The organism is Deltaproteobacteria bacterium (genome assembly GCA_019912665.1).
Classification (GTDB): Bacteria; Desulfobacterota; GWC2-55-46; order GWC2-55-46; family GWC2-55-46; genus UBA5799.
Genome location: JAIOIE010000018.1, coordinates 516,154 through 743,324 on the forward strand (window position 1 = coordinate 516,154; position 227,171 = coordinate 743,324).

General features: G+C 56.4%; 225 protein-coding genes, 5 tRNA genes, 1 pseudogene and 1 riboswitch (2 of these 232 only partly in view). Of the genes and pseudogenes, 92 read left to right on the forward strand and 139 right to left on the reverse strand.

Annotated elements, in window-relative coordinates:
- A protein-coding gene (locus K8I01_06890) for a PAS domain S-box protein (protein MBZ0220142.1) crosses the window boundary here: on the reverse strand, positions 1-2,498 show its 5' portion. 913 nt of this gene lie to the left of the window's left edge; 2,498 of the gene's 3,411 nt are visible here — the first part of the coding sequence; its start codon is at positions 2,496-2,498; the stop codon falls past the left edge of the window.
- Between the two features lie 149 nt (positions 2,499-2,647).
- Here K8I01_06890 and K8I01_06895 point away from each other — a divergent pair, with 149 nt between their 5' ends.
- Complete coding sequence (locus K8I01_06895) at positions 2,648-3,115, forward strand: hypothetical protein (GenBank protein MBZ0220143.1); 468 nt, start codon at positions 2,648-2,650, stop codon at positions 3,113-3,115.
- Between the two features lie 278 nt (positions 3,116-3,393).
- On the opposite strand, the gene glnA is transcribed toward K8I01_06895, so the two are convergent.
- The gene (gene glnA, locus K8I01_06900; protein MBZ0220144.1) at positions 3,394-4,806 is read right to left on the reverse strand and encodes a type I glutamate--ammonia ligase; all 1,413 of its coding nucleotides are present in this window, start codon (positions 4,804-4,806) and stop codon (positions 3,394-3,396) included.
- Between the two features lie 42 nt (positions 4,807-4,848).
- Entirely contained in the window at positions 4,849-5,187 is a 339-nt protein-coding gene (locus K8I01_06905) for a P-II family nitrogen regulator (GenBank protein MBZ0220145.1), read from the reverse strand.
- Positions 5,188-5,473: 286 nt separating this feature from the next.
- On the opposite strand from K8I01_06905, the gene K8I01_06910 reads away from it, so the two are divergent.
- On the forward strand, positions 5,474-5,974 hold the full coding sequence (locus tag K8I01_06910) for an NYN domain-containing protein (GenBank protein MBZ0220146.1): 501 nt from the start codon (positions 5,474-5,476) through the stop codon (positions 5,972-5,974).
- Positions 5,971-6,999, forward strand: a complete 1,029-nt coding sequence (locus K8I01_06915) for an MBL fold metallo-hydrolase (GenBank protein MBZ0220147.1) — start codon at positions 5,971-5,973, stop codon at positions 6,997-6,999. Before K8I01_06910 ends, K8I01_06915 begins: the two co-directional genes overlap by 4 nt.
- A gap of 168 nt (positions 7,000-7,167) precedes the next feature.
- Here the strand turns inward: K8I01_06915 and plsY are convergent, their stop codons facing one another.
- The 9 genes from plsY to K8I01_06960 form a co-directional block, all read right to left on the reverse strand.
- Complete coding sequence (gene plsY, locus K8I01_06920) at positions 7,168-7,758, reverse strand: glycerol-3-phosphate 1-O-acyltransferase PlsY (GenBank protein MBZ0220148.1); 591 nt, start codon at positions 7,756-7,758, stop codon at positions 7,168-7,170.
- Between the two features lie 153 nt (positions 7,759-7,911).
- Positions 7,912-9,093 (reverse strand): PAS domain S-box protein, encoded by a 1,182-nt coding sequence (locus K8I01_06925; GenBank protein MBZ0220149.1) that lies wholly within the window; start codon positions 9,091-9,093, stop codon positions 7,912-7,914.
- A 131-nt stretch (positions 9,094-9,224) separates the two neighbouring features.
- Positions 9,225-11,045, reverse strand: coding sequence for a glutamine--fructose-6-phosphate transaminase (isomerizing) (glmS, locus tag K8I01_06930; GenBank protein ID MBZ0220150.1), 1,821 nt, complete (start codon positions 11,043-11,045; stop codon positions 9,225-9,227).
- Positions 11,045-12,439: a bifunctional UDP-N-acetylglucosamine diphosphorylase/glucosamine-1-phosphate N-acetyltransferase GlmU gene (glmU, locus tag K8I01_06935; GenBank protein MBZ0220151.1), complete on the reverse strand. Its 1,395-nt coding sequence runs from the start codon at positions 12,437-12,439 to the stop codon at positions 11,045-11,047. Before glmU ends, glmS begins: the two co-directional genes overlap by 1 nt.
- A 390-nt stretch (positions 12,440-12,829) precedes the next feature.
- Positions 12,830-13,735 carry an abortive infection family protein gene (locus K8I01_06940; GenBank protein ID MBZ0220152.1) on the reverse strand — a complete coding sequence of 302 codons (906 nt, stop codon included), beginning with the start codon at positions 13,733-13,735 and terminating at the stop codon, positions 12,830-12,832.
- A 379-nt stretch (positions 13,736-14,114) separates the two neighbouring features.
- Positions 14,115-14,333 carry a hypothetical protein gene (locus tag K8I01_06945; protein MBZ0220153.1) on the reverse strand — a complete coding sequence of 73 codons (219 nt, stop codon included), beginning with the start codon at positions 14,331-14,333 and terminating at the stop codon, positions 14,115-14,117.
- Between the two features lie 176 nt (positions 14,334-14,509).
- Positions 14,510-16,885, reverse strand: a complete 2,376-nt coding sequence (locus K8I01_06950) for a vitamin B12-dependent ribonucleotide reductase (protein MBZ0220154.1) — start codon at positions 16,883-16,885, stop codon at positions 14,510-14,512.
- Between the two features lie 321 nt (positions 16,886-17,206).
- Entirely contained in the window at positions 17,207-17,548 is a 342-nt protein-coding gene (locus K8I01_06955) for a DUF190 domain-containing protein (protein ID MBZ0220155.1), read from the reverse strand.
- Between the two features lie 13 nt (positions 17,549-17,561).
- Positions 17,562-17,939: a CrcB family protein gene (locus K8I01_06960; GenBank protein MBZ0220156.1), complete on the reverse strand. Its 378-nt coding sequence runs from the start codon at positions 17,937-17,939 to the stop codon at positions 17,562-17,564.
- A gap of 293 nt (positions 17,940-18,232) precedes the next feature.
- On the opposite strand from K8I01_06960, the gene tolQ reads away from it, so the two are divergent.
- The 7 genes from tolQ to K8I01_06995 all read left to right on the forward strand — a co-directional run bounded on the left by tolQ (position 18,233) and on the right by K8I01_06995 (position 23,993).
- Positions 18,233-18,889 carry a protein TolQ gene (gene tolQ / locus K8I01_06965; protein ID MBZ0220157.1) on the forward strand — a complete coding sequence of 219 codons (657 nt, stop codon included), beginning with the start codon at positions 18,233-18,235 and terminating at the stop codon, positions 18,887-18,889.
- Positions 18,890-18,892: 3 nt separating this feature from the next.
- Positions 18,893-19,309 carry a protein TolR gene (gene tolR, locus K8I01_06970; protein MBZ0220158.1) on the forward strand — a complete coding sequence of 139 codons (417 nt, stop codon included), beginning with the start codon at positions 18,893-18,895 and terminating at the stop codon, positions 19,307-19,309.
- A complete protein-coding gene (locus K8I01_06975; GenBank protein MBZ0220159.1) occupies positions 19,306-20,214 on the forward strand; it encodes a cell envelope integrity protein TolA in 909 nt (302 codons plus the stop codon). Before tolR ends, K8I01_06975 begins: the two co-directional genes overlap by 4 nt.
- Positions 20,211-21,542 carry a Tol-Pal system beta propeller repeat protein TolB gene (gene tolB, locus K8I01_06980; GenBank protein MBZ0220160.1) on the forward strand — a complete coding sequence of 444 codons (1,332 nt, stop codon included), beginning with the start codon at positions 20,211-20,213 and terminating at the stop codon, positions 21,540-21,542. Before K8I01_06975 ends, tolB begins: the two co-directional genes overlap by 4 nt.
- A 38-nt stretch (positions 21,543-21,580) precedes the next feature.
- Complete coding sequence (gene pal / locus K8I01_06985; GenBank protein MBZ0220161.1) at positions 21,581-22,186, forward strand: peptidoglycan-associated lipoprotein Pal; 606 nt, start codon at positions 21,581-21,583, stop codon at positions 22,184-22,186.
- A gap of 6 nt (positions 22,187-22,192) precedes the next feature.
- The gene (gene ybgF / locus K8I01_06990) at positions 22,193-23,137 is read left to right on the forward strand and encodes a tol-pal system protein YbgF (GenBank protein MBZ0220162.1); all 945 of its coding nucleotides are present in this window, start codon (positions 22,193-22,195) and stop codon (positions 23,135-23,137) included.
- Positions 23,138-23,510: 373 nt separating this feature from the next.
- A complete protein-coding gene (locus tag K8I01_06995; protein MBZ0220163.1) occupies positions 23,511-23,993 on the forward strand; it encodes an adenosine-specific kinase in 483 nt (160 codons plus the stop codon).
- Between the two features lie 207 nt (positions 23,994-24,200).
- Here K8I01_06995 and K8I01_07000 read toward each other — a convergent pair whose 3' ends face one another.
- From K8I01_07000 to K8I01_07010, 3 genes are all read right to left on the reverse strand, one after another.
- Positions 24,201-25,274, reverse strand: coding sequence for a response regulator (locus K8I01_07000; protein MBZ0220164.1), 1,074 nt, complete (start codon positions 25,272-25,274; stop codon positions 24,201-24,203).
- Between the two features lie 218 nt (positions 25,275-25,492).
- Positions 25,493-26,053: a hypothetical protein gene (locus K8I01_07005; GenBank protein ID MBZ0220165.1), complete on the reverse strand. Its 561-nt coding sequence runs from the start codon at positions 26,051-26,053 to the stop codon at positions 25,493-25,495.
- A gap of 144 nt (positions 26,054-26,197) precedes the next feature.
- Entirely contained in the window at positions 26,198-27,076 is an 879-nt protein-coding gene (locus tag K8I01_07010) for a response regulator (GenBank protein ID MBZ0220166.1), read from the reverse strand.
- 99 nt (positions 27,077-27,175) lie between these two features.
- Between K8I01_07010 and K8I01_07015 the strand changes: the two genes are divergently transcribed.
- Positions 27,176-27,895: a hypothetical protein gene (locus tag K8I01_07015; GenBank protein ID MBZ0220167.1), complete on the forward strand. Its 720-nt coding sequence runs from the start codon at positions 27,176-27,178 to the stop codon at positions 27,893-27,895.
- Positions 27,896-28,069: 174 nt separating this feature from the next.
- Here K8I01_07015 and K8I01_07020 read toward each other — a convergent pair whose 3' ends face one another.
- The 13 genes from K8I01_07020 to K8I01_07080 all read right to left on the reverse strand — a co-directional run bounded on the left by K8I01_07020 (position 28,070) and on the right by K8I01_07080 (position 40,375).
- Entirely contained in the window at positions 28,070-28,816 is a 747-nt protein-coding gene (locus K8I01_07020) for a cytochrome b/b6 domain-containing protein (GenBank protein ID MBZ0220168.1), read from the reverse strand.
- A gap of 108 nt (positions 28,817-28,924) precedes the next feature.
- Positions 28,925-29,482 carry a hypothetical protein gene (locus K8I01_07025; protein ID MBZ0220169.1) on the reverse strand — a complete coding sequence of 186 codons (558 nt, stop codon included), beginning with the start codon at positions 29,480-29,482 and terminating at the stop codon, positions 28,925-28,927.
- Entirely contained in the window at positions 29,479-30,081 is a 603-nt protein-coding gene (locus K8I01_07030; GenBank protein MBZ0220170.1) for an FMN-binding protein, read from the reverse strand. The genes K8I01_07025 and K8I01_07030 overlap by 4 nt, the downstream gene beginning before the upstream one ends.
- Positions 30,082-30,096: 15 nt before the next feature.
- Positions 30,097-31,380 (reverse strand): hypothetical protein, encoded by a 1,284-nt coding sequence (locus tag K8I01_07035; protein MBZ0220171.1) that lies wholly within the window; start codon positions 31,378-31,380, stop codon positions 30,097-30,099.
- A gap of 260 nt (positions 31,381-31,640) precedes the next feature.
- A complete protein-coding gene (locus K8I01_07040; protein MBZ0220172.1) occupies positions 31,641-31,802 on the reverse strand; it encodes a Com family DNA-binding transcriptional regulator in 162 nt (53 codons plus the stop codon).
- Positions 31,803-32,168: 366 nt separating this feature from the next.
- Positions 32,169-32,843, reverse strand: coding sequence for an SCO family protein (locus tag K8I01_07045; GenBank protein ID MBZ0220173.1), 675 nt, complete (start codon positions 32,841-32,843; stop codon positions 32,169-32,171).
- Positions 32,844-32,935: 92 nt separating this feature from the next.
- On the reverse strand, positions 32,936-33,859 hold the full coding sequence (gene cyoE / locus K8I01_07050) for a heme o synthase (GenBank protein MBZ0220174.1): 924 nt from the start codon (positions 33,857-33,859) through the stop codon (positions 32,936-32,938).
- 177 nt (positions 33,860-34,036) lie between these two features.
- Positions 34,037-35,665, reverse strand: coding sequence for a cbb3-type cytochrome c oxidase subunit I (locus K8I01_07055; GenBank protein MBZ0220175.1), 1,629 nt, complete (start codon positions 35,663-35,665; stop codon positions 34,037-34,039).
- A 9-nt stretch (positions 35,666-35,674) separates the two neighbouring features.
- Positions 35,675-36,388, reverse strand: coding sequence for a cytochrome c oxidase subunit II (gene coxB, locus K8I01_07060; protein MBZ0220176.1), 714 nt, complete (start codon positions 36,386-36,388; stop codon positions 35,675-35,677).
- Between the two features lie 45 nt (positions 36,389-36,433).
- Positions 36,434-37,195 (reverse strand): heme-copper oxidase subunit III, encoded by a 762-nt coding sequence (locus K8I01_07065; protein ID MBZ0220177.1) that lies wholly within the window; start codon positions 37,193-37,195, stop codon positions 36,434-36,436.
- Between the two features lie 81 nt (positions 37,196-37,276).
- Positions 37,277-37,690 carry an Rrf2 family transcriptional regulator gene (locus K8I01_07070; protein MBZ0220178.1) on the reverse strand — a complete coding sequence of 138 codons (414 nt, stop codon included), beginning with the start codon at positions 37,688-37,690 and terminating at the stop codon, positions 37,277-37,279.
- Between the two features lie 277 nt (positions 37,691-37,967).
- Positions 37,968-39,281, reverse strand: coding sequence for a sigma-54 dependent transcriptional regulator (locus tag K8I01_07075; GenBank protein ID MBZ0220179.1), 1,314 nt, complete (start codon positions 39,279-39,281; stop codon positions 37,968-37,970).
- Positions 39,281-40,375, reverse strand: coding sequence for a hypothetical protein (locus K8I01_07080; GenBank protein ID MBZ0220180.1), 1,095 nt, complete (start codon positions 40,373-40,375; stop codon positions 39,281-39,283). The genes K8I01_07075 and K8I01_07080 overlap by 1 nt, the downstream gene beginning before the upstream one ends.
- Before the next feature lie 342 nt (positions 40,376-40,717).
- Here K8I01_07080 and K8I01_07085 point away from each other — a divergent pair, with 342 nt between their 5' ends.
- Positions 40,718-41,005, forward strand: a complete 288-nt coding sequence (locus tag K8I01_07085) for a cyclase (GenBank protein ID MBZ0220181.1) — start codon at positions 40,718-40,720, stop codon at positions 41,003-41,005.
- A 110-nt stretch (positions 41,006-41,115) separates the two neighbouring features.
- Here the strand turns inward: K8I01_07085 and K8I01_07090 are convergent, their stop codons facing one another.
- A complete protein-coding gene (locus K8I01_07090; protein MBZ0220182.1) occupies positions 41,116-41,874 on the reverse strand; it encodes a glucose 1-dehydrogenase in 759 nt (252 codons plus the stop codon).
- Between the two features lie 158 nt (positions 41,875-42,032).
- On the opposite strand from K8I01_07090, the gene K8I01_07095 reads away from it, so the two are divergent.
- From K8I01_07095 to K8I01_07105, 3 genes are all read left to right on the forward strand, one after another.
- Positions 42,033-42,611, forward strand: a complete 579-nt coding sequence (locus tag K8I01_07095) for an OsmC family protein (GenBank protein MBZ0220183.1) — start codon at positions 42,033-42,035, stop codon at positions 42,609-42,611.
- A gap of 415 nt (positions 42,612-43,026) precedes the next feature.
- A complete protein-coding gene (locus K8I01_07100; GenBank protein MBZ0220184.1) occupies positions 43,027-43,428 on the forward strand; it encodes a PEP-CTERM sorting domain-containing protein in 402 nt (133 codons plus the stop codon).
- A gap of 320 nt (positions 43,429-43,748) precedes the next feature.
- Positions 43,749-46,433: a transporter substrate-binding domain-containing protein gene (locus K8I01_07105; protein ID MBZ0220185.1), complete on the forward strand. Its 2,685-nt coding sequence runs from the start codon at positions 43,749-43,751 to the stop codon at positions 46,431-46,433.
- 232 nt (positions 46,434-46,665) lie between these two features.
- Here the strand turns inward: K8I01_07105 and K8I01_07110 are convergent, their stop codons facing one another.
- The 5 genes from K8I01_07110 to K8I01_07130 all read right to left on the reverse strand — a co-directional run bounded on the left by K8I01_07110 (position 46,666) and on the right by K8I01_07130 (position 48,844).
- A complete protein-coding gene (locus K8I01_07110; protein MBZ0220186.1) occupies positions 46,666-47,286 on the reverse strand; it encodes a GIY-YIG nuclease family protein in 621 nt (206 codons plus the stop codon).
- A gap of 405 nt (positions 47,287-47,691) precedes the next feature.
- Positions 47,692-47,767: transfer RNA gene (locus K8I01_07115), tRNA-Glu, on the reverse strand.
- A 25-nt stretch (positions 47,768-47,792) separates the two neighbouring features.
- Positions 47,793-47,868, reverse strand: a tRNA-Lys gene (locus tag K8I01_07120).
- 83 nt (positions 47,869-47,951) lie between these two features.
- Positions 47,952-48,344, reverse strand: a complete 393-nt coding sequence (locus K8I01_07125; GenBank protein MBZ0220187.1) for a helix-turn-helix domain-containing protein — start codon at positions 48,342-48,344, stop codon at positions 47,952-47,954.
- Between the two features lie 110 nt (positions 48,345-48,454).
- Positions 48,455-48,844 carry a HEPN domain-containing protein gene (locus tag K8I01_07130; GenBank protein ID MBZ0220188.1) on the reverse strand — a complete coding sequence of 130 codons (390 nt, stop codon included), beginning with the start codon at positions 48,842-48,844 and terminating at the stop codon, positions 48,455-48,457.
- Between the two features lie 268 nt (positions 48,845-49,112).
- Here K8I01_07130 and lptF point away from each other — a divergent pair, with 268 nt between their 5' ends.
- Both lptF and lptG read left to right on the forward strand, forming a co-directional pair.
- Positions 49,113-50,255 (forward strand): LPS export ABC transporter permease LptF, encoded by a 1,143-nt coding sequence (gene lptF, locus K8I01_07135; GenBank protein ID MBZ0220189.1) that lies wholly within the window; start codon positions 49,113-49,115, stop codon positions 50,253-50,255.
- Complete coding sequence (gene lptG / locus K8I01_07140; protein MBZ0220190.1) at positions 50,252-51,325, forward strand: LPS export ABC transporter permease LptG; 1,074 nt, start codon at positions 50,252-50,254, stop codon at positions 51,323-51,325. The genes lptF and lptG overlap by 4 nt, the downstream gene beginning before the upstream one ends.
- 69 nt (positions 51,326-51,394) lie before the next feature.
- On the opposite strand, the gene K8I01_07145 is transcribed toward lptG, so the two are convergent.
- From K8I01_07145 to aspS, 4 genes and pseudogenes are all read right to left on the reverse strand, one after another.
- Entirely contained in the window at positions 51,395-52,150 is a 756-nt protein-coding gene (locus K8I01_07145; protein ID MBZ0220191.1) for a hypothetical protein, read from the reverse strand.
- A 67-nt stretch (positions 52,151-52,217) separates the two neighbouring features.
- On the reverse strand, positions 52,218-52,511 hold the full coding sequence (locus K8I01_07150; protein ID MBZ0220192.1) for a DUF2442 domain-containing protein: 294 nt from the start codon (positions 52,509-52,511) through the stop codon (positions 52,218-52,220).
- Positions 52,512-52,522: 11 nt separating this feature from the next.
- A pseudogene (locus tag K8I01_07155) lies at positions 52,523-52,782 on the reverse strand (DUF4160 domain-containing protein).
- A gap of 347 nt (positions 52,783-53,129) precedes the next feature.
- On the reverse strand, positions 53,130-54,929 hold the full coding sequence (gene aspS / locus K8I01_07160) for an aspartate--tRNA ligase (GenBank protein MBZ0220193.1): 1,800 nt from the start codon (positions 54,927-54,929) through the stop codon (positions 53,130-53,132).
- A gap of 336 nt (positions 54,930-55,265) precedes the next feature.
- On the opposite strand from aspS, the gene K8I01_07165 reads away from it, so the two are divergent.
- From K8I01_07165 to K8I01_07175, 3 genes are read left to right on the forward strand one after another with little or no spacing between them, the layout of a single operon-like run.
- Complete coding sequence (locus tag K8I01_07165; GenBank protein MBZ0220194.1) at positions 55,266-55,604, forward strand: hypothetical protein; 339 nt, start codon at positions 55,266-55,268, stop codon at positions 55,602-55,604.
- Between the two features lie 12 nt (positions 55,605-55,616).
- Positions 55,617-56,270, forward strand: a complete 654-nt coding sequence (locus tag K8I01_07170) for a hypothetical protein (protein ID MBZ0220195.1) — start codon at positions 55,617-55,619, stop codon at positions 56,268-56,270.
- Between the two features lie 5 nt (positions 56,271-56,275).
- Positions 56,276-56,617: a hypothetical protein gene (locus K8I01_07175; protein MBZ0220196.1), complete on the forward strand. Its 342-nt coding sequence runs from the start codon at positions 56,276-56,278 to the stop codon at positions 56,615-56,617.
- A 60-nt stretch (positions 56,618-56,677) separates the two neighbouring features.
- Here K8I01_07175 and pgl read toward each other — a convergent pair whose 3' ends face one another.
- From pgl to K8I01_07295, 24 genes are all read right to left on the reverse strand, one after another.
- Positions 56,678-57,415: a 6-phosphogluconolactonase gene (gene pgl / locus K8I01_07180; protein ID MBZ0220197.1), complete on the reverse strand. Its 738-nt coding sequence runs from the start codon at positions 57,413-57,415 to the stop codon at positions 56,678-56,680.
- A gap of 9 nt (positions 57,416-57,424) precedes the next feature.
- On the reverse strand, positions 57,425-58,456 hold the full coding sequence (gene glk, locus K8I01_07185; protein ID MBZ0220198.1) for a glucokinase: 1,032 nt from the start codon (positions 58,454-58,456) through the stop codon (positions 57,425-57,427).
- A complete protein-coding gene (zwf, locus tag K8I01_07190; GenBank protein ID MBZ0220199.1) occupies positions 58,446-60,002 on the reverse strand; it encodes a glucose-6-phosphate dehydrogenase in 1,557 nt (518 codons plus the stop codon). The genes glk and zwf overlap by 11 nt, the downstream gene beginning before the upstream one ends.
- 77 nt (positions 60,003-60,079) lie before the next feature.
- Positions 60,080-60,988, reverse strand: a complete 909-nt coding sequence (gene gnd / locus K8I01_07195; GenBank protein MBZ0220200.1) for a decarboxylating 6-phosphogluconate dehydrogenase — start codon at positions 60,986-60,988, stop codon at positions 60,080-60,082.
- Between the two features lie 24 nt (positions 60,989-61,012).
- Positions 61,013-63,859 carry a bifunctional transaldolase/phosoglucose isomerase gene (locus K8I01_07200; protein MBZ0220201.1) on the reverse strand — a complete coding sequence of 949 codons (2,847 nt, stop codon included), beginning with the start codon at positions 63,857-63,859 and terminating at the stop codon, positions 61,013-61,015.
- 165 nt (positions 63,860-64,024) lie between these two features.
- Complete coding sequence (gene tkt / locus K8I01_07205) at positions 64,025-66,076, reverse strand: transketolase (protein ID MBZ0220202.1); 2,052 nt, start codon at positions 66,074-66,076, stop codon at positions 64,025-64,027.
- A gap of 131 nt (positions 66,077-66,207) precedes the next feature.
- The gene (locus K8I01_07210) at positions 66,208-66,879 is read right to left on the reverse strand and encodes a DUF502 domain-containing protein (protein MBZ0220203.1); all 672 of its coding nucleotides are present in this window, start codon (positions 66,877-66,879) and stop codon (positions 66,208-66,210) included.
- Positions 66,876-67,256, reverse strand: a complete 381-nt coding sequence (locus K8I01_07215) for an aspartate 1-decarboxylase (GenBank protein MBZ0220204.1) — start codon at positions 67,254-67,256, stop codon at positions 66,876-66,878. Before K8I01_07215 ends, K8I01_07210 begins: the two co-directional genes overlap by 4 nt.
- Before the next feature lie 21 nt (positions 67,257-67,277).
- Complete coding sequence (panC, locus tag K8I01_07220) at positions 67,278-68,123, reverse strand: pantoate--beta-alanine ligase (GenBank protein MBZ0220205.1); 846 nt, start codon at positions 68,121-68,123, stop codon at positions 67,278-67,280.
- 190 nt (positions 68,124-68,313) lie between these two features.
- Complete coding sequence (gene panB / locus K8I01_07225; protein ID MBZ0220206.1) at positions 68,314-69,111, reverse strand: 3-methyl-2-oxobutanoate hydroxymethyltransferase; 798 nt, start codon at positions 69,109-69,111, stop codon at positions 68,314-68,316.
- A gap of 398 nt (positions 69,112-69,509) precedes the next feature.
- Positions 69,510-70,151: a deoxynucleoside kinase gene (locus K8I01_07230; protein ID MBZ0220207.1), complete on the reverse strand. Its 642-nt coding sequence runs from the start codon at positions 70,149-70,151 to the stop codon at positions 69,510-69,512.
- Between the two features lie 116 nt (positions 70,152-70,267).
- Positions 70,268-71,113, reverse strand: a complete 846-nt coding sequence (rsmA, locus tag K8I01_07235; GenBank protein ID MBZ0220208.1) for a 16S rRNA (adenine(1518)-N(6)/adenine(1519)-N(6))-dimethyltransferase RsmA — start codon at positions 71,111-71,113, stop codon at positions 70,268-70,270.
- A gap of 63 nt (positions 71,114-71,176) precedes the next feature.
- A complete protein-coding gene (tsaD, locus tag K8I01_07240) occupies positions 71,177-72,196 on the reverse strand; it encodes a tRNA (adenosine(37)-N6)-threonylcarbamoyltransferase complex transferase subunit TsaD (GenBank protein MBZ0220209.1) in 1,020 nt (339 codons plus the stop codon).
- Positions 72,197-72,433: 237 nt separating this feature from the next.
- Positions 72,434-73,567, reverse strand: a complete 1,134-nt coding sequence (locus K8I01_07245) for an aminotransferase class V-fold PLP-dependent enzyme (protein MBZ0220210.1) — start codon at positions 73,565-73,567, stop codon at positions 72,434-72,436.
- Between the two features lie 263 nt (positions 73,568-73,830).
- Entirely contained in the window at positions 73,831-76,713 is a 2,883-nt protein-coding gene (locus K8I01_07250) for a PAS domain S-box protein (GenBank protein MBZ0220211.1), read from the reverse strand.
- The gene (locus tag K8I01_07255) at positions 76,713-78,239 is read right to left on the reverse strand and encodes a YifB family Mg chelatase-like AAA ATPase (protein ID MBZ0220212.1); all 1,527 of its coding nucleotides are present in this window, start codon (positions 78,237-78,239) and stop codon (positions 76,713-76,715) included. The genes K8I01_07250 and K8I01_07255 overlap by 1 nt, the downstream gene beginning before the upstream one ends.
- Before the next feature lie 136 nt (positions 78,240-78,375).
- Positions 78,376-79,743, reverse strand: a complete 1,368-nt coding sequence (locus K8I01_07260; protein ID MBZ0220213.1) for a cobyrinate a,c-diamide synthase — start codon at positions 79,741-79,743, stop codon at positions 78,376-78,378.
- A 17-nt stretch (positions 79,744-79,760) separates the two neighbouring features.
- Positions 79,761-80,396, reverse strand: a complete 636-nt coding sequence (locus K8I01_07265; GenBank protein ID MBZ0220214.1) for a histidine phosphatase family protein — start codon at positions 80,394-80,396, stop codon at positions 79,761-79,763.
- Positions 80,393-81,160 carry an adenosylcobinamide-GDP ribazoletransferase gene (cobS, locus tag K8I01_07270; GenBank protein MBZ0220215.1) on the reverse strand — a complete coding sequence of 256 codons (768 nt, stop codon included), beginning with the start codon at positions 81,158-81,160 and terminating at the stop codon, positions 80,393-80,395. The genes K8I01_07265 and cobS overlap by 4 nt, the downstream gene beginning before the upstream one ends.
- Positions 81,161-81,303: 143 nt before the next feature.
- Positions 81,304-82,359: a nicotinate-nucleotide--dimethylbenzimidazole phosphoribosyltransferase gene (gene cobT / locus K8I01_07275; GenBank protein ID MBZ0220216.1), complete on the reverse strand. Its 1,056-nt coding sequence runs from the start codon at positions 82,357-82,359 to the stop codon at positions 81,304-81,306.
- Positions 82,346-82,852 (reverse strand): hypothetical protein, encoded by a 507-nt coding sequence (locus tag K8I01_07280; protein ID MBZ0220217.1) that lies wholly within the window; start codon positions 82,850-82,852, stop codon positions 82,346-82,348. The genes cobT and K8I01_07280 overlap by 14 nt, the downstream gene beginning before the upstream one ends.
- The gene (cobU, locus tag K8I01_07285) at positions 82,852-83,370 is read right to left on the reverse strand and encodes a bifunctional adenosylcobinamide kinase/adenosylcobinamide-phosphate guanylyltransferase (GenBank protein ID MBZ0220218.1); all 519 of its coding nucleotides are present in this window, start codon (positions 83,368-83,370) and stop codon (positions 82,852-82,854) included. Before cobU ends, K8I01_07280 begins: the two co-directional genes overlap by 1 nt.
- Positions 83,370-83,897, reverse strand: coding sequence for a cob(I)yrinic acid a,c-diamide adenosyltransferase (locus tag K8I01_07290; protein MBZ0220219.1), 528 nt, complete (start codon positions 83,895-83,897; stop codon positions 83,370-83,372). Before K8I01_07290 ends, cobU begins: the two co-directional genes overlap by 1 nt.
- A 104-nt stretch (positions 83,898-84,001) precedes the next feature.
- A riboswitch (cobalamin riboswitch) is annotated at positions 84,002-84,201 on the reverse strand.
- A gap of 424 nt (positions 84,202-84,625) precedes the next feature.
- Complete coding sequence (locus K8I01_07295; GenBank protein MBZ0220220.1) at positions 84,626-85,399, reverse strand: sugar phosphate isomerase/epimerase; 774 nt, start codon at positions 85,397-85,399, stop codon at positions 84,626-84,628.
- A gap of 174 nt (positions 85,400-85,573) precedes the next feature.
- Here K8I01_07295 and K8I01_07300 point away from each other — a divergent pair, with 174 nt between their 5' ends.
- From K8I01_07300 to htpX, 30 genes are all read left to right on the forward strand, one after another.
- The gene (locus K8I01_07300; GenBank protein MBZ0220221.1) at positions 85,574-86,170 is read left to right on the forward strand and encodes a hypothetical protein; all 597 of its coding nucleotides are present in this window, start codon (positions 85,574-85,576) and stop codon (positions 86,168-86,170) included.
- Between the two features lie 117 nt (positions 86,171-86,287).
- Positions 86,288-86,431 carry a hypothetical protein gene (locus tag K8I01_07305; GenBank protein ID MBZ0220222.1) on the forward strand — a complete coding sequence of 48 codons (144 nt, stop codon included), beginning with the start codon at positions 86,288-86,290 and terminating at the stop codon, positions 86,429-86,431.
- Position 86,432: 1 nt separating this feature from the next.
- Entirely contained in the window at positions 86,433-87,122 is a 690-nt protein-coding gene (locus K8I01_07310) for a GntR family transcriptional regulator (protein MBZ0220223.1), read from the forward strand.
- Positions 87,119-87,385 carry a hypothetical protein gene (locus K8I01_07315; GenBank protein ID MBZ0220224.1) on the forward strand — a complete coding sequence of 89 codons (267 nt, stop codon included), beginning with the start codon at positions 87,119-87,121 and terminating at the stop codon, positions 87,383-87,385. Before K8I01_07310 ends, K8I01_07315 begins: the two co-directional genes overlap by 4 nt.
- A gap of 93 nt (positions 87,386-87,478) precedes the next feature.
- Positions 87,479-88,468, forward strand: coding sequence for an RluA family pseudouridine synthase (locus K8I01_07320; GenBank protein MBZ0220225.1), 990 nt, complete (start codon positions 87,479-87,481; stop codon positions 88,466-88,468).
- Positions 88,447-89,229, forward strand: coding sequence for a peptidoglycan editing factor PgeF (pgeF, locus tag K8I01_07325; GenBank protein MBZ0220226.1), 783 nt, complete (start codon positions 88,447-88,449; stop codon positions 89,227-89,229). Before K8I01_07320 ends, pgeF begins: the two co-directional genes overlap by 22 nt.
- Positions 89,226-89,837 carry a dephospho-CoA kinase gene (gene coaE / locus K8I01_07330; GenBank protein ID MBZ0220227.1) on the forward strand — a complete coding sequence of 204 codons (612 nt, stop codon included), beginning with the start codon at positions 89,226-89,228 and terminating at the stop codon, positions 89,835-89,837. Before pgeF ends, coaE begins: the two co-directional genes overlap by 4 nt.
- A gap of 201 nt (positions 89,838-90,038) precedes the next feature.
- Positions 90,039-91,304, forward strand: coding sequence for a transcription termination factor Rho (rho, locus tag K8I01_07335; protein MBZ0220228.1), 1,266 nt, complete (start codon positions 90,039-90,041; stop codon positions 91,302-91,304).
- Between the two features lie 398 nt (positions 91,305-91,702).
- Entirely contained in the window at positions 91,703-91,915 is a 213-nt protein-coding gene (gene rpmE / locus K8I01_07340; protein ID MBZ0220229.1) for a 50S ribosomal protein L31, read from the forward strand.
- A 13-nt stretch (positions 91,916-91,928) separates the two neighbouring features.
- Entirely contained in the window at positions 91,929-92,615 is a 687-nt protein-coding gene (thyX, locus tag K8I01_07345; GenBank protein ID MBZ0220230.1) for an FAD-dependent thymidylate synthase, read from the forward strand.
- Positions 92,616-92,839: 224 nt separating this feature from the next.
- Positions 92,840-93,913 (forward strand): peptide chain release factor 1, encoded by a 1,074-nt coding sequence (prfA, locus tag K8I01_07350; protein ID MBZ0220231.1) that lies wholly within the window; start codon positions 92,840-92,842, stop codon positions 93,911-93,913.
- Positions 93,914-93,916: 3 nt separating this feature from the next.
- The gene (locus K8I01_07355; protein MBZ0220232.1) at positions 93,917-94,708 is read left to right on the forward strand and encodes a hypothetical protein; all 792 of its coding nucleotides are present in this window, start codon (positions 93,917-93,919) and stop codon (positions 94,706-94,708) included.
- Complete coding sequence (gene murA / locus K8I01_07360) at positions 94,701-96,005, forward strand: UDP-N-acetylglucosamine 1-carboxyvinyltransferase (protein ID MBZ0220233.1); 1,305 nt, start codon at positions 94,701-94,703, stop codon at positions 96,003-96,005. Before K8I01_07355 ends, murA begins: the two co-directional genes overlap by 8 nt.
- Positions 96,005-96,679, forward strand: a complete 675-nt coding sequence (gene hisG, locus K8I01_07365; GenBank protein ID MBZ0220234.1) for an ATP phosphoribosyltransferase — start codon at positions 96,005-96,007, stop codon at positions 96,677-96,679. The genes murA and hisG overlap by 1 nt, the downstream gene beginning before the upstream one ends.
- Positions 96,676-98,133 carry a histidinol dehydrogenase gene (gene hisD, locus K8I01_07370; protein ID MBZ0220235.1) on the forward strand — a complete coding sequence of 486 codons (1,458 nt, stop codon included), beginning with the start codon at positions 96,676-96,678 and terminating at the stop codon, positions 98,131-98,133. Before hisG ends, hisD begins: the two co-directional genes overlap by 4 nt.
- Positions 98,066-98,692 (forward strand): imidazoleglycerol-phosphate dehydratase HisB, encoded by a 627-nt coding sequence (gene hisB, locus K8I01_07375; GenBank protein MBZ0220236.1) that lies wholly within the window; start codon positions 98,066-98,068, stop codon positions 98,690-98,692. The genes hisD and hisB overlap by 68 nt, the downstream gene beginning before the upstream one ends.
- A 33-nt stretch (positions 98,693-98,725) precedes the next feature.
- Positions 98,726-99,334, forward strand: coding sequence for an imidazole glycerol phosphate synthase subunit HisH (hisH, locus tag K8I01_07380; protein ID MBZ0220237.1), 609 nt, complete (start codon positions 98,726-98,728; stop codon positions 99,332-99,334).
- 13 nt (positions 99,335-99,347) lie between these two features.
- A complete protein-coding gene (gene hisA / locus K8I01_07385; protein MBZ0220238.1) occupies positions 99,348-100,070 on the forward strand; it encodes a 1-(5-phosphoribosyl)-5-[(5-phosphoribosylamino)methylideneamino]imidazole-4-carboxamide isomerase in 723 nt (240 codons plus the stop codon).
- Positions 100,071-100,841, forward strand: a complete 771-nt coding sequence (gene hisF / locus K8I01_07390) for an imidazole glycerol phosphate synthase subunit HisF (GenBank protein ID MBZ0220239.1) — start codon at positions 100,071-100,073, stop codon at positions 100,839-100,841.
- On the forward strand, positions 100,838-101,326 hold the full coding sequence (locus tag K8I01_07395; GenBank protein MBZ0220240.1) for a DUF2127 domain-containing protein: 489 nt from the start codon (positions 100,838-100,840) through the stop codon (positions 101,324-101,326). The genes hisF and K8I01_07395 overlap by 4 nt, the downstream gene beginning before the upstream one ends.
- Positions 101,327-101,526: 200 nt before the next feature.
- Complete coding sequence (rpsF, locus tag K8I01_07400; protein MBZ0220241.1) at positions 101,527-101,901, forward strand: 30S ribosomal protein S6; 375 nt, start codon at positions 101,527-101,529, stop codon at positions 101,899-101,901.
- On the forward strand, positions 101,894-102,208 hold the full coding sequence (gene rpsR / locus K8I01_07405; protein ID MBZ0220242.1) for a 30S ribosomal protein S18: 315 nt from the start codon (positions 101,894-101,896) through the stop codon (positions 102,206-102,208). Before rpsF ends, rpsR begins: the two co-directional genes overlap by 8 nt.
- 11 nt (positions 102,209-102,219) lie before the next feature.
- Positions 102,220-102,666, forward strand: a complete 447-nt coding sequence (gene rplI / locus K8I01_07410; GenBank protein ID MBZ0220243.1) for a 50S ribosomal protein L9 — start codon at positions 102,220-102,222, stop codon at positions 102,664-102,666.
- 48 nt (positions 102,667-102,714) lie between these two features.
- Positions 102,715-104,121, forward strand: coding sequence for a replicative DNA helicase (dnaB, locus tag K8I01_07415; protein MBZ0220244.1), 1,407 nt, complete (start codon positions 102,715-102,717; stop codon positions 104,119-104,121).
- Between the two features lie 224 nt (positions 104,122-104,345).
- Positions 104,346-106,751, forward strand: a complete 2,406-nt coding sequence (gene priA / locus K8I01_07420) for a primosomal protein N' (GenBank protein MBZ0220245.1) — start codon at positions 104,346-104,348, stop codon at positions 106,749-106,751.
- A 128-nt stretch (positions 106,752-106,879) separates the two neighbouring features.
- Positions 106,880-107,500 (forward strand): hypothetical protein, encoded by a 621-nt coding sequence (locus K8I01_07425; GenBank protein MBZ0220246.1) that lies wholly within the window; start codon positions 106,880-106,882, stop codon positions 107,498-107,500.
- A gap of 240 nt (positions 107,501-107,740) precedes the next feature.
- Positions 107,741-108,271, forward strand: a complete 531-nt coding sequence (gene def, locus K8I01_07430) for a peptide deformylase (GenBank protein ID MBZ0220247.1) — start codon at positions 107,741-107,743, stop codon at positions 108,269-108,271.
- A 136-nt stretch (positions 108,272-108,407) separates the two neighbouring features.
- Positions 108,408-109,355 (forward strand): methionyl-tRNA formyltransferase, encoded by a 948-nt coding sequence (gene fmt / locus K8I01_07435; protein MBZ0220248.1) that lies wholly within the window; start codon positions 108,408-108,410, stop codon positions 109,353-109,355.
- Complete coding sequence (locus K8I01_07440) at positions 109,348-110,157, forward strand: DUF116 domain-containing protein (protein ID MBZ0220249.1); 810 nt, start codon at positions 109,348-109,350, stop codon at positions 110,155-110,157. Before fmt ends, K8I01_07440 begins: the two co-directional genes overlap by 8 nt.
- A gap of 151 nt (positions 110,158-110,308) precedes the next feature.
- Entirely contained in the window at positions 110,309-111,145 is an 837-nt protein-coding gene (gene htpX / locus K8I01_07445; GenBank protein MBZ0220250.1) for a zinc metalloprotease HtpX, read from the forward strand.
- Positions 111,146-111,380: 235 nt separating this feature from the next.
- Here the strand turns inward: htpX and K8I01_07450 are convergent, their stop codons facing one another.
- The gene (locus K8I01_07450; GenBank protein ID MBZ0220251.1) at positions 111,381-111,791 is read right to left on the reverse strand and encodes a PilZ domain-containing protein; all 411 of its coding nucleotides are present in this window, start codon (positions 111,789-111,791) and stop codon (positions 111,381-111,383) included.
- 212 nt (positions 111,792-112,003) lie between these two features.
- Between K8I01_07450 and K8I01_07455 the strand changes: the two genes are divergently transcribed.
- Complete coding sequence (locus K8I01_07455; GenBank protein ID MBZ0220252.1) at positions 112,004-112,570, forward strand: tetratricopeptide repeat protein; 567 nt, start codon at positions 112,004-112,006, stop codon at positions 112,568-112,570.
- Positions 112,571-112,662: 92 nt separating this feature from the next.
- Here the strand turns inward: K8I01_07455 and K8I01_07460 are convergent, their stop codons facing one another.
- From K8I01_07460 to K8I01_07475, 4 genes are all read right to left on the reverse strand, one after another.
- On the reverse strand, positions 112,663-113,955 hold the full coding sequence (locus K8I01_07460) for an adenylosuccinate synthase (protein ID MBZ0220253.1): 1,293 nt from the start codon (positions 113,953-113,955) through the stop codon (positions 112,663-112,665).
- 26 nt (positions 113,956-113,981) lie between these two features.
- On the reverse strand, positions 113,982-114,986 hold the full coding sequence (gene hisZ / locus K8I01_07465; protein MBZ0220254.1) for an ATP phosphoribosyltransferase regulatory subunit: 1,005 nt from the start codon (positions 114,984-114,986) through the stop codon (positions 113,982-113,984).
- 88 nt (positions 114,987-115,074) lie between these two features.
- The gene (serA, locus tag K8I01_07470) at positions 115,075-116,658 is read right to left on the reverse strand and encodes a phosphoglycerate dehydrogenase (protein ID MBZ0220255.1); all 1,584 of its coding nucleotides are present in this window, start codon (positions 116,656-116,658) and stop codon (positions 115,075-115,077) included.
- 1 nt (position 116,659) lies between these two features.
- Positions 116,660-117,805, reverse strand: a complete 1,146-nt coding sequence (locus K8I01_07475) for an alanine--glyoxylate aminotransferase family protein (GenBank protein MBZ0220256.1) — start codon at positions 117,803-117,805, stop codon at positions 116,660-116,662.
- A gap of 467 nt (positions 117,806-118,272) precedes the next feature.
- Here K8I01_07475 and K8I01_07480 point away from each other — a divergent pair, with 467 nt between their 5' ends.
- From K8I01_07480 to K8I01_07490, 3 genes are all read left to right on the forward strand, one after another.
- A complete protein-coding gene (locus K8I01_07480) occupies positions 118,273-118,977 on the forward strand; it encodes a glycosyltransferase (protein MBZ0220257.1) in 705 nt (234 codons plus the stop codon).
- A gap of 381 nt (positions 118,978-119,358) precedes the next feature.
- Positions 119,359-120,471, forward strand: a complete 1,113-nt coding sequence (locus K8I01_07485; GenBank protein MBZ0220258.1) for a DegT/DnrJ/EryC1/StrS family aminotransferase — start codon at positions 119,359-119,361, stop codon at positions 120,469-120,471.
- Positions 120,472-121,209 carry a class I SAM-dependent methyltransferase gene (locus K8I01_07490; GenBank protein ID MBZ0220259.1) on the forward strand — a complete coding sequence of 246 codons (738 nt, stop codon included), beginning with the start codon at positions 120,472-120,474 and terminating at the stop codon, positions 121,207-121,209.
- Between the two features lie 45 nt (positions 121,210-121,254).
- Here the strand turns inward: K8I01_07490 and K8I01_07495 are convergent, their stop codons facing one another.
- Positions 121,255-122,673, reverse strand: a complete 1,419-nt coding sequence (locus K8I01_07495; protein MBZ0220260.1) for a B12-binding domain-containing radical SAM protein — start codon at positions 122,671-122,673, stop codon at positions 121,255-121,257.
- 131 nt (positions 122,674-122,804) lie between these two features.
- On the opposite strand from K8I01_07495, the gene K8I01_07500 reads away from it, so the two are divergent.
- The 3 genes from K8I01_07500 to K8I01_07510 all read left to right on the forward strand — a co-directional run bounded on the left by K8I01_07500 (position 122,805) and on the right by K8I01_07510 (position 128,040).
- The gene (locus K8I01_07500) at positions 122,805-124,511 is read left to right on the forward strand and encodes a hypothetical protein (protein ID MBZ0220261.1); all 1,707 of its coding nucleotides are present in this window, start codon (positions 122,805-122,807) and stop codon (positions 124,509-124,511) included.
- Positions 124,512-124,556: 45 nt separating this feature from the next.
- The gene (locus K8I01_07505) at positions 124,557-126,254 is read left to right on the forward strand and encodes a hypothetical protein (protein ID MBZ0220262.1); all 1,698 of its coding nucleotides are present in this window, start codon (positions 124,557-124,559) and stop codon (positions 126,252-126,254) included.
- Positions 126,255-126,441: 187 nt separating this feature from the next.
- Positions 126,442-128,040 (forward strand): nitrite reductase, encoded by a 1,599-nt coding sequence (locus tag K8I01_07510; GenBank protein ID MBZ0220263.1) that lies wholly within the window; start codon positions 126,442-126,444, stop codon positions 128,038-128,040.
- Positions 128,041-128,266: 226 nt separating this feature from the next.
- Here K8I01_07510 and K8I01_07515 read toward each other — a convergent pair whose 3' ends face one another.
- The 4 genes from K8I01_07515 to K8I01_07530 form a co-directional block, all read right to left on the reverse strand.
- A complete protein-coding gene (locus K8I01_07515) occupies positions 128,267-128,728 on the reverse strand; it encodes a hypothetical protein (protein ID MBZ0220264.1) in 462 nt (153 codons plus the stop codon).
- A gap of 203 nt (positions 128,729-128,931) precedes the next feature.
- Positions 128,932-130,338, reverse strand: coding sequence for a nitrite reductase (locus tag K8I01_07520; protein ID MBZ0220265.1), 1,407 nt, complete (start codon positions 130,336-130,338; stop codon positions 128,932-128,934).
- Positions 130,335-130,844, reverse strand: coding sequence for an Lrp/AsnC family transcriptional regulator (locus tag K8I01_07525; protein ID MBZ0220266.1), 510 nt, complete (start codon positions 130,842-130,844; stop codon positions 130,335-130,337). The genes K8I01_07520 and K8I01_07525 overlap by 4 nt, the downstream gene beginning before the upstream one ends.
- Complete coding sequence (locus K8I01_07530) at positions 130,841-131,305, reverse strand: AsnC family transcriptional regulator (protein ID MBZ0220267.1); 465 nt, start codon at positions 131,303-131,305, stop codon at positions 130,841-130,843. Before K8I01_07530 ends, K8I01_07525 begins: the two co-directional genes overlap by 4 nt.
- A gap of 145 nt (positions 131,306-131,450) precedes the next feature.
- Between K8I01_07530 and K8I01_07535 the strand changes: the two genes are divergently transcribed.
- Genes K8I01_07535 through K8I01_07545 form a run of 3 tightly spaced genes read left to right on the forward strand, consistent with a single transcriptional unit; the run spans position 131,451 to position 134,169 of the window.
- Positions 131,451-132,608: a radical SAM protein gene (locus tag K8I01_07535; protein ID MBZ0220268.1), complete on the forward strand. Its 1,158-nt coding sequence runs from the start codon at positions 131,451-131,453 to the stop codon at positions 132,606-132,608.
- A gap of 10 nt (positions 132,609-132,618) precedes the next feature.
- Positions 132,619-133,848: a protein nirF gene (locus K8I01_07540; protein ID MBZ0220269.1), complete on the forward strand. Its 1,230-nt coding sequence runs from the start codon at positions 132,619-132,621 to the stop codon at positions 133,846-133,848.
- A 42-nt stretch (positions 133,849-133,890) separates the two neighbouring features.
- Complete coding sequence (locus K8I01_07545; GenBank protein MBZ0220270.1) at positions 133,891-134,169, forward strand: hypothetical protein; 279 nt, start codon at positions 133,891-133,893, stop codon at positions 134,167-134,169.
- 42 nt (positions 134,170-134,211) lie between these two features.
- Here K8I01_07545 and K8I01_07550 read toward each other — a convergent pair whose 3' ends face one another.
- Entirely contained in the window at positions 134,212-134,658 is a 447-nt protein-coding gene (locus K8I01_07550; GenBank protein MBZ0220271.1) for a hypothetical protein, read from the reverse strand.
- A 72-nt stretch (positions 134,659-134,730) separates the two neighbouring features.
- A complete protein-coding gene (locus tag K8I01_07555) occupies positions 134,731-135,357 on the reverse strand; it encodes a YqgE/AlgH family protein (protein MBZ0220272.1) in 627 nt (208 codons plus the stop codon).
- Positions 135,358-135,573: 216 nt separating this feature from the next.
- Here K8I01_07555 and K8I01_07560 point away from each other — a divergent pair, with 216 nt between their 5' ends.
- Positions 135,574-136,233, forward strand: a complete 660-nt coding sequence (locus K8I01_07560; GenBank protein ID MBZ0220273.1) for an FkbM family methyltransferase — start codon at positions 135,574-135,576, stop codon at positions 136,231-136,233.
- On the opposite strand, the gene K8I01_07565 is transcribed toward K8I01_07560, so the two are convergent.
- From K8I01_07565 to K8I01_07605, 9 genes are all read right to left on the reverse strand, one after another.
- Entirely contained in the window at positions 136,223-137,191 is a 969-nt protein-coding gene (locus K8I01_07565) for an NAD-dependent epimerase/dehydratase family protein (protein ID MBZ0220274.1), read from the reverse strand. The two genes, K8I01_07560 and K8I01_07565, sit on opposite strands and share 11 nt — an antisense overlap.
- 45 nt (positions 137,192-137,236) lie before the next feature.
- Positions 137,237-138,139 (reverse strand): glycosyltransferase family 2 protein, encoded by a 903-nt coding sequence (locus K8I01_07570; protein MBZ0220275.1) that lies wholly within the window; start codon positions 138,137-138,139, stop codon positions 137,237-137,239.
- Between the two features lie 4 nt (positions 138,140-138,143).
- Positions 138,144-139,370, reverse strand: coding sequence for a glycosyltransferase family 4 protein (locus K8I01_07575; GenBank protein ID MBZ0220276.1), 1,227 nt, complete (start codon positions 139,368-139,370; stop codon positions 138,144-138,146).
- 4 nt (positions 139,371-139,374) lie between these two features.
- On the reverse strand, positions 139,375-140,466 hold the full coding sequence (rfbB, locus tag K8I01_07580) for a dTDP-glucose 4,6-dehydratase (GenBank protein MBZ0220277.1): 1,092 nt from the start codon (positions 140,464-140,466) through the stop codon (positions 139,375-139,377).
- Between the two features lie 83 nt (positions 140,467-140,549).
- Entirely contained in the window at positions 140,550-141,440 is an 891-nt protein-coding gene (gene rfbD, locus K8I01_07585; protein ID MBZ0220278.1) for a dTDP-4-dehydrorhamnose reductase, read from the reverse strand.
- A complete protein-coding gene (locus K8I01_07590) occupies positions 141,441-141,914 on the reverse strand; it encodes a dTDP-4-dehydrorhamnose 3,5-epimerase family protein (protein MBZ0220279.1) in 474 nt (157 codons plus the stop codon). It lies immediately after the preceding gene.
- Positions 141,915-141,917: 3 nt separating this feature from the next.
- Positions 141,918-142,982 carry a glucose-1-phosphate thymidylyltransferase gene (locus K8I01_07595; protein MBZ0220280.1) on the reverse strand — a complete coding sequence of 355 codons (1,065 nt, stop codon included), beginning with the start codon at positions 142,980-142,982 and terminating at the stop codon, positions 141,918-141,920.
- Between the two features lie 121 nt (positions 142,983-143,103).
- Positions 143,104-144,042: a GDP-L-fucose synthase gene (locus tag K8I01_07600; GenBank protein MBZ0220281.1), complete on the reverse strand. Its 939-nt coding sequence runs from the start codon at positions 144,040-144,042 to the stop codon at positions 143,104-143,106.
- 241 nt (positions 144,043-144,283) lie between these two features.
- On the reverse strand, positions 144,284-144,919 hold the full coding sequence (locus K8I01_07605; GenBank protein MBZ0220282.1) for a winged helix-turn-helix transcriptional regulator: 636 nt from the start codon (positions 144,917-144,919) through the stop codon (positions 144,284-144,286).
- Between the two features lie 200 nt (positions 144,920-145,119).
- On the opposite strand from K8I01_07605, the gene K8I01_07610 reads away from it, so the two are divergent.
- Positions 145,120-146,040 (forward strand): hypothetical protein, encoded by a 921-nt coding sequence (locus K8I01_07610; GenBank protein MBZ0220283.1) that lies wholly within the window; start codon positions 145,120-145,122, stop codon positions 146,038-146,040.
- A complete protein-coding gene (locus K8I01_07615; protein MBZ0220284.1) occupies positions 146,041-146,490 on the forward strand; it encodes a hypothetical protein in 450 nt (149 codons plus the stop codon). It begins immediately after the preceding gene.
- A gap of 137 nt (positions 146,491-146,627) precedes the next feature.
- On the opposite strand, the gene K8I01_07620 is transcribed toward K8I01_07615, so the two are convergent.
- The 4 genes from K8I01_07620 to K8I01_07635 form a co-directional block, all read right to left on the reverse strand.
- Entirely contained in the window at positions 146,628-147,413 is a 786-nt protein-coding gene (locus K8I01_07620; GenBank protein ID MBZ0220285.1) for a dienelactone hydrolase family protein, read from the reverse strand.
- A gap of 374 nt (positions 147,414-147,787) precedes the next feature.
- Complete coding sequence (locus K8I01_07625; GenBank protein ID MBZ0220286.1) at positions 147,788-148,465, reverse strand: hypothetical protein; 678 nt, start codon at positions 148,463-148,465, stop codon at positions 147,788-147,790.
- Between the two features lie 164 nt (positions 148,466-148,629).
- Positions 148,630-148,705 (reverse strand) — tRNA-Lys (locus tag K8I01_07630).
- 65 nt (positions 148,706-148,770) lie between these two features.
- Positions 148,771-148,846 (reverse strand) — tRNA-Arg (locus K8I01_07635).
- A 298-nt stretch (positions 148,847-149,144) separates the two neighbouring features.
- On the opposite strand from K8I01_07635, the gene queF reads away from it, so the two are divergent.
- Positions 149,145-149,513, forward strand: coding sequence for a preQ(1) synthase (queF, locus tag K8I01_07640; protein MBZ0220287.1), 369 nt, complete (start codon positions 149,145-149,147; stop codon positions 149,511-149,513).
- Between the two features lie 4 nt (positions 149,514-149,517).
- Here the strand turns inward: queF and cobD are convergent, their stop codons facing one another.
- From cobD to K8I01_07675, 7 genes are read right to left on the reverse strand one after another with little or no spacing between them, the layout of a single operon-like run.
- Entirely contained in the window at positions 149,518-150,642 is a 1,125-nt protein-coding gene (cobD, locus tag K8I01_07645; GenBank protein MBZ0220288.1) for a threonine-phosphate decarboxylase CobD, read from the reverse strand.
- Positions 150,643-150,671: 29 nt separating this feature from the next.
- Positions 150,672-151,376, reverse strand: coding sequence for an acetate--CoA ligase family protein (locus K8I01_07650; protein MBZ0220289.1), 705 nt, complete (start codon positions 151,374-151,376; stop codon positions 150,672-150,674).
- A 1-nt stretch (position 151,377) separates the two neighbouring features.
- Entirely contained in the window at positions 151,378-152,745 is a 1,368-nt protein-coding gene (locus tag K8I01_07655; GenBank protein MBZ0220290.1) for a CoA-binding protein, read from the reverse strand.
- 18 nt (positions 152,746-152,763) lie between these two features.
- Positions 152,764-152,970 carry a dodecin family protein gene (locus tag K8I01_07660; protein ID MBZ0220291.1) on the reverse strand — a complete coding sequence of 69 codons (207 nt, stop codon included), beginning with the start codon at positions 152,968-152,970 and terminating at the stop codon, positions 152,764-152,766.
- Between the two features lie 43 nt (positions 152,971-153,013).
- Entirely contained in the window at positions 153,014-153,484 is a 471-nt protein-coding gene (locus K8I01_07665) for a DUF4149 domain-containing protein (GenBank protein ID MBZ0220292.1), read from the reverse strand.
- 43 nt (positions 153,485-153,527) lie between these two features.
- Positions 153,528-154,487, reverse strand: coding sequence for an adenosylcobinamide-phosphate synthase CbiB (gene cbiB / locus K8I01_07670; protein ID MBZ0220293.1), 960 nt, complete (start codon positions 154,485-154,487; stop codon positions 153,528-153,530).
- Positions 154,488-154,519: 32 nt separating this feature from the next.
- Positions 154,520-156,013 (reverse strand): cobyric acid synthase, encoded by a 1,494-nt coding sequence (locus K8I01_07675; protein ID MBZ0220294.1) that lies wholly within the window; start codon positions 156,011-156,013, stop codon positions 154,520-154,522.
- 37 nt (positions 156,014-156,050) lie between these two features.
- Here K8I01_07675 and K8I01_07680 point away from each other — a divergent pair, with 37 nt between their 5' ends.
- Together K8I01_07680 and K8I01_07685 are read left to right on the forward strand one after the other, a co-directional pair.
- The gene (locus K8I01_07680; GenBank protein MBZ0220295.1) at positions 156,051-156,560 is read left to right on the forward strand and encodes a M48 family metallopeptidase; all 510 of its coding nucleotides are present in this window, start codon (positions 156,051-156,053) and stop codon (positions 156,558-156,560) included.
- Positions 156,561-156,647: 87 nt separating this feature from the next.
- Positions 156,648-157,391, forward strand: coding sequence for a 16S rRNA (uracil(1498)-N(3))-methyltransferase (locus tag K8I01_07685; GenBank protein MBZ0220296.1), 744 nt, complete (start codon positions 156,648-156,650; stop codon positions 157,389-157,391).
- Between the two features lie 89 nt (positions 157,392-157,480).
- On the opposite strand, the gene K8I01_07690 is transcribed toward K8I01_07685, so the two are convergent.
- On the reverse strand, positions 157,481-158,176 hold the full coding sequence (locus K8I01_07690) for a response regulator (protein MBZ0220297.1): 696 nt from the start codon (positions 158,174-158,176) through the stop codon (positions 157,481-157,483).
- Between the two features lie 154 nt (positions 158,177-158,330).
- On the opposite strand from K8I01_07690, the gene K8I01_07695 reads away from it, so the two are divergent.
- The 8 genes from K8I01_07695 (at position 158,331) to K8I01_07730 (ending at position 164,125) form a co-directional block, all read left to right on the forward strand.
- On the forward strand, positions 158,331-158,504 hold the full coding sequence (locus K8I01_07695; protein MBZ0220298.1) for a hypothetical protein: 174 nt from the start codon (positions 158,331-158,333) through the stop codon (positions 158,502-158,504).
- A 130-nt stretch (positions 158,505-158,634) separates the two neighbouring features.
- The gene (locus tag K8I01_07700; protein ID MBZ0220299.1) at positions 158,635-159,276 is read left to right on the forward strand and encodes a stage II sporulation protein M; all 642 of its coding nucleotides are present in this window, start codon (positions 158,635-158,637) and stop codon (positions 159,274-159,276) included.
- A gap of 319 nt (positions 159,277-159,595) precedes the next feature.
- Positions 159,596-160,315, forward strand: coding sequence for a YggS family pyridoxal phosphate-dependent enzyme (locus K8I01_07705; GenBank protein ID MBZ0220300.1), 720 nt, complete (start codon positions 159,596-159,598; stop codon positions 160,313-160,315).
- Positions 160,316-160,443: 128 nt separating this feature from the next.
- A complete protein-coding gene (gene proC / locus K8I01_07710) occupies positions 160,444-161,280 on the forward strand; it encodes a pyrroline-5-carboxylate reductase (protein ID MBZ0220301.1) in 837 nt (278 codons plus the stop codon).
- A 63-nt stretch (positions 161,281-161,343) separates the two neighbouring features.
- The gene (locus K8I01_07715; protein ID MBZ0220302.1) at positions 161,344-161,655 is read left to right on the forward strand and encodes a YggT family protein; all 312 of its coding nucleotides are present in this window, start codon (positions 161,344-161,346) and stop codon (positions 161,653-161,655) included.
- The gene (locus K8I01_07720; GenBank protein ID MBZ0220303.1) at positions 161,655-162,152 is read left to right on the forward strand and encodes a DivIVA domain-containing protein; all 498 of its coding nucleotides are present in this window, start codon (positions 161,655-161,657) and stop codon (positions 162,150-162,152) included. Before K8I01_07715 ends, K8I01_07720 begins: the two co-directional genes overlap by 1 nt.
- 43 nt (positions 162,153-162,195) lie before the next feature.
- On the forward strand, positions 162,196-162,450 hold the full coding sequence (locus K8I01_07725) for a DUF167 domain-containing protein (protein ID MBZ0220304.1): 255 nt from the start codon (positions 162,196-162,198) through the stop codon (positions 162,448-162,450).
- A 529-nt stretch (positions 162,451-162,979) separates the two neighbouring features.
- Positions 162,980-164,125, forward strand: coding sequence for a radical SAM protein (locus tag K8I01_07730; GenBank protein MBZ0220305.1), 1,146 nt, complete (start codon positions 162,980-162,982; stop codon positions 164,123-164,125).
- Between the two features lie 119 nt (positions 164,126-164,244).
- On the opposite strand, the gene rpoD is transcribed toward K8I01_07730, so the two are convergent.
- A complete protein-coding gene (rpoD, locus tag K8I01_07735) occupies positions 164,245-165,762 on the reverse strand; it encodes an RNA polymerase sigma factor RpoD (protein MBZ0220306.1) in 1,518 nt (505 codons plus the stop codon).
- Positions 165,763-166,013: 251 nt separating this feature from the next.
- On the opposite strand from rpoD, the gene K8I01_07740 reads away from it, so the two are divergent.
- The 4 genes from K8I01_07740 to K8I01_07755 all read left to right on the forward strand — a co-directional run bounded on the left by K8I01_07740 (position 166,014) and on the right by K8I01_07755 (position 172,432).
- Positions 166,014-168,251 (forward strand): ABC transporter substrate-binding protein, encoded by a 2,238-nt coding sequence (locus tag K8I01_07740; protein MBZ0220307.1) that lies wholly within the window; start codon positions 166,014-166,016, stop codon positions 168,249-168,251.
- Positions 168,252-168,261: 10 nt separating this feature from the next.
- Entirely contained in the window at positions 168,262-169,242 is a 981-nt protein-coding gene (locus K8I01_07745; protein MBZ0220308.1) for an ABC transporter permease, read from the forward strand.
- 7 nt (positions 169,243-169,249) lie between these two features.
- A complete protein-coding gene (locus K8I01_07750; protein ID MBZ0220309.1) occupies positions 169,250-170,422 on the forward strand; it encodes an ABC transporter permease in 1,173 nt (390 codons plus the stop codon).
- A 114-nt stretch (positions 170,423-170,536) separates the two neighbouring features.
- On the forward strand, positions 170,537-172,432 hold the full coding sequence (locus tag K8I01_07755; protein ID MBZ0220310.1) for an ABC transporter ATP-binding protein: 1,896 nt from the start codon (positions 170,537-170,539) through the stop codon (positions 172,430-172,432).
- Between the two features lie 82 nt (positions 172,433-172,514).
- Here the strand turns inward: K8I01_07755 and rpoZ are convergent, their stop codons facing one another.
- The 11 genes from rpoZ to K8I01_07810 form a co-directional block, all read right to left on the reverse strand.
- Entirely contained in the window at positions 172,515-172,727 is a 213-nt protein-coding gene (gene rpoZ, locus K8I01_07760) for a DNA-directed RNA polymerase subunit omega (GenBank protein MBZ0220311.1), read from the reverse strand.
- Positions 172,728-172,794: 67 nt separating this feature from the next.
- Complete coding sequence (gene gmk, locus K8I01_07765; GenBank protein MBZ0220312.1) at positions 172,795-173,406, reverse strand: guanylate kinase; 612 nt, start codon at positions 173,404-173,406, stop codon at positions 172,795-172,797.
- 26 nt (positions 173,407-173,432) lie between these two features.
- A complete protein-coding gene (locus K8I01_07770) occupies positions 173,433-174,302 on the reverse strand; it encodes a YicC family protein (protein MBZ0220313.1) in 870 nt (289 codons plus the stop codon).
- Between the two features lie 32 nt (positions 174,303-174,334).
- On the reverse strand, positions 174,335-175,345 hold the full coding sequence (gene rfaE1 / locus K8I01_07775; protein ID MBZ0220314.1) for a D-glycero-beta-D-manno-heptose-7-phosphate kinase: 1,011 nt from the start codon (positions 175,343-175,345) through the stop codon (positions 174,335-174,337).
- 182 nt (positions 175,346-175,527) lie between these two features.
- The gene (locus tag K8I01_07780; GenBank protein MBZ0220315.1) at positions 175,528-176,553 is read right to left on the reverse strand and encodes a glycosyltransferase family 4 protein; all 1,026 of its coding nucleotides are present in this window, start codon (positions 176,551-176,553) and stop codon (positions 175,528-175,530) included.
- A 130-nt stretch (positions 176,554-176,683) separates the two neighbouring features.
- Complete coding sequence (locus K8I01_07785) at positions 176,684-177,871, reverse strand: O-antigen ligase family protein (GenBank protein MBZ0220316.1); 1,188 nt, start codon at positions 177,869-177,871, stop codon at positions 176,684-176,686.
- An 80-nt stretch (positions 177,872-177,951) separates the two neighbouring features.
- Positions 177,952-178,896 (reverse strand): glycosyltransferase, encoded by a 945-nt coding sequence (locus K8I01_07790; protein ID MBZ0220317.1) that lies wholly within the window; start codon positions 178,894-178,896, stop codon positions 177,952-177,954.
- Position 178,897: 1 nt separating this feature from the next.
- A complete protein-coding gene (locus K8I01_07795; GenBank protein ID MBZ0220318.1) occupies positions 178,898-179,734 on the reverse strand; it encodes a glycosyltransferase in 837 nt (278 codons plus the stop codon).
- A gap of 2 nt (positions 179,735-179,736) precedes the next feature.
- Positions 179,737-180,957 (reverse strand): glycosyltransferase family 4 protein, encoded by a 1,221-nt coding sequence (locus tag K8I01_07800; GenBank protein MBZ0220319.1) that lies wholly within the window; start codon positions 180,955-180,957, stop codon positions 179,737-179,739.
- Complete coding sequence (locus K8I01_07805; GenBank protein ID MBZ0220320.1) at positions 180,954-182,108, reverse strand: glycosyltransferase family 4 protein; 1,155 nt, start codon at positions 182,106-182,108, stop codon at positions 180,954-180,956. Before K8I01_07805 ends, K8I01_07800 begins: the two co-directional genes overlap by 4 nt.
- Before the next feature lie 28 nt (positions 182,109-182,136).
- The gene (locus tag K8I01_07810; GenBank protein ID MBZ0220321.1) at positions 182,137-182,889 is read right to left on the reverse strand and encodes a glycosyltransferase family 2 protein; all 753 of its coding nucleotides are present in this window, start codon (positions 182,887-182,889) and stop codon (positions 182,137-182,139) included.
- Between the two features lie 265 nt (positions 182,890-183,154).
- On the opposite strand from K8I01_07810, the gene K8I01_07815 reads away from it, so the two are divergent.
- From K8I01_07815 to K8I01_07825, 3 genes are all read left to right on the forward strand, one after another.
- On the forward strand, positions 183,155-184,147 hold the full coding sequence (locus K8I01_07815) for a glycosyltransferase family 2 protein (protein ID MBZ0220322.1): 993 nt from the start codon (positions 183,155-183,157) through the stop codon (positions 184,145-184,147).
- Between the two features lie 117 nt (positions 184,148-184,264).
- Positions 184,265-185,032, forward strand: a complete 768-nt coding sequence (locus K8I01_07820; GenBank protein MBZ0220323.1) for a glycosyltransferase family 2 protein — start codon at positions 184,265-184,267, stop codon at positions 185,030-185,032.
- A complete protein-coding gene (locus tag K8I01_07825) occupies positions 185,029-186,087 on the forward strand; it encodes a glycosyltransferase family 9 protein (protein MBZ0220324.1) in 1,059 nt (352 codons plus the stop codon). Before K8I01_07820 ends, K8I01_07825 begins: the two co-directional genes overlap by 4 nt.
- Before the next feature lie 22 nt (positions 186,088-186,109).
- Here K8I01_07825 and K8I01_07830 read toward each other — a convergent pair whose 3' ends face one another.
- The 11 genes from K8I01_07830 to waaF form a co-directional block, all read right to left on the reverse strand.
- Entirely contained in the window at positions 186,110-186,952 is an 843-nt protein-coding gene (locus K8I01_07830) for a hypothetical protein (protein MBZ0220325.1), read from the reverse strand.
- A complete protein-coding gene (locus K8I01_07835; GenBank protein MBZ0220326.1) occupies positions 186,915-187,781 on the reverse strand; it encodes a glycosyltransferase in 867 nt (288 codons plus the stop codon). The genes K8I01_07830 and K8I01_07835 overlap by 38 nt, the downstream gene beginning before the upstream one ends.
- Positions 187,774-188,778 carry a hypothetical protein gene (locus tag K8I01_07840; GenBank protein ID MBZ0220327.1) on the reverse strand — a complete coding sequence of 335 codons (1,005 nt, stop codon included), beginning with the start codon at positions 188,776-188,778 and terminating at the stop codon, positions 187,774-187,776. The genes K8I01_07835 and K8I01_07840 overlap by 8 nt, the downstream gene beginning before the upstream one ends.
- Before the next feature lie 34 nt (positions 188,779-188,812).
- Positions 188,813-190,384 (reverse strand): DUF4422 domain-containing protein, encoded by a 1,572-nt coding sequence (locus tag K8I01_07845; GenBank protein ID MBZ0220328.1) that lies wholly within the window; start codon positions 190,382-190,384, stop codon positions 188,813-188,815.
- Positions 190,385-190,446: 62 nt separating this feature from the next.
- Entirely contained in the window at positions 190,447-191,628 is a 1,182-nt protein-coding gene (locus K8I01_07850; protein ID MBZ0220329.1) for a glycosyltransferase family 4 protein, read from the reverse strand.
- 11 nt (positions 191,629-191,639) lie between these two features.
- Entirely contained in the window at positions 191,640-191,810 is a 171-nt protein-coding gene (locus tag K8I01_07855; GenBank protein MBZ0220330.1) for a Trm112 family protein, read from the reverse strand.
- 62 nt (positions 191,811-191,872) lie between these two features.
- Positions 191,873-192,838: a flippase-like domain-containing protein gene (locus K8I01_07860; GenBank protein MBZ0220331.1), complete on the reverse strand. Its 966-nt coding sequence runs from the start codon at positions 192,836-192,838 to the stop codon at positions 191,873-191,875.
- A 351-nt stretch (positions 192,839-193,189) separates the two neighbouring features.
- A complete protein-coding gene (locus tag K8I01_07865) occupies positions 193,190-193,759 on the reverse strand; it encodes a phosphatase PAP2 family protein (protein MBZ0220332.1) in 570 nt (189 codons plus the stop codon).
- A 24-nt stretch (positions 193,760-193,783) separates the two neighbouring features.
- Positions 193,784-194,797 (reverse strand): glycosyltransferase family 9 protein, encoded by a 1,014-nt coding sequence (locus tag K8I01_07870; protein ID MBZ0220333.1) that lies wholly within the window; start codon positions 194,795-194,797, stop codon positions 193,784-193,786.
- Entirely contained in the window at positions 194,794-195,354 is a 561-nt protein-coding gene (locus K8I01_07875; protein MBZ0220334.1) for an HAD family hydrolase, read from the reverse strand. The genes K8I01_07870 and K8I01_07875 overlap by 4 nt, the downstream gene beginning before the upstream one ends.
- On the reverse strand, positions 195,351-196,385 hold the full coding sequence (gene waaF, locus K8I01_07880; GenBank protein ID MBZ0220335.1) for a lipopolysaccharide heptosyltransferase II: 1,035 nt from the start codon (positions 196,383-196,385) through the stop codon (positions 195,351-195,353). The genes K8I01_07875 and waaF overlap by 4 nt, the downstream gene beginning before the upstream one ends.
- Before the next feature lie 330 nt (positions 196,386-196,715).
- Here waaF and K8I01_07885 point away from each other — a divergent pair, with 330 nt between their 5' ends.
- On the forward strand, positions 196,716-199,328 hold the full coding sequence (locus K8I01_07885; GenBank protein ID MBZ0220336.1) for a cation-translocating P-type ATPase: 2,613 nt from the start codon (positions 196,716-196,718) through the stop codon (positions 199,326-199,328).
- Between the two features lie 62 nt (positions 199,329-199,390).
- On the opposite strand, the gene nadA is transcribed toward K8I01_07885, so the two are convergent.
- Positions 199,391-200,329 carry a quinolinate synthase NadA gene (gene nadA, locus K8I01_07890; protein MBZ0220337.1) on the reverse strand — a complete coding sequence of 313 codons (939 nt, stop codon included), beginning with the start codon at positions 200,327-200,329 and terminating at the stop codon, positions 199,391-199,393.
- A gap of 85 nt (positions 200,330-200,414) precedes the next feature.
- Between nadA and amrA the strand changes: the two genes are divergently transcribed.
- Positions 200,415-200,975 (forward strand): AmmeMemoRadiSam system protein A, encoded by a 561-nt coding sequence (gene amrA, locus K8I01_07895; protein ID MBZ0220338.1) that lies wholly within the window; start codon positions 200,415-200,417, stop codon positions 200,973-200,975.
- A gap of 109 nt (positions 200,976-201,084) precedes the next feature.
- Here the strand turns inward: amrA and K8I01_07900 are convergent, their stop codons facing one another.
- The 3 genes from K8I01_07900 to K8I01_07910 all read right to left on the reverse strand — a co-directional run bounded on the left by K8I01_07900 (position 201,085) and on the right by K8I01_07910 (position 203,613).
- Positions 201,085-201,486, reverse strand: coding sequence for a bacteriohemerythrin (locus K8I01_07900; protein ID MBZ0220339.1), 402 nt, complete (start codon positions 201,484-201,486; stop codon positions 201,085-201,087).
- 64 nt (positions 201,487-201,550) lie between these two features.
- Positions 201,551-202,075 (reverse strand): chemotaxis protein CheW, encoded by a 525-nt coding sequence (locus tag K8I01_07905; protein MBZ0220340.1) that lies wholly within the window; start codon positions 202,073-202,075, stop codon positions 201,551-201,553.
- Positions 202,075-203,613: a HAMP domain-containing protein gene (locus tag K8I01_07910; GenBank protein ID MBZ0220341.1), complete on the reverse strand. Its 1,539-nt coding sequence runs from the start codon at positions 203,611-203,613 to the stop codon at positions 202,075-202,077. The genes K8I01_07905 and K8I01_07910 overlap by 1 nt, the downstream gene beginning before the upstream one ends.
- A 1,039-nt stretch (positions 203,614-204,652) precedes the next feature.
- Here K8I01_07910 and K8I01_07915 point away from each other — a divergent pair.
- On the forward strand, positions 204,653-205,054 hold the full coding sequence (locus tag K8I01_07915) for a helix-turn-helix domain-containing protein (GenBank protein MBZ0220342.1): 402 nt from the start codon (positions 204,653-204,655) through the stop codon (positions 205,052-205,054).
- A 51-nt stretch (positions 205,055-205,105) separates the two neighbouring features.
- Here the strand turns inward: K8I01_07915 and K8I01_07920 are convergent, their stop codons facing one another.
- From K8I01_07920 to K8I01_07945, 6 genes are all read right to left on the reverse strand, one after another.
- Entirely contained in the window at positions 205,106-206,302 is a 1,197-nt protein-coding gene (locus tag K8I01_07920) for a pyridoxal phosphate-dependent aminotransferase (protein ID MBZ0220343.1), read from the reverse strand.
- A gap of 57 nt (positions 206,303-206,359) precedes the next feature.
- Positions 206,360-206,878: a pantetheine-phosphate adenylyltransferase gene (coaD, locus tag K8I01_07925; protein MBZ0220344.1), complete on the reverse strand. Its 519-nt coding sequence runs from the start codon at positions 206,876-206,878 to the stop codon at positions 206,360-206,362.
- Position 206,879: 1 nt separating this feature from the next.
- A complete protein-coding gene (gene rsmD, locus K8I01_07930) occupies positions 206,880-207,428 on the reverse strand; it encodes a 16S rRNA (guanine(966)-N(2))-methyltransferase RsmD (GenBank protein MBZ0220345.1) in 549 nt (182 codons plus the stop codon).
- 3 nt (positions 207,429-207,431) lie between these two features.
- On the reverse strand, positions 207,432-207,866 hold the full coding sequence (locus K8I01_07935) for a secondary thiamine-phosphate synthase enzyme YjbQ (GenBank protein ID MBZ0220346.1): 435 nt from the start codon (positions 207,864-207,866) through the stop codon (positions 207,432-207,434).
- A 92-nt stretch (positions 207,867-207,958) separates the two neighbouring features.
- The gene (locus K8I01_07940; GenBank protein MBZ0220347.1) at positions 207,959-208,672 is read right to left on the reverse strand and encodes an NAD-dependent deacylase; all 714 of its coding nucleotides are present in this window, start codon (positions 208,670-208,672) and stop codon (positions 207,959-207,961) included.
- A gap of 250 nt (positions 208,673-208,922) precedes the next feature.
- Positions 208,923-209,183, reverse strand: a complete 261-nt coding sequence (locus K8I01_07945; GenBank protein ID MBZ0220348.1) for a DUF2007 domain-containing protein — start codon at positions 209,181-209,183, stop codon at positions 208,923-208,925.
- A gap of 226 nt (positions 209,184-209,409) precedes the next feature.
- On the opposite strand from K8I01_07945, the gene K8I01_07950 reads away from it, so the two are divergent.
- Positions 209,410-209,820 carry a hypothetical protein gene (locus K8I01_07950; GenBank protein ID MBZ0220349.1) on the forward strand — a complete coding sequence of 137 codons (411 nt, stop codon included), beginning with the start codon at positions 209,410-209,412 and terminating at the stop codon, positions 209,818-209,820.
- A gap of 75 nt (positions 209,821-209,895) precedes the next feature.
- Here K8I01_07950 and K8I01_07955 read toward each other — a convergent pair whose 3' ends face one another.
- From K8I01_07955 to K8I01_07985, 7 genes are all read right to left on the reverse strand, one after another.
- Complete coding sequence (locus K8I01_07955) at positions 209,896-210,633, reverse strand: 16S rRNA (uracil(1498)-N(3))-methyltransferase (protein ID MBZ0220350.1); 738 nt, start codon at positions 210,631-210,633, stop codon at positions 209,896-209,898.
- Positions 210,617-211,564 (reverse strand): 50S ribosomal protein L11 methyltransferase, encoded by a 948-nt coding sequence (locus K8I01_07960; GenBank protein MBZ0220351.1) that lies wholly within the window; start codon positions 211,562-211,564, stop codon positions 210,617-210,619. Before K8I01_07960 ends, K8I01_07955 begins: the two co-directional genes overlap by 17 nt.
- An 8-nt stretch (positions 211,565-211,572) precedes the next feature.
- Positions 211,573-212,061, reverse strand: a complete 489-nt coding sequence (locus K8I01_07965; protein ID MBZ0220352.1) for a YajQ family cyclic di-GMP-binding protein — start codon at positions 212,059-212,061, stop codon at positions 211,573-211,575.
- Positions 212,062-212,104: 43 nt separating this feature from the next.
- Positions 212,105-212,746 carry an outer membrane lipoprotein chaperone LolA gene (gene lolA, locus K8I01_07970; protein ID MBZ0220353.1) on the reverse strand — a complete coding sequence of 214 codons (642 nt, stop codon included), beginning with the start codon at positions 212,744-212,746 and terminating at the stop codon, positions 212,105-212,107.
- Positions 212,747-212,824: 78 nt separating this feature from the next.
- Positions 212,825-214,969: a DNA translocase FtsK 4TM domain-containing protein gene (locus K8I01_07975; protein MBZ0220354.1), complete on the reverse strand. Its 2,145-nt coding sequence runs from the start codon at positions 214,967-214,969 to the stop codon at positions 212,825-212,827.
- A gap of 49 nt (positions 214,970-215,018) precedes the next feature.
- Positions 215,019-216,161 carry a 2'-deoxycytidine 5'-triphosphate deaminase gene (locus tag K8I01_07980; GenBank protein ID MBZ0220355.1) on the reverse strand — a complete coding sequence of 381 codons (1,143 nt, stop codon included), beginning with the start codon at positions 216,159-216,161 and terminating at the stop codon, positions 215,019-215,021.
- Between the two features lie 162 nt (positions 216,162-216,323).
- Entirely contained in the window at positions 216,324-216,704 is a 381-nt protein-coding gene (locus K8I01_07985) for a PilZ domain-containing protein (protein ID MBZ0220356.1), read from the reverse strand.
- A 202-nt stretch (positions 216,705-216,906) separates the two neighbouring features.
- Between K8I01_07985 and K8I01_07990 the strand changes: the two genes are divergently transcribed.
- The 4 genes from K8I01_07990 to K8I01_08005 all read left to right on the forward strand — a co-directional run bounded on the left by K8I01_07990 (position 216,907) and on the right by K8I01_08005 (position 220,107).
- Positions 216,907-217,221, forward strand: a complete 315-nt coding sequence (locus tag K8I01_07990) for a septum formation initiator family protein (GenBank protein MBZ0220357.1) — start codon at positions 216,907-216,909, stop codon at positions 217,219-217,221.
- Positions 217,222-217,343: 122 nt separating this feature from the next.
- Positions 217,344-218,174, forward strand: a complete 831-nt coding sequence (locus K8I01_07995) for an acyltransferase (protein ID MBZ0220358.1) — start codon at positions 217,344-217,346, stop codon at positions 218,172-218,174.
- Complete coding sequence (gene argS, locus K8I01_08000) at positions 218,171-219,817, forward strand: arginine--tRNA ligase (protein MBZ0220359.1); 1,647 nt, start codon at positions 218,171-218,173, stop codon at positions 219,815-219,817. Before K8I01_07995 ends, argS begins: the two co-directional genes overlap by 4 nt.
- A gap of 213 nt (positions 219,818-220,030) precedes the next feature.
- Positions 220,031-220,107, forward strand: a tRNA-Met gene (locus tag K8I01_08005).
- A gap of 53 nt (positions 220,108-220,160) precedes the next feature.
- Here the strand turns inward: K8I01_08005 and K8I01_08010 are convergent.
- Both K8I01_08010 and K8I01_08015 read right to left on the reverse strand, forming a co-directional pair.
- A complete protein-coding gene (locus K8I01_08010) occupies positions 220,161-221,327 on the reverse strand; it encodes a site-specific integrase (protein ID MBZ0220360.1) in 1,167 nt (388 codons plus the stop codon).
- A 4-nt stretch (positions 221,328-221,331) separates the two neighbouring features.
- Entirely contained in the window at positions 221,332-221,541 is a 210-nt protein-coding gene (locus K8I01_08015) for a helix-turn-helix domain-containing protein (GenBank protein MBZ0220361.1), read from the reverse strand.
- A 238-nt stretch (positions 221,542-221,779) separates the two neighbouring features.
- Between K8I01_08015 and K8I01_08020 the strand changes: the two genes are divergently transcribed.
- Positions 221,780-222,490: a helix-turn-helix domain-containing protein gene (locus K8I01_08020; protein ID MBZ0220362.1), complete on the forward strand. Its 711-nt coding sequence runs from the start codon at positions 221,780-221,782 to the stop codon at positions 222,488-222,490.
- Positions 222,491-223,248: 758 nt separating this feature from the next.
- On the opposite strand, the gene K8I01_08025 is transcribed toward K8I01_08020, so the two are convergent.
- Complete coding sequence (locus K8I01_08025) at positions 223,249-224,811, reverse strand: hypothetical protein (GenBank protein ID MBZ0220363.1); 1,563 nt, start codon at positions 224,809-224,811, stop codon at positions 223,249-223,251.
- A gap of 882 nt (positions 224,812-225,693) precedes the next feature.
- Between K8I01_08025 and K8I01_08030 the strand changes: the two genes are divergently transcribed.
- Together K8I01_08030 and K8I01_08035 are read left to right on the forward strand one after the other, a co-directional pair.
- On the forward strand, positions 225,694-225,903 hold the full coding sequence (locus K8I01_08030) for a hypothetical protein (GenBank protein ID MBZ0220364.1): 210 nt from the start codon (positions 225,694-225,696) through the stop codon (positions 225,901-225,903).
- A gap of 157 nt (positions 225,904-226,060) precedes the next feature.
- The gene (locus K8I01_08035; GenBank protein ID MBZ0220365.1) at positions 226,061-226,444 is read left to right on the forward strand and encodes a hypothetical protein; all 384 of its coding nucleotides are present in this window, start codon (positions 226,061-226,063) and stop codon (positions 226,442-226,444) included.
- A gap of 150 nt (positions 226,445-226,594) precedes the next feature.
- Here K8I01_08035 and K8I01_08040 read toward each other — a convergent pair whose 3' ends face one another.
- Positions 226,595-227,171 carry the 3' portion of an SEC-C domain-containing protein gene (locus tag K8I01_08040; protein MBZ0220366.1) on the reverse strand. 485 nt of this gene lie beyond the right edge of the window, so 577 of the gene's 1,062 nt are visible here — the last part of the coding sequence; its start codon lies off the right edge, out of view — the gene reads right to left on this strand; its stop codon occupies positions 226,595-226,597.

Sequence of the window (227,171 nt, forward strand, 5' to 3'; positions counted from 1 at the left end):
GAGTAGGGCCTGGCCTCGTAAAGGAGCCCTTTCATGGCCTCCTTTACCATTTCAAGGTCGTCCGGATGGACCGCTCCAGTGAAGTCCGCGAGTGTCTCAAGCTCTCCTTTCTTTCTTCCGAATATCCTGTAGACCTCGTCGGAGATGTATAACATGTCCGTGAGGACGTCGTGCTCGAAATTCCCGAGGTGGGCGATGCGCTGCGCATCCCTCAAGCCCGCTTCGCTTCTACGGAGGGCCTCCTCGGCGCGCTTGAGCGGGGTGACGTCGGTAACGACCCCACACATGGCGTACTTGTTGCCGTTTTTGTCCCTCAGGGTGAACTTGGTCGCAATCGCATAATGGATGCCGTCAGGGAGCGGTATCTCGTCCTCGACCTGTATGGGCACGTCCGATTCCATGGCCCTCAGGTCGTCCTTGTGCAGCTCCTCCGCCACTTCCGGCGGGAAAATATCAAATATCGTTTTTCCATAGACGTCCTTCTCCTCGGCCCTCAGAGTCGAAAGGAAGATATTGTTCACGTATACCAGCCGCCCCTCCATGTCCTGCATGAACATGGGGTTTCCCATGTTCTCGAGTATGGCCCTTAACCTCTCCTCGCTTTCTTTCAGGGCATCCTCGGCCTTTTTCCTTTCGGTGACGTCGATTATGCTCGCTATTACCCCCCTGTACTCGCTTTTTTCCAAAATAGGGCCCGCCGCCCCTGCCGCATACATCAGGCTCCCGTCCTTTTTCATGAATTGGACCTCGAATGATTCGGTTATTCCCCTCCTACTCCGTTCGAGCCTAGCGCTAGCCCTTTCAGCCTCAGCCCCGTCCATGAACTCGAAAAGCCGCCTGCCCATCATCTCCTGCACCGTGTATCCGAGCATCCCGGCCATCTTAGGGTTCAGGTAGATGACCATGTCATTTTGATCCAGCACGATTATCCCTTCCTGCAGGTTCTCTATTAGGGTCCTGTACCTTTGCTCGCTCTCCTCGAGCGCCCTTTCGGCCCGCCTGTGCTCGGTTATGTCCTGCACGGTCCCGTTCATTTTTACGGCATTCCCGTTTTCATCCAGCTCCACCTCGGCCTCCTCGTGGACTATCCTTTCCTCCCCGTCCGCGCGTATTATCCTGTGCTCATGGGAATAGTGTCCTCCTTTATGGAGCGCTTCACTGACCTTCCTTTCCAGCAACTCCCTGTCATCCGGGTGCGCTAAGGCCAGGAAACCCGCATAGTCCGGTGCCGGGGCTGAGGGGTCCATGCTGAATATCCTGTAGGTCTCTTCAGACCAGGTCGCGATATCATTCGCAATATCCCATTCCCAGCCCCCCAGCCGCGCTATCCTCTGGGAATTGGCGAGGGTCTCTCGCTCTTTCCTGAGCTCGTTCGTCCTCGCCTCTATGCTCGCCGCCATGTCGTTGAAGGACGCGGTGAGAGCGCCCATCTCGTCACGCGTACTCACGGGCACCCTTATCGTGTAGTCCCCTGCCGCCACCGCGGTCGCGCCGGCCATGAGCCGCCTGACCTGGGCTACGATTATCCGAAGGAAATAAAATACCAATACTCCGATAAAGAGCAAAACGACCACTATCAGCAGAACGATATTCCTTTGAAAGACACTGACCGGCTGAAAGACCTCGTCATTATCGACCTCGGCTAGGAGGGTCCAGCCGAGGGAGGGGAGGCACATGGACGCTCCCGCTGTTTCCCGGCCCCTGTAATCCTCATAGATACCCGTTACCTCCCGGTTCTCTTCAAGGCAGGCCCTTACGGGGAGCGTGTCCACCAGCAGGTTAAGTACCGCATCCGGCACGAATCTCGACTCCGTGATCATGAGCTTGTCCCTGTTCACCAGATAGATTTCCATCGTATCCCAGGGCAGTGGGTTCAAAGACATGGCGCCGAGCTCTTCTATGAACTCGCCTGAGAAGAGTTCCCCGAACTTTGAAAGCGGAGTGAAGCCGGTTATGACCCCCAGGAGCCTGCCACCGTCCTGCCTGCTGTAAATCGGGGCCGAGAAGGCAAGTTCGGGTTCCTCTTCAACGCCCCTGACGGTCTCGACCACTGAAAGGCCCTGCCTGCCTTTCAAAAAAAACTCCTCGCCTGAAAAATCCCTGCCCGTGAAACCCGGGGCGGTGGAGGCCAGCACTATCCCGTCCGGGGCGGTCAGCACGCTCATGCGGTACATGGCCCTAAGAAGAGGCAGTTTGTAGCGGGCGATATAATCCGCAAGGGCCCTTCCGCTGGCCTCCCTGTCGGCTATGTCCTCAAGAGCGCTCACTATGAAGTCGTCGGTCGAAAAGTCCTGGATTCTGACCTTGCTCATCTCGATGTACAGTAGCAGATAGGCCTCCCTCTCGTCCGCGACCCGCTCAAGGGTGCCGAAAAGCTCACTCTGAAGCTCGTTCCTTTGCTGGACAAAGAGCGCGGATATGGCGATGAATATGGGGATGAGTATGATGAGGAAAGCTATAAGCACCTTTTGTATAAGGGTCAGGCCGGTTTTGGGCATTTTTCTCCCTCTATGGGATGGAGCGGAAAAGGATATATTCGAGTCTACTTTAAGGAAGGATGTTGTCAACGGGGCCGCATGTGGCTTTTGTTACATGATTTTTCAGGGCCCTTCCGATATAATTCTCGAATAGACCGGAGGAGGGGCGAATGAAAAGGACTTTCCTGGCCTTTACCATCTCAGCCATGCTGGCGCTTGCGGCAGCCGGGGCCTCCAGGGCTGACGTGAACGTGAGCATAAACCTGCCCGCCATAGCTCTCAAGCCGCCCCAGGCAGTCGTCGTCATCCCCGGCACATACGTCTATTTTGCCCCCGGACTCGACATAGCGGTCTTTTTCCACCAGGGCTACTGGTGGCGGCCCCATAATAAGCGGTGGTACAGGGCCGCGGAGCTGGGTGACGCATGGGTGCTGATAGAATCAAGGAAGGTGCCAGGGGCGCTCCTTAAGATTCCCCCCGGATACAGGGACACTCCTCCCGGGCTTGAGAGGATACCCTACGGACATGCAAAGAAGAACTGGAAGAGATGGGAAAAGGAGAGGCGCTGGGACAGGCCCGGAAAAGGTCCGAAAGAGAAGCCGGGAAAGGGCGTGCCGAGGGACAGGGGAAGGGACTGAAGACGGCTTGACCACGTAAATAACAAGGGCCCCGCACGAAACGTGCGGGGCCCTTTCTTTTTAGCTATTATCCAGGCTCAAAAAAAATCAGGAATTTTTTCCGAGGTCGAGGCAGGGTGGAAGTAAAAAACGCAGCATATATTGATAATATGTGAGCATTTTTACTTCCGCCCTAACGAAGAGATCGGGAAAAAGACCGATTTTTGGCAACCTCTAAAAGCTAGAGATTTTTCCCGCTTTTCCCGGCCTGACAAAGATCAATTTTTAGAGATTGCCTTTTAGCAGTCGTAATACAGGGCAAACTCATAAGGCACGGGCCGGAGCCTTATCTGGTCGAGCTCGGCCTTCTTCTTGTACTCTATCCAGGTATCGATCACGTCCTGCGTGAAGACGTCGCCTTTAAGAAGGAACTCGTGGTCTTTCTTGAGCGCGTCAAGGGCCTCTTCAAGGGAGCCGCAGGCAGAGGGCACCTTTGAGAGCTCCTCGGGCGAGAGGCCGTAGATGTCCTTATCCAGCGGCTCGCCGGGGTGTATCTTATTCTGTATGCCATCGAGTCCGGCCATGAGCATGGCCGCGAACGCGAGGTAGCCGTTGCAGGACGGGTCCGGGAACCTCACCTCTATCCTCTTGGACTTGGGAGAGGGAGAGTACATGGGTATCCTTATTGAAGCCGAGCGGTTCCTGGAGGAGTAGGCCAGGTTTATAGGAGCCTCAAAGCCTGGAACGAGCCTCCTGTAGGAGTTGGTGCCGGGGTTGCAGAAGGCGTTAAGGGCCCTCGCGTGCTTCAAGATGCCGCCTATGTAGTAGAGGGCCATCTCGCTCATGCCGCCGTACTCGCTCCCGGCGAAGAGGGGCTTGCCGCCCTTCCAGATGGACTGGTGTACGTGCATGCCGCTCCCGTTGTCGCCGAATATGGGCTTGGGCATGAAGGTGACGGTCTTCCCCCACCTCTTGGCCACGTTTTTGACGATATACTTGAACCACATGAGCTTGTCGCCCATCCGAAGGAGGCTGTCGAACCGCATGTCTATCTCTGCCTGCCCGGCTGTGGCGACCTCATGGTGCTGCCTCTCCACCCTTATGCCCACCTGCTCCATCGCGAGGCACATCTCGGAGCGGATGTCCTCCTGGCTGTCGGTCGGCGGGACCGGGAAGTAGCCTTCCTTGTGCCTGGGCTTGTAGCCGAGGTTCGGGCATTCCTCCCTGCCTGTATTCCATATGCCCTCTACCGAGTCGATGTGGTAGAAGCCCTGGTTCGCGCTCTGGCTGTACCTGATGTCGTCGAATATGAAAAACTCCGGCTCAGGGCCGAAATACGCGACGTCTCCTATGCCGGTGGACTTGAGATAGGCCTCCGCCTTTGTCGCGATGTTCCTCGGGTCCCTCGAGTAGGGCTCCTTTGTTATCGGGTCGACTATATTGCATATGATGCTCAAGGAGGGCGTCTCATGGAACGGGTCCATTATGGCGGTTGTGGGGTCGGGCATTACGAGCATGTCGGAGGCGTGTATGGGCTGCCAGCCCCTGATGCTCGAGCCGTCGAAGCCGAGCCCCTCCTCGAATATGTCCTCGGAGAGCTCGCTGACAGGCACCGAGAAGTGCTGCCATATGCCCACGAAATCGAGGAACTTGAAATCCACCATCTTCGCGTTCTTTTCCTTTGAAAGCTTAAGTACGTCCTTCGGCGTCATTACAATAACCCTCCTTTTAATAATCCGTATGCAAAGCGCGGATCAGATCGCCTCTTCCCCGCGCTCTCCGGTCCTTATCCTTACCACCTCGTCGACGGACATGACGAAGACCTTGCCGTCTCCTATGCGCCCGGTACGGGCCGCGTTCACGATCGTCTCGACCACCTTGGCGACCATCTCCTCCCTTACGACTATCTCCATCTTTATCTTGGGGAGGAAATCGACGACGTACTCGGTCCCGCGGTAGAGCTCCGTATGCCCCTTCTGCCGGCCGAAGCCCTTCACCTCGGAGACGGTGATGCCCTTTATGCCTATCTCGTTAAGGGCCTCTTTCACCTCGTCGAGCTTGAAAGGCTTTATGATGGCCTCTATCTTCTTCATCGACCGCACCTCCGGGGGATTGGGTTCCCAAGAAACTAACACACGAAAGCCGCCTTGTAAAGCCGCTTGGAGCCTTACCCAGGACCCGGCGGCCACTTTCTGCATGATAATGTTTAGCAATATCCATGCCGCCATATTTCCAATGAAAACGGACTTTTTTCAGCCCCTTCGGGAGCCTGAAAGGCTAAAAAACATGCAGGCGGGCGTCTCCTCTGCACACTTTTTGAGCAGATGCGTACGCCCGCGCGTCTTTAAATCCCCATACCTTCCGGTGTATAATACCGAAATGGCCCTGAACCTTGTTATAGACGGCTACAACCTGATAGGCTTCAGAAGGGGCGGCCTCGGCGACATAGAAGAGGAGAGGCGGAATCTCCTTGAGACCCTTATAATCTATAAGAGGCTCAAGAAGGCCCGGATAACGGTCGTCTTCGACGGCCCGGCTATCACATATCCGGGTTCGCACCCTGCGGGGCTCGATGTCGTCTTCTCAGCCGGGAGGCAGGCGGACGCGGTGATTAAAGAGCTCGCCGCCCGAAAGGGCCCCGGCGCGACAGTAGTCACCTCTGACAGGGAAATAGCGGGGTTCGCGAAGGCGCGGGGCTCCGTGGTCCTGGGCTCGGATGAGTTCAGCGCGTTACTTGACGACGCCCTTTATGAAGATATGAAAGGGGCTGCCGCTGAAGAGGAGGACGCACCCGGCCCCGTTAAAAAAGGCCCTTCACGGAGGCTCCCGAAAGACGAACGGAAAAAACAGGGCAGAATAAGGAAGCTCAAGGGGAAATGAAGACTGCCGCTGTGATAATCCTATCGGCCGCCATATTTTTGGGCTTCGCCCCCTTGATCCAGGGCATCGCCGCGGAGGAGCAGGCCTTGAGTAAAGCGCCAGTTGACAAGGACGGCAGGTTCTACAACCCCTGGGCAGGCGGGGCCGGGGGCTCGTTCCTCGATTTCCTCAGATGGAAGCTCTCCAAAAACCCCTATGCCGAGGAGAAGAAGAAGGCCGTTTCCTTTCCGGTAACGAGGCCCGATTTCGATTTGCTCAAAACCATGAACGGGGACTGGTTCGTCTGGCTCGGCCACTCTACCGTGCTCATGAGGGCCGGAGGGAAGACGATAATCACCGACCCTGTTTTCTGGGACGTAAACTTCCTGGTAAAGAGGAAGACCCCTTTCCCCGTAAATCCTGCGGACCTGCCGAAGATAGACATCGTCCTCATATCACACGGCCACTACGACCACCTTGACACCAAATCAATAGAGTTCCTCAGGGACAGGGACGACCCGCTTTTCATCACCGGCCCCGGCTATGGCGACTACTTCAAATCGCTCGGGACCAATAGGCATGCCTCATTGAACTGGTCCGAGGTCTACGCCTCTGAAGGGCTCTTAATAACCTCCCTCCCGGTGCAGCACTGGTCCAAGAGGACGCCCTTCGACGGAAACAGGAAACTCTGGTGCAGTTTTCTTGTCGAGCACTCGGGGAAAAAATACCTCTGGATAGGGGATTCCGGCTACTTTTCAGGATTTGACGAAATAGGAAGAAAACACGGCCCGATAGACGTATTCTTCGCGCCTATAGGGGCATACGAGCCGAGGTGGTTCATGAAGAAGAACCACATGAACCCTGAAGAGGCGCTGCAGGCCGCGGGCGACCTCCGTGCCCGCGTCTTCGTTCCCATACACTGGGGGACCTTCGACATAACCGACGAGCCGCTCTGGCTCCCTATAGAGCGGTTGAAAGAGGTCTACAAAGAAGGCACCGGGCCAGTCCTCAGGATACTCGGCCACGGCGAGCACTTTGTACCCTGATCTGAAGCGGCTTTCAGAATGCTGAGAAAAACTTAAATCATTATGCAAGCTGCTCAAAAAGCTCCAGATGCGAGGCGTCGAGGAGCGAGGAATGAGGCGTACTTTTCGTGTACGCCGCAGTGACGAGCGACGAAGACAACGAAGCAGATGGACTTTTTGAGCAGCCTGTCAGCCCTTCTTCCCGCCTATCCTGTTCTCAGTGCCTGAGGCGAGCCTTTTGATGTTGTCCTTGTGCTTGATTATTATGAGTACGGCGATCGCAAGCCCGAGGGGAGCGTACTCCCTTGCGTCTTTGATCAGGTAAAGGAAAACCGGCATTGCGGCAGCAGAGAGCATCGAGGCAAGCGAGACATACTTTTTAAGCGCGGCTGCAACTACGAATACGGCTGCGGCCAGAAGAGTCGCGGCCGGGCTTATTACCACGAGCACGCCGCAGGCCGTTGCGACCCCCTTCCCTCCCCTGAAGCCGAGGAAAATTGGAAGGAGGTGGCCTATGAATGCGGCAAGGCCGACGAGGCTTATGAGAAGGGTCCCGCCGTTGAGCCAAAAGGCGGCGAGCACGGGGAGCGCGCCCTTCAGGATGTCGCCGAGGAGCGTAAGCGCGCCCGCGAGCTTTCCGGATGTGCGGCTTACGTTTGTGGCCCCTATATTGCCGCTTCCGGCCTTTCTCGGGTCGACCCCGCCGAATGCCCTGGTGACAAGCACCCCTGTCGGTATTGAGCCGAGTACGTAAGCGAGAGGCACGAGCGCGTAAAATATATTGTTATCCAACGGGGCGTCCTTCTGAGAGTATCCCGGAATAGCAACGGCAAATCCCTTCCGGCCCAAGGCCCGGGATTATACCATCATGCGCTGAACAGGCAAAGGACAGAATAGCGAAAGGGGCCGCCCCCGGCCGTACCTTTCAAGCTCTCATTGCGTTCCATGAATGCCGCCACGAGGCCCGTCATCGAGCTCCCTCACCCGGTCACGGAGCCTCCTCACCTCCTCCCTCAGCTCCTCCATCCTGAGCTCCCTTCCAACCATGAGCCGGTTCATCCTCTCAAGGTCCTCGATATTCCGCCTCAGCTCCTCTTCGAGGAGTTTACGCGCGGTTATGTCCCTGATTATGCCTACGACGTTCCATTTCCCCTCCAGGCTGAACGCGGCCAGCGAGACCTCTACCGGCAACTCCGTGCCGTCGCGCCGCATGGCTTTGACCTCGACGGTCCGGCCCAGCATATCGCCGTTGCCTGACCTGAAGAAATCATTAAGGCGCTTCCGCGCCTTTTCCCTGTACCGCTCCGGCACGATGAGCCCGTGCATCTCGCTCCCCACGGCCTCGGAAGCCGGATAGCCGAACATCTCCTCGGCCTTCCGGTTCCAGATATATATCCTGTCCTGCGGGCCGAGGCAGATGATGGCGTCGCTCGCCGTCTCAAGCACGGCCCTGAACCTCTCCTCGCTTACCCTGAGGGCCAGCTCCGCCGCCTTCCGTTCGAGGACCTCGGCGCTAAGCTCCGAGGTCCTCTCCCGCACCATGTCCTCGAGCCTCTCGTTAAGGAGCTTAAGCTCCTCCTGGGCCCTGCAGAGCTCTCTATTCTGCAATACCGCGTTCTCGTATGTGGAAAGGAGAAACCTCACGGTCTGGGCCCTTCCGGCGTTCACGGAGAAATGCCTGCCGCAGTACTCCAATTCCATCCTCTTTTCATCGCGGTTGTTCTGCACCAGGGGCCCGTTTGAAAGGAGCGACGATATCCTTGAGAGCACGAACTCCGGGTTGAAGGGCCTGGTTATGTACCCGTCTGCCCCGCAGTCCAGGCCTTTCAATATGTCCTCAAGGTCCGAAAGCTCCGTGACGAGCACGACAGGGACGCCGCTTAGCGCGGGATCTGCCTTTAGTTCCCTGCAGACGCTCAACCCGTCCATGTCAGGCAGGACCACCTCGCTCAGGACAATGGCCGGCCTTTTCTTTCTCGCGGTCTCAATGGCCTCTCTCCCGTTCCGCGCGACAAGCGTGTCATATCCATTTTTGCCGAGCATGGATTTCAGGGAAAGCGCCTCCGGGGCGCTGCCCTCCACTATCAGGATCGCTTTTTTGCCGGTTCTCTTCATTGCGCGGAATTTCCCCAAATAGCCGGGCTGACCGCTCAGGATGGATTGTTTATGCTGATTTTACGATGGATGGAAATATCAAGCTGCGGGATTCATACCCGGGCGGAAGGATCGCCCGGGTCTAGTAAATTCTACTCTACCGTGACGCTCTTTGCAAGATTTCTCGGCTGATCCACATCAGTGCCCTTGAGTACGGCTATATGATAGGCCAGGAGCTGAAGGGGCACGGCCATGAGGACCGGCGTAAGATAGGTCGATGCCGCCGGTATTGCGACGATGTCGTCCGCCTTTGTCCCGGCTTCGGTATCGCCCTCGGTGACGACCGCGATTATGCGGCCCCCGCGCGCCTTGACCTCCTCGATATTGCCGAGCATCTTCGGGTAGCTCGCGTCCCTCGGGGCAAGGGCCACGACCGGCATGTCCTCGTCTATGAGGGCGATGGGGCCGTGCTTCATCTCCCCGGCCGCGTACCCCTCCGCGTGTATGTACGATATCTCCTTGAGCTTCAACGCGCCTTCGAGCGCTATGGGGTAGTTAAGCCCCCTTCCGAGATAGATGAAGTCCCTGTAATGGAAATACCTCTTGGCGAGCGATTCTATCTCCGATGCCCCGTCGAGCACCCTTTCGACCTTCTTTGGTAGCCTTACGAGCTCCTGTATGAGGGCCACACCCTCTTCCTGCCCTATCCTCCCCGATTTCCTTCCCATGTATAGGGCTATGAGGTAAAGGGCCACGAGCTGGGTCGTGAAGGCCTTTGTCGAGGCAACGCCTATCTCGGGGCCAGCGTGCGTCATGAACGACCAGTCGGTCTCGCGCGTAAGGCTCGACTCCATGACGTTGCATATGGATATCGTCCTTCCGCCGCACCTCCTTACCTCCTTGATCGCGGCGAGGGTATCTGCCGTCTCGCCCGACTGCGATATGGATATGACGAGGCAGTCCTCGTCGATGAGGGCGTTCCTGTAGCGGAACTCGCTCGCGAGGTCCACTTCCACCGGGACCCTGAAGAAGTCCTCGATAAGGGACCTGCCCACGAGCCCGGCGTGCCAGGAGGTTCCGCAGGCGACTATGTACACTCGCTTTATCTTGTCGAGCGGTATGTCGAAGCCGTTCAGGAAAACGTCTCCGTTCTCTTCAAGTATGAGGCTTCTGAAGGTGTCGGTCAGGGCCCTCGGCTGCTCGAATATCTCCTTGAGCATGAAATGCCTGTACCCGCCCTTCTCTGCCATGACGGGCGACCAGTTTATGACGCTCGGCTGCCGGTCTACCTTCTTTCCGTCAAAGGTCGTTATCTCGGCCCCGTCGTTCGTGATGGTGACTATCTCGCCGTCCTTAAGGAATACGGCCTCCCTCGTTATGTCCAGTATGGCCGGTATGTCGGAGGAGAGGATGGACTCGCGCTCGCCGATGCCGAGTATGAGGGGGCACTCCATCCTTGCGCCCACGACCTTTCCCGGCTCGCTCTCGCATATTGCGGCCAGGGCGTAGGTGCCCTTCACGAGCTTAATGGCGGCGCGCACCGCCCCGGCAAGGTCGAGCCCCTTTTTCATCTCGCGGCATATGAGGTGGCTGAGTATCTCGGTGTCCGTCTCGGACTTGAAGCTAGCGCCTTCCTTAAGGAGCTCTTCCTTGAGGGTAAGGTAGTTCTCGATTATCCCGTTATGGACGACCGCAACGCCGCCCTCTATATGGGGGTGCGCGTTCTGCTCGGAGGGCCTGCCGTGGGTGGCCCAGCGCGTGTGGCCAATGCCCACATTTCCCATAAGGGGCCTCTTTAAAAGCTCGGCCTCGAGCTTCTCAAGCTTACCGACGCTCCTCCGTAGCTCTATTTTACCTTCCTTGAAAACGGCCAGGCCCGAGGAGTCGTAGCCCCGGTATTCGAGGCGCTTCAATCCCCCCATGAGTATCCCGACCGAGTCCTTCGGCCCGACATATCCTACGATACCGCACATCAGCCTTTACCCCCGGCCTTCTTTTTCCTCTCAGCCCAGCCCTCTACGACTTTCTCCTGCGCCCTCGTTACCACGAGCGCGCCCGGAGGCACGTCTTTCGTCACAGTCGTTCCGGAGCCGACATACGCGCCTTTGCCGACAGTTACCGGCGCGACGAGCTGGGAATCGCTCCCTATGAACGCGCCGTCCTCGATGACTGTCCGGTGCTTATTCACGCCGTCGTAGTTGCAGGTTATAGAGCCAGCGCCTATGTTCACGCCCTCGCCGACAGTGGTATCACCTATGTAGCTCAGGTGGTTGGCCTTGCTGCCCTTGCCGATGGCGCTCTTCTTTATCTCGACGAAGTTACCCACACGGGCCTGGTCGCCGATGGAGCTTCCGGGCCGCAGCCGAGCAAACGGGCCGACTGATACGCCCTTTCCTATCTTCGAGTCCTCTATTACCGACGAGCTCTTTATGACTGTCCCGTCCCCTATCTCGGTTGATTCTATTATGCAGTTGTCCTCGATTACGCAGCCCGAGCCTATGGAGCTGCCGCCCGTTATGCGCGTGCCGGGGTATATGACGGTATCAGCCCCGGCGGTTGTGCCGTAATCGACATAAGTGGCTGCGGGATCCACGACCGTCACCCCCGAGAGCATGAGAGTTTCGAGTATCTTCGAGCGCATGTGGGCCTCTGCCCTCGCAAGCTCGACCCTGTTGTTTATTCCCATTACCTCGACCGGTTCTCCGGCGATAAGGGCCTCGACTCGCCCGCCCTGGGTAACGGCAAGCTGCACGAGGTCCGGCAGATAATACTCGCCCTGGGCGTTGTTCTTCCCGATCTTTTTTATGTTCTTTGAGAGGAACTCGCTTTCCGCGAGGTAAATGCCGCAGTTCACCTCTTTTATGGCCTTCTGGAGAGGGCTTGCGTCCTTGTCCTCGACTATCCGCGTGATATGGCCGTGCTCGTCCCGTACGATGCGCCCGTACCCGGCGGGGTTATCGACGACTGTCGTAACGAGCGAAAGAACCGCCTTCCGCCTGCCCTTTCCATGAAGGCTTACGAGCCCCGAGAGGGTCTCTTTTTTGATGAGCGGCACGTCCCCGGAAAGGATGAGCACGTCGCCCTCGAAGCCCTTGAGTTCCTTAAGCGCGCACATTACGGCGTGCCCGGTGCCGAGCTGCTCTTTCTGCAGGACGAATTCGGCCTTCTCTCCCTCGAAGGCCTTCCGTATCCCGTCCGCGCCGTGGCCCACGACCACGAGGACCTTTCCGGCCTTCATTTCCTTAAGGAGCTGCAGGGGATAAAAAAGCATAGGCCTGCCGGCTATGCCGTGCAGGACCTTGGGGGTCTTGGATTTCATCCTCGTGCCCTTGCCAGCGGCGAGCACGATTGCCGCTAAATTCCTCATAGGTTCAAAGATATATGAACCTCTCTGGTTCGTCAAGAAGTTTGATAGTAGCTGAAATATAAAGGTATTTCTTTTGAGGGAATCGCTGGCGGGAACTGCTCAGGAATTGTCAAAATCCGGGTTCAGGCCTTTTTGAGGGGGTTGGAATGAGGACGGGGTAGTTTGTTCTTTTCTGTCATTCTGAGGGAGCGGAGTGACCGAAAGAATCTCATGGAGCAAGCCCTGTGGCAAAAAGGCCTTTTAACGCGCTGCCGCGCTCTTTTTGGGCATGAGGCTGCGCGCCCTTTCCGCCTCATGCCCCCGGGGTTGTTGAAAACAACCAACCCCAAATGGTGCGCACAGCGCGCTCTACCGGGCGGGTGTATCCCGTTGTCATTCCAACCGGGCTTGTTATATGCCCTTCTCGTTATGTGTTTCGACTAAAAATACTGCCAATGTTGACGCAGCGCCTACTGCCAATTTTGCATGGCGTGAGCCGAGTCCTTTTGAGCGGGCTACTTTGCCATGGCCGGTGCCATAGCTATTTCTCAATTCAGCTATCCCATTGGTAATTGTGGCCAGATTGCTTAGCAACCGTTTGATGCTATCAGACGCTTTAGCCTTATCAGGAATGTCTTCAGGTGTGAGCTTAAGTTCCTTGGCGGTTAGTTTTACTAGCTTAGGTAAATCAATGGACTCTTCAAAAACTAGACCACGTTCATTTAGTATTGTTTTGCATATAGTTTCTACGAGTTCTTTTGCTGTGCCTATGGCTAGGCTCGGATCATTCTCCACAGCGCTTTCCATTCTAGTTATCTGACCAAGTACGTAGCTTGTATCTGCACCATAGAACGTCTCCTTAAGGGAGGCAATCGTAGTATCAGCTCTAAGCTGAATTTGTCTCGCAACAAAAACAGAACGTCCAGCCATCTGTGTTTTCGGAATAATTTCAAAACCATCTTTATTAAGTAAGAGATTATATCCCTGTCTAAGTCTCTCTATTTCTTCGGGATCGGTTCTTACAACTGGGTGAATAGTTTCACATAGAAAGCGCAAGAACAAGTCGTCATCGCAATGTAAAAAATTGAAACGTGAATCATAGAATATCCAATCAGCAGGCCAATCGTAAGGATTGTTAACTCTGTGTTGCCATATATCACCGTAAGCATCGTTGAATCGTCTGTCAGTTGATGACATTGATTTGAGATCGAATAAGCGCGAAAGAAAATCTGGCTCTTCCAAGCGGCCAGCCCACTGTACATTTTCTATGCTGAGGGTATCAATAATATCTCTTCTAGTTGCTTCAGATATGTTCATTCTGGATTCTGTCTAAAAGGTGAACAATTCTTCTTTCTCAGTGTTCTATCAATGTGGTCTGCCCTACTCGACTTCCACAATCTTCACACTCTCAATCCCTATCATCCACTATCTTCACTGCCACCTCTTTTGTGCTCGCCCGATTCGAATGGCGGGGTGACAGTTCTGCCTTCTAAAATCCACCGAATCTTTTAATTCAAAACAAGAGAGGCGCCGAAAGGCGCCTCTCTTTCGAGGGCAACCTTTAAAAATTTGAGATTTTTCCCGAAATCAAGGAAGGCCGGGAATAAAAAGCGGAGCATATATGATTAATATGTGAGCATTTTTATTCCCGGCCTGACACAGAGTCCGGGGAAAAGATCAATTTTTAGAGGTTGCCTTACAGCTTTATCTTGTTCTCTGCCAGATACCTGGCCCCCGGCAGTCGTTCCGGCGCGCCGGACTCGTCTCCGTCCGTAAGGGCCCTTTCGCTTCTCATTAAAAGTGCCGTGCCCGAGCAGAACGGGCATTTGACGGTCTTCCCGTGTTCCATCTCAAGGAAGCTCTTGGTGAAGAGCCAGCCGCAGTCGCGGCACTCGAAATCCATTTCTATGTCCATTGCTTCCCCTTTCGTCTCAGTTGATTTGCGCATGGCGGGTTTGGAATGCGCCCCGAGGCTACTCGATTTCCGTCGTCATTGCGAGGAGCTTTAGCTCCGAAGCAATCCCATCTTTCCAGAAAATGGGATTGCTTCGCTACGCTCGCAATGACAGCTGAAAAAGAGCGATTTTCAGCCTAGCCGCACTCGCTGTACCCGCACCCCCTGCACACCAGACACCCGTCGGAGTGCTCTACGGCGCTTCCGCAGTCAGGGCACGCGCCGCGCTTGAAGACCTCAGGGCCCATGGTGAACTGCTTTGGGAGCGTGTTCAGCGCGTCCCTGTCGGCGGTTATGCACCCGGTCTGCCTCTTGTAGCCGAGGTACCAGTCCATCGCCTGGGCCATCGCGTCGGCGCAGGACATGACCCTGCCCGCGCCGAAGCCCACGGGCAGGTGGCAGCTTATGCCGCGCATCTGCTTCACTATCTCGTGGGGCTCCACGCCGCTACGGAGCGCAAGCGAGGTCATTCTGCCCATGGCCTCGCACTGGGAGGCCACGCACCCTCCGGCCTTTCCTATCTGGGTGAATATCTCGAAGGGCCTGCCTTCCTCGTCCTCGTTTATGGTGATGTAGAGGTTGCCGCAGCCGGTCTTTATCTTCCGGGTTATGCCGAAGGCCACCTCGCCCCTGGGCTTGGGCCTCGCGGCGTGCTCGATGGCCGGGGCCTGCTCGGCTATATTGGCTTCAACGGCCGCCTCGGCCTTTGCCTGCTTCTCGCTCCCCTTTGTGAGGACCTGCACGTCCCTTGAGCCGTCCCTGTAGACGGTGATGCCCTTGCAGCCGAGCTTGTAGGCCAGGAGATAGGCGGACGCGACATCATCCTCGGTCGCCTCGTTCGGGAAGTTCACGGTCTTGGAGACGGCGTTATCGGTATATTTCTGGAACGCGGCCTGCATCTTTATGTGCCATTCAGGCGAGATGTCGTGCGCGGTCGTGAAGACCCGCTTCGCCTCGTCCGGGATGCCCTCGACGTCGTGGAGGGTGCCTTTGTTCGCGACCTCCTTCATGATCTCCGGGCTGTCAAAGCCCATCTCTTTGGCGTACTCCTCGAATAGCGGGTTCACCTCCAGGAGCTCGGTCCCTTCCATGACGTTCCTCGTGAAGGCGAGCGCGAAGAGGGGCTCTATGCCCGACGAACAGCCCGCGATGATGGAGATGGTGCCGGTCGGCGCGATGGTCGTTACGGTCGCGTTCCTCGGGGGCTTGCCTTTGCCATCGTATATGGAACCCTTGAAGTTGGGGAAGGTCCCTCTTTCCGTTGCCAGGTCCCTGGACGCCTGCCTGCCCTTCTTCTGTATGAAGGACATTATCTCCTCGGCAAGGGAGATGGCCTCTTCGGAGTTGTACGGGATGCCTAAGCGGATAAGGAGGTCTGCAAAGCCCATTACGCCGAGGCCTATCTTCCTGTTGGATTTCGTGACCTTCTCGATCTGCTCTATGGGGTACTTGTTCATCTCTATGACGTTGTCAAGGAAGTGTACGGACTTCTTTACCGTCTCCTCGAGCCGGGCCCAGTCGAACTCGGAGCCTTCTTCGCCCTTTACGACCATGCGGCTCAGGTTTATGGAGCCCAGGTTGCATGACTCGTAGGGGAGAAGAGGCTGCTCGCCGCAGGGGTTCGTGGATTCTATCTGCCCCACGTGCGGGGTGGGGTTGTCGGCGTTCATGCTGTCTATGTATATGATGCCTGGGTCGCCGTTTTTCCAGGCCATCTTGACAATCTTATCGAAGACCTCGCGGGCCCTGAGCATGCCGACCGGCTTCCCGTCCCTCGGGTTCTTTAGCTCAAATTCTCCGTCCTCCTCGACAGCCTTCATGAAGTCCTCGGTGAGGCTCACGGAGATGTTGAAGTTGTTGAGCTTGGAGTTGTCCTCCTTGCAGGTAATGAAGTTCATGATGTCCGGGTGGTCTACCCGGAGTATGCCCATGTTCGCGCCCCTTCTCGTGCCGCCCTGCTTTATGGCTTCGGTTGCGCTGTCAAAGACGGTCATGAAAGATATGGGGCCGGAGGAAATTCCGGAGGTGGAGCCTACAGAATCCCCTGAGGGGCGGAGCCGCGAAAATGAAAACCCGGTGCCGCCGCCGGACTTGTGTATGAGGGCCGTGTGCTTAACGGCCTCGAAGATGGACTCCATCGAATCCTCGACCGGGAGGACGAAGCAGGCCGACAGCTGCTGAAGCTCCCTGCCCGCGTTCATGAGGGTCGGGGAGTTTGGCAGGAACTCGAGGGAGGCCATCATCTTATAGAACTCGTCCGCCACGGCCTCGACGTTTGCGTCAGGGTCGAAGAACCTCTCGGCCTCGGCTATGTTCGAGCTCACGCGCCAGAACATCTCCTCAATCGTCTCTACGGGGTTCCCGAGGGCGTCCCTTTTAAGGTATCTCTTCTCAAGGACCCTCCGCCCGTTCTCGTTCACCTCTATCCGGGGCTTTGCATGGGCGCCAGCCCGTTTCGATGCCTTAGCGGCCGTCTCGGCGGTCAATAAGCGGCTGTAGATGTCACTGTCCATTCCCATTCAATACCCCCCTGATACATTTTTAAACGGCACATTTTTAAATAACGGAGTTTTCGAGCACGCTTCTATAAAAATCGGAGGCAAAACCCGCCTGAAAAGGACTCCCTCCAGGGGGACTTAAGGGCCCTGCCTGAGGCCCGGTTTTACGGAAAAGGCATCCGGCATACAACTTGTTGATTTACTTGAATAATCGCCTATATTGTAGGATAGGAGGCAGTAAACCACAATATATTGTGCCTGTCAAGGGAAAATACCGGGGCGGGTCAAAAAAAACGGAAAAAAGATAACCGACGAATTGCCGGGTTCAGAGGGCCGTTAGTCCGCTTTCCGGCCCCTGTAGGCGAATACCTTTACTGGCTCGATGGTTATGAGCCCTTCGCCTACCATCCTGTCGAGGACCGGAAGGAAGGCCTCTATGCGCTCGGCCTTGTCGACCAGCTCGACTATTATCGGAAGGTCCTCGGATATCCGGAGCACCTTGGCCGTATGGAGACGGCTGTGGACCCCGAAGCCCATGAGCCCCCTTAAGACCGTCGCGCCCGCGAGGCCGAAGCCGCGCGCCTCCTCGACTATGGCCTGGTATAGGGGGCGGCCGTTAAATTTATCGCTCTCGCCTATGAATACCCTGACTGACTGCGCGTCTTCCGGAAGCCGCATCTCTCACCCTCCTTCAAAGGAGTCTGCCGATGGCAATGCCGAGTATAAGAAAGATTATGCCCGTAACGTTCTGAAGGGCGATGTTCCCGATTGCAAGCGCCCACTGGGAATCCCTTAAAAGCTGGCCTGTCTCGAACATGAGGCTCGAAAAGGTCGTGAACGCGCCGAAAAAGCCGATGAAGACGATTGCCCGCACCTCGCCGCTAAAGGAGAGCCGGTTCTCGGCAAGGGCCCAGACGAGACCGAAAAAGAAGGTTCCGCTGATGTTCACGGCGAATGTCCCCCAAGGGAATGGTCCGCCGTAGAGCTTCTGGACGATACCGCCGAGGAAATAACGTGAGAGAGTGCCTGCCGCGCCGGCGGCCGCCATGAGGAGGAGCTTTGTCATTATTCTACACCGGGATTAGGGAAGTCGTAAGCGTATTCTATTTCAAATCGGGGTCCCAAGGCAAACCTTTTCTCAATCAGTTTCAGCGCGTATCCAGCGCCTAAAAATTTCCGATGTTGATTGACTACGGGAAATAATGATGTTACCTTTTAATGTGCGCGCGAACGAATAAAAGTCACGGAAACACCCCGCCTGATGAGTTATAAAGTTTTTTCCGAAGCCTTCCGGAAGGCAATAAAAAAGGAGAAACTCGTTTGGAAACGCCTCTGGCTACCGTAAACTCCGGTCTCTGGGACATGGTCTGGAGCGCCGGACCCATGGTCAAATTCGTGATCTTCGTCCTCGTCCTTTTCTCGGTCGTCTCGTGGGCGATCATAGGCTACAAGGTCATGGTCTTGAGGAAGATCGAAAAGGAATCTACCGCGTTCCACGACCTTTTCTGGGAAAAGCGCCAGTTCGCGCACGTCTTTAACGCGACCAAGAGCTACAAGCACACCCCGCTTGCAGGCATATTCTCCGCTGCCTATAACGAGATAACCGGCCTTAAAAAGGCGGCGGACGGCGGCGAGTGGCTCAGGAAAGAGGACCTCGAAAGGTTCGAGAGGATACTCAAGAAGGCCATGGACTCGGAGACGGCCAAGCTCGAGTACGCCGTCGGGTTCCTGGCCACTACCGGCAATACCGCACCCTTCATCGGCCTTTTCGGCACCGTCTGGGGCATAATGACCTCGTTCAGGGACATAGGTGCCAAGGGCGCGGCCAACCTCGCGGTCGTCGCGCCCGGCATCTCCGAGGCCCTTATCGCGACCGCGATAGGCCTCGTTGCCGCGATTCCGGCGGTTATGGGTTATAATCACATACAGATCAGGATAGGGCGCATCGCAACCGAGATGGGCAACTTTTCGTCGGATATAATGAACGTCCTGGAGAAACAGGCGGGCAAAAAGGGTTAGTCGATGGAGACCGGAGGCGGGCGGAACCCCAGGCTCATGTCCCAGATAAACGTCACGCCCTTCGTGGACGTGATGCTGGTGCTCCTCATCATCTTCATGGTCACGGCCCCGATGATGCAGGAGGGGCTCGATGTCGACCTGCCGCAGGTCGAGGCGGGCGCGATAAGCTCGGCGGACGAGCCGCTCGTGGTAACGATAGACCGGAAGCGCCGCATCCACCTTAACGACAAGGTGATGAGCGAAAAGGAGCTCGGGACAAAGCTCCGGGCCATAGCCGGCGAGAACGCGACGCGCATGGTCCTTTTAAGGGCTGACGAATCGGTCCCTTACGGGTTCGTTGTGAGCACCATGAGCGCGATAAGAAAGGCTGGAATAAGCAAGGTGGGCATGGTCACCGAGCCCCCCGGTCGGGGGAGATGACCGGTTACCGCATGAAGGGGTTCGGCAGGGTCGTGGGGGTCTCGGCGCTCCTGCACGCCGGCATAGCGATAGCCGCCGCGCTCCTATTTAGTTCCGAGCCCAGAAGGGTCTTCATCAACCCGGTCCAGATGGTGGACCTGGTCGCCGAGCCCGGGCCCAGGCGCGTAAAACCCGCTCCCCAGGCCCCTCCACAAGCGGAAAAGGAGAAGCCCCCGGCACAGGCTGAAACGGAAAAGGCGCCGGAGGAACCGCCCAAAACGGCGCCAAAGCCCGAAGAGGCCGCCAAGGCAGAGACAGCGCCGAAGGAGACCCCGGCCCAGAGCGTAAAGATAAAGGAAAAGGAGGCGCCGAAGCCTCCGGCCGCTTCGGTAGACGACACCTTGCGGAGCATCACCGAGAGCGTCCGGACGCGGGAGGACAAGGCGGCCGTAAGCTCGAAAGTAGACGAGATTAAAAGAAAGCTCGAAGAGGAAGAGGCGCGAAGGGAGCGGCTTAAGAAGCTCAGGGCCGAAATAGCTTCCCGCGGGAGCGCAAAGGCCCCTGAATCCGGCGCCCGTGCCGATTCAGCGCCCGCAAAGGAGCGCCCGTCAGGCGGGTCGATCAAGTCCTTCGAGGACAAGTACCCGGCGTACTACACGATAATAAAAGCCCGGATAGACGACAAATGGACTTACCCGCAGGCATTGAAGGAGAGCAGGGTATCCCTGATAGTCTCGATAAAAATAGCTCGTTCCGGGGAGCTCGTGAGCGCCTCCGTCGAGGTAAGCTCCGGCAACCCGGTCTTTGACGAATCTCTCGTCAGCGCCGTGTGGAGGGCAGCTCCCTTCCCTCCGCTCCCGGCTGATTTCGAAGGGAATTTCCTGGAGACGGGCTTGAGGTTCTGTCCTGGATGCACCCAAAGATGACAATAAGAGCATTCGCCTTTTTAGCCGTTTTTCTGCTCCTCCAGGCCGCGCTTTCCGCTGCCGCCTGGGGCAAGGTCTATATCGACCTGGCCGGACCTGCCTTCAAGAAGCTCCCGATGGGAGTGCAGGAGTTCAAGGACCTCGGCCCGGCCCCGCGCTCGGCCGAGGAGCGCGCCCTGAGAGAATCGATTAAAAAAGAGCTCCTTGACGCCGCGCTCACGGACTTGAGGTTCTCAGGCTTCTTCACCGTAATCGACCAGAAGGCCTACATCGAAGACAGCGGTAGCGCCGGCCTCACGGCCGGGGAGACGAATTTCAGGAACTGGCGGTCGATAGGGGCACAGGCGCTCCTCAAGGGCGGGTTCCTTGTCGAGGGCGAAAAGCTCACTGTCGAAGTCCGCTTCTTCGATACCGCGACGGAAAAGCAGGTGATCGGGAAAAAGCTCTCAGGGTCGGTGAAGAACCCCCGGAGGGTAGTCCATTACTTCTCCGACTCCCTCTACGAGGAGCTCACCGGGAACAAGGGCATATTCACGACCAAGATACTCTTCGTATCCGGGAGCGGCGGCAACAAGGAGATATACATAGCCGACTACGACGGAAAGAACACGGTCAAGCTCACCCGGAACCGGTCCATAAACCTCTCTCCCCAGTGGTCGCCGGACGGGAAGAAGGTGCTCTACGTCTCCTACAAGAAAGGCGCGCCTTCCATGTACCTCCTGGACCTCTCAACTGGCAGGGACGAGCCCCTTTCGTCCAGGCCGGGCATCAACATCTCAGGAAGGTTTTCGCCAGACGGCACGAAAGTCGCGCTCACGATCAGCGGCGACAACTCCCCGGAACTCGTCATCCTGGACCTTAAGACCATGGAGTACAGAAAGCTTACCAGCAACCACGGGATCGACGTCTCGCCGTCGTGGTCGCCTGACGGCACGAAGCTCGCCTACGTCTCCGATAGCGCTGGAAACCCGCATATCTATGTGTTAGACTTGCTTTCGGGAAAATCAAGGAGATTGACTTTTTCCGGGAAGTACAATTCGAGCCCGGCCTGGTCGCCGGACGGGAAATTGATAGCATTCGCCCGCTCCGACAAGGGCTTTAATATCTGGGTAGTAAGGCCCGACGGCGAAAAGCCCGTCCAGCTTACTTTTAACGGGGACAACAGGAACCCCTCGTGGGCCCCTGACGGCAGGCATATCGTCTACAGCTCCACGGTGAAAGGTGTCGCGTCTCTCAGGGTGATACGCTCGGACGGAACCGAGGTTATGAGGCTTAATACAGGGATTGGCGGCGAAAAGGCACCGGCCTGGTCGCCATACCTAAAGTGACAATGTACCATGAACATCAAGAACAGGAGGGGTAAGAAATGAAAGCGTCTCTCAGGACATTGCCGGTCATATTGCTTGTTTTACTGCTTGCGGCCGGATGCGGTAAAAGGATAGCTACCGAGGACCTTGCCGGGGAGGCCGCAGCGCCTGGGGCAGTCACCGAATCAGAGGTGGTGGCTCCCGAAGAGGGCGTAGTCTCGGGGGATGTGACCGCCGAGGACATACTCGGCAACGCAGACGCCAGGGTGGGCGGCAGGTACGCCTCGATCTCGCCTGACGACGAGCTTACGAGGAAGGCCGCCGAAAAGGGGCACCTCTATACGATTTATTTCGACTACGACAGGTACACGGTAAGGGACACGGACCTCGACAACCTCGCCAAGAACGCCAAATGGCTGGGGCTTAACACCAACGTAAAAATACGTATCGAAGGGCACGCCGACGAGCGCGGCGAGACGGAATACAACCTCGCGCTCGGCGACAAGAGGGCCAGGAGCGTTAAGAAGTATCTCGAGGACCTCGGCGTCAAGACCGACAGGATGGAAGTAGTGAGCTACGGCGAAGAAAAGCCGGCGGTCGCCGGCTCGAGCGAGGAGGCCTGGTCCCAGAACAGGCGGGCGGAATTCGTCATAATAGCGAACTGAGCGGAAATGAAAAGACATTCAGCTTTCATAGCTCTCCTTTTCCTCGCGATGGCCATCCCGGCCTGCGGCCCGGGCTTTCCCATAATGACGGGCGAGCAGGAAAAGTTCATGAACGATGTGGAAAGGCTCGTCAAGGACAACGAGGACCTTAAGGGCAAGGTGGCGAGGCTCGAGGGCTCCGGTGGCCTCTCGAGCCTAAAGGCGGAGGTCGAGGATCTTAAAAAGAGCCTTGCCGAGTCCAACATCGGCCTTGACAAGCTCAGGCAGGACATGGCTTTCGTGAGGGGCGCAATCGAGGAAGGCTCCCATGAAAAGGAGGAGATACTCGACGCTGTCAAGGCAGCGGACTCGAACTCAGCGGACCTCGTAAGCAGGCTCGCGGCGATTGAGTCTTCCGTAAAGTCCGTCCAGGACGGCCTCGCATCCATGGAGATATCCCAGCAGTACAACGACTCCCGCTTTAGCGAGCTCAAGGAGGATATCGCCGCCCTTGACAAGCAGGCATCTAGGCTTGAGCAGGCGGTTACAGGCGCCAGGACCGAGGCGTCGGGGCTCAAGGAGGGCGCGGAAGAGCCCGGAGGGGCCGAGGACCTCTATAACAAGGGCTTCAGGGAGACCACTGCCAAGGACTATTCGAGCGCCATACAGTCTTTCCAGAAGTTCCTTTCCGCGCACCCCGGCCACAAGCTCGCGGGGAACGCCCAGTACTGGCTCGGCGAGATATACTACGCCAAGGGCGACATGGAAATGGCGATACTCGAGTTCGACAAGGCCCTCAAGAAATATCCGGGGAGCGAAAAGACCCCGGCATCGCTCCTTAAGCAGGCGTTCGCGTTCGAGAAGCTCGGGGCCAAGAAGGAGGCCAGGGTGCTCCTCCAGGAGGTCGTACAGAAATACCCGAAATCCGGAGAGGCGGGACTGGCGCGTAAAAGGCTCGAAGCGCTTAAATAGTCCTATCAGCTTGCTGAAAAACTCAAATCATGTACAGGCTGCTCAAAAAGTCCGGGATGCGAGGAGTCGAAAAAGGAGGAATGAGGCGTACTTTTCTTGTACGCCGGAATGTCCAATTTTGAAGACGGCAAAGCAGATTGGGCTTTTTGAGCAGCCTGATAGTCAGACCAGCCTTTCAAGCCGGGGCGCGCCAAAGCCGCGCCCCGGCTTTTCTTTTTTCTCTTAAGCCCATTTCAAGCAGCAACGGAATCCACAAACTCCTTCGCGCGGACTTGCCCGGAGCCGGTTTATCTGCTATCTTCGAGCAATGGAACCAAGTTAGGTGTCTCGCGCATGCAGACGACCCAAATCCATCATGTGAAGGAGGGGCGGCATGGAGCTTGAAGCCGTTGAGGTCAAAATACCTGAAGGCGCTAACGTCATACTGGGCCAGGCCCATTTCATAAAGACCGTAGAGGACCTCTATGAGATAATTCGGACGACCGTGCCGGAAGCGAAGTTCGGGGTTGCGCTCGCCGAGGCATCCGGCCCCTGCCTGGTGAGGGTGGAAGGGAACGACGACACGCTCAAAAAGGCCGCCGCCGAAAACGCGGTAGCAATAGGAGCCGGACATCTGTTCATAATCGTCCTAACGGGCGCGTACCCCATAAGCGTCCTCAACCAGATAAAGAACTGCCCCGAGGTGTGCTCGGTCTGGTGCGCAACAGCCAACCCGCTTCAGGTGATAGTGACAAGGACCGGACAGGGGAAGGGTGTGGTAGGCGTAATCGACGGCTTCAGCCCGCTTATGGCCGAGGGGGAACAGGACAGGCTTGAGCGGAAGCAGTTCCTGAGAAAGATCGGCTACAAGCTATAGCAGGCTGCTGAAAAAAACTCCATCTGCTGCGTCGTCTTCAAAATCGGACACTCCGGCGTACAAGGAAAGTACGACTCATCCTCATTTTGCGACTCCTTGCATTTGAGTTTTTCAGCAACTGCCAGGCCCCTCCGGATTTACAGGAAAGAAACGAGCTTACTTCCAGTCACATCGAGGCAGACGGGGCTGGGGCCGAATTCTTAACAGCTAATCCTTATAGAGCTCGTAGATTTCGTCAAAGTACTCCGCCGAATCCAGAAAGGCCTCCAGCACGCGCGGGTCGAAGTGCCGGGGGCTGGTCCTATCGTTCCCCTTGCTTATGACCCTCACGGCCTCGGAGTGGCCCATCGAGTCCTTGTACGGCCTTTTGCTCCGTAAGGCGTCATACTGGTCCACTATCATCACTATCCTGCCTTCGAGCGGTATTTCCTCGCCCTTGAGCCCGCCCGGATATCCTGAGCCGTCCCAGCGCTCGTGGTGGCTCCTCGCAATGACGGCGGCGGCCTGGATGGAAGGGTACGGGGAATCTAGAAGCATCCTCTCGCCCATGAGAGTGTGCCCCTTCATGGAATCAAACTCCCGATTTGTGAGCGCCCCGGGCTTGAGGAGTATGCTGTCGGGGATGCCCACCTTGCCTATGTCGTGCATGGGGCTTGCGAAGCTTATGCTGTCCACGAAGTCCTCGGACGCGCCGAGCACCCTGGCGAGCCTGCCGGAGTAGAGGCCTATCCTCTTTATGTGAGCACCGGTGTCGCTGTCCCTGTACTCGGATATCCTCATTATCCGGTGGACGAGCTCCTTGCTCGTATCTTTTATCATCTGGAGCGCGTCCGCGAGCTCCGCCGTCCTTTTCCTTACGTCCTCCTCGAGGCGGTGCTTGTAGTTCCTCTCCATCTGGACGAGCCTTGCGTACTTCACGGCCTTCTCGACGGCATGGACGAGGTGCTCGGGCTTGTAGGGCTTTATTATGAAGTCGAAAGCGCCTTTCTTTATGGCGTCCACGACCACGTCGACATCCGCGTAGGCGGTCATGAAGATGACCGGGACCTCGTTGTTTATGGTCCGTATCCTGTCGAGGAGGTCGAGGCCGGAGAGCCCCGGCATCCTTATGTCGGTGAGGACCGCGTCCGGCGTCCCTTCCCTCAGGGCCTCGATCGACTCGCGCGCGTCCCTGCAGGGGGTCACCTTGAACCCGAAGCCTGAAAGGAGGAGGACCGTGCTCTCCAGCACGAAATGGTTGTCATCCGCGACCAGTATGTGAGCTGGATTTTCGGCTGTCATCTGTCCAGGTCCTTTTCCATTCACATCCCCGGCTTTGACTTCGGACCGGAACGGTCCGCCGCGGCGCGGCTTAACCGGGCATTCCGCCGGACGCCTTTGCCGCCGGAACCGCTCCCCTTGTCTCTTATCGGCGTTTATCCAGCGATATTAAGCTATTAAGCCTGGCAAGCATTCCGGTGGGAATGGAAAGGACCGGCTGAAAGGCCGCTTAAGAGTCCTCAGGGCGTTTCACAGATAAAGGAGTATGAGACCTCCTCGACCCATCCTTTTGCCGCCCCCACCCTGGCGATGAAGCTTACACAGGGCCCGAGCTGGGAACGGTACTCGACCGTGTGCCTGTCGCGGTAAGTCTCGGAGATTCCCGGATACTCCTTGAGAAGGTCTTTTTCCGAGAGCTTTCCGAGCTCCTTAAGCTCGGAGACCATGACGAGCCTCCTGCCTTCGTTAAAGTAGAGCGAGTACATCGTCTGCCAGGGGTTGTAGACGAACTTGAGCTCCGGCAGGCCGCCGGGCGCGGAAGGGTCCTCCTCGGCAGGGCGCACGTCTCCGTCATAAGGCTTGAAGGGCGCCTCCGGATGCATCCTCAATGCCTCCTCGAGCGTGGTCTTCCCGAGCACCAGTGCTCCGGCCTTTTTCCCGTTGGTGAGGAATGAATTGAAGACGTACTGCGCGGCCGGAGCTTTTTCGGTTGGTCCGGCCAGGGCCCGGAAATCGGTAAAGATGAACATCCAGGCCAATGGAGCTATTGCGGAGCCTACAGCCAACTTCCTTAGATTCATTTCAGTTTTTCCCGGGAATAGGTTTTGAGAGCGGTCTACGAGTCATTTTTACACCTTTTTTCGTAACTTTTCAACGGGATAGAATGGAGGCGGGCGAACCAGAACCGGAGACGGGCATTCCGTCCATGGGGCGTGCTGAGGCGATCAGTCCTTTTCAGAGCTGATAATATCCCGGACCATCTGCCGTATCTCGCTTATCGGGGCCGGTTTTCGAAGTAATTTCAGATTACGTTCCATTATGAACCTGACGCTTTCGAGGTCGGCGGAGGCGGTGATGAAGACAAACCTCGACTTATATCGAGGGGAGATCTCGACGGCTTTCAAGTAGAGCTCGATCCCGCTTATCCCCGGCAGGTCGATATCGGAGACGATTGCCGCGAACGGGCGGCCTGACTCGATGGCCTTAAGCGCATCGCGGCCGTTCGTCGCGGTCTCGATGAACCCCTCTCCGGCCAGCACCGCCCCAAGGAGCTTGAGGTTCATCTCATGGTCCTCAACGAGCAGTATCTTTTCCCTGATGACCTTCGGGAACCGGTCGGCCCTCTTAAGAATGGCTTCGAGGCCCGGTCTTCCGGAAAGAAACTCCCTTATGTGGTCCTTGTGCTCGTCCATCTCCCGGGCAAGCCTGGTGAAATCTTCCTCCGAGCTTTCCCTGAGGACGTCCATGAAATAGAGGAAGATGTCATTGAACTCCGAAAATTCAATGGATATAATATGGCCGAGCAGATCCTCCTTGGAGAGGGCGCCGCGCTTAAGCCCGGAGGAAAGCTCCTCGAAGGGCTTCTCGACCCTCCGCCTGGTCTCAGGGTCGAGGGAGACGATAAGGCCGTTTTCCCGGTCGGAAAGGGCCTTTCCGGCGCGTAGTACGAGCTCATGGTGCGTCCTCTCTTCATCCGAGAGGTGGCGGAGCAGCCCTGCGAGCTCGCTATCGTCCTCAAAGGCCTTTGCCGCGGCTGCGTAGACCTCCGAGGCGGTATCCTCGACAGACGCGACCCAGTCTATGATCTCTTTTTGGTTTTCCATTGCGTTTTCTCGCAAGATCCCGGCCCGGCGGAACTCAGGCCACCTTTCAAATATAGCATACGAAAGCCGGACGGCAATCGACCGGCCCAAGGAGGATTAATGGGAAGACCTGCCTTGCTGCTTACGGCCCTTGCGGCCGTTTTAATCGGGTTCGCGGGGTGCGCGGCCATAATGCCCGTTGAGCCGAACACGTTCAAAACGGATACGGTTTCCTATTCCATCGGCCAGGTGCATGAAAGGAATACCGGCGAGGCAATCGCGGTGGAGGAGAGGCTCATAGTCAGGCAGGCCCTTGTGGCCTCCTCTGATTTCACGCCCCCTCCGCAGGCCGGGGCCGAGTACCCTTCCATACGGAAAGGGATGGAGCTTAAGCCTTACGGGAGGCTGCCCGGCGGCGGTGTGCTTTACAGGAACGAGAAGCTCAGGCCCAGGACCTCGCTCGGGAGGCCGGTAGCATGGGAATACTGCATCGCTGTGGACGAAAAAGGCGCGGCTTATGGCGACGCGGCCTGCGCCCTCGGGCTCGTAAGGGTGTGGGAGCGGGGGCCGGAGAGGTCCCTCAAAATGAAGACCTTTTACAAGAGGGGGTCGGTAAGGCGCGAGCTTTCCTACAGCGGAAGGCAGGGTAAAACGATAAAGATGGCTTACCGCGAGTACAGGAGGGGGATGGACGTCCCTTCCGTCTCAGAGGACCTCGCCTACGACCTCCCCGGCCAGGGGCTCGTCCGCTTCAAGGGCATGGAAATAGAGGTGCTCGAGGCGACGAGGAACGGGATACGTTATATCGTAAGGTCCAGGATGGACGGATCGAATCGATAGATCCCAACAGATCCCACCGCCTCACTAACAGGATTTTGAAAAAGTACTTCCTGGGCTTTTTCAACTACGGCTTGTCCGAAATAAATTCGGCCAAGCCTTACAAATTGCTCGATTTTTCAAGCTCTCGCACTTTGGCAACATGGATTACATAGCAGGCTGTTTTTCAACGCCCTGCTAATCGCGGTAATCGACCGGCCTCTTGCCGAAGACCTTCCGGCCGGTGAACATGGCCGATATTATGCCGTTCCTTTCCCTTATTTCCGTCACGACAGCGCCAGCTATATGCGCGGCTGCAAGGGCAAGAAGGACATAGTAGAGCGTCTCGTGGGTCGTTATGAACGGCTTCCTGAAGGCCCGCATCTCCTCGAATCTCGCCTCGTTCACGTTCTCTTTCGAATAGGGCTTTATCACATCCAGGTTGGACCGGTCTTCGGCTATCCATGATTTGACGCTTCCGCCGAAAGGCGGAAAGTAGATATCGGTCCCCGCGAGCATGAGACCTGACCCTCCCATCGCAAGGAGGACCGCGAAAAGCGCCGCTACCATGAGCTTCCCTACGGGGTTATGCCCGAGCCAGCCCGGGGCATCGCCCATCCGGAAGCCTGCCGAGTATTCCCTCAGATCGGCCATGTAGCCCCTGCCAAACGGGAGAATAGCCCCCCACCTCGCGTAGCGGCTGCCGATGAAGCCCCAGATGGCCCGCCATGCCAGGTTCACGACGAAGACATAGCCCGTGAGCACATGGACGGTCTTCAAGAGCACCTTCCCGTCGTTCCCTATCCCAAGCTCTTTGCTGAAAAGTATGACTGTCCCGATGACGATAAGCCCGAGGACCGAGACGAAGTTTATCCAATGGAACCAGCGGACCGTTCGGTCCCAGACATTATATTCCTTAAGGTCAGCTTTTGCGATATGGCCCATATTTGTGCTCCTTGCTTATAACCGTAATCGAGCAATACAAAGCTCACCCGCCATTTTATTCCGGGACGGGTGCGAAGTCAAGAGCGGCTTTTTTCTAATTGATTGAATTTACTTACTTTTTTCGTGCAAAGCCGATTGCGGCGGATGATTTAGCTTAGGCCTGCGGGCTCCCTTCCTCGAAAGTGCGCCGTTTTTTGCTCCCTTCAAGGAGAGGAAAGCCGCGATAAGGAGCAAGGCGAAGGAGACCTCGAATAAGGTGAGCGAGGCTATCTTGAGGTAGGCGAATTTTTCCGAGACATAGACTATGAGCCAGCCCGAGAGCGCGTCCGACAGGCCGGATGCGATCGGCATGAGCACGAGCAGGTATTTTGCAAATGCCGGAATCGGCATGGCAGCCGCGAGATGGCCGGCAAGTAATATTGCTATGCCCATTGCGAACATGTGCATGTGCGTTATCTCCAGGAGTCCCTGGAAGGAGACCGGGTTCTTGAACGCCTCCTCCGAGCCAAGGTAATGGCTTACGACCCCGTGATAGCTCCACCCTATCCTGTCGGCGTGTATCACGAGGCCCGCCAGATGGGAGAAGGCGAGGTAAAGAAGCCCTGCAAAGAGGACCGTCTTCAGGAGCTTGCCCTGAGGGGCCTCGCCGTTTTTAAGGTACTTCACCGCGACCCTCCCTGCAAAACGAGCCCCATTGCCGCAAGCGTCTTCCTTATCTCCCTTGTAAGGCCGAATGCCGTAAGGGTAGCCCCGGTTATGGACTGTATGTCCCTGTTTATCCAGAGGCTTTCCGTGAGCCTTTTGCCCCTGAACTGGTCGAGCCACCTTTTCGAGGGTATGTATTCGAGCGGCTCGTAAAAGGCGAGTATCTCGACGTAACGGAGCTCCCCTCCCGGGCTTATGACAGCCATGTACGCCTCGGGCTTGGTCCTGACGACGTGGCTTTCTATTACCGCGTAACCTTCTATGCCGCCCTTTCCGCGAGCCGCGTAATAGGTGAATAGCTTTGAGCCCGGCCTCACCCCCGAAGCCTTCTCGATCTCATCGAGGTCCGTGTCCTTGAGGAAGATTGAATCTCTCATGACTTCAAGCCCTGGAAAGGCCCTCGCAAGGGCCTCGTCCCTCGTCGCGAAGACCTTCGCGTCAAGGGGCAAGGCCCAGACGAGGAGCGCCGCAAGGACCAGGAAAACAGACCGCGCCTTCAAGGCGGACGCCCCGGCCGCCTTGAAGCCAAGGAGGAAGAGAGGTCTTTTTTTCTGTCCCATGCGGCGCCTTTCTTCTTAGAATATGAAGCCAACGCCCAGGTTGAACTGGTCTATCTTGTTCTCGTCAAGCCCGGTCCCCTTCCCCTCCGGGAGGTTTGAATCGGTGTCCCTTATCTGGTAGTCCGCCTTTATGACGACATTATGGATGGGTTTATACCCCACGCCCAGGGTCGTTATCTTCCTGTGCTGGGTCGGGTCCTTCGTAACGCCGCTAAAGACCTCGTGGTGGGTGTCGTAGTCCTCATACCTCACAAAGGGCGTAAGGGCCGCCTCGGACATGGGCTTTATAAGAGGCATTACGTCGTATGCAGCCTCGGCGTACCATCCTCTCGCCTTTTTGCCCACATCGGTCGGAGGGGCCGCATCGAAGGCGTCATTGCCGTCGAGCCTGCCCTCGACATAGAGGCCGCGTAGCTCAAGCCCCTTCTGCCTGAATATGGCGTGGACCTCCCAGAGGTCGATATCAGCGTTCTTGTCCGCTGCCGAAACGACGTCACCACCTTTGCCCGCGCCGGCCTCGCCGATATAATAGCTGCCGCCGAGGGAGAAGCCCTCGGCTATGTCGTACTCGAGGTTCAGTACATAGGCCAGGCTTTCGGCGTTGGCGCTCGTGCCCTTGAACCTGCCGTTCCTTATCCAGTCCGATTTTCTGAAGCTGTCGGATTTGAGGCCGTTAAGAACCGCGGCCTTGTAGGAGAGGTTACCAACCTCTCCGTGCACCATGACCCCCAGGTCGCGCCAGGTGGTGGGGATTATGTTCCTCTCGACCTCGGGGCGGTTTACCCCGTGGATGGTCGTGGGCTCGTGGAACTCGTTCACTATTCCCATGGGCACGAGGAGGAGGCCGGGCCTTACGTTAAACGCCTCGTTCACAAGGAAGTCGACATAAAGGAACTCGACGAAGACCTCGTTGGCGTGCTCGAATTCTATCTCCGCGTTGAGCACGATATTGTCCGTGAACTTGTACCCGGTGTACAGGATGAACCGGAGCGTGTCCGCCAGGTCCTTTTTCGTGTCGTCGAGGTAGTTCGTATAGAAGAACTCGCCGTAGCCGCCCATGGAGAGCCCGCCCCTTTTGCCGTATACCTTCGAGGCAGCCGGGCCGAGGCCCGAGAAGGACTCGTACTTGTCCTCGGCGACCTCTCCGAGCTTGAGTTTCTCGACCTCTTCGGTCAAAATCTCCATTTTCCGGTTAAGCTCGCTCAAGTCGCTTTCCGCCGCGCTTCCCTCCGCTGGAATTGTCCCGAAAAGGAGCGCCGCCGTAAATGCCGTTGCAGTCATGTTCCTCAAGCCTTTCATCTTCCCCTCCTCTTTGCTTCGTTGGTCTATACCGGCCCGTTGATTAATCCAGGGCGGCAGTGCAGTCCGAACGCTCAATCGGCTCCGAGCGCTATTGCTTGCATATCCCGCCTCAAATACGTGAGCCGCAGTGAATGCGGCATCGATACGGGACTCGGAATCCTCTGGGGTTAAATACGGCGCTCGGAAAGCACTCGCCTTCAGCCCTGGAAGGGCCTGAGGGTAGATGGGATGACGGATGTATCAACAAACGGGGGCTATCAATCTCTTTCGGCTCCAGGACTGCCTATTTCCTGGATAAGCCTGCACTTCGGGCATTTTATCTCCACATGCCTGACCTCTCCTTTCATGAGGAGCCTGTTGCACTTCCTGCACCTGATCTCGGCTTTAAGCTTGCCATCCAATTCACCGGGCGTGTCCATGACCACCTCTTTTGTACGGCTGCGCGCCCGGGCCGCTCAGAAAAGGGGCCCGGACAATGCTGTGATTTGATTTTCATGTTCATTAACCGCGGGCACCTCCCCAGGCACTGGTCCCGCGCGGCCAGCTGAGCTGCCCCGGACCGGAGTCCGGGACATTTTGAATTTGACTTTCATATTCATTTACACCGGATCTACTTGCCTTGTCAAGCGGATTCGTGCAAGCCGTTCCTTTTTTCTTCATTCGTGCTTTTCGGCCCCGGCGTGAGGCCGCAGAAGTCCCTATCCTTAAAGGGACTGTCTCATGCGGTCTTGAGGCGCTGAAAGGAGCTTAAAACGGGTTCTGGTGCGGAGGAGCGTCCGTTTTCGCTAGGGGCCGGACTTTTTTCTGGCTGAGCGGAAGATATAAAGCGCGAAGAAGAGAAAGGCCGTATAGACCATTAGCCCCATCCCTACCTTTGCGAGAAAACCGTAATCCGGGCCGTAGGTTCCGGTCTCCTCGTCATAGGTATAGCAGATGGATTTGAGGAAACCTAATATGCCGGATGATTGCGGGGGAGCGGGCGCGGCCGCAGGGTCCAGAGAGGACCTTACAGCCTCGGAAAACTCCTTGGGGTCGATTTCGTTCCCGTAAAGCCGCCTTGCCACCCTGCCGTCAGGCCCTATGATGACCGCCAGGTTCGGATGGTCAAAGCCGTTTGCCGTCTTCCTGTATGCGGACCCCGCTTCTCTTACGAGCGCGTCGACGGTCTTCTGATCGGAGGTCGCAAATTTCCACGATCCGAAGTCGTCCGTGAATTTCCCGCCGTACTCCTTAAGCGCCTCCGGGGTGTCGTTCGCGGTATCGAAACCAATTGTAAGCGCGGTGAAGGCGGTCCCGAAGCCCGAGCCCGGGCTCATGAACGCGCCCCTCAAGCTGTCGGTATGGGTGCCGCAGGTATGGGTGCAGGATGTGTAGACGAAGCTTAAGACCAGCGGCTTTCCATATAGCTCGCTCAATCTGAAGGACTTGCCGTCCTGGTCGACGAGGGTGCGGTCTGTCAATCGTGCGCCGGCCGGGACCTCTGAATAGCACATGGAGGGCGCGGCAAGGGCCAGGATTGCAATCAATATGGCTGAAAGCGCGCGGATCACCGCTATCCCGCGAGGGCGTCCAATATTACGCCCGCAAAGAGTATGGCAAGGTATGCCATGGAGGCCTTGAAGTTCCTCCAGGCAGCCTCCTTTGACTGGTCTCTTACGAGGAGCGCGCTACGGTAAAGGAAGAGCCCACCGGCGATCGCGGCGGATGCCGCATATAGCGCCCCGAAAAGGCCGAGTGCGACCGGAACGAAAGAGGACGCGACGAGCACCGCGGTATTCGCCATTATCCAGACGGCAGCCTTCCTGTCGCCCACCACGTTAGGGAGCATCGGCACCCCCGCCCTCTCGTAGTCTTCCCTGTGCACTATGGCGAAGCTCCAGAAGTGCGACGGGGTCCAGAAAAAAAGGACCACCGCTAGCAGGACAGGGGCCGAGCAGAAGGCCGGCTCTGCCGAAGCGCCTCCGGCGAGCACGGCGAAGCTGCCGGCGAGGCCCCCTATCACGATATTGAGGCTGCTCCTTCTCTTGAGCCACACGGTGTAGACGACCGCGTAGACGAACGCGCCCAGGAAAAGGTGGAGCGCCACCATGTAGTTGAGCTTAAGTAGCGAGACCGCCACCGAAATGGCGAGGAGGATAACGGCGAGCACCGGAGCGGCGGACGGCGGGCAGGCCGAAACGAGCGGCCTGCCCCTGGTCCTCTTCATTACAGCGTCTATGTCCCTGTCGAAATAGTGGTTGAGAGCGCTCGCGGCTGAAGCCGCGGCCATCGTTGCCAAAGCAAGATACAGGGCCTTTTCCGGCGAGAACCCGTAAGGCGCGGCAAGAAGCCCCACGACCGCCGAGAGCGTTATGAGCCAGCATATCCTGAGCTTCAATAGGGCCAGGCACCTCGATTGCCTGAGAAGCCCCGCTGCTCCGGATGCCGTTAAGGCCTTTAGCCCCGTCGGGATTATTTGAGTGATGGCTACCCGCATGTCAGCCCCCCTGATTGATTCGTCTCCGCCGGCCTTTTCACATGCCTGCACCTTTCGATGACCGGGCAGCCTGACCCGGCCCTGCACGCCGGGCAAGCGCCGATTTCTGAAAAATCGTCCGGCCGTTCCGGGGTCACCCCTGATTCCGCCCTGGCCGGACCGATACCAGTCCTGATGCTATTTGCCGTATCCGTAAGGGCTCCAGTCCTCGGGGACTTTCACCTCCCCGCCGAAGTTGCCGGGCGGAGGGGGCGAAGGCGCGTGCGTCCATTCAAGCGAGCGCGAGCCCCAGGGGTTGGGCCCGACCTTTTTGCCGAAAAAAACGCAGTGCAGCCAGGAGATGAGCACCACCAGCGCCCCGAGTAGTATTATATACGAACCGATGGTCGCCCACTGCTGCATCCATTCCAGCTCAGGGAACTGCTGGTAATCGTAATACCTCCGCGGCAGGCCCTTAACTCCCATAATCAGCGTGAACATGAATGTTATGTTCACGCCTATGAAGAAGAGAAAGAACCCGAGCTTCCCGAGCGTTTCGCTGTACATCCTGCCGGTCATCTTGGGGAGCACGTAATAGGTGCCGCCGAGTATCGCGGTGGTCATGGAAACGGCCATGACGTAGTGGAAGTGGCCGGGCATCCAGTAAGTGTCCGTGAGGTGCATGTAGATGGCGGACATGGCGTTTGGTATCCCGGTCAATCCTCCTACGAGGAAGAGAAAGAGGAACCCGGCTGCGTAGAGCATTGGCGTCGAATACTGTATTGAGCCCTTGTAGAGAGTGCCAAGGAGCCCAATCATGAGGAGCCCGACCGGCACGCTTATGACGAGCGTGGTGAACACATGGATGAGCACCATCCAGTTGGGGATGCCCGCGATATAGAGGTGGTGCGCCCAGACCAGGCCCGTAAGGCCCAGGACGCCGAAGATGCCGTAATAGACCATCTTCATGTGGTTGAATATCCTGTTCCTGGCGAATGTTGCCACTATCTCGTAAATGAGCCCTACAGCCGGAAGGAATATTACATAGACCGCGGGGTGCGAGTAGAACCAGAAGAGGTTCTCGTATATGAGGGCGCTCCCGCCGGCGGCGGCGTTGAAGAAATGCGTGCCGAGGTACTTATCGAGCGAGAGCATAGTGACCGCCACGCCCAGTATCGGGACGAATATTATCTGTATGATGAAGGCCGCCAGGGTGCACCAGATGAAGATGTTGAGCTTGCTCCAGGTAAGGCCAGGAGCCCTCATGTAGATTATCGTCGTAAGGAAGTTCACCCCCGCCGCTATCGATGAAAAGCCCATGAGGAGCACGGTGAAGGTATAGAAAGCGGTGTTGCCGCCCGTGAGGAGCGAGTACGGCGGGTAGCCCGTCCACATTATGTCCGGCGGATCGGGTATTACGAACGTGAGGAGCGCCACGACCAGGCCCATCCAGAAGAGCCAGACGCTAAGCGCGTTCACCCTCGGGAACGCGACATCCTTCGCGCCTATCATGAGCGGGACGTAGTAGTTGGCGAAAAAGCCGGTGAGCGCCGGTATCTGGTAGCCGAGTATCATCGCGGCCCCGTGGAAGTAGAGCCATGTGTTATAGGCGCCCGGGTTGTCCGTCACGGTCGGGCCGAGGCTCGCAAGCTCCGTCCTCATGAGGATGGCCATTATTCCCGCGACCAGGAAGGCGGCGAAAGCGCCTATCATGTAGAGCACCGCGACCCTCTTGTGGTCCGTCGTGAAGACCCATTCCTTGAGGCTGAATCCGGAGCCGGCCGCGTGGCGCGTGTCTACGGAACCGGTGACCATGGTTGAGCTCATATACCCCTCCTAAGCTTCTTTTTTCTGAGGAGTGTTCTCCTCTATCCATTTCTTGAACTCTGCCTCGGGCATCACGATGACCTTGCCGTGCATGCTCGAATGCAGGGTGCCACAGAACTCCGCACAGGTCATGACGTGCTCGCCCGCCGTTTTCGGGTAAAACCAGATGTAGGTGTCCATGCCGGGAACCGTGTCCCACTTGACCTTGAAATCCGGTATGAAGAAGCTATGGAGGACGTCCCTGCTCGAAAGCGCCACCTTTACGGGCGTTCCCTCCGGTACCCTTAGCTCGTTCGTGGTGGTCGCCCCGCCGGGGTAGGTTATGTCCCAGCCCCACATGTACGCCTCGACCTTGACCTCGTAAGACCCTTCGGGCACCTCCCTCATCTTGTTCCAGAGCTCGAAGTTCTTGGCCGCGAGGAAGACGTCGTCGGCCAGGAATATGAAAGCCGGGATGATCACCCAGCCAAGGGAGGCAAGAGGCGTAAGCGCCGTGCCCTTCCCCTCCTCTCCTTCTTTCCTCCTCCTGTACCTTATGAGCAGATAGAGAGTAACCGCCGCAAAGATGACCCCGATAATGGTTATGTCCAGCAAGAGCTCCTGCCAGAGGTGGTGCCAGCCTTCGGTTATGTCCGGCACGGCGCCGCCGCCCTCAGCGGCATCGGCCAGTTTCACCGGCAGAAGGAGGGCGCCCCCCGCGATGAGCCGCCTGAATGTCTTCATATATTCCAGCTCCTTTCCTCTCTCATTATAATAACCGCCCCAGCCCTACCAGAAATAGAGCTGCGAGACCACGAAGAACCATACTACGTCAACGAAATGCCAGTAGACCGAGGCTGATTTGACGAAGGCCTTGTTGACCTTGCCAGAGAGCGCCGGGAGGAGTATGCACAGGAAAAGCGCCAGCCCCACAATTACGTGAGATCCGTGGAAACCCGTTATGGAGAAAAAGGACGACGAGAAGACGTTCGTGCCGAAGGTGAAGCCGTGGTGGTAGAACTCGGTCCACTCGAAAGCGGATATGCCGAGGAAGACCGTGCCCAGGACCATCGTGACCACGAGCCAGAAGATGAACCCTTTCCTGTCGTAATGCTCCTCCTCTATCTTCTCCTCGGCGAGGTGGATGGTGAAGCTCGAGGCGACCAATATGAAGGTCATGACCACGGGCACAGCCATCGACATCTCCGGGGTGCCGGGCGGTGGCCAGAAAGGCGCCGTAAGCCTTGTCACCCAGTATGCCGCGAAAAAGCCTATGAAGAGGAAGGCCTCAGCCACTATGAAAAACGGCATTGCCCAGACGCTCAAGCCTATCGAGTACCCGTGCTCGTCTTCCAGCCCCTCCCTGACCCAGCCTATGATGGATATGAGCACCAGCGGCGCCCCTATCCCCAGGCAGATGAAGGCCGCCATCGGCATCTTGTAGACAAAATAGAAGCCGAAGGCCAGCGGCGCGAGGAAGAGTATCCCCACGCTCACCAGGAGCGGCCAGTAGCTGGTGTGCCACTTCAGTTCATGCGCGTGCCCGTTCATCTCGTTTTACCTCCTGGACAGTCCGGCCTTCCGGCCGGATTTTTGCGATTTTTTGGATAATTAAGGTCTTCTTAGTCCTTTTTATTTGCAAAAAAAACCGGGCCCTATCCCCCCGATGCTCTCGGACGCGAGAATGCCCGCAACACTTAAAGAACACCTTTTAAGTACGGCTTGGAGCAGGCATTCGGAACGGTCCTCGCATTCGTCATCCTTGATGACGCAGCCGGCCTCGACCGGGCCATCTATGGCCTCGACGACCTCGAGGAGGGTTATCGTGCCGGGGTCCCTGTCGAGCATGAACCCGCCGTCCCGTCCCCTTGCCGACCTTATTATGCCCCTCGATGCAAGCGTCCGGAAGAGCTTCGCGAGGTACTGCTTCGAAATACCCGTGGCCCTCGATATCTCGTCTATCCCCGTGTAATCGGATGCCTTGCTGGTTGAGATGTACACGAGACCGGCTATCGCGTAACCGGAACCTTTGCTGAACCTGAACAAAACGCCCTCTCTTCCCGCGCCGGTTGGAAGACAGCCGAGCAGCCGTTGTGTATAGCTTAGCATGTATTGACATTTTAGCAACTTAGCAACAACCGTGCCAAAAAAGGATGCGGCCTTTTAAAGGGCTTTTCGATCCAGACTGTGTTCGGGCAAAAGGACGCTGCGGCAGAATGCCGCTCACTTGCTTTACCGGCAGGTGGAAACTATGTTGATATCGGATGGTTAAAGGCTAATGCGCAACTTTGCCGCATGCGGCACTCTTGCGCTTTGCCATGCATCAGGCGGGGCCGCCCTGCTTGAGGCCGTATTTCGTCATCTTTCTCTGGAGCGTCCGGCGGTCTATCCTGAGGACCCTGGCCGAGCGGCTTACGTTCCAGCCGTTGGCCTCAAGGACCCCTGCTATGCAGTCCCTCTCTGAGCCTTCGAGCGAGCCCTTTTCCGGGCGCGGCAAGGGACCGGACCGGCGTTGTTTGAGCGAATCCAGAAGCAGGCCTTCTGTTATGGCCTCGCCAGGGCTCATGACCGCTGCGCTCTCCATGAGGTTCTTAAGCTCCCTTACGTTACCAGGCCAGCTGTGGCCCTTAAGTACGTCTAGCGCGCCTGGGCCGAAAAAGAACCTTTTACCGCGCGCTTTAGAAGCCCTCTCAAGGAAAAATGACGCAAGCGCGGGTATGTCCTCGGGCCTTTCCCTGAGCGGCGGGATATGGACCCTGCAGACGTTCAGCCTGTAATAGAAATCCAGCCTGAACCTCCCGGCCGCCACCTCCTTTTCTATGTCCTTGTTGATGGCGGCTACTATCCGTGTGTTTACGCTCATCTCCCGGTTCGAGCCCAGGGGCCGGAACGAGCCGGTCTCCATGAACCTCAAGAGCATTGCCTGAACCGGCAGCTCCATGTCGCCTATCTCGTCGATAAAGAGGGTGCCGTTGTCGGCTGCCCGGAGGAGGCCGTCTTTAGAGTCCAGCGCGCCTGTGAACGCGCCCTTTACGTGGCCGAAGAGCTCGTTCTCAAGCAGGCCCGCCTTTAAAGAAGCGCAGTTCACGGCGATAAAGGGCATCTCCTTCCTTATGCTCTCGAAATGGAGGGCGCGCGCCACAAGCTCCTTTCCAGTGCCGCTCTCGCCCGAGATTAGGACAGGTAGGCCCGTGTCCTTTACCCTCCGTATGAAACGCGCCACCTCCTTCATGGCCAGGCTCGACCCTGCCATGCCCTGGCAGTCAGGCTCGGGCCCGTCCGCCGGTGTTATGCCCGAGAGCACCCTTTCTATCTCGTCTATGGAGCACGGTTTCGTGAGGTAGTTATAACCGCCGAGCTTTATGGCGGTGACCGCGTCGGATATGGAGCCGTACCCGGTCAATATGATGCAGGCCGTGGCGGGCCGGACCTCCCGGAGCCTCGAGAGCACCTCGAAGCCGTTCATGCCGGGCATCATCATGTCTATGATGGCGGCGTCAAAGGACGAGGCCGAGGCCATTGAAAGCGCCTCCTCCCCGGTCGCGGCGGGCTTCACGTCGTGGCCGCGGGCCGAGAGCGCCATGCAAAGGGTCTTCCTGAAGATTCTGTCGTCATCGAGGACCAGGATGCGCGCCATCAGCCCGCCCCCCTTTCGTTCCCATCTGCAGCCGGGGGCAGGAGGAGATCTACCCTGGTGAGGCCGGGCTTGCTCTCTATCCGTATCTCGCCTTTAAGGTCCCGCATGATGCCGTAGCTCACCGAAAGGCCGAGGCCCGTGCCCTTGCCGACAGGCTTTGTCGTAAAGAAGGGCTCGAAGACCCTCTTTAAAAGCTCCCGGGGGATGCCGGGGCCGTCGTCCGTTACGCTCACCCGCACGAAGCCGGAGAAGGATGTAGATACCGAAACCCTTCCGCCACCGTTCTCCTCGACCGCGTCTATCGCGTTCCTTACGACGTTAAAGAGGACCTGCCTGAACCTGTCCGGGTCTGTTGAGGCATGGGGTATCCCGGGATCAAGAGCGGTAGAAAGCTCGACCGCCTTGGAGCCCTCCCCTCTTGTGGCGAACTTCAAGGCCCTCTGGACGAGCGGGTTTATGTCGGTCGGCACAAGGCGAGTGACCCCGGCCTGCGAGAAACCCAGGAGGTCGTTTATTATGCCCCTGCACCTTTCTATCTCGCCCTTCATGTCGGAGAGGTGCTCGCTTAAGACCTCCCGGGGAAGGTCCCGTGCGCCGCCCTTCTCCACCATGCGCGCTATTTCGTCGGAGATTATCGAGATGGTCCCGAGGGGGGTATTGAGCTCATGTGCTATGCCGGCCGCAAGCTGGCCTATGGCGGCCATCTTCTCGACCTTCTCCATAAGCTCCTCCTGCTTTATCCTTATGAGCCCCTTTCCGGTGACGTCCATTATGATCTCGAAGACGCTACCCGGGGCGCCGCCCTTGCCGCTTGCAGGGACGGCAATGACCTCGAACTCCCGCGGCTGGCCGTCGTCCTTCGAATCGAGCGTAAACTCGTAGTGGGCGGGCGCGCCGCATTCGATAGCGCGCCCGGTCGGACAGATGGCGCAGAACTCGGGGCCCCGGCTCGCGACCCTGTAGCAGGCCCTTCTCCTGCCCGTCTGGGTCCCGAACCATTCGGCGGCCCTCTGGTTCATCCACTGTATCCGGTGCCGGCAGTCGATGTAGAGCAACGCGGCATCCAGGCTGTCGAGCGCTTCCTCGATTTTCATGGTCAATCCGGATTGAGAAAGGGACCGCTTTCCGGGCCGGGGCGGCCCTGGACCTTCGGGCGCGGCCCTGCCTTGGATTATACTCCTAAAGGACCTATACGGACAAGAAGAGATGTTTACGGCCCGCATGGCGCGGCTTTTTTGAATTGCGCCCCGGCCCGGTATAGACTTTAAATAAAGGCAAGCCCTAAATGAGATTCTTCCCGCTTTTCCCGAAAGGGCGGGAATAAAAAGCGGAGCATATATGTGAATATGTGAGCATTTTTATTCACGTAACCTACGCAGAGTCCGGGGAAAAGATCAATTTTCAGAGCTTGCCTAAAAGAACTAAAGGAGACAGCCATGGCATATCTTCTTATTGAACACGATGTGACGGACTTCGACAGGTGGAAGCCGGTCTATGACGGGCACGAGGACCGGAGGAGGCAGGCGGGCCTCAAGGAGGTGCTCCTTTTGCAGGACATCGAAAACCCCAAAAAGGTCGTCCTTCTTTTCGAGGCGGCGGACCTCAAGAAGGCGCGTGAGTTCCTTGAATCGGATGACCTCCAGAAGACCATGCAGAGGGCCGGGGTGGTAGGGATACCGAGCTTCTTTTTCCTGGACAGGCCCGCGCTGAGAAAAGCCGCCTGAGTAGCCAGTCGTCTTATGAAGAGAAAAGGGCTATGCCGGAGGGCGTAGCCCTTTCGTTTAAGACGCAAGCGTGAATCCCGGATGGACGGCAGCAATCAATCAGGCACGAATCAAAGCATCGCGGTCCAGCCGCCGTCTATGACAAGGGCGTGGCCAGTCACGTAATCGGAAGCCTTTGACGCCAGGAAGACCGCGGTCCCTGCGAGCTCTTCCGGCCTTGCCCCCCTTCCGAGCGGGACCCGTTCCCTTATGAACGCCATAAAGGAGCTGTCGCCAATAAGGTCCCTGGTCATGTCCGTCTCAAAGAGGCCGGGGCAGACCGCGTTCACCTGTATGTTGTGCTTACCCCACTCGGCGGCAAGTGTCTTGGTAAGTAGTATCACACCGGCCTTGCTCGCGTTATAGGCGGCGGACTCCGGAAACGCCGCGAGCCCGGCGACGCTCGCGATATTGATTATCTTCCCGGAGCGCTGTCGTATCATGTGCCTGCCTGCCTCTTTTGCGCAAAGGAGCTGCCCCCTGAGGTTGATATCCAGCACGGCATCCCAATCCTCGGCCCTTATATTCTCTGCGGCGGATATCCTGAAGATGCCGGCGTTATTAACAAGTATGTCTATTCTGCCGAGTTCCGCTATCGTCTTTTCGACCAACTCCCTTACGCTCTCCTCGTCTCCGACGTCGGCCTTGACCCCGACAGCCCTCCTTCCCAGGGCCCTTACTCCGACAACCGCTTCGCTGACGTCGATGATGTCGGATACGGCAATATCGGCGCCTGCGCCCGCAAGGCCCAATGCCATGGCCCTGCCAAGCCCCCTTGCCCCGCCCGTCACGATTGCGGCCTTGCCAGCCAGGTCGAATAATCCCGCCATAATAAATCTCCTATTTGCCTGAAATCGGTTCTGTTTACGCGTGACCTGCCCTATTACAAAGTATATCAGCCTTTCGCACCATGCATCTCGGGTGTGAATTGAAATCCCGGCCAGTTCATTTAGAATCGGCTTATAGGAACATAAAGGAGGTACTTGCCATGTCTGTGAAGAAACTTGAGGAATTCGAGGGCAGGCCAGAGGTCCTGAACGGGATAGACCTGAATAAGCTCTTCACTTCAGTGGATGCGCTCAAAAACAACCCCGAGCTTGCGAAGTTCAAATTCAGGCTGCACAACCGATGGATGGGCGGCGGGCACAACCGCTCCCGGGTAAGCGGCTTTTTCGGGTTGAGCCAGGAGAACAGGCACAAGCAGCCTTTCGAGCTAGACGGCGACGAACCCGAAATGCTGGCAGGCACGGACCAAGGGGCAAACCCGGTAGAGCACCTGCTGAACGCCCTTGCCGCCTGCCTTACCACTACTATGGTCTATCATGCGGCCCTTCGAAATATAAAGATAGACGAGCTCGAATCGGAGCTTGAGGGCGATATAGACCTGAGGGGCTTCCTCGGCCTGTCGAACGACGTGCGGCGGGGTTATCAGGATATCCGGGTAACCTTCAGGGTCAAAACCGACGAGAAGAACCTGGACAGGCTCAAAGCGCTCTCCAAGCTATCCCCGGTATTTGATGTAACGACAAACGGCACCGATATCGACGTCCGGGTTGAAAGGAAATAGTCTTCGAGCGGCTCACAATGGCATTAGGCGGGCCTACGGCGAGGTCCGCCGCAGCTCTGCTGCGGAACTCTCGATTTGACAAGAAAGCAATATGGGTCAGAATAGATATAAGGCAACCTCTAAAAATTAGAGATTTTCCTCAATCAAGAAAGGGCGGGAATAAAGCGGATCATATATGTGAATATGTGAGCATTTTTATTCACGTAACCTACGCAGAGTCCGGGGAAAAGATCAGTTTTTAGAGATTGTCCTAAAAGAATAGTATCAGTCCAGAAGGTGAACATTTTCCCTCTGCCTAAACCCTCTTAGAACCGTTCATCAAGAATCACGCCACCTTCTCAAAACAAATCAATCTCGAGCGACAGGGGAATAACCCTTTGAAGGGGAATCCTTTTCAATAAAGGAGGTGCATGAAATGGCAAAGAGGCATATACTCAGCGCCGTAATAGCGGCAGCGACTCTTGCCGCATTATCCATATCCAATGTCGATGCGGCTCCATTAAACGGAAATTCTCTTACAGAAAAAGATCCTGCGGCAGGCGAAGAGCCCACGGTAGAGAGGGCACCGACCCCCGTGGTCGAAGAGCCCACGGTAGGGAGGGCACCGACCCCAGTGGTCGAAGAGCCCACGGTGGGGAGGGCACCTATTCCAGTGGTCGAGCGACCCGCTGTGACCAGGGCGCCTATCCCAGTTACTATTACTGAAAGACCTACTCGGGTTCCCGAGCCTGCGACCATGGCCCTGCTCGGCACGGCTCTTGGCGGGCTGGTCTTTGCACGTCGTTATTTACGCGAAATAAATCGTTCTAAACCGTAGAAAATAAAAAACCCCTGTCGCCAAGTCCCGTCATAAGAAGCGGGACCGGCCCCGCCATTCCCGGCGGGGCCTTTTCCCTACTCAATACTATAACGGAGCATAATCGAAGAATTTAACAGCTCCGCACATCAACGCACTTTGACGGAAAGCCTTAAACCTCTTCTTGTCCTGCCGGCCGCCTTTTAAAAATATTTTAAAAAAGTTTCATTTTGTGATAAAAATGTCGCACTAACGGGATAGAATACACAGCCTTTTTTTCTTTTCTTATTCGTTTGTTCCGTGAAGAATAACTCAGGCCAAACCTATCCACAGGCGATGAAGTGAAATCCACCATACAGCCGCGCTTACATATCATATGCGTGCTTGCCGCGCTCATCTTTCTTTTTGCGAGCGGCACCTGCATAGCGGAACATCATTCTTACGAAATCCATGTAGCGAGCGAGAGGGATTTCAAGCCCTATTCCTTTGTGGATGCAAACGGCCGGCCCGCCGGGTTCGGCGTAGACCTCATAACGGCGGTAGCCGATGCGATGGACATCCACGTTGAAATCCATCCGGCCACATGGGATGGCGCATGGAACGGGCTTGTCGAGGGACGGTTCGACGCGCTCCCCATCGTCGCGAAGCTCCCGAGCCGCGTACCTTTCGTCGATTTCAGCCTTCCCCATACGGAGACCTTCGACTCGTTCTTCGTGCGAAAAGGCGACCCTCCTATCGATAATATAGCAGGGGCCGAAGGGAAAGAGGTCATTGTCATGCGCTCGGACGCGGCTCACCACGCGCTTCTGGAGCGCGGGTTCACGGGAAATATAATCCTCGCAAAAAACATCTCCGAAATGCTTCACCTGCTTGCGTCCGGGAAGCACGATGCGCTCCTTTTTCCTAAACTCCTCGGCATTATAATGATAAAGGACCTCAAGATAAAAGGTGTCGAGGCCGGGCCGACCATACCGGACTACAAGCGCGAGTTCTCCTTTGCTGTAAAAAAGGGAGACACCGAACTCCTTGAGAAGCTCAACCAGGGCCTTCTTATAGTCAAGTCAAACGGGGAGTATGAGCGCATATACAAAAAATGGTTCGGCTTCGAAAACCCGTGGCGGAGATACGTTGAATATTTCTGGCCCGTGATGGTCGTCTCGGCCGTAATCGCGCTTACGGCCTCCCTTAGCGCGGTAATGCTCCGGAGGATGGTAAAGAAGCGCACTGTCGAACTGGATGAAAAGAACCGGCTCTTGAGCCTTGCAAGGGAAGAGCTGAGCGAGAGGGTCGAGCAGAGGACGGCGGAGCTTTTGAAGACGAACGCCGCGCTCATGAGCGAGAACGCGGAGCGGAGGCTAGCCGAGGCAACTCTACGGGAGAGCGAGGAGCGCTACAGGTCGTATATAGAAGTGACCGGCCAGATCGGCTGGTCCACTGACGCCGAAGGGAATGTTATGGACGACATCCCGGCCTGGCGGCGGTATACCGGCCAGACCTCAGACGAGATAAAGGGGTCGGGCTGGTCCAGCGCCATCCATCCGGACGACTTAAACCGCACTATCGAGAAATGGCAGAAGTCAATTACCGAAGGGTGCTTTTACGAGACGGAGTACAGGATCAGAAGGTTTGACGGCGCTTACCGACATTTCATGGCCCGCGGCATACCCCTTTTCAGGGAGGACGGGAGAATCCGGGAATGGATCGGGACCTGCGTCGATATAACGGATCGCAAGCAGTCTGAAGACCTGCTTAAGAAGGCGCACGAAGAACTGGAAACGAGGATTATAGAGCGCACGGCTGAACTGAAGGCCGCCAACGCCCGGCTCCAGATTGAGATCGCCGAGCGGGAGCGGATGGAAGACGAGCTCATAAAGGCGCAGAAGCTCGAGTCGCTCGGCATCTTCGCGGGCGGCATAGCCCACGACTTCAATAACCTGCTTCAGGCCATAGCGAACAACATAGGCGTGGCAAAAATATTCGCATCAGAAAGAAATAAGCTCATGGAGGCGCTGAACGACGCTGAGACCGCAGCGAAGTACGCCTCGCAACTGAGCCAGCGCCTCCTGACCTTCGCCAAGGGAGGGAGCCCGGTAAAAAAGGCCACCTCGGTATCCCGCTTGATAGAAGAATCGCTCAGCATCTCCATGAGCGGCTCGAACATCCTGACCGAGTGCGAGGTCCCGGACGACCTGAGCCCAGTGGAAGTGGACGAGGGGCAGATAAACCAGGTGCTCAATAACCTCCTTATAAACGCCAAGGAGGCCATGCCCAGTGGCGGGAGGATAAGGATACGGGCCGAGGGCGTGAAGGTCGGCGAGAGCGATAATCTTTTCCTTAAGGAAGGAGACTATGTACGAATATCAATAGAGGACCAGGGCGCCGGCATACCGGAGGAAAACCTCTTCAGGATATTCGACCCCTATTTCAGCACCAAGGAGCGGGGCGCGGAAAAGGGCACCGGGCTCGGCCTCTCAGTGTGCCACTCTATACTCGTGAAGCACGGCGGGCTCATAAGCGTTGAATCAACTGTGGACGTGGGCACTACCTTCCACGTATTTCTTCCCGTTTCAAAGGAGCCGCTTTATGTAAGCGAAAACAACATGCCCGGACCTGGCGCAACCGGCGGCAGGATATTGTTCATGGAGGACGAGAAGACCATGTGGCGGTCGGCAGGCCTGCTCCTTAAGACCATGGGCTATGATGTGGAATTCTCGATGAACGGAGCGGAAGCCGTTTCCCTTTACGAAAAGGCGCTCGGCGAAGGGAGGCCGTTCGACGGCGTGATCCTCGACCTCACGATACCCGGCGGCATGGGGGGCAAGGAGACCATCGCGCGCCTCCGCGAAATCGACAGCGGCGTAAAGGCGATAGTCGTAAGCGGCTATACCGACGACCCCGTAATGACGAACTTCAGGGAATACGGTTTCGTAAGCGCCCTGGCAAAGCCTTATACGGTGGAACAGATGAACAACGCCGTCCGCGAGGAGTTCGGCCGCCCGCGGCCCCCGTCCGCGGGACTGAGCTGATCTTCAATCCTTCTGGATTTGCGTTCTGCGCAAAACGTACAGTTTGGCCGCTCTACTGTAATTATCGAAACCTTCCAGGGTTCTAACACCACTACAAAGGCGGGAATTAACAAAAGCGCCGAATGGCGCTTTTGTTTAACATTGGCGTCCTCACAGAGTTACGAGGCTTACTTATCCACGGTGGAGGTTCCGCTTTTGGTGAGGCAGGTGGGTTGAACAAGCTTTTTTTATTCTAAGAAAAGGACATCTCTTCAGAATCAAATTCTAAATCTTCATCATCCTCTTCTTTTCTCACCCGTATCACACATTCCGAATCGGTAAGGCTATAAGCAAGTATGGCCTCGTCAATTTGATTCACATCGACCCTGAACCATTCCCTCATAAGCTGATTCTTTTTGAACGCGAGGTGAAGCTCTTTTTCTATAATATCGTAATGGTCAATCAGTAGCCAGTCATGTACAACGACCTTAGCCCGTTCTTGACGTGCAACATCCCACGCCCGTTTTTCAGGGTCTTTTTGCGTCCTGCCTACCTTGAAAATACCATTCTCATTTTCTAATTTGAGGAAATAAACATAGCCTTTTTTGGGGCTGCTAAACCTAAAACCGATGTGTTTGTATTGAAGCCATTCCTTCCATAGACCGCACAATTCAGCTTGAGTATGTTCTCTCTGCCTGACATTGTACGGTAGAAAGAGATAATGACCGAGGAGGGTATCAGAAGTTATTTCGTCTGTGCCCCTGTGTTCTGGATATAAAGGCAGGTTATCGAGGATATATTTGAAGTCTCTTGCGTAATCACCGAACATGTCGCTTCTGTCTATTTGTTTTTTGATATAGGCTGTAAATGACATGCTCCCATCTCCCTTATTTGCCAAGCACCGCAACTGTGCTGTGCCACGGTTTTCCTTCATCTGAAAGGCTTGTTTCAGTTTCGTAGGGTGGGCACCGCCCACCAATCTCGTGTCATTCTTTATATCGCAATTTCACCCCACACACAAGCCGTTTAAAACTCGCCCACCGTGCGGGAACCTGAAAACAAAAAAAGCCGCAATCGCTTTTGACGATTGCGGCTTTGATCTTTCGCCGACCCACAGGAAGAGGTTATTTATCCACGGTATGGTGGAGGTGCCGATTTAATACGATTTGGTGGGCGATGCCCACCCTACCCACTGCAAGATTGTCGACCCCTTCCAGGATTCGACCAACGAAGGCCATGAAATGAGAAAAGGGGCTTTCAGCCCCTTTTTTGATTTTACTGGCGTCCCCACAGGGATTCGAACCCTGGTCGCCGCCGTGAAAGGGCGGTGTCCTTGGCCTCTAGACGATGGGGACTTATGTTATTTTCTTATTTATTCAATGGTGAGCCGCCCGGGACTCGAACCCGGGACCACCTGCTTAAAAGGCAGATGCTCTACCAACTGAGCTAGCGGCTCATGGACCCTGAGGGCATCGAACTTAGACAAAATAAAGTATCACAGCACCCCTGGGTTGTCAAACCCAAAACCGGCGCAGCCGGTCAGGCCTCCGCCAGTTTCTTAAGGGCATCCTGAGCCGCCTTCCTCCTTAAGCTCTTGAACCTCAGGTACACCGTGCCGACGAAATCGTCCTGCTCGGCGGGCCTGAGCGTCCGGTAAAATCTTACGAGACTGCGCTCCCTGGGCGCGAGGTCGGACGTCACCATCACAGGCTTTCCCGAAGAGGTGAAAAAGAACGACGGGTCGCGGCCCAGCGCCTTCGCAAGCTTGAGCCATTCCTCGGTCGTTATCGGGATTGCGCCCAGTTCCTTCCGGACGTAGGTAGACCTGTCCACCCCAAGGCGCGCCGCCAGGTGCTCCTGCCTGAGGACCAGCTCTTCCCTGAGCTCTTTGAGCCTCGCGAGAATATCTCCGGTGCTGAAAGTGCTGCCCATATCCCCTTTACTACCATTTGACCGCGCGGTCCCGGTTTGAAATGCATGGCGATCCCCCGCAGAAGCCCGGGCCGGAACGCGCTCGCTCCGGTCCTAATCAAGCCAACCCCTCAGCCCTTCACTGTTCTCCTGAGGAAATCCTTGACCTCGTATAGAAGGTCCCTTGCCTGATATATGCGGAAAAGCGAATCATTTTCGGAATAGTCGATCGCTGCGCCGTAGCCCCATTCCTTTCTCGACTCGAACAGCCGTTCCAGGAAAGGATCGAGCTTGGAGCTGAACTTCTGAAGCGAGCTGGTGAAGCCGGTAAACGAGCTTGCCTGCGCTTTGACCGACCCGGCGGTCAGGAAAGCGGCCAGTGCCGCATGGACCGAGGAATAGGAGGCAAGCGTCACGGCGGGGTTATAAAGCCCGCTCTTATGCAGCGCCTCGGCTGCATGGAAATACTCCTCGGCCATCCGGAACTCGACCTTTATTCTCTCAGCGCTCCTGGACCTCAAAAGCAAAGCCTCGCGGGAAGATGGAACTCCCGGCATTAGTGGACGGTTCAACATAAAAAACCTTGGATTGCGTCGGATTCGGCACGCGGAGTTTTAAATACCTGAAATCCAAGCCATTGTCAATATCCTATAAACCGGCCCCGGTATTCGTCTTGAAATAAAGTGCCTATATTCCTATTTCGGACGAAGTGAGCGGATTCTTTAATTTCCAAAAAGGCGCCCCCTTTAACAGATTGTCCGTAAACCGTCTTTATAGTATTATTGTGAAATGCGCTGGATCCTTGGAAGGTACATACTGAAGGAGATATGGGCCCCGTTTCTCCTGAGCCTCGTCATACTGACCGCGATCTCGCTCCTTACAAAGGCGGTCCGGATAATAGAGCTCCTGCTGGTGCAGGGCGTGGGCGGCGGGTTCATCCTGTGGTTCATCGTCTCGGTGCTGCCCTCGCTCCTTCTCTACACCCTTCCCATCGCCTTTCTCATAGGCGTTCTCGTGGCGTTTACGAGGCTCAGCTCCGATAGCGAGCTCACCGCCATGAAGGCCTCGGGCTTGAGCCTCTATGCGGCCCTCAGGCCGGTCCTTCTTTTCGCGGCCTTCGTGTACGCGGCGAGCCTGCTCGTGACCCTTTACCTCTTCCCATGGGGGAACCTCACTCTCAAGAACCTCGTCTACGAGGCCTCAAAGGACAGGTTCATCTCCGGCCTCGAGGAAAAGACCTTTTACGACAGCTTCAAGGGCTTCGTAATCTATATAGACAAGATAAACCTCAAGAGCGGGGAGATGGAAGGCATATTCATCTCCGAGTCCGGCGGGGAAGGCGAACCGAACCTCTTTTTCGCGGCGGGCGGAGTATTTTCCCCGGCAACCGACCGCCACACGGTATATCTGAAGCTCAACGACGGGGTAATGCACCGGAAGACCGAAGGCGACGGGACCTATCACATAGCGAATTTCTCCTCGTACACGCTTGAGCTCGGCCTCTCAGGCCAGCCCGGTGCCGCGAGCGAAAGGCGCAACAAGGAAATGTACGCCGGGGAACTGCGTGAGAGAATAGAGCTTGCGAAGGCTTCCGGCGAAGACCCTTCACGCCACATAATAGACCTGCATAAGAGGTTCGCCATCCCCTCGTCCGTCTTCGTCTTCGCCCTTTTAGGGCTCCCGCTGGGGCTTCAGAAGATACGGGTCGCACGTTTTACGGGCTTCTCCATAGCCATAGGCGTGGTGCTGGTCTATTACCTCCTCTCAACGGGCTTCGAGGCCCTGGGCGAGAGCGGCTCGTTGAACCCGTTCGTCGCGGTCTGGGCAACGGACTTTATCTTCCTCGTCGCGGGCCTGTTCGTATTCTCACGGACCTCGGCCGACAGGTCCGCAAACCCGCTGACGACGCTCCGCGGAGGGAAGGCAAGATGAAGGTGCTCCAGAAATATCTCCTTAGCGAGTTCCTGAAGCTCGCCGCCATCGCCGCGGCAGGCTTCATCGTGCTCTTCGTGACGGTCGACATATTCGAGAACATGGACAGCCTCATGGAGCACAAGGTCCCGCTCGTCCCAGCCGCCGGGTTCTTCCTCTACAAGATACCCTTCATAATAGGCCAGGTCCTGCCAGTCGCGCTGCTGGTGGCGACATTCGTCTCTCTCGGCCTCCTCTCAAGGCACGGAGAGATAACGGCGGTCAAGGCAGGCGGCGTAAGGGTGCTCCGGGCGGCAATACCACTTCTCGCGGCTGGGCTAGTCGCAAGCGCGGGCGTGATACTCATGAACGAATACGTAACGCCGACCGCCATGAAGAAGGCCGACTCGTTCCGGCAGAGGTGGCTCGGCGCGCAGGAAGGGAGCTTCGGCAGGGAAGGCCTCTGGATAAAAACCTCGGAGGGCATACTGAACGCGAAGAACATGGACCCGGACGGGAGCCGCCTTCACGGCGTGACCTATTATTTCATCGAGAAGCCCTTCACGCCCACGGGCCGGGTCCATTCGAGATCAGCCGTCTGGAAAGGGAGCGCCTGGGCCGCCGAGGAAGCGACCATCTGGAATTTCACGCCGGGCGGAGAGGCCCAGAGGAGCGCAAGGGAAAGCTTCATCCTGCCAGGCCTTGCGAAGCCGGACGAGATGATAAACATGGAGAGCTTCCAGAGGAACATGGGCTTCATGGACCTAAGGGAATATGTGAAGGACCTTGAAAAGGAGGGCTACGAGGCCACGCGCTTCAAGACCGACCTCTGGAGCAAGCTATCCTTCCCGCTCGTCAACTTTATAATGGTGCTCGTGGGCATTCCCTTCGCCCTCCGGACCGGGCGGCAGAGCGGCATAGCCGCCGGAATAGGCCTGAGCATCGTGATCGCCTTCAGCTACTGGGGGGTGTACGCGCTTACACGGTCGCTCGGCCAGAGCCAGCTCGTGCCGCCGTTCCTGGCTGCCTTCTTCCCGGATATATTATTCGTTGCAGTAGGCGCGCTGATGCTGGGGTATGTGAGGGAGTAGGGGAGTGTTGGGTTACGCTTCGCTAACCCAACCTACAGGACTTACATCTGACTCTGACCCAATACAGGGCTAAAAATCTTTTTCAATTTGTTCACTTGTGATTATTCTTGATGTAAGGACTCTTACTGAATCTTCATTATATTTTGGAACTTCATGCAAGTAGTCCACCATTTCTAATATTTCAGCCTCATTTTTAACTATAATATATTTTATATCTTTTGCGTCAAATCTGAGCTTAATCTGTTCTAATAGAAAATTATCTAGTTCAACCATATTGCCGGTGCTATAATCTTTTTTTGTAATTTGTTTAATAAAAACCTGTTTCCCCTTTTCGTCTACATACAAAAAAGGAATATACCTCCATTCTCTTTCATTATAAAATTTAACAATAGTTCCCGTCCTATTTGATACTCCCTCGAAGGGTTTTGTATATCTCAACATATTAAGTAATCCACTTTTTATTCCTCTTGCATTAGAGTCTTTCTCTGCGCTTAAGGGCTGAGAACACTCCAACATAAGTCTCAGCCAATCTGATAAAACAGACCCTTTTTTTAAATACATTACAGGATTTAGACCATTTGAGAAAACCCATTCCTTTGACATTCCAATTCCATAATTGCCATAAATATTAAAATGTTCTTTCACTTGAGATAAAGGAATATCACAAAAGCACACCATCGGATATGCAAACTCTGCAATGTTTTTACCTTCGAACTCTAATACTTCAAGAGAATATCTTGGGTGGAACTCATTCTTTAAAATACCTTTGAGATTTTCAAATGTGCGAGTGAAATGGAATAATGTTTCAGAGCTAATATTAGGCATAATCGTAAGCTTCCTTATCAAGTAGACAGTTCGTAGGTTGGGTTAGCGGAGCGTAACCCAACAAATCTCAAACCGCCTTCTTTCCCTCAGGCTCATTTTTCATCCACGCGGGAAGCGGCTGCCCGGTCGCTTCGTGGTAAAGGACCTCGGGGGCGATATCAAGGCCGCCGTCCCAGCAAAGCGCGCCCAATTCCTTATTGATATGAAAGTTCCTGAAGTAATCGAGATCCGCGAAGCGGCTGAAAAGGCCGCCTCTTTTGACGTAGCCCTGCAAATCGACAACGCCTTTCTTGCCATCCTCAAAGCTGATTTCCACCCTGTAGCCTTCGATATGCCGGGCCGCCTTGATATCGTAATGCATGGCATGCTCTCCTATTTCAAAGGTTCGATAGGGTTTAACGGCTTGCTCTCAACAGCAAGCTGCCAGTCTTGCAATAGTTCTTGTTTATGCATTCGGCCCACTCTATTACAAGCCCCAACGCCCTTGGCGGCAAATAGCCATCAAGGACGGCAAAATTATCTATTCTTATCGTTGCGCTGTCGCTCCCATAACGCGCATGGAAATGAGGCTGGTTGTGGTCGCCGTAAAACATGGCGATTATTATCCCGAAAAACCTGCTTATTTCAGGCATCTTGTTTTCCCGCACTCCGCATGAGATGCTTCGGGGCTTCGTCCCTCTCTTGTCATTCTGAGGCGAAGCCGAAGAATCTCAGGGGAACAACAGATTCTTCGGTCGTTTCACTCCCTCAGAATGACAAAAAAAATCTCACAATGAAGTTCGTAGGTTGGGTTAGCGCAGCGTAACCCAACAAAATCCGCACTCCGCATGAGATTGCTTCGGGGCTTCGCCCCTCGCAATGACGACCTCAATAATCCCCCTTTTCTAAAGGGGGACGAAGGGGGATTTGTAATGGTGCGCATAGCGCACCCTACAAGATAATCTCCCCTTCCCCTCTTTAAAAAAGAGGGGCGTTTTTCCTATGCCCCCGTCTTCTCCGCCTGCCTCTTGGCCACCCTTATGAAAAGCTCATCCAGCTGTTTCTGGTCAACCGCCGAAGGCGCGTCGCTCATTAGGTCCGTGCCCTTCTGGGTCTTGGGGAAGGCTATGACGTCGCGGATGGACTCCGACCCGGTCATTATGGAGAGAATCCTGTCGAGGCCGAAGGCTATGCCGCCGTGCGGGGGGGTGCCGAACTTCAAGGCTTCGAGGAGGAAGCCGAACCTTGCCTTCGCCTCCTCGTCGGCTATGCCGAGCATCTTGAAGACGCGGGCCTGCACGTCGCTCCTGTGTATCCTTATGGAGCCGCCGCCGATTTCGCTGCCGTTCAACACGAGGTCGTAGGCCTTTGCCCGAACGCTCAATGGCGCGCTCTCCATCTTGTCGATGTCCTCGTCCATCGGAGAGGTGAACGGATGGTGCACCGCCACGTGCCTCTTTTCCGTTTCGTCATACTCGAACATGGGGAAGTCGGTCACCCAGACGAAGCTCGTGCCCTCTTTCGGGATAAGGCCGAGCCTTCCGCCTATGTTAAGCCTCAAGCGCCCGAGGACGGTATTCGCAACCGAGGGCTTATCCGCCCCGAAAAGGAGGAGGTCGCCTGTTCCAGCGCCCGTGGCCTTTGCTATGCCGTCCTTCTCAGCGTCGCTCAGGAACTTGGCGATGGGCGACTGCCAGCCTTCTTCCGTTATCTTTACCCAGGCAAGTCCCTTTGCCCCGAACGAGACCGCGAACTCGGTAAGGTCGTCGAGGTCTTTTCTCGAAAAAGAGGCCCCGCCCTTTACTGAGAGGGCCTTCACGACCCCGCCTTTCGATACGGCGTCCGCGAAGACCTTGAAGCCTGAGCCTGAAAGGAGGGCCGAGAGGTCGGTTAGCTCGAGGCCGAACCTGACGTCCGGGTTGTCCACCCCATACCTGCCGATGGCTTCCGAATAGGTAAGCCTCGGGAAAGGAGGCTTAAGCTCCACGCCTGCTTCCTTAAAGAGCCGCACGACAAGCCCCTCCATCAGGCCCATCACGTCCGCCCTGTCGACAAAGCTCATCTCCGCGTCTATCTGCGTGAACTCGGGCTGGCGGTCCGCCCGGAGGTCCTCGTCCCTGAAGCACTTTACAATCTGGAAGTACCTGTCGAACCCGGCTATCATCAATATCTGCTTAAATAGCTGCGGCGACTGCGGCAGGGCGAAGAAGCTTCCCGGGTTCAATCTGCTCGGCACGAGGAAGTCCCTCGCGCCCTCGGGAGTGCTCTTTGTAAGGACAGGTGTCTCCATTTCGATGAAGCCGTTCTCCGCGAGATAGTTCCTTGCGGCCATCGCCACCCTGTGCCTGAGTATCAGCTTTTTCTGCAGCTCGGGCCTACGGAGGTCGAGATACCTGTAGGTGAGCCTCGTCGTCTCGGATACGTCGGTGTCGTCCTCTATCATGAAGGGCAGCGTCTCGGAGTCGTTCAGAATCTTGAGCTCGTGCACCTCGACCTCGACCTCGCCTGTCGGGATGTTAGGGTTGTCTGTCCCCTCGGGGCGCTTTCTCACCAGTCCCTCGACAGCTAGCACGAACTCGTTCCTCAAGCCGTGCGCCCTCTTATGGACCTCGTTCGGACTATCGGGGCTGAATACGAGCTGCACGATGCCAGCCCTGTCCCTCAGGTCTATGAATATAAGCCCGCCGTGGTCCCTCCTCCTTTGCACCCAGCCCATAAGGCAGGCCTTCTTCCCTATATCAGCCCTGGAGAGGTCCCCGCAGTAGGAACTCCGTCTCCAGCCACCCATTTTCTCAAACAAATCGAATACCTCCTTCAAGCAGTTGTAAATACGATTTTCCAAGCTATCATATAGTGTATAATAAATAGCAACCGTTCCAAAAGACAAGAAAAATCTTGGCAGGTCCGCGCGGGCGCAAGCCCATTCGGGAGCGGGCCGCCCCCGTTTATGGGCTTGCCCCTCCGAAGCGATAAATTATACAGCAAAATCCATTTTTGTCTTGACAGTAAGTACGTACTCAGGGCTATAATGCAACTTCTGTAACCCCAAAAAAGCCCATATCTCAGGGAAACATACACAAGGAGGCACCCTATGAAGAGAACGCGCTTCTGGACTCTCCTCCTGGCTTGTATCGGTATGGTCGCGGGAATGCTCGTTCCGGGCAGCGGCCAGGCGGAATACGGGGACATAGTCCTCAACAACAAGTCAGAGAGCATGCAAAAGGCCGGAGTGGACCCGGTCCTCTTTCCGCATTGGTTCCACAGGATCAGGTTCAAGTGCAAGGTATGCCACGAGGACATATTCATCCTCAAGAAGGGCGCCAACGACATCAACATGGCCGCCATAATGAGCGGCGAGTTCTGCGGCAAATGCCACAACGGACTAGTAGCCTGGGAGCCTCTTTATTGCGACAGGTGCCATAACTACAAAGGCGATCCGGCGGCCGCCGGCGCTCCAAGCAGGATTTCCGAATAAAGGAGGATAGAGATGAAATCTTCATTCAGAAAATTGAAGGTCGCTCTCCTCTGCTCGCTTGTGGCGGTAATCGGCTATACTTACGCCGGCACGGTCGCCGACGCGGCGCAGACAAAGAGACAGCAGCCACCAGCATCCAAGGAAACGGCGCCTCCGCCTAAGATCGACCCTTCCGACCCGTCGAGCGTCATCTACCTCGACAGCTCCGGAAAGCCGGCGGGCATAGGCGACCCTAACAAGCCCGCGAGCGAAGCCTTCAAGGCCGGCATGGGCTGGCATCCGCAGGCCCTTTCGGCAGCCGGGCTCCCCAAGGACAGGTACGGGCTAGTCGACTGGGCGAAGCTCGTAAGGCAGAACATAATAAACCCCAAGCACTCGCTCGACACCGAGGAAGAAGAGGCGCCACCCCTTAAGATGGACGTCGTTATAACGGCCAAGGGCGACTTCGTGGACGATGTCATATACCCGCACGAGATGCACACTTATTGGCTCAAGTGCGACGTCTGCCATCCCCAGATATTCGTCCCCGCAAAGGGCGCGAACGAGATGACGATGGTGGGCATTGTGAAGGGCGACTGGTGCGGCAGGTGCCACGGGAAGGTAGCTTTCCCGCTCACCGACTGTAACAAGTGCCATTCGATGCCCAAGAACAAGGCGAAGAAATAACGGGGATGCTGTTCAGGTTTCTGACGTTCTCCGCGGCCTTGTTCCTGGCACAGCCGGGAACGGGCCTGGCCGCGGCAGCAGGGGATATCGTCCTCGACTCCAAGGCCGGGAGCATGAGCAAGGCGGGGGTCGGGCCGGTCGTTTACCCGCACGCGCTTCACGAGAAGCTCTACAAATGCGCCGTCTGCCACCCGAAGATATTCAAAGAGAAGGCGGGCGCGACAGAGATGTCGATGAAGCTCAACATGGGGGGCAAGCTCTGCGGCTCTCCGAACTGCCACAATAGCGAGAAGGCTTTCCCGCTTTATAATTGCGTCAAATGCCATACCAAAGCAGGGGCGAAGTAATTCGCCCCTGCTTTTTTTTCATGCCTTCGCTGAGATCCCATTCGTAAATAAAAGAGCCCTTTAATTGGACTGTTCCCCGAGGAGGGCCGCCGCTTCCCTGTCGGCAAGCCATATCACCTCTCCAGCTTCGACCAGTCCGGCCGGATGCACTTCCGAGATTTCGCCCCGGAGTACGTCCCTCAAGGCCGCGGCCTTATCATTTCCGGAGACAAGGAACACGGCCTTGCGAGATTCCTTGATGGCGCTTATGGTGAGCGTCACCCTCCACGAATCGAGGACTCTGACGTGATTCTCAGTAACGAGCCTTTCCTTTTCTCTTAGGGCGGCTGTCCCTGGAAAGACGGAGAGCGTGTGGCCGTCCCGGCCGAGCCCTAAAAGAACGAGGTCGAACGGAGGGAGCCCGCCCGGCGCGAGCATGAAAAAGGACCTTATCTCGTCCTCATAGGCCAGGGCCGTCTCTTTTGGGGGAAGCTCTCCTTTAATGCGATGGATATTTTCGGAAGGTATGTCGATGCGGGAGAGGAGGCTTTCGTTTACCGCCTTGAAATTACTCTCATCGCTATCGGGCGGGACGCACCTTTCGTCGCCCCAGAAGAAGTGCACGCGGCCCCACTCGATCTTGTCGCGGTATTCCGCGCCAAGGAGCTCGTATAGAGCCCTAGGGGTCTTTCCGCCCGAAAGGACGGCCGTAAAAAGGCCCTTTTCGCGGATTGCGGCCCTGCATGAACCATGGAATATTGCGGCGGCCCCCCTTGCAAGCTCCCCTTCGCCTCGATGGATGACAAGGCCATTTCTCATCCGCGCCCCCTACGGCCCTTTGGCCCCGGTTATCCTTTCGGCCCTCTCTCCGGCGAGTAGGGCCGCGTAGCTTGCCGCGCCCATGAGCCCGGTCCTGTCGTTCAGTATTACATGAACCGGTATGCCTGCCATGAAATCCCTGAACCTGCCCTTGTCCCTGAAGGCTTCGAGGAACCCGCCAATCTTAAGCGCTTCGAGTATCTTAGGCGCGATGCCGCCGCCTACATAGACCCCGGCAATCGAAAGAGACTTTAAAGCCAGGTTCCCGGCCTCCGCGCCGTAGATCGAGACCAATAGGCCGAGGGCTTCTTTGCAGTCCTCGTCCGTGCCGTTTATCGCCTCCTCGGATATAACGGGGGCAGCGCCTTCGGCTTCCATCCTCATCCGAAGGCGCTCAGGCGTCTTCCTTTTATTTTTCGCCAGCAGGAATTCGTATATATTCGCAAGGCCCGGGCCCGAGACTATCCTTTCATAGCTTACGTGCCCGTACCTGGGCATGAGGTATTGAAGGAGTTCGACCTCAAGGGCATTTCTCGGGCCGAAGTCCGTGTGCCCGCCTTCGGATGCCGACACCCTGAAATCCTCGCCGTCCCCCACGAGTATCGCCTCGCCGAGCCCGGTGCCCGCGGCTATGAGGGCGGCGTTACCAGGCCTCTGAGCGCCCTCCTGCAGGACGAAAAGGTCAGCCTTTCCAAGGAGCCCGACCCCCCAGCCCAGCGCCTCAAGGTCGTTTATGAGGCCGAGCTTTTTGAGACCGAACCTTTTCTTAAGCTCCTCGCCGTCAACGACCCAGCCGAGGTTGGTGAGCGTGCAGCGGTTGCCGATAATGGGGCAGGCGAGCCCGAGGGCCGCGCCCTCGATCCTACGAGCCTCGCCCTCCTTCAGAAATTCGCCCATTATGACTTCAGGCCCGCCGTAGCGGTCATTGGAGAATACGCTTTCCCTTACCGGTGCGAGCGTACCTGCCGAAAGCGCATAAAGCGCCATGTAGGTCTTTGTGCCGCCTATGTCCCCGGCGAGGATGAGCCGCTCACCCTTCATAGTTCACCCAGGCCCTCCCGTCCCGCGCCATGAACCTTTCCGCCTCGGCCGGACCGAAGCTCCCTGCCCTGTAGAGATGGAGGTCCGGTCTGCCGCCCTTGCCGTCCGCGCGGTCGAGGGCCGGGCCGAGCCAGCTCCAGCTCAATTCCACGCCGTCCCTCCTTACGAAGAGCATCTTGTCGCCTGTCATGCAGTCCATGAGCACTCGCTCGTAAGCATCCAGCACCAATCCCTGATAACCTCCGAGGTATGAGAAATCCATGACCACGTCCCGAAGGCAGACCCTCGACCCAGGGTTCTTGGCGTGGAACTTAAGCTGTATCCTCTCATCCGGCTGTATCCTCATTATAAGGGCGTTCGGGCCTATCTCGCCGGGGAACACGCCGCTGAACATGAGGTGCGGCACGTTCTTGAACTGAATGGTGATTTGCGTAAAGCGGCTCCTGAGCCTCTTTCCCGAGCGGAGGTAAAAGGGGACGCCCTGCCATCTCCAGTTGTCTATATGCGCCTTCATGGCGGCAAAAGTAGGCACGATGGAATGGCTTGAGACCCCCTCCTCCTCGGTATACCCTTTCACATGCTTGCCTTCGGATTCGCCTTCCACGTACTGGCCGAGTACAAGCTGTTCGTCAAGCAGGCCGTCAAGGGGCCTTAGCGCCCTTAAAACCTTCACCCTCTCGTCCCTCACGAGCTCGGATGAGTAGACCGAGGGAGGCTCCATCGTGATGAAGGAAAGGACCTGGAGCATGTGGTTCTGGAAGATGTCCCTCAAGACGCCCGATTCCTCGTAGAAGCCCGCCCTCTTTCCGATGCCGATGGATTCCGCCACGGTTATCTGGACGTGGTCTATAAAGTGCCTGCTCCACACGGGCTCGAAAATGGCGTTCGCGAACCTGAACATCATTATGTTCTGGACGGTGTCCTTGCCGAGGTAGTGGTCTATCCTGAAGACCTGCTCTTCGCGGAGATGGCGGCCCACGGTCTCCTCGAGGGCGAGCGCGCTCGGCAGGTCCCTGCCGTGTGGCTTCTCTATTACAAGCCTCACCCAGCCGCCTTCCTCTTCAAAAAGCCCCGCGCCTGCCGTGGACTCGATTATGTCGGAGTAGACCGATGGCGGGGTGGCGAGATAGAACATCCTGTTCCCGCCGGTTCTGTACTCCCCTGCCTTCTCATCCAGGAACCGCTTGAGGGCCACGAGGGAATCGCTCCGATAGTCGGCCCTCCTGTAATAAAGCCTTCCGGAGAACTCGGCCCACGCGGACTCGTCGAAGTTGCCGGCCTTTTTTACCGCCTTTTCCATCTCGGCGCGGAAGGAGGCGTCGTCGAGCTCGGTCCTCGCGACCCCGAGCATGAAGAAATTCCTGGAAAGGAGCTTGTTCCTGAAGAGGAAAAAGAGGGCCGGGAGGAGCTTCCTTTTCGTAAGGTCGCCGGAGGCTCCGAATATCACCATCGCGCACGGGTCGGGGGCCATCTCCTCGCAGGGCTGGCCCGTTGCGGCGACCTTGCCTATCCTTATGGCCTGGCGCCCTTCTGATATATCGTCCATCTTCACCTGTTTCCCACGGAATATTCGCGAACGGGTTTAGCGCGCGTGCAAGGACGCGTTCCGAGCTTATCTAATTATTATTCGGGGATGCGCCGGACGGTATGGCCGCCGAATTCCTCTCTCAAGGCGGCAAGGAGCTTTTCTCCGAAGGGCTCTTCCTGACGCGAACGGAACCTCCGCATGAGGGACTCCGATATCGCGGGGATGCTTACGCCCATGTCGACGGCCTCCTTGACCATCCACCTGCCCTCGCCCGAGTCCTCGACATAGCCGATTATGGATTCGAGCCCGTCCTCTTTTCCAAAGGCGCTCTCAAGGAGCTCCAGCAGCCAGGACCGAACCACGCTGCCCCTGTTCCAGAGGCGCGCGAGATCCGCGTTCCCTATTCCATCGCCGTAAGGCGAAGCCTTTATCATTTCGAACCCTTCCGCATAGGCCTCCATGAGGCCGTACTCTATCCCGTTATGCACCATCTTGATGAAATGACCGGCCCCCGCCGCTCCGCACCATAGATATCCTTCGGGAGGCGCGAGGGTCTTTAGAATCGGCTCTATGGCTTCGAACGCGCTCTTTTCGCCGCCAACCATCGTGCAGTAGCCTTTTTCAAGTCCCCATATCCCGCCGCTAACGCCGGCGTCTATGTAACGTATGCCTAGAGCCTTAAGGTCCTCCGACCTCCGGAGGTCGTCTTTGTAATAGGTATTTCCGCCGTCCACAACCATGTCGCCAGACGTCAGGAGCGGCTTAAGGGACTCTATGGTGTGGTCGACTATGTCGCCGGCAGGGAGCATCATCCAGACGGCCCTCGGACTGGGGAGCTTCTCTACCAGCTCGGAGAGCGAGTACGCGCCCTCTATGCCCTCGGACTCGGCGCTCTTCGTCACCTTGGCCGTCCTGTTGTAGCCGACGACCCTGTGCCCGCCTTTCGCGAGCCGCCTGGCCATGTTGAGCCCCATGCGGCCCAGGCCTATCATGCCGACGTCCATCATCCCTCCCGGTACATCGCTATTTTAATGAGCGCTCTTCAGAAGAGACTCGAATTCCTTGAGGCACACTATTCCAGGCTCTTTCATGTCCACGAGCGCCACCCTCAGTCCCTTGGAATCCAGCGCCTCCATGTCGCCGTAGGCCTGCGACAGCTCAAGCTCTGAAAAGCTGAAATTGCTTCCCGGCACTTTAATATCGCTGTCGGGCTTGTGGCAAAGGATGAGGAATACGCCGCTACGCGGCCCGCCCTTGTGGAGCTGCCCTGTCGAGTGCAGGTATCTCGGCCCGTACCCGAGCTGGACCGCTGCGCCCGTCATCTCGCTGAGCGTCTTTCTGAGGCTGGCAAGCCCGGAGCCGATTCCGGCATCCGACGGGTTGTAATAGGCAAGGAGGCCTATGTAGTCCCCCGCCCCTACCAGTCCTACGAACTCCTTGAGCATCTTCCCGGGGTCCGAGTCAACGGCCCCGAGTTTATCGAAGGTATTCCTGCCCAGGCGCACCCCGAATCTTTCGGTCTCGGCGCCTATGCCGGGCGGCTTAAGCCCGTCGGGCTTACCGATGCTGTTAAGCCTCGATATGGTAAGCTTCTTGGCGAGCTCTACATCAGGCTGGTCAAAGGGGTTTATGCCGAGTATCTGCCCGGCTACGGCGGTCGCTATCTCCCATCTAAGGAACTCACCGCCGAGCTCGTACTTGTCCGCGAGCCTGAAATCGATAATGGGATGCCCGGCCTCGGCCAGCCGTTTCATTGCCCCCGCGCGGCCGCCGTCCTCTTCTCCGAGCGTGATGGATATGAAGACCCTGTCATTTCCGTAGCTTTCCGGGTTCCCGAGCGGCTCGCCCACGACAGGCACGAGCCCCTTCCCCTCCTTGCCGGTGCTTTCCGCTATGAGCTGCTCAAGCCACATGCCGAACGGCGCTATCTCCTTCGAGATGAAAAATGTGAGCTTGTCCCTTCCGAGCCTCCCGAGCGTGCCGAGCGCGGCCCCTAACATGAGGACCGGGTTCTCGTCCGTCGCGCACGGGTGCACCGCCGCCTCTACCCTCGAGGCGTGCTCAAGGAGCATTGTGAGATCCATGCCCAGGAGGCCTGCGGGGACTAGCCCGAAATACGAAAGGACGGAGAACCTCCCGCCTATGTCACTGGGGTTCGCGAAGAGTTTCCTGAAGCCGTACTTCCGGGCAAAGCCCTCCAATGGCGTGCCGGGGTCGGTTATGGCGATGAAGTTCTTCCCTGCCGCTTCGCCCATGCTTGACGATAATCTCTCGTGGAAGAACTCGAAGAGGCTCAGAGGCTCTATGGTCGAACCGGACTTGCTCGACACTATGAATAGCGTCCTCTCCGGGTCTATTGCATTTGCGACCGAGCCTACCGCCTCGGGGTCGGTCGAGTCCAGGACCGTAAGCCCGGGATACCCCGGGGCGCTGCCGAAGGCCTCGGCAAAGACGAGGGGAGCGAGGCTCGACCCGCCCATCCCTAAGAGGACCGCGTCCCTGAAGCCCGCCTCCTTCACCTCTTTCGCAAAGCCCTCTATCTCGCCGATATGATCGTCCATGATGTCGGCCAGGGCCACCCAGCCGAGCGCATTTTTTATGAGCTTCCTGTCCTCGGGCCCCGTCTTCCAGAGGGTGGGGTCCTTGGCCCAGAGGCGCTCCAGGAAGTTTTCGCTCCCGACCTCCTGGAGCGCCTCGGAGACGGCGGCCTCGAAGCCGTTCAATGAAAACCTCACGGCAAACGCCTTTTTTCTTTCGAGCGCCTCCCTTTTAGCGGCTATTGAGGAGAGTATGCCGAGATAGGACCCGGAGAAGGCGCCTATGCCCTCCTTTTCGAGCCTGTCGGTCGCCGCCCGGTAGTCGATGCCGAGCGCCTTCATCTCTTCAAATATTTTTCCCGGGCCGTCGAACTCCTCGACAAGGACGGGCTCGGCCTTGCCGTGATCGTAGAAGGCGAGCATCGTATGGAGCGGCATGGTGTTCACGGTGCCGCTCATCACGAGCTCCTCAACGTATTTTACATCGGAATAGCGCGGGTTCTTGGTCCCGGTACTCGCCCACAGGAGCCTCTGGGGCCTTGCCCCGGCGTCCTTCAATTTCCGGAACCTCTCCCCCGAGTATATCTCCTCGAATTTCCTGTAGGCCAGCTTCGCGTTCGCCACAGCCACCCTGCCGAGAAGAGACTTAAGCCGCGCCTTCTCGTCATTCGACCTTGAGCGCTCTATCCTTTCCTCTATTATCCTGTCGAAGATGGAATCGACCCTGCTTACGAAGAAGCTCGCCACACTCGATATGTTATCCACCGGAAGGCCGTTAGAGAGCCTCTTCTCGAGCCCGCTTATGTATGAGTCCGCCACTTCCGCGTACCTGTCGATCGAGAAGAGGAGGGTGACGTTTATATTCCGCCCTTCGAGGGTAAGCTCTTCGAGCGCCTTTAGCCCCTCGACGGTGCCCGGCACCTTCACCATGACGTTCGGCCTGTCCACGGCCGCAAAAAGCCTCCTCGCCTCGTCGATGGTCGAGCCCGCGTCTCTGGCAAGCCTCGGGTCGACCTCGATCGAGACGAACCCGTCAATGCCGCCCGTTGCCTTCGAGGCCTCGGCCATGACGTCGGCAGCCAGCCTTATGTCCCTCGTCACCAACCTTTCGAGTATGGCGTCGTCGTCAAGGCCCTCCTTCAGGAGCCTGCGGATGTCCTCGTCGTACTCGGTCGTGCCTGCTATGGCCCTCTCGAAGGTGTTAGGGTTCGAGGTCACGCCCGAGACCGCGTACTCGTCAATGAAGCGCTTGAGCTCCCCGGACGTGACGAGGCCCTTCCGGAGGTTGTCATACCAGACGCTCTGGCCAAGCTTCTTAAGCTCTATCAAGGGATTCATAAAGAACTCCTGAAACGGAAAAACTCTTCCGCGGGGCGCGCACGAGACCGCCCGTCCCGCAAGGGACTGTCAATTTCAATTACAAGGCAAGAAGGACCGGGAAAACGGAAATACAGAAGGCCGGTTTAACTGTTTTACGGCCTGCTGTAAACTATAGCAGGGATATCAGATTCCATCAACAAACCGGCCCTTTTTGGCATTGAGAAGGGCCAGCGCCTTTTCGGCGACTTTAGCCGCCGTAAAGCCGTATTTCTCGAAAACGGTCTTGTAGGGGGCGGATGCGCCGAAACGGTCGATGCCTATTACCGCGCCGTCCAAGCCGGTGTACCTGTGCCAGCCCATGGGCGAGGCCGCTTCTACCGCGACCCTGACCCTTACATCCGGAGGGAAGACGCTTGATTTGTAGGCATCGTCCTGGGCCTCGAACAGCTCCCAGCTCGGCATGTTCACGACCCTCGCCTTCACTCCCCTCGTCGAGAGGTCCTCGTAAGCGGCTATTGCAAGTTGCACCTCCGAGCCGGTTGCCATGATGATGACCTCGGGTTTGCCTTCCTTCGGGTCGGCCAGCACATAGGCCCCCTTCGAGAGGCCTTCCGCCGGGGCGTATTTCGTCCTGTCCATTACGGGCAAGCCCTGCCTCGTGAGTACAAGCGCGGTGGGGCCGGTCTCGTTAAGGAGCGCGGCCTTCCAGGCCTCGGCTGTCTCGTTCGCGTCAGCGGGCCTTATTACGGTCAGGTTCGGGATGGCACGGAGCCCCGAGAGCTGCTCGATCGGCTGGTGCGTGGGGCCGTCCTCGCCGAGACCGATGGAGTCGTGCGTGAAGACATAGATGACCTGGAGGCCCATGAGGGCCGCAAGTCTAATGGCGGGCTTCATGTAATCCGAGAATATGAGGAAGGTCGCGCCGTAGGGCACCACTCCCTTTGTGAGGGCCATGCCGTTAAGGAGCGAGCCCATCGCGTGCTCGCGTACCCCGAAATGCAGGTTCCTGCCGACTCCAGTGGGGAGGAAGTTACCCATGCCCTTCATGAGGGTGTTGGTAGAGGGCGCAAGGTCCGCAGAGCCGCCTATGAGGAACGGCGCGCTCGCAGCTATGGCGTTAAGCACCTTGCCGGACGCGCTCCGGGTGGCTATCGAGCCGTCCTTTTCCGTAAAGGACGGGACCTTTTCCGTCCAGGCCCTGTCCCTCGTCCCGTCCATTATGGCCCTGACTTCGCGCCCCTCTTCCGGATACTCCTTCTCGTACTTTTCGAGCATGGAGAGCCATTCCCTCTCAAGGGCCTCGCCACTCGGGACCAGAAGCCTAAAATCCTTCATAACCTCCTCGGGGATGAAGAACTCGGGCTCGAGAGGCCAGCCGAGCTTCTCCTTTGTGGCCTTTACCTCGTCTTTTCCGAGCGGAGCGCCGTGCACCTCGGCGGTGTCCTGTTTGCCGGGGCTCCCGAACCCTATGGTGGTCCTCGCGATAATTATGGACGGCCTCGTGCGCTCCTCTTTTGCCGATTCGATCGCCAGGGCGATGGCTCCCAGGTCGTTGCCTCCGACGTGCTGGACGTGCCAGCCGAGCGCCTCGAACCTTTTGCCCACGTCCTCGGACATGGAAAGATCCGTTTTGCCTTCTATGGTTATCCTGTTATCCGAATAGAGGTAGATTATATTCCCGAGCTTAAGGTGCCCGGCTATGGAGGCTGCCTCGTTGGAGACCCCCTCCATTATGTCGCCGTCGCTGCAGATGGCGTATATGTCGTAATCGAATAGCGGATAGCCGGGCCTGTTGAACCTGTGCGCGAGGTATTTCTGGGCCATGGCCATGCCGACGCCGTTAGCGAAACCCTGGCCAAGAGGACCGGTCGTGGTCTCTATACCTATTTTCGGGTCGTGCTCAGGGTGCCCCGGCGTGTGGCTCCCCCACTGCCTGAACCTCTTAATCTCATCGAGCGGAAGCGGATAGCCGGAGAGGTGCAAGAGGCCGTATAAAAGCATGGAGCCGTGTCCGGCTGAAAGGACGAACCTGTCCCTTGCGGGCCACTGGGGGTTTGAGGGGTTGTGCCTCAAGATGCGCCTCCAAAGGACATATGCCATCGGGGCGTCCCCCATCGGCATTCCCGGATGGCCGGAATTTGCGGCCTCGACAGAGTCGACTGCGAGGAAACGCAACGTATTTATTGACATTTCGTCAAGGGGTTCGAATTTGTAGGAGCGCGGTCTCTTTTCCATCAGATCCTCTGGATTTGGGTATTCTGAAAAGATTGCATATTATCAGATTCGGCCAAAAAGACAACGTAAATTTGCCCGTTTCAAGCGGAATATACGTGCAGGAATGATGCCTTGGATTATAAATGGGATGGTCAGGGGGTATTGCCTGCCAGGTCTTCGACAACCGGGTTCTGGACGACTACCTTGATCCCGTTCTTGCCCTCAGGAGGGACGACCATGCCGCCGGTCATGATGACCTTGAATGCGTCCTCGACCGTCATATCGAGTAAGATGACGTCCTTTTCAGGCACCACGGCGAAATAGCCGGAAGTGGGGTTGGGGGTGGTCGGGATGAAGACGCACATGGACGGCTCGCTCGTCTTATTCTTTATTTCCCCGTTTGTCACCCTGCTGGTCATGAAACCCATGGAGTGGAGCCCCTTCCTGGGGAACTCTATAAGAACGACCTGCCTGAAGCCCTGGTTCCCGTGGGTAAAGAAGGTCTCCATGAACTGCTTGGTAGCGTTATATATCATCCTCGCCACGGGCACCTTGAGCATTATCCTTTCGGCGAACTCAAGGACCCTCTTGCCGAGGAAATTAGTCGCGAGGACGCCTATTATGATAATGCTCAGGACGGTAAAGATTATGCCGAGGCCCGGTATGTGGAAAGGCAGGTAGGTATGCGGATGCGCCACCTTCGGGAGCAGGTTCAGCATGCTGTCCATGAACCTGACTATGAGCGAGACGACGTAGATGGAGAGGTACAGGGGCACCACCACGAGGAGCCCGGTAATGAAATAGCCTCGGAGGTGTTTTGTCATAGGCAGTGGGCCGCGAGCTCCGCGCTTATCCTCTTTATCGAGTTCTTCGCGTCGACATAGACGAGGACAGGCGCGTGCTTCCTGGCTTCCGACTCATCAAGGACCGAGTAGCTTGCGATTATGACGAGGTCTCCCTTGCCGGCAAGGTGGGCCGCAGCCCCGTTTATGGAGATAATGCCGCTCCCCCGCTCGCCCTTTATGGCATAGGTGGTCAGCCGGTTTCCGTTCCTGATGTTGTATATATGGACCTGCTCGAACTCGTAAATGCCGGCAGCCTCCATAAGGGCCTCGTCGATCGCGACCGAGCCCTCGTAGTCGAGGTTGGCGTCAGTGACAGTGGCCCTGTGAATCTTGCTCTTGAGCATCATCCGCTGCATCTTGTAGAAATGTCCTCCCTTTTATTGCACGAGCTTCATATTGTCTATGAGCCTCGCCTTCCCTATCCTGACCGCGATGAAAAGAACGGAGCCGCTTGCGACCTCTTCGGAGTCCTCAAGCGATTCGCCGTCGCATATATTAACATATTCTATCACGGCGAGCGGCTCTCTCTCTATGATTTTTTTCACTTTTTCGACAATTTCCAGGCTTTCCCGCACTCCGGCCCCTATTGCCTCGCGGGCTGCCCTGAGTGAGTCCGGGATGGCGCGAGCGACCCTCCTCTCCTCAGGCGTAAGGTACGAGTTCCGGGAGCTCATGGCAAGGCCGTCAGGCTCCCTTACGGTCTCGACCCCTAGTATCTCGACCGGGATATCCAAGTCCCGCACCATCCTCTCTATAATCCGGAACTGCTGAAAATCCTTTAGCCCGAATACGGCCTTCTGAGGCTGGACAGCGTTAAAAAGCTTTAGAACCACCGTTGCGACCCCCCTGAAATGGCCGGGCCTCGAAGCGCCGCAGAGCCTGTCCGAAAGCTTCTCGACCTCCACCCAGGTCCGGAAACCCGGAGGGTACATCTCCCCGGCTTCGGGCGCGAATACAAAGTCCACTCCCTCTTCGGACGCTATCTTAAGGTCCCTATCAAGGTCCCTCGGATAGGAGGCAAAATCCTCTGCAGGGCCGAACTGAGAGGGGTTTACGAAGAGGCTCATTACGAGCAGGCCCCCTTCGGCCCTGCCTTTTTTAAGAAGCGCCCTATGGCCTTCGTGCAGATACCCCATGGTCGGCACCAGGACTACGGCCTGCCCCTTTGAGCGCGCCTCGATAGAGGCCTCGCGCATTTCGCTTATACTTACAACTTTTATCATATACGGCAAAACACCTTAAGACTTCCTTCACTGACTATTAGTTTGCTGAAAATTCAAAATCAAAGCAGGCTGCTCAAAAAGCTCAGGATGCAAGGAGTCGAAAAATGAGGAATGAGGAGTACTTTCTTTGTACGCCGCCGTGACGAATTATGAAGACGACGCAGCAGATCGGGCTTTTTTCAGCAGCCTGCTAATACGAATGCTCCTTTGAAGGAAACCTCTCCTCCACCACGTCCTTAATGTACTCGGTGGCCGCAAGGAAGATGAGATTCCTTAAATCCGCGTATCTCTTTACAAATCTCGGGACCTTCTGCCCCGTAAGCCCGAGCATGTCGTTCACCACGAGCACCTGCCCGTCGCAGTGCGGGCCCGCGCCGATGCCTATGGTCGGTATGCCGAGCCTTCCGGTTATCTCCTTTGCAAGGCCCGTGGGCACGCCTTCGAGGACTATCGAGAAGGCGCCCGCCTCCTCTACGGCGATTGCGTCCTCGAGTATCTCCTCGGCCTCGTCTTTTGTCTTTCCCTGGACCCTGTAGCCGCCCATCCTGTGGACCGACTGGGGCGTAAGCCCCACGTGGCCCATTACAGGCACGTCCATATCGGTTATGGCCCTTATCGCTTCCGCCGCCCTCTTTCCGCCTTCGAGCTTTACCGCCTCTGCCCCGCCTTCCTTTACGATCCGGGCGGCGTTCCTCCGGGCGTCGTCAAGCGAGGTCTGGTAGGAACCGAAGGGCATGTCGCTCACGACGAGGGCGTTTGTCCTGCCCCTCGCTACAGCCCTCGTATGATAGATTATCTCTTCAACGGTCACCGGGAGGGTGGTCTCGTAGCCCGCCTCTACCATCCCGGCCGAGTCGCCGACCAGTAGCAGCGGTATCCCGGCCTCGTCCAGTATCCTTGCGGTCGCGAAATCATAGGCCGTAAGGACGGGGATCTTCCTGCCGTCCCTCTTCATCTTCATGATCTCCGCTGCCGTGTACTTCTTCATCCTCTGGACCCGCCGCTTTCTGGTTTAGGGGCATGCACGCCGCTCTTATTATTCAATCCCATTATCGGGGTTATTGCAAGGGGAACGGGGTCCATTGGCCGATTCCCGCCCCCAATTAAAAAAAACCTTCCGTTTATCCTACCGGAAGGTCACAATACCCCCTCTTAAAACCGGGGCCGCCGGTAATTGAAAATTATAAACCAATTCCGGCACGGGTACAATACCCTCGATACAGACAGAAGGAATAGTGATTTCAGACAACTCTAAAAATTAGAGATTTTTTCCGCAATCAAGGAAGGCCGGGATAAAAAGCGGAGCATATATGACAATATGTGAGCATTTTTATTAACGGGCCTGACGCAGAGTCCGGGGAAAAGATCAATTTTTAGAGTTGCCTTTTACCGGGAAGCGACGGGTATGTAATGCTGCGCCCCGCCCTTTATGGACCTTATCTCCTTTACAAGGTTTGCGAGGTCGGCGGGGTTGTTGACGAAATCTATGTCGGTCGTGTTTACGACAAGAAGGGGCGTGTCGCTGTAATAGAAGAAATACCTGTTATAGGCGTCAACGAGCTTCTCAAGGTAATCTTCCCTGACCTGCTTCTCGTAATCGATGCCCCGGCCGGCTATCCTCTCAAGGAGCACCCCTGTCGAGGCCTGGAGGTATATGACGAGGTCCGGTTTCGGTATCCTCGTATCGAGGAGCCTGTAGACCTGCTCGTAGAGACAGAGCTCGTTCTCGTCGAGGTTCAGGTACGCGAATATCCTGTCCTTGGCAAAGAGGTAGTCCGCTACCACCGAGGTCTTGAAGAGGTCCTGCTGGAACATCTCTTTCTGCTGCTGGTAGCGGCTCAGGAGAAAGAAGAGCTGGGTCTGGAACGCGTATTTTTTTATGTCCGCGTAGAACCTGGGGAGGAAAGGGTTATCGTCAACTGCCTCGAGGAGGGTCCTCCCTCCGAGCTCCTTTGCGAGGAGCTCGGCAAGGCTCGATTTGCCGACCCCGATCGGGCCCTCTATGGCTACGTATTGCGATTTTTCCATTAAGTCTCGGGGATGAACCTTGGCTAAATGCCCGCTGGTTTTCGGGAATCCGGGAATCGGAGCAGAGACAAGTTATCTCAGGGGCGGGAAAAAGTCAAGAACGTATAAAGGGGACTTCACTGCATTGGCCCATCCTTTTTCCTTTCATGAAGAGCGCGCGTAAGTCGCCCGAAATCATTCAAATCGAGGGTCTCGCCGCGCCTTCCGGGGTCTATCCCGGCCTCCCTGAGGGCTGCCTCGATATCGGGCTTTTGAAGGCCGACAAGGGCGAGCGAATTGACGAGCATCTTGCGTCGGGTCCCGAATGCCGCCCTTACGACCGCCTTGAAAAACCGCTCGTCTACAAGGGGCACCTTCGGAGAGCCCAGCACCCTGAAGCTCAAAACAGTGGAATCCACCTTCGGCTTCGGGAAGAATAGCCTGGCAGGCACGTCGAATTCCTTCTTTACGTCCGTATACGCCTGTGCAAGGACCGAGAGTATGCCGTAATCGCGGCTCCCGGGCCCTGATACGATCCTCTCTCCGACCTCCTTCTGGAACATGAGCACCATAATAGTGAAGGCCTCCCGCTCCTCAAGGAGCTTCGCGAGGACCGGCCCGGAGATGTAATAGGGGAGGTTGGCGACGAGCTTTAGTTTCCCGTGCCGCTCTCCCAATTCCCTGAACGAGAGCTTCAAGGCGTCGCCCCTTATGACCTCGACCTTGTCCGCCGGGAATCTCTCCCTTATGCCGGCGGCCAGCTCCTCATCCACCTCTATGGCGAGGACCCTCGCGCCGGCCTGGACGAGCGCCTCGGTAAGCACCCCCGTTCCCGGGCCTATCTCCAGGACCAATTCGCCCTCCGAGACTTCCGCGGCTGAGACTATTTTCCTGACGATGTTCTTATCGGTAAGGAAGTGCTGCCCGTACCTCTTCTTGGGTCTTGTCGGACGTGTGCCGCCTTTATGCGTGGCTGAAGACATAAAAAAAAACCTTTCAAAGGGGATGGCTGCTTTCGGAGAGAAAAAAGCCGGGGCAATCCCTGGTCAGAACCCCTCCCAGGTGGGCTTTGCGTTCATGTCGAGGCCAGCCAGCATGCCTTTCTTAAGCTGGTGGAATCCGAGGGACGCGACCATCGCGGCGTTGTCTGTGCAGTACCTGGGCGAAGGGATGAAGAGCCTAAGCCCCTCTTCTTCGGCCATCTCCGCAAGCCTTGCCCTGAACCGCGAATTCGAGGCTACACCTCCGGCTGCCACGAGGTCCTTTGCGCCTGTAGCCCGGAGGGTCCAGAGCGCCTTGGTTACTAGAGCGTCCACGACGGCCTCCTGGAAGCTCGCGGAGAGGTCTTTTAAAAGCGCTTCCGTCGGCGGACCGGCGAGGTTTTTGACATAGGTGAGCATCGAGGTCTTGAGCCCGCTGAAGCTGAAGTCCAGGTTGCCTTTGGCCATGAGCGGCCTCGGGAAATCGACCGCCCCCTTGTCCCCATCGCGGGCGAGCCTGTCTATCGCCGCGCCTCCTGGATACCCGAGCCCCAGTAGCTTCGCGACTTTGTCAAAGGCCTCGCCCGCAGAGTCGTCGAGGGTCTGGCCGAGCACCTTGTATTCAGTAGCGTCCTCGAAGAGAAGGAGCGTTGTATGCCCCCCGGAGACGATGAGCGCGACAAAGGGGAAGCCCGGCCCTTCGCCCTCCCCTTCCTTATCCGTGAGGAAGGCCGCGTGCGCGTGCGCCTCGATATGGTTTACGCCCGTGAGAGGAAGCCCCCTTGCAAGTGAAAGCGACTTGGCGAAGGAGAGGCCTATAAGCAAGGAGCCCACGAGCCCTGGCCCCTGCGTCACGGCTATACCGTCGATGTCGTCCAGGGCCTTTCCGGCCGAGGAGAGGGCCTCTTCCACTACCGGCACTATGGCCTCTATGTGCCTCCGGGATGCGAGCTCAGGGACAACGCCCCCGTATTTCGCGTGTATGGACTCCTGCGATGCAACTACTGACGAGAGCACTACACGCCCGTTCTGCAGCACGGAAGCGGCCGTGTCGTCGCATGACGATTCTATGCCGAGGATTATCATCTGTTATCTGTTTCTCTTTGGCCTAACACGCTGAAAAGCTCAAAATCTCATAGGCTGCTCAAAAAGCTCAAGATGCAAGGAGTCGAAAAAAATGAGGAACGAGGCGTACTTTAATTGTACGCACCGGAGTGTCCGATTTTGAAGACGACGCGTTCAAGGGCTTTTTCAGCAGCCTTAGGCATGATAAACCGAGGAGGGGCCGAAATCCAGCCTAAAGCGGCAAATGGCGGGGTCGGGCTACTTCGATGCCAGCTTTTTTACTGCCCGTATGAGAGCCTCTATCTCCCCTTCGGCCGTAAAATATCCGGGGCTCACCCGTATCGAGCCTTCGGGCCAGGTGCCTGCCTGCCTGTGCGCCTCGGGCGCGCAGTGCGTGCCGCACCTCGCCATAATGCCGAATTCCTGGTCGAGCCTGAGCCCGGCCTCGGAGGGAGATACGCCTTCGATATTAAAGGAGACGAGCGCGGCCCTCCTGGATGCGTCCCGGGGCCCTATTAGGGAGACCCTTTCCATACCTGACAGGCCCTTGAGGACCATGGCCACGAGCTCCTCTTCCCTGGCCTTTATCTTCGGAAGCTTCTCCGAAAGGAGGAATTCAACGCCAGCGCCAAGTCCGCCTATTCCGGGGGTATTGAGGGTCCCGGCCTCAAGCCTCTCGGGGAGCTCCGCCGCGTGCGCGCCCTCGCCGCCTGAGCCGCCGTCGACAAGGGGCTCGGGCTCGATCCCTTCCTCGACATACAGGAAACCCGTGCCCTGCGGGCCGAAAAGGGCCTTGTGACCGGTCGCCGCAAGGATATTAACGCCCATGCCTCTTACGTCCAGCGGCATGGCCCCCATTGTCTGCGCGGCGTCGGTCATGAACATAACGCCCTTCGCCTTGCATATCTTCCCTATCTCCTCAAGGGGCTGTATCGCGCCGAATACGTTCGAGGCATGGGAGATCACGACCATCCTGGTATTCCGCCTCATTGCGGCCCCTATCGAGGCCGGCGAAAGTAACCCCTCCTTATCCGGCGGAACCCGTGTCGCCTCCACCCCGGATCTCTCGAGCCTCAGGACGCACCTTGCGACCGCGTTGTGCTCGAATGTGGAGGTGACAAGGTGGTCGCCGGGCTTAAGTAAACCCTTCAAGGCGATATTTATGGCCTCGGTGGCGTTCTTGGTGAATATTATCCTGGAGGAGTCAGGGACGCCCATAAGCAGGGCCAGGGACTCCCTGGCCCTGAAGACGACGCGGCTCGCCTCTATTGCGAGCGTGTGGCTCGCTTTTCCGGGGTTCCCGCCCTTTTCCCTCAAGACCTCGTCTATCCTCCGGTAGACCGATTCAGGCTTGGGGAAGGAAGTCGCGGCATTATCGAGGTAAATCATCAAAATGATACCTTTCTTGAGGAAAACCTATGATGGAATTCCGAAACAGGCGGCTGTTAATTAGCAACTTGCTGAAAAAATTAGTTATTCAGGCTGCTCAAAAATCTCGAGATGCCAGGCCCCCGTTGGAACAGAGGAGCGAGGAATGAGGCGTATCTTTCGTGTACGCCGGAGTGTCCAGCGACGTAGCCTTCGACGCAGATGGACTTTTTCAGCAGCCTTTCCTGTTTAATGATAGCATCTTTTTTCGACCCTGGCCTCCCGGGTCATTCCCCTTCGTCGCTTACGACCTTCTTTACGACCCTGCTGAACTCGGCCACCCTGTACGGCTTGGCCATGACGGCAGAGAACCCGAAATTTTTAAAGTCCGCCATTATCGGGTCCTTGGAGTAGCCGCTGGAGACTATGGCCCTTACTCCCGGGTCTATCTCCTTCAGCTTCTGCATGGTCTCCTTGCCGCCAAGGCCTCCGGGGACCGTAAGGTCGAGTATCACGGCATCGAAGGGCCTGCCCTCGTCCCTGGCCTTTATGAAAAGCTCTATCGCCTCGCCGCCGCTTGCGGCGAAGACGGCCTCATATCCGAGGAGCTTCAGCATCTCGCCCGAAACGTCCCGTATGAGCTCCTCGTCGTCCATGACTAAAACCCTGCCCGCGCCCTTTACGACCGTGTCGTCAGAGGCCGCGTCAGCCGGCTTCCCGGCAGACGCGGGCAGGTACAGATGGAAGGAGGTGCCCTCGCCCACTTCCGAGTCCACCCCTATGTGGCCGTTGTGCTTTTTTATTATCGAATAGGTGACCGATAGCCCGAGGCCGCTCGCCTTTTTCCGTGTCGTGAAGAACGGGTCGAAGAGCTTGGGGAGGAGCTTTACGGGAATGCCGGTCCCGTAGTCCCTGAAGGTCGTCTTTATGTATTTGCCCGGCTTGAGGGGCAGGTGCGTCTGCTCGTTCACATCGAGGTTCGAGGCGCTCACCCTGAGTCTTCCGCCGTCGGGCATGGACTGGGCCGCGTTAAGGACTATGTTGCTCACGGCTTGGGCCATCTGCCCCTGGTCGACCTCGACGGGCCAGAGCCCCTCCGGGAACGAGTATTCGCAGACCACCTCCGAGCCCCGCAACACCAGGGGAGCCGAATCCCGCACTATCTGCTCCATCGAGGCCGGCTCCCGTACCGGCTCCCCTCCCCTTGAGAATGTAAGGAGCTGGCGTGTAAGGCTCTTCGTCCGGAGCGCCGCCTTCTCTATCTCGTCGAGGACGCCCGCGACCCTGTCGGCAGGCTTCACCAGGTTCTTGGCTATTGAGACGTTCCCCAGAATGCCCAGGAGGAGGTTATTGAAGTCGTGGGCTATGCCCCCGGCGAGGACGCCGATGGAGTCGAGCTTCTGCGCCCTCAGTATCTCGGCCTCAAGCCTCTTGTGCTCGGTCACGTCCTGGACAGTGCCGTACATGCGGACCGGCTTCCCTTCGGGGTCCCTCACGACCTCGGCCCGCTCGGTCACGATGCGCTCGGTCCCGTCGCGCCGGAGGACCCTGTGCCGGATGTCGTAAGGCTTGCCGAGCTCTAAGGCCTCCTTCACCGCAAGCTGCACCTCGTCCCTGTCGTCCGCGTGGACGAGAGAGAGAAAGGCGTCGTACGTGGCCTCGAATTCCGCGGCATCGAGGCCGAATATCTTGTATATCTCGTCCGACCAGTGTATCTTGTTGGTCAGTATGTCCCAATCCCAGCTCCCGATGTGCGCTATGGCCTGGGCCTCCTTGAGCCGTTCCTCGCTCCTTCTTAACGCCTCTTCGATCTTCTTCCTTTCGGTTATGTCGGTCGATATGCCGCAGATCGCGCCCGGCAGCCCAGGAACCGGGAACTTGACGGAAAGAAAGGTGAGGAGCCTGCCGTCCGGATTGAGCACATCCTCCTCGAACTCGACTGGCCTGCCAGCCTCAAGCGCCTTTATGTCATTCGCACGGAAGCTCGCGGCAGTCCCGGCTGGAAATAGCTCGTTGTCCTTGAGGCCGAGTATTTCCTCTTTTTTTCTGTTGAAGAGTTCCTCGAAGGACTTGTTTACGAATATGTGCCTGCCTTCCGAGTCCTTTATCAATATCGCCGCGCCGGAATGGTCGGATATGATATTGAGCATTTCGATGGACTTCTTCCTCTCGTCCTCGGACCTCTTCCTTTCGAGCTCAAGGGCGGCCCTGAGCGCGAAAAGCCGCATGAGGGCCCTCGCGTCCTGGTCCCCCTGAAGTGGCTTGTCGTCTATGGCCACAAGGAGGCCCAGCGCCCTGCCGTCCGAACCCACCAGCGGCACGCCAATATAGCTCTCGGCCTCCATCTGGGCGAGATACCGGTCCCTGGGAAAGGCCTCCTGCACGCGGCCCGGATAAGAGCAGACCTCGCCATTGACGACGCTCTCGCAGGGGGTGCCTTCGAGCGCGTATTCGAAATTATCCGCGAAACGCCCCTTGCCCCAGAACGCCAGGGTCCTGGCCCTCATCCCGCCGACGTACTCGGCGACGAGCGCATACTTGAACTCCAGCGCGACTGCGAGATGGCGGACGAGTGTACGGAGGAACTCTTCCCCCGCCACCGACGAGGTCGCCTTGAGGATAGTGTGAAGGAGCTCTTCCGTCCTTACCCTCTTAAGTATCTGCATCTCGAGGGACCTGTTGACGGACTTAAGCTCGGCCGTGCGCCTCCTGACCTTCTCTTCCAGCCGCTCCTTGGAGGTCCTTATCTCGTCGAGGGACTTTTTCCGCTCCGTAACGTCCCTTTTGACTGCGAGCTTCATCTCCTCGCCCCCGGCCTGGACGGTCTTTACGGTCATGCCCACCCAGGCCTCGGAGCCGTCCTTTCTCCTCATCCTGTAATTCTGGTAGAACACCCCGTCCTGCCTCCTTATCTCCTCGAAGGCCCTGGGGGCGTCCTCGGGGAAAAGGAGGAGGCTTATGTCGGATGAAAGGAGCTCTTCCCGCGAGTACCCGAACATGGTGCAGCCCGCGGGGTTCACCTCTCGATATTTACCGTCCATGCCGATGACGAATATGCCGTCCATCGCGGAATCGAAGATGGTCGAGAGCAGCTCGATATCCGCGCCGCCGGGCCAGCGCTTCGCCTCCTGCTTGCCCCGGGCCTCTTTATTTTCCTTTTCGTCCTTCATCAAACGAGCTGCCTGTCGAGGCTCCTGTACTGGATGGCCTCGGATACGTGGTGCGAAAGTATAGCTTCCGAGCCGTCGAGGTCGGCTATGGTCCTTGCGACCTTCAAGACCCTCGTATACGCCCTTGCAGAGAGGCCGAGCCTCTCGACAGCGGTCTCAAGGAGCTTCGAAACCTCCCCCTTCGACTCGCAGAATTTCCTTACGAGCCTTGCCGTGAGCCTGCTGTTCGAGTATATGCCCAGGCCCTTGAACCGCTCGGCCTGTGCGGCCCTGGCCTTGTCTACCCTATTCTTTATATCCGCCGATGTCTCCCCGGACCTTGAGCCTGAAAGCTCCCTGAACCTCACGGCAGGGACCTCGCAATGTATGTCTATCCTGTCGAGGAGCGGCCCGGATATCCTGGACCTGTATTGCTGGACCTGCAGAGGGGTGCAGACGCATTCCTTGTGCGCGTCTCCCAGATAACCGCAAGGACAGGGGTTCATGGCCCCTATGAGCATGAATTCGGCCGGATATGTGAGCGAGACCGCTGCCCGCGAAATGGTGACTTTTCCGTCCTCGAGAGGCTGCCTGAGGACCTCGAGGACATTTTTCCTGAATTCGGGGAGCTCGTCAAGGAAGAGCACCCCGTTATGGGCGAGGCTCACCTCGCCGGGACGCGGGACCCTTCCGCCGCCTATCAGCCCGGCATCCGATATCGTATGGTGGGGGGACCTGAACGGCCGCTCGGTTACGAGCGCGCTCCCTGGCGAGAGGGTCCCGGCCACGCTGTGCACCTTTGTCGTTTCTATAGCTTCTTCGAGGGTGAAATCCGGCAAAATCGTGGGGACCCTCTTCGCGAGCATGGTCTTCCCGGAGCCCGGCGGGCCTATCATGAGGACGTTATGCCCCCCGGCGGCTGCTACTTCGAGGGCCCGCTTTACGTGCTCCTGCCCCTTGACGTCCGAGACATCAAGGCGGCTGCCGGGGTCGGGGCTCAAGGCCGCGCTTTCATCGAGCGTGAACGGCTCGATGGAGGAATTACCGTTCAGGAACTCTATAAGCTCCGCAAGGCTCCCTACCCCGAAAACGTCCACGCCTTTTACGATGGCCGCCTCGCTGCGGTTCTCGGCAGGCAGTATGAGCTTTTTCCGCAAATCGCGCGCAAGCACGGCCACCGGGAGCGCCCCCCTTATGGGCCTTATGCCGCCGTCGAGCGAAAGTTCCCCCATTACGAGGTAATCCTCGACCGACTCGCTCTTTATCATGCCTTCGGCCTTCAATATGCCGACAGCGACCGGGAGGTCGAAGGTGGTCCCTTCTTTCTTTATGTAGGCAGGGGCTAAGTTTACGGTTATCTTCTTGGCCGGGAGCGCATAACCGGAGTTCTTGATTGCCGCCCTTACCCTGTCCTTGCTTTCCTTGACCGCGTTGTCAGGAAGGCCGACCGTTGAAAAGGAGGGGAGGCCCCTGGATATGTCGACCTCGACCTCTACGAGCAGGGCATCCACGCCGAGCGTCGATGCCGTAAGCACCCTTGAAAGCATATGGCGGAATCCGTTTAGTGTGAAAGAGCCTCAGGCGAAGCGAAGGGATATATTACCAGAAAAAAACGACTGGTTACAAGCGGAACGGAAGGATGCCGGAGGCAGGGCGCTAGACCCTGATTTCAATGATTTTACTTCAACTCCCGCTGCACCCCTTCTCCCTGAATAGCATTGCGGTACGGAGAAAGGCCCTTGGGAAAGCAGGGTTGCTAGCAAAATGGAGGTGGATATAGCTCGCAAGGGCGTTCCCCCTGCTGAACCCTTCAGGAAAGGTATTCGAGCCGCCCCTTACCATGTACCCCCTGCCGAGCCCTTTGGGGTCGGAGGCCATTTCAGAGTAATGGAACTCGTGCCCCCGAATACTACCCCTCTTGTAGAACGGGCACTCGGGCGTAAGCGAGACTTCCCTGTAGCCGAGCGCCTTTCTTCCGGATAAGAGCCGCGTTCTCCAGGGGAAGACCCCTGCCATGCCGAAGTTTTTCCCCTCGCGCTCGATCGCCTTTCCCAGGTACATGAGGCCGCCGCACTCGGCGTAGACCGGAAGCCCTTTTTTTGCGAGCCTTCTTATGCAATCCCTCAAGAATCTATTCGCTTCGAGAGCCGGGGCGTGGAGCTCCGGATACCCGCCGCCAATATAGAGGCCGTCCGCGCCTTCGGGAAGCGCTGCGTCATTCAAGGGGCTGAAGGGCAAAAGCTCGGCCCCGAGCCTTTCGAGGATATCCAGGTTCTCCTGGTAATAGAAGGAGAAGGCCTTATCAATCGCGACCGCTATCCTGACCTTTTCGCCTTCCGCGCTCCGGGTTTCAGCATAATGCCGGACCTTCACTCTATGGTTAAGAAGCTTCCCGAGGTCGATTGAGCCCTCTATGGCGTCTGCCGCCCTTTTTGCCACTCGCCTTATAATATCCGGGTCTTCCGAGGCTGTCACAAGGCCCAAATGCCTCTCTTTAATCCCGAGGGCCTCGTCTCTCTTGATGCACCCCAGGAGCTTTATACCCGAGCCCCTGGGCATGGAGTCCCTCAATATTTCAGAGTGCCTGTGGCTACCGGTCTTATTGAATAGCGCCCATCTGATATCCACTCCCGGGTCGTACGCCTCGAAGCCCTTTATGACAGCGCCCATGCTCCGGGCCGCCTTCTCGGCATTGGCAACGAGTAGCACAGGCACGCCGAGCGTCTTTGAAAGGTGCGCTGTGGAGCCCTCTTCGCTCCTTCCGTCCCGCCCGTCAAAGAGCCCCATTACGCCCTCTATGACCGCGCAATCGGCGCCCTTGACCGCGCGGGCGAAGGTCTCCTTTACGCCTCCGGCACCCATCATCCAGGTATCAAGGTTATAGGATGGGCGGCCGAGGACCGCCCTGTGAAGGCCGGGGTCTATATAGTCCGGCCCCGCCTTGAAGGCCTGCACCCTGAGGCCCCGCCTTTTAAGCGCCTCCAGTATGCCGAGCGTTATGAGGGTCTTCCCCGAGCCGCTAGCGGCCCCTGCGACTATGAAAGCGGGTATCATCCCGGCCATGCGCATCAATATATCTCGGTAGGCCGCATGTCCTGGTTCGGCCCGCCGTTAAGTAGCTTCACTACCTTAAGGCCGTCGTCCAGGTAGTCGATAATATTGAGGCAGCCGTAATCCTGCTCGATGCTGAAGAACCGTTCGAGCGGAAGGCCCATGGCCTCGCTCAAGACCACCCGGTTCACGCCCCCGTGGGCGACGACGCATACCGATTCGTGCCTGTTGCGGTCGAGAAGACTGGAAAGCGCCGGAACCACCCTGGCCCTGAGCTCCACGAGGCTTTCGCCTTCCTTCACCTTGCTCGTCGCAAGGTCCTTGAAGCTGAAGTCCGCTTCCTCGGGGTATTTAGCTATCGCCTCCTCCCTCGTAAGCCCCTCCCACCTCCCGAGGTTAAGCTCCCGTAGGTCGTGCACCATGACCGGCTCAATGCCCAGGGCCTTGCCGATTATGCGCGCGCCCTTCACGGCCCTCTGGAGGTCGCTCGAATAAACCGCTTTTATGGGCTCCCGGGAAAGGAATTCGGACACCCTCCTCATCTGCTCGACCCCGGTGGAGGTTATGTCGATATCAAAGTGACCGTTATAGCGGTACTCATGGTGGTTCACCACCTGGCCGTGCCTGATGAGGTAAAGCCTTGTAGCTCTCATATTCCGATGCCTCCGGTCGATCTGGCGCCATAGATAGCGAGCGCCCCGAAAAGGAAAAGGAGCTCGGCTATCTCGCTATGAAACCCGAATACGTCCCCCGTCACCCCGCCGAGCTTCCTTTTGAAATACAGGGACGACATATAGATTATAACCCCGAGCGCTGCGAAAATGAGAATGGAAAAAGGGCCCGCTAGGGGCGCGGCCATGATTACCGCAAGGAGCGTCGCCGCCAAGAGCACCCCCTTTGTATTCCCGGCAAATGCCGCGCCGAGGCCGCCCGAGGGCCTCGCGTAACCCGCGAATGAGGCAAGCGGCACCATGGCCCACCTGCCTACGACAGGAAAGAGGAATATGGCCCAGGCCTTCTCGTTGGAAGGAAGCTCGTAGAGCGAAAGGAACTTAAGGAGGATCAGGAGCGTAACACCCGCCGCTCCTATGGCACCGACGGAGCTATCGCGCATTATGCGGAGCATATCCTCCCTGTCTCTTCCGCCCGCAAGCCCGTCTATCGTATCCGCGAAGCCGTCGAGGTGAAGGCCGCAGTTCGTAAGCAGCAGGACCGGGATGAGAGAGGCCAGGACGACACTCTCAGGCAGGAACGCCTTTAGGACGGAATACGCCAGGACCAGTATAAGCCCCTGGAGCGCCCCGATGACAGGGAACCAGGCCATGGAGCGGGCAAGCTCCTTTGGCTCGGGCACACTTGCGGGCTTCCCGATCCTGAATACAGTCAGGAACTGGAGGGCTATTATGAAGCCTTTCATTTCTCTCCCACGCCACCTAGGTTGCGGAAACGCAAAATTCGCTTAGGCTGCCCAAAAAGCTCCAGACGCGAGGCTCCCACTGGAACAGGGGAGCGAGGAATGAAGCGTTTACAACGAAGCAGATGGACTTTTTGAGCGGCCTGCTACGCGTTTTTTTCAGAGACGCCCGCGTCCCCGAAGGTCGCCATTTCATTATAGACCCGGAGCGCAGCTTCTATAAGTGAAATGCCTATGGCCGCGCCAGTGCCTTCCCCGAGCCTCAAGTCCAAGTCAACAAAGGGCCTGAGTCCCATCCTTTCGAGCATCACAGAATGCCCCTTCTCCACAGACCTGTGCGCGGCGAACATGTACTGGGCAGTAACAGGCTCTATCTCGCGGGCTATGAGCGCGCCTGCGGTGGAGATGAAGCCGTCCACCACGACCGGCACCCTTTTTGAGGCCGCGCCTATGACAAGCCCCGCTATCCCGGCTATCTCCGCGCCCCCGAGCTTTGCGAGCACATCGAGCGGGTCCGAAGGGTCGGGGCTATTTACGGCTATGGCGTCCTCTATCACCTTTACCTTGTGCGTGAATATGCCGTCGTCTATCCCGGTGCCTCTTCCTGTGACCGCCTCGGGCGAAAGGCACGAGAGTGCGGCTATTATGGCGCTGGCAGGGGTGGTATTCGCTATGCCCATCTCCCCTGTGCCGAATATAGCCCCCTTGCCGGCATACTCCCAGGCAATTGATATGCCGACCTCAAGGCACTTCACCGCCTCTTCCCTGGTCATGGCCGGACCTTTCCGGATATTCCGCGTGCCACGGACGACCTTCCTTTTAAATAGCCCTGGAGCGTCGTCGAAATCAAAATCCACGCCTATGTCGACCACCGCCACATCCGCGCCTGCGTGCCTGGCAAGAGCGTTTATCCCGGCCCCGCCCCTGAGGAAGTTATATACCATCTGCCGGGTGACCTCTTTTGGAAAGGCCGAGACCCCTTCGTCAGCCACCCCGTGGTCCGCGGCAAAGGTGAATATCGTTTTCTTCTGTAAAACAGGCCTGAGCTCGCCGGTTATGGCGACCATCCTTTTCGCGAACTCCTCGAGCCTTCCCAGGCTGTCCTTGGGCTTGGTAAGTGAATCGAGCCGCTTCCGGGCCTGTTCAAAAAGCCCGGCATCGACCGGCCTTATGGCTTTAATGGCTTCCTCAAAGATCGACATCCGCCGTCTCCTTTTTCTTTTTAGAGGTTGCCTTTACAAAAAACGCGCTCCCTGCAAGGCCGCCGAGCGCGGTAACAGCAATGAAAAGGACTAGATACAGAAACTTCTCATGTCCTCCGCCCGATTTCATAATGAAAAAAAGCGAGAGGGGCAAGGCCGCGAGGACCGACCATATGACCGCGAGCCTTCTATTTTTCGCAAGCATGGCCCCGGCAAAGAGGCCCATTACGAAACCGGAAACGGGCGTGAGGAAAAGGTTCGCGAACGACGAAGCCTCGGCCAGCATGGAATCGAAAAGGGCCCTGTCCGATCCTATCCGCGCCGCCACTTCTTCCCTGGTCCTCCCCCTGAAGAAGGCCGCCACGAACCTGCCGTAAGGGGTGACGTTGAAAAAAGCCAGGGTCCAGGCAATTGCCGCGTTAAAAAAGACAAAGATGAGGTTGCCGCCGAGCACGGCGGCGAAGATGCGGGTTTTTGTTATTGCACTCTTCATTATTTCATCCTGAGGGGCAGCCCCGCCGCCAAAAACCAGACCTCCTTCGCGGAGGAGGCCATCTCCTTATTGACCGCGCCGGAGAGGTCCCTGAACCTCCTTGCGAGCGCGTTATCAGGCACTATGCCGAGGCCGACCTCGTTGGATACGGCGACCACGCTTGAGCCGGACTCCTTGCACGCCCTTGCAAGCGCCCCTGCCTCGTCCAGTATCTCCTTATCCGAAAGGCCCGCGGACAGGAGGTTCGTTATCCATAGCGTAAGGCAGTCTATGACCACGGCGCATTCCGGGCCGAGCGATTCTACCCTTTCACGCAAGGACTTTTTCTCCTCGACGGTCTCCCACTCCGCGCCCCGCTCCTCCTTGTGCTTCCTTATCCTCTCATCCATCTCCTGGTCGAAGGCCTCGGCCGTCGCGATAAAGACCTTCCTCCCGGGTAGATTCGAGGCGAGGCCGAGCGCGAACGCGCTCTTCCCGGAACGCGCGCCGCCGATTACGAAAGAGAACCTCCCTGGCATCAGAACTCTATCCCCTTCCTTGCCTGCACCCCGTGGTCGAACGGGTGCTTTATCTTGAGCATCTCGGTTACATAGTCCGCTATCCTCATAAGTTCCGTGGGCGCGTTCCTTCCCGTAAGGACGACTTCGAGGGAGGCGGGCCTTGAATCGAGAAAGCCGAGTATGTCTTCCGCGCTTATCCAGCCGCCGCTCACCGCCGACATTATCTCGTCGAAGACCACGAGGCCGTAGCCGCCTTCCGACAACTTATCCTTTGCCGCCTCGTAAGTGCCCACAATGGACGCCTTCAATGCCTGAAGGTCGGTCTTCCCGCCTGTGAACATGGGGTGCCGCACATCGGAGCGGACGAGATCGACTCCGAGCCTTCTAAGGCTCTCCTTTTCGCCGGACGAGGCCTTCTCCTCCTTGAAGAACTGTATGAAGAGCACCTTCATGCCCTGGCCCGCGGCCCTTGTCGCGAGCCCCACCGCGGCGGTGGTTTTGCCCTTCCCTTCTCCCGTGTAGATGTGAACCAGACCACGCTCCATGCGAACCTCCATTGGCCAAAAAAAACCCGGCCTTCTTCCGAAGGACGGGTTATGAACAGCATATGCGCCCATACGCCGGCGCCTGCCGACCCTCTCCCTCGGAAGGTCTTCTAAAAAGCGCCGGCAGGTCTCCTGGCTCGCGGGTCTTCCTACCATCCTGCCCTTCCCGGCCTTGGCCAGTGGATTCGCAGGACTTCGTCGCCGCTCACAGTTGCGGGGCAGCTCCCGTTTTCCACGGGAATTCCCTATTGGCCCGGTTTGGCTGGCGAAGACTCTTGAGAGAACCTTTTTATAAAAAGGTTCTTAGAGCCGTTGGCTGCTAAAATTGGGCAAGAGGCCTTATAGCCTCATGCATCACAATCGCATCCATCGGACCTAACACTCTCTCCAAAAATTTCAGCTCTTCCTGAGTAGCCCCCCTTAAAAGGAGGGCTACTCAGGAACTAAAAATCTTTGAAGGGGTCTGGGGGAAACTTTCTATAGAAAGTTTCCCCCAAGGCTCTTCTGCCTTCCAGCGGGCACCAGCGCGTCAAGTTTCGCGTAAGGCTAACAGGTTGTCCGGGGGCAGTCAAGGGAAAAGCTTTTAAAGTCAACCTCTAAAAATTAGAGCTTTTTCACGCAATCAAGGAAGGCGGGAATAAGAAGCGGAGCATATATGATAAATATGTGAGCATTTTTATTCCCGTAACTACGCAGAGTCCGGGAAAAGATAAATTTTTAGAGGTTGCCTAAAGATAGCGCTCGACTGCCTCGATGGCCCGGAGCATGGCGTTCTCGCCGTGCGGCTCTATCGTGTAGACGGGGTCTTTCGCATATTTCGAGAGGAGGGCCATGAACCTTTCGAAGTCTATCGAGCCCTCTCCTATGGGGAGGTGTTCGTCGTGCTTCCCATGGTTGTCGTGCAGGTGGACCTCGGCGACCCTCGGGCCAAGCGCGGCGAACCATTCCTCGATATCCACCTCCGAGAAGACCCTCATGTGTCCGGCGTCCAGGCAGATCCCGAAGTTCGGGGAGGGTATCTCGTCCATGAGGAGCCTCAACGTTGACGGTTCCCTCTCGAAAATGTTTTCCACCGCGATTACTGTCCCTATCCGCCCGGCCCTTTCGACTAATTCCGGCCAGGTCTTAAGGCTCTGGGAAAGCCAGAGGTCCTTATCTCCCTTGTATTTGCGCTCGTGGTAGCCGGCATGGAGGACCACTGTCCTGGGCTTCAATATCTCCACCACCCCGAAGAGCCTGTCATAGACGCCGGCAGTCAGCAGCCTTGTCTTCTCTTCCCTGCTCCCGGGGTTAAGGTCTATGTAAGGGCCGTGGATGGTAATGGTAAGCCCTTTTGCCGCGAAAGATTCGCGTATGCGCAGAAGGTCCTTTGACTTGGCCTCCTCTATGAAGAAGGCGTCCATGAATATCTCGGGGTTTATGCCCTGCTCAATGAGGCGGTCCGTCTTTTCGAGCAGATAGGGATAGGGCACGTGGACCTGCACGGTTTTCTTTTCTCCCATTGCCTCAAACACACCTTTCATCCGGACTCAAAAATAAATATTAAACCTGAAACGAGGACCGGGCGCAAGCAATTCCGGACGCCCCCGAATCCAGGGTACAAGGCCATGTATATTCCCTATGCTATACTTTAATTGTATGTGACTTCTAAAACCAAGCGCATCCAGGGGGGCCATATGAAGAGAAGGATCACTTTTGTGGCAGCTCTACTTACATTCGGGATAACAGCTCCAGCCATTGCCGCGGAAACCGGAGAGGCCAGGAGCGGCATACAGGGCATGTCGGATGAGGAGATTATAAATATAGCCCAGAGCGCGGCTCCGCCTCACATATCCGGGGAGGCGACCATACTGGTGCCTGCGCCTGACGGTAAGCTCCGGACCGTGCGGGAAGGCACCAACGAATTCACCTGCATAGCGGACCTAAGCGGCCAGGAAACACCCGACCCGGTCTGCGCGGACAGGGCCGGGACCGAATGGTTCATGTCGTTTTTCAATAACGAGCCCCGGCCCGCAAATACCGAGCCCGGAATAGCCTACATGGCGCAGGGTGGATGGCACTGGGAAAGGGACGGCGAGATAGTGATGGGGCCGGCAGAGGGGGCCACGAGGGTAAAAGAGCCGCCGCACTGGATGCTCCTCTGGCCCATCGAGGCTGGCCAGGCAGGGCTTCCCGAGAACCCGAACAGGTTCGGCACCTATGTCATGTACGAGGGGTCGCCTTTCGCGCACCTTATGGTATACCAGGACCCGAAGACCCTGCCCGCCGGATAGCCGTGAACGGGGGCTTCCCGGCCCCCGTTCCCCTTCCATCAACGGCTGCATTGACCCCGAAAACGCTTGACTTTTCACAATGTATACAGTATACATAAATATCAAAGAACTGGATTCTTGCCGAGGCGGCTGGGCATCAGGACTCCCGGAAAGGGGCCCGGCATGGCGGGCGCGGACTCGCCCGCGCCCGTTTTCAAGAGCCTCGCCCCGGAGACCAGGGAGGATTGCCCTGAACCTGCCCACCCGAACTCGATTGGCTGAAATGGAAAAGACAAAGGTGCTTGATTACCCGGTGGAGAGGCCTCTCACCCTGAGGGAACGGATTGTGGACTTTATAAAGGACTCAATCGTCGCCGGCCGCCTTAAGCCCGGCGAGAGGGTCCCGGAGCAGGAGATAGCCGCAAGCTTCGGCATCTCGAGGACCCCCATCCGCGAGGCCTTCCGCCAGCTGGAGAGCGAGGGCTTCATCTCGGTCGTGCCCAGGAAGGGCGCGGTCGTGAGCCCGATAACGGACAAGGACGTAAGCGAGTTCTATGAGATAAAGGGCCTCCTCGAGGGCTACGCCGCGAGGACCGCCTGCGGGAAGCTCTCGGACAAGGACATCGAGAGGCTCGAGGCCCTGAACGCCAGGATGGAAAAGTGCGCAGAGAGGGGCGACGTAAAGAACTTCTTCCGGCTCGACAACCAATTCCACGATACCTTCCTCGTCTCCTGCGGAAACGAAAAGCTCTGCGCCACGGTGCACCACCTTGTACAGCAGTTCGAGAGGTTCAGGATAACCGCGCTATCGCTACCCGGCCGCATGTCCGACTCGGTGCGGCAGCACAAGGACATAATAGAGGCGTTCAGGCAAAAGGACTCGTCCCTCATAGAGGCGCTCGTGAGGGCGAATGCCGAGAGGGGCAGGGACGTGCTTGTAAACGAGATCACCCAGAAGAGGGTCCGGGCATGAGCCTTATAACCAACCGCGAGGCGGCCGCAAGGCTTGCGAGGACCATAGTCTCCGACATAGCCATCTACAACAAGGAAAAGATCCTCGAGGGGATAAAGAACGACAACATCTTCGAGCTCCTTGAAAAGGAGCTTAACGAGGGGCTCGAGCTCTACAGGAGCAGGGTGGCCCCGGACCTCGATAAGAAAAACGGCCTGTACAACCGGGCCATCGTGGACATCCTCATAAAAAGGAACGGAAATATCGAGTCCGGGATCTGGTAGCCCTCCCCGTTGCACCAAGGCCCCATACCGGACATTTGCGCGCATGGAACCGGGCAGCCGCCCGAAAACCCTCTCCCGCGGTCTGATTCTTTAATGGAAAAAAAAAGGATTTTCACGGTTACCCCCGCGGAGTCCCGGCAAAGGGTCGACGTCTTTTTATCATCCATGATGCCCGAAGTCACCCGCTCGCGCATGAAGGCGCTTTCGGACGAAGGCAGGGTCCTGGTAAACGGGAAACCAGCCAAGGCCGGGCACAAGGTACGTGAAAACGACCAGGTCGAGGTCTCCCTGCCCGAGCCGCCGCCGGGGTATCCGGAGCCCGAGGAGATACCGCTCGACATACTCTACGAGGACGCGGACATAATCGTCGTAAACAAGCCCGCGGGCATGGCGGTCCACCCCGGCGCAGGCAGGATAAGCGGGACGCTCGTGAACGCGCTCCTATTTCACGCGGGCGGCCCCCAGGGGCTTGCCCCGACCGGCGCGCCCGTGAGGCCCGGAATAGTGCACCGGCTGGACAGGGACACCACCGGCTCGCTCGCAGTAGCCAAAAACGACCGGAGCTATCTTTCCCTTGCAAGGCAGCTAAAAGAACGGAGTGCGAGGAGAAAATACGTCGCGCTAGTCTGGGGCTCGTTTAAAGACGACGAGGGCTCGATAGACCTTGCCATAGGCAGGGACTCTGTCCAGAGGAAAAAGATATCCACGAGGGCCAGGGTAAAGAGGCGCGCGGTCACGAGGTACAGGGTACTGAAGAGATTCCCCCTCATGACCCTCCTTGAACTTAAGCTCGAGACCGGGAGGACGCACCAGATAAGGGTGCACTTGAATGCCGTGCACCACCCCGTGGTCGGCGACCAGGTCTACGGGAAGCGGGCTATCCCGCCCGCGCTTCCCAAGGCCGCCGCGGATGTGCTGAAGGGCGTAAAACGGCAGATGCTCCATGCATGGTCGCTCGGCATCGAGCACCCTGCAACCGGCGAGGACATGGAGTTCAGGGCTCCAATGCCGCCCGACATGCAAAGGCTCCTTAACGCGCTTGAAAAGGAATCGGAACCAGAGTGCGGACACTTAACGGCATAACGTACCTCTCATCGCACGTATTCGACGAAAGCGTTGCCCACGGCTTCCTTGCAAGGAAAGGAGGCGTGAGCGCCCCTCCGTATGAAAGCCTCAACTTCGGCGAAAGGGAAGACGACAAGAGGGAAAACCTCGACGAGAACAGGAAACGGGTGCTCGCCGCATTCGGCGCGGCCTCCCTTTTTACGATAAACCAGGTGCACGGAGGCTCGGTCTTCTGCCTGGGGCCTGACACCCCTCTTGCTCCGCCTGATGCAGACGCGATAATCACGGCAGAGGAAGGGGCCGCAATAGGCATACTCACTGCCGATTGCCTGCCGGTCCTCATCTTCGACCCGGTGAACCGGGCAGTCTCCGCGATACACGCGGGCTGGAGAGGGACTGCGCTCGGGGTCACGCTCAATGCCGTAAGAGAGATGGGGAAGGTCTTCGGCACAAAGCCCCGCGACCTCAAGGCCGCCATAGGGCCGTCCATAGGGCCGTGCTGCTATTCGGTCGGCGAGAACGTCTACGAGGAATTCAGGGAAGGGGGCAGGTCGCTAGATTCCTTCATCTCCATCGACGACGGCCTGAGGCTCGACCTCGGGGCCGAGAACATAAGCCAGCTCCTGAGCCTCGGCGTGGACCAGCGGAACATAAGCGGCTCCGCCCCGTGCACGTCCTGCTCCGTGGACTTCTTCTCGTACAGGCGGGACCAGGGCAGGACCGGCAGGCAGCTGAGCTTCATCATGCTAAGGGCACGCGGCGGAGCGGCGGGCCGATGATAATCGGCCTCACGGGCGGCATAGCCACGGGCAAGAGCCTGGTCTCGGCGGAATTCAAGCGGCTCGGGGCAAGGGTCATAGACGCGGACGAGATTGCGCGCGAGGTGGTTGAGCCAGGGAAACCGGCCTACGGGGAAATAATAGAGGAGTTCGGAAGCTCAGTCCTTAACTCCGACGGCACTATCGACAGGAAGGCGCTCGCGGAGAGGGTCTTCTCCGATAAGGAGGCGCTTTCGAAGCTCAATAAAATCACACATCCGAGGATACGGGAGAGGATCCGTGAAGAGATAGCCGGGGCAGGGGAAGACGAGCTAGTAGTCCTTGACGTGGCGCTTCTCATCGAGGGGCCATTGAAAGACGAGGTGGACAGGATAGTCGTGGTATACGCGGACGAGGAGAAGCAGATCGAGCGGCTCGAGAAAAGGAACGGCGCGTCAAGGGAGGATGCGCTCCGAAGGCTCGCATCCCAGATGCCGGTAAGGGAGAAGCTCAAATTCGCGGACTACGTGATAGACAATAACGGCGAAGTCGGGGAGACGCTCTCAAAGGCTCGGGAGCTGTTCGTGGAGTTCACAGGCGCCGCTAAAACCGGAAAAAAAGGCACTTGACAGCCTATTTCGGCCGTGTTAAAGTGGAAATACCTTTCAAATATAGTTCAACATTGCTGCTGCCCTCAAAGCTACAATCCGAAAGATTTAAGCCCAGAGGAAAACAAACCCAATACATGACCCGCTTCAAAATCGCAAAAGGCCTGGAGTAAGACCGCTTACCCCTATTTCAATTTCACAACACCCCTCACAGGAGTACGTATGAACCTCAAGGAATTAAAGGAAAAAAAGATAAACGAGCTCACATCGCTCGCGAAGAAATATAACATAGAATCCGCGTCCAGCATGAGAAAGCAGGACCTCATCTTCGCGCTCCTCCAGTCACAGAGCGAGCAGAACGGGATGATATACGGAGAGGGCGTGCTTGAAACGCTCCCGGACGGCTTCGGGTTTCTGCGCGCGCCGGACTACAACTACCTGCCCGGGCCGGACGACATATACGTCTCTCCATCGCAGATAAGGAGGTTCAACCTCCGGACCGGCGACATAGTCTCGGGCCAGATAAGGCCGCCCAAGGAGGGCGAGAGGTACTTCGCGCTCCTCAAGGTCGAGAAGGTGAACTACGAGGACCCCGAGGTCGCAAGGGACAAGATCCTCTTCGACAACCTTACGCCGCTCTATCCCCAGGAGAAGATCCACCTGGAATTGAAGAGCGAGACCAAAGGCGCTCCGAGCGACATATCGATGAGGATAATGGACCTCTTCACTCCCATCGGAAAGGGGCAGAGGGGCCTCATAGTATCCCCGCCGAGGGCAGGCAAGACCATCCTCCTCCAGAAGATAGCCAACTCCATCACCACGAACCACCCGGAAGTCGTCCTCCTCGTGCTCCTCATAGACGAGCGGCCCGAAGAGGTGACCGACATGCAGCGCTCGGTGAACGGCGAGGTCATAAGCTCGACCTTCGACGAGCCCGCGCAGAGGCACGTCCAGGTGGCCGAGATGATAATAGAGAAAGCAAAGAGGCTCGTCGAGCACCAGAAGGACGTCGTGATACTCCTTGACTCCATAACGAGGCTCGCGAGGGCCTATAACGCGGTCGTGCCGCCGAGCGGCAAGGTCCTCTCGGGCGGCGTCGACTCGAACGCGCTCCACAAGCCCAAGAGGTTCTTCGGGGCCGCGAGGAACATCGAGGAGGGTGGAAGCCTCACCATCATAGCGACGGCCCTCATAGACACCGGCAGCCGCATGGACGAGGTCATCTTCGAGGAGTTCAAGGGAACCGGCAACATGGAAATAGTCCTCGACAGGAAGCTCGCCGAGAGAAGGATATTCCCTGCCATAGACCTCAACAAGTCGGGCACGAGGAAGGAGGACCTCCTCCTTACGAAAGAGGCGCTCAACAGGATATGGATACTCCGGAAGGTGCTCCAGCCCTTGAACCCCATCGAGTCGATGGAGTTCCTGCTCGATAAGATCCAGAGCACGCCCAGCAACAAGGCCTTCCTCGATTCAATGAGCAGGTAGGCAGTCCAATGAGGATAACCCGGGCTGCCCTCACCTAAAAAAGAGGTAATCCAGGCCTGCCCGCGCCTTTTCGGGCGGGCCTTCCTTTTGTGTTGAAATCCAGGCATATAGTTGCTAATATGTGCTATTACGCCCGGCCGGAAGGGTCTTTACCTAAAGGTTGCCGCTCCGGAGCTGTTGAATTAAATAAAAGGCAACCTCTAAAAATTGGAGTTTTTTCCCGCAATCAAGGAAGGCCGGGAATAAAAAGCGGAGCATATATGACAATATGTGAGCATTTTTATTCACGACCTGACGCAGAGTCCGGGGAAAAGATCAATTTTTAGAGATTGCCAAAAATCATTTGCTCGCCAGCACATCGAAAGAGATGGAAGCGAGGCATTTTCAGGAGGAAAGAGATGAAAGAGGCAATACACCCCGCGTACAACGAGACAAAGATACACTGCGCATGCGGGAACGTGGTCGCGACCGGCTCGACGAAGAAGGACATATCCGTCGAGATATGCTCCAACTGCCACCCCTTCTACACCGGGGAGCAGAAATTCCTCGATACCGCCGGGAAGATCGAAAAGTTCAGGAAGAAGTACCAGAAGCACGCGAAACAGGCCTGAGCCCGGAGGCCCGGTGAAGGTTATCCTCCTCAGGCACACGCCGGAGCCGGAGAAGACCGTCGCCATGGCGGCCCGGCTCTGCTATTCGGATTCGGGCATCCGTGAGATCGAGGAGAAGGTCTCGGGGATCTCCATCGAGAAGTTCCTCGGGAAGATCCTCAAGATGGGGCACCTTTCGGTCCTTGAGCACGCCTCTTTCACCTTCGGCATAGAAGGCATCTCAAGGGCCACGTCTCACCAGCTCGTGCGCCACAGGCTCGCCTCCTATTCCCAGCAAAGCCAGAGATACGTGACCGCCTCCGCCCCGGAGTACGCGGTGCCGCCGACCATTGCCGTTGACCCGGAAAAGAAAAAACTCTTCGAGGCTGCAGTAAAACGGGCCTATAGGGATTACAAAAGGCTGGTCGACGCGGGAATCCCGGCTGAGGACGCGAGGTACCTTCTCCCGAACGCCGCCTGCACCAAGATAATCGTCACAATGAACGCAAGGGAGCTACTGCACTTCTTCAGCCTCCGCTGCTGCGAAAGGGCCCAATGGGAGATCCGCGAGATGGCCGTTGAGATGCTCCGGTGCGTGAAGAACGTCGCCCCGTTCATATTCAGGGACTCCGGCCCGTCCTGCGTAAGAGGCAAATGCTCCGAGGGCGAGATGACCTGCGGCAAACCAAAAGAGACCAGGGAACGGTTCAAGAGCCTGTAGCCCGGTACCGCGCTTCCATCTACCGCACTCGACATTGATGCGATAGGCGACAAGGGCGCGGACGAGCAATAATTCACAGGGTTCCTCTGAAAAATCAGATATTTTTCCCGAGGTCGAGGCAGGGCGAAAATAAAAAGCGGAGCATATATGATGCTAATATGTGAGCATTTTTATTTTCGCCCTAACGAAGAGATCGGGGAAAAGAGCAATTTTTAGAGGAACCCATGATTGAGAAAAGACTCGAAGACATAGAAGCCCGGCACGCCGAGCTTTCCGATATGCTGGCCCTTCCGGAGGTGGCCGGAAACCCCGAGGTCTATCAGAAATACGCCAGGGAACAGGCCGGGATCCACGACATAGTCGAGGCGTATAAAGAATTAAAAAGACTCGACCGCGAAATCGCGGAGAACAGGCAGATACTCGAAGGCAAGGACGCGGAGCTTAGAGAGCTTGCCAAGGAGGAGATCCCCCTTCTACAGAACAGGAGAGACGAGGTCTCAAGGGCCATAAAGATAATGCTCCTCCCGAAGGACCCGAATGACGAGAAGGGCATCATAATCGAGATAAGGGCCGGAGCGGGCGGGGAGGAATCGTCCCTTTTCGCCGGAGAACTATTCAGGATGTATACCCGATACGCCGAGCGCCTGGGCTGGAAGGTCGAGGTTATGAGCTCAAGCCCCACCGGCCTTAACGGCCTTAAGGAAGTCATAGCCTCGATCGAGGGCAAGGGCGCGTACTCGCGATTCAAGTACGAGAGCGGCGTACACCGCGTCCAGAGGGTCCCGGAGACCGAGGCTTCCGGGAGGAGGCACACCTCGACAGTGACCGTAGCGGTCATGCCGGAGGCCGAGGACGTCGAGGTCGATATACGCATGGACGACATAAGGGTCGATACCTACAGGTCGGGCGGGCACGGAGGCCAGAACGTCAACAAGGTCGAGACGGCCGTCCGAATGACCCACATCCCCACGGGCGTAGTCGTCGCCTGCCAGGAGGAGAAGAGCCAGCACAAGAACCGGGAAAAGGCCTTCAAGGTGCTGAAGGCCCGGATACTCGACATGAAGATACAGGAGCAGCAGAAAAAGATCGCCGCGGACAGGAAAAACCAGGTCGGCACCGGCGACAGGAGCGAGAAGATACGGACCTACAACTTCCCGCAGAACAGGGTCACTGACCACAGGATAGGCCTTACGCTACACAGGCTAACAGAGGTCATGGAGGGCGACCTCGACGAGCTTACGGACAGCCTCATAGGCTATTACCAGACCGAGGCCTTGAAGGAGCAGGGAGCGGCCTGACATATGAAACTAAACATCAATGCTATTCAAACGAATACAGGAATCATTGGCTATTTCGACGTGCTTGGTTATGAATCTTTTCTGGAAAATAATTCCTCAGAGGATGGAATAAAAAATGTTTTAAAAACCATTAGTACAATCGACGAAAACACTATCGAAGACTTTATTAGTGCTTTTAAGAGTGTATCTATTTTTTCAGATCTTAAACGTATATTTGTCGAAGAATTTGAAACACGTATCTTCTCAGACACAATAATAGTATTTGCAAGGTATAAAGAGAATGAAGAAAATGAATTGAAATTGCTCCGATGGTTTCTTTTTATAATTTTCGGAGAAATGCTTTATTCCAAAATGTTTGAATTCGGCTTGCCTGTCCGAGGTGCAATTGGTTTTGGAAAGTACAGCAGTGTAGAATATTGTTTCGCTGGAAGACCTATTATAGAAACCTATAAGCAAGCAAGAGAGCTTGATTTATCTGCTTGTGTGTTTATTGAGTCAGCCGAAAAGGAATTTGATAGCCTGAGCCCCCTTTCAAGTATTTTTGCCGATTTCTTCAAAGAGATCCTTCCAAAATATTCGGTGCCCTTAAAAAATTCGCAAACAAAAAATCTTTATACCTTACTTAAAGCGAGAACAAATCAAAACACTTCTCTCGAAATCAAAGAACAGGTAAAAGAAAGCTTCAAAAAACACAAAAAAAGTATTACATTACGCGAAGAATCGAAAATCACAAATACGACTGATTTTTTTAATTTTCTAAATCTAAGAAAACAATACAACCAAATCAATGGATAAGATACTCATCCGGGGCGGGAGGCGCCTCGTAGGGGAAGTTACCGTCGGCGGGGCAAAGAACGCGGTTTTGCCGCTCATGGCGGCATCGCTTCTCGTAGACGGCTGGATGACGATAACGAACGTCCCGAGGCTACGGGATATAGACACCTTCAAGGTGCTCCTTGCCCACCTGGGCTCCGAGATAACCGAGGACGACGGGAACCGGACTTTAAGGATACGGACCAGGGACGTGGCCGTCCCCGAAGCCCCCTATGAGCTAGTAAAGACGATGCGGGCCGCAGTCCTCGTCCTCGGGCCGCTTGTCGCCCGGTTCAAGAGGGCCAGGGTGTCGCTCCCCGGCGGGTGCGCCATAGGGGCAAGGCCCATAGACCTTCATCTCAAGGGCCTTAAGGCCATGGGCGCGGAAGTCGAGATAGAGCACGGATACGTGACCGTCTCCGCCGAGAGGCTCAGGGGGGCCAAGGTCTACATGGATACCGTGACCGTCACCGGCACCGAGAACCTCATGCTCGCGGCTGTCCACGCGGACGGAACGACCATATTGGAAAACGCCGCGCTTGAGCCAGAGGTCGTATGCCTTGCCGACGCGCTTAACGCCATGGGCGCGAGGATAACCGGGGCCGGGACAGACACGATTAAAATTGAAGGGGTCGAAAAGCTAAACCCCATAGAGACGAGGGTCATACCCGACAGGATAGAGGCAGGGACCTTCATGGTGGCCGCCGCCATGACAAAGGGCAACGTCCTCATAAAGGACTGCCCGCACGAGCACCTCCATGCCCTGAACCTGAAGCTCAAGGACGCGGGCACGGAGATAATCCAGGAGGACGGGGGCGTAAGGGTCATAGGCGACATACCCATAAGGAGCGTGGACGTAAAGACCCTCCCCTACCCCGGCTTTCCGACCGACATGCAGGCCCAGGTCATGGCCATGATGACGGTAGCGAGCGGGCTATCGGTAATAACGGAGACGGTATTCGAAAACAGGTTCATGCACGTGGGCGAGCTTAAGAGAATGGGCGCGGACATAACCATAGACGGCAGGAGCGCGGTCGTGAAGGGCGTAAGGAGACTTAGCGGAGCGCCTCTCATGGCCACCGACCTACGCGCGAGCGCCTCCCTCATATTAGCCGGTCTCGTGGCAGAGGGCCTTACCGAGGTATCGAGGATATACCACCTGGACCGCGGGTACGAAAAGATAGAAGAGAAGCTTAAGGCCCTGGGGGCGGACATAGAGCGGGTAAAAAACAGGGAGACCGCAGCCAAGGCCTCGAAATACGCAAAGGCGGAGGCGTGATGCCGGGCCGGGACGTCCTTACCATAGCGCTCCCCAAGGGGCGGATACTCAAAGAGGCGGCCTCGCTCTTCAAGGCCGCGGGGGTGGACATTACTCCCGTGATGCAGGACGACCGCAGGCTCATCTTCGAGGACATAGCAGACGGCCTCAGGTTCATGGTCATAAGGAGCCAGGACGTGCCTACGTATGTCGAGTACGGGGCCGCGGACATAGGCATAGCCGGAAAAGACGTGCTCCTCGAGCAGGCAAAGGACCTCTACGAGCCGCTCGATTTGAACATCGGCGTATGCAGGATGATGGTCGCCGAGCCTGTCGAGCTCTCGGCCAGGGACAACCCGAGGCAGTGGACCCACATAAGGGTCGCGACCAAATACCCAAATATCACGCTCAACCACTTTCTCGGGAAGGGCATACAGGTCGACATAATAAAGCTCTACGGCTCCATAGAGCTTGCGCCGCTCCTCGGCCTCTCCGAAAGAATAGTGGACCTCGTCCAGACAGGCGAAACCCTCAGAAAAAACGGCCTCACCGAGGTCGAGCACATAATGCACATCTCATCGAAGCTCGTCTGCAACAGGGCGAGCCTTAAGACCAAGCCCAGGCGCGTAAAGGAGCTCGTTGACGCGCTCGGGAGGTCGGTTGCCCAAAGCGGACAGGCCGCCGTAAAGTCATGAAGATAATATCTTCCAGCGACAAGGGATTCAAGGCGCTCCTCGCCTCTATAATGAAGCGCGGGGACGAGGACACCTCCGCTGTAGAGGCCGCGGTAAAGGATATAATCGCATCTGTAAGAGGACGCGGCGACAAGTCCCTCATAGAATATACCAAGAGGTTCGACAGGGCCGACATCGGCGGGAGGATAGAGGTCTCCAGGGCCGAGATAAAAAAGGCGGCCCGGTCCGTACCCAAAAAAGAGCTCGAACTCCTTGAGCTTGCCGCCTCGCGCATAAAGGCCTTTCACGAGCTCCAGAAAGAAAATTCGTGGTTTACGACGAACCCCGATGGGACCATACTGGGCTCAAGGGTAGCGCCCCTTGAGCACGTAGGCATATACGTGCCCGGCGGCAAAGCGGCTTATCCTTCGACGGTCCTCATGAACGCCATACCCGCGCGGGTCGCCGGGGTGGGCGAGGTCGTCATGACCACACCCCCTGGAAAGGACGGGATAAACCCGCTCGTCCTTGCGGCAGCCGATATAGCCGGGGTAGACAGGGTCTTCAGGGCCGGCGGGGCGCAGGCCATAGCCGCCCTCGCCTACGGCACGGAGACGGTGCCGAAGGTCGATAAGATTACCGGCCCGGGGAACATATACGTCGCCACGGCAAAAAGGCTCGTCTTCGGCGCGGTCGATATCGACATGATCGCCGGGCCGAGCGAGATACTTATCATTAACGACGGAGGCGGGGACCCGTCCTGGATCGCAATGGACCTCCTCTCGCAGGCGGAGCACGACGAGCTCGCATCGTCCATACTCGTCACAACCTCGCGCCGGATGGCAAAGGCGGTATCGGACGAGGTAGGCAAAGAGCTTAAGAAGCTCAAGAGGAAAGAGATAGCGCGGGCCTCGATAGAGCGCTACGGCGTCATAATAATCGCAAAAGGCCTTTCCGAGGCTGCGGAGATATCTAACGGCATTGCGCCCGAGCACCTGGAGCTTTTCGTCGAGCGGCCTTTCGAGCTACTCGGCTCCATAAAAAACGCGGGCGCGGTATTCCTCGGTTCGTACACGCCGGAAGCCGCCGGAGACTATATGGCAGGCCCGAACCACACGCTCCCCACCGGCGGCACGGCCCGCTTCTCATCCCCCCTCGGGGTGTACGATTTCGTAAAGAGGATGAGCGTTGTAAGCTTTTCGCGCTCTTCCTTCGGTAAGCTCGGGGCGAGCGTGAAGAGGTTCGCGGACCTCGAAGGCCTCGAGGCCCACGGCAGAAGCGCGGCAATGAGGCTTAAAGTAAGATCGAAATTGAAGTCACTCCCCCGACCCCTCTTTCGAAAAGAGGGAGGCAGCACCGGCTGTGCTTCGACCCTGGCCGGGGCATTAATCAAATTCGGAGATCCCCATGGCCCGCAAGGCAAAGATAGCAAGGAAGACGAAGGAGACCGACATAACCGTCGAGGTGAACCTTGACGGCTCGGGAAGGGCGGATGTAAAGACCCCGCTCCCGTTCTTCGACCACATGCTCTCGAACATGGCGAGGCACGGCCTCCTGGACCTCAAGGTCCGGGCAAAGGGCGACATAGAGGTCGACTTCCATCACACGGTCGAGGACGTGGGCATAACCCTCGGCGAGGCCGTAAAGAAGGCCCTCGGGAAGAACGCCGGGATAAGGAGGTGCGCCTCCGCGACCGTGCCCATGATGGACTCGCTCTCGACAGTGGTGCTGGACGCAAGCAACAGGCCGTACTTCAAATTCAATCAGACGAAGGCCTCTTTCGCGGTCAGTGGGGTCTACTCCTCCGTAAAGGGCCATACCGTCGAGAAGACGTTCGATATCGGCCTCATGAAGGAGTTCATGAAGGCCCTCTCGAACAGCGCCGGGCTCGACCTCCACATAACCCTCCACTACGGGGAGGACATCCACCACGCCATCGAGTCCGTGTACAAGGCCCTGGGCAGGGCGCTCGGCGCGGCGATCGCCATAGACCCCAGGATAAAAGGGGTGCTCTCTACGAAGGGCAAACTCTGAGGGCGCCTTTCGCGTTCCTAATCAGATTCGGCTATGATAGCGATAATAGATTACGACATGGGGAACCTCCGAAGCGTTGCCAAGGGGTTCGAGAAGGTCGGCGCCGAGGCGCTCGTCACCAGGGACGGCCGCGCCATAATGGACGCGAGCCATTTGGTGCTGCCGGGCGTCGGAGCGTTCAAGGACTGCATGAGGAACCTCGAGGAGTACGGGCTCGTGGAGCCCATCAAGAAATCCATTGAGAAGGGGAAGCCGTTCCTGGGCGTATGCCTGGGCCTCCAGCTCCTTTTTGACGAGTCCGAGGAGTTCGGGCCGCATAAGGGCCTCGGTGTCATAAAGGGGCGGGTCGTGCGCTTTCCGAATACTCCGGGGCTCAAGGTCCCGCACATGGGCTGGAACGAGGCGAAAAAACGTAAAGGATCGGCCCTTCTCGAAGGGATAGAGGATAATTCCTTTTTCTATTTCGTGCACTCGTACTACGCCTCTCCGGAGGACAGGTCCGTGGACCTGACGACCACCGAATACGGCCTGGAGTTCACGAGCGCAATAGAAAGGGATAACGTCATGGCCTGCCAGTTCCACCCTGAAAAGAGCCAGAAGGCGGGCCTCAAGGTACTCGAGAATTTCAGCAGGATGCGCTAAAGGGAGGCAGGAAATGATAATTTTCCCTGCAATAGACATAAAGAACGGCAGGTGCGTAAGGCTTACGCAGGGCAGGATGGAGGACGAAACCGTCTACTCTGACGAGCCCTGGGAGGTCGCGAAGAGATGGGAGTCCCTGGGCGCATCGGTCATACACCTTGTCGACCTTGACGGCGCTGTCGAGGGCAATGCCCGGAACCTGCCGGTCATAAAGAAGATAATCTCCAACATAAAAATCCCCGTACAGATAGGCGGCGGCATAAGGGACATAAAGACCGCCGAGACCTATGTATCCATTCCCGGCGTAAAGAGGATGATTATCGGGACTGCGGCCTATGAGAACCCGGCGCTCGTCCACACCCTTACCCGCAAGTACCCGGGGAGGGTCGCCGTCGGCATCGACGCCAAGAACGGCAAGGTGGCAATAAAGGGGTGGGTAACCGTCACCGACGAGCGGGCCTCGGAGTTCGCGAAGAAGCTCGAAGGCGCCGGGGTAGCCTGCATAATCTATACGGATATATCCAGGGACGGAATGCTCGCCGGGCCGAACGTTGAGGCGACAAGGGAGATAGCCGAAAGCGTGAACATCCCTGTCGTGGCCTCCGGCGGCATCTCCTCTATCAAGGACATAGAGTCGTACAGGGGCGTGCCCCTTGAGGGCATGATAATCGGCAAGGCGCTCTATTCCGGCGCGATCGACCTCGGCGAGGCCATAAAGACGGCCGGAAATCTTTAGATGCTCACGAAACGCATAATACCCTGCCTGGACGTCAAGGACGGCCGGGTGGTAAAGGGCGTAAGCTTCCTTGAGCTCCGGGACGCAGGAGACCCGGTCGAGTCTGCCAAGGCCTATGAGGAGCAGGGCGCTGACGAGCTCGTCTTCCTCGACATCACCGCCTCGCACGAGGAGAGAAAGACCATCCTGGACGTAGTCGAGAAGACCGCATCCGAGGTCTTCATGCCACTTACCGTGGGCGGCGGCATAAGGACGCTCGACGACATAAGGGAGCTTCTGCACGCCGGGACCGACAAGGTCTCGATAAACACGACCGCGGTCGAGGACCCGGATTTCGTAAGAAAAGCCTCCGAGCGCTTCGGCAGCCAATGCATAGTCGTCGCCATAGACGCCAAGAGGAAGGCGGGCAACGGCTGGGAGGTCTTCACTCACGGAGGGAGGAAACCCCGCGGCCTCGACGTTGTAGAATGGGCGCGGAGAGTCGAGTCCCTCGGGGCCGGGGAAATCCTCCTTACCAGCATGGACAGGGACGGGACCAAAGACGGCTATGACCTCGAGCTTACGAGGGCCGTATCGCTTGCGACGTCAATCCCGGTTATCGCCTCGGGCGGAGCAGGCACTTTAGAGCACATGTACGAGGCGTTCGAGGCCGGGCTCGCTGACGCGGCGCTCGCGGCCTCCATCTTCCATTTCGGGGTCTTCACCATACCGGAGACAAAGGAATACCTTAAGAGGAAGGGCGTAAGGGTGCGCCCGCCCGGGAAGGGATGAAAAAAAAGGGCGACGGGTTCCTTAAATTCATCATCGCCTACAAGATCGTCCTCGGGGTCGCCGAGGTCGCGGTGGGCTTAAGTCTTTATAATCACCTCGGGGCGGACATCGAGGAGGCCCTGACCGTACTGGCCGTGAACCTCAACCTCGACGCCGACAACAGGTTCATAGGCGCGGTCATTAGCAGGGCGGGCATGATGGGGAGCGGGACCCTGAAGCTCATGGTCGGGGTCGTTCTCTTCCTGGGGGTCCTCAACTTCTTCGAGTGCATCGGCCTGTACTTGAGGCAGCGCTGGGCCGAATGGACGACCGTCTTTACGACCGGCATATTCATCCCCTTCGAAATATATGAAATACTGGACGAAGCCACCCTTTTCCGGACGGCTATCCTCGTGATTAATATAGTGATTGTCTACTACCTCGCAAAGCACAAGGAGCTTTTCGGCAGGAGGGTCCGGCCCCATGCCGCGCACAACCCCCGTTAAGCCGCCTCGGAGGCCCCTCCCCGCCAGCAAATAAGACTTGCGCATTCCCGGCTGAAATAGTATAAAATCTGTTTCCATAAGTGCATAGGGGCTATGCACCCGGCCACCCTTCGAGGTGCCGGCCGATATTAACCGCCACCTTGTCCCGTAAAAACGGGAACAGACCCGCTCGAATGAGCGGGGGACCAGAAGGAGGAAACATGAACAGATACGAGACAGTCTGCATTGTCCGGCCCGATATTGCAGAAGATGCCATAAAAGGCATCATCCAGAAGGCCTCGTCGTCGCTCGAAGGCGCCGGCGGGACCGTAGTAAGGGTCGACGAATGGGGGAGGAGAAAGCTCGCCTATCCCATACAGAAAAAAGGAGAGGGCTATTATTTCGTCCTCGAATACACGAGCTCGCCCGCTGCCAGCAAGGAAGTCGAAAGGCTCTTCAAGCTGAACGAGGACGTGCTCCGTTACCAGACCGTAAGGATCATCGCCACAAAGAAGGCTGAGGAGAAGACAGCGGCAGAGGCCCCGGCGGCCGCTACCGAGGCAGCCCCGGCGGAAGGAGGTCAGGCAAATGGCTAACGAAAGACCTGAGAGGCCCGAAAGGCCTGAAAGACCCGCAAGGCCAGGCGGCAGGCGCGAAGGCGGCGGGCGGCCCGATAGAAGGCCCTATCACAAGAAAAAGGTCTGCCGCTTCTGCAAGGACAAGGCCCTCGCTATGATAGACTACAAAGACGCAAAGGCCCTGCGGCCTTTTGTGACGGAAAAGGGCAGGATAGTCCCGAGAAGGATATCCGGGACCTGCGCCAAGCACCAGAGGATGGTCAGCAACGCCTTGAAAAGGGCGCGTAACCTCGCCATCCTGCCGTTCACGACTACCAGCATATAGGAGCTATTGTCATGAGGGTGATACTTAAAAGAGACATGGAGAACCTCGGGGCATTCGGCGACGTGGTCAAGGTGGCCCCGGGGTATGCAAGGAACTACCTCATACCGCAGGGCATCGCGGCCGAGGCGAGCAGGAGTAACATGAAGCAGTTCGAGGCGGAGAAGGACGCGCACCTCCGTAAGCTCCAGGCGAAGCGCGAGAAGGCCGAGACGCTCAAAGCCAGGCTCGACGCGGTCTCATTGAGCTTTACCAGGAAGACCTCCGAGGAAGACAAGCTCTTCGGCTCGGTCACGGCACACGACATCGAGGAAGGGCTCAAGGCCCAGGGCTTCGAGTTCGAGAGGAAGGACATCATCCTCGACGAGCCCATAAAGAGCCTGGGGGAGCACGCGATAAAAATAAAGCTCCACCCCGGCGTTTCAGCGGAAGTCAAGGTCAGCGTCCTTAAAGAAGAATAACCTTCCAAGGCGGGCCGCCGCTTAAAGCGGCGGCCCTTTTTTCTCCTCATGGCTATCCAGGCCCCCAAAGAGATCACCACCCACAGGGTGCCGCCGCACAATATCGAGGCGGAACAGTCGGTCCTCGGCGGCATACTCCTTGAAAAGGACTCTATAAACAAGGTACTAGAAGTCCTCTCCCCTGACGGGTCGGACTTCTACCACAACGCCCACGCCAAGCTCTTCAAGGGCATGGTCAGGCTATTCGAGAAGACCACCCCCATCGACGTCGTGACCCTCTCGGACCTCTTCAAGGGCTCGGACGAGCTCGCGTCCGTGGGCGGGCTACCCTACATAATCGAACTCGTCGAAACGACACCCACCGCCGCGAATATCATGTACTACGCCCGGATTGTCAAGGGCAAGGCCGTGGTGCGGCGGCTCATCGGCGCGGCGACCGAGATCGCCACCCTGGGGTACGAGGGGGTCGAAAACCCCGACGACTTCGTGGACCAGGCCGAGCAGAAAATTTTCCAGATATCCCAGGACAGGGCCAAGAAGTCCTTTTACGCCCTCAAAGACCTCATAAAGGGCGCGTTCGAGTCCATAGAGAAGCTCTACGAGAGGAAGAGCCATGTCACGGGCATATCCACGGGCTTCAGGGAGCTTGATAAGCTCACAGCTGGGCTCCAGGATTCCGACCTCATAATCATAGCCGGAAGGCCGGGCATGGGTAAGACATCGTTTGCGCTGAACCTGGCCGAGAACGCCGCTATCGACGCGAACGCGCCTGTCGCCGTCTTCTCGCTTGAGATGAGCAAGGAGCAGCTCGTACAGAGGATGCTCGCCTCAAGGGCCAGGATAGACCTCCAGAAGCTCCGGAACGGGTTTTTAAAGGACGAGGACTGGGGAAAGCTCACGACCGCCGTTGGCACGCTCTACGAGGCGCCCATATACATAGACGACACCCCGGCGCAGACCGTGCTCGAGATGAGGGCCAAGGCCCGGAGGTGGAAAGAGGAGTTCGGCCTTAAGCTCATCCTGGTCGACTATCTGCAGCTCATGCGCGGAAGGAAGGGCGCGGACAGCCGCGAGCAGGAGATATCCGACATATCCCGGTCGCTTAAGGCGCTTGCAAAGGAGCTGCACGTGCCTGTTGTGGCCCTATCCCAGCTATCAAGGCGGGCCGAGCAGCGCGAGGGAAGCGTTCCCCAGCTATCGGACCTCCGCGAATCAGGCGCGATAGAGCAGGACGCGGACGTCGTCATGTTCGTATACAGGGAAGGCGTTTACAAGAAGTGCGAGTGCCCGGCCGACCTCTGCACCTGCGGGATACGGAAGAGCGCTGAGATTCGGGTCGAGAAGCAGAGGAACGGCCCCACAGGGGTAGCCAAGCTCACCTTTATGAACGAGTACACCAGGTTCGAGGACCAGGCCCCGCACGAGTACGACACCCACGGCGAGTGGGTCGAGTAGGTTATTGATTCCGTTTTATGTCATTCCTGGAAAATCCTTTTTCAGGGAAGTTCTGATTAATTCTCTTTCCCGCTGTCAATGCGAGGAGTGAAACTACGAAGCTCCAAATGTTTGCTTTTCTTAAACAAGATCGCTTCGCTCCGCCCGCAATGACGGCAAGTCAGTTTCAACAGCATTTAAATTAGACTCGCCTCAAAACCACCTCCGCGGTTATAATCCCACGCATGCGAAAACCGTTTGCCGAAATAGCCGTCGCCCTCCCCATTGACTCCACCTTTACGTACCGCATACCCGAGGAGCTTGAAAGCGAAGCCGCGCTCGGCAAACGCGCCCTCGTGCCTTTCGGGAAAAGGCTCGTAACCGGATACATCATAGGCCTTCATTCCTCCCCTCCCCCCGGAATAAAGGACCTTAAGCCCATTTCGGACATACTGGACGCATATCCGCTTTTTGACGAGAAGCGCCTCAAGTTCTTCAAATGGATGTCCTCCTATTATTTCGCGCCCCTCGGTGAGGCGCTCTCCCTCATACACCCCGGCGCTGTAAATATGAGAAGCTCCCGTTTTTTAAGGGCCGTTACGGACGGGCCTTCCGTGGCGGGACTAAACCCGCTCGAGTCGGCTATCCTTGAAGCCGCAGCCGGAAAGGGCGTCTCTCTCACTGTCTTGAAAAAGAGGTTTTTCGGGAAACCAGTATATAACGCCATCATAAGGCTTAAAAGGAAAGGCCTCGTCATCGAGGAGGAAAATATCAAGGGCGGGGGCTCGAAAAAGTCAGAAAGGATAGTAAGGACAGCCGGAGGCGCCGGCATGGATGAATTGAAAGCACCCCTCCAGAAAAAGATACTGGCTTTCCTTAACGGCAGAGGCGGCGAAGCAGCGCTCGTGGCGCTCGTTAACGAGCTCGGGAGCGGCGTAAGGGATGCTGCAGCGAGGCTTGAGGCCAAGGGCATCGTGACTGTAGAGGAGCGCCGGGTCCACAGGGACCCGTTCTCGTCCATAGCACCGAGACAGGTCCTCTTCGAGCCCAATGCCGAGCAGAAGGCCGCGATAGACAGGATAGCCGAGTCCATTGAAAAGGGCGGCTACAGCCCCTTCCTCCTCTACGGGGTGACCGGTAGCGGCAAGACCCTCGTGTATCTCAAGGCCCTTGAAAAAGCGGCGGCAGCCGGGAAGAGGGCCATAATACTGTCGCCTGAGATCGCGTTGACGCCCTGGCCCGCGGCTTACTTGAGCGCGCTCTTTCCGGGCAGGGTAGCGCTCGCGCACAGCGGCCTTTCCGACGGCGAGAGGCTGGATGAGTGGCAGAGGGCGGTAGAGGGCAGGGCCGACATAGTTGTCGGCGCTCGCTCGGCCCTTTTCACGCCCTTAAAAAACCTCGGCCTTATCATAGTGGACGAGGAACACGAGACCTCGTACAAGCAGGAGGACGGGCTAAGATACAACGCCAGGGACTCGGCCCTGATGCTAGCTAAGCACCTCGGCATAACGGCGGTGCTTGGCTCGGCCACACCTTCCATTGAGACTTTCCATAACACAACTACAGGTAAGCTCATCCCGCTCGTAATAAGGAACAGGGTGGATTCTAGGCCGCTACCCACGATGGAGATCGAGGACATGCGGGGAAAAAAGGTGGTGGTCTCCGAAAGGCTCTCAACGCTCCTTTCCGGAACCCTGGCCTCGGGCAGGCAGTCGCTCCTTTTCCTCAACAGGCGAGGTTTCGGGAGCTCCATAATATGCAGGGACTGCGGAAGGCGTTTCGAATGCCTGAACTGCTCGGTGCCCCTTACGCTCCACAAGGGGAAAAGGAAGCTCCTCTGCCATTATTGCGACCTGTCCATACAGGCGCCCTCGCTCTGCCCGGACTGCTCCGGGGCAAATCTTACGCCGATTGGCGCGGGGACTGAGAGGGTCGAGGAGGAGGTCCTGAGAATTTTGCCGGAGGCTCGCGTCGGCAGAATGGACCGGGATACCGCCTCCCTTAAAGGGGCTGCGAGGAGGATAATCGGGGAAGTGGAGGATAAAAAGCTCGATGTCCTCATAGGCACGCAGATGGCCTCTAAAGGGCATCACTTCCCCGGCGTTACGCTCGTGGGTGTAGTCTCGGGGGATACCTCACTCAACATCCCGGATTTCAGGTCCACGGAAAGGACCTTCCAGCTCATAACCCAGGCAGCCGGGCGGGCCGGAAGGGGGAACGACCCCGGGCACGTTGTGATACAGACCCTGAACCCCGGCCATTACTGTTTCAGGTCCATAATGGCACATGACTACGATTCCTTTTTCAGGGAGGAGATCGAGAACCGTAGAGAGCTACTCTACCCTCCATTTACCCGCCTCTGCGTTTTGAGGTTCGACGGCTTGAATGAAGGAGAAGTTATCAAGGCCGCAAGCTCCGTCAAGGCAGCGGCAGAGAAGATAATAAACTCCAATAAGTTTGAAATCTTTGCGCTCGGGCCTGCCCCGGCCCTCGTGCATATGATAAAAAACCGGCACAGATGGCAGGTCCTCTTGAAAAGCAAGGAAATAAACCCCCTCCACTCCCTGGTCCGCGCCTTGAAGGCCCATTTCGAGGCCGGCAAAAGCAGGGTCGCCCTATCCATAGACATGGACCCGTCAATCGTGGTCTGAGCCAGGCACGAAAAATTCGCCCCCCAATCCTCTCCCAAGCACAAATTGACACTCCCCGCCCCCGGGTATAGACTTAAATTAGGTACTCTAAGTAGGTGTAACATATATGTTTTAAGGAAGGAGGCAATATGGCATACGTATCGGACACCGGTACTCCCGGCATGTATAAATATGAGCCCTGGTACTACCGTGTCTCATGGGGCGGGATATTTGCCGGCACTCTGGTCGCCCTGGGAAACCAGCTCCTGTGGATGCTCCTCGGCATGGGGATAGGGTTGGGCATTATTTCCCCGGCGGCTGAGGGCCTTGAAGGCGTAGGGATCGGCACAGGCATCTATGTCCTCCTGGTGACGCTGGTGTCGCTCTTCGTGGGCGGCTGGGTTGCCTGCAGGATTTCCGGAATAACCGATAAGCTCAAAAGCGCTCTTCATGGTCTTGTGGTATGGGCACTCTTCACCTTCACTGCGTTCTATATCATGACCACGGCTGCTGGCGGGCTTATCAGTTCCTTTGCCGGAATTATAGGCAGGAGCGCTGCGATAGCAGCGGGCGAAATCCCTGGAATAACCCCTGAGATGGCCCAGACGGCCCTTGACGCTGCATCAAGGGCGTCCCTGTGGGGCTTTTTTGCCCTCCTCTTGAGCGCAGTAGCGGCGGTGCTTGGCGGATGGGTGGGCCGCTCCAAGGAGGTAACCACCATCGGCGCGGCAGCTGCCGAGGAAAGGGAAAGAGGCAGAAGGGCCGCATAACGGCTGCATTCACCTCAAAAAGCCCGCGTGTAGATGCGCGCGGGCTTTTTTTGGACCTGGAGAGAATGGGTTTTACACTTCAAAAATACCGCCTTTACAAGGGCCCGGCCCGTGTATTATCATATTTTTAATAAGGCCTTTTAGCGGCTTTTGTGTAAAATATAACGCAACCGCTAAAAATTCGAGATTCTTTCCCGCTTTTCCCGGAAGGCCGGGAATAAAAAGCGGAGCATACATAGCATGATACTCGAAATACTGAAATACCCGGACCCTTTCCTCAAGACAAAGGCCAGGCCCGTCGATGCCGTGGACGACGGCATAAGGAAGCTTATCGACGACATGATCGAGACGATGTACCACGCGAAGGGCATCGGGCTCGCCTCCGTGCAGGTCGGCGTCGATAAAAGGGTCGTCGTCCTCGACGTCCCTGACGAAGAAGACCGGGACAGGAAGAGGGGCAAGAACCTCCTGGCGCTAGTGAACCCCGAGATAATATACAAAGAGGGCGTCACTACCTTCGAGGAGGGCTGCCTGAGCGTTCCCGGCTTCACCGCAGACGTCGAGCGCGCCTCGGTCTTGAAGGTCAGCGCCCTGGACAGGAACGGCAGCCCTGTCGAGATAGAGGCTGGCGGACTTCTGGCCATCGCCATCCAGCACGAGATAGACCACATAGACGGGTTCCTTTTTATCGATAGGCTCTCTCGCATAAAAAGGGAAATGATAAAGAGGAAGATAAAGAAAGCCCTGGAAGCCGAGGAAAAAGCCCTTTGACGGCCGGCCGGCTTCCGTCCATCAGCAAACCCCTTTTGCTGACTATTTCAGGCAACCTCTAGGAAATTAGAGATTTTTCCGCTGGAAAAAGATCATTTTAGTGGTTGCCTAATTCCGTCAGGAGACTTTTCAAGCATTGGCCGGGCCGGCAGCAAAAATAGTATTCATGGGAACGCCCCTGTTCGCGGTGCCTTCGCTACGCGCGCTCATGGATGCGGGATATCAGATACTCGCGGCCGTTACGCAGCCCGACAAGCCCCGGGGCAGGGGCCTTTCCCCTCTTCCCTCGCCTGTAAAGCTCCTTGCCCTCGAAAATGGCGTACCCGTGCTCGAGCCCCTGAAATTAAAAGACGAATCCTTCATGGAGAGACTGCGGGCGCTCAGCCCCGACCTCATAGTGGTCGTTGCCTATGGAAAAATCCTCCCCACAGCCATACTCTCACTCCCCCCTAAGGGATGCGTCAACCTCCATGCCTCGCTTCTCCCTAAATACAGGGGCGCGGCCCCCATAAACCGGGCCATAATGAACGGCGAGAAAGAGACCGGGGTGTGCACCATGCTCATGGATGAGGGCATGGACACCGGAGACACGCTCATCTGTGAGCGCATGCCAATAGGAGAGGAGGATACGGCAGAAGACCTCGCGAAGGCACTTTCGGAAAAAGGGGCAGCTGTTCTTCTTAAGACCGTCGACCTCCTCTTGAGGGGCGACATAAAACCTGTTCCGCAGGACGATAGCCTCGCCTCGTACGCGCCTGTATTAAAAAAAGAAGACGGCAGGGTCGATTGGAAAAGGAGCGGCGTCGAGATAAAGGACCAGGTCCGGGGGCTCTATCCGTGGCCCGGCGCTTTTACTTCCTGGAAGGGATCGCTTTTGAAGATACACAAAGGGAAAGCGGCCGAGGCCGCTGCATCCGGAGGCGAGCCGGGGACCGTGCTGTATGCGGGCAAGGACGGGATAATAATCGCCTGCGGAAAAGGGGCTTTCGTCATAGCAGAGCTTCAGCCCGAGAACAAGAGACGCATGAGCGCGGCCGAGTTCGTGGCCGGCTACAGGGTTTCAAAGGGGGAACGGCTTGGCTGACGGTCAAATGCAGGGCATAGGTCACGGGAGCGCCGGGAGCATATCCTACAGGCCCGGGCGGAGCCTCTTCGCGGCCCTCATCGTACTCCTGGCATTGGCGGCAGCGTCCTTCGGCTTTCTCCTCTGGTATGTGCCGACAGTGGGCCTCCGGAACATCCATCCGGCGCTTCCCTGGCTCCTGGGCGTTATCACGTTCGTCTTTTCGCTTGCCATCTTCGGGGGCGGCGCGATAATACTGAACGCCGCGCTGCTCGGGAAGGTCCCCTTCTACTCCGGGTGGCTCCGCTGGCTCATAATGAGGTTTTACCTCCCGGTCATGTCACTGGCCGGGGCGCTCCTGAAAATGCCCAGGATAAAGATCGAACAGGCCTTCATAGAGCTCAATAACCAGATGGTCAGGATGATGGCCAGGGGCTTGAAACCAGGGCGCCTCCTCATACTCATGCCCCATTGCATACAGTTCGACAACTGCAAGATAAAGGTCACGAGGGACGTCAGGAACTGCGCCGGCTGCGGAAAGTGCGAGATAGGAGAGCTCGTTAATCTAAGCGACGAGTTCGGCATAAACCTCTTCATCTCGACCGGCGGCACCGTCGCGAGGAGAAAAGTCCAGGAGGAGAGGCCGGACGCTGTCATAGCGGTCGCCTGCGAGAGGGACCTCGCGAGCGGCCTTCAGGACGCCTATCCCCTTCCGGTCCTGGCCATAGTAAACGAAAGGCCCCGCGGCTATTGCATGGAGACCGGGGTCGCGGTCAAAGACGTGCGCCAGGCCATTATAGAGCTTGCAGGCCGTGCCCCTTAGCCCACCCTCCAAACCGGTAACCGGAACATATACCTTTCCACGCTCGCTTCAAATGTACTCCCTTAATAAGATATAATCAAAAGAGAGCCGGTCGCTTCCGCGGAGCCGATCAGTTCGGGTTTCCGGCAGCAGGCCGGGCCGGGAGGGCCTTATGAACTATTTGAAGACAGCCGCCCTTTTAGCGGTGCTTACAGCCTTGTTGATCTTCCTGGGAGACATGCTCGGCGGACGCCAGGGCGCGATACTTGCGCTTATCTTCGCGGGGGTCATGAACTTCGGGGCCTACTGGTGGAGCGACAAAATAGTGCTCAGGATGTATAACGCCAGGAGGGTGGACGAGGGGAGCGCGCCAGGCCTCTACCGCATAGTGGCGGAGCTTGCTTCAAGGGCCGGGATGCCGATGCCCGCAGTCCATATAATAGAGAACGATACCCCAAATGCCTTCGCCACTGGCCGGAACCCGGACCATGCGGCGGTGGCAGTGACGACCGGGATTATGAGGATACTGAACAGAGAGGAACTCGAAGGGGTAATAGCTCACGAGCTTTCGCACGTAAAGCACAGGGACATACTCATATCATCGGTCGCTGCGACCATTGCCGGAGCCATAACCCTCCTTGCGCGCCTGGCGTACTTTTCGGCCATATTCGGCGGACGGCGCGGACGGGGCGGCAACCCTTTGGCGCTGCTCGTGATGATGATAGTCGCGCCGATAGCCGCGATGATAGTGCAGCTCGCCGTGTCAAGGTCGAGGGAGTACGGGGCCGACGACGGAGGGGCCAGGCTCACTAACCCGCTTTACCTCGCGAGCGCTTTGAGGAAGCTCGAGTATCAGAACAGGCGCCATCCCATGGAAGTAAACGACGGAACGGCGCACCTCTTTATAGTTAACCCATTGAGCGCCCGGTCTTTCGCCAAGCTCTTCTCCACCCACCCGCCAATAGCGGAACGGGTCCGGCGGCTTGAGGGGAAAGCGGGCGGCTTGTGAAACGGACTCGCAAAAAGGCGACCCATTGGAAGGACCGCATTTGCTTTCAAACAGCAGTTTTAGCAGGTTACGGGAAAAACACGGGATTCGCTAAAGGCTGCTCAAAAAGCTCCAGATGCGAGGCCCCCCGTTGTTGGAAATGGGAAGCGAGGAAGAGGGTATTTTTGCATACGTCGGAGTGTCAAGCGACGAAGCCAACGAAGCGGATGGACTTTTTCAGCGGCCTACTTAGGATTCAGGTCCTCTGATGCTCGTTCCTCTTCTTATAAAAAGTCAGGAACTCATCCATCGCGTCCCTGTCAGATTCGGTAAGGTCGAGGAACATTATGCCGTAGCGAAGTATCTTCCTGGGGGTTTCGCTAGTCGGTCTTATCCTCCTTGGCGCCGCCTCGGTGCCGGGCTCCACGCGAATTATCTCGCCGGTTATCTCAACCGACCTGTCGGTACCGGGCAGGGTGAAGGTGTACTTTACGAGGGAGCCTTTGGGTACCATGAAGCCGGTCTCTACCAGCGCGCCGCTCGTGCTTATGTTTACGGTATTGCAGAGGCACGATTCCGCCGGAGCGGAGCTCCCTTCAAGCTTGAGCTTGCCGAGTATCTGAAGCTCAAATCTATCCGCCCTCGCCAGCTCCTTCAGGTTTCCCATCTCGAATCCTCTCTCGCGGCTGTGCGTAAAGGCCGTTTAGGCCGTTAAATTCTAAGGATTGTCACTATATACCACGAATGAAAGCGGAGGTGAAATCTTTTTTTCATGCCGCTCGTCAGTATCGGTTCAAGCCGACATGATTTGAGTTGCTTTTCAGGCCTTATTTTGTTAGTATCCGGAAAAATATCCCTTTTAAATGCAATAGGAGGAATATGGGCAGCTCAAAAATATATGATACTCTTTTAAAGACGGCATTATTGTCATTTACCGCTCTACTGCTTGTTACGCCTTACGGCTGCTCCAAGGCCGAGAAGGAAGCCGCCGCTCCTGCCGAGCAGCAGCAACAACAACAGCAGACCGCCGACCCGTCCGACCCGGCAAAGGCGCATTTCGAAAAAGGAGTGCAGCATCTCCTTAAAAAAGAATACGACCTCGCGATAAAGGAGTACGAGACCGTGCTCCAGTATAACCCCAAGAGCGCCGAAACATATAATAACCTGGGGTTCGCTTATTTCGACACCGGAGAGTTTGAAAAGGCCTCGGAAGCCCAAAAGAAGGCAGTCGAGATCAAACCTGACATGGCCAACGCATATTACGGGCTCGCAATGGCCCAGGAAAAGACCGGCGACCTTGTCGGGGCCCTTGAGAGCTGGAAGGCCTTCTCCGGCCTCACACAGCCGAACAGCAAATGGTGGGCCAAGGCCCAGGAGCGGATACAGGTCCTGGAAAACTACAAATCCGCACACGGTCAGGACGCAGGCAAGCCTGCCGGACACTGAAACCTGCAAGACTTTAAAATAAAAAAGGCAGGCCTTTTGGCCCGCCTTTTTTTTTGCCCTTTGCGAGGATTGGGTCTAAAGAAGCGCTGAATTTACTTGAACGGGTCCTTTATTACGATGGCGTCCTTCCTGTTCGCGCCCACCGAGACTATCACGGCCTCCACACCCGATAGCTCCTCGAGCCTCCTCACATAATCCCTTGCCTTTGAGGGGAGCTTCTCAAAGCTCGTTACACCCTGCGTGGGCGCGCGCCAGCCCTCGATCTCTTCGTAGACCGGCTCGCAGCCGGAAAGGACGGCCCCTTCGGTCGGGAAGTCGTCTATCAACTTCCCCTTGTATCTGTACCCGGTGCAGACCTTTATCTTATCGAGCTTGTCGAGCACGTCGAGCTTGGTTATGACGAGGCCGTCAAGGCCGTTGACCCTGGCCGCGTACCTCAAGGCCACTGCGTCGAACCAGCCGCACCTCCTCGGTCTTCCTGTGGTCGCGCCGTACTCCCCACCCTGCTCGCGGAGCCATTCGGCCTCGGCCCCGGAAAGCTCGGTCGGGAAGGGACCCTCGCCCACCCTTGTGCAGTACGCCTTTGTTATGCCTATTACCTTGTCTATCCTTGAAGGCCCTATGCCGCTCCCGGTGACCGCTCCGCCCGCGACCGTGCTGCTGGATGTGACATACGGGTAAGTGCCATGGTCTATGTCGAGGAGCGTGCCCTGGGCGCCCTCGAAGAGTATCTTCTTGCCCTCTTCCGAGGCGGACCAGAGAAACCTGGAGGTGTCCCTTATGAACGGCGCCATGGCCGAGGCATAGGACATGTAAGCCTCATGGACCTGGCCGGCGTCGAATCCTTCCTCGCCGAGTATGGTCTTTATGAACTGGCTCTTCTCGACGAGGTTGGCCTCGAGTTTCCGCCTGAAGGCGTCGGCGTCGAAGAGGTCGCCGCATTTTATGCCGCACCTTGCGACCTTGTCCTCGTAGGCCGGGCCTATGCCGCGGCCGGTTGTGCCTATTTTCGCAGCGCCTCTCAGTTTCTCGCGCGCTATGTCCAGCTTCTTATGGTAGGGCATTATAAGGTGCGCGTCCTTGCTTATAAGGAGGTCCTCGGGCCTGAAGATGCCTTTCGCCTTAAGGAGCTCTATCTCCTTCACGAGCACCTCGGGGTCGAGCACCACGCCAGCGCCGATTACGCAGGTCTTTCCCGGATGGAGCACGCCGGAAGGAAGAAGGTGGAATATGTATTTCTCCGAACCGACGATAACGGTATGCCCCGCGTTATTCCCGCCCTGAAAGCGGACGACCACGTCCGCGCTCTCCGTGAGGATGTCGACGATCTTTCCCTTGCCCTCGTCCCCCCACTGGGCGCCTACTATTACTATGTTCCTGGCCATCCTTCCCCTGTCCTTTTCCGAATTCTTCATTTCCCGCCGGTCCTGGCCTCCAGGCCGGATGAGAGCTGCTCGACGTCAAAGGCGAAGCCAGTGGCCCTGCACGGATACCCGTACTTCTCAAGCAGGCTGTCATATCTGCCGCCCGAGAGGATGGGCTTCCCGATGCCCGGGGCGAAGCCTTCGAATATGATGCCCGTGTAATAATCGAAGCCCCTGACCTCGCCGAGGTCTATGGTTATCCAATCCCTGAGCCCGCTGGAGGCTATCGCTTCCATCACCTTCCCGAGATAATCGAGGGAGGCCAGGGCCGAAGGGTCTTTCGTGAGCGAAGCCGCCTTCTCTATGACCTCTTCCTCGCCGTAGAATGTGGTGAGGTTCATAAGGAGCTCCTTGTCGCCCGCGCCTATGCTGTCAATTCGGCCAAGGAGCGTTTCCAGCCCCGAGGTGTCTTTTTTCTCAAGGAGGCCCTGCACCGTTTTCCTCAAGCCCTCGTCGAAATGGCTCTCAAGGACCTTCTTAAGGAACCCGACGTCGCCGATGTCGATCTTGAAGTCCTTAAGGCCCACGGCCTTAAGCGCCTCGACGGCCATTATTATCATCCTGGCGTCGTCTTCCGGGGAGGCCTCCGCGGATATGTACTCCGCCCCAATCTGCAGGACCTCCCGCTTCCTTCCGTCCCTCGTGTCCTGGTACCTTACCACACTTTCGTTATAGCAGAGTTTCAAGGGAAGCGCGTGAGCGCGCATCCTGGTCGCGGCCACCCTCGCTATCTGGGGCGTTATGTCCGGCCTTATTGCTATGACCCGGCCGGTGGGCGGGTCTATGAACTTAATGACGCTCTCCAGGAGGTCGGACCCGGCTCCGATTGAAAGGACGTCCGCGTACTCGAGTAGCGGCGTGATCACCTTCCTGAAGCCGTACCTTGAGAATACCGAGAGTATCCCGGACTCGACTGCCCCGATCCTCTCGGCTTCTTCAGGCAATATGTCTCTTACGCCCTGCGGCAGGGATATGGTAGGCGAATTTATCATGATTGTCCCGGAAAAAAGCCGTGTTACGCATAACATAACACGGCTTTATCCGGTGGTCTATTAATTTTTGTTAAGGCTTTCGTGCGGCTCAGAGCTCCACGACGTCGGCCTTTATCATATGCGGGAGCTTGAGTATTTTCTCTATGAGCCCCTTGGATATGGGCGTGTCCACGCTCCAGACAGATACGGCCGCGCCTCCGACAGCCTGCCTGCCGAGATGGAGCCTCGCGACGTTTATGTTGTTCGCGGCAAGGAGAGTGCCCACGTTCCCGATGACGCCGGGCTTGTCCTCGTTCTGAAGGAGAAGGAGGTATCCTTCGGGCACTGCGTCAAGCAGGAACTTGTCTATCCTCACTATCCTCGGCTCCTTCTTGCCGAAGAGCGCGCCCTCGACCACGTTCTCCTCGTCCTTGGTGCCGACCTTTATGGTCACGGAGCTTGCGAAATCCGTGGACCTCGAGCTCTTTATCTCGACTACCTTTATCCCGCGCTCCTTTGCCACGAACGGGGCGTTCACGAAATTGACGTACATGTCGAGGACCTGGTCAAGGAGGCCCTTGAGGCACGAGATGGTTATGGGCGCGACGTCGTAGTTGACGACGTCCCCGCTGTACTCGATAGTTACCTCCTCTATGCCGCCCTTAAGTATCTGCCCCTGGAAGCTCCCGAGCTTCTCGCCGAGCGAGATATAGGGCCCGAGCGCCGTCAGGAGCTCGGCCGGTATGGAGGGCACGTTCACCGCGTTCCTTATGGTGCCGTTCACGAGGTAGTCGACGATTTGCTCGGCTATGGCCACGGCCACGCTCTCCTGCGCCTCCTGCGTGGATGCGCCGAGATGCGGGGTGAGGATCACCTCATCGAGCTGAAGGAGCGGGTTGTCGGCCGGGGTGGGCTCCTTCTCGAAGACGTCCATGGCCGCGCCCGAGACTATCTTGTCCTTTATGGCCTCAGCGAGGTCGGCCTCGTTCACTATGCCGCCCCTTGCGCAGTTAATTATCTTTACGCCCTTCTTCATCTTCCTGAAGGCGTCGGCGTTAACGATATTCTTCGTCTCGTTCGTAAGCGGCACGTGTATGGAAATGAAGTCGCTTCTCCTGAAGAGCTCGTCCACGGTGACGAGGGCTATGCCCATCTTGTCGGCCGCCTCCTCGGATATGAAGGGGTCGTAGGCTATGACGTTCATCCGAAGGCCCAGGGCCCTGCTAGCGACGACGCTCCCGATATTACCCACGCCGAGGATGCCGAGGGTCTTCCCGGTTATCTCGGTCCCCTCGAACTTCTTCTTCTCCCATTCGCCCTTCCTCATGGAGGCGGTAGCCTGGGGGATCTTCCTTGCAAGGGCCATCATCATGGCGATCGCGTGCTCGGCTGTCGTGATGGTGTTGCCGCCAGGGGTGTTCATTACAACTATCCCCTTTTTGGTCGCGGCGATCGTGTCTATGTTGTCCACACCCGTCCCGGCGCGGCCTATGACCTTGAGGTTTTCGGCGGCCTCGATTATCTCGGCCGTGGCCTTCGTGGCGCTCCTTACGACAAGGCCGTGATAATCCTTTATCTTGGCCTTGAGCTCATCGGGCTTAAGATTGGTTATTACGTCCACTTCGAGGCCGGGCGTATTTTTGAGGACGTCAACGGCCTTCGAAGACATGCTGTCGCTTATGAGTACCTTCATATCACTTGTATCCTTCCGCGAGAATTTGAAGGGCGGCCGCAACACCCTTCCCGTACTGGGCCTTGTACCCGAACTTGTTGAGCGCTATCTCGAGGGCCGAGATGGCCGTTACGACATCGAAGGTGTCCACGTACCCGAGGTGCGCGACCCTCACTATCTTGCCCTTCAGGTGGTCCTGGCCGCCGGCCATGGTGACCCCCATGTCGTCCCTCATGTATTTCACGAGCTTTCCACCCTCGACCCCTTCGGGGACGAAGATGCCGGTAGTGGCATTGGAGGGGTTCTCGGGGGCGAGGAGCTTAAGCCCCAAGGCCTCTGCCGCGGCCCTTGTGGCCCTGGCCAGCCTATCATGCCTCGCGAAGACGTTTTGTAGCCCCTCTTCCTTTATCATCAGAAGGGCCTGCCTCAGGCCGGTTATGAGGGAGACGGCCGGGGTATAGGCGGAGGTATTGTCCTTAAGGTTCTTCCTCTCCTTCTTGAAATCGAAATAGAACCTGGGGCACTTGGCGGTCTCCTGGAATTTCCAGGCCTTCTCCGAGAGCGCTACGAAGGCGAGTCCGGGCGGGAGCATGAAGGCCTTCTGGGAGCCGGAAACAAGGACGTCTATGCCCCAGTCGTCCATGGGGAGATCGAATACGCCGACGCCGGTTATGCCGTCGACTATGAGGAGGCATTCCCTGTCTTTCGTAAGGGCCGCAAGCTCTTTTGTCGGATGGGCTACGGTCGTCGAGGTCTCGCTCGCCTGGACGAGCACTGCCCGTGATTTCGGGTTCTCATCCAGTACCTTCTTTACGACGGCCGGGTCGACCGCCTTGCCCCATTCTACATTTATCCAGTGGGCCTTCAGGCCGTAGGCCTCGGAGATCTTCCCCCACCTCTCACCGAACTTTCCGCCGTTTATTACGACCACCTCGTCTCCGGGGGAGAAGAGGTTGGTGATCGAGCCTTCCATGGCGCCGGTCCCCGAGGCGGCGAGCATTAGGACGTCCTGCTTCGTCTGGAATACGTATTTAAGGAGCTCAGCCGTTTCCTTGAAGACCTCCGAGAACTGGGGGGTCCTGTGGTGGATTATGGGCTGGGCCATCGCAAGGAGCGCCGACTCGGGCACAGGTGTCGGGCCGGGCGCCAGAAGGTAACTCTTTCTCATGACTTAAGATTCCTCCCTTTCATCTTTTGAAAATAATTTGATCAGAACAATAAAGAGGGCCGCCAGATTTTACTGACGGCTCCAGGGGCCTGGCTCGTAACAGCTTGATTTTTAGGCCTTTTAAGGCCTTCTACAGCCAAAAAAAACCGCCTGGGGCCGTTCCATACTACCTCGTTAGAGGTAAATGCGATGCCCAGACGGTCGACAAGTATATGATCCTTCGCTCCCCGGTGGTCCCCCACCTTGATTCCGTCAGTCACGAAGGAGACTGCCTCTGTATGGGGTCTATACTAATCTTACTCCGGGGTTTTTGTCAAGCGGGATTTTGGGCCGGAAACCGAGAGTCGGCCTGGGCCTCAAAGCCCCCGCCTTTCGGTCTTTTGGTTTTACTTATGGTGTCGAAAAAGGTTATGATTAGCATCTGTCCGGGCCTTGATGCCCGGTAATCGACGACAGGATGTCTTAAGATGCCAAAAGGCGTAACAGTAGTGCTTCCCACCTATAATGAAAGGGAGAACATAGGGAAGCTGGCCCGCGGGATACTCGATTCGGTCAGGACGGACGTCGAGATCATAGTGGTTGACGACGACTCCGAGGACCTGACATGGAAGGCGGTCGAGGAAATGGGCCTCCCTTCGGTGCGGGTCATAAGGAGGGTCGGCGAGAAGGGCCTCACATCGGCGATAAACCGCGGCATAAGCGAAAGCCGTTATGATTTAGTAGCGTGGATGGACGCGGACCTTTCGATGCCCCCGGATAAGATAAACGACCTCCTCGCGTGCCTTGAGCGGCATGACATAGCTGTGGGCTCCCGTTACGTGCCGGGCGGCAGGGACCTCGGGGACTCGCGAACTGCCGCCTTCATGAGCCGCCTCCTGAGCATAATCGCCAAGACGGTCCTGAATGTCCCCGTGAACGATATGAACAGCGGCTTTATAGCTACGAAAAAGGAGATAGTGAAAGAACTCGGGCTGAGGGGCGACTACGGCGAGTACTGCCTCGACTTCCTCTACAGGGCCCATAAGAAAGGGTATAGCATAGCTGAAGCGCCGTATGTATGCGTACCACGGCTTAAGGGCGTATCCAAGACAGCTACCGGCCTCCTGGGCTTTTTCTGGCGCGGGAGGAAGTACATATACTCCATAATGAAACTACGGCTGGCCCGCATATAAAACCGGGCGCGGCGCAGGAAACAGCACCGTCATCCTCACCTCCGCCCCATTCCCTCAGGGACCGCTCCAATCCACCAGCCCTGTCGCCCCGAAGCCACGCATATCTATAATTCTCTTGAATATAGCTGGTTTATTAGAGTAAAATATTCGCCTGGCAAAAAGGCCGTTTTTGCAAGTTTCGCGTATTCTTCGCGCTTGCAAGCGCGTGCTGTTGGGCTCCGGACTACGCGCAAAAACAGAAAGCGGGGTACTGGCATGCTTAAAAGAACCATACAGCCGGAAGATTACGCCTTCGGGGAAAAAATCGATGTACTCCCTGGCAAGGACCCGGAGGTTAAGATAACCCTCAAACGCATACCGGTGGTCGAGGAAGAGGGAAAGATGATCCCGGTCTGCGAGCCGATCCTCCAGGGGAACGAGCTCAAGTATCTGAAAGAGTGCGTGGAGACGAACTGGATCTCCTCCACCGGCCGGAAGATAATCGCTTTCGAAGAGGCCTTTGCCAAAAAAGTGGGCGCCAAGTACGGCGTCTCGTGCACGAACGGCACCACCGCCCTCCATCTCGCCCTTTATGTTGCCGGGGTAGGCCCCGGAGACGAGGTCATTCTCCCGACCTTCACGATGATAGCCACGGCCAACGTGGTCACGCACCTGGGCGCCAGGCCCGTCCTCGTTGACGCCGACCCATACACCTATACGATGGACGCCGGCAAAATAGAGGAAAAGATAACTGAAAAGACCAGGGCCATAGTGCCGGTGGACATCTACGGCCACCCATGCGACATGGACCCAATACTGGAGATAGCCGATAGATTCGGCCTCGCGGTGATCGAGGACGCGGCAGAGGCGCACGGCGCGGAATACCGCGGCAGGAAGATAGGCTCCATATCCGACGCCTCGACATTCAGCTTCTATGCCAACAAGATAATCACTACCGGCGAGGGCGGCATGATAACGACCGACAGCCGCGAGTTCTATGACAAGGCCAGGAACATAAGGGACCACGCCTTCTCCGAGGACAGGCATTTCTGGCACAAGTACGTGGGTTTCAACTACCGCATGACGAATCTCCAGGCCGCGGTGGGGCTTGCTCAGGTCGAGCGTTTCGAAGAACTCGTCGGCGCCCGAATAAGGAACGCCGCGCTCTATAACTCGCTCCTCAAGGACATCCCGGGCCTTAGATTGCCGCCGGAGGCCGAAGGGGTCAAGAACGTCTTCTGGATGTATGCCCTTCTCGTCGAGGACGGATTCGGGATGAGCCGCGACGAATTGAGAAAGCAGCTCGCGGACAGGGGCATCGAGACCAGGACCTTTTTCATCCCCATACACCTTCAGCCCATATACCACAAGCTCTTCAAGGGAGAGTCCTTCCCGGTCTCCGAATCGCTCTGCGCCAGGGGCCTCTATCTCCCCTCATCGTCGGGCCTCGGCGAGAACGAGATACGTTATGTCTGCGGCGCGATAAAAGACATACTGGAGGGAGCCAGCCTCTAAATGGAAGAGCAGGAATACGGGAAGATGTACGAGTTGGAGGAATCCTTCTGGTGGTTCAGGGGGAAGGACCGTATCCTTCACGGCCTTTTGAAAAAAACCGGTGCTGGCGCGACAAGGGGCGGCAAAATACTCGACATAGGCTGCGGTACCGGGCGGGTGCTTGAAAATCTACGAGTTTATGGTGAAACGTACGGCATAGATTTCTCGGCGACAGCCATCGCATTCTGCAGGGAAAGAGGTCTAAAAAAACTAGTCCGCGGGACCGGAGATGTGCTGCCCTTCCGCGACGGGGTTTTCGACGTGGTGACGGCGCTTGACGTCTTTTGCCATCGCGGGATACGCGACAACAAGGCTGCCCTGAAGGAAGTGGCAAGGACGCTGAGGAGCGGCGGCCGCTTCATCTTGAGCGAGCCGGCTTTCATGTTCCTGTACGGTCCGCATGATGAGTCCCAGCACTGCAAGCAGCGTTTCAATGCCGCGGAGATGAAAGAGCTCATGGCCTCCTGCGGCCTCAAGATAGAAAAGCTCTCGTACTTCAACTTCATCCTTTTTCCGCTCGTTCTCGCCCACAGGCTCGCCATGAGATGGAGCGGCCTCAAATCACAGTCGGATGTGAAAGAGATTAACCCCGTACTTAACAGCATCCTTTTCCTGTTCCTCAGGCTCGAAGCCGGGCTTCTGCGTTTTATGAACCTGCCCGCGGGAAGCTCCGTCATCTGCGTGGCCAGGAAACCTTAGAACTGCACGGGTCTGCCCGTCCGCGTACGAATCTCTATTTCTGGATTATTTCAGACCGAATATCGCGAAAAATCCGTTTATCTGCCCCTTGAGCTGGGCCAGGGACTTGATTGAAAAAAGCCTTCTCAGTATGTAGGAGGGCCTGAGATAGAAGCTCCTGTACATGTGGTCGAGGTATTTGCCGTATGCTTCGGCGTCCATGCCCTCGGGCACATAGAGCAGGGCAGAATGGTCGAGTATGCTCGAGCTCTTCGTGAAATCGAACTTGTATCCCTTGGCTGTGAGCGCTTCGTAGAGCTCAGTGCCTGGAAAAGGCACAAATTTGTTGAAATGGGCGTAGTCTACTCTGAGCCTTTTTGCGAACTCTAGCGTCTTCTCCATGCTCTCGAGGGTCTCCCCGGGGGTGCCCACGATGAAGTCGGCCCTTACGCTCAGGCCCGCCTCCCTGGCCCACCTGGTCGCGTTCTCGCTGTGCTCGACGGTAATGCCCTTGCTGAGGAGCTTTAGCATCCGATCATCGCCGGATTCGAGGCCGTAGAGGACCTGCCAGCAACCGGCCTGCTTCATCCTCTTCAGCATCTCGGGCGTTACGGCGCTCACGCGCGTAAGGCATGTCCACGGTATCCTTATCTTTCTCCTGTCGAACTCGTCGCAGATCTCGAAGACGCGCTTCTTGTTCATGGTGAGCGTGTCGTCGAAGAACCTTATCTCCCTGGCGCCGTACCTCCCAATGAGCTCCTCGACCTCGTCCATCACGTTTTTGGCGCTCCTCACCCTGTAAGTGGTGCCGAAGACGGACCGGTCGCAAAACGTGCACTGGAAGGGGCATCCCCTCGAAGTTATCATGACCCCGAGAGGCAGCTTTCTATAAGAAGCCGGCGTCGGCCTGTAGGCCGAAAGCGGTGGCAGCAGGTGCCTCGCGGGGAAAGGGAGGTTGTCCAGGTCTTTTATGAAGGGACGCCTGCCGGTCGAGATGACCCTGTCCCCCTCCTTGAAGACTATGCCCTGGACGTCGCCCAAGTTTTTTCGCCCGTGCTCCTCGAAGTGCCGCACGAGCTCGACAAAGGTCACCTCGCCCTCGCCGACGACGCCGGCATCGAAAGGCGCGGATTTCATGACCTCGCCCGGGACAGCCGTGAGGTGAGCGCCGCCGGCCACTACCAAGGCGTCGGGAAGGAGGCTACGGACGTCCCTCGCGACCCTGTACATGCTGATGGACGAGGGGGTGGTGCCGGTTATGCCGACGACGTCGGGTCGCTCCCTTTTCAGGGCCTCGGCGAGCTCGGCGTGTGACATGCCCAGGGTGCAGTCGAAGATCTTTACCTCGTAGCCCGCCTTCTCCGCGGAAGCGGCCACATAGGCGAGCCCGAGCGCGGGAATGACATTCAAGACTTTCTGAATGCTCTTGCTGCCGCCGACTGAGAGCTCTTCCTCAAATGGAGGGTCTACGAGTATGATTTTCATCACAGGCCACCAGCATTCTATGCCAACGGGTCCGAAATGGCAATAAAAAACAATAAAAACGCCCGCATAAGGAATTTGACACCCGCTTTTTCCGCCTTGTCTTTTCCAGCAAAAAATCGTATAAAAATACCATGCTGAACGGAAAGGAAGAAGGATTCAATCGCCTGATTTTCGCTCTCGCGCTCGTCATGGCGGTCATTTTCTTCGCGAGCATTTTCAGGCACCTATCCTACCCGCTACTCTGGAATGACGAGGGCGACACCGCCATGTTCGCAACGCGCATCCTCGAGTACGGCTACCCCAAGGTCCATGACGGCAAGAACATCCTTCATGTCCACCCGGTCACGGACATCGACCTCGTAGTCAACAAGAAGTGGGACATGTACACCGCCGACACGATCATGACCTATTATTGGGCGGTCCCCGGAGCATGGCTTGCCGCCAAGGCCGAGGACATATACTCCAAGACTTTCCTTTTCAGGGCCCCTTTCGCGGCTACGGGTTTCATCGGTGTGCTGATAATGGGTTTGACGGCGGCAAGCCTCCTTGAGAGGGGCCGGCCGGGAAAGCCGCTAATTCTGGCCCTCTTTTTCCTGTTCGCCACTTTATCGGTTTCGCTGGCCCTGCATCTCAAGGACGCCCGCTCTTACTCGCCCGTAATGCTCCTTTCGGCAGGCGTCCTGTATTTCTATATCAACCACAGGGTGCTTGAAAGGCTCAGCTTCAGGCTGCACACCTCGGCCCTCGTAATATTGCTGCTTTGCATATACCATAACTTCTACCCTCTCTATATAGTCTTCCTGGCCTTTTTAGGACTTTACGAATCCATAAGGCTTATCGGGAAATGCCTCGAAAACCGCCGTATCGGCCGGGCTTTTGCCATGCCGGGAATACGCGATTTCAAGTATTTCGTCCCCATAATCCTCTCGGTCATATCCATTGTCCCTTTCGTAATCGCGTTCAAGACCATACAGCTCATCATGGCAGGCTCAGCGGCGGGGAACAGCAGCTATCTCAGGAACCTCGCGTTCATATTCGGCTACTTCATCCGCCACGAATTCCTCTTTCTTGCGTTTTTTGTCAAGTCGGTGCTTGTGTTCATGCTCATCAGGTGCCGCCTTTCAGGAACATCATTATTCGAGTCGGTTGCCAGGAAAGTCCGGGTCTCGAACTTCCTGACCCTGTTCTTCGTGGTCCATGTGTTCGTCATTGCCGGGACCCCTTGGATATACACGCGCTACTTCATAGTCCTGCAGCCGGTCCTGACAATGATACTCCTACTGGACGCCTTCGTCGTCTTCGAGGTCCTCGCAAAAGCCGTTCGGGAACCAGTCCGGAACAGATGGCGGGCCGCCTTTATCGCAGCAGCCGCAGTGATATTCGTCCTAGTTACAGCCGGCAAGTACGAGGACCTGAAAGGGCGCGTCTACGAGCTTACTCACCAATATAAGGGCCCCCTGGACTTCGTAGTGCCGTTTATCAAGGAGAACTACGAGAACCCGGAAGACCTCGTCATCGCCACTAACGTCGAGGAAGCCTCACTTATGTACTACCTGGGGAGCAAGGTGATAATCGGTTTCATATGGAACAACATCGTTGAAGACCTGAAGTTGACGCCGGACATAATATTCTATCGTAGTTACTGGGGCGGGTGGGAGGTCAGGAGCCTCTTCGAGCGGCGGCTGCTGCCGAAGGCCGCTTACTGGCCTGTCTCGTTCCCGGTCCAGGACTACCCGATAAACAACATCCCTGACATCCATTTCCGGATCAGGCACCTCTATCGCACCCCGGCAGCCGAGAACGAGGCGGAGCGCTTGAGAATATTCGTAAGGAAATAAATTACAAAGACCGCGCCCGCGCGGCGATAAAGGCCGACCTTTTCAATGCCGAACGAGAGAGACAAAAAATTAAACCGCCTGTTTTTCACCTTCGCGCTTATCATGGCGGTCCTTTTCTTCGCGAGCATTTTCAAGCACCTCTCGTATCCGCTTCTATGGAACGACGAGGGCGATACGGCCATGTTCGCAACGCGCGTCCTCGAGTACGGCTTCCCCAAGGTCTATGACGGAAAGAACGTGGTCTATGTCCACCCGGTCGATATAAAAATCGGCGTTAACGATTTCGGCATGTTTGTGGCCGACCCGATACTTATCTATTACCTGGCCGCGCCCGGCGCGTGGCTCGCGGAGAAGGCGGCGGACATATACGACAAGACCCTCCTATTCAGGCTGCCTTTCGCCATTGCAGGGCTCCTGGGGGCGTTAGTAATGGCGCTTGCCGCGGCAAACCTCTTTGAAAGGAACCGTCCGGCAAGGCCTCTTTTCATGGCGTTATTTTTCCTTTTTGCCACACTCTCGGTCTCCCTGGCCCTCCACCTCAGGGAGGCCAGGTATTATTCGCCGCTCGTCCTCTTCTCGGCCATCCTCTTCTATTCCTATTTCAAACACCGGCTCCTGGAGGAATCGGGTTACAGGTCCTATTTTGCCGTGTCCGTATTCATGCTCTTTCTGATCTACAATACCTTCTACCCGCTCTATTTCATGCTGCTCGCCTCGATCGGCCTATACGAGTTTTTCGCTCTTTTAAGGAAGATGCGTAGCGGGCTGGCGCCGGGCCGGCCCTTCGCGCTCCCGGCCATGCGGGATTTGAAGCCGTTCTTGCCGCTTTTCGTTTCGATCCTTACGGTAATACCTCTCCTCATATTCTTCAGGACCATAGAGGTAGCCCTTCTGAAGGGGTCTACCGTCGGGTTCAGCATGGAAAGGTATATCGCGAACCTGCAGTTCATTTTCGGATATTTTGTAAAGCACGAGTTTCTGTTTATCGCGCTCCTCATGAAGGCTGCCCTCGCCTTTCTTCTGATACGGGGGCGCGCAAAGGGCGAGGCGCTGCCGGATGGAACGGAGAGAAAGGTTAGCGCCTCCAATTTCCTGACCCTCTTCTTCCTCGTCCATGTGTTCGTGACAGCGGCTACCCCTCTCATGTTCACCCGCTACTTCATGGTCCTTCTGCCGGTCGTGACAGGCATAATGCTCCTCGATGCCTTCGCCGTGTTCGAAATTACGAGGAAATATCCTGTCGCCGCCCGGAAGGCATGGCAGGGGGTTCTGGTTGCCGCCTCTGTTGCGCTATTCATCATGGGGCTTGCGGGCAAAGCCGGGGACTTGAAGGGGCGCGCCTACGAGCTCACCCACCAGTACAAGGGGCCCCTTGATTTTGTCGTTCCTTTCGTCATCGAGAACTATGAGAGGCCCGAGGACATCATAATAGCCACGAACTACGAAGAGGCCTCGCTCATGTATTACACGAAGAGCATGGTGATAATAGGCTTCATAGGGATAAACCTCACGGAAGACATGAAGGAGACCCCTGACATAATTATCCATAGGGATTTCTGGCCCAACATACCCTATCCCTTCCCGGCCCTCCTCAGGAAGGCCGAGTACGGAAAGGTCTCCTTTCCCGTAAGGGACTACCAGGTGAACAACATACCCGACCTCCATAACGCAACCAGGCACCTCTACCAGACCCGCACGCCCCGGACCGAAGCTGAGAGCATGACCATATTCATCAGAAAATAACCTCGGTTCTGCCACTGCCCACGAAAATGAATCCCGGCAAGCCGTCCATTTGACAACCCGGCCTGATTGAGCTATCGTTTCCATGTCTGCATGTCTGCCGTCCCGTGAACGGTTTCCCCAGCTTGCCTGTTTTCTAACGCCGACGCCGCTTAATATTGGGTTCAACCTGCTTACAAGGAGAGACCGCATGGCTCGAATTGGCGCCCTCAGGCTTACACTCCTCATCCTTTCCCTTGCAGTATCAGTCCCAGCCTTTGCCCAGGAGGCCGTGCCGAGGCTTTCTGACGCGGAATTCGCCAGAGCCAAGCAGATATATTTCGACAGGTGCGCCGGATGCCACGGCACGCTCAGGAAGGGGGCTACCGGGCCCAACCTGGAACCTGAGAAGACACGCGTAATACCGGTCGAATCGCTGGCCATCATACTGGCCGAGGGCACGGCCGGGGGGATGCCCCCCTGGAAGGACATACTCTCGCAGGAGGAGATGGAGCTGGTATCCAGGTACCTGCACCTCGACCCTCCCCTTCCACCTGAGTGGAGCATGGACCAGGTAAGGGAGTCCTGGAAGCTCGTGGCCCCGGTCGAAAAGAGGCCTAAAAGCCCGCCGAAGAGGAACTGGCAGAACTACTTCGGGGTCATACAGAGGGATGTGGGGAAGGTGAGCGTGATAGACGGGGACACAAAGGAGGTCCTCTCCACCCTTGATACGGGGTTCGCGGTCCATATCCTGCGCACATCGGCCTCGGGCAGGTACATGTACTCCATAGGACGGGACGGGAAGGCCACCATGATAGACCTCTGGATGGACCCGCCCGGCATAGTCGCCGAGATAAAGACCGGGATAGACGCAAGGTCCATAGACACGAGCAAGTACAAGGGCGAACTAGGGGACTTTACCGACACCTATGCGGTGGTCGGCAATTACTGGCCTCCACATTATGTGATAATGAAAGGAGACACCCTCGAGCCGCTCAAGATCGTAAGCACGCGGGGGTACACCTACGACACGAACGAGTTCCACCCGGAGCCGAGGGTCGCCTCGATAGTCTCGTCGCACAACGCGCCGGAGTTCGTCCTTAACATCAAAGAGACCGGGGTCGTCCTACTCGTCGATTACAGCAAGCTCGACGCCGGCACTGTGACAGAAACGAAGATAAACGCCGAACGGTTCCTCCACGACGGCGGCTGGGACTCTACCAAGCGCTACTTCCTCGTTGCCGCGAACATGAGAAATAAGGTCGCTGCCATAGATACCCTCGAAAGAAAACTTACTGCCCTGATAGAGACCGGGAACAAGCCGCACCCCGGAAGGGGCGCAAACTGGGTGGACCCTGAGTACGGCCCTGTCTGGGCCACCCCGCACATGGGCGAGCCCATGGTGGCGGTCATAGGCACGGACCCCGAAGGACATCCCGAGCACGCCTGGAAGGTCGTAAGGAAGATACCGGTTGCCGGGAACGGGCTCTTCATCAAGACCCACCCGAAGAGCGACAATATCTGGATCGATAATATCCTCAGCAAGGACGTGGAGGTCGCCCAGACGCTCACGGTCATAAGCAAGAGCGATATCGGGGCAGAGCCGGTAAACTTGAGGCTCAGCGACTGGGGCAAGCTGGTCCATATGGAATACAACCGGGCCGGCGACGAGGTGTGGGTTTCTGTCTGGGAAAGGGAGGGCGAGATAATCGTAATAGACGACAAGACCCGCAAGGTAAAAAACAGGATAAAGCTGGCTACCCCCACGGGAAAGTTCAACGTCTACAATACGATGATGGACATATATTGAAAAGGGAAGGGGGCTTTTAAGCCCCCCTCTCTTTAGCAGGTTGCGGAAAAACGCAACCTGCCAAGCAATCCAGGGATGGATTGCCAAATTGCGAGCCTGTAAAGTCGAGCAATTTGTGAGACTTGCACGAATTCACTTCGGGCAAGTCGTGGCTGAAAAAGTCCAGGAAGGACTTTTTTCAGCATACTGTTAGATTACAATGACTTTCTTCAGCGCGCCTTTCGCATCACCTGCACGATGCCGCATATGAGGCCGCCGCCTCTCCAAGGAGGTCCGCGTCGATATGGACGCAACCGGCCTTTAGCACGCCGAACCTCTCCCTCTCCATTATCGCCGGATACATTTCCGGGGTATATCGGTCCCCAAGGGCGGCGAATATGCTCTCCTCTGAATGGATGTTTCTGTAAGATACCGGGGCGGAGGGTTCAACGCCCTTGTCGCTCTCCTTTTTATCCTGAGCCACGCCTCCGTCATTCCCCTTTTTATCCTGGGCCGCGCTCTCGCGGTTGTCTTCCAGGGCAGATACGAACCTCTGGAAGTTGGTGTAGGTCGTTTTTTCCAGGTAAGCGACCTGGACCCCGGACGACCCGTCCTTGCCGGGAAGTTCTTCGGATGCGGAAGCCTGGGAGGCAACCGAAACCATAGCGAATGCCGTCAGGGCAAACGATAAAAACGTAAATCTTTTCACTTCCGCCTCCTTCCTCGCGATATGCTTCTGCGCAATAGAATGCCGCGCCCCGCATTGGGGCCTTTTTGCCGATTGATTCCGTTGATCTGATGGTGATCGCAAGAGAGAGAAGCGAGCTGCAGGAGGATATACCTATAATACGGGAGAGATGCCTTTGTCAAGCCCAAATTTCAGGAAGCCGCGTAGACAGCGGGGAATATGATTCAGAACCGCCTGTTCGAGGCGTTGTACTTGCCGACAGGCCTTTTGAAGGGAATGGACTTTACCGGCTCAAGGCTTCTTGTGTCGTATACCGCTATCCTCCCGTCGTCTTCCGAGACGCTCACGAGCGCAAAGGCCCCGTCCCTCGTGAACTCAATATGCATGGCCTTTTTCCCCGGCTCCGGGACCACCTCGCCTGAAATGGCAAGGGTCTTTTTATCGATGAGCTGGATCGTGTCCGTGCCGGTGTCGACCCAGATGTGCGGAACGTTCTCGTGCGTGCGCGCAAAAAAGCCCGGCCCCTTCACCTTCATTTCGGCCAGAAGCTCCCAGTCCCCGAGCCGTAGGACGCTCAGGACCGGCGCGCCTATGTGCGGGAATGCGGCGAACCCGGCCCCTTCCGTCTCCCAGAACGCCGCTGAGGCGAGGTGCGGCATGCCCGACTTGAGGGTTAGCTCCTTTACTACCCTCTCTTCCTTCAAGTCCAGGACCCATAGCTTTCCGCTCCCCCTTGAAGTGGCGGCCATGTATCTTTCCCCCGGCTCGATGAAGAAATCCGTCACTGGCGTATCGGTCTCCATGAACTTCACTTCAAGCGCGTTATCATCGATAAAGAGAAGGCCTGCCCTGTCCCTTGCGGCTGCCACGAACCTCCGGCCCTCTCTCAAGGCGTAGACAGAACTTATCGGCCCGGCATCCCGGAGCGACCTTATCGGCTCAAGGGTCGCGGCATCGAAGACCACGAGCCCGGCCGGCAGAAGGGACGCAACCGCCACCTTTTTCCCGTCTGCAGAGACCGCCAGGTTCCTCGCGCTTATGCCAGCCCTTATCCTTCCTGCCTCCCTGAGGTCAAGGAGGTCGTATTTTATGACCCAGCCGTCCCTTGACGATATGAACGCTTGCTCAAGGCCGGGGCCGAACTTGGGCCCGCCGTGGACCGCTCCGGCCTTTACGCTCCCCATTAGCTCGAAGCTCTCTCCGTCCATGAAATGCACCGTATTTCTGCCCGCCTCAACGACCATGAAGAGGTTATCCCTGTTATGGACGGATCCGGACCCGTCCTCCAGGGCGGAAATAACGCGGGTCGAAAGCATCTCTTTAAAGCCCCACTCTGGTGCTTTTGCCGGGGTCTTTACGAAGCGGGCAGCCTCAAGAAGTTCCTCGTCCGAAAGGACGCCCTTAAAGGGAGGCATGTTGGTCGCCTTTATCCCATCTCTTATTATCGAGGCGAGCTCAGTCTCGTTTTTAGAGCCGAGGTACTCGGGTATGAGGGGCGGCCCAGTCAACCCGTGCCTTTCCGGGTGGTGGCACGAGGCGCAGTGCTTGAGATAGAGGGGCTCTCCTCCGGCCAGGGCGCCGCTTCCCGGGGAGACAAATATCGCGATTATTACAGTTAAGGCGAGTCTCATGCGGTTGAGCTGCCCGCGGGCTCGGCCCGGTAGTTTATGAAATAGACGGGGGAGCTTTTTTTAAACTCCCTCACCGTATGAAGGGACTTTTGCCTGGACGCGCCCGCCTTTTCCGCCAGCCCGACTATAACCGCCTCAAGGTCTTCGCGTGAGTTCCCATGTACCATGGTGTAGACATTAAAGGGGAAGCCCTCGAACCTGGGTCGTATGTAGCAGTGGCTCACCCTCGGGTGCCCGGCAAGGGCGCTCCCGGCTTCATCTGCCCCCTTGTCGTCTATATCCCAGACCACCATCGCGTTATTCCTGAACCCCGCGTTTCTTGGGGTAAGCGCGGCCCCGAACCTCCTTATGACCCCGCATTCGAGTAGTGAGGCCGAGCGCTCAAGGACCTCTTCCACGCTCCAGCCGAGGCGTAAGGCGGCCTCGTGGAAAGGCCTGGCCGTAAGAAAGAGGCCCTCGTCCTGAAGGACCCTTATGAGCGCAATGTCCCTGGGGTCGCGTATCATTCCACCCTCAAATCCACCTTGACCTTGAACATCCTTGCAGCCGGGAGGTTATGGACCCGGTCTATTCCGGCCCTTTCGCATATGTCGGATACGACCTCGCCTATGGCTTCCCTGGAAGGGGCTATTACGGTGAACCAGAGGTTCGGGACCCCGTCCCGCTGGTAGTTGTGCGTGACCTCGGGCCGGGAATTTATTATTGATGCGACCTGCTCTATTCTCTCCTCAGGCACATGCACTGCGCAAAGTGTCGATGATGAACCCATCTTTTTGGCGTCAAAGAACGGACCCACCTTGCGGACGACCCCGGCCTTGACGAGCCGCCTTACTCTCGAAAGCGCCTCATCCCCGGTCACCCCAGCCATTTTTCCAAGCTCCTCATAGGGCTCTGCCTTTAACGGAAAACCGCCCTGTACGATGTTAAGGAGCGCCTTGTCGATACTGTCGAGCATATGTTCCGCCATAATGGTCTCCCGCCGAGCTTAAGGAAAGTAGAACACCACAAACGCGGCCTGTCAACCGGGCGCTCGTGCGGATTTACTTTTTTCTGCTATGCTGTCTTATATCCAGCCGGGGACCAAATGAATCGGCGGTCCCCTTGGGGGTGCGATGCTATCGGTTTCAGGGATACTTTCCGGAAAGACCTCTGGCAGCAGCCGGACGGAAAGGCTCCGCTATTCGCGGGAGTCAAGGCCGGTGGTCGTCTGGAACCTGACCCGCAGCTGCACCTTGAGTTGCCTGCATTGCTATAACGATTCCCGGGACAGGGCGTTCGACGGGGAGCTTTCGACTGCCGAGGCCGTCTCCGTAATCGATAGCCTTTCCGTTTTCGGCGTCCCTGCCATAGTCTTCTCCGGCGGCGACCCTCTTACAAGAGACGATATTTTCCATCTGGCGGGATACGCTGGCTCAAAGAGGATACGGACTATTCTTTCAACGAGCGGGGTGCTCATCGACGAGCCCGCTGCCAAAAGAATCAAAAAGGCCGGGTTCTCGTATGCGGGCGTAAGCATCGACGGAAGCGAGGAGACGAACGACAGGCTCCGCGGCTCGAAGGGGAGCTTCAAAAAGGCCCTGGACGGGATACGGTGTCTTAAGGGCCTTGACATTCCCACGGGCGTTCGCATTACCTTGAGCAGGAACAATGCCGGAGAGCTCCCCTTCATCTTCGACCTGATTGAAAAGGAAGGGCTTGAACGGGGATATTTCGCGCACCTTGTCTACTCCGGCAGGGGCGGGGCTTTTTCCAGGGAAGACCTCGGCTACGCCGAGACAAGGGCGGCGCTCGACTATATCTTCGAGCGCGCGGCAGGCTTTATCGAAAAGGGCGTTCATAAGGAGATCGTCACAGGCAGCAACGACGCTGACGGGGCCTACCTGTATCTCAAGCTCAGGGAGAGCGACCCGGAAAAGGCGGAGGCAATGCGCGGGCTCCTATCCGGAAGAGGCGGCAATACCGCGGGCGTGAACATCGCCTGCATAGACAACCTGGGCAGGGTGCACGCTGACCAGTTCTGGCAGGGCCATCCGCTCGGTAGCGTAAGGGAGCGGCCCTTCGGAGAGATATGGAGGGGTCCGGAGCCGCTCCTTAACGCGCTCCGGGACAGGAAGGCGTTCATAAAGGGCCGGTGCAACTGGTGCTCGTTCTTTGATATCTGCGGCGGGAACAGCAGGGCAAGGGCCGCATCCGCATACGGCGACTTCTGGGCAGAGGACCCGGCCTGCTATCTTACGGACGAGGAGATAGGGATAAAGCTCGAAAATTGAAGGGGGCGAGATGAGAAATGCGGGAATTATAATCGGGGTCCTGCTCTTTCTGTTTGCGGGCGCAGGCCGGTCCGCCGAAGCGGAGAGCGTGAAAAAGGTCTACGGAACAGCGGCCCTGATGGTGGTGGTCGAAAGGGAAGACGGCAGGGTCGCGGTAATAGATTCCGTGAACCACGAACTTATAGGAAGGATAGCCGGGCTTGGCAACCTGAGGCACGCATCGATCGTATTTTCGAGGGACGCGAGGTTCGCGTTCGTCGCTGCAAGGGACGGCATGATTAGCAAGATAGACCTGCTGGGCATGGAAATCGCCGCCCAGAAAAAAGCAGGCGATAGCTCCATAGGCATCGCCATATCCAGGGACAACAGGTACATAATGGTATGCAACTACGAGCCGGGCGGGGCAGTCATCATGGACGCAGCCTCTCTCGAAATAGTAAAGGAGATCCCGGCGGAATTCACCCTGCCGGACGGGAGCAAATCAAGGGCGAGGACCGTCGGCCCGCTCGATACCGCCGACAACCTCATGATATTCGCGCTCATGGAAGGGAACGCGGTCTGGGTGGTGGACATGAGAAAGGAAGGTTTCCCGGCCGTAAGGAAATTCGAGGACGTGGGCGACACCCCCTATGACCAGCTCATAACGCCCGACGGCAGGCATTACATGGTCGGCCTCTTGAAATCGGACTGGATGGGGCTTCTCGACACCTGGAAGCTCGACGGGATGAAAAGGATAGACGTCAGCGAGAGGAGGTCGGCGTTAAAAAAAGAGGGCGAGAAGGTCCCGCTCCACCACATACCGCATATCGAGTCATGGGCCATAGCAGGGAGGCTCGCCTTTGTGCCCGCCTTCGCTGAAAAGAGGGTGATAGTCTACGAGACCGACAACTGGACTGTCGTAAAATCAATACCTGTCTCAGGCACGCCGCTATTCGTGGTGGCGCGTCCGGGCGGCAGGGAGATATGGGTGGATAACGTCGGAGAGCCCGGAAGCAAGGAGGAAAGGCTCATAGAGGTCATAGACATTGAGAGCCTTGAGGTCAAGAAGGCCATAGACGCGGGAAAGGGGGCCATACACCCCCAGTTCACGCCCAAGGGCGAGGCGGTCTATATATCGATACAGGGCGAGGACAGGATAGCGGTCTACGACGCCGACACCTACACGCTTATAAAGGATTTCCCGGCAAAAAAGCCCTCGGGGATATTCTCGTCGGACAGGGCCTCAAAGTTCGGCCTCTGATACGGGTTTTAATTTCAAGCGCATGGGTGCTATAATAACAGAATGGCACAGTGCTTCCACTGCAAGAAGGCCATAGAGGCCAGGTGCAGGCCCGGCAGGGGCGAGTCATGCCCGGTCTGCGGCTCGGACCTGCTGGTATGCCTGAACTGCGGGTTCTATGACCCGGCCTCCTATAACGAATGCCGGGAACCTGCTGCCGAAAGGGTGCTCGATAAGGAAAAGGCCAACTTCTGCGAGTACTTCGAGTTCAGGGAGGCGGCGTCTGGACGCGGCAAGGGAACCGATTCGGTAGAGGAGCTAAGAAAGCTATTCAAAACCTGAGCTGCCGTAGCGCGCCCTGATAAGACGAATCCCGCCAAATTCCTAATCGTACACCTTGTGACCGTTCTCGGAGAGCCAGTTCATCTGCTCGGCGCTGAGCCTCTTCTGGCACACGTACCAGTTCTCGTTATAGATCCTCACCCAGCCCTGGTCCTCGAGCTCCGGGACCTTCTTGCCGAGTACGCAAAACGCGAGCACGTCGTGCGCGTAGGTGGGGCAGCCGTAGAACCTCCCCTCGCGCGAAAGCCAGCCGGAATTGCATTCCGGGTCGTAGTACGGGGTCTTGGTCCAGTCAAGGAGGCGGATGTGCTCGGACGAGACCGATTCCAGAACGAGATCGCGCTCGTCTTTTTCCTTCCAGCGGCTCCGCGCGACGTCTTCCCAGTGCCCGCCCCTGTCCTTCATCCAATAGGCCGGGGATCCGGGTTTTTCCTGCTCGGAACCGGGGCTGACGAGGAAATAATTCTTATGTCCGGTTTTGGTCTTCATCGGAGCGTCCCATAAAGTATAGACCGGGTCCGTTGCAAGGTCAAAGGGACCCCTGGTGGCCGGAAATCCTGCTCAGCCCGGCAGGAGGTCGTCCCAGACCTTCACGGGGTCGAGTGCGAAGATCGCGTCCGGGCCGGCGTCCATCACATGCCAGCCGCCCTGGAGGAGCTCCCTTTCGAGCTGGTCCGGGGCCCATCCGGCGTACCCGGCATAGATGCGGAAAGAGTCCGACGGCATGCCGGCCTCCATCCCCTTCCTGAGGTTCGCCTCGCTCGTGCTCACGCACACGCCGGGAAGGACAGGGCCACAGCCCTCCATCTCACCTTCGGTCCGGAATAGCATCCAGACATTGCCCGGCTCGACGGGGCCGCCGAAGAAAAGCGGGTCGTCCTTGCGGGACTCTGCAACGCCCAGGACGCCGTCCGCGAGCTTCATTTTCAAAGGCCGGTTGAGTATCAGCCCCGCAGCGCCGTGGCTCCCGTATTCGAATAGGAGTATTACGGTCTTTTTGAAGACCGGGTCGTTCAAGTCGGCCCCAGCCACGAGGAACTTGCCTTTTGCGAGCCGGTAATCGTGCCTGTAGGTCTCGGGGTCGAGCCTTTCAGACTCTTCAGGAACTATATGTGCGTGGATGGAAGGGAGCGCAATTCCCCACATGAGGAGCGCAAGCAAGGACATCCTTAAAGCGTAGAGCTTCATGACTTAGATTCCGGAACAGACATGAATCAAAAAGACCCCCGCATCGGCTGCTTGGAAGTGAGCTCCCATGTTACCTTAAGACCGGCCGGTTTGCACCATTAAACGGGAGGGCGCGCGCTTCCGGATTGACATCCCACCTCTCTCCGATAAAGACCTTTATAACCGGCCCCTGAAGTGTTAACCTCATAAAAAAAATTTCCCTGGGAGTGGGCTCTCATGCCTCATTTCGATCTCCGCCATTTCCTTGAAACGCTCGGAGAAAGGCTCGGAAGCCGCGCCTTCGTCGTCCAGGTAGGGGCCATGGACGGGAAGACCTTCGACCCGGTGCACGAGTACATAAAACGCTTCGGCTGGAGCGGGTTACTTATTGAGCCCGTCAGGGAGCATTTCGAGAAGCTGAAGGAGACCTACCGGGAAAACCCGGGAATAGCTTTTTCTAACGTGGCTGTTGCCGGGCACTGCGGGACCATCGAGCTATTCAGGGTGCCTTCCGAGCATGTCATCGAAGGGCGCGTGCCTAGATGGGGGCTTGGGGCCGCCTCAATCTATGCTGACCGGAACGCGCTTTCGTTCCCAGAGGTGCGCCCGTTCGTGGTGAAGGAGGAGGTCCCCTGCATGACGCTTCCGGGAATACTGCGGGAGCATAATGTAGCTCGGATCGACGTCCTGCAGATCGATACCGAGGGCTGCGACTATCAGGTATTGAAGCAGCTCGATTTCAGCGCCTTCCGCCCCAAGGTCATAAATATGGAGATAGTGAACATACCGAAAAGCGAGCGGACCCCCTGCAAGCGCCTCCTCGACTCGCATGGGTATACATATGTCAAGGCGGGCTACGACCTGCTGGCGGTCTCGCTCGATGATTTCATGAAGTAAGCCTTATTTTCCCGCCGAGCCTCCACTCCATAGTAAGTCCGAGCCCGCTTTCGAGCCCCACGAGCGGCCCCCATCCAAGCCCCTCTTTTGCCTTCCCTATTGTAAGACAACTCCTTTTAATATCCCCTGGTCTTGCATCGCCTTTAGCAGGGGTTTTTAGGGCCTCCGACAAGGGCCTGACCCGGCTCAGGGCTGAAGCGATGCCGTTAAAGAGCTCCAGGGTATGGGTGGCCACACCCGTCCCGATATTGTATATACCCCCGCTCCCCTTTTCGAGGGCCAGGAGGTTTGCCCGTGCAACGTCTGTGACGAAGCAGTAATCCCTGGTCATGCCCCTCGGCTCGTCAGAATAGGCGTTAACCGTGCAGGGGAGCCCCGATATGAGCCTGTCCATGAATATGGCGACGACGCCAGCCTCCCCGTGCGGGACCTGCCTGGGGCCGTATATGTTCGCGTATCTCAATACCGTGTAGTCAAGCCCGTACTGATCCCGGTAGAAATCGAGGTACTTCTCGGATACGAGCTTGGTTATGGCATAGGGCGAGGCAGGCCTGGGCATGTAATCTTCACCCGTGGGGTATTCCGTCGCCTCTCCGTAGACGGCCCCGCCTGAGGATATGAATATGACCTTTTTCGTCCCGTTCTTCCTTGCGGCCTCGAGGACGTTCAGGAAGCCCTTTACGTTCACGTCCGCGTCGAAGAGCGGGTCTTCAACCGAGGCCGGAACCGACATCTGCGCCGCGTGATGGTTAACGACATCGGGCCTTTCGTGCTCGAATACCTTCCCGACCTCGGGCGAGCGCACGTCCATCAGATAGAACTTCGCCCTGGGGTTAAGGTTCTCGCGCCTGCCCGTAAAGAGGTTGTCGAGTATGACCACCTCGTGCCCGGCCTCTATGTAAGCGTCGGCCACGTTCGAGCCTATGAAACCCGCGCCACCTGTAACAAGTATCTTCATATCACCCCTCTGAAATAGAATTCAGCAAGTCCGTCTGCCTCGCGTTCAGCGTAGCTCGCCTTTTATCCCCTTAAGGTAGTCCCTGAAGCCTTTTGTTATCATACTCGCGCCAGGGGCCGCCGGGGTCTTCATGGTAAGAAGGCTTAAAAACGAGGCGGCCAGTATCGAAAGGTATCTCGCGTAGCGCAAGGGCAAGGGTAGAGGCCTGTTCAGGTCAACGCACCTCAAGGTGTTCCGGGTCGAGTAATAAAGGGACGCGGCCACCCCGACAGCCCCGCTCGATGCCGAGACCTTGTGCCAGACCTTTGATGATGGCACGTAGAGCACCTTGAACCCGGCCTTTTTCGCGCGCATCCCCCAGTCCAGGTCCTCGGCGTAGCAGAAGTAATCCTCGTCGAAAAGGCCGACCTTCTCGCAGAGGATTCTACTGACCATCATGGCGCAGCCCGTGGGCCTTCCTGTCTCCCTTGTCCCGGAACCGCCAGAGTCCTTCTTATTGAAACCGAGGTGCCTTCCCCAGCCAAGCAGACTGCTAAAGTAAGCACCGCCGTACCATACTGTGTCCGGCCTGTCATGGAAATACACCTTCGAGCAGAGTATACCAGCCTGAGGCTCGCCTTCTGCGGCGGCAACAAGCTCGCTTACGAAATCGGGCGCAACAATGGTATCGTTATTGAGGAGCAGCACATAATCCGCCTCGTTCTCAAAGGCCTGCCTTATGCCCGCGTTGCAGCCACCGGCAAAGCCCAGGTTTTTCCCGGTCCCGATGAACCTTATGCCCGAGGGGAAACGCCTCTTGAGGGCATTGAGGGAGCCGTCCACGGAGCCGTTGTCAACGACCATTATCTCAAGCGCCGGATAGACTACTTTCTTCAGTGACTGTAAGCACTCCGCCGTATCCCTGTACCCGTTCCAGTTGAGGACGACTATCGAGACCTTCGGGGCCATTATTTCAGCGCCTCCCGGTCTCAAGGGCCGCCCTGCCCTTTTCCGGGAGGAGCTCCATGTATTTCCGCTCAAGCCCGGCCGCAATCTTCTCCCATGAATACTTCTCTGAGACGAGGGCATAGCCGCCCTTTCTTATCCTCTCGGAGAGAGAGCGGTCTTCCATGAGCCTCTTGCAGGCCTCGGCAAACTCCCGGGGGCTGTCGGCTATGAGGATATTCTCGTTATTCCGGACCTCTATGCCCTCGCACCCTATGGAGGTCGAAACGACCGGAGAGCCGGCTGCCATCGCCTCCAGTATCTTAAGCCTCGTGCCGCTCCCGACTCTCAACGGCACTATGGAGATCGCGTTTTTAAGCATCGGCCCCGTCTCTTTAACGAACCCGTGGAGTTTTATATCCGGGTCCGTCTCAAGCGGCTTTAGCGCGCCAACAGGGTCGCTCCCTGCCACATCCAATTTTACGCCCAGGCATATCTCCTTGAGTATCGGGAATATGGCTTCATGGAAATAGAGGAGGCCGTCCCTGTTCGGCCAATGGCCGGTAGAGCCTATGTATAGCAGCCTTTTCCCCGGCTCAAAGGGCGCGAGCGCCTCCTCGGGGCTCAAGGGGGTTGCGCCGTTCGGCACTACCTGAAACCGGTCTCCCGGACAGAGCTTCCGGAGCATTTCCGCGTCGGCCTGGGACATCATTATCCTCAGGTCGAAGCGTCCGGAAAGTTTTTTCTCAAGCCGCCTGCTCTTTAGCCACTGGATGTAGAAGAACGCCTTCCAGACCATGCCGGGGGCGTTCCTGGCGCGGCGGTACTGGGTCACGAAGGAAAGGTCCTGCTCGGTAAGGGCGCCTACGCCGGCAAACTTGTCCGGGAGATAGGGCCCCATCTCCGTAAGCTCTATCTGAACGACGTCGAATGAGCCAGAGGCAAGGAGGGCATTAAGCCTTTCCGCCATCCGCTTCGAGCGGTACGCGAGGGATATTATCGGATAAGGCGAGAGTATGTGGCGTATATTGAAGAGAAGGGACGGTAGCCCGGTGAGCTCCCTTCTTTCCACTCCCTCGACCCTGCAATATCTCTCAAGCTCCTTGAGGGCGGAAAGCTCGCCGTTTCCGCTGTAGAAACATAAGAGCGTGACCTCGTTCCTCCGTGAAAGCTCCCTTATGAGGTTGAAGACCCTCACCTTGCCGCCGTCGGCAGGCGGGTAGGGCGGGAAAGGCGATACGACGAGTATCCTCATCCGGTCATTCAGCCTGCGTTACGATTCTATCACTATACTGGAGGCTATAATATTTAGTGTACTCGCCGGAGATTATCCTGTCCCACCAGTCGCGGTTGGCGATGTACCAGTCTATGGTCTTCGCTATCCCGTCCTCGAAGCAATGCGCCGGCGCCCAGCCGAGCTCCTTCTCCATCTTCGAACAGTCTATGGCGTATCTCCTGTCGTGGCCGGGCCTGTCCTTCACGAAGGTGATGAGCTTTTCGCGGCTCCCCTCGAAGGGGTACTCCTTTAATGCGCCCTCACCGGCCTTCCTGTCCAGGACCGAGCAGATGAGCTTTACTATCTCGATATTCTTCTTCTCGTTCCGGCCGCCTATGTTGTAGGTCTCGCCGAGCCTCCCTTTTTCAAGGACGGTATCCACGGCCCTGCAGTGGTCCTCGACATAGAGCCAGTCCCTGACGTTAAGCCCGTCGCCATAGACCGGAAGGGCCTTGCCCTTCAATGCGTTTATTACCATCAACGGGATGAGCTTCTCCGGAAACTGGTACGGCCCGTAGTTGTTCGAGCAGTTGGTCGTGAGGACCGGGAGCCCGTAGGTGTGGAAGTAGGCCCTGACGAGATGGTCGGATGAGGCCTTGCTCGCGGCATAGGGCGAGTTGGGGCTGTAGGCGGTAGTCTCTGTGAAAAAGCCTGTGGGCCCGAGCGTGCCGTAGACCTCGTCGGTCGAGACGTGGAGGAACCTTTTTCCGCCGGAATCATTGCCCCAGTGCTTCCTCGCGGCCTCGAGCAGGGTGAATGTGCCGAGGATGTTCGTCTCTATGAAGTCCCTGGGGCCGAGTATCGAGCGGTCCACGTGCGATTCGGCAGCGAAGTTCACGACCGTGTCTATGCCCTCTTCCGTAAAGAGCGCGTCAACGAGATTTATATCGGTTATATCGCCCTTCACGAACCTGTATAGCGGCCCCTCCTTTAAAGACGCGAGGTTTTCTAGGTTGCCCGCGTAGGTGAGCTTATCGAGCACCACGAGCCTGTCGCCGGGGTGGGCGGCCCTCATGTGGAGGACGAAATTAGAGCCGATGAAGCCTGCGCCGCCTGTTATGAGTATCTTACGCATTGCCAACCCCCCTTTGAGGCAACCCCTAAAAATCGATCTTTTCCCCGGACTCTGCGTCAGGCCGGGAAAAGCGTGAAAAAGCTCTAATTTTCAGAAGTTGCCTTGAGTTCCTTGAGCATCGACCGGAGCGAGTCTCTCCAGTAAGGAATCCGGAGCCCGAAGGCCCCCTTTATCCTGGCCTTGTCCAGGACCGAGAAGGCAGGCCTCCTGGCCGGGACAGGATATTCAGCCGTGAGTATCGGCTCTATTGCCGAGCACTTAAGCCCGGTGCCGAGCGCCTTCGCCTCCTCGCATATCGCAACCGCGAAATCGAACCAGCTCGCCACACCCTCATTGGAATAATGGTAAGTCCCCCAGGGGCTTTTGCCCGCGCTGATTGATTTTGCGACCTCGACTATCGCGGAGGCCAGGTCCGCGCTCCAGGTCGGAGAGCCGACCTGGTCGTATACCACCCTGAGCGAGTCCCGCTCCGATGCGAGCCTCAGTATCGTCTTTACGAAGTTATGCCCCGTGACCCCGTAGACCCACGAGGTGCGTATGACCACGCGCTTATCCAAAAGGGCCGCGAGGGCCGCCTCGCCCGCGAGCTTGGACTCTCCATAGACGCTCTGCGGGTTGGTCGCGTCGTCTTCCCTGTAAGGGACCGCCCTCGACCCGTCGAATACGAAATCGGTCGAGACGTGTATAAGTGGGATGCCCGCCTCAAGCGCGGCCCGTCCGAGGTTTGCAGGGCCGTCGGAATTCACGGCAAAGGCCCTTTCCCTCTCCTTCTCGGCGAGATCGACCTTCGTGTAAGCCGCCGCGTTTATTATAAGGCCGGGCCTCTCCTTCCGTACCGCGTTGAAAACCGCAGTGGCGTCCGCTATGTCAAGCTCGGATGAGCCGAAGGCCGCTGTCTCGAACCCGGCATTCCGGAGAAGCGGCCCAAGGTCGCTCCCGAGCTGCCCTTTTGCGCCTGTCAGTAGTGCCTTCATTCAATCCAGCCTGTAGGGGGATTTGGGGTCGTTCTCGTATCTCACCTCGTCAACCGGCTCCTTTTTGCCGTTCCCCTTAAAGAGCCTGTTCGGGCAGTTTATGACGAGCCCGTCCTCGCTCCCCACGTTCCTGTACGCGTGGACGACCTTTTTGGGGACGATGACGACCGAGGGGTTTGATTCCCCGGCCACGAAGGCCATCCTGTTCCCGAAGGTCGGCGACTCGGGCCTGTTGTCCCAGAGATACACCTTGAAGTCCGACGGCCCGGCAAAGCAGAAATAATCGGCCTGGTCCATGTGCTCGTGCGGCCCCCTCGCCACACCCGGCCTCGTAAGCGAGACATAGGTCATGACGGGAACGTACTCCTCTGAAATTTCATCCGTGCGGAAGAGCTCCATCAGCCACCCGCGGTCGTCCGCATACCTCTTGAGCTCCTTTATCACAATACCCTCAATCGGCCCGTCCTTGAACATGCCTTACACCTCCACCACGGAATCATCGCCTATCATCAGACGGAGCGCCTCGTGCTTCTCATGGCACCTCCGGACCTTCGCGTTCCTGCCGATAAGGCTGTCCTCGAGCCTGTCCACGTGGTCCACCTCGGAGCCCGAGAGTATGACGCAGTGCTCGACGATGGACTTGAAGACGCGTGTCTTCGCGCCTATGCTCGTGAAGGGGCCGATGAAGCTCCCCTCTATGACTGCCCCCTTGCCGATGACTATCGGCCCGCGGAGCGTGCTGTTAACGACCCTGGCCCCTTCCTCTATCGTGACCCTTCCGGTCACCTCGGAATTTTCGACCTCGCCCCTTATGTCGCGCTTGTACCATTCGTCAAGGACGATGGTATTGGCGGCCAGTAGGTCGTCTTTTTTTCCTGTATCGAGCCACCAGGTGTCGAGCACGTGGCTGTGCACGGGCCTGCCCTGGTTTATCAGCTCCTGTATGGCGTCCGTTATCTCGAGCTCCCCGCGCGCCGAGGGCTTGATGCGGGATATGGCCCTGTGTATCTCGGTCGAGAATATGTAAACGCCTACGAGCGCAAGGTTGCTCTTCGGGGCCTTTGGTTTTTCCTCAAGGCAGATGATGCGGCCGGTGCCGTCGGTCTGGGCGACCCCGAAGGAGGACGGGTTTTCCACGGGCTTAAGGAGAATGACCGCGTCAGCCCCGGTGGACCTGAACGTGCTTACGAAAGATTCTATGCCGGTCCCGATGAGGTTATCGCCCAGATACATGACAAAGGGGCTATTTCCGAGGAAGGCGCTTCCGGTGATGACCGCGTGGGCGAGGCCGCCGGGCTTCTCCTGCATGATGTAGGTGATGGCGACCCCCCAGTCGGAGCCGTCGCCCATGGTGTCCTTCACCTCCTGCCCGGTCTCGGGAGAGATGATTATGCCGACCTCCTTTATGCCCGCCCTCGCGATGTTGTCGAGCACATAGGCGAGTATTGGGCGGTTAGCTATGGGGACGAGCTGCTTTGCGCCCGTGTGCGTAAGGGGCCGTAGCCTCGTGCCTTTGCCCCCGCTAAGGACCAGGGCCTTCATCTCGGACATAAACTCTCTACCTCCTCTAAGCAGGCTGCTGAAAAAACCCAATCTGCGGTGTCGTCTTGGGCTTTTTGAGCAGCCTGAATGTGATTTCAAGTCTGCCAGATCGATTTCTTCCTCAGCCCGGCTGCAGCGACCTGTACCACTCTATCGTGTTCCGAAGCCCTTCCTCGAAACCAGTACCCGCCCTGAAACCGAACTCCTTCTCGGCCCTCGTTACGTCAAGGCACCTCCTGGGCTGGCCGTCGGGCTTGGTGGCATCCCATATTATCTCGCCCTTGAAGCCCGTAAGCTTCGCTATGAGCTGGACGAGCTCCCTTATGGATATCTCGAACCCCGCGCCGAGATTCACCGGCTCAGGTTTTTCATATTTTTCCGTCGCGAGCGCTATGCCTTCTGCCGCGTCCTCGGCGTAGAGGAATTCCCGCGTGGCCCTGCCGGTGCCCCAGACGGTTATGGAGGGCGCGCCGGCCTCTATCGCATCCAGACATTTCTTTATGAGGGCCGGTATGACATGGGAGGAGGCCGGGTCGAAGTTGTCGCGCGGGCCGTAGAGGTTCACGGGTAAAAGATATATGGAGTTGAAGCCGTACTGTTCTCTGTAAGCCTCTGACTGCACCAGGAGCATCTTTTTCGCTATGCCGTAGGGTGCGTTCGTCTCCTCGGGGTAGCCGTTCCAGAGGTTTTCTTCCTTGAACGGCACGGGCGTGAACTTTGGGTAGGCGCAGATGGTGCCGAGCGCAACGAACTTCTCCAGCCCATGAAGCCTCCCCTCCTCCATCATGAGCGCGCCCATCATGAGGTTGTCGAAAAAGAACTTTCCGGGGTTTTCCCTGTTCGCTCCGATGCCGCCCACCTTCGCGGCAAGGTGTATGACTATATCCGGGCGCGCGTCCTTGTAGAGCCTTTTACAGGCGTCCCTGTCGACGAGGTCGTATGCAGCGCTCCTCGGCACGAACACCTCCGCGCCCCGGGTTTTAAGCTTATCGACCACAAACGAGCCAAGGAACCCGGCGCCGCCGGTCACCACTATCCTCTTGCCTTTCAAAACCCGCATCCGACTAAGACCCCCTGCCTGGTTTTATTTCCAATCTGCATCAGTTCCTTGTGTCATTGCGAGCATACCGAAGAATCTTGCCCAACAGTCCATCAAACCTTTGCTGTCATTCTGAGCGGAGCGAAGAATCTCGACGTATGCCTTCCCCAAGACTCTTTTCTATCATTCCGAGGCAAGTCCCTCGTCATTGCGAGAGACGCAAGTCCTGCAGGGTGCGCTTTGCGCACCAATTCATTTTTTATCAGGCCGCAGGGCCTTCTATCTTTTTAAGCCACCCGCCGGAGCTTATGGACAGAATCTTTTTATCATCAACCCCGGCGCGGACGAGCCCCCTTCTCAGGGCCTCGTCGTCCTTGAAGTTCGTTATCACAACCACATCGAACGAAAGGCTCTTTATATCCCCTATGGCCCTGACCTCGTGGCCGAGAAATCGCTGCTTCGAGGGCTCGGAGTCCACGATCCCGGTAAGCTCAAGGTCGGTATCCTTCAAAGAAAGGTAAGCTATCTCGGTGACTTCGTCAACCCCGCAAAAGGCGACCCTCTTTACGCCCGAGGCAGCGAGCCTGGTAAAAAGGGCGCTAAAGTCCCTCCGCGCGACCCTGTAGAGGGCCGTAAAGTTCTGGAGATGGCGGTAAGTTAGGCGGGTTTTCTCGGCAAAGCCGTGAGGAGTAAGGTAATACGCGTATCTTTTCCGGGGTATGGTGGATATGGTTATGTAGCCTTTGGCGGCAAGGTTCTTGAGGTATGAGTTTATAAGGCCGAGCGCGACCCCGAGCTTCCGGCTCAAGTCCCGCTGGGTAAGCTCATGGTTACGGGATATCTCGTCAAGGAGCTGTAGCGAGCGGTAGTCGTCTGTCTGCTCGTCCTTGTTGTTCATGAAATGAACATACCATAGGAAAGCTGGTGCAGTCAAGAGGGGAGGGGGCGCGATTTGACAATGTTCCCTGCACCCCCGTGAACGAAAAATGTCGTTTGAGAAAACGAATAGTTTATGCTATAAAAAACGCACAGAATCCTTGTTGAAGCTTTTGGCGAATAGCACATTAATAATTTCCCGCATATCCCTCTGAAATTGAAATGAAAACCGCTCAGAGGGGCGAATTCAGACACCTTCTTATGATTAGAAAAAGGACCTTTTTCCTATTTATAAACGGGCTTTCTGTCCTTACATTAGGGATTTTGCCTTTTGGACAAAATCTGCTAGGCTTGCTTAGTAACTCCATTTTCAACCAACTCCTTACCTATATCCTCATTACTCATGCACCAGAAACGGTCTTGCTTTGTGGCGCTTATTCTGCAAGTTACAGCATTATACCCTCATGGTTGTTTACTAGAAAAGAGCGGAATCGATTAAAAAAGAAATTTATTGAGAGAATTCACAGCGAATTGCTTGACGGAAATGCCGATACTCATAGAGTAACACTCTTTAGAGAAGTTGGTTATTTACGGGTCTTTATCAGAAATTACTGTAATTTATTTAGACATTTATTTTCCAATAACAGATGGCGTTGGAATTTATATTTACTACCTCCACAATATGGCAAATACCTAATCGTCGATGTAAGATGTGGGCGTCCTTATCAGAACAATTCGTCTACGATGTTTCGTGTCGAACCATACGAAGAAAAAGATTGTGATGGGATTGCAGGTTACATAAGATTTTCAAATTCTAAGGCCTGCATAACAGATCTGCCAGATATAAGTCAGATAGAATTTAAAAATTATAAAAATTTAGAAGAAGTCGCATATAGGCCAGATAAGAAAAAAATACGCGAGTATATGGAATATGGTTACATAAAAGAGTTTACAGCATTAAGAAAAATGCACAGTAGGGCTCGTCATTTTTTGGGAACTGTAATAAACAATAAGGATGGGTCACCATCAGGGGTCCTTTTAATTGATAGCGTAGCAAATAGTAATCCATTCAATTCAGAAATAGAGAAGCGATTTAACTCGTTTGCAATATCAGTATATGATATTGTCAATTGGGAGGCCTAAATGAGCACTAATAGAGCAATCGTTGTAAATAAGGAACTTTATAATAAGCCCATAGCGGACCTTCATAAAACACGTGTTAGAATTAAGCTTTATCTTCCACCAAGCGATATTCCTAAGACGATATCGCCTAATTACAATAAAAACGAAGACAGGTTGACTATCACATTCGACTATATCGACTCCGAGAAAGAAAAAGAACTTTTGAATAGAGATGGCATCAAATTGATTGTGGGCGTTTATAGTGGGAAGCCCCTTAGAATTGAGATAAGTAATATTAAAAAAGAACGCATTGACAATGTAAAACTCACAAACATAATAGAGAGCGAGATTGGCAAACTAATCGATTCAAAAAAATCTGAACTTGAAGGTGCCAGGGAAAAAGCCAATTTAAGCTTTGCTGAAGAGCTTTTAAAGAGCAATGCTGGCATCTTGGCTCAAGCAACTCTCTAATCAGAGCCCCTTGTGGGAAGCAAGAACGATTCTAACTCTCAATGTACTGGTTTCATACCGTATTTTTTTAGAAAAAGAATAAGGGTGCGCGGGCGCACCCTTCGAGCTTAGAAACAAGTTTCTCGACTCTCAACCCCCTACCTCCCCCCGAACGCCTCCTTCAAGAAATCCTTCATCGCCTCCCAGGAGCGTTTGTCGGCCTTTTCGTTGTAGGCGAGGCCGTCGGAGGGGTCCGTGTCGTTATTCGGGTTCGAGAAGCCGTGCACCGCGCCGCCATAGCTTGTGAAAACCCAGTCGGCCCCCGCGTTCCGCATCTCGTCCTTGAAGGCCCGCACCTCTTCCGGCTTCACATTCGGGTCTTCCGCGCCGTGGAGCGCCAGCACGCTCCCCTTTATGTCGCCGGGCTTTGCCTTACTTTTAGTGGCAAGAGTGCCGTGGAAGGAGACGGTGCCGGAAACCGGCGCGCCGCTTCTGGCAAGCTCAAGGGCCGCGCCGCCGCCGAAGCAATACCCGATGGCGGCTATCCGTGAAGTGTCCACGAGCTCAATTTCCCTCAGGGCCTCAAGCCCGGCCGTCGCGCGGGAGCGCATGAGGGCGTTATCTGCCCGTAGCTTCCCGGCGGCCTCCCCGGCCGCCTTGGGATCGGTCGGGCGCACGCCCTTCCCGTACATATCAGGCGCGAAGGCCACATAGCCGAGCCTAGCGAGCTCATCCGCGCGGCCTCTTATATAGTCGTTTATCCCCCACCATTCGTGAAAAACGAGCACGCCGGGCCTCGGGCCGCTCACCTCGTCGTCATAGACGAGATAGCCCTCAAGGACGGTATCGTTGGCGTTGTATTCGATCGTCTCGCCCACCAACTTCGCGTGCGCATTGACGGAAAAGAGGAGCAGGACTGCCGCGACCGCAATAAGGGTCTTCATCGTGACCTCCTTGAAGGCCGGCCCATCAGGGCACAGTGTGTTTTATCATCGGGCGTTCAGCCTTTTCGCCTGTCATTAGGAGTATACAATATTTTTTGAAAGGGGCAGGGACTTCGAACCGGGCAGGGCCTTGGGCGAGCAAAAAAGGGGCAACGAGTTCCCGTAGCCCCTTTAACTTTTGTGGGCCGCATAGGCGTCAACCTGCGACCCGCTGATTAAAGGGTATCCCTCGGAAAAACTTTTCTTTTGCTTCTGTTTGCTTTCATTTGCTCCCGCCTACCTTCTATGGCCTTTTTAGCGGACAGCAGGCTTTTGCCCCCTTTAAGGAGTTTTTTCTTTCGGGCATACAAAAACCATAGGCCCGCGACGACCTCCTAACTTCGAATCACACCATTCCGCGGGGCACTGCCGGGAGTTCCCTCATCGTTATGGTAGTCCCTGAAATAAACCACCAATGTCCAGAGGATGACCAGGGGGATACCCAACTCCAAAGATTCCTCGAGGTAGGTGACATAGGCCGACCAGGCATCCGGCAGATATACTCCCAGAGACCTGAGCTTTCGCTGGAAACCGTCAAGGGTTTTCACCAGAGCTGCCAGCAGGAAACCAGCTATAGACAACATGTAAATCCTGCCATGAGCGGCAAAGCCCCGGCGGAAACGGATAAGGTGCTGCTTCAAAATCATCACGGCAATCCACGCCAGTATCATCAGCACCAGGCTCCCCAATAACTTTTCCGCCAAAGGGGTATGCCCCGTATAAAACTCGAGCTTCATCAAGCCGACTGATGTGAATCTCCTGTTGAAATCCAACTCTCTCAATGCGCAAAAAACAAACAGGGCAATAAAGTAAGGTCGGGTACGGACGAACCGAACACCCCCTTTGAAAAAGGCGTAAGCCGCCGCCAGGCCGTATCCCAGCGCCGACAAGCTCTCGATCAGATTATTTTCCCTGAATAATGCGGTCGATCCAGGCTGGAGATAAGGCAAGAACGAAACTCCAAACAGGATCAGCACCAGAAAAAGACAAAACAGGATGTCTTTGCGTTGCATGGCAAGAAGCAGCCTCCGCGGGTGAGGGTTTCTCCGCTGACAGGACAGTAAAGCCGTTAAAGTGCTTCAGAACCATGACCGAAGATCAACTATACAGAAACTATACAGCAAAAAAGAAAAAGGGGTTGCAGGATTTGAAAAAATCCTGCAACCCCTTCCTGATTTGGTGGGCCGCGTAGGGATCGAACCTACGACCCGCTGATTAAGAGTCAGCTGCTCTACCAACTGAGCTAGCGGCCCAAGAAGAAATCTATTTGAAAGTCAGCGCCTGTATTGCGTTTTTCCTTCCCGGCCCGCCCTGAATCTGGCGCGCCTGAGAGGATTTGAACCTCCGACCCTCGGCTTCGGAGGCCGATGCTCTATCCACTGAGCTACAGGCGCGTAAAACCGAATCTTTTCAGGTTACAAAAAAGGCAGCCCTTTGTCAAGGCAAAATCCATATCCTTTAAAAACGGGCCTGGCCGGGTCTTTACGCCAGGAGCGGCCCGCGGCCATTATTCCTTTGCCCGGCGCTCACTTCCGAAGCATCGGTTGAACTCCATTAAGCCCAAAAACAGGGCGGCTTGTCAAGCCATTCAAGAAAAAGCCCTCAAAACGGCTTTATTTTTTACGGGATTTTGCTAATATGGTTGTTAAGCCCGCCTCGCGGCGGGATTCAAGACGAAAGGGCTTTAAACGGATGACCGAAAAGAAATACGGCGCAAAGGCCATAGAGGAAGCGAAGCTCGAAGCCTGGGACAACACGAGCCCGGACAGGGACTATACGATAGAGATAAGCTACTCCGAGTTCACCTGCGTGTGCCCGCGCTCGGGATACCCGGACTTCGCAACGATACGCGTCTCCTATGTGCCTGACACGAAGGTCGTGGAGCTTAAGTCGCTCAAGCTCTACCTCAACGCCTTCCGCGACAGGGCCATCTCACACGAGGCCGCAACCAACCTCATCTTCGACGACCTGAAAAAACTACTCTCGCCGAGGAAGCTCGACGTTGTTGCGGACTTCAATGTGCGCGGGAATGTGAAAACTGTCATTAAAGTGAGCCTTTAAACATTCACGCGGTCCGCTCGCCCCTCTTTCTTTTTCCTCTCTCCTTCGCCCCGGTCTTTCCGAGCGCCTCTCTCAGTGAATCGACAAGGAGGCGGTTACTATCCCTTCCGAGCACAGCCACCCTGAAGAACTCCGGGCCGAGCCCGGTAAAGGCGCTCAGGTCGCGTATGAGTATCCCGTCTTGAAGAAGCCTGGAAGCGAGCGCCCTGGCATCGAGGCGCGGCTTAGATATCCTTACCATCAGGTAATTCGCCGACGACGGAAAAGGCGTAAGCCCCTTTACTGATGCTATGCCTTCCGATAGCGCGTCCCTCTCCGTTGAAAGCCATTTTGCCGTCCGCTTCCTGTACTGAGCGTCCGCAAGGCAGGCGGCCCCTGCAATGGACGAGAGCGTATTAACGGACCACGGCGGCTTAAGCCTTTCGAGCCTTGAAAGAAGCCTCCTGTCAGCCGCCGCGTACCCGAGCCTCAGGCCCGCAAGCGCGTGGAATTTGGTCATGGAACGGAGCACTATAGCGTTGCCCGCCCTTATTGCCTCCCGCATGACACTACCGCCTGAGAAGTCTATGAAGGCCTCGTCAAGCACCGCCAGTGCGCCGCTTAAGCGAGCGAGTTTTAAGAACGCGAGCGTCTCCTCTTCGGAATAGAGTACGCCGGTCGGGTTTGCGGGGTTTGCCATGAAGACGAGGCCGAAGCCCTTTGAGAGCCTTTTCCCGAGCTTTTTAAGGTCGAGCCTGAAACCGTCGTTTTTATCCAGGACAAAGCTCTCGGCCTCCCATCCCGCAAGGGCAAGGGCCTTTTTGTATTCGCTGAAGGCGGGCTCCATGATGAGCGCCCTGCCGGGCCTCATGAGCCTGGGGATCATATAGATAAGCTCTGTCGAGCCGTTCGCCGGAAGGATGCTGTCCGCGGATATGCCGTGATGAAATGCGAGCGCCTCCTTGAGGGCGCTCGCAGAAGGGTCGGGGTACGGGGGTATGAACCTGAGCCCTTCCTCTATCGCCTTTATTGCCGAAGCTGGCGGGCCCAGCGGGTTTATGCTCGCGCTGAAATCGATTATCCCCTCAAGCGGCTTCGAGACTTGTTTAGCCGCCTTCCAGATGTCTCCCCCGTGTATGTCCTTGACCAACGACCAGACCCCAAGAATGGAATAATGCCTTATACCAGCAATGCCCTGGCATCCAATGCCAGGGCCCCTCTCTCATACACCACAAGTGGGTTTATCTCAAGCTCTTTTATGGCGCTCACCTCGTCCATTATCCTCCCGACCTTCATTATAACGTCGGTTATGGCGTCCAGGTCCTTGTGGCTTCCGCCCCTGAAGCCCGTAAGGAGCGGAAAGCTCTTTACCTCGGATATCATCTCAAAAGCCTCCTCCCTCGAAACCGGGGCGAGCCTGAAGGAGACGTCCTTAAGAAGCTCTACTGCCACCCCTCCGAGGCCGAACATCACGGCAGGGCCGAACTGCGCATCCCTTATACCGCCGACTATGACCTCTGTCCCCTTGCCCGCCATCTCCTCGATTAGAAAGCCCTCTATAATAGAGGCCGGGGCCTCATCCGCCGCGCCGAGTATCATCCGCGACCAGCTCGCCTCAAGCTCCCCGGCATCTTTTATGCCCAGGGCTACCCCGCCTATGTCGCTCTTATGCAATATGTCCGGCGAGACCAGCTTAAGCGCGACCGGATAGCCTATCCCGGAAGCGGCCTCGATAGCACCGGCCATGTCCTTCACCACCCTGTGCCTGGGGACCGGGATGGATGCGAGGCTTATGACAGCCTTTGCCTCAGGCTCGATGAGCGCCCTTCTCCCCAGGCTCAAGGCCTCTTTTACTATCTTCTCTATCGCGGCCCTCCCGGCCATTCTATTTCCCCCTCGCGAGGATGGCCGCTGCGCGCACCGCGCCCTCTGGTGTCGTGAATACCGGGAGGCCCGCTTCCCTGAATAGCCTGAGACGCGACCGCGAATACTCCCCCCCCGGCGTGCAGATGATAATGGGCTTTTCGGAAAACCCCGGCTTCTGGACCAGCATGCCAGGTAGTCTATCGGTTAGGGCTGGCGGGCCCCAGAGCGCGGCTACTATGGCGATGTCGTAATGCCCTCCCGCCATCGTCTTCTGGACCGAGAGGGCAAAGGACTCGTCTGTTGCGCTCCCTGTAAGGTCAAGGGGATTGGAAATGGAAAAATAGGGCGGGAAAACGGCCTTGAGCTCTTTTTCAAGTGCTGCTGGAAGCGGCGCGGCATCGAGCCCGATCGCGTGGCAGGCGTCTGCGATGCCCACGCCCATGCCGCCGCCGTCGGTTATTATCATTACACGTCTGCCAGAAGCCCTCCCCTGAAGCCCGAATGCCTTGCAGGCGGCCTGGAATTCCTCGTAGCCGTTAAGCTCCGCTACACCCGCCTTTTTGAAGGCGGCCCTGTATATCTCGTACCTCCCGGCGATCGCGCCGGTGTGGGAGCGGGCCGCGACAGCGCCCGCGCCGAACTTCCCGACCTTGACGGCCATGACCGGTTTTTCCGAGGAACACTTTGAGGCGGCCTCGACAAACCTCCTGCCGTCGGCGACGGATTCCATGTATACGACTACGGCCTTCGTCTCCGGGTCGGATGCCAGGAACTCGAGGCAGTCGGACTCGTTAACGTCAATAGCGTTCCCGTAGCTTACTATTCTGGCAACGCCGATGCCTTCTGCCGCAAGCTCGTCCATGGCGGTCGCGGCGAACGAGCCGCTCTGTGAGAGTATGGAAAGCCCTCCCCTCCCCGGCCTTCCGGCCCTGTCAGTGGGTATGAAGAAGGTATCGACCTTCGAAACAGCGTCGTAGATGCCGAGGCAGTTTGGCCCGATTACGCGCACCCCGGTCTTACGCGCTATCTCCAGGACCTCCTTTTCGAGGACCTTTCCAGTTTCACCGGCCTCCCCGAAGCCGCCGCTCACGATTATCGCGCCCCGGACTTTCCCTTCAGCGCGCTTTAATGCGTCGGGGACGGCAGCGGCCGGTATGGCGAAGACCGCAAGGTCTATCACCTCGCTCGACTCTTCGAGGGAAGGCAGGCACTCAAGCCCCATGACAGAGGCCTGCCCGGGATTGACGGGGATTATCCTTCGCCCGTAGCCCGCGCCTATGAGGCTCCTGAGTATGATATTCGAGATCTTCCCCGGCTCGGGCGAAGCGCCGACCACGGCAACCGAGCCCGGGTTGAAGAAGAACGATATGTCCCCGCCATTCGGCATCCGGACGGCCTGCCCCCTCTACTGGTCGAGCTTAAAGGCTACTTTTACGACAGCCTGGAACTCGGCTATCTTGCCTTCCGCGATCCTGCCGTGCTGCTCGACGACCTCGAACCACGCAAGCCCGTGAAGGGTCTTGGAGGCCTTCTCTATAGCGGTCGAAACTGCGTCCTCGAAGCTTTTGGACGAGATGCCGACTATCTCTATCTTTTTATAGATCTTGTCCATGTCGCCTCCCTTTGTTTTTTTCTGGCGCCTTGAAGGATACTTCTTATAATCTGAGATTCCTCGAGACGAGAAATACCAGGACGATTCCGGCGACCATGACCACCAGGTTCAGGGCGAAGCTCGTCCTGTGGACGCCCCTGAACTCGCTCCGTAGCTCTTCGAGCCTCTGCGGGTCCTCCACTACTTTCATCTGGGCCTTTATGGTCTGCGCCTCCTGGGCCACCACGAGCCCCGAATAAAAGGTGAGCGCGGTCATAAGCGCCAGGATAAGAACCCTGGCCATGGGAAAGACCTTCTCGATAAATGACATGGCGATGAGCGAGGCAAGCGAGAGTATGGCCGCGACATAGCCTATGCCCCAGTATTTGGGGAATATGTGAGAGACCACATCCCCCGCGAGCTCCCTCGGTAGGGACTTGAATATGCTCGGGGTTACGAAGAGTGTATAAAAGATTATCATCCCCACCCATGTCACGATGCTCATGAGGAAGATGAACCTGAGCGCGTTAAGCATCGGCCTCCTCTTTACGCCCGGGATACGTTTCAATGGGCGGCGTTTATTTGAAAAGGAGCATTATTGCAATTACAATCCCGGCCATCATAAGACCGGCGGTCCTCATTATCTTTACCGAAGATATTACCGTCCCGGGATCAAAGCCCTTCTCCGGGTCGCCTATCCAGGGCTTCTCCGAAAATACGCCGCCGTAGAACGACCCTCCGCCGAGCCTAAGGCCCAGAGCGCCTGCCATTGCGGCCTCCGGGACCCCGGAGTTGGGACTCGGATGGTTCCGCCCGTCTCTCGCCAGTATGGCCGCGGACTTCATACAATTATATCCTAAAATAAAAGAGGCTGTGACGATGAGCGCGCCCGAGGCCCTCGCGGGTATGAAATTGGCCGCGTCGTCCATCCTCGCCGAAAACCAGCCGAAGTGCCTGTACCTTTCGTTCCGGTAGCCCACCATCGAATCGAGCGTGTTTACGGCCTTGTACGCCATCATTAGCGCCGGGCCGCCGAGAGCCAGGAAAAAAAGCGGCGCTATGACTCCGTCCGAGGTGTTCTCTGCAACTGTCTCGACAGCGGCCTTAAGCACCTCTTCCTCCTTGAGATTGCCGGTATCCCTCCCGACTATGCGGCTCAGCCGTCTTCTCCCATACTCCAGCCCATGCCCGAGCGCTCTTACGACCGCCAGGGCCTCGTCCCCGAGAGATTTCATGGAAAGCCCGGCCCATATGAAAAAGACCGAGAGCACAAAAGAGAACGTGGTCGAATAGAGGCTTGAAAAAAGGAGGACAAGGGCGGCCGACGCGTAAATGCCGACGACGACGAAAATCCATAGGAGCGCTCCACCGAGCTTTTCCCATCCGGCGCTCTTTGGCAGGGCCTTCCGTATTGCGGCCTCAAGAAAGGCCGCAAGCCTCCCGATCCACCTGACCGGGTGGGGCGCCCTCTCAGGGTCTCCTATCACAAAGTCGAGGATGAGCGCCGTAAGGAACGCGAGCGCGGAAAGGGGCACAATGTCCAGCACGCCCTCAAGCACTTGAGGGCCCGTCATACCCCGATTATCCGAAGGATCTTTTCCATTTGAACGTTCTCCTCGAATATCGAGGCCAGTGAATCAAGCGCGCTCTCGCGCCCGGACTCGAAACCCGCCACAATCGGCCCGCCCTTTCCGCCGGAGAGCGCTGATACGACCGCCTGCCTGAAGATGTCGTTATCGAATATGCCGTGGACATAGGTACCCCATACCATGCCGTCGGGAGAGGCCGCGCCGTCCGGGAAATAGCAGGTCCTGCCGTTACGGTCGAGTATCCTTGAGAACGGGGTGCCTTTTACGATAGTCTCGCCCATGTGTATCTCGTAGCCCCTGACCTCGTAGTCCCCTCCCATGAGCCTTGCCACAGCCGATACCTCGAAGGTCTTCTTCTCCCTGCCGAGGACGGTCACGGCGTCTACAAGGCCGAAGCCCTCGGCCTCTCCCAGGCCGGATTCAACGCCGTGCGGGTCCTTTACCGCGGTCCCCAGCATCTGGAATCCCCCGCATATGCCCGCGACCATGCCGCCTTTCTCGATGTGCTCCCTTATTGCAGGGCCGAAGCCCCTCGATTTCATCCACATGAGGTCGGCTATCGTGCTCTTTGTGCCTGGTATTATGACGAGCCCTGCCCCGTCCATTTCATCAGGAGAGCTTATGAACGAGAGCTCTATGCCCGGATCCCCCCTGAACGGGTCGAAGTCAGTGAAGTTCGAAAGTCGCGGGAGCTTCACGACCGCCACTTTCAATCCGGAAGCGCCCCCCGAAGACTCCCTCTCGTCAAGAGAGACGCTATCCTCGTCGGGTATGAGGAGGCCCGAAAAGCTCGGCACGACCCCCAGAACATCCTTCCCGGTCCTTGCCTCGAGGAAATCGAGCCCCGGCTTAAGGAGGCCTGTGTCGCCCCTGAATTTATTTATTATGAAACCCTTTATCCTCTCCCTTTCTTCCATCGAAAGGAGCTCTAGCGTGCCGACGAGCGAGGCAAAAACCCCGCCCCTGTCTATGTCGCCGATGAGCACGACGGGGCTCCCGATTGCCCCGGCTATGCCCATGTTGGCAATGTCGTTATCGCGGAGGTTCACCTCAGCCGGGCTCCCGGCCCCTTCGATGACGATTACATCGTAATCACGGGCAAGCCTTTCATAGCTCTCCAGCACATAGTCCAGCGCCTCTTTCTTGAAGGCATGGTACTCGACTGCCGACATCATGCCGACGGCCTTCCCCTGGATAATGACCTGGGACATTGAATCCCCTGTGGGCTTAAGGAGCACGGGGTTCATGTGGACTGAGGGCTTGAGGCCCGCTGCCTCGGCCTGGAATGCCTGCGCCCTCCCTATCTCGCCGCCGTCAATGGCCACCGCCGAATTCAGGGCCATGTTCTGGGCCTTGAAAGGGGCGACACTGAAGCCCCTGTACTTCAAGGCCCTCAAGAGCGCAGCAGTGAGGACGCTTTTCCCCACATGCGAGGAGGTGCCCTGAAACATTATATTTTTCGCGTAGTTTGCCATTGAATCCGTACCAGGACCGTGCTAAAATATTCGGCCTATGCGTACTTCCATCAAGAAAACTATTCTATCCATCCTCATTACGGCTTTCATCGCGGCGGCCGCGCCTTTTTCCGGGGCATATGCCGGAGAAACGGCTGACGCCGATATTGCAATGATAGCCGGCGTCCTCTCAAAAATAGAGGCTGTAATGGGATTTAGCCCCAGGGTAGTCCTAAGCGCTGACGCATCAGGGAGCGCCTTTGTCATGCCCGACGGAACTGTCGTTCTCTCGGCCGGGCTGGTCTCTAAAACCCGGACGGATGACGAGATGGCCTTCGTCATCGCGCACGAGGCCTCTCACATACTCGCGGGGGACCAGTCTCCTGCGCTCTCAGGCATTGACAGCCCCCTTGAGCGGGAGATGGAGGCTGACAAAAACGCTCTCGGCATTATGGAGCGGGCCGGATTCGATCCCGGCGCCTCGGTCGATATCCTGTCCAGGCTCTCCGGAAGGGTCGACATAAAATCCCGCATACTCGCCATATCAAGGCTCCTCGGCTTGGATTAGCTCAAATAGCCCCATATTGCCCTTTCAAGCCCAGTTAAGCTGGTGTAAGATTATACTACTTCACTACTCCTCAACAAGGAGATTCTGGTGTTTTCCGGCCTCGGAGAGATTAGAGTCGAGAGGGCCCTCCTGCCCGGAGATACATTTACTCTCGACCCCGAAAATACAGGCAGGCTCCTTTCTTGGCAGCCCAGGCCCGGCGAGGCGTTCACGCTCATAGACGGACGAGGCGAGCTTGTCCGCGGAAGGCTCCTGTCATTATCCGGCGGGGTGGCCGAGCTTATCGTCTTCGAGGAGATTGGGGCGGTCGAGCCCGGCCCGGCGGTTCTTCTTCTTCAGGCACTGCCCGAGAGGGAGCGGCTGGAGACCATAATCCAGAAGACGACCGAGCTCGGGGTTACCGCAATACTCCCTTTCAAATCCGAAAGGTCGATATCCATCGAGGAGCTCGACTCAAGGCAGAAGAGGTCGCATAACTGGCAGAAGGTGGCCATCAAGGCCGCGAAGCAGTCAAGGAGATGGGACATACCGAATGTCCTTCCTTACGCGGCTTTCAGGGAAGCGCTGCACGAGACCGCAGCTACGGAGCTTAAAGTAATGCTCTGGGAAAGTCCCGGCCTGAAAGGCCTGAAAGATTTCTTAAGGGAGAATGAGAAGCCAATCGGGAGTGTTTCGCTACTCGTCGGGCCTGAAGGCGGCTTTACGGAAGAAGAGGCTGCGGCGGCAAGGGAAGAGGGTTTCGCGCAGGCAAGCCTTGGAAGCAGGGTCTTACGGACCGAGACCGCAGCGATCTTCGGAGTCGGGCTGCTCCGATACGAGCTCGGGGGGTAAGGACTGAATTATATGGCAACGTCTAAAAATTTGAAATTTTTCCCGTAATCAAGAAAGGCCGGGGAAAAGATCAATTTTTAGAGGTTGCCTCATAATAATCCCTCTCCGCCCTCCCCTATGACCTGGTCCTCTATGAACTTCCTGAGGCCGGCCTGGATGTTGGGATCAAGGCCGATAAACCTTATGCCCATGCCGGGCTCGGAGAGGCCGTCCGGCATCTCCTTAACCGCATAGAGCACCTCTCCGTCGAGCACAAGAGGCTTGGGCGTAGGCAGCTCCAGAGAGATCTTGACCTTCGCGCCCTCGGCAAAAGGCTTAAGCGTCCTTATGAAGACGCCCTGCTCCGAAAGGGCTGTCGCGAAGGTTGCGCGGCCGGTCGAGCCGGTTACGACGGTCGCCTTGAAAAGGACCCGTATCCTGAGGAAGTTTCTCGGCCGGGGCTCGACAAGCTTCTGTATCGTCCTGTAAAGCTCGGTCGGGCTTACCGGCCTTGCGACATACCCTGCGGCGCCCTTTGAAAGCGAGGCCACGAGGTCGCTTGTGCGCCCCACGTCCGATGTCGTTATTATCCTGATCATGCTTAAGCTCCTGTTCGACCTGAGGGCGTCTATGCAGGGCTGCCCGGATATCGGCGGCATGTCTAAATCAAGGAGCACGGCGTTTGGTATTATGCCGGAGGTCATCCGTACGAGATCAGGGCCGTTCGAGGCAAGGAAGACGTTGTAGTCGAGCCTCTTTACCATCGTGGCGAGCTTTAGGCACCTTGCCGCGTCAGGATCAGCCACGACTATGGTCTTCGGGGGAGTAAGAATGGGAGCGGCTCCTTTTTAGGATTGCCAATACTTGTAAGTGATTTTACTGCTTTTGTCAACAATCTTGGCTCCTTCGGGCCAAGATTCCACTTGAGGAACAGAGGATAAGGATTTAAAATCCATTCCCATGAACGAATCGATAATCTGCATAGAATGCGTCCACGCCGTTTTCCTGGACCCGAAAAAAGAGATCTGCTACAAGACCGGGGGCCTATACTGCAGGAAGCTCAAGGCGATTGTCGGAAAATACGACCTATGCCGCATAAAGCCTGTTAAAAAGGCCAAAGGCAAGGGCAAGTAGCCAGGTCCCTCGGGTCTTTCTCCCACGCCGGAGCTAAAAGCGCACCGGCCTTTCCCATTCCCCGATTCTGGTATATTATATAAGTTCCGCCCCTGTATTTGCGCATACTACAACTGGAAAGAGACACCGGATGGAATTAAACGCGACACTGGCGAAATCACTCGGGGCGGCCGGGAAGCTCAGGAACCTCATAATATTCTACGCCGCCGTCCATGTGATATTCCTCTTCTTCGGACAATGGATGGTGGCACAGGGATACCCGGGCGTAATCGAGCTCCGGGAAGAGCAGTTGAAGGAGATACAGGAGCTCCCGTATCTGAAGCCGCTTACGGGAGCGCTCGCTGAGAACCTCCCGCTCAAGATCCTCTACACTTTCTCTTTCAACCTGGTATTTGGGGCATTTTTCAGCACTACCCTTACGGGCCTCGTATTCTTTTTCCCTTACGTCGTCGCCGTCTGGAGGAGCTTCATAATAGGGATACTCATAGCCGGAATGGACGTGAGCGCTACGATGCTCCTTGTATTCTACGGCACCTTTGTCCTCGAATTCGGGGCATACTGCCTCTCATCCTCGGTCGGGACCGACCTGGGCCTATCCCTCATCTGGCCTGACCGCAAGGGGGCGGCATCAAGGAAAGAGGCGCTCCTCAATGCCGGGAGGAACGGGGCTAGGCTGTATGTGCTTGTAATCATTATTCTTTTCATAGCCGCCATATGGGAGATGGCCCTTCTGCATTACATGGGGCCGATAACGGGCCCTGCCGCCTCCTGATTTTTTTCGCAAAAACCCGTGAAAACCAAGATTTCGCTTGGACACTGCCCCCATATATGCTATAAGGTCTCGTAAACAACAGGTGATAAGGCAGCCTCTAAAATTTGAGGTTTTTCCCGCAATCAAGAAAGGACGGGAATAAAAAGCGGAGCATATATGCGAATATGTGAGCATTTTTATTCCCGGCCTGACATGGAGTCCGGGGAAAAAACCAATTTTTAGAGATTGCCATAAGTTATTTTCCAGCAAAGTCGCTTCTCTTCTCCCCGCTCGGTTTTAAAGGGCCTTCGGCCCCCAATACTGTTTGCCGGATTTCCTGATGGCTGGAAACAATATTTCTGAGAATATCCTCAATATTTACGACCGAATAAGGAGGGCGGCACGGAAAGCCGGCCGCGATCCCGGCGAGATAACTGTCGTGGCTGTCACCAAGATGGTGGAACCCAGAAAGGTCAAGGAGGCCGTTTCGGCGGGCATCCGGGTCTTTGGCGAGAATTATGTGCAGGAGGCCCAGGAGAAGATCGGCAAAGTCAAGGACAAGAAGATAACATGGCACTTCATAGGCCATCTTCAGAAGAACAAGGCGAAGCTGGCAGTAGAGCTCTTTGATATGATCGAGAGCGTGGACTCGGTCGAGCTAGCAAAGGAGCTCGATAAGAGGGCTGCCGGGCCGCTCGATATCATGATAGAGGTGAATATCGCGAGGGAGAAGACCAAGGGCGGGGTAAGCCCGGACGAGGCCGTAAGGCTCGCAAAGGCCGTATCCGGGATGGCGAACCTCCGGCTCAAGGGCCTGATGACCATACCCCCGTTCTTTGAGGACCCCGAGATGTCGAGGCCTTACTTCGCCATGCTCCGGCGCCTTGCCGAGCGCATAAACAAAGAGAAATTCCCCGGCGTTTTCATTAAGGAACTCTCGATGGGCATGTCCAACGACTTCGAGGTGGCCATAGAAGAGGGCGCCACCATGGTCCGGATCGGGACCGCCATATTCGGCAGCAGGGAAACTCAAGTTAAAAAGGCCGCCAAGTCCGCCTGACAGGCTGCTCAAAAAGTTCAAGATGCACGGAGTCGAGGAATTAGGAACGAGGCGTACGCCGAAGTGTCCAATTTTTAAAGACGACGCATTCAAGGACTTTCCAGCAGTCCGATAATCCTGAAAAAATCATGCTCACAAGGAAGACCATAGGCTTTCTCGGAAGCGGGAACCTGGCCGAGGCCCTTATCAAAGGGCTTCTCGCCTCATCCAAGGTAAATCCCGGGCAGATAATCGCAAGCGACAGGATAAACGAACGGCTCATCCACCTCGCCGAAAGCTACGAGGTGAAGGTCCTCAGCAAGAATTTCGAAACCGCGAAGAATGCTGATATAATATTCCTGACGGTCAAGCCCGGCGATGTTGAAGGCGTCTTGAGGGAGATAGCCCCCGAGATAGAGGCCGGGAAGCTCCTCATCTCGACCGCCGCAGGGATTACGACCTCACGGATACTTGAGGTCCTGAAGGAAGCGGGCCTTTCGCATTTTCTGCCGGTAGTGAGGGCCATGCCCAATACCCCTGCCATCGTCCGTGAGGGAGTAACGGCACTTTGCGCCGGGCTCGGAACAGGCGAGCGGCACCTTGAGCTCGCAACCAAGATATTCGGGTCGATCGGGAGGGTGGCCGCGGTAAAAGACGAGTCCATGATGGACGCGGTAACGGGACTGAGCGGAAGCGGGCCCGCCTACGTCTTCCTCTTCATCGAGGCTCTCGTAGACGGCGGGGTAAGGGCGGGCCTTCCGGCGGACACGGCAAAGGAGCTCGCCTTTCAGACCGTCTTCGGCGCGGCGAAGCTCGCGATTGAGAGCCCCATGGACCTCGACGCGCTCAGGCGCATGGTCGCCTCCCCCGGCGGGACCACGGTCGAGGGCCTCCGGCGGCTCGAGGAGGGCGGCTTCAAAGAGACGGTCGCTTCCGCCGTAATCGCGGCGGCGAAAAGGGCAAGGGAGCTTTCAGGGGGGAAATAGGCCCGAAGCTCCCGTCAGTCATCAAGCTTAAAAAAGACAAAACCACATAATAAGGAAGATTGAATGTTCATGCTGGCCAATATCATAATCGGGCTCACAAAGGTGCTGGATACGGTCCTGACCCTTTACTTCTGGGTGATAGTCATAAGGGCCATCATCTCATGGGTGAACCCGGACCCCTACAACCCCATTGTAAAATTCCTCTACCAGATAACCGAGCCGGTCCTTGGCCGTGTCCGTAGATACATACCCTATCTGGGCGGGATAGATATCTCCCCTCTCGTTGTGATTTTAATCATATACTTCATACAGGCCGGCATAATACCCTCCTTGTACGAGCTTGCCAACAGGCTCAAGACAGGAGGAGGCTTCTGATGAAAATAACCGCGCTCGAGATAAAGGGACACGCATTAAGGAAGCGCTTCAGGGGATACGACGTAAAGGAAGTGGAGGAGCTACGCGATGCCGCTTCCGAGGCCCTGGCCGGGGCGGCCAAGGAGATAATGGACCTGAAGGAGAAGCTCGAGGAGGCCGGGGAGCGCATACGCGAGTACGCCTCAAACGAGAACGTCCTTCGGGAGGCCATCACCACGGTCCAGAGGATGGCTGAGGAGATGAAATCGAACGCCAAGAAAGAAGCGGAGATACTCCTTGCCGAGGCAAGGCTCCAGGCAGACGAGATAATCAGGCAGGCCCATTCCCGTTCATCCGCGCTCCAAGATGAGATATTCAGGCTCCGGAAGCAGAGGAAAGAGCTCGAATCCTCCATAAAGTCCGTAATAGAATACCACTCCTCCATCCTCCTCCTTGAAGAGGAAGAGGCCAGAAAGGCCGATGAGGAATCGGACAAGCTCAAGTTCCTCCCGAAATAGCGCTTCATATGTCACGCCCGCCGAAGGAGGCGCGTCCATAAGGGTGAGGCTCAAGCCGCGTTCTTCCAGGAACATGGTCGAGGGCGCCGAGGAGGGCTCGCTTAGGATAAGAATAACGGCCCCGCCTGTAGAGGGCGAGGCGAACAGGGCCCTCATAGAGTTCCTCTCCGGGATTACCGGCATAAGAAAAAGCGCCTTCCATATAGAGTCCGGCCTCAAATCCAGGGAAAAAAGGGTCTTCGTTGCCGGGGCGTCGGCCGCGGAGCTTGAAAAGGCCATCTCGTCCAGGATTTCGTAAATTCAAAATCCAACCAGACCTGAACCGTATTGATTGAGAGAAAGGCCTTTTTACGCGCTGCCGCGCGTTTTGGGCATAAGGCTCCGCACTCTTTCCGCCTTCAGCCTCCAGCCTCGGCCCTTAAGTCGCTCGGCCTTTGGCCTCGCTCCTGCAGCCCCGCCTCGCCCGCCCTCCTCCATCCCTATGTTCGCTCCGCCTTATGCCCGGTTTATTTCTGAAAGACAAAACAAAAATGTTTTTTTGTATTTTCAACAAACCCCGGAGGGTAAGGCGAGCGTAGCATAAAGGAGAAATAGCGTGAACGGGACGGGATTATAGGAGAGAAGCGACTTCAGAGGCCCTGTTCACGGGGTCGGGGAGGGGGCTAACGCGAGCCCCTCAAACCGCACGGAAGTACGGAAAGGGCCTTTTGCTACGACTTTCGAATGTTAATTGCCGGTGGTAACCGGGTTTGCACGGTGTTATAATGTACCCTGCCCGGCCTTCCTACTGTAAGCGGAAGCGGCTCTGGGGTTTAAAGGAGATGCTAATGGACGGCATAATCTGTCCCGCGCCCTGGAACAGCCTTCATTTTTTCGAGGCCGGGCGAGTATTCACCTGCTGCACCGGATGGGTAAAGTCGCCGGTAGGGAGCCTTCAGAAGCAGACCATCTCCGAGATCTGGAACGGTCCGGAGATCCAGTCCATGAGGAAGAAGATGCTCGAAGGGGCATGGCGTGAGATATGCCGCCCATCATGCCCGTTCATCCAATGGCACCTCTCCGGCGGCAGGCTCATAAAATTCGCCGACCTTGAAAAACACGGAGTTATACCGGCCGCCGCGGACGAGATACGGGCCGGCAAGACCGTCATCTCTACACCGCCAACCGTATTCAACTTCTCCAATTCCGGCTACTGCAACCTCAAGTGCATCATGTGCAACACGAATCTCAAGGAGGACAGGGAACTCCTTGAGAGGGCCTATAACGACTTCATAACATATCTCCCTACGGCGCGGGAGGTGGTCCTGAGCGGGTGGGGAGACCCCTTCGCGAGGCCGGACACGCGTAAGATACTCACCGAGTTCGACGGAAGCCGCTATCCTGACCTGAAATTCAGCCTCATAACGAACGGGCTACTCCTAAAGAGGTACTGGGACAGGATTAAGCACCAGAACTTCGCCGGGATAAACATCTCGGTCGACGCGGCCACAAAGGAGACATACGAGAAGATACGGGTGGGCGGCAGGTGGGAGGACCTCCTCGAAAACCTCGAACTGGTAAAGGACAACAGGAAGAGGTTCAGCGATGTCGTCATAAACATGACCGTCATGAGGGCCAACTACATGGAGATACCGGCTTTCGTGGACTTCGGTGAAAGCTACGGCTTCAATGTGGTCTTCCAGAAGATAACAGGGAGGTGCGGGGACCAGAACTTCTTCCTGCACGGGGACAGGAAGTTGATCGCCGAGGTAAAGGCGATGCTCCAGGAGATACAGGCGTCCAGGAAGGCGAGGAAGATCTCCGTGGACGTCGAATCGAACTTCGGAAACCTCCTTTCAGGAGAAAACCTGGATGGGGAAAAGCGCCTCCACGCGCTCCTCAATTACTGGGGCTGGAGGCTTACGGCGCCGGTATCGAAGGCGATGGGGCTTCTGAAGGGGAAAACCGGCACTGATAATTTTTCAGACAACTGAACCACTACGGCTGAAAGGCGGGGGGATTTTAGAGTCCCATAACGAGACATTAAAAGGCTTTAAAAGAAGAGGGGGGGGGTGAATCGCCCCCCCCTCTTTGAGTTCATAACAGAATCTTATCAGCCTTCGCTGAAGCCCTTCAAGAGCTTGGCCCTCGTGGGGTGCCTGAGCCTCCTTATGGCCTTGGCCTCTATCTGGCGCACCCTCTCTCGCGTGACGCCGAGGACCTTCCCCACCTCTTCAAGCGTATAATCCTGCTTCTCGCCAATTCCGAACCTCATCCTCAAGACCTTCTCCTCTCTCGGGGTAAGGGTCTCGAGGACCGAGTTCGTCTGGTCCGAAAGGTCCTTCTCTATGGCCGCGTCAGAAGGCGAAGGGGACTTCTCGTCCTCGATAAAATCGCCAAGCGAGCTCTCCTCGTCGTCGCCGATGGGCGTCTCGAGCGAGAGGGTCTGCTTCATGAGCCTCAGGATGCGCCTGACCTTCTGGATGGGTATGTCCATCCTCTCGGCTATCTCTTCGGGGTAGGGCTCCCTGCCGAGCTCCTTAAGGAGTTGCCTCGATGTCTGCAGCAGCCTGTTAATGGTCTCTATCATGTGGACCGGGATCCTTATGGTCCTCCCGTGGTCGGCTATGGATCTCGTGATGGCCTGCCTTATCCACCATGTAGCGTAGGTCGAGAACTTGTAGCCCTTCTTGTAGTCGAATTTGTCGACGGCCTTCATGAGGCCGATATTGCCTTCCTGGATGAGATCCGAGAACTTGAGCCCCAGGTTCACATATCTCTTTGCGATGGAGACCACGAGCCGGAGGTTCGCCTCAATGAGCCTCTGCTTGGCTTCCCACATGTTGAAGTCGTGTATTTTTACCTGCCTTGCGAGCTCGCGGAGGTCGCCCCTCTTCATCTCTAGGCGCCTCATTATCTTTCTTATGCGGGCCTTGGCGCGCTCCTGTTTCCTGGGGCCCTTTTTCGACTCCTCGCGCTCAATAAGGTGCTCGAGGCGGACTATCCTCTTTACAACGCGCCTGATGATGTTGGCGCTGAGGTTCATGTCCTTAAGGAGCTTGTAGGCGCTATCGGGTTTGCGCCTCCTGAGCCTTTCGAGCTTGGCAAGTACTTCGTCGGTCGCGGCGGTTGCCTCTTCGGCCTGGTTCTCCTCAACCTCTTCCTCTATGAGGTCGCGGAGCGACGCCTTGCCTGCTCTTACGCGGCCCACAAGCCTCAATATCTCTATAACCGCAAAGGGGCTGGAGAGGGTGAGCCTGCGGAGTTCGTTCCTGCTCTCCTCTATCCTCTTCGCGTATACGATCTCCTCTTCGCGCTTAAGAAGCGGCACCGCGCCCATCTCGCGCATGTAGATCCTGACCGGGTCCTCGACCCGCTCCACTTCCTCCACCTCGAACTCGCGCGGCTCCGCCACTTCCTGGGCCTCCGGGCCGCCCTTTTCAGCGCTGTCCACAACGTCTATTCCGAGCTCTCCGAGGGTCTCAAGCAAGTTGTCCATCTCCTCCACAGAGAAATTGTCCTGCGGGAACGCGTCGTTTATTTCATCATAGGTGAGGAACCCCTTGTCCTTCCCTATGTCGATAAGACCCAAGAGTTCCACGCTCTGGTTATTTCCTGCTTTTTTGCTCATAAACCCTTCCTTTACTTGCCTTTCCCTGGACATAAAAATTATTTAATCCTAACATAACTATAGGACAAATGTCAAGCCCCGTCAAGCCATGCCAAGTTACCGATTTTACGCTCTTTTGGGCGGTCCCGCTTGACCTTGCGGCGCGATTGTGTTAAAGTTTTTAATTCTAACCCATTGTCATTATAAGCTTTTTTACAGTATCGGTCAGTGACTTATGTTGCGTAACCGCACGTCATTTAAATATGAAGTTTATGGACGGAGGAGCAATCGGTAAAAACATTCCCAGAGCCCTCGGGGCGCTGGCCCTCGCGCTATTTTTATTGATCGCAGGCTGCACGCCCAACGACCCTTACCGCCCGTCCGAACGGGGTAAGAACATCTTCTACACGACCTTTTTCGAGCCTCCCAAGCACCTCGACCCCGGCCGCGCCTACAGTTCCGATGAATACGACATAATCGGGCAGATATACGAGCCCCCGCTCGAATACCATTACCTGAAGAGGCCTTATGAACTTCAGCCCCTCGCGGTCGAGGAAGTCCCGGACCCCGTCTATTTCGGCAAGGACGGGCATAAGCTCCCCGACGGAGCGCCGGCCGAGGCCGTGCACAGGGCCGTCTACGAGCTAAAGGTGAGGGACGGGATACTCTACCAGGACCACCCTGCCTTTGCCCTGGACCGGGACGGAAAGCCTCTTTATCAGGGCGTTGAGGAAAACGAGATCGGCGGGATAAAGGGGGTGTCGGACTTTCCGGTAAAGGGCACGAGGGAGCTTACGGCCGACGACTTTATCTACCAGATAATGAGGCTCGCGGACCCGCAGGTCGAAAGCCCTGTACTCTCCATTCTCGAAAAATATATACTTGGGCTGGAAGAGTACGCAAAGGCCCTCCGGGCCGACCTCGAGGAGATAAGGTCAGAGAGGCGGGCCGAAGCCGGCTTTTCCTACAACCAGGCGGCTGACGAGAAAGAGAACCCCATTATCCTCGATTACTGGAAGCACCCCCTTCCCGGGGTCGAGAAGGTAGACGACCATACCTTCAGGATAGTCTTGAAGACCAAGTACCCGCAGTTCGTCTACTGGCTCGCAATGCCCTTTTTCGCGCCCATGCCGAGGGAGGCCGCCGAGTTCTACAAGCAGGGCGCGCTCATCGACAGGAACATGACCCTCAACAGGTTTCCCGTGGGCACTGGCCCGTACATGATGGAGACCTTCAACCCGAACATGGAGATAGTGCTCGTAAAAAACGGGAACTACCGCCACGATCCCTTTCCTGCCGAAGGCGAGGAGGGCGACACTGAAAAAGGGCTCTTAAAGTATGCGGGAGAGGGCCTTCCCTTCATAGAGAAGATAGTCTTCAAGCTCGAAAAGGAGGCTATCCCCAGGTGGAACAAGTTTCTCCAGGGATATTACGACAACTCCGGCATAAGCTCCGAGAGCTTCGACCAGGCCGTCTCCATAGGGAGCGGCGGAAGGCCCGAGCTTACCGATGACATGCGGGAAAGGGGCATGAGGCTCCTTACGTCAGTCCGTCCCTCCATCTATTATTCCGGGTTCAACATGCTCGACGACGTCGTGGGGGGCTACTCGCCCGAAAAGCAGAAACTCCGGCAAGCCATCTCCATAGTGCTCGATTATGACGAGTTCATCTCCATTTTCAATAACGGGAGGGGCATAGGCGCCATGTCCCCGCTCCCGCCGGGCATATTCGGATACAAGGAAGGCAAGGAAGGCATAAACCCGTACGTCTATGATTGGGACCACGCAAGGAAAAAGCCGGTGCGGAAATCCCTCGAAGAGGCGAAACGGCTCATGGCGGAGGCAGGCTACCCCGGCGGCAGGACCCCGGGCGGCAGGCCGCTCGTCATCACCTTCGACAACGCCTGGACAGGGGCCGACTCTACACCGCTCATAAACTGGTACATAAAGAAGTTCGCGCTCCTCGGCATACAACTCGAAAACAGGACTACCGACTACAACCGCTTCCAGGAGAAGATGTTCAGGGGCAACTTCCAGTTCTTCTCCTGGGGCTGGAACGCCGACTACCCGGACCCGGAGAACTTTTTCTTCCTCCTTGCGGGCCCGAACGGCAAGGTGAAATTCCAGGGCGAGAACACTGCCAACTACTCCCATCCGGAGTTCGACATGCTCTTTAAAACAATGGAGAACATGGAGAACGGTCCGGCCCGGCAGAAGGTCATAGACGGGATGAACGAGATACTGAGAAGGGACGCGCCCTGGGTATGGGGATACCACCCCGTTGCGTTCTCCCTTTTCCACGGCTGGGTAGAGAACGTCAAGCCCAACCCCATGTCGAACAACACGATGAAGTACATAAAATTAAACGCGGAGAAGAGGCAGGCGGCCAGGGACGAATGGAACAGGCCGGTCATATGGCCGGTGGCGGCGCTCATCGCCGTAATAATCATAGGGTCGCTCCCGGCCATAATAACCGTCCGGAGGAGGCGCGGCCTCGGCAGAAAGGCCTGAGCACGGCAAGATGCTATCGTACATCGTAAGAAGGATACTCTACGCCATCCCCATAATAATCGGCGTGAACGTGCTGACGGCGCTCCTATTCTTCTACGTCAACACGCCCGACGACATGGCCAGGAAGGTGCTCGGCGATAAAAACGTCACGCCTGCCGCTGTCGAGAACTGGAAAAGGGACCACGGCTATGACCTCCCGGCGTTCGTGAACACGGAGGAGCCGGGCATAAGGAAGGTAACGGAGACGGTCTTTTTCCAGAAGTCCGTGCCGCTACTCTGGTTCGACTTCGGCAGGTCCGACAGGAACAACATCGACATCAGCCAGGAGATACGGACGCGCATGTGGGCGAGCCTCGCCATAAGCGTCCCCATGTTCATGGCCGGGGTGGCGGTTAACCTCTTTCTAGCCATGATGCTCGCCTATTACCGGGCCACCTACATAGATATCTGGGGAGTCATTCTGGCGGTCGTCCTCATGTCCGTATCGACCCTCTTCTATATCATAGGCGGGCAGTACATATTGGGGAAGCTCCTCCGGCTATTCCCAATTTCGGGCTTTGACGCGGGGCTCCATTCCATGAAGTTCCTGGTGCTCCCGGTCATAATAGGAATCATCGCCTCCATAGGCACTGGGGTCCGCTTCTACAGGACAGTGTTCCTTGAGGAGATAAACAAGGACTACGTAAGGACCGCCAGGGCAAAGGGGCTCACCGAAGGCAGGGTGCTCTTTAAGCACGCGCTCAAGAACGCGATGATACCGGTCCTCACGAACGTGGTCGTATCCATACCGTTCCTCTTTTACGGGAGCCTCATACTCGAGACCTTCTTCGCCATACCCGGGCTCGGGAGCTTCACCATAGACGCCATACAGTCCCAGGACTTCGCCATAGTGAGGTCCATGGTATACCTTGGCTCGATACTCTACATAATCGGGCTCATAATGACGGACATAAGCTATACGCTCGTCGACCCCCGGGTCAGGCTCGAATAGGAATAAAATGCCTGTAATTCTCGCGACAGATTTCATAGTCTTCTTCCTCGCCGGAGCGATAGTCTACTTCGTTATTGCCGTAAGAAAGGACGGGGCGGCAGCTTCCGCCTGGCGGGAGATAAAGAAGAACAGGCTCGCCCTTGCCTGCATGGCGATGCTCGCGCTTTATTTCTCGGTCGCACTCATGGACAGCGTCCGCTACAGGGACCCGGTGATAACCGAAGATAGCGTCCAGGCCACGACCGAGAGCGGCGCAGCGATTTATAGCGCCCAGGCCCTGAGCCTCCTTGACAGGGCGTTCGTGGGCATGAGGAACAATACCGAGAAGACCTACTCGGCCCCGTTCGCAAAATACCTCTTTCTAAAAGAGAATGTGGAGATGCCGGACGGGACGACGGTACGGGAGTATCCGCCTCTTAAGCACCCGGGCGCGCACTGGCTCGGGACCGACAAGGTCGGAAATGACGTCCTCTATAACGCCCTTAAGGGCGTGAGGACCGCGGTCGTCATCGGCGCGGGCACGACCCTCATAATAGTGCCCTTCGCCATATTCTTCGGAGTGGTTGCAGGATATTTCGGCGGCTTGCTCGACGACGTCGTCCAGTACATATACACGACCCTCGCCTCGATACCCGGCGTGCTCCTCATAGTCGCGTTCATGCTCCTTTTCGGAACATCCGGCTACCAGGGCGGGCTCATATCTGAGGGGCAGCTGAGCCTCGGGGTCTTCGTCTGGAACGACCGGCTCTTCTGGCTCGCCCTCATACTCGGCATCACCTCGTGGACCGACCTCTGCAGGCTTATTCGGGGAGAGACTTTGAAGCTCAGGGAGCTCGAGTACGTGCAGGCCTCAAGGGCCTTCGGAGTATCGAGGCCCGGCATAATTTACAGGCATATCGTTCCGAACGTCATGCACCTGGTGCTCATAACATTCGTCCTCCAGTTCAGCGCCCTGGTGCTGGCGGAGGCCATATTGAGCTACATAGGCATAGGCGTGGGCCCGCAGATGGGGAGCTGGGGCAATATGATAAACACCTCCAGGCTGGAACTCTCGATGGACCCGGTCGTCTGGTGGAATCTCACGGCCTCGTTCCTGTTCATGTTCGGGCTCGTGCTACCGGCGAACATATTCGGTGACGCGGTAAGGGACGCGCTCGACCCGAGGCTCAGGTACAGGTAGCACATTTATTATTGTCATTCTGAGGCGAAGCCGAAGAATCTCGGCGCTGATGAACCAATTAAGAGATTCTCCGTCGACTTCGCTCCTCAGAATGACAGACAGAAAACGACTGACATGGAACCTGTCATAAAGGTAAAAGACCTCCGCGCCTATTTCAAGACCCCCAAGGGGCTTGCAAGGGCGGTCGACGGCATCTCATTCGAGATACCCAAGGGGGGGACCTTTGCCCTGGTCGGAGAATCGGGTTGCGGAAAGTCCGTTACCGCGCTCTCGCTCATTCAGCTCGTCCCAGAGCCCGCGGGCTACATAGCCGGAGGGGAGATAATCCTTAACGGCAGGGACATAGTCCCGCTCGATGAGCGATCAAAGAGGGAGATACGCGGCAACAAGATATCCATGATATTCCAGGAGCCCATGACCTCCTTGAACCCGGTCTTCACCGTAGGCGACCAGCTCATGGAGACCATCGTCCTCCATCAGGGGAAAAGGAAGGGGGAGGCAAGGAAGGCCGCCGTCGAGATGCTCGAAAAGGTGCACCTACCTGAGCCCGAGAGGCTATTTGGCGAGTACCCCCACAGGCTCTCAGGAGGGCAGCGCCAGAGGGTCATGATAGCCATGGCCCTTTCCTGCAGGCCAGACCTCCTCATTGCCGACGAGCCCACGACCGCCCTCGACGTCACCATCCAGGAGGAGATATTAAAGCTCATAAGGGAGATGAAGGATTCCCTCGGCACGGCCGTCCTCCTCATAACCCACAACATGGCCCTGGTCTACAGGAACGCGGACATGGTAGGGGTGATGTACGCGGGAAAGCTCGTGGAATCCGCATCCACGCAGGGGCTTTTCCGTAACCCCATGCATCCGTACACCATAAAGCTCCTTCGCTCCATACCCGGCCAGGAGAAGAGGGGCAAGGCCCTTGATACCATTCCCGGCGCAGTGCCCTCGGCGGTCTCCTACCCCGCCGGATGCCATTTTTCGGGCAGGTGCCCGAGGGAGATGGAAGGGTGCGCCTCAATAGAGCCGCCTCTTATTGAGAGGGCCCAGGGCCATTCGGTCGCCTGCCACCTGCACGACCCGGGCTTCATGAGCCAGCCTCATTCCAGGCCCCTGAGGCAGGAGCCGGACGCGCTCCCTCCCCTGGCGGTGCCCCCTTCCGAGAGGGAGACCATACTTGAAGTGAGAACTTTGAAGACCTGGTACCCCATAAGGAAGGGCGTGCTTAAAAGGACCGTGGGCCACATAAAGGCCGTGGACGGCATCGACATTTCCATAAGGAAGGGCTCTACGCTCGCGCTCGTAGGCGAGTCAGGCTGCGGAAAGACGACCGCGGGAAAATCCATAATACAGCTCATAAAGCCGACCGGAGGCGAGGTCCTCTATAAGGGCGCCGACATCGCCAAGCTCGGCGAGCGGAGGCTTAAGCAGTTCAGGTCTTCACTCCAGATAATATTCCAGGACCCGTACTCGTCCCTCAACCCCCGGCTCACGGTGAGGGAGACCATAGAAGAGGGGCTACGGGCCGTAAAGCCCGGCATGGGCAAATCAGAGAGGATTGAGAAGGTAAGAAGCGTCCTCGAAAGGGTCGGGCTCGGGCCAGAGGCCATGTCGAGGTACCCGCACGAGTTCTCGGGCGGCCAGCGCCAGAGGATAGGTATCGCCAGGGCGCTTGCGGTTGACCCCGAGTTCATCGTCTGCGACGAGGCGGTATCGGCCCTGGACGTCTCGGTGCAGGCCCAGATACTCAATCTCCTCAAGTCCATACAGAGGGACTTCGGCCTCTCGTTCCTCTTTATAACCCACGACCTCGGGGTCGTCGAGTATATTGCCGACGAGGTGGCGGTCATGCACAACGGAAGGATAGTCGAGCGCGGAACGACTGCCGAGATATTCTCGGACCCGAAGCACGACTACACGAAGAAGCTCCTTTCAGCCGTACCCAGGATAGACAGCCGCCTTGCCGATTTCTGGCATTTGCCGGGGAGTCTCTCTGAAAAGGGCATTGGCTGAACCATTATCGGGAGCGCCTCTCAAAAAGAAAGAGGGGGCTGCTAAAAGCAGCCCCCTCTTTTGCTTTCCAACCCGGTCGGCCTTATTCCGCCAGTTTCTTCTTATTACCCGGCTGCTGCGCTACGACCTTCCCTGCCGCGATCTCGCGGAGCGCCGTCACAACGGCCTTGTTGTCCGATTTTACGAACGAAGGAGAGCCCTTTATGAGATCTCTCGCCCTCTGCGCGGCGAGGTGCACGAGCATGAACCTGCTCGGGACCTCTTTCAAGCAATCCTCTACGGTTATCCTTGCCATTTTAACCCCTCCTTAAAAACAGGCCTAAATTATACATTTTCAAGGGGCCGGTGTCAACCGCCCCTGTTTATCCGACCAGGCCGCCGAAAAGCTCCTTGAGCTTCCCGGCCATCCGGGACGACCTGAATTTTTCGGCTGTTATGATGGCGGAGAACTCCTCGAAGGCCCGCCTCAAATCGTCATTTATTACGATATAGTCGTAATCGACGGCCCTCTTTATCTCTTCGGCCGCTATGCCGAGCCTCCGCCGTATCTCTTCGGTCGTGTCCTTGCCCCTGGCTATGAGCCTCTCCTCGGCCGCCTTGAGCGAAGGCGGGAGTATGAAGACAAATACCCCTCCCTCGAGCTTTTCCTTTACCTTTGCCGCGCCCTGGACGTCTATTTCGAGTATGACGCTTACGCCCTTTTCAAGGAGGTCTTCCAGGTCCTTCCTGGAGGTGCCGTACCGTTTCCCGTAAACGTCGGCGTACTCGAGGAACTCCCCTCTTTCGACCATCCCGGCAAAGGTCTCCTCGTCAACGAACCAGTAGTCTACCCCGTTAACCTCTCCGTGCCTGGGCTTCCTCGTGGTGTAGGATACCGAAATCCTCAAATCGGGAAACCGGCCCGCAGCCATCTTGCAGAGGGTGGTCTTCCCGGAGCCCGAGGGGGCCGAGACTATGAATGCTATGCCGCTCATTTAATTTCTAACCTCTCAGGCCAGCGTCACTCGACGTTCTGGACCTGCTCCCTTATCTTCTCGACCTCGCTTTTCATGTCGATGACGGTCTGTGTTATCTTCACGTCATTGGCCTTTGAGCCGATTGTGTTTATCTCCCTCCCCAGTTCCTGGCAAAGGAAATCTAGCTTTTTGCCGATGGGTCCCTCCGAGGCCGCGAGCTTCCGGAACATCTCGATATGGCTCTTAAGACGTGTCGCCTCCTCGGCCGTGTCGGTCTTTTCGGCGAATATGGCCGCCTCGAGGAGTATCCGCGATTCCTCTATCCTCTCGGCCAGCACCTTCTCCATTTCCGTCTTTAGTCTCTCCCTGTATGCCTCGAGCATCTTGGGTATACGGGCCTCTATGGTGAAGAGGAGCCCTTCAAGTGAATCCGCCCTCGAAAGGAGGTCTGTTTTAAGCGCCTCCCCTTCCCTCGCCCTCCAGGCCTCGACCTGGCCGAGGGCGCTTTCAAGCCCTGCCCGAAGAGGCTCCCAACCCTCGTCCGTTACCGAGCCCTTCCTCTCGAAGGTGAAGATGTCCTTCTGCCTCATTATCGCCGAAAGGTCCAGCTCGCCCTTGACCCCGAGAGCGGACTTGAGCTCGGCGGCGGCGTCCATGTAGAGTTTCGCCATCTGGAGATTGAGCCTCAAGGGCGGCGCCTCTGCCGAGACCGGGATTATGTGGACCGAGAAGGAGCCCCGAGCGAACCGCTTCTTTATCTCGTCGCGAATCCTTGTCTCAAACGGAGAGAACCTCTCGGGCGCCCTCATCGAGATGTCGATGAACCTGTGGTTAAGGGCCTTTACCTCTATTGTATAAAGGTCTCCGCCGATAGTGAAATCGCCTTTGCCCCAGCCTGTCATTGACCTTGCCATGCCGCACCTTTTAAATGATTAAACGAATGCCGTTACTTCGGAAGCCCGGCCTTCAGGTTCGTTATCGCCGCCTTGAGGAGCTCCGCTGGTGTGAGTGTCGCGGTCCCGATCTTCCCGACTACAACGCCAGCCGCGAAGTTTGCGAGTACCGCAGCCTCCCTGTAACTTGCCCCCGCTGCGAGCGCGAGCGCGAGCGCGCTTATGACCGTATCACCGGCGCCGCTTACGTCAAAGACCTCCTGCGCGACAGTCGGTATGTGGGTTTCCCTCCCCGGCTCAAAAAGGCTCATGCCGTTCTCCCCCCTGGTAATGAGGAGCGCCTGGCATCCGAGCCTCCCGAAAAGGGCCTGGCCCGCCCTGTGGAGAGACTCGTTATTCGTTATCTCGATCCCGGAGCCCTGGGACGCTTCGAGGTTATTGGGGGTGACGATCGTCGAGCCCCTGTAGAAATCGAAATGCTCTACCTTGGGGTCGACAGCCACTGGCCTCCCCATATCGAGGCAAAGCGAGTTCGTCTCATCCATGAGGCGCTGGGTAACGAGCCCCTTGGCGTAGTCCGACACCACCACTATGTCCGCGGCCCTGGCAGCCTTTTTGATGTATTTCAAGACCTTGTCGGTAGCTTCCGGGTCGATCTTGTCGCGCAACTCGCGGTCGAACCTTACGACTTGCTGGTGATGGGCTATTATCCTGGTCTTTATGGTTGTCGGCCGCTTCCGGTCGGTTACTATGCCCTCTGCCGGTATGCCCTTTCCCTTGAGGGAGGCGACAAGCTTCTTGCCGTCGGAGTCGTTCCCGATGACGCCGGTTACTAAAGACCTGCCGCCGAGGCTGTGGATGTTATTTACGACGTTTGCCGCCCCGCCGAGCATTATGGACTCGGAGGTGACCTCTACCACCGGGACCGGGGCCTCCGGGGATATCCGCTTCACCTTGCCCCAGATGAAATGGTCCATGATGAGGTCGCCGACAACGAGTATCCGCGCCCTTTTGAACTTCTCGATTATTGCCTGCGCCCGTTTGGCGCTTAGGTATTTTTTCATGGAATTTTACTGGAATTGTGCCAATTGGAATTTATAACACAGATGCCTTTGGCAAGGCAATAACGTAAGCGGGTCCTCGCCGGACGGGCTGGTACGCTTTCACGGAAGCTGCCAGCCTGCCTGGCTACAAAATCCTAGATATTGGCGGCGAAAGGGGAAAAGGAATTAAAAGAATGGCTGCCTCAGTGACAGATCTCGAATCCTGTTTTTTTACGCGCCCTCCCGGCCCGAAGAGCATCAATGAAAAACTCCTCGTATTTCCGGGCGATAGCCTTGGGGTCGTTCCGTTTTCCAAGGAGCTCGTGCCCCTTACGGCCGAGCTCCTCCCTTAGCGCCAAGTCCCTTACAAGCTTATCAAGGTGCGCCGTCATCCCCTGTATGTCATCAAGGCGGGCCAGGAGGCCGCCTTCGCCCACAACTTCCCTGTTCGCGGCGTCGTCGTAGGTGATTATGGGGAGCATATTTGCCATCGCTTCAAGGAAGACCATGCCGTATGACTCATTCGAGGTTGGATAGAGGAAGATATCCGAAAGCCGCATGAGGCTCATCTTCTCGTCCTCCGTAAGCCTTTTCTTTATTACCGTTATCCGCTTTCTCCCGAAGAGATAGTTATATGGCCTTTCAGACCTTATGACGAAATGCACGTCCGGGTTTTTATAATGCCTTGCTATCCGCATGAAATGGGCGTTCTCTTTCCTGGCGTTCCCGATGGAAGCGACTATGAGCTTCCCTTCAGGGAGGCCGAAATGGGCCCTCCCGTAACGCGCGTCGTATTCTCCGGCGTCAAAGGGCAGGTCTATACGGACGACATTCTCCTTACGCTTCTGGAGCGAAAGGACGAAGCCGGAGAGGACGACCGTCCCCGAAACATCGTCGAGGTTTCCGGCCTGCCTCGGGCACATGACCGTCTGCGTGACCGCCGTAAGGCGAGCGGCCCTTTTTATATATTCGTGGTCCTTTCCGCCGCCCGGGGCGCAGTGCACAATATCGGGCCTGAGCCGCCGTATGTAGTCCTCTATATTCGGGTAATCGGGGCCGTCATAGAAGACCGGGTAATGGGTCTCGAACTTTTCGCTCAACCCCCCCCTTCCCATGGCAAGGACGCTTATCATGAACCGGGACCGGTCCAGGTGCCTGGCCCAGTGGTGGATGCCGAGCTGCGAGCCGCCGAAGTCGAGCCTGTGCGGGCATATCAAGAGATGTATCATGCGGGTCCCCATTCATCCGTATTGGATACATATTTTCTAATTGCAATCTCTGAAAATTGGAGATTTTTCCCGAAATCAAGGAAGGCCGGGAATAAAAAGCGGAGCATATATGAATAATATGTGAGCATTTTTATTCCCGGCCTGACACAGAGTCCGGGGAAAAGATCAATTTTTTAGAGATTGCATGGGCTTCCCTTGCGCTCCCGAGCACCATTCCCGAAAGTGCCCAGAAGGTCTGCCCCGTATGCCGTGTCATTATGTCTTCCGTCATGTTGAGGACCAGAAAGGCGACAAGGAGTCCGACGCCGGATATGCTTATATAGAACCACTCTTTCCCGGGCGTGGCAATGAGGGCAGCCGAATGCATGAGCCGGAAGAGTTTCCAGAACAGGACCAGGAGAAAGACAATGCCGCCTGCCCCGGCCATGACCCCGTAGCTTAGAAATAGGTTGTGCGGGTAGACATGGCCGAGCCTGAACGCGGGGACGAATATTTCCTTGTTGCCGAAGCCGAGGCCAGAAAGGGGTCTCTTCATTATCTCTTGAACAGAACCCTCCCAGATTATCCACCTCTCCTCGACCTTGAGCTCCTCTACCGCGCCCCTCCAGCCTTCGAGGCTCAAATCCATGTTCAGGTCACGCTTGGTCGATACCATAGGTATGATCGAGACCAGAACGAGCGCTGTAACCGCGATCGACGCCAGGCGCACCTTGAGGCCGGACCTCAGTATCTTCCCGTATATGAGGAAGACCGCGACGGCGGCTATAATCGCGAGATACCCGGCCCGGAGCCTTGCGAAGTAGATGCCGAGGAGGAATAGCGGCATAAGCGCAAATGCGGATGCCCGGAGCCGGCTGCCCGGCCCTTTCGTAAGCCCCAGTCCCAGCCCGACCACGGCGGCAGAGGCCATGAAGAAACCGAAATAGGCCCTCTTCCCGTAAGCAAACCCGGTCTCCTCGAGTGAACCGAAGCCGAGCCCCATGATATAATAAAAATAAACGCTTGCCGCGATCATGAGCGCGGCCCCTGAAAGGAACCACGCGCCAAGGTATGCGAAGTCCCGCCCGCTCCTCGTCATGACATAAAAAACCCAAAAGGCCAGCACAGGATAGACTATCTCCTTCTTTATCTCCGAGAGGGAACGGGCAATATCCTGGCCCGGTATTATTGTGACGAGCGCGAGCGCGGGCCAAACAAAGAGGAGAAGGCGCATGGGAGGCCATTCAATCCCTCCCTTTCTCCACATGTGCAAGGCTGTGAACAAAAGCGCGAGAAAGAAACCGGCCCCCCTCATGGTGACGACACCGGGAAGGTTCAACGAGAAGAGGTACACTCCCATTGAGGCGAGCGCGGCCCTTTTAAGGGCCGGGGTTGCCGAGTTTGAATATCCGGATGTGTTCAGGTCCTTATCCTTTCAGCTATCGTATGGCGACTGTTTTCAAGAGCGGCGGCAATAATCTCCCTGCAACGATGCAGGTATGTATGGTTTTGAAGGACGTGCTTCTGCCCTTCCCGTGCTATCGCTATCGCCTTTTCCGGGTTTTCAGAGTAATAGAGCGCCTTTTGAACGGCCTCCTCCTCGGTCCTGAACCCTATGTAATGCCGTCCCTCATCGAAAAGCTCCTCATACCCGAGGCCCTCGTAGGTGTTGGTAAGGAGCATGCACTGGCCGTTCGCCATTGTCTCGAAGACCCGCATATTCATGTCCATGCCCCTTTCCCCGTCAAAGCCGGCCCCGGCGTTGAAGCCGATAGTGGAGCGCGCAAGCTCGCGGGTCGCCTCGACCCCGAACCTTTTCCTGAAAAGGAACCTGGCCGAAAGCCCTGATCCCCTAAAGAGCTTCTCGAACCTCTTCCTGTGCCTGTAGGGGGCGCCGCACATGGCGATGTCGTAATGACTCCTACGGAAGAGCCTGTCGAGAAATGGCCCGCCCGCCATGCCCGGCCTGTAGGCGTGCGTCTCGGGCTCGGCGGCAAGCGGCAGCCACCGGGCGTTATTCCCGAGCTCTTTGACGACATGCTTCTGCGCCACCCAGATGAAGTCGAATGAGTACCTATCGCAGAGTGCCCGGTGCATGTGGAGCTTGTGGCAGGAATCTATGCTCACAAAGCCCTTTGATCCGCCGAAAATCTCAAGTGCCGGGAAATCGACAGGCATGCCGCAATCAATTAGGATAGCCAGGTCCGCGTCCGGTATGCTCTTCCATTCCGGTGTCTCACGGGGATGGAACGGAAGGTCGACGAGGTCCACTCCAAGCCGCTTGAATGCCCTGAAATAGTACCAGGCGGTCGTATGCGGGACTACGGAGCGGAGGAGCGCTATCCTGGGCCTTTGTGCAGCCATCTTACCTATGCGCCCCCGTAGACGACGCCAGAAATGGATTGAAGGCGCTCCTTATCCTCTTCGCGTCCGCGGCATCCCGTATCCCGGCCCGCTTGTCCCTGAACATCGCTTCCGATATGTCTTTGCTGCCGGATTTCTCATGGCCGAGGTGGAACTGTATCGCAAGGTATCTGACCGACCTCATGGCGCATCCGGCTGCCTTGAGCCTGTAGCTTATGTCCGTATCCTCGCCGCCGCCCCTGTGCTCGTATTCCTCGTCAAACCCGTTCACCGAGAGGAGGTCTTCCCTGTACATGGAAAAGTTGCAACCGAGGAGGCTAAAGGGGCTACTTCCCCTCAGGCGGTGTAGCGGCCTCAGGGCCTCCTCGTAATACCTGAAATCACCTTTGAGCGAATGGTAGAGCCCCCAAAGGGTCGGCCCGTCAAAGTATCCTTTGTCGACCATCTCCGCCGTTACCCTTTCCGATACAGGGATACTCATCATCACCCTCCTCCCGCCGAGGAACTCACCGCGCCTGCGGTTCCTGAAGTGCACCTCAAGGAAGTCCCTTGCGACGATGCAGTCCGCGTCAAGAAAGACGATATAACCTGCCCTCGACTCCATTACCGCGCGGTTCAATATCCTGCATTTCCTGAAGCCCCTCTTCTCCTGCCAGACGTGGCGGAGCGGAAAAAAAGGCCTCCGGGCCTTAAACCATGCCCCTACCTCCGGGCCTGAACCGTCGTCTGCTATGAGCGCCTCGAAGTCCCTAAACGTCTGCCTTTCGAGAGCGCGGATGCAGAGCTTTAGATAAGGGAGGCTGTTATATGCGCCTATGATTACGCTTACCTCCGGCATGCTCAAGCCAGCCCAGCCTGCAAAGAGGCCTCATTAAGCGACCTTTTCGATAGCGCTATCTCGTCTATAAGAGAGGCAAAGACCGCGCTCACCTCCTCGGCCGAGCACTTCAGCGCCGCTTCCCTTCTACGGGCCCGCTCTCTTGCGAGCCCGCCGGTACGCCTGAGCATCCAGTCCGTCGAAAGTGCCTCCTGGATAAGGACTGCAAGCTTATCCGGGTCGGCAGGGGCCTGGATAACCTTTCCTGCCCTCTCTTTCTCTATAAAAGAGGCTGCGCCGGCCCCCTTCCCTATTATGACCGGCAGCCCGGCTGCGAGGGCTTCGACAGCTGCTGCCCCGAATGTCTCGAAGAGCGAAGGCAGCACGAATACATCCGATGCATCATAGAGCGCGCCGACGTCTTCCACCCCGCCGAGGAACCTGATATTCCCGGATACGCCGAGGTTCCGGGCAAGAGTCTCAAGCCGCTTTGTCCCGCTCCTGTCCCTGCCTGCCGCAAGGAGGAACGCTTCCCTGCCGCTTCTTTTAAGCGCGGCGACTGCCCTGATCGTCGCCTCAAGGCCCTTTATGCGGAAACCCGAGCCCACGTGGAGTATGACAGGAAGGCGGTGAGGTATGCCCAGGGCCTTTCTCGCTGGGTCTTTCCTCGCCTCATTCGGACTGAACCCTATCCGCCCGAGGTCGACGGCAGGCGGTATGACGCTAAAAAGGTGCCGTTCCAAACCGTGATGGCGGCATATCTCATCCCTCCCACGGTCGGAGAGGACGACTATCCTCCCTCCCCTTTCCCTCAAGTCCCTTAATAGCCTCTTTTCCAGCGCGTTTATTACGATGTGGAGCGGGTTCATGGCTATCGATATCCTGTCCCTGAGCCCGAAATTCTTCTTCCTGAACGCAAGCCATTCCCTGTGGCAGGCGCTACCCGCCCTGTAGATATCAGCGACGAGCGTCCTGTCAAAGGCGATTACCATATCGAAGCCCCCGGGACGTTTTGATATTACCGACCTGCTGGAGATGGCGAAGGAGAGGACCTTGAGCCATGAGGAGAGCCTTATTACCGGCGCCTTTATGACCTCTATGCCTTCTTCCGGGGCGCTTTCAAACGACCCGGCCACGATGGCCACATGGTCGCCCCTCCTCGCAAGCGCCCTTGCAAGGATCGCGGCCTGCCGCTCGTAGCCGCCGAAGGGGTTGTATTTCATGAGGACGATGGCTACATTCACCTGGTCTGCACCTTCCAGAAGAGGCTTCGGCCGGCAGTCCGGCCCTTTTTTGAAAGGATGAGGCCCTCATAAAGGGCCTCGGTCCTGTCGAGCATCTTCTCGATTGAAAACCCTTCGATGACGAGCCTCCGAGCGTTCACGGAAAGCCTGCTGGCAAGCAATCTGTCTTCAAGGAGCATGGATATACTCTCGGCGAGCCCCCGGGCGTCGTTCGCCTTGAACAGGAGCCCGGTATTCCTGTCCTCCACTATCTCAAGAAAGGACGGCAGGCCGGATGCCGCGACCGGGACCTTCATCGCCATGGCCTGCACGATCGACTGGGGCACGCCTTCGTTCGCGTATGAGGGCTGGACAAACACGTCGAGAGAGGAGAGGACCATCGGCACATCGTTCCTGTGCCCGAGCATCAGTACGGTCTTTTCGAGCCCCGAAGAGGCGATCTTTTTACTGATGTATTCCTCCCTCGGCCCGCTGCCCGCTATTATGAAGCAGGCCTCGGGATGCGTCTTCTTGACGAGCGCTGCAGCATCGATAAAGCAGTCGTGCCCCTTCCAGCTCCTGAGGACCGATACCATCCCGATAAGGGGCGCAGAAGCCGGGACCCCAAGCTCGGCCCTCAGGTCCGGGTACCCAAGCTCCGGGTCGAACGCGCCCATGTCAATGCCTGTCGGAATGGATACGGCCCTTCCGGGCTCGACCCTGTTTATATTAATAAGCCGCTCCCTTATGGCCTCGGAGGTGGTTACTATGCAGTCAGGGGCGTGCCTGTAAATTATCGAGGACGCAAGCCCGGTCGACACCGGCGTTGATATGTGGCGGGTCCTTATGATGAGGGGCCTTGGCCGGACGAGCATTGCCGCGGCCGAGGCGAGCCAGCTGTCCCTTGAGCTGTGCGTGTTTACGACATCGGGCCTGAAATTCCTTATGGCCTTCACTAGCATCACGAGCGAGGCGGGGTAGTCCTTCCTGCTGAACGAGACCGGAATTGTCTCAATGCCCGCCTGCCGGGCCTTTTGGAATATCCCGCTATCCTCCTCGGAGATAATAACAGGCCTGTGCCCCCTGGACTTCATGCCGAGGCACTCGTTCAGCACCCTTATTTCCTGCCCGCCCCAGCCGAGGGAGGCCTCTGTATGGAATATGGTCCACATGGATTACGGCCCCGGATTGAATTCCATCTTAACTTCTGAAACCCGCCTTCATCTCCCATAGCTTTGCGTACTTGGCGAGGGTATAGGAGGCATAGAGTATGGAGAGGACCACCCCGGCAGTGCCGTCCAGGAAGCCGCGCCGGAGCACATACATCTTGAAAAAAGTGAACGTGGGCCTGAAAAAGATGTCCGTTAGGCCCGCGTTCCTTCCGGAGTTCAGCATCTCCTCGGCCGCAAGCGACGAATACTTCTCCATCCTCTTCAAATAATCGGAGACGTCTCTGTAGGTCAGATGAACGAGCGGGTTCGATAGCCTTTCCGTCCGGCCGTTCACGACCACCTTTTCGTGGATGTACCTGTCTATGAACCGGCCTGCGCCCTTCCTGTAGAGCCGGAGGTTATAGTCGGGCCACCAGCCGCAATGCCTTATCCACTTTTCGCCGAAAAAGTTTTTCCTCGGCACGAGGTACCCGGCTCTTCCGTCAGACCCGACCGCGCGGAGTATTTCATCCTTTAAATCCGGGGAGACCCTCTCGTCCGCGTCTATGTTGAGTATCCAGTCGCCCGACGCCCTGTCTCCCACGAGGTTTTTCTGGCGTCCGAACCCGAGCCATTCGTCCCTGAAGACCCTGGCCCCGTATTCGTTGCAAATCTCGACCGTCCTGTCGGTGCTGCCGGAGTCCGAGACAAGCACCTCGTCCGCCCAACTGACGCTCTCAAGGCAGTCGCGTATGTTCGCCTCCTCGTTCAGGGCTATTATGGTGACGGAGACTCTGGGCATAGGCTGCGGTCCAGTCTAATGGGTGCTTTTCATAAGCCCGGCGGATATGACCTGTAATTGGCAAGTTTAGCACAAAAAAAAATCCCTGCCGGACGGCCAGCCCCTTATGCGTATTTCTCTCCGCGTATTCCGGTTATTCCGGCGCTCCTGCATCGGAACTTATCAGCTCACAATTAGCTTGAAAAAAAAATCCAGATTATTTAGCATATTAAGCGTTGTGTCCGGAAATGGCCTCTATCGGCCCCACTCCGTAATCGGTGAAAAGATGGGCAGCCCTGCCGTATCGTTCGTAATCGTAAACTGGAATACAAAAGACCTCCTCCGGGACTGCCTTGAGTCCATCCGGAAGACGGTCAGGATCCCCTTCGAGACATGGGTCGTCGACAACGGAAGTTCTGACGGGAGCGTCCGGATGGTCCGGGAGCGCTTCCCGGAGGTAAAGCTCATCCAGAACGCCGAAAACCTCGGCTTTGCCAGGGCGAATAATCTCGCGCTCAAGAGGATTTCAGGCAAATACGCCGTGCTCCTCAACTCCGATACCGTCCTTAAGGAGAACGCGATAGAGTCTCTCGTCGACTGCATGGAAATGAACCCGCGGGCAGGCGTATGCGGCGGCTCCCTCCTCAATGAGGACGGCTCGATGCAGAACTCGATAGCGAACTTCCCGACCCTCGCAACCGAACTCCTGAATAAGAGCATCCTCCGGAGGCTCTTCCCAAAAAGGTTTCCCGGAAAGGAGAACGGGGCCGCGAGGGGAATTCAGCAGGTCGAGTCAATAGTGGGCGCCTGCATGGTCGTAAGGAAAAAGGCCATGGAGGAGGCCGGACTGCTTGACGAGGACTACTTCTTCTTCCTCGAAGAGACCGACTGGTGCCTGAGGTTCAGGGAGAAGGGCTGGGACGTCCTCCATAACCCGGCAGCAGAGATATACCACCTGCAGGGCGGGAGCGCCAGGAAGGTCCCGGTAAGGGCGAGGACCGAATACTGGCGGTCGCGCTACATATTTTTCAGGAAAAACAGGAGCAGGATGTCTTATGCGGTCCTCAAGGCCGGGCTTGTGGCGAAGCTCTCCTGGAGCTTCGTTTCCATGGTCCTAATGAACCTCGCGACCCTGTTTTTAATCGGGAGGCTTCGCTCGAAGCTCCGGCTCTACGCGGCCCTCCTCAATTGGCATATCGAAGGCTGCCCGGAATCGCTGGGGCCGAGGCCCGAAAAGACGGCCCGGCAGAAACCCCGCGAGATTCTGAAGGAAGCATAAGGTCCGAAGCGGCCGCCTTGCCTTCTGATCACTGCCGCTTCGGCCATTCCCCTATCTCCATTCTCAACAAAAAACCTCGCGGCGCCGGCAGGGAAGGCGCCGATTGACTGACAGGACATGGGAACTACCGTCTCGTGCATATTGATAGTTAAGGACGAGGAGAGGAACATCGACGCGTGCCTCGATAGCCTCTCCTGGGCCGACGAGATAATAGTCGTCGATTCCGGCAGCATTGACCGGACCGCGGCCATATGCGCCGGATACCCGAAGGTGGTCTATCGCGACTTTCCATGGGAGGGCTTCGGCCCGCAGAAGAACCGCGCCCTCGCTCTCGCTACCAAGGAATGGGTATTCTCGATTGACGCTGACGAGCGCGTGACTACAGAGCTCGCAAACGAGATAATCTCAACGGTCCGGGCCCCGCGATTCGACGCCTACCGCATTAAGCGCAAAAACATCTACCGGGGCGCATGGGTGCGCCGGAGCGGCTGGTGGCCGGATGAGGTGCTGCGCCTTTTCAGGCGCGGGGCCGCCAGGTTTGACGACCGCATCGTGCACGAGTCAGTGCTCTATAACGGCCGGACCGGGGTGCTTGAGAATCCGCTCCTCCATCATTCCTACAACGAGGCAGGGGATTTCATAAGCCGTGTCGACCGCTACTCCACTCTTGGGGCGCGGCTCCTCAGCGAGCGCGGCAAGCGCGCCGGGACGCTCAATATACTGGCAAGGACGTTTTTCGTATTCCTTAAGACTTATATATTCAAGCTGGGTTTCCTCGACGGAAGGGCGGGGCTACTCGTCGCGTTCTCGACAGCCGAGGTTACTTTCTATAAGTATATGAAATTGGCGGAGATTGGGGAAGGGGGCCATCAGACGGAGAGATGAATAAAAACATCCTCCTCATCCAGCTCGGCGATATCGGCGACGTCGTCCTTACCACCCCCTCGATACGCGCGATAAAGGAAACATTCCCGGAAGCGCGCGTCTCAATAATGGTCCGGAAGCCGTTCGGCAACCTACTTGCGGCTGACCCGCACCTCCACGCTGTCCTGGAGGCCGGGAAAGTGCGCGGCAACGCCTTGAAAGCCCTGGCGGAGCATGCTTCTTTTATGCGCCGTCTCCGGAAGGCCCGCTACGATCTCGTAATAGACCTCCGCACCGGTGACCGCGGGGCCATAATGAGCCTTTTAACAGGCGCGCGGACGCGCGTCGGCGTGCACTGCAAAGAGCCGGTCTGGCGTAACCTCCTTTTCACCCGGACAGTCCGGGAATTCAAGGCCGCTCCTTACCCGGTGCACCCCGGCGCGGACCAGTCACTACGCATACTCCGCGCCATAGGCATAGAGACGAATGACTCGATGCCGCGCCTTTATTTCTCGAAAGACGACCTTGCGCGCGCCCGAACGCTCATTTCAGAATGCGGTCTACCGCCCGGCACAAGGCTGGTCACGTTAAATCCCTTTTCGCGCTGGAAGTACAAGGAATGGTCTGATCAAAAATGGGGACAGATAATCGACAGGCTTTGGGATGAGCGCCATATTTTCTCTGTGCTGGTCGGCTCAGATGATGAATCTCCGGAAGCGGAAAAAATCAGAAGAGGCCGCGAGGACCACACGTTCAATCTTGCCGGGAAAACTAATCTTCCAGAGCTTTCCGCGCTCATCTCGCTCAGCAGCCTTCATTTGGGGGTGGACAGCGCCGCCCCACATATCGCGGCAGCTGTAGGGACGCCGACCTTAACAGTATTCGGGCCCGGCAATTGGAAAAGCTGGACTGTCCAAGACGATATGCGCCGTGTAGTGACGGCTGAAATGCTGTGCATTCCATGCAACAAAAAAGGTTGCGATGACTCCGGGAGGAGCCGTTGCATGTATGAACTTCGTGCAGACGAGGTTTACAGTGAACTGGAGAGCTTTTTGAAAGGATGTCGTATAGCCTAATGTCAGTTTGACGTGCGGGACATTATAATTCGTTCCTGCGCTGCCTGTAAAACTTCTCGCTTGGATATTGATTTTCGCTTGGATTTTTGATGATGACCGGCTTATCAAAAATGCCTTTCAGTCCCTCCGGGGACTCTTGATATTTTTCCTCTAAAATGAACTTGCGGTTGAAAAGACTGTATTTGGTCCCGGAATGCGTCCTTATGTTTATGGGCGTATAGGTCCGGGTCGATTCCTCGGCAAAATTCTCGAAACCTTTAATTTTGAAGTTTGCAACCTCCCGGCCATACCTGTCCTGATACCGCCAGATGATATCCCCATCCTCCTCTCCGATGCCCAATAAACGCTCATCGAAGTAACCAAGCTCATCAATTTCCTCGCGAGCGATCAAAAAATGGGACCAGGAGCCATTGATCTGGAACGACCTCCCGTTATTGCGACTAAGTGTCATGCAGACCTTTTCCATGAAATCTGGACGGCTTATCATAATGTCGTCGTTCAGCATTAAAATATAGTCATTTGAAGCATGTATAATAATACTGTTCCAAAGCTTTGACAAACCACGGAAGCTTGGAAATAGAATAGGAAAAACGTTTTCCTGATTAGCAGCGCTCTTTAGAACATTTTTCCGGTATTCCTCACTGAATTTCTTGCCGTTCTCTCCATTGACGGCAACCACGATTTCATTGCCGACGTATTCCCTGAGCCTACACAAGAGTGGGGTGAAATACCTATCAAATCTCGCTTCAAACGTGGTTATACCGATAGATATATCCTCCGGCCTTATGCGTCCGGCGCCCTCTCCAGAAAGGTGCTTTTTAGCTTTGTCACTCAATTCCCTTGCCAGATCTACCAGACGGCTCATTATCCTCCCCGGGCACTACTGCTTTTTTAATCAGACCGTTTTCACAGAAACTGGGAATATTCTTCCTGTACAGATACTCGATATTAGAGCCTTCTCTCCAATGTTTCTCTCCCAATTCTTTGTGGTGCCAAAGATGGAGCGTTTTCGCCTCACGAATGACCGAATATCCGCGAAAACCGACCTTCACCATCCGAAGGGAAATGTCCTCATCTTCCCCGCCCCATCCGACAAAATTCTCATCATATCCGTTAATGGCTTCCATATCGGCGCGGTGTATAGAAAAATGACTGCTGCATCGCTGTTTTCGCTCGTTCGCGAGACCGATGCGTATCAGCATGCTATATCTAAAAAACTTCCAATGCTCCCGTGTAATAGGGCGCTCCGGGAGGGCCTTATAGAAGCGCTCAAGCCGCTCGGGCGTGATTCCCTGCGCCATTAATGAACGGGTCTGCTCCTCGGGAAGATACTTGCATAAACCTGCCACGAATCTCCTGCGCTTGGCGCATTCGATATGGGAACGTATAGTGCCCGGCAATAACACAAAGTCACAATCGATGAAGATCAAATACTCTCCACTTGAATTGCGTATGCCGTTATTCCTGACAGACGCGAGCCGGAAACCATCCTTTGGCTGCCATGCATGAATTATCCGAAAAGGATAGGAGGGAATCATCATCCTGATGGCTTCGACCGTCTCCTCGCGTGATCCGTCATCAGCAATAACAACTTCGCTGAAATCATTTCTGCACGCTCTTAAAGCGTCAAGACAGCACTTCAGATGCGAAAGTCGTTCATAAAACGAAATAATGACGCTCACAGAATTAATCATTTGCACCGGCCAGACGCTTAATTGACATCTTTGCCTTGCTGATTCTGCGCCAGAGTCCTGCTTTTAAGCTTCTTCGATATGGGGGTATGGTGATACAGTCCCTATTCCCGTCCTGTCTCGCTTTTCTGCGGAGCATCCTTGTAAGGTGTGGGAATAACTGGTACTCGTAAAGAACCCTGCGTCTCGCTTCTACGAGAGCAGGCAGGCGCCGCTTCCATTCCAAAGCGTCTTCATTCAAAACCTTGCGGATAGCTGCAAGGGCCTCGGCAGGCCTTCTTATATCTATATGGACGTATGATTCCTGAGGGAAATAGTTGGCTAGGTTGGGGCAGCCATGATAAATTGGCACCGTCCAGGACAAAAAACAATCTGCAATCTTCTCCGTCCAGTAATCCGTGGAAACAGTATTTTCAATCGCTAGCGAGAACCTGTAGGGCGCGAGCCCGTCCCACTTATCCTCTATGGGGCGCACGGCGCGACCAAACAGGTCGGCTGGAATATCAGACGTACACTGCAGAGTCTTGAGAAATGCGAATCGGTCCATATGGCCGGGCAAGTCCTTGCAATTGCCCACGACCCAAGATAGTGGGCGGCTCTTATCGGGTATATCAATGGTCGTCAGCTGGTCGAATGTGTGGTTGACATGCCACGGGACGGCAGGTTGAGAGAGAACGTATTTTTCAGATGAGTCGGCCGGATGACTCGTTAGTACATGCGCAAATGGCACATGCCCCTCCACCATCCAATCTGTAAAACCCCTGACATAGGGTTCCTGCATTAATGCCCAGACATTCTCTTTAGGGCAGGTTGCCCTGACCTCGCGTTTTAGACGATTGTTAAGTATGACCAGCGCGTCACATTCTACCGCATCCGTGCTGAAATGCAGCCCGTCCCACACGCCTTTTCCCCCGGGCGTTTGACGTAAAATATCCGGCCAGTCCCAATCTTTGACGACGCAAACGAGCTTAAGATTATTTCTTTCGGCCTCTCTATGCATGTGATTCCCTGCAGCCCAATCACCTTGTTATCGGTTATTGCGCGCCTCTATGGATTCTAATAATATCATCCTGCACTGACATAACGAACTGGGGCTTTATCGTCTTCACGAGCTTCTCCAATTCCTGCAGAGTCGGATAGTCGTTTTCACCAGTAAATTCTCGGGCATCGTCAATCAAAATGACATGATCGTCAGCATTCTCTTGATGCAAGATATGTTCCAGCTCGGAAACTATCGGCGTCAGCTTTTTACCTTTTCCGGTTGTGAATGTTGCGCCGCTCGAATGGTGCGCGTCCAGCCAAAAAAGGCAAGCCCCACTCAAGTTTCCCATCAGGTTTTTCAATACTTCACCGCTGTCCCCCTGAAGCATTTTGACATGCTTGTATTTGGAAAATTTCTTTGCGGCCCGCTGGTATAAAACCTCGTCAAGCTCGATCGAATAGATACGGCTGAAGATGTCTCTTGTGGCGCGAATCATAAAGCCCAGATAGGTGCCTGTCTCTACGAGCGTTTTTATCGAAAACCGCCTCGCATAGTCCTTAACCACACTTTGTTTAATCAGATGTGGCGGCGGGCAGGGCCGGTTATTTTCAACCCATTTCAACAACTCCTTTTTGTGCCGTTTATCTGTCACGATATCGTACAAGAAGGTGCGGCTTATTAATTTCTCGATGCCATAATTCATTGAACTCCCCTCGCGTTTCAATTTTTTAGAGTAATGATGCACGATGGACAGGTCTATTTTTTCGATTTCTTCCAGAGCAAAGAATACGGCAACATAGCGTTCAAGCAGCCCCCCCTGGAGCCTGTGGGAGCGCGTGGAATCATAAAAATCGAGCTTTCTCGTTTCAATGATGGGCACGAGGAAAGACATCAATTTTTCAAATAAGGGCACTGGTGTTATAAAACAATCGCACATATTGAGAAAGCCATCCTTGGCCACATCTGTGAGGGTATAGCTCGTCCGAAAAAAAGAATTGTACTCATCCAAGATGCGATCAATGCAATTGATCCCATCCCCAACGAAAGCGTCAGGCTGGCTCTCATCCATTAAAACACGTTGACTATATATTTTTTTAAAATCGTGACTCTCAAGAGAGACATGGACAGGACAGTGAAAAGCTAATTTCTCGTTTATCAGTGCGGTTATATTAGTGGGCCTGTCAAGTTTCTGCTGCTTCATATCGGACTGTATCCTTAATGCCTCAAGCTCCTTGATATTAGGTTTTCCGCCAGACCCGATAAGCCTGTGTTCTTTATCGTAATGAGAAAACCCAACGTAGTCCAACCCACGGTGAAGATTATTCTTGTAGACACAATACATCCCGGTGATTTCAGCATAGAACGGCGAAGGCCAACTGATTGGGAAATCAGACTCGGCAATCACCTTATAATCCTTGGAAATATTCCGATGCAGATAATGATTGCCCAATTTCAAAAATGTATAATTTTTAGGAGAAAAACCAGGGTCTCCCTCATACATCTCATCCCATATAACGTTATGACAGAATATGAAAACCTTCCAGGCCTTCATTTCACCTGCCGCACTTTTCTCAACACAGATGCAAACCTCAACATTTTCTTGGTATTCTACCCAGTTCGCCAAGCAATAGTGCACTTAGCATGTAAAAAACATAACGACCGATACGTCAGGCGTTTTCGCAGCCATTACGCGCCTGCCCCGGCAAGGACGCAGCCCTTAAGGAGGACTTCCTGGTAAACAGCTTTCATCTTCCCGGTCAATCTCTCCCAATCGTGACCTGCCGCGGTCAGGCCCGCCGCCCTGCCCATAGCCTGCCGCCGTGTCGTATCCAATAATTGCAAAATCCTTTCAGCCGCCGTCTCCGCGTCCTTTCCGTCCGGCAGGACAAAGCCGTTTACGCCCTCCTCGGCCAGGTCCTTTGCCCCGACATTCGGGCTTACAATCGCCGGCAGCCCTGCTGCCATTGCCTCAAGGACCACCATGCCGAAGGTATCGAAGGCCGAGAGCATGATATAGAGGTCTGCGGCCCTGTAAAACCTCTCCAGGCCTTCCGCCTGCTTGCCGGCGAATACCACCGCGTCTTCAACGCCAAGCGAGCGGGCCAGTTCGCCGTATTTTTTTTCATCACCCCGCCCGACCACCAGAAGCTTTATTCCCGCATCAGGCCTTTTGGCGCGCGCCCGCGCAAGAGCCCTTATTATTGTATCCAGCCCCTTCACCTCGAAGTTCATGCCCACGAAGAGGAGGAGTAGGTCCGAATCTTTTATGCCGTAGCGCTCCCTTATCCCGGCCCGGCATGCGGCGCGGTCAGGCTTGGAGAACCTTTCAAAGTCCACACCCGGGTGCATCGTCTGCCAGCGGCCGGGGAGGGAGGGGTATTCGCGGCGGAACGCCTCGAACGCGATGGACGAGACCGGAAGGAAGACCGAGGCGCCCCCGGATGAGAGCATCCGCCCCTCAAGGGCCGTTATCGCCCTGTCAAAGAGGCTCGGTGTTTTTCTCCTTACCTCACGCGCCCAGACAGCGTGCGGCACGCAGTGCATGGTAAATACGTCGGCGCGGAATATCCAGTCGTGCGAATGGATAATGTCGAAGCCGCCCCTGCCTATCATCGTCTGAGCGAAAAAAGCGAATGACAATGGGCGGAGGAACCGGGGGAAGCGGACCATCGGGACCTTGTGGTACGTTATCCGGCCCGAGCGCGCCACCCATTTGTTAGCGAAGACATGTATCTCATAATCTTCGCAGAGGGCGAGTCGCTCCGTAATCTCGCTAGCGAAGCGCTCGCCGCCGCCGACCAGCCCGAACTTGGGGATGGCGACCGCGACCTTCGTCCTTCCGGTTTTATATTTGCCGCCCTGGGGCATTCCTGGCCCCATTATCTGAGCGGCGTAGCCTCGTCAACGAGCATCACCGGGATATCGTCCTTTATCGGGTAGACGAGCTTGCACCTTTCGCAGACGAGCCCGTCCTTCTTTTCGTTCAGCTTTATGCCGCCCTTGCACTTCGGGCACGCAAGGATTTCGAGAAGCTCCTTGTCTATCGCCATTAATCACCTCCGTGAATTGATTACGAAGCCAATGAAAACTTTTCAGGCCCCGGCCATTTGATTCACTTCCGGGCCATGCCTTCCTCTACGGCCTTCCTGCCGCCCATCCTCACGTATTCGACCCCTCCTATGACGCTTACGAAGACGCCGGTCGCGAACCAGAGGAGCGATAGCGCGATGGCCTGCTCCTTCGAGGCGCCTATCATCGTGAAGAGGAATATGAACGCGCCCTCCCTGATGCCGAGCCCGGATAGCGAGATCGGGAGCATGGAGATGGCGGTCGTGAGCGGGATAAAGAGGAAGTAATAGCCCACGGGCACGTCCATACCGAGGCCCGAGCCGAGCACGTAATAGCCGATAATTACTCCTCCCTGTATGACGACCGAGCAGGCGAATATCCGGTAGAGTATGCCGTGATGGCTTTTATAGCTCATTAGCACCTTGTAAAAGGTGTCTATCTTCTTGTTTATGCCGTAGAAGTGGACCTTATCGAGAATGCGCATGGCCCAGGAATGGAGCGGCCCTATCCAGATTACCATGCTCATGAAGGTGAAACCGCCTATGAGGAGCACAAAAAAACCAGGCAGTGCCGTGCCGGATATGAGCGGGTATCCCGGGATAAGGGCCAGCGCAGTTATGCACATGAGCGCGGCGAAACCCGCATACCTGTCCATGAATATCGAGGCGAGCGCGACATCGCCCTTCCTTGAATGCTTGTAGAGGTAGTAGCCCTTGACGAGGTCGCCGCCGACCATCGTCGGGAGAAAGTTATTGAAAAAGAGGCCGATGAAATAGATGGAAAGGAGCCTTGAATAGGGAACGGTCATGTCCTTTTTCAGTATCACCGACCACCTGTAAGTGGCTATGGTCTGGACCGACAGGAAGACGAAAGCCACGAAGGCGACCGAGAGCGGGTTTACCGAGGCAAAGGTCTTCCAGAGCGCGTCAAGGTCGAGGTTCCGGAGGAGCACATACATTATTGCCCCGCTTATGCAGACTTTAATCAGTGTCGATATTACGCTTTTCATCCGCCTCTGCCGCCTTTCCTGACTGTATGATGAAAAAGTCTTTTCCTGGACTTTTTCATCCACGACTTGCCCGAAGTGAATTCGTGCAAGTTCCACAGGTCGCTCGTTTTTACTCCCGCGATCCGGCAATCCATCCATCGCAGGTTTCGTTTTTTCGCAACCTGCCCAAAAACCTCCAGATTGTAACCTTTCCGGAGCGATTATTCCAGAGGATTGCCGCGCTTACGGCCCTTATTATGTTCAGGCCAAATTACCGGAATTCCTGTGCTGTTTTTAACTCATCTCCCTTACATTGAGGATACTTCGTAGCCTCCTACGGAGAGGTTCATTATCCCTATCAGGATCCTTCTCCTACCGCTTTTCGCCCCCGCCTTTGTCAACGGGGGCCGTGCCTCCAAAAAACCTCTTCTCCGCCTTTACGGCTATGAGCGCTATGAAGGTCCCGAGTAGCGCGCCCGCCGCTATATCAGTCGGGTAATGCGCGCCCACATAGGGCCGCGTGTACGCTACAAAGGCGGCAAAGATCATAAAGAGAGGCCAGAACCTCCTGTGCCTGGCAGAGAGAAAGGCCATTGCCGCGAATGCCGCCGTCGCGTGCCCGGAAGGAAGCGAATAAGAGGCGGGGCAGTCGACAAGAAGCCTCACGTTTTCGAGCGCGCGGCAGGGCCTGGGCCTCATGAAGGCGAGCTTCAGGGCGCCTGAGGCCAGCTCGCCAATGAGGACGGCCGCGGGGAGAAGCACGAGCCCTTTGAAATCCCGCCTCCTTCCCAGAATCCAGACGAGCGCAGAGCCCACTATCATCATACCGATGAAGTTCAACTTCTCGGTCGCGTATGCCATGACCGGGTCGAGGGCCGGGGAGGTCCAGGCGGTGTTTATGAGCCAGAAGAGGCGGATATCGAGTCCCGCTATGTAGTCCATACTTCTTTCGCCTCAGGCTCTGGTTTACTTCAAAGAGTTTACGGCCTGCAGGACCTCGTCGACCGATATCAGATTCATGCATTTAGCATCCCTGCACTCCCTTTTGAAACAGGGGCTGCAATCGATGCTTTTCCTTATTACGATGTGCCCGTCTCCGTACGGCCCGGTCCTCCAGGGCGCGGTCGGCCCGAAGAGGGCGATTATGCGCGCACCTGCGGCTGCGGCTATGTGCATGGGGCCGGAATCAACGGTCACGGCGAACCTGGATAGCTTCATAAGGGCCGTAAGCTCCTTCAAGTCCGTCTCGCCCGCAAGGCTTACCGCGCCCTTCCCTATGGCCCCGGCCATTGATGAAAGATCAGATGCGTCCGAAGGGCCGCCTATGAGCACGGGCCGGAGCCCCTTCTCCCCCGCTATCCTTCGGGCAAGCTCCACGAATTTCTCGTCGTTCCAGAGCTTGGTAGCCCACCTCGCCCTGGTCACCATCACGAAAAAAGGGCCCTTCACCCCTTTTCTGTCAAGCTTCTCTCTTATCGACCTCTCCTCATCTCCTAGGCCAATGGTAAAGGCCGGCGCGTCCACAGGGCCCCCCACCCCAACGACATGCCTTGCGAGGTCCAGGTACCTGTCTACCGCGTGCCTTTCGGGGTCGTAGGCCGGGAGCTTTTCATTCAGGAAAACATGGCTCAACTCCCGTGAATTGGAGAAGCCTACTCTCCTTTTCGCGGCCGTAAGCCAGACCCATGCGCCGCTTTTAAGTAACCCCTGGAAATCGAGCGCAAGGTCATAGCGCCGCTCCCTCAAGCGCCTCGCGGTCTGGAGGTTCTCCCTTATGTTCCGAGCCCAGCCGCGCCTTACGGTTATAACCTCGTCTATAAGCGGGTGCCCCTTCAGGATGCCGCTTGCGGCCTCCTCGACGAGCCAGTCTATCCTGGCCTTCACGCCCTTTGCCCTGAAGCCCTTCTTGAGGGCGTCAAGGGCCGGGAGCGTGTGCACGACATCCCCGATGGACGATAGCTTTATTATGAGGACCTTCATAAGGCAGGCCGTTCAAGGTCGGCGAGTATCCAGGCCGCTGCCTCGAGTATGTCCCTGGCTATGAAGTCAGGGGCTTCCACCATGCCCTCGAGCTCGCTCGCGCCCTTGCCCGTAAGGACGAGTATGCCTTTTGCGCCTATGTTCCGGGCAAGCCCGACATCAGATGCCTTGTCCCCGACCATGTATGCCTTTTTCGAATCTATCTCGTGCTCAAGCGCCGCGAGCTCCACAAGACCGGGCAAAGGCTTCCTGCACTGACAGTCTACATCGGGGTGGTGGTTGCAGTAGTATACCCCGTCAATCCTCGCGCCTTCCTTGCCGAGGAGATCCTTGAGCCTCCGGTTCACGGCATCCACCTGGGCATCCGTATAATAGCCCCTCCCCACACCTGACTGGTTGCTCAGGACTATTATCTTGAGATCGCGCTCGTTAAGGAGCCTTATGGCCTTTGTCGCGCCCTCGATGAGGATGATGCCGTCCGGGTCCGAAAGATAGCCTACGTCCTCGTTTATGGTCCCGTCCCTATCGAGAAAAACGGTCCCCGCCTGCTTCTTCATGCAAGTAAGCCTTTAGCTGCCTTCAGGACCTCGCCCGCCTCTATGGCCCTCAGGCACTCGTAGTGTCCGTATTTGCATTCCCTTTTAAAACAGGGGCTGCATTCCATCTTCTTGCCGACGACAGCCGTCTTTTCCCCTACAGGCCCGGTAAGGACCGAATCGGTCGAGCCGAATATCGCGACTGTCGGGACGCCCAGGGCGGCTGAGATGTGCATGGGCCCCGAGTCGTTCGTTATAAAGGCGTCGAGGAGCGACATGAGCGCCATGGATTGCCTGAGATTTAGCGCTCCCGAAAGGTCGAGAGCATGCGGGTACGCCCGCTTGAGCGCGCCGCACGCTTCCTTATCGTCCGGGCCGCCGAAGACAAGGGCAGCGCCTTTCCGGGCCTCCGTAAGCTCCTTAAGGACAGATGAGAACCTTTCCGGGGGCCACATCTTTGCCGGGCCGTAGCTCGCGCCAGGCGCGGCCCCGAAAAGAGGCCGGCCGGGAAGCCCCTTTTTCTCAAGGAATTCGCTTGCCCAGCCTGCCTCCTCCTCGCTTATATACAGCTTCGGGACCGGCGCTTCCTTTTCGTCCTCCATCGGCCCCCCAAGGGCCTCGACGAGGTTCAGATAATAGAAAACATGATGCCTCTTCTTTATCTCCCGGTCCACCGGTACCGCCCTGGTGAGGAAGGCTGACCTCAAGTCCCTTGCATAGCCTACCCGCTCCGGTATCCTTGAGAGGAAGGAGAGGAAGGCGGCCTCAAAGGCGTTCTGGAAGAGAACAGCCGTATCAAACCCCCTGCCCTTCAGCTCAGAGGAGATGCTTAGTTTTTCAAGTATGCCGCCTTTTTTCGAGCCGAACTCCAATATTTCCGAAACAGCCGGGTTATTCTCGAATACCGGGATGACCTTGGGTCTGGCGAGTACGGTTATAGTTGAAGAAGGGAAGAGGCGCTTCAATGCCTCCAGGGCCGGAAGGCACATGACCGCGTCGCCTATCCAGTTCGGCACCCTTACGAGGACCTTTTTTCCGTTTTCCTTGCGCATACGCCTGTTGGTAACATTGAATTCGGGGGAAAAACCCAGGCAGCTTGAACGTGCAAGGACCATCCCTGGATTCCATTGATTATAGTACGAAAAAGGGCTGGGTTTCAATCTGCAAAACCGGTGGGCGCCTTGACTTCATACCGGGTTTTTGCTATTTTTTTTCAAATACACCCGTACTTAAGCCGCTCAATATCTCTCCCCGCCGCACTTCTTGGGAGGAACACTGGATGCCCTGTTTTATGCCCTTCCCGTTACCTGTGAAAACAAGAATAATCTTTGAAGTTTCCTGATTACAGTCAATACGGGGCAGATTCAGCTCCTGGAGGACCGATGAACTGGTATCTTAAGGAATATGAGGAAGTCCTGGGCGCGCTCCGCTCCGCTCCCGAAGGCCTCACGCAGGAGGAGGCCGGAAGGAGGCTCGAGGAGTACGGGCCGAACGTCCTGGAGGAGAAAAAGAAGCGGTCCGTGTTCGCCATGTTCCTCGACCAGTTCAAGGATTTCATGATAATAGTCCTCCTGGCCGCGGCAATCGTCTCGGGGCTCATAGGGGAGCCGGCCGACACAATAGCCATTATAGTCATAGTCGTCCTGAACGCGATCATAGGCTTCGTCCAGGAGTACAGGGCCGAGAGGGCGATAGCGGCGCTCAAGAAGATGGCCGCGCCCTCGGCGCTCGTCTTGAGGGACGGAGCGCCGGTCGCGATCCCGGCCTCCATGCTCGTGCCCGGCGATATCGTCGTACTGGAAGCCGGGAACATCGTTCCCGCTGACCTGAGGCTCATCGAGGCGGCGCGGCTCTTCGCTGAGGAGGCCGCTCTCACGGGCGAATCGGTTCCGGTCGAGAAGCACACCCGCGTTCTCCACGAAAAAGACCTCCCCATAGGCGACAGGAGGAACATGGCCTTCAGCGGGACCTCCGTTACCCACGGCAGGGGCAAGGGGGTCGTGGCCGCAACCGGCGAGGAGACCGAGCTCGGGAGGATAGCGTCGCTCCTCGAGGAAAGCGAGGATATAAAGACCCCCCTTCAGAAGAGGTTGGCGAGCTTCGGGCAGAAGCTCGCCATTGCCGTAATCCTCATCTCGGCCGCCGTCTTCGGCATCGGCATGCTCCGAGGGGAGCCGGCGCTCCTCATGCTCCTTACGGCCATCTCGCTCGCGGTTGCCGCGATACCCGAGGCCCTTCCCGCGGTAGTTACCATCTCCCTGGCCCTGGGGGCCAAGAGGCTCGTTAAGCAGCACGCCCTCGTTCGAAAGCTCCCGGCGGTAGAGACGCTCGGCTCCATAACCTACATATGCTCGGACAAGACCGGCACCCTCACACTGAACAAGATGGCTGTCGAGGAGTCCTTCATAGGCGGCAGGCTCTGGAAGACCGGGGAGAAGGCCTCGGGAGGCGCCTCTCTCGAATTCATGAGGGCCATCGCCCTCAGTAACGACGCGCGCGAGGGCGCTGAAGGGACCATCGGCGACCCCACGGAAGTAGCGCTTTTCAACTACGCGAAAGAACACGGCTTTGAAAAGAACGCGGTCGAAAAAGAATTCCCGAGGAAGGACGAGATACCCTTTGATCCTGAAAGAAAGGCCATGACGACCGTGCACCTTTTGCCGGACGGCCGGTTCATGAGCGTCACAAAGGGCGCGCTCGAAGTGCTCCTTGAGAGGTCAGTCGACATGCTCGCGAATGAGGGCAGGAGACCCCTCGACAGCGCCGGGCTGGCGGCAGCGGGAGAGAGGATGGCTGCAGACGGTCTCCGTGTGCTCTGCGTAGCGAAAAGGGAATGGGATAGCGTCCCCGAGGAGCTTAAGGCCGGAGAGGTGGAAACCGGGCTCACGATTCTGGGGCTTGCCGGCATAATGGACCCGCCGAGGGACGAAGCCAGGGAGGCCATCGCCGACTGCAAGACCGCCGGGATAAAGCCAGTGATGATAACGGGCGACCACCCGATAACCGCTCGGGTCATTGCGAAAAGGCTCGGCCTCATAGACGGCGACGACGCTAAATTCATAATGACCGGCCGGGAGCTTGAAAAGCTTCCTATGGACGAGTTCGAGAAAAGGGTTGAGGACATAAGGGTCTACGCGCGCGTGGCGCCTGAGCAGAAATTGAAGATAGTGCGGGCGCTCCAGGACAAGGGCGAGTTCGTGGCCATGACAGGCGACGGCGTCAACGACGCCCCGGCCCTCAAGAGGTCCGATATCGGCGTCGCAATGGGCATAACCGGCACCGATGTCGCAAAGGAATCCTCTGATATGGTTTTGACCGACGACAACTTCGCGACGATCGTGAAATCGGTAAGGGACGGCAGGAGGATATTCGACAACATAAGAAAGTTCATAAAATACACCATGACCAGCAACTCGGGCGAGATATGGACCATATTCCTTGCGCCCTTTTTCGGCCTCCCCATCCCGCTCCTCCCCATACACATACTCTGGATAAACCTCGTTACGGACGGCCTTCCCGGGCTCGCGCTCGCGGCCGAGCGCTCGGAGAAGGACGTAATGAAGAGGCCGCCCAGGCACCCGAAGGAGAGCATATTCGCGCAGGGTCTGGGGGCGCACATCATCTGGGTCGGGCTCTTGATGGGCGGCGTATCCATACTTACCCAGGCCCTGAGCATCAATACGAATGCTGCCCCCTGGCAGACGATGGTATTTACGGTCTTATGCCTCAACCAGATAGGGCATGTGCTCGCCATCAGGTCCGACACCGAATCGCTCTTCACGATGGGGCTTTTCTCGAACAAGCCCCTTCTCGGGGCGGTCCTCCTTACATTCGGGCTCCAGATGGCGGTCATCTATGTGCCGTTTCTTAACCCGATATTCAAGACAGAGCCGCTCACGATGCTCGAGCTTGCGGCGACGCTCGCGCTTTCGTCGGCGGTATTCATTGCGGTAGAGTTCGAGAAGCTATTCAAGAGGCGTATGAGGCGGGGGTAATTAAAAAAAACCCCGCCGCTAACGTCGGGGTTTTTATGAACCGGAACGGTTTTTAAGTCAAATCAGAAATCCCTCGGCACCGCGAGCATCCTGTCGAGCGCGGCCCTGGCTCTCGCCCTTATATCCTCGGGGACACTTACCACGTTCTTCATCTCTATGAGACTCGTCCTTACGTCCTCAAGCGTTATGAGCTTCATGTTGGGGCAAATGAGGGACTTTGACGGCAGGACGAACTTCTTCTCCGGGTTTTCCTTCCTGAGCCTGTAGAGTATGCCCATCTCGGTGCCTATTATCAGGGTCTTTGCGCTCGTAGAGGCCGCGAACTTGTACATGCCTGAGGTAGAGCAGACGTGGTCCGCGAGCTTCACGACCTCGGGCCTGCACTCCGGGTGGCAGACGAAGAGGGCTTCAGGGTTCTCCTCTTTGGCCTTCAGCACATCTTGAACCGTGAGCCTCTCGTGGGTCGGGCAGTAGCCGTCCCACCATTCCATCCGCTTCTTCGACCTGAGCGAGACATAATGGGAGAGGTTCCTGTCCGGGATCATGTAGGCCCGGTCTTCGGGTAGCGAATCGACAACCTTGACGGCATTGGCCGAGGTGCAGCAGATGTCGCTTAATGCCTTGACCGCGGCGCTGGTATTTACGTACGCGACAACCGGCACGCCGGGCCTCTTCTCCTTTTCCCTTACGAGGTCTTCAGGGGTTATCATGTCTGCCATTGGGCAGCCCGCGTCCATCCTCGGCAGTACTACAGTCTTTTGCGGTGATAGTATGGCCGCGCTCTCTGCCATGAAGTGCACCCCGCAGAAGACTATCACCTCCGCGCCGCTTTCTGCCGCCGCCTGGCTCAACGCCAGCGAGTCGCCCGTTATATCGGCAATCTCCTGGACCTCGTCCCTCTGGTAGTTGTGGGCGAGCATTATGGCGTTCCGTTCCTTAAGGAGCGCCCTCACCTCTTTTTTAATTTCTTCCCTGCCGTCCATCTCTTCCCCATGCGTCATGTGTTCCCGCGGACTAACACCTTTATCCCGCGCGTCAACTTATGATATTATTCCAAAAAATCAGGCCGGTAAAGGATTTAATGAGATGCCGATAGGCGAAAGGGAAAAAAAGGAACTCCTGAGGATAGCGCGGGAAGCGATAGAAGCCAGGGCCCGAAGGACCGCAGCGAGCTTTAAAATTGATAACGCCTCAGGTGCCTTGAACGAGGACTCAGGCGCGTTCGTGACCATAAACAGGAAAGGGCGTCTCCGGGGCTGCATAGGCGTTTTCGCCTCAAAAGACCCGCTCTGGAAGACCATAGAGAGGATGGCGGCTGCGGCCGCCGCCGAGGACCCGAGGTTCGTGCCAGTCGGCGAGGACGAGCTTCCGGATCTGGATATAGAGATTTCGGTACTTACGCCTTTAAGGAAGATAGCGGATCCGGAGGAGGTGGAGGTGGGCCGCCACGGCCTCGTCATCGCGCTCGGGAATAAGCGCGGCGCTCTCCTTCCGCAGGTTGCTACCGAACACGGCTTCGACAGGGAGACCTTCCTTTCCGAGGCATGCGTAAAGGCCGGCCTCAAGCCTGACGCATGGAAGGAAGGCGCGTCGATATACGTATTCGAGGCGGAGGTGTTCGGGGGAAAGAAGCTGGCGCACCCGTAGCTATTTCAAAAACCGCGCTATATTCCGTTTAAGCAAAGTGTAGGGCGTTCATAGCCCACATCCGGAATTGAATGCTCGTGAGCAGTAAACGGAAATCCTGTCCTGGCCCTCAGTTCCCGTTAAATATGCTTGCGAACTTCTTGTCGGTTATCATCATGTGATTTCTGAGCCATTGCAATAAGTTCTGCTGCAGGTTCAGGGCCAGGCTGGCGGATGCACCCCGGGCCCGGTATTTATCCTTGAAGTTGGCCAGGGCCCGCCTTAAAAAATGGTGCTGCGCCTTATGCGTGCTGAAATCGATTTCAGGCCTTGATGACATAAGCCGCTCTTCCGCGCTGAAGTGCTCGACCGCGTATGCTTCGAGGAACCTGATCAGGACCGCCACTTCCTCCGCGCCTCTCCCATCCCGCATGGCTTCGAGCAGGACATTAACCCTTTTGACCAGCTCCATATGCTGCGCATCCATCACATCCAGGCCCATCAAGTAAAAATCGTTCCACTGTGTTGTCATCGGATCGCCCCCCTTGCGTGTTCCATGCATTTGCTCCCCCGCGGCGTAGACCGGCGACTTGATTTTAGGCGGTTACGGCCTCGGCTTCTGGCCCGTGACGGCCGGTTTCGTCCGCCAGATGGGCGGTCTTTATCTCTTCCGCCGTGAAGACGCGCCCGGAATCCAATATGATCACGAACTCCTGGCCCCGCTTCCCCATCCCCTTTATCATTGCCGAATCCATGGTCATGCCTATCCTGGGAGGGGGCTCTATCTGAGCTTCCTCAAGGCTTATAACCTCCCGGACCGAGTCCGCCAATGCCCCTATTACCGTCTGCGCGCCCTCGTAACCGACCTCGGCGATTATTATGCACGTGTCCTTGGTGTCGCCCTTCCCGGAGAGGCCCAGCTTGAGCCTGAGGTCCAGTACCGGGACGACGTTCCCCCTCAGGTTTATGACTCCCCTCATGAACTCCGGCATACGAGGCACCTTTGTGATGGATGTGAAGTCGAGCACCTCCTTTACCTGAGATATCTCAAGAGCGAAGACCTCGTCCTCGAGCATGAAGGTCAGGTATTGTACCGGTCCGGAAGCGGATGGAATGCCCATTAATAGGCCTCCTGGACTCTTATCCCTGCGCCGGGAGCGCCATTTGCCTCCGGCTGCCTGAACTGCGCGATCCGGGAAACCGCATGGGTTTTAGAGCGCCTGGCCGGCCCGGCCCCCGCATTCTTCCCGTTTTCGAGCTGGAAGTAAGCTATTGCGCTTTGAAGCCTGGTCGCCTGTGCTGCGAGCTCCTCGGAGGTCGCCGACAGCTCCTCGGCCCCGCTTGCGTTCTGCTGGATTATGTGATCGAGCTCCTGGATGGCCTTGTTTATCTGGTCGGCTCCCGCGCTCTGCTCGTTGCTTGCGGAGGTTATCTCTTTAACGAGCTCGGCCGTTTTCTGTATGTCAGGCACGAGCATGGCGAGCATCTCGCCGGTCTCTTCGGCCGTGTGCACGCTGGCGGTGGAGAGCTTGCCTATCTCCCCGGCCGCGGCCTGGCTCCTTTCGGCAAGCTTCCTGACCTCGGAGGCCACGACCGCAAAGCCCTTGCCGTGCTCCCCGGCCCTCGCCGCCTCGATAGCGGCATTCAATGCAAGCAGGTTCGTCTGTCTCGCTATCTCCTCGATGATGGATATCCTGGCGGCGATATCCTTCATCGCGCCTACAGTCTCGGCCACCGCCTTTCCGCTTTTGAGAGCGTCAGAGGCCGACTTGGTGGCTATCGCTTCGGTCTCGCTTGCGTTCGAGGTGTTCTGCCTTATGTTCGAGGCCATCTGCTCCATCGCGGTCGAGGTCTCCTCTATGGAGGAGGCCTGCTCGGTTGCGCCGGAGGATATCTGCTGGGCGCTGCCGTTCAGCTCCTCGGAAGAGGAAGCGAGCTGTTCGACAGAGTTGTTGATGTCGTTGATTATGGAATGTATGTGCCCCATCATCCTGTTGAAGGTCTCGGCCATCTGGCCGCATTCGTCCCGCGAACCCACTTTGAGCTTGAGAGCGATATTGCCGGTCCGCTCGATCTCCGACATGGCCTCCTTGAGGTAATTCATCGGGCCTATGACTTTTTTCGTTATGAAAAAGACCGCGATGAAGCAGATCGCCGAGGCCGCCGCGAGCAGGGCCGAATCCATTATCATGCTCCTTTTATATCCTTTCAGCTCGGCGGCGAGCTTTGAGCTCACCATGCTCCCGACGGCTTCCGAGACATTGAGTATGCTGTCGATGCCTTCGCTGCTCTTTTCCACCCACTCCTTGCCCGTTACGGGATAATTACCCGTGGAAGTCTCCGCATAGACGCCTTTTCTGACCTCGCCGAAGGAGCCGAGGAAGACCTTTTCCATCTCCGATACGGACCTCATGACCTCTGCTTCTATCCCCGCGGCTCCCTTAAGGCGCAGTATCGGTTTTATGTTGATGTCCACGACCGCCCTGAACGTATTGAGCCTCTCGAGGGCGGCAGGATCAACCGGTCTCCTCGAGCTGACGAAATCGCCCAAAGTGGCGCGCTCCCGTCCGGCATACTCGCTCACAAGCCAAACTGCCTGCTTGAGCTCGATATTCATTCTGAGCGCTTCCTGCAGGGTCTCCCGGTCCTTTGTGGACATGAATGCCGCGAGACGCAGCTCGGAGCAGTTGTCTATCAATGAGGTTATCGAGGCTATCCAGCTCTTGGCTGAGTATGTCTTGGACGGGTTCGTCAGGTTGCCGTCGATGCTCTTTCTGAGCGCTTGCAATTCGGAAAAGGAGCCCGCAGCCCTTTCCATCGCCGTCTGCAGGAGGGAATTCGAAGGATCATGCTCCGCCAGTTCCCTGGCCAAGGCTTGCGCCTTGCTGAAAGCCTCGTCCCCGGCGCTCCTTATTTCGTTCAGTTTTTTGAAAGTAGCGCCGTCCATGACCGCCCCCGGGGCGAGGTATATGGCGGTTACCCCCCGCTCCTTAGCCTGATAGCCTGAAGCACGCAGGATGTAATCCGAAAGCCGGTTGGCCTTTTCCAGCTGCTTTACCGCGTTCGCCTTGGCATATGAGTCCCAGACATTTCCGGCTGAAATCGCTATTAGAAAAAGGACCAGCAAGGCAATGACTCCCGTCAGGAAAACTTTGATGCTCAAACGATTCAGCAAACCCATATTCTCTCCTCATCCCCCTTTTTTTTAGCTGCTAAAACCCTTGCTCGCGCCCGTTGACGCCCTGCCGGGAAACGCCCGTCTCAACCGTTCCGGGAGGCTTTCGATTTCCAGAAATTCAGATATATCATAACAGACTGTTATATTTATCGGCTCCAAAGACTACCGCTTTAGTCTTTTTTGAAATCTCAAATTAATCAAGCATATACGCAAGAAGTGCGGCGGCCAAGGTTCTTTCATTGGGAGGCTATTGCGGGCAGGGTATTTAAAATCGCATAACACTACGTTGCTTTACAAATCTGAAAAATCTGCTAAAGTTCGTGCATCACCCCGACTCTGTTGGTTTCGGCCCGACCGCCTTCAAATTTTCTCGTGCCCGCACCGGCATTCTCTGTTTTACACAGAAAGCGCAGCGTACGCAGGATTACGCTGTCATGCGCGCGGCCCTTAAGCAGATTTTTTCCTTCGATTCCCGGCGGGCCTGGCGGGAGCTACAGCATTCTCATTCCGGGGAAGATCAATGCCGAAGACATCCTTAGGTAAAGAGCTGGAACGGCTCAGGTCTGAGCTTATCAGGAAGACCAACGAGAAGTGGACTCAGAAGAAGGTCGCCGAAAAAATAGGGGTTACTGCCCAGGCATACCAGAACTGGATGCACGGCAGGAGGGGGAAGGAGCTGGACCTCGGCACTCTATGGAAAATCAACGAAACGCTGCAGGGCGATTTCAGCCGGCTGGTAAGACTCGCGAGGCCGGACCTCTATATGTACTGTACGGAGCTTTGCAAAGAGAAGCATTCCCAGGACCTCGATATGTATCCTCCTGATATCTCAAGCCTGATCTCCATTTTGCTTGATCTGCGGGTAAAAAAAAGAAGTGAGTTCAATAAGCTTAAAAAGATAATCGAGATAGTCTACTACTGAATCCGTTCAGGCGCATATGCCGGGGCATATCGCATGCCTGGCCTGAAATTCTTATCTCAGCTCTCCTACCGCCTCGCCTATCCTCTTTATCCCCTTTACTATGTGTTCCATCGAGGTCGCGTAGGAAAGCCTCATGAAGCGGTCGTCTCCAAAGGGCTCGCCGGGCACGACGGCGATCCCGGCCTCGTCAATCAGGTAAGTGGCGAGCGCGACCGACCCGTCTATCTTTTTCCCTTTATAAGACCTTCCGAAGAGGCCCGATATGTTCGCGAATACATAGAACGCGCCCTGCGGCCTTATGGCGCTTATGCCGTCTATGGCGTTAAGGCCGTCCACCATCGCGTCCCGCCTTTTGCCGAACTCCGCTACCATCCTGGTTATCGCGCCCTGCGGGCCGCTTATGGCCTCGACCGCCGCCCACTGGCTAACTGAGGTCGGGTTCGAGGTGGACTGGCTCTGGATGTTGGTCATGGCCTTTATTATCTCTTTCGGCCCCGCGGCATAGCCTATCCTCCACCCTGTCATTGAATAGGTCTTTGAGACGCCGTTAAGGACTATGGTCCTCTTCCTGACCTCGTCCGAGACGGACGCTATGGAGGTCGCCCGGAAGCCGCCGTAAGTGAGCTTCTCGTATATCTCATCCGAGATGATGAGAAGCCCGTTCTCAAGCGCTATCTCCGCAAGCCTCCCCAGCTCCTTTTCAGTGTAGGCCGCGCCCGTGGGGTTCGAGGGGCTGTTAATGACGATTGCCTTGGTATTCGGGCCTATGGCGGCCCTGAAGGCCTCGGGCGACATCCTGAAGCCCGCGGCCTCGTCGGTATGCACGACCTTCGGTACCCCGCCGCCGAGCGCGGCCATGACAGGGTACGAGACCCAGTACGGGGCGGGTATTATGACCTCGTCGCCGGGGTCGAGGATGGCCTGGAAGAGGTTGAAGATCGAGTGCTTGCCGCCGCAGGAGACTATAATCTCGTCACGCGAATAGTCGAGGGAGTTGTCGCGGCTGAACTTCCCGATAATGGCGTCCTTCAATTCATTTATGCCGCCGACCGCCGTGTATTTCGTATGCCCGTCGCGAATGGCCCTTATGGCGGCTTCTTTTATGTTCTCTGGCGTATCGAAGTCAGGCTCGCCCGCGCCGAAGCCTATGACGTCCCTGCCCTCCGCCTTTAACGCCCGCGCCTTCGCGGTTATGGCGAGCGTTACCGATTCCTCGAGTCCTGAAAGCCTTCCGGCAAGCTTGAACATCCCGATGCTCCTTCGTGATCAGGCTGCTGAACGTGTTTTGAGTTTTTCAGCAACCTGCTATTTCCTGCGGCCTTTCCTGGCGGGGGCCGCCTTGAACTTCTCTTTTAATTTTCTAGCGACCCTTGACGTAACAAAGGCGGTCAGGTCGCCGCCGTAGCGGGCTATCTCCTTTATAAAACGCGAACTCACTGGCGCGTAGTTGTCGGAGGTCATCATAAAGACCGTCTCTATCGAGGGGTCGAGCTTCCTGTTTATGAGCGCCATCTGGAACTCGTACTCGAAATCCGACATGACCCTGAGGCCCCGGAGGACGATATTCGCACCCTTCTCCTTGACGTAGTCCATGAGGAGGGAGTCGAAGCTCTCTACTTTTATGTTCCTGTGCCTCCCGACCTCTTCCCGTATCATCGCGAGCCGCTCATCTGCCGTGAAGAGCGGGGCCTTTCCCGGGCTCTCGGCAACGGCGACGATTAGGACGTCAAATAGCTTTACCCCGCGCTCTATTATGTCGAGATGGCCCCTCGTTATGGGGTCGAAGGTCCCGGGGTATACGCATATGCGCTTGGAAGCCGCCATTTTAGCTCCGCTTGAGGAAATATACGAGCGTATCTCCATACCTTCTCTGGTCGAAGACCGTAAGACCCTCTAATTCAGCCTCGCCGAGCGGCGCCCTTTTCGCCGACTCCGCCACTATCACCCCTTCGGGGGAGAGGAGCCCTCCGCGTCCAATGGCCTTAAGCGTACTGGCAAACAGCTCTGAGCTGTAGGGGGGGTCTATTATTATAAGGTCGAAGCGGGCGCCCTTCCTCGAAAGCTCCTCAACGGCCTTTACGGCGTCCTTCCGGATGATACGGGCCTCCTGCCCGCAGATGTCGAGGTTCTTCCGTATGACCTGGGCCGCGCCCTTGTCGCTCTCGACAAAGGTGGCCTCTTCCGCCCCCCTTGAGAGGGCCTCGATGCCCATGGCCCCGGTCCCGGCATAGAGGTCGAGCACCGTCCTGAACGGGAAATCCCTGGGGAGTATGTTGAAGACCGATTCCCTCACCTTGTCGGAGGTGGGCCTTATCCCCGGGCCCCGGAAAGAAGCGAGCCTTCTGCCCTTGAGACTGCCTCCTATTATCCTCAAAGCCTATTGCCCGCCGCCCTCGGGCACTCCGAAGACCTTTATCGAGATGAGCCTTTTTCTGGGGCCGTCGAACTCGGAGAAGTACACTGCCTGCCACTGCCCGAGCGCGAGCCTGCCCTTTGTGACCGGCACTGTCACGCTATTGCCCACGAGAAGTGATTTCAGATGGGCGTCCGCATTCCTGCCGTAGTCGCCCTTGTTGTGCTTGTATTCGGGCTTGTTGGGGACCATTTCCTTCAGGAAGTTGTGGAAGTCCTCCTCAAGGTCGCGGTCGGCGTTATTCAAGTGTATGCTCGCGGTCGTATGGCCCGTAAATACCAGCGCCATGCCTTCATGGATGCCGCTCTCCGATATCACGGCCTCCACCTGGTTCGTAATGTTGACCTCCTCGGTCTTGGCACCTGTCTTGACCCTGATAGCGCTGGCAAAGACCTTCATCTGCCCTCCTTGGAATCGGAAATCTGGCCGCCCTCATCTCCCCGCGGGCCAGTATTATACTTTATGTGCCGGGCGAAATTCCACTGGAACGATCAGCCGATGAGACGGGGCAGCAACTCTCCTGCCCTGCCCTGAAGGACCGCGTCCATGCGCCCCGAAAGGGGCGTCGTCTCCGGGTTTATCTCGACAACGAAAGCGCCCGCGTCCTTTGCCCTGGTCGCGAAAGAAGCGGCTGGCTGGACGACCCCGGATGTGCCGACGACAAGCATGATATCGGCGCTTGAGACGGCCTCGAACGACCTGTAGAGGAGGTCCTCCGGGAGCGCTTCGCCGAACCATACCACCCCCGGCCTAAGAAGCCCGCCGCAGCCGCACCTCGGCAGTATTTTTATCGGCACATCCTTGTTTTCGCTTGAATTTCCACATTCAATGCACCGGACCGTCCATATGGAGCCGTGTATCTCGAGGACGTTCCTGCTCCCCGCGCTCCTGTGGAGGCCGTCCACATTCTGCGTTATGAGCGTGAATGCCGGGTTCCTTTGTTCGAACTCCGCGAGGGCGTAGTGGGCCGGGTTGGGGCGTATCCCGGAGATTATCGAGCGCCTCCAGTCGTACCATTCCCAGACGAGGGCCGGGTCGCGCTCGAATGCCTCGGGGGTCGCGAGGTCTTCGGGCCTGAAATTCCTCCACAGGCCGTCCGGCCCCCTGAATGTCGGGACGCCGCTCTCAGCGGATATGCCTGCACCTGTAAGCGCAACCGGCGAACGGGACGCCTTGAGCTTTTCCTTTATCGCTTCGAGTTCCATTCGGGTATGCTGGTCGGCTGGACGGCTGAGGGACCTGTCTGTCAGGATGTTGAAAAAGTCCTTCCTGGACTTTTCAACCACGGCTTGGCCGGAATGAATCCGTCCAAGCCTCACAAATTGCTCGACTTGAATAGTCTTCGCAATTTGGCAATCCATCCGTGGATTGCTTAGCAGGGTTTTTTTCAACACCCTGCTAAGGGTCCGGGGCGCGGGTCAGCCGGTTTTCGGAGAGACAGCGCGAGGCGGGACCTCAGGTCCTGAACTTGCCCTCTTTGGAGATTACTCCGTTCCTTATCGCTTCCTTTATTATCCTTCTTGCGCTCTCGATCTGCTCTTCCTCGACCGCGATCCTCTTTTCAATGTAGGCGCCGATGTCGGTCGCGAAACGGAGCTTGCCGAGCGACCTGAAGGAGCATGTGATATTCCGGCCCTCCATGAGGGTCTCCACTACGCTTGCGTCGAGGTCGTTATAGAAGGAATAGAGGTCTATGAACTTGATCCTGGTTGCCATAAGCCGAAAAAAGTATACTGAAAACCGCCGGTTTTGTCAAATATTGCTTCGGGTTACAGGCCTTTCCGCTCCTTCCCGGCCTATCCCGCCGGGGGCCGAATGCGCCGTCCGCTTGACTTTTATGGCATGTGCCTGAGATAATCGGTAAATTCCGCCAGAGCGCGATCAAGCGAATGTTCAATTATAAGGCAAGCTATAAATCACATCAGCTTACGGAGGAGAAACAGTGCTCATAAAAAGGTCTTTGGCGGTCTTTGCCGCCCTCTTTATCTGGGTCACTCTCTTAGGAATGGGCAAGGGGCCAGGCACCGAGGTCCCGCTTCCCGAGATCAATTTCAAGGCAACCGTAAGGGACGACCAGGACATAACGACAAAGGTGCAGAACGCCTCGTGGGAAGGGGAGATATTCTTTATCGGCACCAGGGGCAAGGGAACGGTTACGGTATTCTTCGAGAAAATAAGGAAGATAACGGCCACGGGCACGGGGGCTGAGAACAAAAGCGACTTCCAGGTCACCATGAAAAACGGCGACGTGGTGGCCATAAGCCTCGATAACGACCAGCGCTTCTTCGGCACCACTAACTACGGCACCTACAGGGTGCTCGCGAAGAACATAAAAGAGATAACTTTCGAGTAGAACGAATGCAGGCTTAAAATGAAAAAAGGCGGGCTGGAATCCAGCCCGCCTTTTTTTCATTAAGGAGAGACTTATTCAGCCCAGGTCGCCGAGGATGTACTGCACTATCGACATTATAGCCAGGGCCGCGGTCTCGGCGCGGAGTATGCGCGGGCCGAGACCAGCTTTCACGAACCCGGCTCCGACGGCCTCTGCCGCCTCGCCGGGCGACAGCCCCCCTTCGGGGCCGACCAGCACCGAAACCCCATGCTTACCGCGCGCGCCCTTAAGGGCCTCCTTAAGCCCAACCGCCCCTTCCTTTTCCCAGAGAAGAAGCTTCAAATTCTCGTCATGGCCTTTCAGCGCGCCCTTTAGGTCCGGAGCGTAGTTTATTTCAGGCAGGACCGTCCTTCCGCACTGCTTGGCGGCCTCAATGGCCGCCTTCTTCCATCTCGCCTGCCTCACGGCCTCTTTATCCGAGCTTACGCGGGGTATGGTCCTTGAGGTGTTGTAGAAGCAGACCTCCCGTATCCCGAGCTCGGTCGCCTTCTGGATTATGAACTCGGGCCTGTCCCCCTTGAGAAGCGCCTGGAGGAGGACGAAATCGAGCGGGCTCTCCCTTTCACCGCTTGAACTCCCATCGATGATCACGGAGGCGGAGCTTTTGCCGACCTCCTCGATTCTCCCTGAAAGCTCAAGACCTTTACCGTTAAATAGAAAAACAGAAGCACCCGGGGCTAGCCTCAGCACCTTCTTGAGATGATAGAACTCCTCCCCGGCGACTTCCGCGCGGGTAGAGTGCTCGCTCAAGTCCTCTTTATAGAACCTTCTCATCGATTGCCTTCAACGGCTTACGGAAGACGAGGGCGACCCATTCCTTTGAGGAATATGCCTTCTCAAGGACAAGGCCGGGGTATGCCCGTATTACCTCGTCTTTTTCATGCTGGAGGATCCCGGAGAGTATCAGACGGCCGCCTGGGCTTACCCGGCCGGCCAATTCAGGCGAAAGCCTTTTAAGCTCTCCTGCGAGGATGTTCGCGGCTACAAGGTGGAACCTTCCCCTGGTCCTTTCGACGAGGCGGGAGCTCAAGGCCACCTTTACCCTGTTGTGCATTGCGTTCTTACGGGCGACCTTGACGGCCACTTCGTCTATCTCAAGGCCCACGGCCTTCCGGAACCCCAGTTTTTTGGCAGCTATGGCAAGGACTCCAGTGCCTGTGCCCACATCGAGAAAGTCCGGATTCGCCGGGAGCTTACGGTCGATTACGAGCCTTAAGAGTGCGCGGAGGCACATCTTTGTCGTAGCATGGCCGCCGGTACCGAAGGCCATGCCAGGGTCTATTTCGATTATCTTTTCACCGGGCCTCTTCGGCGATCTCTTCCAGGTGGGCCTTACGAGGACTGACCTGCCTTTATAGCTTACCCGTACGGGCCTGAGCCCCTTTTTCCATTTCTCGGACCAGTCGGTCTCCTTTAAGGTGGAGGTTGTCAGCTTCCAGCCCACGCTCCCGAGCTTACGGCGTATGTCCTTGAGCTTTGCCATTTCACCCTCGTTCAGATACGCCCTGAGCGCCGCTTCGGGCGACTTTGAAGGCGGCTCTTCGCGCGTCTCGTCCTCCCACCTGCTGTATGAAACGAGCTTGCCGGCTGCTCCCTCGTCCGCCTCTTCGAGGACGCCGGGGCTCCCTGCCTCTATGAGGGCCGCCGATACCGCGTCCCTCGACCGGGCCGGGCCTTTTGCCCGTATCTCTATCCATCCGGCCATTCAGGCGTCTACGACCTCATGTTCACGAACTGGAGGCTTATGTCCATGTCCTTGCCTTTAATGGCCTGTATGGCCTCCTGCAGGTCGTCAATCTTCTTACCGGTGACCCTTATCTGGTCGTCCATGATCTGGGTCTGCACCTTGAGTTTCAGGTCCTTTACCAGCCTCGTTATCTCCTTGGCCTTTTCCGAGGGTATGCCCTGGCGTATCTTGAGGACCTGTTTTTTCATGCTCCCGGATGCGTCCTCGACCTTGCCGTATTCGAGGGACTTTAGGGACACCCCGCGCTTTACGAGCTTGGTCTGGAGTATGTCGAGGACGCTACGGAGCTTTCCGTCGTCATCGGCTATGACGGTTATGTCTTCCTTCTTCTCCCATTTTATCTCGCTCTTGGAGCCCTTGAAATCGTAGCGCTGCTCCATCTCCTTCGTTGCCTGGTTGACGGCGTTGTCGACCTCCTGAACGTCTGTCTTCGAGACTATATCGAATGACGGCATTTCCTACCTCCGTTCGTTTTTTTTCAAACCTGTACAGTCAGCTTCAGGGCCTCACGACCCGCACGCCCTGAGGAGGAGTGAAACGGAAAAGCGAATCGGGCGCGGGCGAGTTGACCTTAGTCTCCCTGAACTCCACCCTCGTTTCGGTCTCGAAGTGGTCGGTCATCTCCGTCTTTTTTATAAGGAGGCTCTTTTTATCGACTTCGAGCGCAAGGCTTTTGACGTTCGGGCTCTCCTCCCTGGGCGTAAGCACAATGCGCCATGTATCGCCTTTCGAGTCCGCAAGCCTCGCCTCGAACTCCTTTTCCAGGTTCCCGACGCCGGAGAGGAAGTCGGTTGCCATGCGGGAGGCCGCGGCATCAACGTCTCTTTCGATAGCCTGATTAAGGTCAGGCTGGTATATCCAGACGGTCTTGCCGTCGCCCACAATGAGGTCGCCCGCAGGTTTGCTGTACTCCCAACGCATCTTCCCCGGCTTTTTGAACCAGACCTTGCCACTTGCGGTCTCAGGCCTGCCCATGCCCCTTGAGGAGACCTCCTGGCTGAAATCAGACTGAAGAGTCGTGATGGATTCGTACCTCTCCTGGAGCTTCGAGAGGACTTCCTTAAGCTCATCTGCCGATGAAATTGCGGGAATAAGGCTCAGCAAGAGAGCCGATAACATTATCCGGAGGAGGGTCTTCATTTCCAATCCTTTTAGTTGGATTTCCGCGGCCTGGCTGCGTATTTTCCACGGATAATCTTCAATATAGCAGAAATCCTACTAAGGCGTTTTCCGGAGTAGCACTTCCCTCGGGCGGCTCCCCTGTGCAGGCCCCACCACACCCTCCTTCTCCATCTTCTCGATAATGCGGGCGGCGGTATTGTAGCCTATCCTGAACCTCCGCTGGATGTAGGAGGTCGATATCATCTCAAGCTGCGCGGCGAGCGCCACGGCCTCGTCATATCTACGGAGGAACTCTTCGCCCAGGTCCGCGTCCTCGTCGATCAGGGCGCTCTCCTCTTCCTCTATCTTCAAGTCCTCGTAGGCGGGACCGCCCTGCTTCTTCCAGAAATCCGTCACCCGTTTTATCTCGGTCTCGGAGACGTACGCGCCGTGTATCCTCTGGAGCTTCGATGTGCCGGGCGGCATAAAGAGCATGTCGCCCTGCCCTAAAAGCGTCTCGGCGCCGCCGGAGTCGATAATCGTCCTGGAATCGGTCCTCGAAGGGAGCTGGAAGGCTATCCTCGAAGGGAAGTTCGTCTTTATGAGACCAGTAACGACGTCGACCGACGGCCTCTGGGTTGCTATCATAAGGTGTATGCCGGAGGCCCTCGCCATCTGCGATAGCCTCACAAGGCATTCCTCAACGTCCTTCCCGGAGGTCATCATGAGGTCAGCGAGCTCGTCTATTATCACGACGATGAGCGGGAGCTTCTTCTCTTCGGGATTCCCGCCCTCCTCGACCATCTGGTTGTATTTATCGATATTCCTTGAGCCCTTCTCGGCCATGAGCTTGTAGCGCCGCCCCATCTCGGTGACAATGCTCTTAAGCGCGCCTGCCGCCTTCTTCGGGTCGGTTATGACCGGCGTTATCAGATGCGGTATGCCTTCGTAAGCCGATAACTCGAGCATCTTCGGGTCCACCATGAGGAAGCGGACCTCCTCGGGGGTGGCTTTGAAGAGGACGCTCAGTATCATGGCGTTCACGGAAACGCTCTTCCCTGCGCCTGTCGCGCCGGCAACGAGAAGATGGGGCATCTTGGCGAGGTCCGCCACGTAAGGCGTCCCGGAGATGTCTTTCCCGAGCGCGAGCGTAAGGCGCGAGCGGCTCTTTGCGAACGCAGGGCATTCGAGCATCTCACGGAGGAGTATCGTGTCCCTGGTCTGGTTCGGCACCTCTATGCCGACCACGGCCTTTCCGGGTATGGGCGCGATTATCCTAATGGACATGGCCTTCATGGCAAGGGCTAGGTCGTCGGAAAGGTTCATTATCCTGCCGACCTTTACCCCCGGCGCGGGCTCGAACTCGTACATGGTTACGACCGGACCTGGCCTCACCTCCAATACCCGGCCGTCTATGCCGAAGTCTAGTAGCTTCCTTTCAAGGACCTGCGAGTTCAGAAGGAGGGCCTTGTCGTCGACCGAGCTGTTCCTCTTGGGCACCGGGTCGAGGAGGGTAAGGGGAGGAAGCTTGAAAGACCCCTTGGGAGTCGTGAACTCGAGCGCCTCTTCCGGCTCCTCGGCCTGCCTCTTATTGTGTATCCTGGGAGTTATTATGGCCGGGGCCCCTGCCGGCCTTTCCGGCTCCTTCGGCTTTTCCCCGTTCTTTTTCTTCGGCCTGGGCTCCGTCTCCTCTTCCGGCTCGAGTTCTTCTTCAGGCTCTTCGGACTTCGCGGCCTTCATCCTGTCGTAGACGGCCCTGAAGACGGATACGGTCGGCGGAAGGGCCTTAAGCGCTATCTGTATGACGGATAGGCCCGTAGCCACGAGGAACGCTATCAAGAGGACCGCCGAGAGGAAGATGAACGAGCCTGTAATCCCGACGAGGCTCGTAAGGAAATCGCCCAGGATGGCGCCTGCCGCTCCCCCGTTCGAATCGATGAGATGGAGGAGGGCCGAGGACGAGAGGACGAAAAAGAGGAAGCTTACGGGCACGACCACCCTGAAACGGAAGAACCTCCGGAGGATAAGCCCCGCTGAGAGCAGAAACAGGATGAACGGGAATACGTAAGAGGTGTATCCGATGGACGCGAGAAAGGCCCAGGCCAGGTAGTCCCCTATTACCCCGCCCCAGAGCGCGCCTCTTGCGAAGGAGAAGAGGCTTACGGCGGAGTAGAGGGCCGCGGCAAAGAGGACGATGCCGATTATCTCCTGTTTGAGGCCCGCGTTACTAGTTTCTTTTTTTTTCGAAGTCGGTCTGGCCATTTGCTCCGGGATGCCGGATGGCCCCTTTTGCGGGGCGGGCAAAAGCGCGTCAGGTGCTCTTGAACTGCTTGCTGAGGGTTATTCCCTGATACTGGTAAGACGAGCCTATCCTCGGGCCGTAGACCTTGTCCGGCACCTCGGCCATTCGTTCGAAAAAGAGCTTGCAGAAGGTCTGCCCGTCGGAGATCATGAAAGGCACGTCATGCGCCCTGACTTCGAGTACCGCCTTGGTGCCCTTGACCTCGCCTTTGGTGCCGAAACCGAAGCCCGGGTCGAAGAAGCCCGCGTAATGGGTCCGGAGCTCTCCCGAGCCCGCCTCGTAGGCGACCATCTCGGCCGCGTACCTAGTGGGTATCCGTATCCTCTCCTTGGACGAGAGTATGTAGAAGTCCTCGGGCTCGAGTATGAGCGTGCCCTTGCTGTTCCTGTATATGGGCTCCCAGAAATCGGCGATGCTGTAGTGGTTCTTCATCGTGAGGTCCACCACATGGCTGTTCCTCTTCGATTTGTAGCCGATTATGCCCTCGGAGTTCTCGCCGCTCAGGTCAACGGACATGAAGATGCCTTTCGAGACCTTGACCTCGCCGGGTGAGAGGTGCTCATCCCCGTTAAAGAGGAGGCGCGAGTCCTTGTGCAGGGCCTTGAGCTTCGAGTCCGTGAGGGCGCACTCGCCCCTCAAGAGCCTCAGCTGCACGAGCGAGAGCCCTTCCTTGACCTTTATCGTGAAAGACCTCGGCATTACCTCGAGGTAAAGTCCTCCCTTGTAGCCGCAGGCTATGTCGTCGAACCTGGGGTTCCTGTCGGTCAGCACCCTGGCGAATATGTCGAGGCGGCCGGTAGTGGACTTGGGGTTCGCGCGGCCCCTAACGTCCGGCGGAAGGTTGAGCTCCTCTATAAGGGGTATGAGATAGACATGGCCCTTTTCCAGGATGCCGCCGTTCGAGATATCGGACTCGTACATGACGAGGTCCGAGCCGTAGAGGTCCGGGGTGTGGAGCCGGTCGAGCACGTCCGCGTTTTCGGGCAGGAAGCTCGATATGAGCCTGTACGCCTTGGGCCCGAGCCGCAGGTCCATGCTCGCGGGCTGTATCTGGGACTCGCCTATGGGCAGTCCCTTTGAGAAGACGTGCCTTTTGGCGACGGCCCTTGCTATGGACTGGCAGCTTAAAACGCCGTGGTTTTTCTCAGACATAGGTTTAAGGAGGTGCGGGGGACATGATACAGAAAAAGCCCCGTACTTGAAAGAATTTTATTGCTTCCGGACCTGCCGCATTGAAGCGGGCCTCTCGGATAACACGGCGAAAAAAAGGCCCGGAGGCCGGGCCTTTCCGTTCTTGTTTTTTCCGAAGAGGTTTCAGGCTATGGCCGGCAGCTCGTCAATGAACCTCAGGCCTGCCCTGGAGATGCCGTAGAACTTCCTGGTCCAGACGACCTGCGCTGGCCTTTCCTCTCCCAGCTCCCTTAAAAAGACGTTAACTATGTCGTCCTGGTCAAAGGGCAGGTAGCCCATCATCTTTATGCCGATCCCGGTATCGGAGACGTCCACGGCCTTTGCCGGTATCCGGACCTCGCCTTTCAGTATGTCGCAGAGCTTGAGGCTAGGGCTCCTGGCCCCGATCCTTCTTTCGCTCTCGCCGCCCTTTAGCATGAAGCCGCAGTGCGGGCACGGCAGGTTCGGCTTCATAACCGCCGTAAAGAACGAGTTCTCGCATTTCGGGCAATTGAGCTTGTTCACGGCCATTCCTTCCCGTGTTATTCGGCACCCGCACTCGAGGAGAAAACGCGCCTATATCATATTAAGCGGGGAGTGCCGTGTCAACTGGTTTCGCTGGCCGGGCGGCCCTTTCTTTCATAATGGAAACAGCCGAGGCGCAGGCCGGAAGACCCCTTGACTTTTAGGGTCCTCTCTGTTACTTCTAATAATTCGGAAAGATCCCATGAAAAAAAACCCGGAAGGCTTGAAAAAGAAGCGCCTTATCCTGCTTGCGGCCGTCCTTTTTTTCGGCGCGGTCGCCATCTTCGGGGAAAAGGGCTTGATCGAGCTCTATAGGGTCAATAAGGAGCTCGCCGGGATACTGGCGTACAACAAGTCCCTTGAGAAAGAGAACAGGGAGCTTGAGAAGAAGATACGCCTCCTCGAGGGCGACAGGCGCTATATAGGCCAGATAGCCAGGGAGGAGTTGGGCAAGATCGGCCGTAACGAGGTCATATACCGGATCGAGGAGCCCGCCACCGGAGAAACACGGCCATGAAGGCGCTGAAAGCCCAGGAATCCGTGCACAAGCCGGCTGACCCGGCGACCTTTTTTCGGCACGTCCCTTAGCGCCACGGCATATCCGCGCATACCTCCTTACAAATTGCTGAAAACTCGAATATGGAAAGAAAGATAAACATAGCGGGCATACAGCTTGCCTCCGTGCCCGAAAGGGAGAGGAACATCTCGAAAGCCGATATGCTTGTGGAGCTTGCCGCGAGCGAGGGCGCGAAGGTAATTGCGCTGCCGCCCCTATTCAGCTCGCACTGGTTCCCGGCTACGATAGACAACAGGAACTTCGCCCTTGCCGAGAAAGAGGACGGCCCCACGGTGACCTTCCTCAGGGAAGCGGCGATGAAACACAAGGTGGTCGTAATCGGCGGCGTTTTCGAGGAGGACGGGGACAAGTTTTATAATACCGCCATCGTCGCGGGCCCTGACGGGCTTATCGGCAAATACCGCAAAGTCCACGTGCCTCAGATACCGCTCTGGGAGGAGCGGGCCTATTTCAGCCCCGGCGACCTGGGCTTCCCTGTATTCGAGACCCCCTACGGCAAGATCGGCGTCCTCATCTGCTGGGACGTCTTCTTTCCCGAGGGCTGGCGGGTGCTTGCCCTTAACGGGGCCGAGCTCGTGGTCGCGCTCACAGCCTCTGCGTTCGAGCACTCGCACAGGAAATGGGAACGGGCCATATCGGCGGCGGCGCACGCGAACGGGTTTTTCGTCATCCGGGTGAACAGGGTCGGCAAGGAGGAGAAGCAGGAGTTTTACGGAAGGAGCTTCTCCGCCGGTCCTGACGGCGAGTTCATTGAAAAGCCGAGCGGCTCATCAGAAGGCATCGTCGTTTCCGAGGTCGACCTCGGAGTCGTATCAGAAGTAAGGAACGAATGGGTCTTCCTGAGGGACAGGAGGCCCGGCGAGTATATGGACATCACAAGGGGACCAAAATGAAGGCCGGGGTCATAGGTATACTCGAAGGGGCTCTTTCAGAGGCGAAAAAGGCAGGGCTCATTTCGACCGAGGAAATCCCGGCCATCGTCCTTGATAAGCCCAAGAAGGAGGAGTTCGGCGACTTCTCGACTAACATCGCCATGCTCCTTGCTCCCCTTGAGAAGAAAAAGCCCAGGGATATCGCTAATGCCATTGCCGATAAGGTCGCGGCCTATCCGGAAGTGGAGAAATGCGAGGTAGCCGGGCCCGGCTTTATAAATGTTTTCCTCAAAAGGACCTTCTGGCTCAAGGCCCTCCTCGACATAGCCGGAAAGGGCGAGAGGTTCGGGCAGAGCGGCATAGGGGCAGGGAAAAAGGTGCAGGTCGAGTTCGTTAGCGCCAATCCCACCGGCCCCCTCCATATAGGCCACGGAAGGGGCGCGGCGGTCGGCGATTCGCTCACAAGGATACTCCGCACCGCAGGGTTTGAGGTAACGAGGGAATATTACATAAACGACGCCGGGAGGCAGGTCTTTACGCTCGGCGAGTCCGTCCGCCTCCGGGCGGAGGAGCTTAAGGGCAAGGCTATCGAGTTCCCGCCGGACCACTACAAGGGCGAGTATGTAAAGGACATCGCCAGGGAATATATCGAGAAATACGGCGAGGGCGGCGAAGGCGCGCCGGGCTATCAGGCGTTCGGCACCTCGGCCATGCTCGAAAGGATACGGAAGGATTTAGAAGACTTCCGGGTCGGGTTCGATATCTGGTTCAGCGAGAAGAGCCTTGACGACGCGGGCAAGGTGGCCGAGACAATACAGGACCTCAAGGACAAAGGCCATATCTACGAGGCGGAAGGCGCGGTCTGGTTCAGGACGACGGATTTCGGAGACGACAAGGACCGGGTGCTCATAAAGGCCGACGGCGAGCGGACCTATTTCGCCTCGGATATCGCCTATCACAGGGACAAGATCGAGCGGGGCTTTGATACGCTCGTCAACATCTGGGGCGCAGACCACCACGGATACGAAGGAAGGATACGGGCGCTCCTTCGCGCGCTCGGCCATGACGATTCGGCGCTCAGGATAATCTTCATCCAGCTCGTGGCCCTTCTCCGTAAGGGCGTGCCCGTGCCGATGGGGAAAAGAGAGGGCGAGTTCGTGACCCTCCGCCAGGTGATGGACGAGGTGGGCACGGACGCTTGCAGGTTCTTCTTCCTCATGAGGAGGCCTGACGCCCAGCTAGACTTCGACCTTGAGCTTGCCAAGAGCCAGGCCCCGGAAAACCCGGTCTATTATGTCCAGTACTGCCACGCCCGGATAAAGAGCATCATCGGGTTCGCGGCCGAAAAGGGCATAAACGTGCCCGAGCGCTTTGACGAGAAGCTCCTTTCGAGGCTCGAGGAGAAGGACGAATCGGAGATTATAAAGCTACTCGGCGCGTTCGAGGAGCTGGTCGAGAGAAGCGCACTCGCGATGGAGCCGCACAGGATAACCTTTTATCTAATGGAGCTTGCCGGGCTCTTCCATCCCTATTACAACAAGACGAGGGTGGTAACTGACGACCCGGAGCTTACGGCGGCAAGGCTCCTTCTATGCAGGGCGGTCGCGACGGTTGTGGCGAACGGGCTTGCTCTACTTGGAGTTTCCGCGCCGGATAAGATGTAAGTAGCGGTCCCGGCCTGCTCCTCACCTGGTCCAAGTCCAGCGAACCAGCTCCCAGGGCCTAAAAATCAGACCGGAACCAGGTCTTTTCGGCCCGTGAAGGCAGAAAAGGCCCCCTCCTTTGGAAAATCGAGCGATTTCTTCGGATTTCCCGACCTAAGGGTTGACAAATAAGGCGGCAGTTGTTAATATAACTGTTCGATGTATTGCTTCTACTGCGGGGTGGAGCAGTCCGGTAGCTCGTCGGGCTCATAACCCGAAGGTCGCAGGTTCAAATCCTGTCCCCGCTACCAAACTACAAGGGCCGTAATTCCTTTTGAAAATAAAGGGGTTACGGCCTTTCTGCTTATGGGATTGCGCGCCGTTCGATACCCTCTTTTTCAGCCAGCGTAACCAAATCGTAACCGTTTTCAAGGACAGCCACTGCCTTGACCATGTGCGACGGCGCAAGGTGTGAGTACCTAAGCGTCATCGTAAGGCTCTTGTGACCAAGAAGCCTGCTCACGGTCGTAAGGTCTACCCCGGCCATCACGAGCCAGCTTGCGAAGGTATGCCTTAGGTCGTGAAAACGGAAGTCGTTGATCCCGGCTACACGGAACATCTCTTTGCCGCATTGAGGGCAATTGCCCGGATTCTCTTCTCCGGACATCTGACGCTCAAAGCTACAGGCCGAACACTTCTCCCACTCCGCTTTCCTGCAGGCCGAGGAAAAAGACCGTTTCAGGTCCCTGAACCTCCTGCCAGCCTTGTCCGTGAAAACATAGGGGCTGTTGATGTGCCGCACAAGGCCCTGGAATATGCTCTTCAAGACCTGGTTGATGGGAACCTCGCGACGCTCGCCGTTCTTGGTCCTGTCGAGGAGTATGAACCCGTGCTTCAGGTCAACGTGCTTTCCCCATTCGAGGGAAAGTATCTCCTCTCTCCTCATGCCGGTATTGAGCGCGGTTGTCACGATAGGCTTCAAGTGCGGCTCGCAGGCGTTTATAAGTGCTTGCCCTTCCACCCTTGAGAGGAACCGTAAGCGCCTGTTGTTCTCCGGCAACAGCTTGACCCGGCGCACGCGCTTCAAGACATCCTCTTCAACCAGCTCCCATTCAACGGCCTTGGTGAACATGGCCTTCAGTGTCTGAAGGTATCTGTTTGCCGTCGAGATAGTCCTGCCGGAATCGGTAAAGCCGCGGTAATAGAGCTCAACCGTGCGCGTCGTGAAATCCTTGAGCTCGAGACTGCCGAACGCCTCAATGAGGTACTTGATATGCGTTTTCTTGTCCTTGTAGGCCCGTTGCCATTCTGCCCACTTTAGAACCTGGTTAGCGAGGTCACAAAAAGGCGTCTTCCCGTCGATCTTAGCTGGCGAGCCGAGCTGTCTTTCATGCAGCTCGATTAATCGGCTTGCGTGCTTTCGCAGAGCGAGTTTTTTGTTATCCGTGCCGGTGGATTCATAAATCCTCCGGCCTTCTACCCTGAAGGACATCCACCAGTGCGGCGAGTCCTTTCGTTTGTAGAGGCCCATTTGCCTATACCTCCTTTCCGGGCCTTCTACCTGCACGGCCGGTATTATACACCCTTTTCTGGTCCTTTAGCCAGTCGAGGATCTCCTTCTCCTCAAAGCGCAAAAGACCATTTATCTTGAAGCACGGGATCTGTCCGAGCTCCGCCCATTGGTAGATGGTGGAGGGCTTGGCCTGGATGAGCGCGCTGATTTCTTTAACGCTGAGAAGTTTCATTCCTTACGACCCGCTCCTTTTGGAATTTGGAGCGTTTTAGCTCCATATCTGCGTATTACCGCCAAACCCCCTTTCGCCTGCTCTTGCTATGCACTTTTTCCATCGAAAACTTAAGCCCCAAACAAATCGATGTTATTAGAAAATATTCAATACAATCAAGGCTTTCTGAAAATTTGAATAAAAAAAGTAATATATAAGTAGGAGCAGAAGAGTCTATAGATACTTGAAGGAGGTTTTTATGGAAGAACACTCTGTTATCGACGCCGGGGAGAAGCCATGCCATGGTCTGGATGGGGCTAATAAAACCGCTATCCCGGATAATTCAAATATGAGCCCTGCCCTTTCCGAGGCTCAGGCGATAAATAAGGCGCCCTCGTTCAGGAGGGAACTGCTCAATGAACTACTCTCTAGAAAGGTCATGTATGAGGACATCAGGACTTATAAGCTGTCGAACACGGAGGTAAAACATCTTTGCCTCTGCGATATCGTTACCAAGCGCGAGTATCTCAAACTGATGCAAGTAATCGGGTTTTCGAGGAGGGCGGCCTACAGGAAGTGGCGGAAAGCAGCAAGAGAGTGCCTGAAGGATTTTGATTATAAGCCTTTCCAAAACCAGAGAATGGCGTTGCTAATGAGCGGTGCCAAGGCTGAGGCCGACAGGCTGAAGGCTTGGCTTGATATAAGGTGTGCTGGAGGCATACCAACGCGAGAAATATTTCGTTCCATAACGGATTATGTAGTCGATCTTCTGGGCAGGGTTCGGGACGAGCTCTACAATAAGAAGACCCTTCGCACCAAGGAGGTCGCTAAAGTGCTTGGCGTAAGCACTAGGCATGTGCGCCGGCTGGCGCAAAAAGGGAGGCTGAGTAAAGAAGGGCGCGGGGTATTCTCAAGAGAGCATATCGCCGAGTGGAAACGAGACCAAGGTCCGCTTAAAGAGCCAAATTGACCGGAAAGCGACGTTTTGATGGCAATGTCGTTTTTGAGTCAATTTTTGACTGAAAGCGACGTGAGAATGAGGATGTCGTTTTGAGTCCACTTAGACCGGCAAGCAGTAAGGCGTCCGCTTGAAGTGCCAAATAGACCAAAAAGGGACATGATGTCCCTTTAGAGTCCATTTTAGACTGAAAGGGGACCTAATGTCCCTTTTCAGTCCACTGACAAGCAACATGACGTCCGCTCGAAGTGCCAAATGGACTTAAAAACGACATGGGGATGTCGCTTCGGGGTCAACTGTAGACTGGAAAGCGACATGAAGATGTCGTCTTCGAGTCCACTATGCGGTCATGGTGTCCGCCTGATGTGCCAAGTTGACCAAAAACGGACAAATGTCCTCTTAGAGTCAAATTTGGATTGAAAAGCGGACAAATGTCCCTTTTGAGTCCATTTATAAGAGCGCAGGGGAATTGATGTCCGCTTAACATGCCATCTTGACCACAAAGGGACACGCGAATGTCCCTTTGAAGTCAATTTTAGACTGGAAAGGGACATGATGATGTCCCTTTTGAGTCAACTTCTAACGGCAAGCTAAATGGGAGCCGTCTGGATGTGTCAACTTCTAACAATGGACGGATTGTTCCTTTTAGTCCACTTGCTCGTTAAAGGATAAGTTGTGACTTGAAAGTCGACTCGACATCGATAGGACGGAGCTATTAGACCACCATGGACATTATTCATCTGAGCAAATCCAGGAATATTGGCAGAATTTTAGAGATCATTTATGCCTAGCTTTTCATGCATTTCGAGATCTTTTTGATAAAGAAAAGAATCTTTATATGTTAGCCCGGTCTTCTCTTGAACGTATTTAAGTATCTCGTTAAAGGACATAATTTCTGTCTTTGAAAGAACATCGGCAAATGATATCCCAGCCTTAAAATGGGTTTGAAGTAACTCGAACTCTTTTATTGATAATATATGCCATGGAAGATTTTTTATGCCTTCGAGAGAAAGAAGCCTATCAATATGTTTTCTGAAAAGTTGAGAATTTACAAGATAAAGTGGCTCGAAAGTGACCAGCAATGGCTTGAATTCCGTACAATGATGTAATCGTTCAAGTCCTTTGGTCTTTGCAATCGCTTTTTGTCTAACTTCATATAATTGTTTTAAACCTTTAAGAACTTGCTTTAAACTGTAATCGATAGAATCAACTGCGCCGGTAGAAAGTGCTTTTAATGAAAATCGAGTAGATTTGCTTTCAATTAGAATTGCTGTTGAACCATCTAAAACTATCCAATCAGGCGCTTTCCCTAAACTTTCCGGGTAAGTACTACGTAAAGCAGCCTCTGAAATTAAATTTTGAGATGTAACTGAAACCTCTAAGAGGCGACCTATATATGCTTCAAAAAGGTAACCAAAATAATCAGAGAATTGCTCCTTGTAGTTATTGAACATCTCATAAAAAATACCTGTTGAAGCACGATAGGCAACAAGATCTGGCAACGGAGCAATCATTCGGTCTAGGGCCATCGACTTGTTCTGATAAAATCGCCATGGTCTTATTAGAGGGTACGTTAAAAGTGGATTGAAATCGTAAATCCTGAACCGACGGTCAGCTTGCTTCATTTCTTCATACTTTTTTCTAAAGCTTTCAGGGTCAGCGGAAATAGATTCAAGTAGCATTAAGATACCTTCATCATTAAGAATTTTTATTCCTTGCCTTCTTGCTTTTTCAAAATACTCACGAGTTATTCCTGAGGTGTTTTGAGAAAGTGCAGCAGACCAAGTAACAAAACAGCCTGACAGAAAATCATGAATAGACAAGCCAGTTAGTTTTTGAAATGCTTCATAAAAATCAAATTTTGGCACTCCTTCCTTGTCTCTGATTATATTGGGAAGTTCACCAAAAAGAAGGAGTGGCTGGCCTGTAGAACCAAACGTGTTAACTTTGAATGGGAATTGGCTCGCGATAATTCGCAATATTAAAAAAACCGGGTTTGAATTATAAAAGACATTGGCTGATTCTTCGTCTGTTGTTATAGGATCTGTCGTCAGATAACCTAAAACCAAATCATACAGTTGATTAAAATCTAATAATGTTAATTGCTTATCTGCATGGCGATATACGTTCGAAAACCTAATCGCAAATGAGCAAATGCCAGCAGCAACAAAAGGTTCTATTCTACCGGCCTCATCTGAAATTTTGTATGTTGATGATTCATTTTGACCCTTAATGGCCCTATGGGCAGCTAGTAAAATATTATCCAAAGAGAATTTTCGGACGGAATCTTGTATTGTTTTTTCAATTTTGTCTAAACGGTACATAGGCTCCATTTAGTTTTTTTGAATAATGATTTTCCTAAAGGCTTAATTTTATTCTGCTGTTTTTTACTGATATGTCAAGATGTTAGGTTCTCATGGCCCCAGTTTGGTCTTTTTTGTTCAGGCCCCTCTCGAAGAAATGGCCCAAATTTGGGCCATTTCCCTCAAAGAATGAAGGCGAAAATTATTAAAAGGGACAAATTTAGCCCATTTCTCGTCACATTATTGAAACAGTGTAACTAAAACAGGCATGAAAGCTTTGTTCCTGAATGGTAGAGAGCATCTGCTCATGTGATTTTATTAAAAAGTAGAAAAGAACTGTTGAACACCTCGGCCAGGAAAACGATACGGACTGACTTGACCGATTTTCAAATCTTACAAAGCATTTGATTCGAATCTCCCTTCCCGCAGTTCTAAGATTTTCTGCCAGCAACCATCTCAATTTCGATCGTCCGCGGTAATACATATATGGAGCTTGAGTCTCCGTCTGAAGTTGCGTATGGCAACCAGACTTTTCAGTAGGCTTTGGCCGAAACCGTTTTTTGAGGAATTCTTTCTCAAAGGCGGTAGTGCGTTCAAAGACAGATTTTATCAAGTTTTTAACGACATAACATATAACTACTTTATATGTTGACTGTATAAAAAATGGCCGGGACGCCGCGAAAAATGATTTTTGGCCTCCTTCAGCGCGTCTTTGTTCCAAATCATCTATCACGGAGGATGGTATGGTAAACACAAAAATTGCAGCGTTGGTTCTGACTATAGCCGAGCTTGATGAGTCGTCACGGCAGGCTTTTGTTGAAGGCCTTTTCGGTGCGTTTGATGAAAAAGAGCGGTTCAGATTATTTCAGTGGGGTTTGCCGTTGTGCCTATCCCAAGACCAAATGGAGCAAGGTGGAAAGGTGGATGGAAGGGCAGTTCAGGCGGGATATGAACAAGACCCCCAGAAAGACAGCCTATGTAGCCGTCACCTACTTCAGGATCAACCCAAAGATGCTGCCGTTCCTCATAAAGACGGCACAGAGGGTCAAACTGAGGGTTCGTGCGAGAAGGCGCCTACACCCGGAGAAGTTCGCGGATTTGAGGGAGGCGGAAAAAATATAACGAGTTCTTCGGCGGTTTGGCGCGTTTGGTGCTCTTTGGTGGTTCAGTGGTTCAGCGCGTTGTGTCTTTGTCTCGGCTTGAAAGGACAGTTTCAATGTATGCTGCAGATGAAAGAGCCGCCCGGCGATTGAGGGGCGTACAGTAAGGGAGGATTGATATGAGAACCAGTCTCAAGGAAAGGGTGGCGCGTCTAGCGGGACATGTAAGCCGTCTTGAAGAGGCGTACCAGAGGCACTTTATTGAAACCCTGTTCGAATGTTTTAGCGAAGAAGAGCGGCTTAAGCGGTTTGAATGGGTCAGCCACTTGGTATATCCCGAGAGCAAATTGCTCAAAATTAACAACTGGATGGAAGAAGCCTTTACGGAAGACATGAAGAGGACCCCGGTGGGGGTGGCCTATATGTGCTGTCAGGTCTTCGGGATCGATCCAAATATGATTCCTTCGCTTATAAAAATTGCTCAGCGCGTCAAACAGAGGATGAGAACAAGACATCGTAGACACCCGGAGAGATTTGCAGGTTCGGAGACCGGAGAGGGTTAAGGCCGCTCCCTTCAGCGCGTTTGGTGCGTTTGGCGTTTTGATGGTTCAGCGGTATGCTTCTGAGGTGGCGGATTTTCGTATAGAGGGAAGCCGGCAGCAGAGATGTTATTCAAGGTGCTGTTTTAACGGTCAATGGTCTTATTAAGAAGGTCATACCCGGAAAGTTACAAGGGCGTCAAGGAGCGGACTTTTCTTTATTTCATACTTTCTCGCCAAGAACTCCTTGGAAAGGACCTTTACCTCGACTAGTCCGAAAAACTCGGCGAAGCCCTCAAGACTGCGGAAAGCGTAACACCTGCCGACGGTTTTCTCGCTGGTCGCGTAGGGGCGGTCAGGGACTTCCGCAAGGGCCATGGGAAAGGCCTGAATAAACTTCTCCTTATAGAATTCCGGCGGTCTGAACTCACCGCCATACTTATGGAGTAGATAAAGAGTGTAGAGGAATGAGCGTTGCACGATGGCAAGGTCCGGGTAGCGGTCGCGGTACGCCCAGTTGAACGTCTGGGTATAAGTCTTGAAGATCTCCAGGTAAACGCCGCCCATGTCCTTTTCCATAGCAAGGCGGCACTTTTTTGTGAGGATAAACCTGTCTTTGTACTTTCTGATAAGCCCGGCCATACCGGCCACAATCCTAACGGTGTGTAAGTCAAAAAAGTCAGGCTCTGTGTTTATCCCGCCCAAGAGAGCCTTATCCGGATATGCCTCCCAATAGGCCTGGGCCGCTTCC

Coding starts and splice junctions, on each gene's coding strand:
- K8I01_07945 (MBZ0220348.1), bottom strand. CDS start 209,183: ATGGCAACCAGGATCAAGTTCATAGACCTCTATTCCTTCTATAACGAC.
- K8I01_06955 (MBZ0220155.1), bottom strand. CDS start 17,548: ATGCGGCTTCCGGAAGACGCGCAGTCAGTCAGGGTATTCATAGGCGAG.
- K8I01_07310 (MBZ0220223.1), top strand. CDS start 86,433: ATGGAAAAGACAAAGGTGCTTGATTACCCGGTGGAGAGGCCTCTCACC.
- K8I01_07935 (MBZ0220346.1), bottom strand. CDS start 207,866: ATGAAGGTCTTTGCCAGCGCTATCAGGGTCAAGACAGGTGCCAAGACC.
- K8I01_07525 (MBZ0220266.1), bottom strand. CDS start 130,844: ATGATACGCGACCCCAGGGACATTGCGCTCATAAGGGTCCTTCAGGAC.
- K8I01_07535 (MBZ0220268.1), top strand. CDS start 131,451: ATGCTATCGGTTTCAGGGATACTTTCCGGAAAGACCTCTGGCAGCAGC.
- glmS (MBZ0220150.1), bottom strand. CDS start 11,045: ATGTGCGGTATCGTAGGATATGTCGGGCCGAAGGACTCGGTCGGGATA.
- K8I01_07780 (MBZ0220315.1), bottom strand. CDS start 176,553: ATGATACATCTCTTGATATGCCCGCACAGGCTCGACTTCGGCGGCTCG.
- K8I01_07700 (MBZ0220299.1), top strand. CDS start 158,635: ATGGAATTAAACGCGACACTGGCGAAATCACTCGGGGCGGCCGGGAAG.
- K8I01_07850 (MBZ0220329.1), bottom strand. CDS start 191,628: ATGCCCCAGGGCGGCAAATATAAAACCGGAAGGACGAAGGTCGCGGTC.
- K8I01_07915 (MBZ0220342.1), top strand. CDS start 204,653: ATGCCGAAGACATCCTTAGGTAAAGAGCTGGAACGGCTCAGGTCTGAG.
- K8I01_07010 (MBZ0220166.1), bottom strand. CDS start 27,076: ATGGAAAACCAAAAAGAGATCATAGACTGGGTCGCGTCTGTCGAGGAT.
- def (MBZ0220247.1), top strand. CDS start 107,741: ATGATACTCGAAATACTGAAATACCCGGACCCTTTCCTCAAGACAAAG.
- K8I01_07745 (MBZ0220308.1), top strand. CDS start 168,262: ATGCTATCGTACATCGTAAGAAGGATACTCTACGCCATCCCCATAATA.
- rplI (MBZ0220243.1), top strand. CDS start 102,220: ATGAGGGTGATACTTAAAAGAGACATGGAGAACCTCGGGGCATTCGGC.
- K8I01_08020 (MBZ0220362.1), top strand. CDS start 221,780: ATGGAAGAACACTCTGTTATCGACGCCGGGGAGAAGCCATGCCATGGT.
- coaE (MBZ0220227.1), top strand. CDS start 89,226: ATGATAATCGGCCTCACGGGCGGCATAGCCACGGGCAAGAGCCTGGTC.
- rfaE1 (MBZ0220314.1), bottom strand. CDS start 175,345: ATGAAAAAATACCTAAGCGCCAAACGGGCGCAGGCAATAATCGAGAAG.
- K8I01_07255 (MBZ0220212.1), bottom strand. CDS start 78,239: ATGCTTTCAAGGGTGCTTACGGCATCGACGCTCGGCGTGGATGCCCTG.
- K8I01_07055 (MBZ0220175.1), bottom strand. CDS start 35,665: ATGAGCTCAACCATGGTCACCGGTTCCGTAGACACGCGCCACGCGGCC.
- K8I01_07200 (MBZ0220201.1), bottom strand. CDS start 63,859: ATGAATCCCTTGATAGAGCTTAAGAAGCTTGGCCAGAGCGTCTGGTAT.
- K8I01_07835 (MBZ0220326.1), bottom strand. CDS start 187,781: ATGATTAATTCTGTGAGCGTCATTATTTCGTTTTATGAACGACTTTCG.
- lolA (MBZ0220353.1), bottom strand. CDS start 212,746: ATGAAGACCCTCCTCCGGATAATGTTATCGGCTCTCTTGCTGAGCCTT.
- K8I01_07830 (MBZ0220325.1), bottom strand. CDS start 186,952: ATGAGCCGTCTGGTAGATCTGGCAAGGGAATTGAGTGACAAAGCTAAA.
- tolQ (MBZ0220157.1), top strand. CDS start 18,233: ATGGTCTGGAGCGCCGGACCCATGGTCAAATTCGTGATCTTCGTCCTC.
- glk (MBZ0220198.1), bottom strand. CDS start 58,456: ATGAAGGGTGAGCGGCTCATCCTCGCCGGGGACATAGGCGGCACAAAG.
- K8I01_07960 (MBZ0220351.1), bottom strand. CDS start 211,564: ATGGCCGGATGGATAGAGATACGGGCAAAAGGCCCGGCCCGGTCGAGG.
- K8I01_07145 (MBZ0220191.1), bottom strand. CDS start 52,150: ATGCCTAATATTAGCTCTGAAACATTATTCCATTTCACTCGCACATTT.
- panB (MBZ0220206.1), bottom strand. CDS start 69,111: ATGAAGAAGTACACGGCAGCGGAGATCATGAAGATGAAGAGGGACGGC.
- K8I01_06940 (MBZ0220152.1), bottom strand. CDS start 13,735: ATGAACATATCTGAAGCAACTAGAAGAGATATTATTGATACCCTCAGC.
- K8I01_07425 (MBZ0220246.1), top strand. CDS start 106,880: ATGGCATACGTATCGGACACCGGTACTCCCGGCATGTATAAATATGAG.
- K8I01_07505 (MBZ0220262.1), top strand. CDS start 124,557: ATGCCGAACGAGAGAGACAAAAAATTAAACCGCCTGTTTTTCACCTTC.
- K8I01_07510 (MBZ0220263.1), top strand. CDS start 126,442: ATGGCTCGAATTGGCGCCCTCAGGCTTACACTCCTCATCCTTTCCCTT.
- tkt (MBZ0220202.1), bottom strand. CDS start 66,076: ATGGAAAAGAGACCGCGCTCCTACAAATTCGAACCCCTTGACGAAATG.
- K8I01_07040 (MBZ0220172.1), bottom strand. CDS start 31,802: ATGGACACGCCCGGTGAATTGGATGGCAAGCTTAAAGCCGAGATCAGG.
- serA (MBZ0220255.1), bottom strand. CDS start 116,658: ATGAAGGTACTCATAAGCGACAGCATGTCTTCGAAGGCCGTTGACGTC.
- K8I01_07110 (MBZ0220186.1), bottom strand. CDS start 47,286: ATGTCATTTACAGCCTATATCAAAAAACAAATAGACAGAAGCGACATG.
- K8I01_07355 (MBZ0220232.1), top strand. CDS start 93,917: ATGAAACTAAACATCAATGCTATTCAAACGAATACAGGAATCATTGGC.
- K8I01_07805 (MBZ0220320.1), bottom strand. CDS start 182,108: ATGTGGACCATATTCCATACAGAGGCCTCCCTCGGCTGGGGCGGGCAG.
- K8I01_07650 (MBZ0220289.1), bottom strand. CDS start 151,376: ATGGCCGGGAGGGCCGCGATAGAGAAGATAGTAAAAGAGGCCTTGAGC.
- K8I01_07820 (MBZ0220323.1), top strand. CDS start 184,265: ATGGGAACTACCGTCTCGTGCATATTGATAGTTAAGGACGAGGAGAGG.
- K8I01_07090 (MBZ0220182.1), bottom strand. CDS start 41,874: ATGGCGGGATTATTCGACCTGGCTGGCAAGGCCGCAATCGTGACGGGC.
- glnA (MBZ0220144.1), bottom strand. CDS start 4,806: ATGACGCCGAAGGACGTACTTAAGCTTTCAAAGGAAAAGAACGCGAAG.
- K8I01_07480 (MBZ0220257.1), top strand. CDS start 118,273: ATGCCAAAAGGCGTAACAGTAGTGCTTCCCACCTATAATGAAAGGGAG.
- rpoD (MBZ0220306.1), bottom strand. CDS start 165,762: ATGAGCAAAAAAGCAGGAAATAACCAGAGCGTGGAACTCTTGGGTCTT.
- K8I01_06925 (MBZ0220149.1), bottom strand. CDS start 9,093: ATGAAGAGAACCGGCAAAAAAGCGATCCTGATAGTGGAGGGCAGCGCC.
- K8I01_07460 (MBZ0220253.1), bottom strand. CDS start 113,955: ATGGCCAGGAACATAGTAATAGTAGGCGCCCAGTGGGGGGACGAGGGC.
- K8I01_07940 (MBZ0220347.1), bottom strand. CDS start 208,672: ATGGAACTCGAAGCGATAAAGGAAAAGCTCAAGGCGTCCCGTTCGCCG.
- pal (MBZ0220161.1), top strand. CDS start 21,581: ATGAAAGCGTCTCTCAGGACATTGCCGGTCATATTGCTTGTTTTACTG.
- K8I01_07990 (MBZ0220357.1), top strand. CDS start 216,907: ATGAAAAAAAACCCGGAAGGCTTGAAAAAGAAGCGCCTTATCCTGCTT.
- K8I01_07520 (MBZ0220265.1), bottom strand. CDS start 130,338: ATGAGACTCGCCTTAACTGTAATAATCGCGATATTTGTCTCCCCGGGA.
- K8I01_07605 (MBZ0220282.1), bottom strand. CDS start 144,919: ATGAACAACAAGGACGAGCAGACAGACGACTACCGCTCGCTACAGCTC.
- ybgF (MBZ0220162.1), top strand. CDS start 22,193: ATGAAAAGACATTCAGCTTTCATAGCTCTCCTTTTCCTCGCGATGGCC.
- K8I01_07705 (MBZ0220300.1), top strand. CDS start 159,596: ATGGCTGGAAACAATATTTCTGAGAATATCCTCAATATTTACGACCGA.
- K8I01_07015 (MBZ0220167.1), top strand. CDS start 27,176: ATGGGAAGACCTGCCTTGCTGCTTACGGCCCTTGCGGCCGTTTTAATC.
- K8I01_07695 (MBZ0220298.1), top strand. CDS start 158,331: ATGAACGAATCGATAATCTGCATAGAATGCGTCCACGCCGTTTTCCTG.
- K8I01_07840 (MBZ0220327.1), bottom strand. CDS start 188,778: ATGCATAGAGAGGCCGAAAGAAATAATCTTAAGCTCGTTTGCGTCGTC.
- K8I01_06915 (MBZ0220147.1), top strand. CDS start 5,971: ATGAAGACTGCCGCTGTGATAATCCTATCGGCCGCCATATTTTTGGGC.
- K8I01_07485 (MBZ0220258.1), top strand. CDS start 119,359: ATGATCCCGGTCTGCGAGCCGATCCTCCAGGGGAACGAGCTCAAGTAT.
- K8I01_07455 (MBZ0220252.1), top strand. CDS start 112,004: ATGGGCAGCTCAAAAATATATGATACTCTTTTAAAGACGGCATTATTG.
- panC (MBZ0220205.1), bottom strand. CDS start 68,123: ATGATAAAAGTTGTAAGTATAAGCGAAATGCGCGAGGCCTCTATCGAG.
- cobU (MBZ0220218.1), bottom strand. CDS start 83,370: ATGCCAGGGAGGTTCTCTTTCGTAATCGGCGGCGCGCGTTCCGGGAAG.
- rpsF (MBZ0220241.1), top strand. CDS start 101,527: ATGAACAGATACGAGACAGTCTGCATTGTCCGGCCCGATATTGCAGAA.
- rpoZ (MBZ0220311.1), bottom strand. CDS start 172,727: ATGGCAAGGATAACCGTAGAGGATTGCTTGAAAGAGGTCCCGAGCAGG.
- tolR (MBZ0220158.1), top strand. CDS start 18,893: ATGGAGACCGGAGGCGGGCGGAACCCCAGGCTCATGTCCCAGATAAAC.
- K8I01_07595 (MBZ0220280.1), bottom strand. CDS start 142,982: ATGAAGGCCCTGGTCCTTAGCGGGGGCAAAGGCACGAGGCTACGGCCC.
- K8I01_07965 (MBZ0220352.1), bottom strand. CDS start 212,061: ATGCCGTCATTCGATATAGTCTCGAAGACAGACGTTCAGGAGGTCGAC.
- K8I01_06895 (MBZ0220143.1), top strand. CDS start 2,648: ATGAAAAGGACTTTCCTGGCCTTTACCATCTCAGCCATGCTGGCGCTT.
- K8I01_07730 (MBZ0220305.1), top strand. CDS start 162,980: ATGGACGGCATAATCTGTCCCGCGCCCTGGAACAGCCTTCATTTTTTC.
- argS (MBZ0220359.1), top strand. CDS start 218,171: ATGAAGGCCGGGGTCATAGGTATACTCGAAGGGGCTCTTTCAGAGGCG.
- K8I01_07790 (MBZ0220317.1), bottom strand. CDS start 178,896: ATGGCTGCACAAAGGCCCAGGATAGCGCTCCTCCGCTCCGTAGTCCCG.
- K8I01_07035 (MBZ0220171.1), bottom strand. CDS start 31,380: ATGAAAGGCTTGAGGAACATGACTGCAACGGCATTTACGGCGGCGCTC.
- rsmA (MBZ0220208.1), bottom strand. CDS start 71,113: ATGTCTTCAGCCACGCATAAAGGCGGCACACGTCCGACAAGACCCAAG.
- K8I01_07085 (MBZ0220181.1), top strand. CDS start 40,718: ATGGCATATCTTCTTATTGAACACGATGTGACGGACTTCGACAGGTGG.
- cobS (MBZ0220215.1), bottom strand. CDS start 81,160: ATGAAAGGCTTCATAATAGCCCTCCAGTTCCTGACTGTATTCAGGATC.
- K8I01_07615 (MBZ0220284.1), top strand. CDS start 146,041: ATGAGCACTAATAGAGCAATCGTTGTAAATAAGGAACTTTATAATAAG.
- hisA (MBZ0220238.1), top strand. CDS start 99,348: ATGATAATTTTCCCTGCAATAGACATAAAGAACGGCAGGTGCGTAAGG.
- gnd (MBZ0220200.1), bottom strand. CDS start 60,988: ATGGACGTCGGCATGATAGGCCTGGGCCGCATGGGGCTCAACATGGCC.
- K8I01_07280 (MBZ0220217.1), bottom strand. CDS start 82,852: ATGAAGAGTGCAATAACAAAAACCCGCATCTTCGCCGCCGTGCTCGGC.
- K8I01_07680 (MBZ0220295.1), top strand. CDS start 156,051: ATGCGTACTTCCATCAAGAAAACTATTCTATCCATCCTCATTACGGCT.
- K8I01_07210 (MBZ0220203.1), bottom strand. CDS start 66,879: ATGACAAAACACCTCCGAGGCTATTTCATTACCGGGCTCCTCGTGGTG.
- hisB (MBZ0220236.1), top strand. CDS start 98,066: ATGGCCCGCAAGGCAAAGATAGCAAGGAAGACGAAGGAGACCGACATA.
- K8I01_07795 (MBZ0220318.1), bottom strand. CDS start 179,734: ATGCCGGAGGTAAGCGTAATCATAGGCGCATATAACAGCCTCCCTTAT.
- K8I01_07655 (MBZ0220290.1), bottom strand. CDS start 152,745: ATGCCGAATGGCGGGGACATATCGTTCTTCTTCAACCCGGGCTCGGTT.
- K8I01_07575 (MBZ0220276.1), bottom strand. CDS start 139,370: ATGAGGATACTCGTCGTATCGCCTTTCCCGCCCTACCCGCCTGCCGAC.
- K8I01_06975 (MBZ0220159.1), top strand. CDS start 19,306: ATGACCGGTTACCGCATGAAGGGGTTCGGCAGGGTCGTGGGGGTCTCG.
- rpsR (MBZ0220242.1), top strand. CDS start 101,894: ATGGCTAACGAAAGACCTGAGAGGCCCGAAAGGCCTGAAAGACCCGCA.
- glmU (MBZ0220151.1), bottom strand. CDS start 12,439: ATGAGGAATTTAGCGGCAATCGTGCTCGCCGCTGGCAAGGGCACGAGG.
- K8I01_07625 (MBZ0220286.1), bottom strand. CDS start 148,465: ATGCAACGCAAAGACATCCTGTTTTGTCTTTTTCTGGTGCTGATCCTG.
- queF (MBZ0220287.1), top strand. CDS start 149,145: ATGACCGAAAAGAAATACGGCGCAAAGGCCATAGAGGAAGCGAAGCTC.
- K8I01_07290 (MBZ0220219.1), bottom strand. CDS start 83,897: ATGGAGCGTGGTCTGGTTCACATCTACACGGGAGAAGGGAAGGGCAAA.
- K8I01_07125 (MBZ0220187.1), bottom strand. CDS start 48,344: ATGGGCAGCACTTTCAGCACCGGAGATATTCTCGCGAGGCTCAAAGAG.
- K8I01_07905 (MBZ0220340.1), bottom strand. CDS start 202,075: ATGGGCATTCCATCCGCTTCCGGACCGGTACAATACCTGACCTTCATG.
- K8I01_06910 (MBZ0220146.1), top strand. CDS start 5,474: ATGGCCCTGAACCTTGTTATAGACGGCTACAACCTGATAGGCTTCAGA.
- K8I01_06950 (MBZ0220154.1), bottom strand. CDS start 16,885: ATGGACAGTGACATCTACAGCCGCTTATTGACCGCCGAGACGGCCGCT.
- cobT (MBZ0220216.1), bottom strand. CDS start 82,359: ATGTCGATCTTTGAGGAAGCCATTAAAGCCATAAGGCCGGTCGATGCC.
- K8I01_07660 (MBZ0220291.1), bottom strand. CDS start 152,970: ATGGACAAGATCTATAAAAAGATAGAGATAGTCGGCATCTCGTCCAAA.
- K8I01_07230 (MBZ0220207.1), bottom strand. CDS start 70,151: ATGGAAAAATCGCAATACGTAGCCATAGAGGGCCCGATCGGGGTCGGC.
- K8I01_07560 (MBZ0220273.1), top strand. CDS start 135,574: ATGCCTCATTTCGATCTCCGCCATTTCCTTGAAACGCTCGGAGAAAGG.
- K8I01_07720 (MBZ0220303.1), top strand. CDS start 161,655: ATGAAAATAACCGCGCTCGAGATAAAGGGACACGCATTAAGGAAGCGC.
- K8I01_07565 (MBZ0220274.1), bottom strand. CDS start 137,191: ATGAAGATACTTGTTACAGGTGGCGCGGGTTTCATAGGCTCGAACGTG.
- pgl (MBZ0220197.1), bottom strand. CDS start 57,415: ATGAGAAATGGCCTTGTCATCCATCGAGGCGAAGGGGAGCTTGCAAGG.
- K8I01_06995 (MBZ0220163.1), top strand. CDS start 23,511: ATGGAGCTTGAAGCCGTTGAGGTCAAAATACCTGAAGGCGCTAACGTC.
- coxB (MBZ0220176.1), bottom strand. CDS start 36,388: ATGAAGACATTCAGGCGGCTCATCGCGGGGGGCGCCCTCCTTCTGCCG.
- K8I01_07995 (MBZ0220358.1), top strand. CDS start 217,344: ATGGAAAGAAAGATAAACATAGCGGGCATACAGCTTGCCTCCGTGCCC.
- K8I01_06945 (MBZ0220153.1), bottom strand. CDS start 14,333: ATGGACATAGAAATGGATTTCGAGTGCCGCGACTGCGGCTGGCTCTTC.
- K8I01_07475 (MBZ0220256.1), bottom strand. CDS start 117,805: ATGAGAAAGAGTTACCTTCTGGCGCCCGGCCCGACACCTGTGCCCGAG.
- K8I01_07555 (MBZ0220272.1), bottom strand. CDS start 135,357: ATGAAGCTCTACGCTTTAAGGATGTCCTTGCTTGCGCTCCTCATGTGG.
- coaD (MBZ0220344.1), bottom strand. CDS start 206,878: ATGGCGGCTTCCAAGCGCATATGCGTATACCCCGGGACCTTCGACCCC.
- priA (MBZ0220245.1), top strand. CDS start 104,346: ATGCGAAAACCGTTTGCCGAAATAGCCGTCGCCCTCCCCATTGACTCC.
- K8I01_07530 (MBZ0220267.1), bottom strand. CDS start 131,305: ATGGCGGAACATATGCTCGACAGTATCGACAAGGCGCTCCTTAACATC.
- K8I01_07315 (MBZ0220224.1), top strand. CDS start 87,119: ATGAGCCTTATAACCAACCGCGAGGCGGCCGCAAGGCTTGCGAGGACC.
- K8I01_07975 (MBZ0220354.1), bottom strand. CDS start 214,969: ATGGCCAGACCGACTTCGAAAAAAAAAGAAACTAGTAACGCGGGCCTC.
- K8I01_08025 (MBZ0220363.1), bottom strand. CDS start 224,811: ATGGAGCCTATGTACCGTTTAGACAAAATTGAAAAAACAATACAAGAT.
- K8I01_07665 (MBZ0220292.1), bottom strand. CDS start 153,484: ATGCTTAACGCGCTCAGGTTCATCTTCCTCATGAGCATCGTGACATGG.
- K8I01_07095 (MBZ0220183.1), top strand. CDS start 42,033: ATGTCTGTGAAGAAACTTGAGGAATTCGAGGGCAGGCCAGAGGTCCTG.
- hisH (MBZ0220237.1), top strand. CDS start 98,726: ATGATAGCGATAATAGATTACGACATGGGGAACCTCCGAAGCGTTGCC.
- rho (MBZ0220228.1), top strand. CDS start 90,039: ATGAACCTCAAGGAATTAAAGGAAAAAAAGATAAACGAGCTCACATCG.
- K8I01_07955 (MBZ0220350.1), bottom strand. CDS start 210,633: ATGAGAAGGTTCTATAAAGAGGACTTGAGCGAGCACTCTACCCGCGCG.
- K8I01_07545 (MBZ0220270.1), top strand. CDS start 133,891: ATGGCACAGTGCTTCCACTGCAAGAAGGCCATAGAGGCCAGGTGCAGG.
- K8I01_07920 (MBZ0220343.1), bottom strand. CDS start 206,302: ATGTTCAAGCTTGCCGGAAGGCTTTCAGGACTCGAGGAATCGGTAACG.
- rfbD (MBZ0220278.1), bottom strand. CDS start 141,440: ATGAAGGCACTACTGACAGGCGCAAAAGGGCAGCTCGGGAGCGACCTT.
- lptF (MBZ0220189.1), top strand. CDS start 49,113: ATGCGCTGGATCCTTGGAAGGTACATACTGAAGGAGATATGGGCCCCG.
- hisG (MBZ0220234.1), top strand. CDS start 96,005: ATGCCGGGCCGGGACGTCCTTACCATAGCGCTCCCCAAGGGGCGGATA.
- K8I01_07490 (MBZ0220259.1), top strand. CDS start 120,472: ATGGAAGAGCAGGAATACGGGAAGATGTACGAGTTGGAGGAATCCTTC.
- K8I01_08010 (MBZ0220360.1), bottom strand. CDS start 221,327: ATGGGCCTCTACAAACGAAAGGACTCGCCGCACTGGTGGATGTCCTTC.
- rfbB (MBZ0220277.1), bottom strand. CDS start 140,466: ATGCGTAAGATACTCATAACAGGCGGCGCAGGCTTCATCGGCTCTAAT.
- tsaD (MBZ0220209.1), bottom strand. CDS start 72,196: ATGATAATCCTCGGCATAGAATCGTCATGCGACGACACGGCCGCTTCC.
- K8I01_07215 (MBZ0220204.1), bottom strand. CDS start 67,256: ATGCAGCGGATGATGCTCAAGAGCAAGATTCACAGGGCCACTGTCACT.
- K8I01_08015 (MBZ0220361.1), bottom strand. CDS start 221,541: ATGAAACTTCTCAGCGTTAAAGAAATCAGCGCGCTCATCCAGGCCAAG.
- nadA (MBZ0220337.1), bottom strand. CDS start 200,329: ATGACGCATGGGGAAGAGATGGACGGCAGGGAAGAAATTAAAAAAGAG.
- tolB (MBZ0220160.1), top strand. CDS start 20,211: ATGACAATAAGAGCATTCGCCTTTTTAGCCGTTTTTCTGCTCCTCCAG.
- prfA (MBZ0220231.1), top strand. CDS start 92,840: ATGATTGAGAAAAGACTCGAAGACATAGAAGCCCGGCACGCCGAGCTT.
- K8I01_07295 (MBZ0220220.1), bottom strand. CDS start 85,399: ATGGGAGAAAAGAAAACCGTGCAGGTCCACGTGCCCTATCCCTATCTG.
- hisD (MBZ0220235.1), top strand. CDS start 96,676: ATGAAGATAATATCTTCCAGCGACAAGGGATTCAAGGCGCTCCTCGCC.
- K8I01_07610 (MBZ0220283.1), top strand. CDS start 145,120: ATGAAAACCGCTCAGAGGGGCGAATTCAGACACCTTCTTATGATTAGA.
- K8I01_07715 (MBZ0220302.1), top strand. CDS start 161,344: ATGTTCATGCTGGCCAATATCATAATCGGGCTCACAAAGGTGCTGGAT.
- proC (MBZ0220301.1), top strand. CDS start 160,444: ATGCTCACAAGGAAGACCATAGGCTTTCTCGGAAGCGGGAACCTGGCC.
- K8I01_07175 (MBZ0220196.1), top strand. CDS start 56,276: ATGCTGTTCAGGTTTCTGACGTTCTCCGCGGCCTTGTTCCTGGCACAG.
- K8I01_07300 (MBZ0220221.1), top strand. CDS start 85,574: ATGAAGAGAAGGATCACTTTTGTGGCAGCTCTACTTACATTCGGGATA.
- rpmE (MBZ0220229.1), top strand. CDS start 91,703: ATGAAAGAGGCAATACACCCCGCGTACAACGAGACAAAGATACACTGC.
- htpX (MBZ0220250.1), top strand. CDS start 110,309: ATGAACTATTTGAAGACAGCCGCCCTTTTAGCGGTGCTTACAGCCTTG.
- cyoE (MBZ0220174.1), bottom strand. CDS start 33,859: ATGCGGGTAGCCATCACTCAAATAATCCCGACGGGGCTAAAGGCCTTA.
- K8I01_07000 (MBZ0220164.1), bottom strand. CDS start 25,274: ATGACAGCCGAAAATCCAGCTCACATACTGGTCGCGGATGACAACCAT.
- K8I01_07065 (MBZ0220177.1), bottom strand. CDS start 37,195: ATGAACGGGCACGCGCATGAACTGAAGTGGCACACCAGCTACTGGCCG.
- K8I01_07495 (MBZ0220260.1), bottom strand. CDS start 122,673: ATGAAAATCATACTCGTAGACCCTCCATTTGAGGAAGAGCTCTCAGTC.
- K8I01_07860 (MBZ0220331.1), bottom strand. CDS start 192,838: ATGAAAAGCGTAATATCGACACTGATTAAAGTCTGCATAAGCGGGGCA.
- K8I01_07265 (MBZ0220214.1), bottom strand. CDS start 80,396: ATGAGAGCTACAAGGCTTTACCTCATCAGGCACGGCCAGGTGGTGAAC.
- K8I01_07740 (MBZ0220307.1), top strand. CDS start 166,014: ATGGACGGAGGAGCAATCGGTAAAAACATTCCCAGAGCCCTCGGGGCG.
- lptG (MBZ0220190.1), top strand. CDS start 50,252: ATGAAGGTGCTCCAGAAATATCTCCTTAGCGAGTTCCTGAAGCTCGCC.
- K8I01_06905 (MBZ0220145.1), bottom strand. CDS start 5,187: ATGAAGAAGATAGAGGCCATCATAAAGCCTTTCAAGCTCGACGAGGTG.
- K8I01_07620 (MBZ0220285.1), bottom strand. CDS start 147,413: ATGAAGACCCTTATTGCGGTCGCGGCAGTCCTGCTCCTCTTTTCCGTC.
- dnaB (MBZ0220244.1), top strand. CDS start 102,715: ATGGCTATCCAGGCCCCCAAAGAGATCACCACCCACAGGGTGCCGCCG.
- K8I01_07020 (MBZ0220168.1), bottom strand. CDS start 28,816: ATGGGCCATATCGCAAAAGCTGACCTTAAGGAATATAATGTCTGGGAC.
- K8I01_07395 (MBZ0220240.1), top strand. CDS start 100,838: ATGAAAAAAAAGGGCGACGGGTTCCTTAAATTCATCATCGCCTACAAG.
- K8I01_07500 (MBZ0220261.1), top strand. CDS start 122,805: ATGCTGAACGGAAAGGAAGAAGGATTCAATCGCCTGATTTTCGCTCTC.
- waaF (MBZ0220335.1), bottom strand. CDS start 196,385: ATGCGCAAGGAAAACGGAAAAAAGGTCCTCGTAAGGGTGCCGAACTGG.
- K8I01_07885 (MBZ0220336.1), top strand. CDS start 196,716: ATGAACTGGTATCTTAAGGAATATGAGGAAGTCCTGGGCGCGCTCCGC.
- K8I01_07825 (MBZ0220324.1), top strand. CDS start 185,029: ATGAATAAAAACATCCTCCTCATCCAGCTCGGCGATATCGGCGACGTC.
- K8I01_07900 (MBZ0220339.1), bottom strand. CDS start 201,486: ATGACAACACAGTGGAACGATTTTTACTTGATGGGCCTGGATGTGATG.
- K8I01_07005 (MBZ0220165.1), bottom strand. CDS start 26,053: ATGAATCTAAGGAAGTTGGCTGTAGGCTCCGCAATAGCTCCATTGGCC.
- K8I01_07870 (MBZ0220333.1), bottom strand. CDS start 194,797: ATGAAGGTCCTCATAATAAAGCTATCGTCCATCGGGGATGTCGTGCAC.
- K8I01_07080 (MBZ0220180.1), bottom strand. CDS start 40,375: ATGAAAATCGAGGAAGCGCTCGACAGCCTGGATGCCGCGTTGCTCTAC.
- gmk (MBZ0220312.1), bottom strand. CDS start 173,406: ATGAGCGGCATAGCATTCATAGTCTCGGCCCCCTCGGGCTCCGGGAAG.
- K8I01_08035 (MBZ0220365.1), top strand. CDS start 226,061: ATGAGAACCAGTCTCAAGGAAAGGGTGGCGCGTCTAGCGGGACATGTA.
- K8I01_07865 (MBZ0220332.1), bottom strand. CDS start 193,759: ATGGACTACATAGCGGGACTCGATATCCGCCTCTTCTGGCTCATAAAC.
- K8I01_07855 (MBZ0220330.1), bottom strand. CDS start 191,810: ATGGCGATAGACAAGGAGCTTCTCGAAATCCTTGCGTGCCCGAAGTGC.
- K8I01_07770 (MBZ0220313.1), bottom strand. CDS start 174,302: ATGGCAAGGTCAATGACAGGCTGGGGCAAAGGCGATTTCACTATCGGC.
- K8I01_07750 (MBZ0220309.1), top strand. CDS start 169,250: ATGCCTGTAATTCTCGCGACAGATTTCATAGTCTTCTTCCTCGCCGGA.
- K8I01_07910 (MBZ0220341.1), bottom strand. CDS start 203,613: ATGTCCACAAAGGACCGGGAGACCCTGCAGGAAGCGCTCAGAATGAAT.
- K8I01_07550 (MBZ0220271.1), bottom strand. CDS start 134,658: ATGAAGACCAAAACCGGACATAAGAATTATTTCCTCGTCAGCCCCGGT.
- K8I01_07075 (MBZ0220179.1), bottom strand. CDS start 39,281: ATGGCGCGCATCCTGGTCCTCGATGACGACAGAATCTTCAGGAAGACC.
- K8I01_07150 (MBZ0220192.1), bottom strand. CDS start 52,511: ATGCATTACGATATCAAGGCGGCCCGGCATATCGAAGGCTACAGGGTG.
- K8I01_07030 (MBZ0220170.1), bottom strand. CDS start 30,081: ATGGGACAGAAAAAAAGACCTCTCTTCCTCCTTGGCTTCAAGGCGGCC.
- murA (MBZ0220233.1), top strand. CDS start 94,701: ATGGATAAGATACTCATCCGGGGCGGGAGGCGCCTCGTAGGGGAAGTT.
- K8I01_07170 (MBZ0220195.1), top strand. CDS start 55,617: ATGAAATCTTCATTCAGAAAATTGAAGGTCGCTCTCCTCTGCTCGCTT.
- K8I01_07810 (MBZ0220321.1), bottom strand. CDS start 182,889: ATGCCCAGAGTCTCCGTCACCATAATAGCCCTGAACGAGGAGGCGAAC.
- K8I01_07600 (MBZ0220281.1), bottom strand. CDS start 144,042: ATGCGGGTTTTGAAAGGCAAGAGGATAGTGGTGACCGGCGGCGCCGGG.
- K8I01_07755 (MBZ0220310.1), top strand. CDS start 170,537: ATGGAACCTGTCATAAAGGTAAAAGACCTCCGCGCCTATTTCAAGACC.
- hisZ (MBZ0220254.1), bottom strand. CDS start 114,986: ATGATAAATTCGCCTACCATATCCCTGCCGCAGGGCGTAAGAGACATA.
- K8I01_07675 (MBZ0220294.1), bottom strand. CDS start 156,013: ATGGCAAACTACGCGAAAAATATAATGTTTCAGGGCACCTCCTCGCAT.
- K8I01_07590 (MBZ0220279.1), bottom strand. CDS start 141,914: ATGTTCAAGGACGGGCCGATTGAGGGTATTGTGATAAAGGAGCTCAAG.
- K8I01_07815 (MBZ0220322.1), top strand. CDS start 183,155: ATGGGCAGCCCTGCCGTATCGTTCGTAATCGTAAACTGGAATACAAAA.
- amrA (MBZ0220338.1), top strand. CDS start 200,415: ATGCCGATAGGCGAAAGGGAAAAAAAGGAACTCCTGAGGATAGCGCGG.
- K8I01_07980 (MBZ0220355.1), bottom strand. CDS start 216,161: ATGTCTGAGAAAAACCACGGCGTTTTAAGCTGCCAGTCCATAGCAAGG.
- K8I01_07250 (MBZ0220211.1), bottom strand. CDS start 76,713: ATGAAGGACGAAAAGGAAAATAAAGAGGCCCGGGGCAAGCAGGAGGCG.
- K8I01_07100 (MBZ0220184.1), top strand. CDS start 43,027: ATGGCAAAGAGGCATATACTCAGCGCCGTAATAGCGGCAGCGACTCTT.
- hisF (MBZ0220239.1), top strand. CDS start 100,071: ATGCTCACGAAACGCATAATACCCTGCCTGGACGTCAAGGACGGCCGG.
- K8I01_07875 (MBZ0220334.1), bottom strand. CDS start 195,354: ATGAAGAAGCAGGCGGGGACCGTTTTTCTCGATAGGGACGGGACCATA.
- zwf (MBZ0220199.1), bottom strand. CDS start 60,002: ATGGACGATATATCAGAAGGGCGCCAGGCCATAAGGATAGGCAAGGTC.
- K8I01_07570 (MBZ0220275.1), bottom strand. CDS start 138,139: ATGGCCCCGAAGGTCTCGATAGTCGTCCTCAACTGGAACGGGTACAGG.
- K8I01_07540 (MBZ0220269.1), top strand. CDS start 132,619: ATGAGAAATGCGGGAATTATAATCGGGGTCCTGCTCTTTCTGTTTGCG.
- K8I01_07450 (MBZ0220251.1), bottom strand. CDS start 111,791: ATGGGAAACCTGAAGGAGCTGGCGAGGGCGGATAGATTTGAGCTTCAG.
- K8I01_07320 (MBZ0220225.1), top strand. CDS start 87,479: ATGGAAAAAAAAAGGATTTTCACGGTTACCCCCGCGGAGTCCCGGCAA.
- K8I01_07165 (MBZ0220194.1), top strand. CDS start 55,266: ATGGTCGCGGGAATGCTCGTTCCGGGCAGCGGCCAGGCGGAATACGGG.